This is a genomic window from Streptosporangium heterodermiicola (assembly GCF_051390675.1).
GTDB lineage: Bacteria > Actinomycetota > Actinomycetes > Streptosporangiales > Streptosporangiaceae > Streptosporangium.
This window is the reverse complement of sequence record NZ_JBPJSR010000011.1, coordinates 57,672-287,387: the sequence shown is the minus strand read 5'-3', so window position 1 is coordinate 287,387 and position 229,716 is coordinate 57,672. Positions and strand designations below refer to the sequence as shown.

At 70.1% G+C, this 229,716-nt stretch carries 195 protein-coding genes, 2 tRNA genes and 3 pseudogenes (2 of these 200 running past the window's edge); 102 read left to right on the top strand and 98 right to left on the bottom strand.

Going from position 1 to position 229,716, the window contains the following annotated elements:
- On the bottom strand, window positions 1-519 hold the 5' portion of the coding sequence (locus tag ACSC1Q_RS24715) for an aminotransferase class IV family protein (RefSeq protein ID WP_436761082.1). 285 nt of this gene lie to the left of the window's left edge; the window shows 519 of its 804 coding nt (coding positions 1-519); the start codon lies at window positions 517-519; its stop codon lies off the left edge, out of view.
- A 135-nt stretch (window positions 520-654) separates the two neighbouring features.
- On the opposite strand from ACSC1Q_RS24715, the gene ACSC1Q_RS24710 reads away from it, so the two are divergent.
- On the top strand, window positions 655-999 hold the full coding sequence (locus tag ACSC1Q_RS24710) for a MerR family transcriptional regulator (protein ID WP_436761081.1): 345 nt from the start codon (window positions 655-657) through the stop codon (window positions 997-999).
- A gap of 206 nt (window positions 1,000-1,205) precedes the next feature.
- Here the strand turns inward: ACSC1Q_RS24710 and ACSC1Q_RS24705 are convergent, their stop codons facing one another.
- From ACSC1Q_RS24705 to ACSC1Q_RS24680, 6 genes are all read right to left on the bottom strand, one after another.
- A complete protein-coding gene (locus ACSC1Q_RS24705; protein WP_436761080.1) occupies window positions 1,206-7,874 on the bottom strand; it encodes a discoidin domain-containing protein in 6,669 nt (2,222 codons plus the stop codon).
- Window positions 7,871-10,528, bottom strand: a complete 2,658-nt coding sequence (locus ACSC1Q_RS24700; protein WP_436761079.1) for a glycoside hydrolase family 2 protein — start codon at window positions 10,526-10,528, stop codon at window positions 7,871-7,873. Before ACSC1Q_RS24700 ends, ACSC1Q_RS24705 begins: the two co-directional genes overlap by 4 nt.
- A complete protein-coding gene (locus tag ACSC1Q_RS24695; RefSeq protein ID WP_436761078.1) occupies window positions 10,525-11,355 on the bottom strand; it encodes a carbohydrate ABC transporter permease in 831 nt (276 codons plus the stop codon). The genes ACSC1Q_RS24700 and ACSC1Q_RS24695 overlap by 4 nt, the downstream gene beginning before the upstream one ends.
- Window positions 11,352-12,245 (bottom strand): carbohydrate ABC transporter permease, encoded by an 894-nt coding sequence (locus tag ACSC1Q_RS24690; protein WP_436761077.1) that lies wholly within the window; start codon window positions 12,243-12,245, stop codon window positions 11,352-11,354. Before ACSC1Q_RS24690 ends, ACSC1Q_RS24695 begins: the two co-directional genes overlap by 4 nt.
- Before the next feature lie 64 nt (window positions 12,246-12,309).
- Complete coding sequence (locus ACSC1Q_RS24685; protein WP_436761076.1) at window positions 12,310-13,626, bottom strand: ABC transporter substrate-binding protein; 1,317 nt, start codon at window positions 13,624-13,626, stop codon at window positions 12,310-12,312.
- A gap of 149 nt (window positions 13,627-13,775) precedes the next feature.
- The gene (locus tag ACSC1Q_RS24680; RefSeq protein WP_436761075.1) at window positions 13,776-14,639 is read right to left on the bottom strand and encodes a LacI family DNA-binding transcriptional regulator; all 864 of its coding nucleotides are present in this window, start codon (window positions 14,637-14,639) and stop codon (window positions 13,776-13,778) included.
- Window positions 14,640-14,735: 96 nt separating this feature from the next.
- Between ACSC1Q_RS24680 and ACSC1Q_RS24675 the strand changes: the two genes are divergently transcribed.
- The gene (locus ACSC1Q_RS24675) at window positions 14,736-15,965 is read left to right on the top strand and encodes an ROK family transcriptional regulator (protein WP_436761074.1); all 1,230 of its coding nucleotides are present in this window, start codon (window positions 14,736-14,738) and stop codon (window positions 15,963-15,965) included.
- A 130-nt stretch (window positions 15,966-16,095) separates the two neighbouring features.
- On the opposite strand, the gene ACSC1Q_RS24670 is transcribed toward ACSC1Q_RS24675, so the two are convergent.
- Window positions 16,096-19,215 (bottom strand): glycosyl hydrolase family 95 catalytic domain-containing protein, encoded by a 3,120-nt coding sequence (locus tag ACSC1Q_RS24670; protein ID WP_436761073.1) that lies wholly within the window; start codon window positions 19,213-19,215, stop codon window positions 16,096-16,098.
- A gap of 355 nt (window positions 19,216-19,570) precedes the next feature.
- On the opposite strand from ACSC1Q_RS24670, the gene ACSC1Q_RS24665 reads away from it, so the two are divergent.
- The 3 genes from ACSC1Q_RS24665 (at window position 19,571) to ACSC1Q_RS24655 (ending at window position 21,586) form a co-directional block, all read left to right on the top strand.
- Entirely contained in the window at window positions 19,571-19,978 is a 408-nt protein-coding gene (locus tag ACSC1Q_RS24665) for an anthrone oxygenase family protein (RefSeq protein ID WP_436761072.1), read from the top strand.
- A 59-nt stretch (window positions 19,979-20,037) separates the two neighbouring features.
- Window positions 20,038-20,229, top strand: a complete 192-nt coding sequence (locus tag ACSC1Q_RS24660) for a hypothetical protein (RefSeq protein WP_436761071.1) — start codon at window positions 20,038-20,040, stop codon at window positions 20,227-20,229.
- Between the two features lie 394 nt (window positions 20,230-20,623).
- Window positions 20,624-21,586: a zinc-binding dehydrogenase gene (locus tag ACSC1Q_RS24655; protein WP_436761070.1), complete on the top strand. Its 963-nt coding sequence runs from the start codon at window positions 20,624-20,626 to the stop codon at window positions 21,584-21,586.
- Between the two features lie 100 nt (window positions 21,587-21,686).
- Here the strand turns inward: ACSC1Q_RS24655 and ACSC1Q_RS24650 are convergent, their stop codons facing one another.
- Entirely contained in the window at window positions 21,687-21,830 is a 144-nt protein-coding gene (locus ACSC1Q_RS24650) for a hypothetical protein (RefSeq protein WP_436761069.1), read from the bottom strand.
- A 76-nt stretch (window positions 21,831-21,906) separates the two neighbouring features.
- Here ACSC1Q_RS24650 and ACSC1Q_RS24645 point away from each other — a divergent pair, with 76 nt between their 5' ends.
- Window positions 21,907-22,743, top strand: coding sequence for an MBL fold metallo-hydrolase (locus ACSC1Q_RS24645; RefSeq protein ID WP_436761068.1), 837 nt, complete (start codon window positions 21,907-21,909; stop codon window positions 22,741-22,743).
- A 93-nt stretch (window positions 22,744-22,836) separates the two neighbouring features.
- Window positions 22,837-23,031, top strand: coding sequence for a hypothetical protein (locus ACSC1Q_RS24640; RefSeq protein ID WP_436761067.1), 195 nt, complete (start codon window positions 22,837-22,839; stop codon window positions 23,029-23,031).
- A 133-nt stretch (window positions 23,032-23,164) separates the two neighbouring features.
- Here ACSC1Q_RS24640 and ACSC1Q_RS24635 read toward each other — a convergent pair whose 3' ends face one another.
- The 5 genes from ACSC1Q_RS24635 to ACSC1Q_RS24615 form a co-directional block, all read right to left on the bottom strand.
- Window positions 23,165-24,661, bottom strand: coding sequence for an FAD-dependent monooxygenase (locus ACSC1Q_RS24635; RefSeq protein WP_436761066.1), 1,497 nt, complete (start codon window positions 24,659-24,661; stop codon window positions 23,165-23,167).
- A 94-nt stretch (window positions 24,662-24,755) separates the two neighbouring features.
- The gene (locus ACSC1Q_RS24630) at window positions 24,756-25,358 is read right to left on the bottom strand and encodes an acyl-CoA-like ligand-binding transcription factor (RefSeq protein ID WP_436761065.1); all 603 of its coding nucleotides are present in this window, start codon (window positions 25,356-25,358) and stop codon (window positions 24,756-24,758) included.
- A gap of 256 nt (window positions 25,359-25,614) precedes the next feature.
- Complete coding sequence (locus tag ACSC1Q_RS24625; RefSeq protein ID WP_436761064.1) at window positions 25,615-26,307, bottom strand: DUF2306 domain-containing protein; 693 nt, start codon at window positions 26,305-26,307, stop codon at window positions 25,615-25,617.
- Between the two features lie 99 nt (window positions 26,308-26,406).
- Window positions 26,407-26,844 carry an SRPBCC family protein gene (locus ACSC1Q_RS24620; RefSeq protein WP_436761063.1) on the bottom strand — a complete coding sequence of 146 codons (438 nt, stop codon included), beginning with the start codon at window positions 26,842-26,844 and terminating at the stop codon, window positions 26,407-26,409.
- A gap of 59 nt (window positions 26,845-26,903) precedes the next feature.
- Window positions 26,904-27,782: a helix-turn-helix domain-containing protein gene (locus ACSC1Q_RS24615; protein WP_436761062.1), complete on the bottom strand. Its 879-nt coding sequence runs from the start codon at window positions 27,780-27,782 to the stop codon at window positions 26,904-26,906.
- 419 nt (window positions 27,783-28,201) lie between these two features.
- Here ACSC1Q_RS24615 and ACSC1Q_RS24610 point away from each other — a divergent pair, with 419 nt between their 5' ends.
- Entirely contained in the window at window positions 28,202-28,870 is a 669-nt protein-coding gene (locus ACSC1Q_RS24610; RefSeq protein WP_436761061.1) for a Type 1 glutamine amidotransferase-like domain-containing protein, read from the top strand.
- A gap of 318 nt (window positions 28,871-29,188) precedes the next feature.
- Here ACSC1Q_RS24610 and ACSC1Q_RS24605 read toward each other — a convergent pair whose 3' ends face one another.
- Both ACSC1Q_RS24605 and ACSC1Q_RS24600 read right to left on the bottom strand, forming a co-directional pair.
- On the bottom strand, window positions 29,189-29,737 hold the full coding sequence (locus tag ACSC1Q_RS24605; protein WP_436761060.1) for a MerR family transcriptional regulator: 549 nt from the start codon (window positions 29,735-29,737) through the stop codon (window positions 29,189-29,191).
- Window positions 29,738-29,747: 10 nt separating this feature from the next.
- Window positions 29,748-30,608 carry an SDR family NAD(P)-dependent oxidoreductase gene (locus ACSC1Q_RS24600; protein WP_436761059.1) on the bottom strand — a complete coding sequence of 287 codons (861 nt, stop codon included), beginning with the start codon at window positions 30,606-30,608 and terminating at the stop codon, window positions 29,748-29,750.
- A gap of 319 nt (window positions 30,609-30,927) precedes the next feature.
- Here ACSC1Q_RS24600 and ACSC1Q_RS24595 point away from each other — a divergent pair, with 319 nt between their 5' ends.
- On the top strand, window positions 30,928-31,287 hold the full coding sequence (locus ACSC1Q_RS24595; protein WP_436761058.1) for a hypothetical protein: 360 nt from the start codon (window positions 30,928-30,930) through the stop codon (window positions 31,285-31,287).
- A gap of 150 nt (window positions 31,288-31,437) precedes the next feature.
- On the opposite strand, the gene ACSC1Q_RS24590 is transcribed toward ACSC1Q_RS24595, so the two are convergent.
- The 7 genes from ACSC1Q_RS24590 to galU all read right to left on the bottom strand — a co-directional run bounded on the left by ACSC1Q_RS24590 (window position 31,438) and on the right by galU (window position 36,314).
- Window positions 31,438-31,514, bottom strand: a tRNA-Ala gene (locus tag ACSC1Q_RS24590).
- 57 nt (window positions 31,515-31,571) lie between these two features.
- Window positions 31,572-32,336, bottom strand: a complete 765-nt coding sequence (gene sepX / locus ACSC1Q_RS24585; protein ID WP_436761057.1) for a divisome protein SepX/GlpR — start codon at window positions 32,334-32,336, stop codon at window positions 31,572-31,574.
- A gap of 124 nt (window positions 32,337-32,460) precedes the next feature.
- The gene (locus ACSC1Q_RS24580; protein ID WP_350969880.1) at window positions 32,461-33,105 is read right to left on the bottom strand and encodes a GNAT family N-acetyltransferase; all 645 of its coding nucleotides are present in this window, start codon (window positions 33,103-33,105) and stop codon (window positions 32,461-32,463) included.
- A gap of 55 nt (window positions 33,106-33,160) precedes the next feature.
- On the bottom strand, window positions 33,161-33,634 hold the full coding sequence (locus ACSC1Q_RS24575) for a MogA/MoaB family molybdenum cofactor biosynthesis protein (RefSeq protein WP_436761056.1): 474 nt from the start codon (window positions 33,632-33,634) through the stop codon (window positions 33,161-33,163).
- A 96-nt stretch (window positions 33,635-33,730) separates the two neighbouring features.
- Window positions 33,731-34,225 carry a cyclic pyranopterin monophosphate synthase MoaC gene (moaC, locus tag ACSC1Q_RS24570; RefSeq protein WP_436761055.1) on the bottom strand — a complete coding sequence of 165 codons (495 nt, stop codon included), beginning with the start codon at window positions 34,223-34,225 and terminating at the stop codon, window positions 33,731-33,733.
- Entirely contained in the window at window positions 34,222-35,409 is a 1,188-nt protein-coding gene (glp, locus tag ACSC1Q_RS24565; protein ID WP_436761109.1) for a molybdotransferase-like divisome protein Glp, read from the bottom strand. The genes moaC and glp overlap by 4 nt, the downstream gene beginning before the upstream one ends.
- A 5-nt stretch (window positions 35,410-35,414) precedes the next feature.
- A complete protein-coding gene (gene galU / locus ACSC1Q_RS24560; RefSeq protein ID WP_436761054.1) occupies window positions 35,415-36,314 on the bottom strand; it encodes a UTP--glucose-1-phosphate uridylyltransferase GalU in 900 nt (299 codons plus the stop codon).
- A 24-nt stretch (window positions 36,315-36,338) separates the two neighbouring features.
- Here galU and ACSC1Q_RS24555 point away from each other — a divergent pair, with 24 nt between their 5' ends.
- From ACSC1Q_RS24555 to ACSC1Q_RS24545, 3 genes and pseudogenes are all read left to right on the top strand, one after another.
- Window positions 36,339-36,920 carry a 5-formyltetrahydrofolate cyclo-ligase gene (locus ACSC1Q_RS24555; RefSeq protein WP_436761053.1) on the top strand — a complete coding sequence of 194 codons (582 nt, stop codon included), beginning with the start codon at window positions 36,339-36,341 and terminating at the stop codon, window positions 36,918-36,920.
- Window positions 36,921-37,174: 254 nt separating this feature from the next.
- Complete coding sequence (locus ACSC1Q_RS24550; RefSeq protein ID WP_436761052.1) at window positions 37,175-38,680, top strand: potassium/proton antiporter; 1,506 nt, start codon at window positions 37,175-37,177, stop codon at window positions 38,678-38,680.
- A gap of 455 nt (window positions 38,681-39,135) precedes the next feature.
- Window positions 39,136-39,276 (top strand): annotated as a pseudogene (locus tag ACSC1Q_RS24545) (FmdB family zinc ribbon protein); the annotation flags it as partial.
- Window positions 39,277-39,290: 14 nt separating this feature from the next.
- Here ACSC1Q_RS24545 and ACSC1Q_RS24540 read toward each other — a convergent pair.
- A complete protein-coding gene (locus tag ACSC1Q_RS24540; RefSeq protein ID WP_436761111.1) occupies window positions 39,291-39,500 on the bottom strand; it encodes a hypothetical protein in 210 nt (69 codons plus the stop codon).
- Window positions 39,501-39,789: 289 nt separating this feature from the next.
- Between ACSC1Q_RS24540 and ACSC1Q_RS24535 the strand changes: the two genes are divergently transcribed.
- Window positions 39,790-40,599, top strand: a complete 810-nt coding sequence (locus ACSC1Q_RS24535) for an S-methyl-5'-thioadenosine phosphorylase (protein WP_436761051.1) — start codon at window positions 39,790-39,792, stop codon at window positions 40,597-40,599.
- Window positions 40,600-40,911: 312 nt separating this feature from the next.
- Window positions 40,912-41,517, top strand: coding sequence for a CpaB family protein (locus ACSC1Q_RS24530; RefSeq protein ID WP_436761050.1), 606 nt, complete (start codon window positions 40,912-40,914; stop codon window positions 41,515-41,517).
- A gap of 82 nt (window positions 41,518-41,599) precedes the next feature.
- Here ACSC1Q_RS24530 and ACSC1Q_RS24525 read toward each other — a convergent pair whose 3' ends face one another.
- Window positions 41,600-42,556: a D-alanyl-D-alanine carboxypeptidase family protein gene (locus ACSC1Q_RS24525; RefSeq protein WP_436761049.1), complete on the bottom strand. Its 957-nt coding sequence runs from the start codon at window positions 42,554-42,556 to the stop codon at window positions 41,600-41,602.
- A gap of 1,226 nt (window positions 42,557-43,782) precedes the next feature.
- Here ACSC1Q_RS24525 and ACSC1Q_RS24520 point away from each other — a divergent pair.
- Window positions 43,783-43,855 (top strand) — tRNA-Arg (locus ACSC1Q_RS24520).
- 129 nt (window positions 43,856-43,984) lie between these two features.
- A complete protein-coding gene (locus tag ACSC1Q_RS24515) occupies window positions 43,985-44,800 on the top strand; it encodes an IS5 family transposase (protein ID WP_436761108.1) in 816 nt (271 codons plus the stop codon).
- A gap of 114 nt (window positions 44,801-44,914) precedes the next feature.
- Here the strand turns inward: ACSC1Q_RS24515 and ACSC1Q_RS24510 are convergent.
- The 4 genes and pseudogenes from ACSC1Q_RS24510 to ACSC1Q_RS24495 form a co-directional block, all read right to left on the bottom strand.
- A pseudogene (locus ACSC1Q_RS24510) lies at window positions 44,915-44,995 on the bottom strand (transposase); the annotation flags it as partial.
- The gene (locus ACSC1Q_RS24505) at window positions 44,988-45,191 is read right to left on the bottom strand and encodes a hypothetical protein (RefSeq protein ID WP_436761110.1); all 204 of its coding nucleotides are present in this window, start codon (window positions 45,189-45,191) and stop codon (window positions 44,988-44,990) included. The gene ACSC1Q_RS24505 and the pseudogene ACSC1Q_RS24510, both read right to left, overlap by 8 nt.
- Before the next feature lie 165 nt (window positions 45,192-45,356).
- A complete protein-coding gene (locus ACSC1Q_RS24500; RefSeq protein WP_436761048.1) occupies window positions 45,357-45,764 on the bottom strand; it encodes a hypothetical protein in 408 nt (135 codons plus the stop codon).
- 882 nt (window positions 45,765-46,646) lie between these two features.
- Complete coding sequence (locus ACSC1Q_RS24495; protein ID WP_436761047.1) at window positions 46,647-47,066, bottom strand: hypothetical protein; 420 nt, start codon at window positions 47,064-47,066, stop codon at window positions 46,647-46,649.
- Between the two features lie 252 nt (window positions 47,067-47,318).
- On the opposite strand from ACSC1Q_RS24495, the gene ACSC1Q_RS43365 reads away from it, so the two are divergent.
- The 3 genes from ACSC1Q_RS43365 (at window position 47,319) to ACSC1Q_RS24485 (ending at window position 49,198) form a co-directional block, all read left to right on the top strand.
- Window positions 47,319-47,609 (top strand): DUF8825 domain-containing protein, encoded by a 291-nt coding sequence (locus ACSC1Q_RS43365; RefSeq protein WP_495573948.1) that lies wholly within the window; start codon window positions 47,319-47,321, stop codon window positions 47,607-47,609.
- A gap of 682 nt (window positions 47,610-48,291) precedes the next feature.
- On the top strand, window positions 48,292-48,597 hold the full coding sequence (locus ACSC1Q_RS24490) for a hypothetical protein (protein ID WP_436761046.1): 306 nt from the start codon (window positions 48,292-48,294) through the stop codon (window positions 48,595-48,597).
- Between the two features lie 175 nt (window positions 48,598-48,772).
- The gene (locus tag ACSC1Q_RS24485) at window positions 48,773-49,198 is read left to right on the top strand and encodes a hypothetical protein (protein WP_436761045.1); all 426 of its coding nucleotides are present in this window, start codon (window positions 48,773-48,775) and stop codon (window positions 49,196-49,198) included.
- A gap of 116 nt (window positions 49,199-49,314) precedes the next feature.
- Here ACSC1Q_RS24485 and ACSC1Q_RS24480 read toward each other — a convergent pair whose 3' ends face one another.
- From ACSC1Q_RS24480 to ACSC1Q_RS24470, 3 genes are all read right to left on the bottom strand, one after another.
- Window positions 49,315-49,779: a VOC family protein gene (locus ACSC1Q_RS24480; protein ID WP_436761044.1), complete on the bottom strand. Its 465-nt coding sequence runs from the start codon at window positions 49,777-49,779 to the stop codon at window positions 49,315-49,317.
- A 216-nt stretch (window positions 49,780-49,995) separates the two neighbouring features.
- Complete coding sequence (locus ACSC1Q_RS24475; protein ID WP_436761043.1) at window positions 49,996-50,457, bottom strand: SRPBCC family protein; 462 nt, start codon at window positions 50,455-50,457, stop codon at window positions 49,996-49,998.
- A 41-nt stretch (window positions 50,458-50,498) separates the two neighbouring features.
- Window positions 50,499-50,897 carry an ArsR/SmtB family transcription factor gene (locus ACSC1Q_RS24470; RefSeq protein ID WP_436761042.1) on the bottom strand — a complete coding sequence of 133 codons (399 nt, stop codon included), beginning with the start codon at window positions 50,895-50,897 and terminating at the stop codon, window positions 50,499-50,501.
- Between the two features lie 620 nt (window positions 50,898-51,517).
- Between ACSC1Q_RS24470 and ACSC1Q_RS24465 the strand changes: the two genes are divergently transcribed.
- From ACSC1Q_RS24465 to ACSC1Q_RS24445, 5 genes are all read left to right on the top strand, one after another.
- On the top strand, window positions 51,518-54,196 hold the full coding sequence (locus ACSC1Q_RS24465) for a glycoside hydrolase family 97 catalytic domain-containing protein (protein ID WP_436761041.1): 2,679 nt from the start codon (window positions 51,518-51,520) through the stop codon (window positions 54,194-54,196).
- Between the two features lie 219 nt (window positions 54,197-54,415).
- Window positions 54,416-55,684, top strand: a complete 1,269-nt coding sequence (locus tag ACSC1Q_RS24460) for an ABC transporter substrate-binding protein (protein WP_436761040.1) — start codon at window positions 54,416-54,418, stop codon at window positions 55,682-55,684.
- A gap of 5 nt (window positions 55,685-55,689) precedes the next feature.
- Entirely contained in the window at window positions 55,690-56,628 is a 939-nt protein-coding gene (locus ACSC1Q_RS24455; RefSeq protein ID WP_436761039.1) for a carbohydrate ABC transporter permease, read from the top strand.
- Window positions 56,621-57,475 (top strand): carbohydrate ABC transporter permease, encoded by an 855-nt coding sequence (locus tag ACSC1Q_RS24450; protein WP_436761038.1) that lies wholly within the window; start codon window positions 56,621-56,623, stop codon window positions 57,473-57,475. The genes ACSC1Q_RS24455 and ACSC1Q_RS24450 overlap by 8 nt, the downstream gene beginning before the upstream one ends.
- Before the next feature lie 16 nt (window positions 57,476-57,491).
- On the top strand, window positions 57,492-59,654 hold the full coding sequence (locus tag ACSC1Q_RS24445) for an alpha-galactosidase (protein WP_436761037.1): 2,163 nt from the start codon (window positions 57,492-57,494) through the stop codon (window positions 59,652-59,654).
- Between the two features lie 7 nt (window positions 59,655-59,661).
- On the opposite strand, the gene ACSC1Q_RS24440 is transcribed toward ACSC1Q_RS24445, so the two are convergent.
- Window positions 59,662-60,525, bottom strand: coding sequence for a helix-turn-helix domain-containing protein (locus tag ACSC1Q_RS24440; RefSeq protein WP_436761036.1), 864 nt, complete (start codon window positions 60,523-60,525; stop codon window positions 59,662-59,664).
- A gap of 236 nt (window positions 60,526-60,761) precedes the next feature.
- Here ACSC1Q_RS24440 and ACSC1Q_RS24435 point away from each other — a divergent pair, with 236 nt between their 5' ends.
- Entirely contained in the window at window positions 60,762-61,493 is a 732-nt protein-coding gene (locus ACSC1Q_RS24435; protein WP_436761035.1) for an SDR family NAD(P)-dependent oxidoreductase, read from the top strand.
- Window positions 61,490-62,467: a hypothetical protein gene (locus ACSC1Q_RS24430; protein ID WP_436761034.1), complete on the top strand. Its 978-nt coding sequence runs from the start codon at window positions 61,490-61,492 to the stop codon at window positions 62,465-62,467. The genes ACSC1Q_RS24435 and ACSC1Q_RS24430 overlap by 4 nt, the downstream gene beginning before the upstream one ends.
- On the opposite strand, the gene ACSC1Q_RS24425 is transcribed toward ACSC1Q_RS24430, so the two are convergent.
- From ACSC1Q_RS24425 to ACSC1Q_RS24415, 3 genes are all read right to left on the bottom strand, one after another.
- Entirely contained in the window at window positions 62,461-62,661 is a 201-nt protein-coding gene (locus ACSC1Q_RS24425; RefSeq protein WP_436761033.1) for a hypothetical protein, read from the bottom strand. The genes ACSC1Q_RS24430 and ACSC1Q_RS24425 overlap by 7 nt on opposite strands.
- 80 nt (window positions 62,662-62,741) lie before the next feature.
- The gene (locus ACSC1Q_RS24420; protein ID WP_436761032.1) at window positions 62,742-63,386 is read right to left on the bottom strand and encodes a DUF305 domain-containing protein; all 645 of its coding nucleotides are present in this window, start codon (window positions 63,384-63,386) and stop codon (window positions 62,742-62,744) included.
- A gap of 122 nt (window positions 63,387-63,508) precedes the next feature.
- The gene (locus tag ACSC1Q_RS24415; RefSeq protein ID WP_436761031.1) at window positions 63,509-64,510 is read right to left on the bottom strand and encodes a helix-turn-helix domain-containing protein; all 1,002 of its coding nucleotides are present in this window, start codon (window positions 64,508-64,510) and stop codon (window positions 63,509-63,511) included.
- Window positions 64,511-65,642: 1,132 nt separating this feature from the next.
- Here ACSC1Q_RS24415 and ACSC1Q_RS24410 point away from each other — a divergent pair.
- A complete protein-coding gene (locus tag ACSC1Q_RS24410) occupies window positions 65,643-66,632 on the top strand; it encodes a lytic transglycosylase domain-containing protein (protein ID WP_436761030.1) in 990 nt (329 codons plus the stop codon).
- 23 nt (window positions 66,633-66,655) lie between these two features.
- On the opposite strand, the gene ACSC1Q_RS24405 is transcribed toward ACSC1Q_RS24410, so the two are convergent.
- Entirely contained in the window at window positions 66,656-67,024 is a 369-nt protein-coding gene (locus ACSC1Q_RS24405; protein WP_436761029.1) for an STAS domain-containing protein, read from the bottom strand.
- A 327-nt stretch (window positions 67,025-67,351) separates the two neighbouring features.
- Here ACSC1Q_RS24405 and ACSC1Q_RS24400 point away from each other — a divergent pair, with 327 nt between their 5' ends.
- Both ACSC1Q_RS24400 and ACSC1Q_RS24395 read left to right on the top strand, forming a co-directional pair.
- Window positions 67,352-68,221 carry an MEDS domain-containing protein gene (locus ACSC1Q_RS24400; protein WP_436761028.1) on the top strand — a complete coding sequence of 290 codons (870 nt, stop codon included), beginning with the start codon at window positions 67,352-67,354 and terminating at the stop codon, window positions 68,219-68,221.
- Complete coding sequence (locus ACSC1Q_RS24395; RefSeq protein WP_436761027.1) at window positions 68,218-69,177, top strand: anti-sigma factor RsbA family regulatory protein; 960 nt, start codon at window positions 68,218-68,220, stop codon at window positions 69,175-69,177. Before ACSC1Q_RS24400 ends, ACSC1Q_RS24395 begins: the two co-directional genes overlap by 4 nt.
- A gap of 50 nt (window positions 69,178-69,227) precedes the next feature.
- Here the strand turns inward: ACSC1Q_RS24395 and ACSC1Q_RS24390 are convergent, their stop codons facing one another.
- From ACSC1Q_RS24390 to ACSC1Q_RS24370, 5 genes are all read right to left on the bottom strand, one after another.
- Window positions 69,228-69,821 (bottom strand): GNAT family N-acetyltransferase, encoded by a 594-nt coding sequence (locus tag ACSC1Q_RS24390; protein WP_436761026.1) that lies wholly within the window; start codon window positions 69,819-69,821, stop codon window positions 69,228-69,230.
- Window positions 69,818-71,290 carry an APC family permease gene (locus ACSC1Q_RS24385; RefSeq protein ID WP_436761025.1) on the bottom strand — a complete coding sequence of 491 codons (1,473 nt, stop codon included), beginning with the start codon at window positions 71,288-71,290 and terminating at the stop codon, window positions 69,818-69,820. Before ACSC1Q_RS24385 ends, ACSC1Q_RS24390 begins: the two co-directional genes overlap by 4 nt.
- Before the next feature lie 30 nt (window positions 71,291-71,320).
- The gene (locus ACSC1Q_RS24380) at window positions 71,321-71,956 is read right to left on the bottom strand and encodes a GOLPH3/VPS74 family protein (protein WP_436761024.1); all 636 of its coding nucleotides are present in this window, start codon (window positions 71,954-71,956) and stop codon (window positions 71,321-71,323) included.
- Between the two features lie 403 nt (window positions 71,957-72,359).
- Complete coding sequence (locus ACSC1Q_RS24375; RefSeq protein ID WP_436761023.1) at window positions 72,360-73,133, bottom strand: MerR family transcriptional regulator; 774 nt, start codon at window positions 73,131-73,133, stop codon at window positions 72,360-72,362.
- Between the two features lie 259 nt (window positions 73,134-73,392).
- A complete protein-coding gene (locus ACSC1Q_RS24370; protein ID WP_436761022.1) occupies window positions 73,393-74,580 on the bottom strand; it encodes an esterase-like activity of phytase family protein in 1,188 nt (395 codons plus the stop codon).
- 424 nt (window positions 74,581-75,004) lie between these two features.
- Here ACSC1Q_RS24370 and ACSC1Q_RS24365 point away from each other — a divergent pair, with 424 nt between their 5' ends.
- The 7 genes from ACSC1Q_RS24365 (at window position 75,005) to ACSC1Q_RS24335 (ending at window position 81,784) form a co-directional block, all read left to right on the top strand.
- On the top strand, window positions 75,005-75,256 hold the full coding sequence (locus tag ACSC1Q_RS24365) for a hypothetical protein (RefSeq protein ID WP_436761021.1): 252 nt from the start codon (window positions 75,005-75,007) through the stop codon (window positions 75,254-75,256).
- Window positions 75,257-75,258: 2 nt separating this feature from the next.
- Window positions 75,259-76,293, top strand: a complete 1,035-nt coding sequence (locus ACSC1Q_RS24360; RefSeq protein WP_436761020.1) for a glycosyltransferase family 4 protein — start codon at window positions 75,259-75,261, stop codon at window positions 76,291-76,293.
- A gap of 189 nt (window positions 76,294-76,482) precedes the next feature.
- On the top strand, window positions 76,483-77,622 hold the full coding sequence (locus ACSC1Q_RS24355; protein WP_436761019.1) for a glycosyltransferase: 1,140 nt from the start codon (window positions 76,483-76,485) through the stop codon (window positions 77,620-77,622).
- Window positions 77,619-78,683: a glycosyltransferase gene (locus tag ACSC1Q_RS24350; RefSeq protein ID WP_436761018.1), complete on the top strand. Its 1,065-nt coding sequence runs from the start codon at window positions 77,619-77,621 to the stop codon at window positions 78,681-78,683. The genes ACSC1Q_RS24355 and ACSC1Q_RS24350 overlap by 4 nt, the downstream gene beginning before the upstream one ends.
- Window positions 78,684-78,833: 150 nt before the next feature.
- Window positions 78,834-80,318, top strand: a complete 1,485-nt coding sequence (locus ACSC1Q_RS24345; protein ID WP_436761017.1) for a glycoside hydrolase family 130 protein — start codon at window positions 78,834-78,836, stop codon at window positions 80,316-80,318.
- Between the two features lie 79 nt (window positions 80,319-80,397).
- On the top strand, window positions 80,398-80,955 hold the full coding sequence (locus tag ACSC1Q_RS24340; RefSeq protein WP_436761016.1) for a helix-turn-helix domain-containing protein: 558 nt from the start codon (window positions 80,398-80,400) through the stop codon (window positions 80,953-80,955).
- On the top strand, window positions 80,948-81,784 hold the full coding sequence (locus ACSC1Q_RS24335) for an SRPBCC family protein (protein WP_436761015.1): 837 nt from the start codon (window positions 80,948-80,950) through the stop codon (window positions 81,782-81,784). The genes ACSC1Q_RS24340 and ACSC1Q_RS24335 overlap by 8 nt, the downstream gene beginning before the upstream one ends.
- A gap of 124 nt (window positions 81,785-81,908) precedes the next feature.
- Here ACSC1Q_RS24335 and ACSC1Q_RS24330 read toward each other — a convergent pair whose 3' ends face one another.
- Genes ACSC1Q_RS24330 through ACSC1Q_RS24320 form a run of 3 tightly spaced genes read right to left on the bottom strand, consistent with a single transcriptional unit; the run spans window position 81,909 to window position 83,664 of the window.
- Window positions 81,909-82,253: a hypothetical protein gene (locus tag ACSC1Q_RS24330; RefSeq protein ID WP_436761014.1), complete on the bottom strand. Its 345-nt coding sequence runs from the start codon at window positions 82,251-82,253 to the stop codon at window positions 81,909-81,911.
- 21 nt (window positions 82,254-82,274) lie between these two features.
- Window positions 82,275-82,526 carry a VOC family protein gene (locus ACSC1Q_RS24325; protein WP_436761013.1) on the bottom strand — a complete coding sequence of 84 codons (252 nt, stop codon included), beginning with the start codon at window positions 82,524-82,526 and terminating at the stop codon, window positions 82,275-82,277.
- A gap of 34 nt (window positions 82,527-82,560) precedes the next feature.
- Window positions 82,561-83,664: a M12 family metallopeptidase gene (locus ACSC1Q_RS24320; protein WP_436761012.1), complete on the bottom strand. Its 1,104-nt coding sequence runs from the start codon at window positions 83,662-83,664 to the stop codon at window positions 82,561-82,563.
- Window positions 83,665-83,788: 124 nt separating this feature from the next.
- Here ACSC1Q_RS24320 and ACSC1Q_RS24315 point away from each other — a divergent pair, with 124 nt between their 5' ends.
- Window positions 83,789-86,125, top strand: a complete 2,337-nt coding sequence (locus ACSC1Q_RS24315) for a helix-turn-helix transcriptional regulator (protein WP_436761011.1) — start codon at window positions 83,789-83,791, stop codon at window positions 86,123-86,125.
- A gap of 168 nt (window positions 86,126-86,293) precedes the next feature.
- Here ACSC1Q_RS24315 and ACSC1Q_RS24310 read toward each other — a convergent pair whose 3' ends face one another.
- A complete protein-coding gene (locus tag ACSC1Q_RS24310; protein ID WP_436761010.1) occupies window positions 86,294-88,948 on the bottom strand; it encodes a CHAT domain-containing protein in 2,655 nt (884 codons plus the stop codon).
- A 193-nt stretch (window positions 88,949-89,141) separates the two neighbouring features.
- Between ACSC1Q_RS24310 and ACSC1Q_RS24305 the strand changes: the two genes are divergently transcribed.
- The 4 genes from ACSC1Q_RS24305 to ACSC1Q_RS24290 all read left to right on the top strand — a co-directional run bounded on the left by ACSC1Q_RS24305 (window position 89,142) and on the right by ACSC1Q_RS24290 (window position 92,375).
- The gene (locus ACSC1Q_RS24305) at window positions 89,142-90,590 is read left to right on the top strand and encodes a S8/S53 family peptidase (RefSeq protein ID WP_436761009.1); all 1,449 of its coding nucleotides are present in this window, start codon (window positions 89,142-89,144) and stop codon (window positions 90,588-90,590) included.
- A gap of 66 nt (window positions 90,591-90,656) precedes the next feature.
- Window positions 90,657-91,235, top strand: coding sequence for an RNA polymerase sigma factor (locus ACSC1Q_RS24300; protein ID WP_436761008.1), 579 nt, complete (start codon window positions 90,657-90,659; stop codon window positions 91,233-91,235).
- Between the two features lie 14 nt (window positions 91,236-91,249).
- On the top strand, window positions 91,250-91,684 hold the full coding sequence (locus tag ACSC1Q_RS24295; RefSeq protein ID WP_436761007.1) for a hypothetical protein: 435 nt from the start codon (window positions 91,250-91,252) through the stop codon (window positions 91,682-91,684).
- 100 nt (window positions 91,685-91,784) lie between these two features.
- A complete protein-coding gene (locus ACSC1Q_RS24290) occupies window positions 91,785-92,375 on the top strand; it encodes a hemerythrin domain-containing protein (protein ID WP_436761006.1) in 591 nt (196 codons plus the stop codon).
- 117 nt (window positions 92,376-92,492) lie between these two features.
- Here ACSC1Q_RS24290 and ACSC1Q_RS24285 read toward each other — a convergent pair whose 3' ends face one another.
- Complete coding sequence (locus tag ACSC1Q_RS24285; RefSeq protein WP_436761005.1) at window positions 92,493-93,578, bottom strand: iron-containing redox enzyme family protein; 1,086 nt, start codon at window positions 93,576-93,578, stop codon at window positions 92,493-92,495.
- 506 nt (window positions 93,579-94,084) lie between these two features.
- Between ACSC1Q_RS24285 and ACSC1Q_RS24280 the strand changes: the two genes are divergently transcribed.
- Complete coding sequence (locus ACSC1Q_RS24280; RefSeq protein ID WP_436761004.1) at window positions 94,085-97,390, top strand: AfsR/SARP family transcriptional regulator; 3,306 nt, start codon at window positions 94,085-94,087, stop codon at window positions 97,388-97,390.
- Between the two features lie 34 nt (window positions 97,391-97,424).
- Here the strand turns inward: ACSC1Q_RS24280 and ACSC1Q_RS24275 are convergent, their stop codons facing one another.
- Window positions 97,425-99,035 (bottom strand): FAD-dependent oxidoreductase, encoded by a 1,611-nt coding sequence (locus tag ACSC1Q_RS24275; protein ID WP_436761003.1) that lies wholly within the window; start codon window positions 99,033-99,035, stop codon window positions 97,425-97,427.
- 370 nt (window positions 99,036-99,405) lie between these two features.
- Here ACSC1Q_RS24275 and ACSC1Q_RS24270 point away from each other — a divergent pair, with 370 nt between their 5' ends.
- Window positions 99,406-100,314, top strand: coding sequence for a GAF domain-containing protein (locus tag ACSC1Q_RS24270; RefSeq protein ID WP_436761002.1), 909 nt, complete (start codon window positions 99,406-99,408; stop codon window positions 100,312-100,314).
- A 54-nt stretch (window positions 100,315-100,368) separates the two neighbouring features.
- On the opposite strand, the gene ACSC1Q_RS24265 is transcribed toward ACSC1Q_RS24270, so the two are convergent.
- The gene (locus tag ACSC1Q_RS24265) at window positions 100,369-105,849 is read right to left on the bottom strand and encodes a non-ribosomal peptide synthetase/MFS transporter (protein ID WP_436761001.1); all 5,481 of its coding nucleotides are present in this window, start codon (window positions 105,847-105,849) and stop codon (window positions 100,369-100,371) included.
- A gap of 405 nt (window positions 105,850-106,254) precedes the next feature.
- On the opposite strand from ACSC1Q_RS24265, the gene ACSC1Q_RS24260 reads away from it, so the two are divergent.
- The 4 genes from ACSC1Q_RS24260 to ACSC1Q_RS24245 all read left to right on the top strand — a co-directional run bounded on the left by ACSC1Q_RS24260 (window position 106,255) and on the right by ACSC1Q_RS24245 (window position 109,214).
- Window positions 106,255-106,710, top strand: coding sequence for a hypothetical protein (locus ACSC1Q_RS24260; protein ID WP_350969827.1), 456 nt, complete (start codon window positions 106,255-106,257; stop codon window positions 106,708-106,710).
- Window positions 106,711-106,943: 233 nt separating this feature from the next.
- Complete coding sequence (locus tag ACSC1Q_RS24255) at window positions 106,944-107,414, top strand: MarR family winged helix-turn-helix transcriptional regulator (protein ID WP_436761000.1); 471 nt, start codon at window positions 106,944-106,946, stop codon at window positions 107,412-107,414.
- Window positions 107,415-107,785: 371 nt separating this feature from the next.
- Window positions 107,786-108,217 (top strand): MarR family winged helix-turn-helix transcriptional regulator, encoded by a 432-nt coding sequence (locus ACSC1Q_RS24250; RefSeq protein ID WP_436760999.1) that lies wholly within the window; start codon window positions 107,786-107,788, stop codon window positions 108,215-108,217.
- A gap of 19 nt (window positions 108,218-108,236) precedes the next feature.
- Window positions 108,237-109,214 (top strand): NAD-dependent epimerase/dehydratase family protein, encoded by a 978-nt coding sequence (locus ACSC1Q_RS24245; protein ID WP_436760998.1) that lies wholly within the window; start codon window positions 108,237-108,239, stop codon window positions 109,212-109,214.
- Window positions 109,215-109,297: 83 nt separating this feature from the next.
- Here the strand turns inward: ACSC1Q_RS24245 and ACSC1Q_RS24240 are convergent, their stop codons facing one another.
- Window positions 109,298-109,657, bottom strand: coding sequence for a DUF3140 domain-containing protein (locus ACSC1Q_RS24240; protein ID WP_436760997.1), 360 nt, complete (start codon window positions 109,655-109,657; stop codon window positions 109,298-109,300).
- Window positions 109,658-109,912: 255 nt separating this feature from the next.
- Window positions 109,913-111,250, bottom strand: a complete 1,338-nt coding sequence (gene glyA / locus ACSC1Q_RS24235; RefSeq protein ID WP_436760996.1) for a serine hydroxymethyltransferase — start codon at window positions 111,248-111,250, stop codon at window positions 109,913-109,915.
- 305 nt (window positions 111,251-111,555) lie between these two features.
- Between glyA and ACSC1Q_RS24230 the strand changes: the two genes are divergently transcribed.
- The 4 genes from ACSC1Q_RS24230 (at window position 111,556) to ACSC1Q_RS24215 (ending at window position 117,713) form a co-directional block, all read left to right on the top strand.
- Window positions 111,556-112,164: a TetR/AcrR family transcriptional regulator gene (locus tag ACSC1Q_RS24230; RefSeq protein WP_436760995.1), complete on the top strand. Its 609-nt coding sequence runs from the start codon at window positions 111,556-111,558 to the stop codon at window positions 112,162-112,164.
- A 251-nt stretch (window positions 112,165-112,415) separates the two neighbouring features.
- Complete coding sequence (locus ACSC1Q_RS24225; protein WP_436760994.1) at window positions 112,416-114,149, top strand: ABC transporter ATP-binding protein; 1,734 nt, start codon at window positions 112,416-112,418, stop codon at window positions 114,147-114,149.
- 95 nt (window positions 114,150-114,244) lie between these two features.
- The gene (locus ACSC1Q_RS24220; protein ID WP_436760993.1) at window positions 114,245-116,155 is read left to right on the top strand and encodes an ABC transporter ATP-binding protein; all 1,911 of its coding nucleotides are present in this window, start codon (window positions 114,245-114,247) and stop codon (window positions 116,153-116,155) included.
- A gap of 691 nt (window positions 116,156-116,846) precedes the next feature.
- Window positions 116,847-117,713, top strand: coding sequence for an NAD(P)H-binding protein (locus ACSC1Q_RS24215; protein WP_436760992.1), 867 nt, complete (start codon window positions 116,847-116,849; stop codon window positions 117,711-117,713).
- A 153-nt stretch (window positions 117,714-117,866) separates the two neighbouring features.
- Here the strand turns inward: ACSC1Q_RS24215 and ACSC1Q_RS24210 are convergent, their stop codons facing one another.
- On the bottom strand, window positions 117,867-118,814 hold the full coding sequence (locus ACSC1Q_RS24210; RefSeq protein WP_436760991.1) for a DUF2218 domain-containing protein: 948 nt from the start codon (window positions 118,812-118,814) through the stop codon (window positions 117,867-117,869).
- Window positions 118,815-118,937: 123 nt separating this feature from the next.
- Here ACSC1Q_RS24210 and ACSC1Q_RS24205 point away from each other — a divergent pair, with 123 nt between their 5' ends.
- Together ACSC1Q_RS24205 and ACSC1Q_RS24200 are read left to right on the top strand one after the other, a co-directional pair.
- The gene (locus tag ACSC1Q_RS24205) at window positions 118,938-119,525 is read left to right on the top strand and encodes an ArsR/SmtB family transcription factor (RefSeq protein WP_436760990.1); all 588 of its coding nucleotides are present in this window, start codon (window positions 118,938-118,940) and stop codon (window positions 119,523-119,525) included.
- A 124-nt stretch (window positions 119,526-119,649) separates the two neighbouring features.
- Window positions 119,650-120,504: an NAD-dependent protein deacetylase gene (locus tag ACSC1Q_RS24200; RefSeq protein WP_436760989.1), complete on the top strand. Its 855-nt coding sequence runs from the start codon at window positions 119,650-119,652 to the stop codon at window positions 120,502-120,504.
- 265 nt (window positions 120,505-120,769) lie between these two features.
- Here the strand turns inward: ACSC1Q_RS24200 and ACSC1Q_RS24195 are convergent, their stop codons facing one another.
- The 5 genes and pseudogenes from ACSC1Q_RS24195 to ACSC1Q_RS24175 all read right to left on the bottom strand — a co-directional run bounded on the left by ACSC1Q_RS24195 (window position 120,770) and on the right by ACSC1Q_RS24175 (window position 124,466).
- Entirely contained in the window at window positions 120,770-121,495 is a 726-nt protein-coding gene (locus ACSC1Q_RS24195; RefSeq protein ID WP_436760988.1) for an HAD family hydrolase, read from the bottom strand.
- A gap of 146 nt (window positions 121,496-121,641) precedes the next feature.
- Window positions 121,642-122,663, bottom strand: a pseudogene (locus tag ACSC1Q_RS24190) (endonuclease/exonuclease/phosphatase family protein).
- A 61-nt stretch (window positions 122,664-122,724) separates the two neighbouring features.
- Complete coding sequence (locus tag ACSC1Q_RS24185) at window positions 122,725-123,183, bottom strand: hypothetical protein (RefSeq protein WP_436760987.1); 459 nt, start codon at window positions 123,181-123,183, stop codon at window positions 122,725-122,727.
- A 141-nt stretch (window positions 123,184-123,324) separates the two neighbouring features.
- Window positions 123,325-123,573 carry an ADP-ribosylglycohydrolase family protein gene (locus ACSC1Q_RS24180; protein WP_495573947.1) on the bottom strand — a complete coding sequence of 83 codons (249 nt, stop codon included), beginning with the start codon at window positions 123,571-123,573 and terminating at the stop codon, window positions 123,325-123,327.
- Complete coding sequence (locus tag ACSC1Q_RS24175; RefSeq protein ID WP_436760985.1) at window positions 123,570-124,466, bottom strand: LysR family transcriptional regulator; 897 nt, start codon at window positions 124,464-124,466, stop codon at window positions 123,570-123,572. The genes ACSC1Q_RS24180 and ACSC1Q_RS24175 overlap by 4 nt, the downstream gene beginning before the upstream one ends.
- A gap of 100 nt (window positions 124,467-124,566) precedes the next feature.
- Here ACSC1Q_RS24175 and ACSC1Q_RS24170 point away from each other — a divergent pair, with 100 nt between their 5' ends.
- The 3 genes from ACSC1Q_RS24170 to ACSC1Q_RS24160 all read left to right on the top strand — a co-directional run bounded on the left by ACSC1Q_RS24170 (window position 124,567) and on the right by ACSC1Q_RS24160 (window position 126,591).
- Window positions 124,567-125,070 carry a hypothetical protein gene (locus tag ACSC1Q_RS24170; RefSeq protein WP_436760984.1) on the top strand — a complete coding sequence of 168 codons (504 nt, stop codon included), beginning with the start codon at window positions 124,567-124,569 and terminating at the stop codon, window positions 125,068-125,070.
- Between the two features lie 15 nt (window positions 125,071-125,085).
- Window positions 125,086-125,436: a DoxX family protein gene (locus ACSC1Q_RS24165; RefSeq protein ID WP_436760983.1), complete on the top strand. Its 351-nt coding sequence runs from the start codon at window positions 125,086-125,088 to the stop codon at window positions 125,434-125,436.
- Between the two features lie 276 nt (window positions 125,437-125,712).
- Window positions 125,713-126,591, top strand: a complete 879-nt coding sequence (locus ACSC1Q_RS24160; RefSeq protein ID WP_436760982.1) for a TIGR03619 family F420-dependent LLM class oxidoreductase — start codon at window positions 125,713-125,715, stop codon at window positions 126,589-126,591.
- 148 nt (window positions 126,592-126,739) lie between these two features.
- On the opposite strand, the gene ACSC1Q_RS24155 is transcribed toward ACSC1Q_RS24160, so the two are convergent.
- Complete coding sequence (locus tag ACSC1Q_RS24155; protein ID WP_436760981.1) at window positions 126,740-127,105, bottom strand: winged helix-turn-helix transcriptional regulator; 366 nt, start codon at window positions 127,103-127,105, stop codon at window positions 126,740-126,742.
- Window positions 127,106-127,159: 54 nt separating this feature from the next.
- Between ACSC1Q_RS24155 and ACSC1Q_RS24150 the strand changes: the two genes are divergently transcribed.
- Window positions 127,160-127,546: a YybH family protein gene (locus ACSC1Q_RS24150; protein ID WP_436760980.1), complete on the top strand. Its 387-nt coding sequence runs from the start codon at window positions 127,160-127,162 to the stop codon at window positions 127,544-127,546.
- A 138-nt stretch (window positions 127,547-127,684) separates the two neighbouring features.
- Here ACSC1Q_RS24150 and ACSC1Q_RS24145 read toward each other — a convergent pair whose 3' ends face one another.
- Window positions 127,685-128,056, bottom strand: coding sequence for a hypothetical protein (locus ACSC1Q_RS24145; protein WP_436760979.1), 372 nt, complete (start codon window positions 128,054-128,056; stop codon window positions 127,685-127,687).
- A gap of 181 nt (window positions 128,057-128,237) precedes the next feature.
- Here ACSC1Q_RS24145 and ACSC1Q_RS24140 point away from each other — a divergent pair, with 181 nt between their 5' ends.
- Window positions 128,238-128,663 (top strand): hypothetical protein, encoded by a 426-nt coding sequence (locus ACSC1Q_RS24140; protein WP_436760978.1) that lies wholly within the window; start codon window positions 128,238-128,240, stop codon window positions 128,661-128,663.
- Between the two features lie 88 nt (window positions 128,664-128,751).
- Here the strand turns inward: ACSC1Q_RS24140 and ACSC1Q_RS24135 are convergent, their stop codons facing one another.
- Entirely contained in the window at window positions 128,752-129,642 is an 891-nt protein-coding gene (locus ACSC1Q_RS24135; RefSeq protein WP_436760977.1) for a phosphotransferase family protein, read from the bottom strand.
- A gap of 310 nt (window positions 129,643-129,952) precedes the next feature.
- Entirely contained in the window at window positions 129,953-130,396 is a 444-nt protein-coding gene (locus tag ACSC1Q_RS24130) for a very short patch repair endonuclease (protein WP_436760976.1), read from the bottom strand.
- A 124-nt stretch (window positions 130,397-130,520) separates the two neighbouring features.
- On the opposite strand from ACSC1Q_RS24130, the gene ACSC1Q_RS24125 reads away from it, so the two are divergent.
- Window positions 130,521-132,569, top strand: coding sequence for a DNA translocase FtsK (locus tag ACSC1Q_RS24125; RefSeq protein WP_436760975.1), 2,049 nt, complete (start codon window positions 130,521-130,523; stop codon window positions 132,567-132,569).
- A 4-nt stretch (window positions 132,570-132,573) separates the two neighbouring features.
- Here the strand turns inward: ACSC1Q_RS24125 and ACSC1Q_RS24120 are convergent, their stop codons facing one another.
- The 5 genes from ACSC1Q_RS24120 to ACSC1Q_RS24100 form a co-directional block, all read right to left on the bottom strand.
- Window positions 132,574-134,655, bottom strand: coding sequence for a UvrD-helicase domain-containing protein (locus tag ACSC1Q_RS24120; protein WP_436761107.1), 2,082 nt, complete (start codon window positions 134,653-134,655; stop codon window positions 132,574-132,576).
- A gap of 61 nt (window positions 134,656-134,716) precedes the next feature.
- Window positions 134,717-136,582, bottom strand: coding sequence for a DrmB family protein (gene drmB, locus ACSC1Q_RS24115; protein WP_436760974.1), 1,866 nt, complete (start codon window positions 136,580-136,582; stop codon window positions 134,717-134,719).
- A gap of 1 nt (window position 136,583) precedes the next feature.
- A complete protein-coding gene (locus ACSC1Q_RS24110) occupies window positions 136,584-139,790 on the bottom strand; it encodes a helicase-related protein (RefSeq protein WP_436760973.1) in 3,207 nt (1,068 codons plus the stop codon).
- On the bottom strand, window positions 139,774-141,684 hold the full coding sequence (locus ACSC1Q_RS24105) for a UvrD-helicase domain-containing protein (protein ID WP_436760972.1): 1,911 nt from the start codon (window positions 141,682-141,684) through the stop codon (window positions 139,774-139,776). The genes ACSC1Q_RS24110 and ACSC1Q_RS24105 overlap by 17 nt, the downstream gene beginning before the upstream one ends.
- Complete coding sequence (locus ACSC1Q_RS24100; protein ID WP_436760971.1) at window positions 141,681-146,363, bottom strand: DEAD/DEAH box helicase; 4,683 nt, start codon at window positions 146,361-146,363, stop codon at window positions 141,681-141,683. The genes ACSC1Q_RS24105 and ACSC1Q_RS24100 overlap by 4 nt, the downstream gene beginning before the upstream one ends.
- Window positions 146,364-146,895: 532 nt before the next feature.
- On the opposite strand from ACSC1Q_RS24100, the gene ACSC1Q_RS24095 reads away from it, so the two are divergent.
- Genes ACSC1Q_RS24095 through ACSC1Q_RS24080 form a run of 4 tightly spaced genes read left to right on the top strand, consistent with a single transcriptional unit; the run spans window position 146,896 to window position 151,743 of the window.
- Window positions 146,896-148,992, top strand: a complete 2,097-nt coding sequence (locus ACSC1Q_RS24095) for a helix-turn-helix domain-containing protein (RefSeq protein ID WP_436760970.1) — start codon at window positions 146,896-146,898, stop codon at window positions 148,990-148,992.
- Window positions 148,989-149,948, top strand: coding sequence for a hypothetical protein (locus tag ACSC1Q_RS24090; protein ID WP_436760969.1), 960 nt, complete (start codon window positions 148,989-148,991; stop codon window positions 149,946-149,948). The genes ACSC1Q_RS24095 and ACSC1Q_RS24090 overlap by 4 nt, the downstream gene beginning before the upstream one ends.
- The gene (locus ACSC1Q_RS24085; protein ID WP_436760968.1) at window positions 149,945-150,775 is read left to right on the top strand and encodes a DUF6339 family protein; all 831 of its coding nucleotides are present in this window, start codon (window positions 149,945-149,947) and stop codon (window positions 150,773-150,775) included. The genes ACSC1Q_RS24090 and ACSC1Q_RS24085 overlap by 4 nt, the downstream gene beginning before the upstream one ends.
- Window positions 150,772-151,743, top strand: a complete 972-nt coding sequence (locus tag ACSC1Q_RS24080) for a DNA cytosine methyltransferase (protein WP_436760967.1) — start codon at window positions 150,772-150,774, stop codon at window positions 151,741-151,743. The genes ACSC1Q_RS24085 and ACSC1Q_RS24080 overlap by 4 nt, the downstream gene beginning before the upstream one ends.
- Before the next feature lie 8 nt (window positions 151,744-151,751).
- Here ACSC1Q_RS24080 and ACSC1Q_RS24075 read toward each other — a convergent pair whose 3' ends face one another.
- Window positions 151,752-152,825 carry a DNA cytosine methyltransferase gene (locus tag ACSC1Q_RS24075; protein ID WP_436760966.1) on the bottom strand — a complete coding sequence of 358 codons (1,074 nt, stop codon included), beginning with the start codon at window positions 152,823-152,825 and terminating at the stop codon, window positions 151,752-151,754.
- Between the two features lie 355 nt (window positions 152,826-153,180).
- Between ACSC1Q_RS24075 and ACSC1Q_RS24070 the strand changes: the two genes are divergently transcribed.
- Entirely contained in the window at window positions 153,181-154,443 is a 1,263-nt protein-coding gene (locus ACSC1Q_RS24070; RefSeq protein WP_436760965.1) for a DNA cytosine methyltransferase, read from the top strand.
- Between the two features lie 132 nt (window positions 154,444-154,575).
- Here the strand turns inward: ACSC1Q_RS24070 and ACSC1Q_RS24065 are convergent, their stop codons facing one another.
- Window positions 154,576-155,799, bottom strand: a complete 1,224-nt coding sequence (locus ACSC1Q_RS24065; protein WP_436760964.1) for a helix-turn-helix domain-containing protein — start codon at window positions 155,797-155,799, stop codon at window positions 154,576-154,578.
- A 323-nt stretch (window positions 155,800-156,122) separates the two neighbouring features.
- Between ACSC1Q_RS24065 and ACSC1Q_RS24060 the strand changes: the two genes are divergently transcribed.
- The 3 genes from ACSC1Q_RS24060 to ACSC1Q_RS24050 are packed head-to-tail and all read left to right on the top strand — an operon-like array spanning window position 156,123 to window position 157,544.
- Complete coding sequence (locus ACSC1Q_RS24060; protein WP_436760963.1) at window positions 156,123-156,569, top strand: hypothetical protein; 447 nt, start codon at window positions 156,123-156,125, stop codon at window positions 156,567-156,569.
- Window positions 156,566-157,012: a hypothetical protein gene (locus tag ACSC1Q_RS24055; RefSeq protein WP_436760962.1), complete on the top strand. Its 447-nt coding sequence runs from the start codon at window positions 156,566-156,568 to the stop codon at window positions 157,010-157,012. Before ACSC1Q_RS24060 ends, ACSC1Q_RS24055 begins: the two co-directional genes overlap by 4 nt.
- On the top strand, window positions 156,969-157,544 hold the full coding sequence (locus ACSC1Q_RS24050; protein WP_436760961.1) for an ATP-binding protein: 576 nt from the start codon (window positions 156,969-156,971) through the stop codon (window positions 157,542-157,544). The genes ACSC1Q_RS24055 and ACSC1Q_RS24050 overlap by 44 nt, the downstream gene beginning before the upstream one ends.
- Window positions 157,545-157,625: 81 nt before the next feature.
- On the opposite strand, the gene ACSC1Q_RS24045 is transcribed toward ACSC1Q_RS24050, so the two are convergent.
- Window positions 157,626-158,096: a GNAT family N-acetyltransferase gene (locus ACSC1Q_RS24045; RefSeq protein ID WP_436760960.1), complete on the bottom strand. Its 471-nt coding sequence runs from the start codon at window positions 158,094-158,096 to the stop codon at window positions 157,626-157,628.
- Between the two features lie 349 nt (window positions 158,097-158,445).
- Here ACSC1Q_RS24045 and ACSC1Q_RS24040 point away from each other — a divergent pair, with 349 nt between their 5' ends.
- The 4 genes from ACSC1Q_RS24040 to ACSC1Q_RS24025 all read left to right on the top strand — a co-directional run bounded on the left by ACSC1Q_RS24040 (window position 158,446) and on the right by ACSC1Q_RS24025 (window position 161,909).
- A complete protein-coding gene (locus ACSC1Q_RS24040; protein WP_436760959.1) occupies window positions 158,446-158,826 on the top strand; it encodes a VOC family protein in 381 nt (126 codons plus the stop codon).
- Between the two features lie 428 nt (window positions 158,827-159,254).
- On the top strand, window positions 159,255-160,484 hold the full coding sequence (locus ACSC1Q_RS24035; RefSeq protein ID WP_436760958.1) for a serine hydrolase domain-containing protein: 1,230 nt from the start codon (window positions 159,255-159,257) through the stop codon (window positions 160,482-160,484).
- Window positions 160,485-160,571: 87 nt separating this feature from the next.
- Window positions 160,572-160,979 (top strand): hypothetical protein, encoded by a 408-nt coding sequence (locus ACSC1Q_RS24030; RefSeq protein WP_436760957.1) that lies wholly within the window; start codon window positions 160,572-160,574, stop codon window positions 160,977-160,979.
- Between the two features lie 378 nt (window positions 160,980-161,357).
- Complete coding sequence (locus tag ACSC1Q_RS24025) at window positions 161,358-161,909, top strand: hypothetical protein (RefSeq protein ID WP_436760956.1); 552 nt, start codon at window positions 161,358-161,360, stop codon at window positions 161,907-161,909.
- 160 nt (window positions 161,910-162,069) lie between these two features.
- Here the strand turns inward: ACSC1Q_RS24025 and ACSC1Q_RS24020 are convergent, their stop codons facing one another.
- From ACSC1Q_RS24020 to ACSC1Q_RS23995, 6 genes are all read right to left on the bottom strand, one after another.
- A complete protein-coding gene (locus tag ACSC1Q_RS24020; RefSeq protein WP_436760955.1) occupies window positions 162,070-163,092 on the bottom strand; it encodes an oxidoreductase in 1,023 nt (340 codons plus the stop codon).
- 256 nt (window positions 163,093-163,348) lie between these two features.
- Window positions 163,349-164,014 carry a TetR/AcrR family transcriptional regulator gene (locus ACSC1Q_RS24015; protein ID WP_436760954.1) on the bottom strand — a complete coding sequence of 222 codons (666 nt, stop codon included), beginning with the start codon at window positions 164,012-164,014 and terminating at the stop codon, window positions 163,349-163,351.
- 75 nt (window positions 164,015-164,089) lie between these two features.
- Window positions 164,090-164,935 carry a class I SAM-dependent methyltransferase gene (locus tag ACSC1Q_RS24010; protein WP_436760953.1) on the bottom strand — a complete coding sequence of 282 codons (846 nt, stop codon included), beginning with the start codon at window positions 164,933-164,935 and terminating at the stop codon, window positions 164,090-164,092.
- A gap of 398 nt (window positions 164,936-165,333) precedes the next feature.
- On the bottom strand, window positions 165,334-165,966 hold the full coding sequence (locus ACSC1Q_RS24005; protein ID WP_436760952.1) for an AAA family ATPase: 633 nt from the start codon (window positions 165,964-165,966) through the stop codon (window positions 165,334-165,336).
- A 134-nt stretch (window positions 165,967-166,100) separates the two neighbouring features.
- On the bottom strand, window positions 166,101-167,348 hold the full coding sequence (locus tag ACSC1Q_RS24000; RefSeq protein ID WP_436760951.1) for a CU044_5270 family protein: 1,248 nt from the start codon (window positions 167,346-167,348) through the stop codon (window positions 166,101-166,103).
- Window positions 167,345-167,866: an RNA polymerase sigma factor gene (locus tag ACSC1Q_RS23995; protein WP_436760950.1), complete on the bottom strand. Its 522-nt coding sequence runs from the start codon at window positions 167,864-167,866 to the stop codon at window positions 167,345-167,347. The genes ACSC1Q_RS24000 and ACSC1Q_RS23995 overlap by 4 nt, the downstream gene beginning before the upstream one ends.
- A 364-nt stretch (window positions 167,867-168,230) precedes the next feature.
- Between ACSC1Q_RS23995 and ACSC1Q_RS23990 the strand changes: the two genes are divergently transcribed.
- On the top strand, window positions 168,231-168,821 hold the full coding sequence (locus ACSC1Q_RS23990; protein ID WP_436760949.1) for a MarR family winged helix-turn-helix transcriptional regulator: 591 nt from the start codon (window positions 168,231-168,233) through the stop codon (window positions 168,819-168,821).
- 31 nt (window positions 168,822-168,852) lie between these two features.
- The gene (locus ACSC1Q_RS23985) at window positions 168,853-169,266 is read left to right on the top strand and encodes an SRPBCC family protein (protein WP_436760948.1); all 414 of its coding nucleotides are present in this window, start codon (window positions 168,853-168,855) and stop codon (window positions 169,264-169,266) included.
- 1 nt (window position 169,267) lies between these two features.
- Here ACSC1Q_RS23985 and ACSC1Q_RS23980 read toward each other — a convergent pair whose 3' ends face one another.
- Entirely contained in the window at window positions 169,268-169,783 is a 516-nt protein-coding gene (locus ACSC1Q_RS23980) for an FBP domain-containing protein (RefSeq protein WP_436760947.1), read from the bottom strand.
- A gap of 309 nt (window positions 169,784-170,092) precedes the next feature.
- On the opposite strand from ACSC1Q_RS23980, the gene ACSC1Q_RS23975 reads away from it, so the two are divergent.
- Complete coding sequence (locus ACSC1Q_RS23975) at window positions 170,093-171,628, top strand: glycosyltransferase family 39 protein (protein WP_436760946.1); 1,536 nt, start codon at window positions 170,093-170,095, stop codon at window positions 171,626-171,628.
- A 231-nt stretch (window positions 171,629-171,859) separates the two neighbouring features.
- Here the strand turns inward: ACSC1Q_RS23975 and ACSC1Q_RS23970 are convergent, their stop codons facing one another.
- The 8 genes from ACSC1Q_RS23970 to ACSC1Q_RS23935 form a co-directional block, all read right to left on the bottom strand.
- Window positions 171,860-172,087 (bottom strand): helix-hairpin-helix domain-containing protein, encoded by a 228-nt coding sequence (locus tag ACSC1Q_RS23970; protein WP_436760945.1) that lies wholly within the window; start codon window positions 172,085-172,087, stop codon window positions 171,860-171,862.
- 264 nt (window positions 172,088-172,351) lie between these two features.
- Window positions 172,352-173,158: an SDR family NAD(P)-dependent oxidoreductase gene (locus tag ACSC1Q_RS23965; protein WP_436760944.1), complete on the bottom strand. Its 807-nt coding sequence runs from the start codon at window positions 173,156-173,158 to the stop codon at window positions 172,352-172,354.
- Between the two features lie 197 nt (window positions 173,159-173,355).
- On the bottom strand, window positions 173,356-175,287 hold the full coding sequence (locus ACSC1Q_RS23960; protein WP_436760943.1) for a discoidin domain-containing protein: 1,932 nt from the start codon (window positions 175,285-175,287) through the stop codon (window positions 173,356-173,358).
- 250 nt (window positions 175,288-175,537) lie between these two features.
- The gene (locus ACSC1Q_RS23955; protein WP_436760942.1) at window positions 175,538-176,524 is read right to left on the bottom strand and encodes a substrate-binding domain-containing protein; all 987 of its coding nucleotides are present in this window, start codon (window positions 176,522-176,524) and stop codon (window positions 175,538-175,540) included.
- A gap of 37 nt (window positions 176,525-176,561) precedes the next feature.
- On the bottom strand, window positions 176,562-177,551 hold the full coding sequence (locus ACSC1Q_RS23950; RefSeq protein WP_436760941.1) for an ABC transporter permease: 990 nt from the start codon (window positions 177,549-177,551) through the stop codon (window positions 176,562-176,564).
- Window positions 177,548-179,248 (bottom strand): sugar ABC transporter ATP-binding protein, encoded by a 1,701-nt coding sequence (locus tag ACSC1Q_RS23945; protein ID WP_436760940.1) that lies wholly within the window; start codon window positions 179,246-179,248, stop codon window positions 177,548-177,550. The genes ACSC1Q_RS23950 and ACSC1Q_RS23945 overlap by 4 nt, the downstream gene beginning before the upstream one ends.
- The gene (locus ACSC1Q_RS23940) at window positions 179,245-180,660 is read right to left on the bottom strand and encodes an aldehyde dehydrogenase family protein (protein WP_436760939.1); all 1,416 of its coding nucleotides are present in this window, start codon (window positions 180,658-180,660) and stop codon (window positions 179,245-179,247) included. The genes ACSC1Q_RS23945 and ACSC1Q_RS23940 overlap by 4 nt, the downstream gene beginning before the upstream one ends.
- 64 nt (window positions 180,661-180,724) lie before the next feature.
- Window positions 180,725-181,507, bottom strand: a complete 783-nt coding sequence (locus tag ACSC1Q_RS23935; protein ID WP_436760938.1) for an IclR family transcriptional regulator — start codon at window positions 181,505-181,507, stop codon at window positions 180,725-180,727.
- Window positions 181,508-181,672: 165 nt separating this feature from the next.
- Here ACSC1Q_RS23935 and ACSC1Q_RS23930 point away from each other — a divergent pair, with 165 nt between their 5' ends.
- From ACSC1Q_RS23930 to ACSC1Q_RS23910, 5 genes are all read left to right on the top strand, one after another.
- Window positions 181,673-182,212: a DUF4262 domain-containing protein gene (locus tag ACSC1Q_RS23930; protein WP_436760937.1), complete on the top strand. Its 540-nt coding sequence runs from the start codon at window positions 181,673-181,675 to the stop codon at window positions 182,210-182,212.
- A gap of 679 nt (window positions 182,213-182,891) precedes the next feature.
- On the top strand, window positions 182,892-183,077 hold the full coding sequence (locus tag ACSC1Q_RS23925; RefSeq protein WP_436760936.1) for a hypothetical protein: 186 nt from the start codon (window positions 182,892-182,894) through the stop codon (window positions 183,075-183,077).
- A complete protein-coding gene (locus ACSC1Q_RS23920) occupies window positions 183,077-183,703 on the top strand; it encodes a tryptophan 2,3-dioxygenase family protein (protein ID WP_436760935.1) in 627 nt (208 codons plus the stop codon). The genes ACSC1Q_RS23925 and ACSC1Q_RS23920 overlap by 1 nt, the downstream gene beginning before the upstream one ends.
- Window positions 183,703-184,683 (top strand): methyltransferase, encoded by a 981-nt coding sequence (locus ACSC1Q_RS23915; RefSeq protein WP_436760934.1) that lies wholly within the window; start codon window positions 183,703-183,705, stop codon window positions 184,681-184,683. The genes ACSC1Q_RS23920 and ACSC1Q_RS23915 overlap by 1 nt, the downstream gene beginning before the upstream one ends.
- A 411-nt stretch (window positions 184,684-185,094) precedes the next feature.
- Complete coding sequence (locus tag ACSC1Q_RS23910; protein WP_436760933.1) at window positions 185,095-186,960, top strand: CASTOR/POLLUX-related putative ion channel; 1,866 nt, start codon at window positions 185,095-185,097, stop codon at window positions 186,958-186,960.
- Window positions 186,961-186,984: 24 nt separating this feature from the next.
- Here the strand turns inward: ACSC1Q_RS23910 and ACSC1Q_RS23905 are convergent, their stop codons facing one another.
- Window positions 186,985-187,113 (bottom strand): hypothetical protein, encoded by a 129-nt coding sequence (locus ACSC1Q_RS23905; protein WP_436760932.1) that lies wholly within the window; start codon window positions 187,111-187,113, stop codon window positions 186,985-186,987.
- Between the two features lie 100 nt (window positions 187,114-187,213).
- Window positions 187,214-188,305 carry an alanine racemase gene (locus ACSC1Q_RS23900; protein ID WP_436760931.1) on the bottom strand — a complete coding sequence of 364 codons (1,092 nt, stop codon included), beginning with the start codon at window positions 188,303-188,305 and terminating at the stop codon, window positions 187,214-187,216.
- A 352-nt stretch (window positions 188,306-188,657) separates the two neighbouring features.
- Between ACSC1Q_RS23900 and ACSC1Q_RS23895 the strand changes: the two genes are divergently transcribed.
- Window positions 188,658-189,122: a VOC family protein gene (locus ACSC1Q_RS23895; RefSeq protein WP_436760930.1), complete on the top strand. Its 465-nt coding sequence runs from the start codon at window positions 188,658-188,660 to the stop codon at window positions 189,120-189,122.
- Here the strand turns inward: ACSC1Q_RS23895 and ACSC1Q_RS23890 are convergent.
- Window positions 189,119-189,853, bottom strand: a complete 735-nt coding sequence (locus tag ACSC1Q_RS23890) for an SDR family oxidoreductase (RefSeq protein ID WP_436760929.1) — start codon at window positions 189,851-189,853, stop codon at window positions 189,119-189,121. The genes ACSC1Q_RS23895 and ACSC1Q_RS23890 overlap by 4 nt on opposite strands.
- Window positions 189,854-189,932: 79 nt before the next feature.
- Between ACSC1Q_RS23890 and ACSC1Q_RS23885 the strand changes: the two genes are divergently transcribed.
- Window positions 189,933-190,556, top strand: coding sequence for a TetR/AcrR family transcriptional regulator (locus ACSC1Q_RS23885; protein WP_436760928.1), 624 nt, complete (start codon window positions 189,933-189,935; stop codon window positions 190,554-190,556).
- Window positions 190,557-190,670: 114 nt separating this feature from the next.
- On the opposite strand, the gene ACSC1Q_RS23880 is transcribed toward ACSC1Q_RS23885, so the two are convergent.
- Window positions 190,671-192,332, bottom strand: a complete 1,662-nt coding sequence (locus ACSC1Q_RS23880) for an alpha-amylase family protein (protein WP_436760927.1) — start codon at window positions 192,330-192,332, stop codon at window positions 190,671-190,673.
- 118 nt (window positions 192,333-192,450) lie between these two features.
- On the opposite strand from ACSC1Q_RS23880, the gene ACSC1Q_RS23875 reads away from it, so the two are divergent.
- From ACSC1Q_RS23875 to ACSC1Q_RS23855, 5 genes are all read left to right on the top strand, one after another.
- The gene (locus ACSC1Q_RS23875; protein ID WP_436760926.1) at window positions 192,451-192,837 is read left to right on the top strand and encodes a hypothetical protein; all 387 of its coding nucleotides are present in this window, start codon (window positions 192,451-192,453) and stop codon (window positions 192,835-192,837) included.
- A 324-nt stretch (window positions 192,838-193,161) separates the two neighbouring features.
- Window positions 193,162-195,438: a protein translocase subunit SecD gene (secD, locus tag ACSC1Q_RS23870; RefSeq protein ID WP_436760925.1), complete on the top strand. Its 2,277-nt coding sequence runs from the start codon at window positions 193,162-193,164 to the stop codon at window positions 195,436-195,438.
- 274 nt (window positions 195,439-195,712) lie between these two features.
- On the top strand, window positions 195,713-196,069 hold the full coding sequence (locus ACSC1Q_RS23865) for a four-helix bundle copper-binding protein (protein ID WP_436760924.1): 357 nt from the start codon (window positions 195,713-195,715) through the stop codon (window positions 196,067-196,069).
- Between the two features lie 266 nt (window positions 196,070-196,335).
- Complete coding sequence (locus tag ACSC1Q_RS23860) at window positions 196,336-196,551, top strand: EF-hand domain-containing protein (protein WP_350969734.1); 216 nt, start codon at window positions 196,336-196,338, stop codon at window positions 196,549-196,551.
- Between the two features lie 768 nt (window positions 196,552-197,319).
- On the top strand, window positions 197,320-199,008 hold the full coding sequence (locus tag ACSC1Q_RS23855; protein ID WP_436760923.1) for a tRNA ligase subunit PheS family protein: 1,689 nt from the start codon (window positions 197,320-197,322) through the stop codon (window positions 199,006-199,008).
- Window positions 199,009-199,053: 45 nt separating this feature from the next.
- On the opposite strand, the gene ACSC1Q_RS23850 is transcribed toward ACSC1Q_RS23855, so the two are convergent.
- Entirely contained in the window at window positions 199,054-200,376 is a 1,323-nt protein-coding gene (locus tag ACSC1Q_RS23850) for a hypothetical protein (RefSeq protein WP_436760922.1), read from the bottom strand.
- A gap of 442 nt (window positions 200,377-200,818) precedes the next feature.
- Between ACSC1Q_RS23850 and ACSC1Q_RS23845 the strand changes: the two genes are divergently transcribed.
- Window positions 200,819-201,619: a sensor histidine kinase gene (locus ACSC1Q_RS23845; protein ID WP_436760921.1), complete on the top strand. Its 801-nt coding sequence runs from the start codon at window positions 200,819-200,821 to the stop codon at window positions 201,617-201,619.
- Window positions 201,620-201,784: 165 nt separating this feature from the next.
- On the opposite strand, the gene ACSC1Q_RS23840 is transcribed toward ACSC1Q_RS23845, so the two are convergent.
- Complete coding sequence (locus tag ACSC1Q_RS23840; RefSeq protein WP_436760920.1) at window positions 201,785-203,677, bottom strand: sensor histidine kinase; 1,893 nt, start codon at window positions 203,675-203,677, stop codon at window positions 201,785-201,787.
- Between the two features lie 164 nt (window positions 203,678-203,841).
- Between ACSC1Q_RS23840 and ACSC1Q_RS23835 the strand changes: the two genes are divergently transcribed.
- Window positions 203,842-204,501: a response regulator gene (locus tag ACSC1Q_RS23835; RefSeq protein WP_436760919.1), complete on the top strand. Its 660-nt coding sequence runs from the start codon at window positions 203,842-203,844 to the stop codon at window positions 204,499-204,501.
- Window positions 204,502-204,656: 155 nt separating this feature from the next.
- Here ACSC1Q_RS23835 and ACSC1Q_RS23830 read toward each other — a convergent pair whose 3' ends face one another.
- Window positions 204,657-205,058, bottom strand: a complete 402-nt coding sequence (locus tag ACSC1Q_RS23830) for a response regulator (RefSeq protein ID WP_436760918.1) — start codon at window positions 205,056-205,058, stop codon at window positions 204,657-204,659.
- Window positions 205,059-205,282: 224 nt separating this feature from the next.
- Between ACSC1Q_RS23830 and ACSC1Q_RS23825 the strand changes: the two genes are divergently transcribed.
- Together ACSC1Q_RS23825 and ACSC1Q_RS23820 are read left to right on the top strand one after the other, a co-directional pair.
- On the top strand, window positions 205,283-205,915 hold the full coding sequence (locus ACSC1Q_RS23825) for an IclR family transcriptional regulator (RefSeq protein WP_350969727.1): 633 nt from the start codon (window positions 205,283-205,285) through the stop codon (window positions 205,913-205,915).
- A gap of 117 nt (window positions 205,916-206,032) precedes the next feature.
- Window positions 206,033-206,845, top strand: a complete 813-nt coding sequence (locus tag ACSC1Q_RS23820) for an SAM-dependent methyltransferase (RefSeq protein ID WP_436760917.1) — start codon at window positions 206,033-206,035, stop codon at window positions 206,843-206,845.
- A 56-nt stretch (window positions 206,846-206,901) separates the two neighbouring features.
- On the opposite strand, the gene ACSC1Q_RS23815 is transcribed toward ACSC1Q_RS23820, so the two are convergent.
- Window positions 206,902-210,306 carry a helix-turn-helix transcriptional regulator gene (locus ACSC1Q_RS23815; protein WP_436760916.1) on the bottom strand — a complete coding sequence of 1,135 codons (3,405 nt, stop codon included), beginning with the start codon at window positions 210,304-210,306 and terminating at the stop codon, window positions 206,902-206,904.
- Between the two features lie 271 nt (window positions 210,307-210,577).
- Between ACSC1Q_RS23815 and ACSC1Q_RS23810 the strand changes: the two genes are divergently transcribed.
- Together ACSC1Q_RS23810 and nhaA are read left to right on the top strand one after the other, a co-directional pair.
- Entirely contained in the window at window positions 210,578-212,023 is a 1,446-nt protein-coding gene (locus tag ACSC1Q_RS23810; RefSeq protein WP_436760915.1) for an amidase, read from the top strand.
- A 132-nt stretch (window positions 212,024-212,155) separates the two neighbouring features.
- Window positions 212,156-213,475, top strand: a complete 1,320-nt coding sequence (gene nhaA / locus ACSC1Q_RS23805) for a Na+/H+ antiporter NhaA (protein ID WP_436760914.1) — start codon at window positions 212,156-212,158, stop codon at window positions 213,473-213,475.
- 4 nt (window positions 213,476-213,479) lie between these two features.
- Here nhaA and ACSC1Q_RS23800 read toward each other — a convergent pair whose 3' ends face one another.
- Entirely contained in the window at window positions 213,480-213,833 is a 354-nt protein-coding gene (locus ACSC1Q_RS23800; protein WP_436760913.1) for a VOC family protein, read from the bottom strand.
- Between the two features lie 157 nt (window positions 213,834-213,990).
- Here ACSC1Q_RS23800 and ACSC1Q_RS23795 point away from each other — a divergent pair, with 157 nt between their 5' ends.
- The 5 genes from ACSC1Q_RS23795 to ACSC1Q_RS23775 all read left to right on the top strand — a co-directional run bounded on the left by ACSC1Q_RS23795 (window position 213,991) and on the right by ACSC1Q_RS23775 (window position 218,892).
- Window positions 213,991-215,163, top strand: coding sequence for a homogentisate 1,2-dioxygenase (locus ACSC1Q_RS23795; RefSeq protein WP_436761106.1), 1,173 nt, complete (start codon window positions 213,991-213,993; stop codon window positions 215,161-215,163).
- Window positions 215,164-215,210: 47 nt separating this feature from the next.
- On the top strand, window positions 215,211-216,095 hold the full coding sequence (locus ACSC1Q_RS23790) for a hypothetical protein (protein ID WP_436760912.1): 885 nt from the start codon (window positions 215,211-215,213) through the stop codon (window positions 216,093-216,095).
- Window positions 216,095-217,231, top strand: a complete 1,137-nt coding sequence (gene fahA, locus ACSC1Q_RS23785; protein ID WP_436760911.1) for a fumarylacetoacetase — start codon at window positions 216,095-216,097, stop codon at window positions 217,229-217,231. The genes ACSC1Q_RS23790 and fahA overlap by 1 nt, the downstream gene beginning before the upstream one ends.
- 112 nt (window positions 217,232-217,343) lie before the next feature.
- On the top strand, window positions 217,344-217,781 hold the full coding sequence (locus ACSC1Q_RS23780; protein WP_436760910.1) for an NfeD family protein: 438 nt from the start codon (window positions 217,344-217,346) through the stop codon (window positions 217,779-217,781).
- A gap of 4 nt (window positions 217,782-217,785) precedes the next feature.
- A complete protein-coding gene (locus ACSC1Q_RS23775) occupies window positions 217,786-218,892 on the top strand; it encodes an SPFH domain-containing protein (RefSeq protein WP_436760909.1) in 1,107 nt (368 codons plus the stop codon).
- 185 nt (window positions 218,893-219,077) lie between these two features.
- Here ACSC1Q_RS23775 and ACSC1Q_RS23770 read toward each other — a convergent pair whose 3' ends face one another.
- Window positions 219,078-219,266 carry a hypothetical protein gene (locus ACSC1Q_RS23770; RefSeq protein WP_436760908.1) on the bottom strand — a complete coding sequence of 63 codons (189 nt, stop codon included), beginning with the start codon at window positions 219,264-219,266 and terminating at the stop codon, window positions 219,078-219,080.
- A 323-nt stretch (window positions 219,267-219,589) separates the two neighbouring features.
- On the opposite strand from ACSC1Q_RS23770, the gene tdh reads away from it, so the two are divergent.
- The 3 genes from tdh to ACSC1Q_RS23755 all read left to right on the top strand — a co-directional run bounded on the left by tdh (window position 219,590) and on the right by ACSC1Q_RS23755 (window position 222,983).
- On the top strand, window positions 219,590-220,618 hold the full coding sequence (gene tdh / locus ACSC1Q_RS23765; protein ID WP_436760907.1) for an L-threonine 3-dehydrogenase: 1,029 nt from the start codon (window positions 219,590-219,592) through the stop codon (window positions 220,616-220,618).
- A 108-nt stretch (window positions 220,619-220,726) separates the two neighbouring features.
- The gene (locus ACSC1Q_RS23760) at window positions 220,727-221,899 is read left to right on the top strand and encodes a glycine C-acetyltransferase (protein WP_436760906.1); all 1,173 of its coding nucleotides are present in this window, start codon (window positions 220,727-220,729) and stop codon (window positions 221,897-221,899) included.
- Between the two features lie 169 nt (window positions 221,900-222,068).
- Window positions 222,069-222,983, top strand: a complete 915-nt coding sequence (locus ACSC1Q_RS23755; RefSeq protein ID WP_436760905.1) for a LysR family transcriptional regulator — start codon at window positions 222,069-222,071, stop codon at window positions 222,981-222,983.
- Window positions 222,984-223,407: 424 nt separating this feature from the next.
- On the opposite strand, the gene ACSC1Q_RS23750 is transcribed toward ACSC1Q_RS23755, so the two are convergent.
- Together ACSC1Q_RS23750 and ACSC1Q_RS23745 are read right to left on the bottom strand one after the other, a co-directional pair.
- Window positions 223,408-224,148 carry an aspartate/glutamate racemase family protein gene (locus tag ACSC1Q_RS23750; protein ID WP_436760904.1) on the bottom strand — a complete coding sequence of 247 codons (741 nt, stop codon included), beginning with the start codon at window positions 224,146-224,148 and terminating at the stop codon, window positions 223,408-223,410.
- Window positions 224,148-225,728, bottom strand: coding sequence for an NCS1 family nucleobase:cation symporter-1 (locus ACSC1Q_RS23745; protein ID WP_436760903.1), 1,581 nt, complete (start codon window positions 225,726-225,728; stop codon window positions 224,148-224,150). The genes ACSC1Q_RS23750 and ACSC1Q_RS23745 overlap by 1 nt, the downstream gene beginning before the upstream one ends.
- A 444-nt stretch (window positions 225,729-226,172) precedes the next feature.
- On the opposite strand from ACSC1Q_RS23745, the gene ACSC1Q_RS23740 reads away from it, so the two are divergent.
- Complete coding sequence (locus ACSC1Q_RS23740) at window positions 226,173-226,793, top strand: helix-turn-helix domain-containing protein (RefSeq protein ID WP_436760902.1); 621 nt, start codon at window positions 226,173-226,175, stop codon at window positions 226,791-226,793.
- On the opposite strand, the gene ACSC1Q_RS23735 is transcribed toward ACSC1Q_RS23740, so the two are convergent.
- Together ACSC1Q_RS23735 and ACSC1Q_RS23730 are read right to left on the bottom strand one after the other, a co-directional pair.
- Window positions 226,777-228,624 (bottom strand): GumC domain-containing protein, encoded by a 1,848-nt coding sequence (locus tag ACSC1Q_RS23735; protein ID WP_436760901.1) that lies wholly within the window; start codon window positions 228,622-228,624, stop codon window positions 226,777-226,779. The genes ACSC1Q_RS23740 and ACSC1Q_RS23735 overlap by 17 nt on opposite strands.
- Window positions 228,609-229,364, bottom strand: a complete 756-nt coding sequence (locus tag ACSC1Q_RS23730; protein WP_436760900.1) for an ABC transporter ATP-binding protein — start codon at window positions 229,362-229,364, stop codon at window positions 228,609-228,611. The genes ACSC1Q_RS23735 and ACSC1Q_RS23730 overlap by 16 nt, the downstream gene beginning before the upstream one ends.
- A 296-nt stretch (window positions 229,365-229,660) precedes the next feature.
- Here ACSC1Q_RS23730 and ACSC1Q_RS23725 point away from each other — a divergent pair, with 296 nt between their 5' ends.
- Window positions 229,661-229,716, top strand: the start of a protein-coding gene (locus ACSC1Q_RS23725) for a hypothetical protein (RefSeq protein ID WP_350969710.1). The gene runs 319 nt beyond the window's last position; 56 of the gene's 375 nt are visible here — the first part of the coding sequence; the start codon lies at window positions 229,661-229,663; its stop codon lies beyond the right edge, outside the window.

Below are 229,716 nucleotides of genomic sequence, written 5' to 3'. Positions count from 1 at the left end.
GTTCCAGATCGACCCCTCGCTGAGCCGGGCCCGGCGGTCGACGAAGGCGACGTCGTCGAAGCCCCGGCCGACGGCCTGGCGCAGGAAGTACGTCTTGGCCACCTCCCCGACGTGCTTCACGGCGGGCAGGACCCGTTCGTGCTCGACCGCCGCGAGCGCGAGCGGTCCTCGCGGGCCGGACGCGGCCGGCCGGGTCCGTACCAGCAGCTCGGGCCGCACATCGGCCCCCACCACGGTGAACTCGCCCGCCGGGGAGTACACGGTTGCCGTCAGCGAGAGGTCGGCCGGGCCGTCCCGCAGCGCCGCCCGCAGACGTGCCCGCACCAGGTCGTCGGGCAACGCCCGGCCGAACAACTCCACGGAGGCGGACCGCAACCGCTCCAGGTGGAGGTCGAGACCACGTACCCGGCCTCCGCGCACCTGCATGGCGGTGAAGTGGGCGTAGCCCGCGAAGGCGAGCGGCGCCAGCTCCTCGGCACTCGCCACCCGGCCGTCACGGTGAACCACGAAAGCGGACATGCGTCACTCCAGCAGGACGAGATCGAACGGGGCCGTTGATGATCACGCGGACACCCCGGACCGGAATGTCCGTTCACGAGGCGACGTTAAGGGTTCACATCGATGGAAAGGTCAACCTCGGGTGGGGAAGGTCACATGCTGATCGGAGAGCTGTCCCGGCGTACCGGGGTGCCCCAGAGGCTGCTGCGCTACTACGAGGAGCAGGGATTGCTCGACGTCAGGCGCGGCCCGAACGGCTACCGCCACTACGGCGAGGACTCCGTGGTCTCCGTGCGGCAGGTGCGTGCCCTGCTGAGGGCGGGCCTGTCCACCGAGGTGATCCGTTCCGTGCTGCCGTGCGCGCGGGGCGAGCGCCCGGAGTTCGAGTGGTGCGCGGACCTGTGGGACATCCTCAACGGCGAACTGGCGGCCATGGACGAGCGCATCGACGACCTCCAGCGCAGCCGAGGCGCCCTCGCGGGCTACCTGACGACCTCCTGAGCAGCCCATCCCCCGGCCTCGGCGTCACCTTCGGGGGCCGTCTCACCCCCGCGGACGGACTCTCGTCGGCGTGACCCGACGCGTACCCCCGGCCCGCCGTGAGGCGCCCGGTACCGGACGCGAGAGGGGCGCCCCGCGGATCGCGGGACACCCCTTGGTGAGGTTTCGTCAGGAAGGGTGCCGGGACGAAGGCCCGGCACCGCCGGTCAGGCCTGGACGGGCGTGCCGCCGTTCTCCACGATCAGCGCGTTGGCGTCGCGGACGAGCGTCGTCCTCACCGCCGGGTCGGAGACGGTCTTCGGGTCGTTGACCGCCTCGACGAAGCGGTCGAGCTTCTTGACGATCTTCTTCTTGTCCCGCTCGCGTTCCTTGTCCTCGGAGACCATGACCTTGGAGATCTTGTCCTGGAGCTTCGCGGCACCGGTGGGCGACAGCTGGCTGACGGCCTGGAGCCGCTCGATCAGGGCGGAGATCTCGTCGGTCGAGGTGACGGTGGTGAACGTCACCGACTGCTCGGACGTGCCGCCGGACTCGGTCTCGACGGTGACGGTGAGCGTGTGCTCGCCCAGGGCGAGCGTGTGGAGCCGCTGGACGGTCCCGGACGTGAACGGCCGGCCGTCCAGCGTGCCGGTCACGGTCTTGACCCCGGTCCCGGCGACCTCCCAGGCGATGGTCACGTCCTGGCTGTTGCCGTACTCGGTGCCGTCCGTGACCCCCGAGACGAGGATGGTGGTCGCGGTGTCGGGGAGAGCGCCGTAGACCCTCATCTCGTAGATCGAGTAGCCCCACTGGCCGGATTTCGCGGTGCCCAGCATCCGGACGTAGCGGGTGTCGGCGTTCAGGTCGACGAGGTCCGTGCCGCCGTTCCCGGCGGTCTCGGTGAACCTGTCGGTCCACGTCCGGCCGTCGGGAGAGGTCTGCACCTTGTATCCCTTGGCGTAGGAGTCCTCCCAGTCGATGGCGACCTGGTGGACGGTGTAGGTGTCCCCCAGGTCCACCTGGAGCCAGTTGTCGGCCGACTCGCTCGCGCCCCAGCGGGTGGTGCCGTCGCCGTCGAAGGCGGCGGCGGCCGTCTGCTGGGCGTTGGACGCCGACGACGCGGTGGCCGTCTTGCCGAGGGCGATGTTCGGCGCCTCCCGTCCGTAGACCTCCATCTCGTGGAGCGAGTAGCCCCACTGGCCGGACTTCTCCACGCCCTGCATCCGCACGTAGCGGCCCAGCGCGCTCACCGGGATCCGCTCGGTGCCGCCGGGCGAATTGGCCTGGGTGTGGATGTCCTTCCACGCCTTGCCGTCGATCGACGCCTGGATCTTGTAGCGCTTGGCGTAGGAGGCCTCCCAGCGCAGGCCGACCTCGGTGAGGGCGTAGATGCCGCCCAGGTCCACCTGGAGCCAGTTGTCGGCGTTCTCGTTCGCGGCCCAGCGGGAGACCTGGTCGCCGTCGAACGCCTTGGCGGCGGCCTGGTCGGCGCCGGACTGCGAGGAGGCGGTCGCGGGCTTGTTCAGGGCCAGGTTGACCCGCGAGGTGTCCCTCAGGGTGAGGTCGAGCGTGACCGTCTGGCCCTTCCTCAGGGGAAGGACGCGGGCGATGTTCCCGAGCGGCGAGTCCTGGATCTGGATTCCGGCACCGGTGATCTGCTCGATGCCGTCGCGCTGGATCAGGGTGAGGTTCTGGTCGACGTCGGAGGTGAGCGTCACCTTCACCTTGCGGGTGTCGGTGTCCCAGTCGAGGTCGTCGATGCTGAACCGGCTCTTGCCCAGCATGCCGGAGATGGAGCCCTTCCTCAGGCCCTTGGGCAGCGCGGGAAGCAGTTCCAGCGTGCCGGGGTCGGTCGTGGCCAGCATCTCCATCATGATCGTCGGTACGGAGTTGACGACGTCGGTGGCGAACACGCCCTTGTTGTTGTAGTGCGACGTCGCCAGGCTGCTGTAGTAGTAGTCGTCCTTGGCGAACCGCATCAGCTTCGCGTTGACGGAGTCGGCGTTGTTCAGGTTGGCGGCGATCAGCGCGCCGTGCAGCAGGCCGTGGCCGGCGTTCTCGTAGCTGCCGCCGTCCTTCTTCTGCAGGAACACCTTGGCCGCGTCGTACAGCGGCCTGCTCTTCTCCGGCGTGACCTCGCCGTACGGCCAGACGGGCATCAGGCCGCTGGAGTGCCGGTGCTGGTAGGCGTTCTTGTTCGCCAGGTCGGGCCAGGCCCACTCGGCGAGCGCGCCGTCGTTGTTGACCAGGTACGGCGGCAGGTTGTCGAGCTTCTCCTGCCAGATCGCGATCTTGTCCTGGTCCTTTCCGAGCGTCTTGCTCGTCTCGATCAGGGTCGAGAGCGCGAACCGGGCTCCGGCGATGTCGTACACCGAGTTGACCGAGAGCGGCACGCCGCCGGCCGGGCGGTTCTCCGGCGAGATGGACCCGGCGAAGACGTACTTGCCGTTGGCGTCCTTCTCGACGAGGAAGTCCTGGTAGAAGTCACCCATGTCCCTGATCAGCGGGTAGTACTGCTGCTCCAGGAACGTCCGGTCGCCGGTGATCTGGTAGTGCTCCCAGAACGGGTAGAGCAGCCACGACTCGCCGCCCGTGACGTACTGGTACGGGTAGTCGAAGTTGATGTTGGAGATGAGGCCCTCGCCGTTGGGCGTGTTGCCGCCCGTCAGCATGCCCCGGGTGCCGAGCAGCTTCTGGGCGTTGGTCCTGAAGTCCTTCTGCCACGCCTTGTTGATCGCCCAGTAGCCAGCCATCACCTCCGGCAGGTCGCCGATGTTGCCGCCGGAGATCTGCAGGTTGAGGTTGGCGTCCAGGTGGTAGTAGCCGTCCCAGCCGACGTTGCTGTCGCCGGTCCAGTTGCCGAGCAGGTCGGGCGGGGCCGTCGCGCTGCTCGAACCGATCAGGTGGTAGCGGCCGGAGGCGAACAGCCGCTCGAACAGCGCCAGGTTCGGCGTGTTCGCGGTCTTCTGCTGGGCGAGCAGTTCCTCGTTGGACTTCGAGCGGTCCTCGGGGCTCGCCCCGAAGTCGACGGAGACGCGGTCGAAGATCTCGCTGTGCTTGGCCGCGTGGCGGGTGAGAAGCGTCTGGTAGTCGCCCGGGAGCGCCGCCAGTCTCGTCTGCAGGAGCCGCTTGCCCCAGTCCTGCTCGGCGGGCACGCCGCCCTCGTAGGTGCCGTCGTAGCGCTGGGTCAGCGACAGCAGCGTCACGTAGGTCGCGCCGGTGACCTGCACGTCGGTGCCGGCCATCGTCCTGACGCCGTCCGTCACGATCCGCGTGACGCCCTCGTACCCGGCGTTGTAGCTGCCGTTCGGGTACTTCACCCGCAGGTCGAGGTGGTCGACGGTGGAGGCGTTGACGGCCGTCAGGCCCTTGTTGAGCAGGTTCATGCCGGGGTCGATCGACAGGCCGAGCCTGACGTCGAGCTTCTGCCCGGCCGGGGCGGGCAGGTGCTGGACGGTGACGCCGTCGGTCTGCGACACGAAGGTGTCGCGCTTCCAGTCGCCCTTGTCGTCGGTCCAGTTCACCGAGACGACGCCGGAGGAGTAGTCGGTGGACCGGACGTAGTTGACGACCTCTCCGGCGGCCGGGCTCTGGAGGGTCATCTTGAAGCCCGGGTGCTTGCTGCCCTCGCCGCCGCCCTGGTAGCCCTGCACGTCGGCCGCGAGCTGGTTGGCCTCCTGGTACCTCCCGGCGATCAGCAGGTCCCTGATCCTCTTGATGTTCGCCGCGCTGACGGTGTTGAACGTCCGGTGGGGACGGTTCTCCGACCGGGCCATGAAGAAGTCCCGGTCGTTGAAGACGACCGTCTCGGCACGCGGGTCGCCGAAGACGATGACGCCCTGCTTGCCGTCGCCCGCGAGCAGGCCCTCCTCCCAGTCCGCGTAGGTGCGCGGGTAGGAGGTGGACAGCGCCCTCGTCGCCGGGTTGCCGGGCGCCGTGAACGTCCTCGTCAGGCCCTGGCTCTCGACGCCACCGGCGCTGAGCGCCGTCACCTTCACGGTGTAGGTCCGGCCCGCGGCCAGTCCCGTCACGGCGTAGGCGCGGGCGTCAGCGCCGAGCGTGGCCTTCAGCGCCTGGCCGAGGTAGACCTTGTAGCCGGTCACCCCCTGGCCGTCGGCGGCGGGCCAGGTGACCTTCGCCCCGGTGGCCGCCACCTCGCTCACCTGAAGCTGCGCCGTCATCGGCCAGCTCGGACCGGCGTCGGCGGGCTTCACCGCGCCGTACACCTCGAATTCCCAGAGCGACAGCCCCCACTGGGTCGCCGCCCTGGTGCCCTGCACGCGGACGTAGCGTCCCTCCGCCGCCGGGTCGAGCGCGATCTCGTCGACGTGGTCGCCGGTGGGCGCGGAGTCGTCGTGGGAGCGGACGTCCTTCCACGCGGTGCCGTTCTCCGACGTCTGGATCTTGTACGCCGAGGAGTAGGCGGCCTCCCATCTGAGCACGACCCTGTCCAGGACGTGCGTCCTGCCCAGGTCGACCTGGAGCCAGTTGGTGTCCCCGGGGTTGGAGCCCCAGCGCGTGGCGGGGTTGCCGTCGAAGGCGCGGAACGCGGAGCGGTCGTTCTGCGGCTGGCTGTTGGTCTCGCCGCTGCCGTCGTTGGACTGCGACGACGCCGTGTACGCCGACGGCGCCAGGTTCAGCGCGACGTTGACCGGGACCTCCGGCACGACGGGCGTGCCGTAGATCTCGAACTCGTACAGGGAGTACCCGTACTGCGTCTGCGGCAGGACGCCCTGCATGCGGACGTAGCGTGCCTTCTTGCGGATCTGCACGGTCTCGACGCCACCGGCGCCGGTCGTGGTCGAGAAGGCGTCGGTCCACCGCGAGCCGTCGCCCGAGATCTGGATCCTGTACGACTTCGCGTAGGCCGCCTCCCACGACAGGACCGCCCTGGACACGTCGTACTCGTCGCCGAGGTCGACCTGGACCCACGCGTTGGGGTCGTTGCTGTGGTCGCTCGACCAGCGTGAGGAGCCGTTGCCGTCGATCGCGTTCGCGGCGAGCAGGTTGGCGTCCTCGTAGGAGGCGGTGGCCTTCGCGCCGGGGTTCCGCGACAGGTTGACCGGCGCGTCGACCGGCGGCGCGGGCGGGGTCGGCACGGTCTGGCCCGCCGGAGGCCACAGGGTGAAGGAGTTGGCGCCGTTCCTCGCGGCGGCGAACGGCCCGGCCATCACGTTCCCGGCGTTGACCGGCTGGCCGAAGAAGTCGGTGGTCACGTCGGCGGCGATGCTCTCGCCCGCGAGCGGGATGATCCCGACCCTCGCCTTGGTGGCGGGCGTCAGGCCGTTGATTCCGGAGGCGTCGAGGGTGAAGCCGAGTTTCATCTCCCGGTTGGTCGCGGTGACCTGGACGCCGGACAGGACTCCGGTGGAGTTGCCCTCCTTGACGTGCGTCTTGCCGGTCGCGTCGTTCGGCAGCGTCGAGCCCTGGACCAGGTTGTTGTACCAGAAGAACTTCTGGACCGGGTTGGGGGCGCTCGTCTCGTTCATCGTGCCGGGCTGGAAGTAGTAGTTGTCCCGGCCGCCGCCGTCCACGGCGATGCGGCCGTTGTCGACGAACAGGTTGTTGGCGTACACGACGCCGGTGGCGTCCAGCATCCGGATGTCGCTGTTGCCGATGAAGACGTTGTTGTCCACCAGGATCGGGCCGTGGACGGCCTCGGCGTAGTAGCCCCACGGGCTGTTCAGCACGATGTTGCCGGTGACGCGGACGTTCTGGTTGCCCCAGTCGGTCCAGATGCCGGCGGAGTTGCCGCCCTTCGAGTTCTTGAGGTAGTTGCCCTTGATGAGCCCCTCGTTCATGTAGTGGACCTTGATCGGGGCCGTCTCCGCGCCGCTGAACTCGCCGCGGTAGTTCGTGTCCTCGATGAGGTTGTACAGGATCTCGGAGTTCCAGGAGAAGACGCCCGCGATGCCGGACTGGCCGGACTTGCCGATGTAGTTGTTGCGGACGATGTGCGAGCCGTACTTGGCGGTGTCGCGGAAGTGCGTCCGGGTCTGGCCTGGCCGGTTTCCGGCCCACTCGTCACAGCCGAGGCCGATGTCGATGGCGATCGTGCGCGCGTTGACGACGGTGTTCTGCTCGATGATCCACCTCAGGCCGCCGTTGACGCTGATCGCGCCCGCCTGCCGCCGGGAGGGGCTGCTCGGGAAGTCGGAGTAGGTGCCCGCCGCGTGCTTGACGGTGAAGCCCCGGACGGTGATGTAGCCCAGGCCCCACGCGTCGGGCGCGAACACCTGGCGGCGCACGTTGATCTCCGCCAGCTTGGCGTTCGGGTCGGCGCCGTCGAAGTTGGCGTAGACGGTGGTGGTGCCACCCGCCACCTCGGTGAACCAGGTGCCCGCCGCCGACTGCACGCTCGCCAGCGACGCCTTCTCGTAGTAGGCCTGCTCGTTCAAGTACACGTCACCGGCGGTGTAGCCGGGGAAGGAGCCGCCCTCGCCGCCCTGGGGCTGCCCGGTGGCGTACGGGTTGTAGTCGCCGAAGAAGCTCGCCGGCAGCGTGACCTTCCACACGTCGCCGCTGTGCCGGGCCCAGGTGTCGATCTCCTCCGAGCCCTTGACGACCACCTCGCCGTCACCGGCGTTGGTGTAGGTGATGCGGCCGGCCTCGCCGTCGCCGCCCCGGGCGGGCTTGACCGTCTCGCGGTACAGCCCGGCGTGGACGAGCACCGTGTCGCCGGGCTGCGCCTCCTGCGCCGCGCGGTTGATCGTCAGGTACGGCGCGGCCGCCGTACCGGCGTTCGTGTCCTTCCCGTCCTTGGCCACGTGGATCTGGCGACCGGCCTGGACGGCCTGGGTGGCCTGCGCCGCCGCGATCGACGGCAGCGCCGATGTGACCATGACGGCGCTCAGTATCGCGCCGAGCGCGATTCTCAGGTTCCTTCGGAGTTTCATCCTGTTCCTTCGTTGCGGATCGACTTCCCAATGGGGCCGGTGACCTCGCCGAAGGACCGGACCGACAGATCGAGCAGAGCGATGGGGAGAGCGGCGGCGCGGTCGGGGGAGATCGCGCCGCCGTCTCGGCGGGTGATTCGGAACACGTGGCTCTCGCCCGGCAGGAGCGTGACGAGGGCGTCGTCCACGACGAGCGAGGGCGGCTCCAGGCCGAGCGGCTCCGCGAGCCGGTCGGCGAACACGCACACGTCGCGCAGCGTGGTCACCGCGGTGACCGTGACACGCAGCGCGCCGTCGGAGACGGTGACGTCGACGGCGCGCTCGGGTCGCGGGGCCGCCAGCTCCCGCTCCGGGCGGTAGGCCCAGGTGGTCCGCACCCCGTCGGCGTCGACGACGAGCAGCTCGGCCCGGGGGTCGGCGGGCGACCCGACCTCGGGGTCGACGGCGAGCCGGACGAGGCCGCCGGGCGGGCAGACGGCCCGCACCCGCGTCCTGGCGCGCTCGTGGCCGTCCAGGCCGACCCGTCGTACGAGGACGTCGGGGCTCCAGTCGGCGTCCGCGTCGTTCACGAGCACGAGCACGAGCCCCTCGTCGCCGGTGGGGTCGTGGGTCGGCCCGGGACTCACCGGCTGGATCGTGGCCAGCCGGGGGGCGAACGAGTGGCGCAGGGCGTGCCAGAGGGGCTTCTCGACGCCCGCGCCGTCGACGGCCGACCAGCTGATCACCGGCCAGCAGTCGTTGAGCTGCCAGACGACGGCCCCGCCGCAGCGCTCGCGCGAGCGCAGCCACTCGACGCCCGCCGAGACGGCGCGGGCCTGGACCACCTGGGTCGCGAAGTGCCAGTCGGCGTCGTCGCGAGGGGTGGGCACGTGCGGCTGGAGGCCGCGGGTCAGCTTGTGCACGCCGTCGATCGCGCGCAGGTGGTGACGGGTCTGCGGCGAGTCGGGGCCGGGCGTCTCGCCCACGACGACGCGCCCGAGCGTGGTCCACGCGGGGGGACCGCACCAGCCCATCTCCGCGACGAACGCCGGGTCGTGGTAGCGGTAGTGGGCGTAGTCGCGCTCGTTCCAGGCGTCCCACAGGTGGCTCAGGCCGTGCGTGTCGGCGAGCGGATCCCGGTCGGCGGCCCCCGACCAGGGCGAGTTGGGCACGTAGGGCCGCGTCGGGTCCAGGCGGGCCAGCACACCGGGCAGCACGTCGAGGTAGTAGCGGGCGCCCCACCCCCGTACGCCCATCTGGTCGGCCCACCCCCAGTGGTGCCAGCCGAGGACCGTCTCGTTGCCGCCGCACCAGAGCACCAGGCTCGGGTGGGCCGACATCCGCGCGACGGCCTGTTCCGCCTCGGCGGTCACCAGCTCGGCCGTCTCGTCGTCCTCGCTGTAGGCGGCGCAGGCGAAGAGGAAGTCGTGCCAGACCAGGACGCCGCGCTCGTCGCAGGCGTCGAGGAACTCCTCGGTCGCGAAGTGGCCGCCGCCCCAGACGCGCAGGAGGTTGGCGTTCCCCGCGACGGCCTGGTCGATCCGGTGCGCCACCCGTTCGGGCGTGGCGCGGCTGGCGAAGGTGTCGTCGGGGATCCAGTTGTAGCCGCGTACCCGCACGGTCCGGCCGTTGACGACGAGCGCCCAGCGGGTCCCGAGCGGGTCGGGGGTCTCGTCGACCGCGACGCTGCGCAGGCCCACCCGGACGGCGGTGGAGTCGAGCGTCACGCCGTCGTGCCCGAGCTCCACGTGGAGGCGGTACAGCGGCTGCGCGCCGAGGCCGACCGGCCACCACAGGTCGGGGTCGTCGACGCGCAGGACGATCGCCACCTCGTTCCCGGCGTTCCCGGCGTTCCCGGCGTTCCCGGCGTCTCCGGCGTCTCCGGCGTCTCCGGCGTCTCCGGTGACCGTGCCTACGGCCGACCCGGCCGGTCGCCCGGCCGGGCCGGTCAGCTCGACGCGTACCTCCGAGCCCTCCGGCGCGTCCACGCGCACGTGCGCCGTCACGTGGGCGACGGTGTGATCGGGGTCGAGGTGGACGAGCGGCCGGACGTGGTCGATCCTGCCGGTGTAGGTCTCCAGCCGGATGTCGCGCCAGATGCCCGCGGTGACGTAGTGCGGCCCCCAGTCCCAGCCGAAGTTGGCCGCGGCCTTGCGCACGTGCGCGTAGGGCTCGTCGTACGGGCTCGGCAGCGGGCCGTGCGCGCGTTCGTGCTCGCGGGCGGCCTCCCAGGCCGAGGCGAAGCGCACCTCGACGAGGTTGTCGCCCGGCAGCAGGACGTCGTCCACCCGCCACCGGTACGCCAGGTGCTGGTCACGCGCGACCCCGGCCCGGCGGCCGTTGACGTACACGTCGGCGATCGTGTCGAGGCCGTCGGCCACGAGGTCGGTGCGGGCCCCGGGCGTCGGCGACCAGTGGACGTGGCGCCGGTAGACCCAGCGGGAGTGGCCGACCCACCGCTGCGCCAGCTCGCCCCACCCGACGTCGGGGTCGGCGATGAGACCGGCCGCGAGGAGTGCCGTGTGCACCTCGCCTGGCACCCGCGCGGGAACGGCCGCCGCGCGGACGGCCTCCGGCACGTCCTGCGGGCCCGCCTCCCAGGTCAGCTCCCACTCGCCGCCGAGGTCGAGCCGGACGGCGGCGGAGGTGGTTACCTGCGTGGTGATCTGCGTCATCCCTTGACAGCCCCTGCGGTGAGTGCTTCCTGCATACGACGGTTCATGATCGAGTACACGACGTACACCGGCAGGACGGTGAGTACCGTGCCCGCCGCGAGGACGCCGAGGTTGGTCGCGTCGGAGACGAGCGTCGGCAGCGCGACCTGGACCGTCCGCACGTCCGGGCCCGTGCCGGTGATGGTCAGTGAGAACAGGTACTCGTTCCAGAACGTGAGGAGCTGGAGGATCGTCACGCTGACGACGCCCGGCATCGCGATGGGCACGAAGACGCTGACCAGCAGCCGCCAGTGCCCGGCCCCGTCGAGGGCGGCCGACTCCACCAGCGCCTTCGGCACCGTGCGCATGAACTGCGTGAGGAGGAGCACCGACAGCGGGAGCGCGCTCGCGGGCAGGAACAGCATCTGGAACTCGCGGGTGCCGTAGAGCCCCATCTGGATCGCGAGGACCACGGTGGGGATCAGCGCGGCGAACGGCGGGATGAGGAACCCGGCGGAGAACGCTCCCGTGATCACGCGGGCGAGCCGGTTGTCCGTCCGGGCCAGCGCGTACGCCGCGGGCACCGCGAGGCACAACGTCAGCACGACGGCCACGAGCGAGACGAGCACGGAGTTGAGCAGGGCGCGCCCCAGGTCGGCGGTCCGCCAGGCGGTGCCGAAGTTCTCCCACAGCCAGTCCGCGGGCGGCGCGAACGGCCGGGTGAAGATCTCGATGTTGGACTTCAGCGCGCTGACCGCGAGGTAGTACAGCGGGGCCGCCAGGACCAGCGCGTACGACCAGGACAGGACCGTCGCCAGCGGGCTACGGGTGCGGCGTGGCTCGTTCATCGGGAGTCCTCCTCGGAGCCGCGCAGCAGCGCGCGGATGAGGAACATCCCGGCGACGCCGAGCAGGAGCAGCGCGACGCCGGCCACCTGGCTGTAGCCGAGGTCCCGCTGGGAGAAGGCCTTGGCGTAGACCAGGTACGACAACGTGGTCGACGAGGTGCCCGGCCCGCCCTTGGTGAGCAGGAGGATGAGGGCGGCCGAGGTGAACAGCGTCCAGAGGAACTGCAGCATCGCCAGCGTGCGGACGTAGTCCCTCACCATCGGGAAGGCGATCCGCCACATGATCCGCATCCGTCCCGCCCCGTCGATCTGGGCCGCCTCGACCACCTCGGCCGGCAGGCTCGCCAGCCGGGCGGAGAACAGCACCGCCGTCCAGCCGACGCCGCGCCACAGGTCGATCGCGATGAGGCTCGGCAGCGCGGTGTCCGGGTCGGCGAGCCAGGCGGTGGCCCAGGAGTCGAGGCCGAGGCCGCGCAGCAGGCCGTTCACCCCGCCGTTCGGGGACAGCACCCCGTAGAAGATCATCCCGGTCATGGAGATGGAGATGAGGCCCGGCGAGAAGTAGAGCACCGACAGGATCCGGTAGCCGCGCGGTTTGGTGGCGAGGTGGTAGCCGAGCATGAAGGCGAGCGGGATCATCACCGGGATCGCCACGGCGACCTGGATCACGCTGTTGCGCACCGCGGCGTGGAACGTCGGGTCGGCGAGGACCCGTCCGACGTTCTCCAGGCCGATGTACGCGGGCTCGTACAGCAGCCCCTTCCACCGCAGCGTGGCGATGACGAACATGGCGGCGAGCGGGCCGACCGAGAAGACGGCGAACCACACGAGAGACGGGACGGTCAGCCAGAGGACCCGGGGCGACCGCACACGGGTGCTGGTCAGTGACATCGTGCGTTTTCCTTCGGGCGGGGTGGGGCCGCCTGGCGCGGCGACCCCACTCGGCGAGCGGACCTCAGCCCTTGGTAGCGGTGTCGAGGCCCGCGCAGATCTCCTGCGGGGTCGCCTCGCCGTAGGCCCCGGTGAGGACCTGGGTGATCGGGTCGGACGCGGCGCCGATCCAGACGTCGGGCAGGACCGCGTGGTCGACCTCGGCGTCCAGGCCGAGCGAGGCCTTCAGCAGCGGGTCGGTCGCGGAGGAGGCGAAGTCGCCGGTGACCGGCGGCAGGATGCTCGCGTCCTTGACGAAGTCGCCGACGGTCGGCTGGTCGTAGAACTTCGTCACGAGCTGCCGGACCTTGTCGATCTTGTCGGGCTCGGCGCCCCGCTTCGTGATCATGAATCCGACGCCGGTGAAGCCCTGGTAGGCCGTCGGCTTGGAGTAGGCCGCGCCGTCCGGGACGGGGAAGCCGCCGAGGGTCGTGCGCGTCTCGATCCCGGTGCCCGAGGCCTTCGACTCCGTGTACGCCCACGAGCCCGCGGACATGATCGCGGCCTTGCCGGAGTAGTAGGAGGCGTACATGTCGTCGGCGCTGAGCCCTGCGGCGTTGTCGACGAACACCTTGGCGTCGCGCAGGTCGGTGAAGAGCTTGATGCCGTTCACGACCGACGGCGTCGCGCAGTAGCCGCCCTCCTTCATGACCTTCTGGATCGTCGCGGCGTCGGTGAACGACTGGGCGATCTGGTAGAAGAGCTTCTGGCCGCTCCAGTCGTTGCCGCCGACGGCGACGGGCCCGACGCCCGCGGCGCGCAGCTTCTTGGCGGCGGCGACGAGCTCGTCGGTGGTCTTCGGGACCTCCGCGACGCCGGCCTTGGTCAGCAGCTCGGTGTTGTACCAGAGCGGCCAGCCGAACCCGGAGAACGGCAGTCCCTGGATCTCGCCACCGGCGACGCCGCCGACCCGCCACTCGTCGAGGGCCTCCGGCTTCATCCTGTCCGCGAGGCCCCAGTCCTTGACGTACTGGTCGACGGGGACCGTGACGCCCGCGTCCAGCCAGCCCACGGTCTTGTCGAACAGGTTGACGATCACCAGGTCGGGGGACTTGCCCGCCGCCACGGCGGTCTCCACCTGGTCGTCGATGGCTTCGAGACCCTCGATGACGTTGATCTTGATGCCCGTCTCCGCGGTGAACGCGTCGAAGACGCGCTTCTGGGCCGCGGCGGCCGAGTTGCCCGCCGTCCAGCGGGTGACGACGTCGATGGAGCCGCCGCCGCTCGCCGCGGTCGCCGGGCCTGCCGGTTCGTCGGAGCCGCAGGCGGTGAGGGAGAGAAGCAGGGCTCCGGCGGCGAACGCGGCCACCCCGCGTACGGCCCGAGGCGTGGTGCGGTGCATGGGGCTTCCTTTGCTGATGTTCCGGGGGGTGGTCGGGAAGCGTGTGTCCCGGAAGTTACTCACGGGTTGCGTGAACATTGCGGACGCTGCCCGCACCACAGCGTGCAGGACGGGCCGACCGGAAGTCAATAAGAAAGATTAGTAATCTATTAAATGCTCGAACCGCGAACGACCAGCGTCGCCGGCACGGCCGTGATCACGCGCGGCGCGGCCCCCGCCAGGACCTCGGCCACGATGTCGCCGACCAGCTCGCCCAGCGCCTGCACGTCATGGCTGACGGCGCTGAGCGGCGGCTCCGCGAGCTGGCAGAGGGCCGAGTCGTCCCACGCCACCAGGGACAGGTCCGACGGGACCCCCAGGCCGAGACGGCGCGCCTCGTGGAGCGCGCCCAGCGCCATGACGTCGTTGTCGAAGACCAGCGCCGTCGGCCGGTCGTCGATCCCCGCGAGGGCGGTGACGGCGCGCACCCCGGCGGCCTCGGAGTAGTCGCCGTCGAAGGTCGTCGTCCGCACGCCGTGCTCCGACGCGACGGCGTGGAACGTGCGGCGGCGGATGATCGTGTGCGCCATCTCCGCCGGTCCGGCGACATGGCCGAGATGCGCGTGCCCGGCCGCGACCAGCGCGGCGACGACGTCGCGCATGGCCACCTCGTCCTGCGTCCACACCGCCGGCAGCCCCCCGGCGGTGACCGGGTCGCCGATGACCACGGCCGGCATGCCCAGCTCGCCGACGAGCGTGACCCGCTCGTCGCCGGGAAGCAGGTCGATCAGGATCACTCCCCGCACCTGCCCCTGGGCCGCCCACGCGCGCATCCGGTCGCTCGCCTGCCCGACCGTGGCGACCACCTGGAGGAGCACGGGCACCCCGAGGGGGACGAGGACCCGCTCCATGCCCGCGATGAACTCGTGGAAGAACGGCTCGGCGCCGAGGACCTCGGCGTCGCGTACGAGGGCGAGACCCACCGGCGTGCCCGTCCGCGGACGCGTCTCCGTGCCCGTCCATGCCGAGACCATCGGTGCCCCTCCCTCGCGCACTGCCTTCGTGAACTAACCTCGTGCCCTGTAACGTAGTGCCGCCGTACGTGCGGCCGGGGCGAGAGGCGGTTGAGCGTGGCCCGACGAGAGTCCGCGGCCGCGGGACCCGGGAGCCGCGCGCTCGTCGTCGACCTCATCCGGTCCTCCGGGCCGATCAGCCGGGTGGAGCTCGTCGAGGCGACCAGGTTGACCCAGCCGACGATCTCCAACATCGTCCGGCGCCTGATCGACGACGGCGTCGTGCGCGAGACCGGCGCCACGGTCGCCACCGGCGGCAAGCCACGGACCCTGCTCGTGATCAACTCCCGCTCAGCATACGGCGTCGGGATCCGCGTCGGGGCCGACACCATCACGTGCGTCGTGACGGACACGCGGGGCGGCACGATCGGGCGCGAGCTCGTCTCCGCGCCTCCCGCAGAGAAGCCCGAGGACGTCGTGGCCCAGCTGGCCGCCCTCTACGGCGACGTCACGCGGGGGCTGGGACTGTCGCCGCAGAGCGTGGCGGGGCTCGCCGTCGTCGGCCCGGGCCCGGTCGACGTGGCGCGGGGCAGGTTCCTCGCGCTCCCTGGGCTGGAGCGGTGGGCCGACCTCGACCTCGGCCAGGCCCTCACCACCAGGCTGGGCGTGCCGGTGCTCGTCGACAGCGACGCCGCCGCGGCCGCCGTGGGCGAGTTCTGGGGACGGCAGGTCTCGCGGGAACGGACCTTCGGGTGCCTCTACATGAACTCGGGAATCGGCTCCGGGGTCGTCCTCGACGGCGCGCTCCATCGCGGCGCCAGCTCCAACGCGGGGGAGATCGGTCACGTCTCGGTGATCCGCGACGGCGAGCGGTGCCGCTGCGGCGGCCGGGGCTGCCTTGAGCTGTACGCCGCCCCCGCCGCGCTCGTGGAGCGTGCCAGGTCCACCCCGGGCCTGGCCGACCGCCTGGGGATACGCTCCGACGACCCGGACGCGCGGGCGTTCGACGTCCTCGCCCGCGCGGCGATCTACGGCGACGGGCAGGCCCGCGCGCTGGTCGACGAGTCGGCCCTGCTCCTCGCCGACGGCGCCCTGACGCTCGCCAACCTTTGGGACCTCGACACGCTCGTGCTCGCGGGACCGGGCTTCGCCGTCGCCGGTTCGCTCTACGTCAGCGAGATCCGCCGCCGCCTCGCGGAGCGGGCGTTCTCACGCGGGGTGCACGCGGTGGAGGTGGACCTGTCGAGCAATCCCCGCGACGCCGCGGCCATCGGCGGGGCGGCCCTCGTCCTCCAGGGATCCGTCGCGCCCGGCCACGGGCCACAGGTCGCCGCGCCACAGGCGTAGCGCGCCGCGTCCACGCCTCCCGGCCGGACCGGCGCGCCGCCCCCGGGCGGTCACCCACCCGGAGACGGACTCACGTCATCTCACGTCAGCTCATGGCAGCTCACGTCATCTCATGTCGGCTCATGTCGGCTCATGTCGCGACGGTGAAGGTGTCGACGTCGTACAGGTTGCCGCCACCGCCCACGAAGACGAGATACAACGGCCCCGACGCCGACCCGCTCAACGTCGTCGACACCGTCGCGTAGGTATCCCAGCCACCTGTCGGCGACACCGCCACCGACCCCAGCAACGTCCCGGTCGCCGACCCCGACCGGATCTGGATCGTCCCACCCGACCCCGCCGAGGAGACCCGCGCGGTGAACGTCCGCAACCCGGAGGTGTTCACCCCCGAGTACGCCGCCCAGTCACCGTTCTCGATGTAACCCACCGAAGCACCACCACTGGCACCCGGATGATCGGCCCGCTGCACACCCGACTGCGAGGTGAACGCCTCACCCTCCACCGTCTGGCTGCTGGTGCCACCGGTGCCGACGGTGAAGGTGTCGACGTCGAACAGGTTGCCGGCACCCCCCACGAAGACCAGATACAACGGCCCCGACGCCGACCCGCTCAACGTCGTCGACACCGTCGCGTAGGTATCCCAGCCACCTGTCGGCGACACCGCCACCGACCCCAGCAACGTCCCGGTCGCCGACCCCGACCGGATCTGGATCGTCCCACCCGACCCCGCCGAGGAGACCCGCGCGGTGAACGTCCGCAACCCGGAGGTGTTCACCCCCGAGTACGCCGCCCAGTCACCGTTCTCGATGTAACCCACCGAAGCACCACCACTGGCACCCGGATGATCGGCCCGCTGCACACCCGACTGCGAGGTGAACGCCTCACCCTCCACCGTCTGGCCACCGGTGCCGCCCGGCTGGAAGGTGATCGTGTACGTCTTCCCGGCGGTGGCGTTCCAGCCCAGCGTGTCGCCGGTGCGCGTGGCGGTGACCGTGGCGCCCGCCTCGTCCTTGACCTGGTAGGTGCCGGTGGCGGCGGCGGTCCTGACCTTGACCGGGGCCGTCTTGCCGGTCCGCAGGGTGATCGTCGTGGCCTTCCCGGCGCTCCAGGCGGTGTCCACGGTGACGTCACCCCGGGCGCGCAGGCCGGTCACCGAGCCGGTCGGCCACGCGGCCGGCAGCGCGGGCAGCACGTGCACGGTGTCGTGCTGGCTCTGCACGAGCATCTCCGCGACCCCGGAGGTCGCGCCGAAGTTGCCGTCGATCTGGAACGGCGGGTGGGTGTCCCACAGGTTGTCCAGCGTGGAGGACTTGAGCTGCTCGCTGAGCAGCTTGTGGGCGCGGGTGCCGTCGAGCAGCCGGGCCCAGAAGTTGATCTTCCACGCCTTGGACCAGCCGGTGCCGCCGTCGCCGCGCGCGTTCAGGGAGACGCGGGCCGCCGCCGCCTCGGTGGTGCCGGGGAGGATCTGGTTGCCCGGGTGCAGGGCGAACAGGTGTGAGACGTGCCGGTGGGTGTCGGTCTGGGAGTCCCAGTCGGTCTTCCACTCCTGGAGCTGGCCCCAGCGGCCGACGCGCAGCCCCGGGTCGAGCCGGGACAGGGCGGTGCTGACCTCGTTCTGGAACGCGGTGTCCACGCCCAGCGTGCGGGCGGAGGCCAGCGCGTTGGTGAACACCTCCCGGACGATCTGCTGGGACATCGACGCGCCCGCCGAGAAGTCGCCGTTCTCCGGCGAGTAGCTGGGCGAGACCACGAGCTTGCCGTCACGCGGGTCGGTGTGCAGGAAGTCCAGCCAGAACTCGGCCGCGCCCTTGATCGCCGGGTAGGCGGTGTTGCGCAGGTAGTTCGTGTCGCCGCTGAACCGGTAGCTGTCGTACATGTGCTGGGTCGTCCAGGCGGCTGCCTCGGGGAACCAGAACGACTGCGGGTAGCTGTGCACGCCGGTGAAGCCGTAGGGGTTGGTCTCGTTGTTGACCACCCAGCCGCGGGCCCCGTACATGTTGGTGGCCGTCACCCTGCCCGGGGCGACCATGCTCGCGACGTATCTGTCGTACGGTCTGGTCGTCTCGCGCAGGTTGGTCTGCTCGGCCGGCCAGTAGTTCATCTGCAGGTTGATGTTGACGTGGTAGTCGGCGTCCCAGGGTGGGTTGGTGACGTTGTTCCACACGCCCTGGAGGTTGGCCGGGAGGATGTCGTTCTCCCGCGAGGAGGAGATCAGCAGGTAGCGGCCGTAGGCGAAGAACATCGCCTCCAGCGCCCGGTCCTGCGTCGAGGAACCGCCCGTGTAGTTGCTGCGCAACTGGTTCGTCGGCACCGTCGGGTTCGTCTGGCCGATGTTCAGCTTCACCCGGTCGAACAGGTTCTTGTAGTCGGCGAGGTGCGCGGCCCTCAGCGCGTCGTAGCTCTTGGCCGCCGCCGTGGTCACCCGCGAGGTGACCCCGGCCTGCGGGTCGGCGCCCCGGTAGGCCGGGTAGCCGTCGGAGTAGTTGGTGCCCGCCGACAGCACCAGCATCACGCTGTCGGCCCCGGAGACGGTGACCTTGTCCCCGGAGTCGGTCCTGGTGCCGCCCTGGTTGACCACCTGCACCTGGGCCTCGAACCGCAGGCCGTTGTTGGCGAGCTGGCCGCGGATGGTGAGCCGTCCGTTCGAGGCGGTCACGGTCTTGTCGGTACGCGGTGAGGTGTGCCGCAGCGTGAAGGAGACCCGGCCGGTCTGGTTGGCCGAGATCCGGGCCACGATCACGTTGCCGGGGTTGCTGGCGAAGTACTCGCGGGTGTACTCGACGCCGCCCGCCGTGTAGCCGACCCTGGCCACGGCCTCGCGCAGGCTCAGCTCACGCCGGTAGCCCGTGGTGCTCGACGGCGGGTTGGCGAAGTCGAGGAACAGGTCGCCGAAGGTCTGGTAGGAACCGAAGTTGGTCTTGCCCTGGCCGAGCGCGTTGGCGACGGTCTGCGGCGTGATCCTGCCGTTCTGGTCGATCTGCGCCTGCATGTTGTCGATGGCCCCCGGCCGGGGGGAGGTCCAGTTGCCGTGGTTGTAGCCGCCGGAGGCGCCGGGACCGCCGGTCCACAGGGTCTTCTCGTTGAACTGGATCTGTTCGGAGGCCACTCCCCCGAACAACTTCGCACCCAGCGGGCCGTTGCCGATCGGCAGCGCCTGAGTCTCCCAGTCGGTGGCCGGTGAGTTGTACCACAGGGTCAGGTCATCGGTCGCGGGCAGTGCCAGGGCCTGCGCCGAGGTGGGCGTACTCATACCGGCAAGCATCGCGACCACACCTAACAGCGCGATACCCAGTCTGGAGCGCGGGAACTTGATCACACAAATTCCTCCGATCAACGAGGGGGGTAGACAAGGAAATATCACCGAAACAAGGCTGAAACAAGCCTTCACATCCGATGTCTCTTGACCTGCCGATCGGACCCACCCGTCGACTCGGATGTCGCCAGGGCGGAATAGACGCGGTTTGAACACACATCGACACATCTGGAACGCGCATCTCAATCACACGAAGATGTGACCGCACGAAATAGGTTGGATGTTCTTCACCGGACAGGGCCCGATCCGGGCTTGACCGGGCATCCGAGACCAGGTCCACGACGCGGCCAACGTGGTCACCACCTTCAGGACCGTCCCGCTGGACGTGCGTCTGACCTTCCACACCGCGATGACGGAGGTCAACGAGCCGGTCATGCAGAGTGCGATGGCGCTGGCGATCCTCACCCCGTTCGGCCTGGCCGTCGCCGGCCGTGGCCTGCCTCGGCGCCTGGCGCTCGGGGCCGGTGCCCTGACGGTGACTTCGCTGCTGGTGACGGTCTTCGGCAACATCCCGCTGCACGCCCACATCAGGCGAGGGGCCGCTACCTCCGCCCCGGCCGGTCACTCCGAGATCCTGCAGAAGTGGGAGCTCTTCCACACCATCCGTACTCTGACCGGTCTGTCCGCTTTCGCGCTGATGATCGGCATCGCCGTCCTCACCGGGCGCGAACCCGTCGAAAAAGCTCGGCGCCTCCCCTGATCCGGATACCCGAGGGATGTGAAGCCATGTGGAAACGAGGAGTCGTCAGGATCGTCAGTGTGACGCTCGCCGTTCTGGTCGGGGCGCCGGCGCTGGGAGTCGCCGGGCTCGTCCTCTGGGACGGCGGCATCGACACCGATCCACGCCGGGCGATCCTCCCCGATGTCCGGATCGACCTGCGGACCGCCATGACACGGCTCGGTCCGATCGAGTACGACCTGTACGGCACCGAAGGCCCCGTGCTGCTGTGAGGTTCGCGGCCGAGAGGATACCCGGCGCGAAACGGTACTGGATGGAACACGAGGATCACCTGGGCTTCTGGCTCAGCCCGGGAGCGGGCCGGGCAGGCCGCGGCGCGGGACTTCCTCCGGCGACACGCGCCGGGCGAGTGAGCACTCGCCGAGGATCTGCGGGGGCGTTCACGAGCGGGCCCGACCGGGGAGGGAGCGAGCGTTCATCGCTTCCCGGGATCGGCCGGTGCCGATCACCGGCGAGAGCGGAAGAGGCACACGATCGTCGAGGCCGCCGCGGCGAGTCCGGGGGGCGCGGCTCACGGCCGCTTGACCTCGATCGAGGTCGAGGTTGGAGACTGCTCCGCACCGGTGTCGGACAGCCAGGCGCGAGGGAGCGACTGACGTGCGGGGGGTGAGGGTCACGAATTTCGGAAATCCCGAGGTGCTGGTCCCGGGCGAGGCCCCGGAGCCGGTCGCCGGGCCGGGACAGGTGGTGGTCGACGTGTCCGTCGCGGGCATCACGTTCGTCGAGACGCAGATCCGGCGTGGCGTCGACAGGTGGCACAGCAGGCCCGAGCTGCCGTACGTGCCGGGCGGCACGGTGGCCGGCCGGGTGAGTTCGCTCGGGAAGGACGTGGATCCAGCCTGGTCCGGGCGGCGCGTCATCGCCGGCGTCGGGGAGACCGGCGGCTTCGCCGAGCGTGCGGTGGCCGCCGCGAAGGACCTGATCCCGGTGCCGGAAGGGCTGGGACTACCGGAAGCCGTCGCCCTGCACACCGACGGCAGCACCGCGTGGGGCCTGGTCGAGGGAGCCCGGATTCGTCCTGGGGAGTGGGTGCTGGTCGAGGCGGCGGGCGGCGGTGTCGGCAGCCTGCTGGTGCAGCTGGCTCGGGCGGCCGGCGCCAGGGTCGTCGGAGCCGCGCGCGGCGCGCGGAAGCTGGAACTGGCTCGCGACCTGGGGGCGGAGGCCGCGGTCGACTACTCCGACCCGGACTGGGCGAAGCGGGTGCGTGAGGTAACCGGTGGCGCGGGCCCCGACGTGGTGTTCGACGGGGTCGGCGGGGAGATCGGCCGGGCAGCGTTCGAGGTGACGGCGGACGGTGGCCGTTTCTCCGTCCACGGCGCCTCCAGCGGCGAGGTCACGCTGATCGACCCCACGCGGGCGCGACGGCGCGCGGTCGAGGTGATCGGGATCGAGCAGCTCTTCGGTTTCGGGCCACGGATGGGGCGGTGGGCCGAGCAGGTGATGTCGGAGGCGCTGGCGGGCCGGATCCGGCCGGTCATCGGCCAGACCTTCCCCCTGGAACGCGCCGCGGCCGCGCACGCCGCGATCGAGTCACGGAGTGCCCTGGGGAAGACCCTGCTCCTGATCTGAGGCTCCTAATCTGAGCTCCTGATCCGACGGCGCCCCACGATGACCGGCGAGCCCGCTGCCCGCAGGCGTCACCGCCCCCACCACGCACGGCGACAACCGATCACACACCGGCTCGCAGCCGTCGGAAACAGCGGCGGTCCTCGAAGACGGTGTCGCGGAGGACGAGCGGGCTCCAGCGGTCGCCGAACACCTCGACGGCGGCGTTGACCGGGCATCCCGGCCGAGGCTCGTACGCTTCGCCCATAGTGCTTGCAATCTACCACCACTAGGTACTACGGTCTCGAAAAGCGGTTGCAAACCACAAGCGGAAGGGGCCACCCATGCTGAGGCAGGTCGCGGAGGGTGTGCTGGTCCACGAGAGCGAGTTCTGCCAGAGCAACGCCGTCGTCGTGCACGGCCGGGCCGGCGTGTTGCTCGTCGACCCCGGGGTGCAGGACCACGAAATGGTTTGCCTCGCGAACGACCTGTCCGATTCGGGGCAGACCGTCGCGGCGGGCTTCTCGACGCATCCGCATTGGGATCACCTGCTCTGGCACCCCCGGCTCGGCACGGCCCCTCGTCACGGCACGGCCCGCTGCGCGGCCAGTGTCCGGGAGCAGCTGTCCGACCCGGAGGCGAAGGCCGACATCGCCGCCCACCTGCTCGGCACGGAAATCGCCGGAAAGGTCCCGATGGACCTGCTCGGTCTCATCACCGCCCTGCCCGCCGGGACGGCGCGGATCCCATGGGACGGCCCTCAGGCCCGGATCATCGAGCATCAAGCGCACGCACCGGGCCATGCGGCGCTGTTCGTCGAAGAGAGCGGGGTGCTCGTCGCCGGCGACATGCTCTCCGATGTCCTGGTCCCGATGCTCGACCTGAACGACACCGCCGACCCGATCGAGGACTACCTCGCGGCGCTGCGACTGCTGGAGGACGTGGCGGGCGACGCCGACGTCATCGTCCCCGGCCACGGATCGGTCGGCGGGGCCGGTCAGGTACGCGCGCGGATCGAGCGGGATCGGGCGTACGTGCTCGCCCTGCGTGAGGGCCGTGATCCCGGTGACCCGCGGGTCGGCCCGTCGGCCAAGCCCGGCTGGGAGTGGGTGAGCGACGTGCACGACGGGCAGGCCCAGCGCCTCGCCCGGAGAAGCGAGCGCGAGGGGACGCCCGGCTAGAGATCGGTGCGCGACGCGACGCCAAGACGGAGAATCCGACGATGTCCGTGACCGGCCATCAGACGTTGCGGGCGCTCACACGAAGGATGATCGATGGAACCTCTGCCTCGCTCCCATATGTATCCTCTGACCCTCGGGTGGGCGATTCTCCTTCTCGGCGGATGCGGAGCGATCGTCTCCGGCGTCGACGACGACGCCATCCCCTTCTTGATCGCCAACTCCGCCGTCGGGCTGGCCTGCATCCTGACCGCCGTCGTGATGGCGATCTCAGGACGCGACTCCCAGTAGCGGGGCCGGTCGCCCGGAAACGGCCTCTGACCCGGCGGGGTTTCACGAGTACAGCCGACCCGCGAAGCGGTGGCGTCGTCAGAGATCGCTTCCCGGACGGGAGCCGATCGTTTGACGAGGTGTGCCCGTCCGGTCATCCCAGCCATCGTCGGATCGCCGTCCGGAGCGACGCGCGGGACTCCGCGTCCGGCCGCGGGACGTCGGTGGCCCATGCCACGTATCCGTCGGGCCGCAGCAGCAGCGCCGTGCACGGTACGGCGGAGCCGGGCAGTGCCGCGGTCGCGGGGTATCCCCAGTCGCCGCCGGTGAGGTCGATCAGGTGCGGGCGGCCGTCCCGGGTCAGCTCGGCGAGCCGGACACCGTCCTTGAGGTCCAGGTCGGGAGCCCACCGACCGGCCAGCGGATGGTCGACGCCCACGTCGTAGCGGATGTCGGCACCCGACATCAGGTCGGCGACACGGCGGACGTTGCGCGGGTCGCCGAGAAGTTCGGTGAACAGCGCGCGCAGGCCGGTGACCTCGCTGCCCGGGGCGATCAGCGCGGACTGGGCGCGCGAGGACATCACCACCCGCTCGGCGACCGGGCGTCGCTCGGACTCGTAGGTGTCGAGGAGACCGGCGGGGGCCGTGCCGCGTACGTCGGCCGCGAGTTTCCAGCCGAGGTTGACCGCGTCCTGCAGGCCGAGGTTGAGCCCGGGCCCGCCGATCGCCGAGTGCACGTGGGCGGCGTCGCCGACCAGTAGTACGCGGCCGTCCCGGAAACGCTCGGCCAGGCGGGTGTTGCCGCCGTTGAGCTTGCGCATCAGGTGCGGCCCCCGGCCGCCGGGCGGGCCGAAGGCGATGTCGACTTCGAGCACGCGGCGGGCGCTGGCCCGCAGTTCCGCGAGTGTGAGCGGCCCCTCGGCGTCCTGTCCGTTCCACTCCATGGTGGAGATCAGCGGTGCGGGGGCGCCCGGCAGGGGCGCGTACACGAACAACCCGTGCTCGGTCCGGTGGTGCAGGAGCGGCGGGACGGGTCCGTACCCGGGGATGTCGAGGCCGCCGGTGACCGGATCGACGAGTTCGGCCGGCACGACGGCGTGCGCGGTGCGCGCGATCGTCTCGTCTGTCGTCACGCCGGGGAAGGCGATCCCGGCCAGCTTGCGTGTGACGCTGTGCCCGCCGTCGGCGCCGACCAGGTAGCGGGTCTCGATCGTGTACGGCCCGGCCGGCCCGCCGGCCTGGAGGGTCACGCCATCCGCGTCCTGGGTGAATCCGGTGAGCTCGTGGCCGCGCCGGATCTCGACATGGAGCTCGGCGGCCCGTTCCTCCAGCATCCGCTCGATCCTGAGCTGCGGGACCGGAAGGAGGTAGAGGGGGTTGTCGTCCAGCGCGCTCAGATCGAGGGGCAGCGCGCCGAAGACGAATCCGGGCGCGGGCTGGGGCGGGCCCTGGTCTCCGGTGAGCCGCTCGTACAAACCTCGCCGGTCGAGCATCCGTACCACCTGGCCGACCAGGCCGTTGGCACGGTTCTCCCGGGTGCGCTCCGGCAGGCGCTCCAGGACCAGGGGACGGACTCCGGCCAGGCTGAGCTCGCAGGCCAGCATCAGGCCGTTGGGCCCGGCTCCGGCTATGACGACATCGGCGATCATGGTGCTCCTTCTGGGCATGACGGATCGACCGGCGGCGGGCCGGCCGATCCTCGACGAGGAAGGCGGGAAAGGTCCGGGAAAGGCCAGGGAAGGGTCAGGGCGCGGGCAGGCCGGCGGCGACCTGGCCGAGAGCGTCGCGCAGCAGTTCCTCGAACGGCGCCGGCGCGTCGCCGTGGAGCCACAGGTGGATGGCCGCGAGTATGGTGGCGCCGACCGCGCCGGCGACCAGGTGCGGATACAGATCACGATCGGCGTTGGTGCCGGTGCGCTCGGCGACCGCCGCGGCCAGCACGTCCAGCGCGGCCGTGTGGGCTTTGAGGAACTCGCCCCGCTGCTCCGGATGCTGGGTCATCAGCTTGACCCCGGCGCTCCAGCGCTCGTCGGCCGGGCGCTCGGCCTCCCGCATGCCGAGCGCGAACCGGGCGAACACGGCGTTGGTGATGGCCTCCCACAGGGGTTCGCCGTCCGGCCTGGACCTCAGCTCGTCGGCGATCTGCACCGCCCGGTCGAAGTGCCTGGCCGCGATCGCCTCACCCTTGCTGGAGAAGTAGTTGTTGAACGTGCGGTGCGAGACACCCGCCTCGGCGGCGATGTCCTCCACCTTGACGTTGTCGAAGCCACGCTCGACGGTCAGCTTGATCGCCGCCCAGCTCAGCGCGATCCGGGTCTCCTCCTTCTTGCGCTCTCTCAGCCCCATGCGGACACTCTACCCAAATTTGCGAGCCACGCAAAGATGCGAGCCACGCAAAAATGCGTGATTCGCATGTATGTACGGCCTTGCTCGATGCCTCCTCCTCGCGTCGCCGCATCGATCGGTTCGGACATGATTTCCACCTGGATGAGCTTGCCGGCACCGGCGAGACCGGGCACGACGCGGCCAGAGCCGCCACCAGGATCGGTGTACGCGGTGCCCCGGTGACCGGGGCACCGGGGCATGCCGCCCGGCGAGGCCGTCATACCGGCGTGGAGACCACCGGGGCGTCCCGGCGCTGCTGACGACGGGCCAGGGGCGCCAGCACGCGCTGGACGACGAAGTACTCGGCCACGAGGACGTTGCCCAGGATGGACGCCCATACGGCGGAGGTGTAGATCGCCTCGAATCCCGTCGAGGGGGACAGTTGCAGGCCGAGCAGCAGGTAGACGCGCAGGGTGACCGCGGCGAACGTCAGAGCGTAGTTACGGATCATCCAGATCCGGTGCAGCCGCACCTCGCCGCGGCGGATGCTCCGGTAGGCCATGGCCAGGGTGTACAGCCACGCCGCCACGAGGATGAGGAACGCGACCTGGACCGCGAAGCCGCTGATCGTGACCGCGGCATTGACCGCGGCCGCGATGGACGCGATCACGACGGAGACCATGTATACCCGGCCGAGGACGCGGTGCAGCGTGGGCCTGCGGACGCGGAGGCGGTTGACGAACTGCGCCGGCCCAAGAGCCAGGGCGAGGCCACCTGGGAGGGCGTGCACCATCAGGGACAGGTAGTGCAGCGCCACATCCGGGTTGAGCGGCAATGGGACGTTGGCCGCGTCTCCGGTCAGGTACGGCGGTACCGACGCGACGGCGAAGCCGACCGCGGACACCGCCATCAGCCCCCACAGCGCCCACCACCTCCGGCTGTGGATGGAGCGTGCTCTCGTCGTGGACATCGTGTGTCCCCTCACTGTCTCGGGTGGTCGAGGAACGACTGCCGGCCGCGGGGGACGCGTTGCGCCCCGGGCCTCGCCGCCACCATGGGGAGGTGCTGATCACCCATCGGCGGCGTTCGCGTATGCGGCGAGACCGTCGGCCATGCGTCGCATGAAGCGGGTCAGGTACCACTGCCAGAAACCACCCGAGAGCGGCATCTCAGGGGTGAAAGTGGCAGACCAGGTGATGTGCGTGCCCCCGCCGGGCACCGGGGCGAGATCGATGGTCCCGCGGTACGAACGGAAGGGCCCGCTCACGCTGTCGTAGACGAACCGCCGGTTGTCGATCGGTTCGACGATCCGCTCCCGGGAGACGCTACGGCCGCTGCGGAAGACCCTGGTGTCGCCGACCTCCTGCCGGTCCTCGGGATCGCCGCCCTCGACATCGGCGGAGTCGATCGGCGACCACCGGGGCCAGGTGGCCGCGCGGGCGAGCGCCGCGAAGACGGCGTCAGGAGCGGCCCGCGAGCGTGCGGTCACGCCATAGGAGTACGGCATGCCCCTAAACGTAGAAGCCGCCGACCTCGCTGGACATGCGGGCGATTGCGGTCGATCGATCAGTTCTTGCGGTACGTCGAGGGGCGGACACCCGTATGGCGCAGGAAGGCCGACGACAACGCGCCCGGAGTGGCGAACCCGCACCGCGGGGCGATCTGCTCGACGCTGAGAGAACTGGTGGACAGTAGCCGCCGCGCCTGCTCGATCCGCAACCGGGTGAGGTACCGGTGCGGTGTCTCGCCGGTAGCCTGCCGGAAAACACGGACAAAGTGGTACACACTCAGATGAACCTCGGCGGCGATCGTGGCCAGCGTCAGAGATTCCGCCAGGCGATCTCGCATGATGGCGACGCTCGCCCGGACGGCGGCATGCTCGGGACCGGGCGGGCACACGTCCCTGCCGCGAGTCAGCACGTGCGTCGAGAGAAACGCCGCGGCGGACTCCGCGTACAGGTCGCCGGCGCCGCCGGTGCCCGGCAGCGCGCGGAGAAGCTGCTCGACGACCGGATCTCCCCCTCGAAGGGCGGCGGACAACCCCTCGAAGTCGGGCTCACGACCGCCCAGCGCCCCCGCGGCCTCCCGGACGGCCGACGAGGGAATGTGCACCTGAACGGTCCGCAACCTGGACGTCGCCCGATACGTGAAGGAGGTGGCGCGCCCGGGAACCATGAGTTCCAGGTGGCCCGGCACCCAACGCCGCCCAACGGGCCTGCCTCCGGCGTACAGCCGGACGTCCGCGCTCCCCGCCACACACAGCACGATATGCAGGTCGGACACCGCGGGCAGCGGAAGGTGCTCGGCTTCGGACGCGTGGTCAAGACTCTGTACCAGCAGCGACCGCCAACCGGCGTTGTCCCAGCTGTTGTACGTGTGCCGCACATACGCCGGTGTGTCGAAATCGGCATAAGACGATGTATCGAAGTCAAGCGAATCGAACACACCACGAGTCTAGTCGGCGGTCAGATGCCTGACACGGCTCCAGAATCCGGGCCGCCCAGCGGTTTCGCTGACTTTTCGCTGACTCCGCCCAGCCGCCCGCCCCGGGGTGACCATGGCCACGAGAAGCCGCGCGTCCCGCGACCAACCCGAATTTGTCGGCCTTGTACGCCATGATCGGTGCTCGTATTAGTACATCCCCCAAGGAGTGCCATGGCCGTCACCGCGGAGCCGGATGGTCCGGCATCGACTGAAACGGCTGGACGCATCCCGCTCTACTCCATGCCCAGCGCGACGCGGGCGCCGACCCCGAATCCGGGAACGGACTTCCATGGACGGCCCCTCCGCCAAGCAGCCGGGCGCGGCCCGCCTGAAGCGGCTCTCGACGAGAGCGTCATGACCGCTACGTACAGGAGGCAGGAATGAAGCTTCTCCTCACTTCCGCCGGCGTCAAGAACCCGAGCATCCACAGCGCGCTGGTCGACTTACTGGGCAAACCGATCGCCGACTCCAACGCCCTCTGTATCCCCACCGCCGGCTACGGACACCCCCAGGGCAGTCCCGGCGGGGCATGGCGTTTCATCAGCGGCCGGTCCTCCACCCCCATGTGCGAGCTGGGCTGGAAGTCCTTGGGAGTGCTGGAACTCACCGCGCTGCCCAGCATCGACGAAGAACGCTGGATCTCCTGGGTCCGAGAGACGGACGTCCTGCTGGTGAATGGCGGCGACACCCTGTACCTGTGCCATTGGATGCGGCAGTCGGGGCTGGCGGATCTCCTGCCGTCGCTGAGCGAGACGGTCTGGGTGGGACTGAGCGCCGGAAGCATGGTGATGACCCCCCGTATTGGGGAGTACTTCGTCGAATGGGAACCGCCCGCCGGGAACGACAGCACACTGGGCATCGTCGACTTCTCGATCTTCCCGCACCTGGATCACGAGCTCCTGCCGGAGAACAGCATGGCCGACGCGGAAAAATGGGCGGCCGGAATCCCAGGTCCGGCCTATGCGATCGACGACGAGACCGCCATCAAAGTGACCGAGGGCACCGTCGACGTCGTGTCCGAGGGGCACTGGAGGCTGTTCTCCTCCTGACACTCTCCTCCTGACACCAACCCTCCTGACACCAACAGGGCCCGCACGGTGGTCGCCGACTTTTCGCCGACCCCGCTCCGCGAAGGCCCTCCGGAGGCCGTACGCCCCCAGGAGGACGAGGCGACCTCATAACCTCTGAGCAACAAAAAGGCCCGATTCCATGATCTGGATTCGGGCCTTTCGTCCTGTGGGGTGTTCACGAGTGCAGTTGAGCTTGGAGGATGCGAGGCCCTGAAGATCGTTTCCCGCAGGAGCTGTGGCCGGAGATTGGGGGGAAGGCCGGACTACCGCCAGCAGCCCGGCGAGCGTCGGCGTCCCTCACTCTGCCGGGAGTGCCCGTCGCAGCGGCTCGTCCGGCGGCGCCGTGCGGTCGGTACCGGTGATGGTGCCGAGGTCCTGAACGTCCGGCCCGGTCGAGCCCCCGTACGTGGCGATCTTGTATTCGACCGCCTTGAGGGAAAGGGTCAGCTCACGGATCCGGCGGCGGATGGTGTCGCGATGTTCGACCAGCGCATCGAGCCGCTCCGGCACCGTGTGCCCTCCGGCATCGACGAGCGAGATGTAGTGCTGCAGGTCACGCATCGGCATACCGGACAGCCGAATCCGGGTGAGGAACACCAGGCGCCGAACCGCTTCGGCGTCGTAGACGCGATGACCATTGCCGTCGCGGGCCACCTCGACGAGCCCGGCCCGCTCGTAATAGCGCAGCGTGTGGGGCGAGATGTCGAGGAGGTCGGCAACCTCGGCGATCGTCATCGTCTCGGGCAGATCGGCCAGGTCGGCGAGGCGGTGGATCGCCTCGACCGACAGCGGACCGTCGTCCCCAAGCGCTTCGAGCGCCCTGGTCATCAGATCGTCGGTGGCCATGACCACGAGCCTAGATGGGCCGTACCGATGCAGAGACACCCTCGAAGTCGGCGCTGCGGGCGGTCTCGGCCCACCGCTCGACCTCGTCCAGGCCGCGCCGGTAGGCACGCGAGATACGCTCGACCGCCTCACGCCCGAGCGGCAGCCGCAGCGGCACCTCGTCGCCGTGCGCGAGGGACACGATGATCTCGGCCGCCCGCGCCGGGTCGCCTTCCTGGCGACCGTCGGTCCCGGCCATGTCCGCACGGACGTTGGCGAGCACGTCACGGTAGGTCTCGGACGGCTCGGCGAACTCGAGCACATCGCCGGCGTTGAAGCCGGTCCTGAACCGGCTGGGCTCGACGAGCATCACCCGGATCCCGAACGGCGCGACCTCCCCGGCCAGGGCCTCGGACCAGCCTTCGAGGGCGAACTTCGACGCGGAGTACGCCGACACGCCGGGGAACGACGTCCGCCCACCCTGGCTGCTCATCTGCACGATCGTCCCGGTGCCCCGCTCACGCATCGTGGGCAGCGCCGCCCGGACGAGCGCGGCGGGGCCGAACAGGTGCAGATCCATCAACTCGCGCAACTGCGCGTCGCCGACCTCCTCGACCGCTCCGACCACGGCCCGGCCCGCGTTGTTGACCAGCACATCGAGCTGACCGAAGCGGTCGAGGGTGTCGCGCACGAGGTCCGCGGCCGCGGCGATGTCCCGGGCGTCGAACTTCGCGATCAGGCAGTTGTCCGGGTACCTGGCCTCCAGATCGGCCACACTCTCGGGCCGGCGCACCGCCGCCACCACGTGGTCGCCCGCCGCGAGCGCCGACTCCGCCAGTGCGCGTCCGAACCCGCGGGACGCGCCAGTGATGATCCAGGTCTGTGTCGTCATGGCGGGGACGCTATGCGTTCGAGCGCGCTCGAACGCAAAACCGACGTGACCACCAAAACGGAAGATCGCGATCAGAAGCGCAAAGGAACGTGGACCGCCACCTGCCCGCTCCGGCGCTTGAGGGCGAGCCGCTCACCCTGCGGCCAAACCCCGCGTCCTGCCCCCGGCCCCTGACCACGAGACCGGCGAACTACCGAAGATCTGCCACCAGCACACCATCACCCTGCACCCCGGCGACCTCGGCCACCTCGACAAGTTCCGCCAGGATCTGCGCTACCTCAGCCCTCCGTGGCGGGGGACGTACTCCGCCGCGAGGGCCATGACCGAAGGGCTGAACGGCCGCCTCAAGGGCCACGACCTCGCCCTCGGCGATCCGAAGAACAGACTCGCCCACGGCCGCGTCGCCCAGACCATCCTGGTCGCATTGCTCGTCACCGTCGCCAACGACCACTTCCTCGACCAGTGGCGCCACATCCACCAACCCCCAGACGAGCCCGACACATCCGCCGACATCTTCGAGATCCCAGCAGAGCGCCTCGACCGCTCACCGCTCACCGGCCGGAACAGGCCACCACCCGTCCCACAACCCGCACTTCAGATCACCGTGTCGCAACACCCGGCCCGGAACCGGCATCGCCATGTCCGGCGACGCGAACTCCGACCTCCACCAGCGCCCTGACATCACCCGGGCCTTCCCAGCCCCCTGCTCCGCGGCTCCCAACCCAGGGCGAACCCGATTCGGAATCCCTGAAACGACAAGATCCCGCCTGATCGCGATGATCAGACGGGATCCCGTCAACCTCAGTCCAGCCGTTTCAAGAACGGCTCCTGGTGGAGATGAGGGGATTCGAACCCCTGACCCCTTCGATGCGAACGAAGTGCGCTACCGGACTGCGCTACATCCCCAAGACGTGGACTAGATTAGCAAACATCCGGGGGCACTCGCGCCATCCGGAGCGCGGGTCAGTCGCCGACCGCGCGGCGGGGGGTCTCCGCGTATTGGTCGAAGATCTCGTCGCGGTGTGCGGCCAGGTCGATGATCTCTGCCACGGGGCGTTGGGCCTCCAGGAGGGCGGCGCGGCGGCGGGCGCGCTTGGCACGTTCCGCGTGGGCCCTGGCGATGGCTTCGCGCCGCTCGGCGTCGATCTGGACCGTGACCCTCAGAACGGCCATATAGGCGCCCAGAAGCACCACTGAGGGCGCCACACCCCACCAGGGGATGACCTGGACGGCGGCCGTCACCACGGAGGCGATCAGGAGCAGGACGCACCAGAGCGTCAGGCGCCTGCGCTTGGCCACCTGCTTGCCCCGGCGGCGGAGCTCCGCGCGGCGGCGCCCGGACGCGGCCCTGCCGGCGGCGATCCTGCCGGTCGCGGGCTTCCCGGCCACGGGTCGGGCGTGCGGGGCCTCACTCCCGGTCCCGGAACTCCCGGTCCCGGAACTCCCGGTCTCGGACGCTGCCAGGGTGCCCGGCGAGCCTTCCTCGGCACCGGGCGAAGAAAGATCCTCCTCCGAAGAGGACGAGGACAGGTCGTCGGAGGTGACGGGCAGGGGCTCGGTGAGGGTCTCCGCGGAGTCCTCGTCGATCGCCCGCTCGTCGTAGGCGTACGGCTCGATGTCCTTGTGACTCTCGGACAGGGTGTTGCGGTCGCGGTGCAGCCACATGGGCACGAGCACGCACAGCCACATGACGACGATGGCCAGATAGAGAACGACACCGCTGCTCACGGCCACCTCCGGGCAGCATGAAGACGCGCGTGGTCTCCCGGCGCCTTCAATCTGCTCATGTCACGCACCGTAAGACCGCGTGTCACTATTTGACGAGCATTCGATGCGGTGTGTCGCGAGATCTTCAAACCTCTTCATGCGGAGTGCCACCGTGGGCGGCCGCCTCACGGGCCCGCCGCCACCGTACGAGCAACCCCCTCGGCGCGTCTTCGACCGTGAGCGCGTAACAGATGTGGTCGCGCCAGGCACCGTCGATGTGCAGGTGCCGACGTCTGACCCCTTCTTCCCTGAATCCCAGCTTTTCAACCACTCTGCGGCTCGCATGATTCTCCGGGCGGATATTGGCCTCGACGCGGTGCAGCCCGGTGGTGAAGAAGCAGTGGTCGACGGCCATGGCTACCGCGGTGGGGGTGATCCCGCGACCGGCCAGCGCGCCGTCCACCCAGTAGCCGATCTGGGCCGACCTGGCGGAGCCCCAGACGATGGCGCCCACGGTGAGCTGCCCGGCGAAGGCACCCTCGTAGGTGACGACCCACGGCAGCGCGAGCCCTTGCCTGGCCTCCCTGCGGAGGGTCCCGGCCATGGAGATGTAGGGACCGAGACCGGTCTTGAAGAGGGGGGTCTCGGGATTGCTCGGCTCCCAGGGACGGAGCCAGTTCGCGTTGCGCAGCCGCGACTCCCGCCAGACGCGCACGTCCCGCAGCCGCAGCGGCCGAAGTCCCACCGGGCCTTCCGTAAGGGTCACCGGCCAGCCACGAAGTCGATCCACACCCTCATCATCTCCCGAAGAAGGCCCGCCGTGCCATGGAAGAGGGGGAGGCGGATCAACGGGGGTGATCTCCTCCCCTGATCTGGTCCACGGCGTGCCTGAGCACGGGAGACAGCACGCCCATGCCGTCGCGTACCCCTCCCGAGGAACCCGGCAGGTTGACGATCAACGTGCTGCCCGCCTGCCCGGCGAGCCCGCGGGAAAGGATGGAGGTGGGCACCTTGTCCCGGTTGACGTGACGGATGGCCTCGGCGATGCCGGGCACCTCCCTCTCGATCACCCGCCGGGTCATCTCCGGGGTGAGGTCCGCCGGGGTCAGACCGGTGCCGCCGGTGGTGACGATCACGTCGTACCCCTCGGCGACCCCGGCCCGCAGCGCCGCCTCGACCGGCTCGCCGTCGGGGACCACCCGCGGGCCGTCCACGTCGCACCCGGCCGCCGCCAGCAACTCGGCCAGCAGCTTCCCCGAGGTGTCCTCGTACGTCCCGGCGGCGGCCCGGTTGGACGCGGTGATCACCAGAGCTCTCATGGGATCATCCTCCCAGGGTCCTGGAAACCCGGTCTCCCGGGACCCGGCCCCCGAAGATCCGGCGTCTTCGTGGCGGGATGCCCCTCGGACCGGATGTCAGGGACGGGTCCAGATGCCCGTCTTGCCGCCGGTCTTCTCCTCGACGCGGACGTCGGTGATCACGGCCGCCGGGTCGACCGCCTTGACCATGTCGATCAGGGCGAGCGCCGCGACCGAGACCGCGGTCAGCGCCTCCATCTCGACGCCGGTACGGTCGGCGGTCTTGACCCGTGCCGTGATCTCCACCCCCTCGTCGGCCACGACCAGCTCGACCTTGACCCCGTGCAGCGCGATGGGGTGGCAGAGCGGGATCAGGTCGGGGGTCCGCTTGGCACCCATGATCCCGGCGATTCGCGCGGTGCCGATCGCGTCGCCCTTGGGGACCTCCCCCGACCGCAGCAGCGCCACGGCCTCGGCGGACAGCAGCACCCTGCCGGTGGCGGTCGCCGTACGGAGGGAGACGTCCTTGGCCGAGACGTCCACCATGCGCGCCGCGCCTGCCTCGTCGAGGTGGGTGAATCCGGCCGCCTCTCCGTGGTCGTGGTCGTTCACAGGGGGATGACCTCCACGTCCGTGCCCTCGGGAAGCTCGGTGACGTCCTCGGGCACCACGATCAGGGCGTCGGCCGCGGCCAGGGCTGCGAGCTGGTGGGAACCCTGCCTGCGCACCGGGCCGACCGTGCCGCCGGGACCGAGCACGCCACGCAGATAGGAGCGCCTGCCCTCGGGCGAGCGGAGCGGGCCGGTGGTGACCGCCCGCACGGTCGGCGTGGGCTCCTCGGGCAGACCTCGCATCTTGCGCAGCGCCGGCCGGACGAACAGGACGAACGACACGAACGACGAGACCGGATTGCCGGGCAACGCGAAGATCGGCACCTGGTCCTCGCCGACCACGCCGAAGCCCTGGGGCATGCCCGGCTGCATGGCGACCCGCTCGAACCGGACCGTCCCGAGCGGGCCGAGAGCCTCCTTGACGGGCTCGTACGCCCCCATCGAGACGCCGCCACTGGTGATCACGAGATCGGCCCGCAGCAGCTGCGCGTCGAGCTGGTCGAGGAACCCCGCGGCGTCGTCGCCGACGATCCCGGCCCGGTAGCCGTCGCCCCCCGCCTCGCGGACGCCGGCGACCAGGGCGAAGCTGTTGGACTCCCAGATCTGGCCGGGTCCCAGGGGCAGGCCCGGCTCGACCAGCTCGGCTCCGGTGGAGATCACGACCACCCGCGGGCGGGGCCGTACGAGAACCCGGCGGCGGCCGACACCCGCCAGCACGCCGAGCTGCGCGGGACCGATCGGGGTGCCCGCGGGCAGGACGACGTCGCCCGCCCGCACGTCCTCCCCCGACCCGCGGATGGCGTTGCCCTTCTGCGCCGGGCGGCCGATCACGACCTGCGCGGTGCCGCCGTCGGTCCACTCGACCGGGACGACCGCGTCGGCCCCGGCGGGCAGCGGTGCCCCGGTCATGATCCGCATGACCATGCCGGGGCCGATGGCCTGCAACCGGCCGTCTCCGGCCGCGATGTCGTCGATCACCGGGAGCGTCACCGGGGTGTCCGCGACGTCCTCGGCCCGCACGGCGTAGCCGTCCATCGCGGAGTTGTCGAAGGGCGGCATCGCGACCGGAGCGGTGACCTCCTCGGCAAGCGTGGTGCCCAGCGCCCGTTCCAGCTCCAGCTCCAGCGGGGCGAGCACCCGCACGGTGCGGAGGATGTCGGAGAGGTGGTCGTCGACCGGTTTCAGGGAGCTCATCGCGAGGCCAGGAACTCCTTGAGCCAGGGCATGAACTCGGGCGCCAGGTCGGGACGCTCGGCGGCGAACTGCACCACCGTGCGCAGGTAGTCGAGCTTGTTGCCGGTGTCGTAGCGCCGCCCCCTGAACAGCACGCCGTGCACCGGGCCGCCCTGGTCGGTGCCGCGTCCGGCGAGGGTCCGCAGGGCGTCGGTGAGCTGGATCTCGTCGCCGCGTCCCGGCGGGGTGTTCTCCAGGACCTCGAAGACGGCCGGGTCGATCACGTAGCGGCCGATGATGGCCCAGTTGGACGGGGCCTCGTCGGCGGGGGGCTTCTCCACCAGGTCGGTCACCCTGACCACGTCGTCCTCGGCGGTCGGCTCGATGGCGGCGCAGCCGTACAGGGAGACCTGCTCCTGGGGGACCTCCATCAGCGCGATGACGCTGCCGCCGTGCGTGCCGCGTACCTCGATCATGCGCTTGAGGAGCTCGTCGCGGGGGTCGATGAGGTCGTCGCCGAGCAGGCAGGCGAAGGGGTGGTCGCCCACGTGCTGCTTGGCGCACAGGACGGCGTGGCCGAGGCCGCGCGGCGTGCCCTGCCGTACGTAGTGCAGGATGGCGAGGTCGGAGGGCTCCCGCACCTGGGAGAGGCGCTCTTCGTCGCCCTTGGCCACCAGGATCTCTTCGAGCTCGTGGGCCCGGTCGAAGTGATCCTCGATGGAACGCTTGTTCTTGCCGGTGACCATGAGAACGTCGAGCAGCCCGGCGGAGACGGCCTCCTCGACGACATACTGGATCGCGGGCTTGTCGACGATGGGCAACATCTCCTTCGGGGTCGCCTTGGTCGCCGGAAGAAAACGGGTGCCCATACCCGCCGCGGGAACGACTGCTTTCGTCACAGCTTCGAAGTCGGCCATACCGAAACCTTAGTGGAGGGACCTGTGGACAAGCTGACGCTGCGTGCCACGATCGAGGCCGCACGCGCCTCGATCCCCGATGAGCAGCGGCACGCGGCCTCCGTGCAGATCAGGGAGTCCCTGCTGGACCGGCCCTGGGTCCAGATGGCCGGGCTGGTCGCGTGCTACTGGTCGGTCGGTACGGAACCGGCGACCCACGGGCTGGTCTTCGCCCTGTGGAAACACGGCGCGACCGTGATCCTGCCCGTGCTCCGCGACGACGACGATCTCGACTGGGCGGTGTACGACGGCCCCGACACCCTCGCCCCCGGCCGCTTCGGGATCATGGAACCGGTCGACACCCGGCGCGGCGTCGACGCCGTCAGGACCGCGGCCCTGGTGATCGTGCCCGCGCTCGCGGTCGACAGGACCACCGGGGTACGGCTGGGCCGGGGCGGCGGCTCCTACGACCGGGCGCTGGCCAGGGTCGGCCCGAACGTGCCGACGGTGGCGCTGCTCCACGAGGGCGAGCTGGTCGACGACGTGCCCGCCGAGCCCCACGACCTCGCGGTCCGCTACGCGGCGACCCCCGACGGGATCTTCAAGACCACTGTCGCGGAGGCCTGACCGGCCGGCGCGTTCTCGGGGCCGGATCGGCGGAGCGGTAGAGCGGTGGCGTGTTTGACCGGCCGGGCGTCGGCCGTGCATCGGCCTCGCTGAAGTGTGCCCGGAGGGCGGAACCGGGATGTGACCGGACCGCGGAACCGTCGCCGGACGCGGGGCGGAAAGCGTCAGGATCGTGACAGGGAGTGCGCGCCACCCGCGCGTGGCAGCCCTCCCGAATACGACACAATGGTCCCCGGAGTCAGAGAGGGGACCAGATGGGACTGGACGTCTGGCTGCTTCTCGGTGCCGGAATCGTCATCGCGGCCATCGTCGCAGTACGTGTCGCCCATCGGAGCGGGCTGCCCAGCCTCCTGATCTTCCTGGGCTTCGGGCTGCTCGTCGGCGAGTCCGGGTTCGGATTGCAGTTCGAGAACCCGCAGCTCGCGCAGGAGATAGGCCTGATCGCGCTGGCGATCATCCTGGCCGAGGGCGGTCTGACAACCACCTGGAGCCACGTCAAGGGAGCCATTCCCACCGCCCTGGTGCTCGCCACCGTCGGCGTGGGAGTGAGCATCGCGGCCGTCGCGATCCCGGTGCACCTGATCCTCGGCATGGACTGGCGGACCGCGTTCCTGCTCGGCGCGATCCTCGCCTCCACCGACGCCGCCGCCGTCTTCTCCGTACTGCGCCGCCTGCCGCTGCCCTCACGTCTCGCGGGCATCCTGGAGGCCGAGTCGGGTCTCAACGACGCGCCCACGGTGATCGCCGTCATGCTGCTGAGCGCCGCCACCTCGCCCAGCCTGGGCGTGGCGCTGTTCGAGGTGCTCCTCGAACTCGTGGTGGGCGCGGCCGTCGGCCTGGCGGTCGCCCCGCTCGGCGCGTACGCGCTGCGCCGCATCGCGCTGCCCGTCTCCGGCCTGTACCCCATCGCGGTGCTCGCGCTCGCGTTCGTCGCCTACGCGGGAGCCGTGCTGCTGCACGGCAGCGGCTTCCTCGCGATCTATCTCGCGGCACTGGTCATGGGCAACTCCCGGATGCCGCACCGCGCGGCCTCACGGGGTTTCGCCGAAGGTGTGGCCTGGCTGGCGCAGATCGGCCTGTTCGTCATGCTCGGCATGCTGGCCAGCCCCTCGGAGATGCCGTCCGCGATCGTGCCCGGCCTGGTGGCCGGGCTGATCCTGGTCGCGGTGGCCCGCCCTCTGTCGATCATCGTCTCCGCGCTGCTGACCCGGCTGACGCGCATCGACCGGCTGGGCTGGCGGGAGCAGGCCTTCCTGTCGTGGGCCGGGCTGCGCGGCGCGGTGCCCATCGTGCTCGCCACCATCCCCTGGGCCGCCACCTCCGTTCCCGACGGCACCGCCAAGTTCGTGTTCAACGAGGTCTTCGTGATCGTCATCGTCTACACCCTGCTGCAGGGGCCGACGCTGCCGTTCGTGGCGAAACTCCTCAAGCTGACCACGCCCGCCGAGGCCCGCGATTTGGAGGTCGAGTCGGCGCCGCTGGAGGAGCTCAACGCCGACCTGCTCCAGGTCAGGGTGCCGCCGACGTCCATGCTGCACGGCGTGGAGATCTTCGAGCTGCGGCTGCCCTCGGACGCCCAGGTGACCTTGATCGTCAGAGACGGCCGTACGTTCGTCCCCACCGACTCCACCAGGATCAGGGTCGACGACCAACTGCTGGTCGTGACCACGGCCGCCTGCCGCGACACGGTCGAACGCCGGATGCGCGCGATCAGCCGCAAGGGCAAACTCGCGGGCTGGTTCGGCGAACGCGGCACCTGACGGGGCTCCGGCGTCTGATCGGGGTCCGGCGTCTGATCAGGGGTGGTACCTGATCGGGGTCCGGTGTCTGGACCGGAGCCCGACGGCTGACCAGGGGTGGCATCTGATCGGGTTCCGGTGTCTGATCAGGAGGGCGGCGGCCGACTGAGGTCAGGCACCCGAGCGGCATCCGGCACCCGACAGGGGTGCGGCGCCCCCCCGATCCGAGAGACGGCCCGTGTCCGAACCGGCGTCCAGCCACAATCGAAGCGGAATTCAGATACGGCCGAATCGGGAGCCGGCGACACTCGATCCACCAGGCCGGGCCACGTCCGGGGCGGGGTCCGGCCCCATCTGATCGGGATCCGGCTACGGAATGCGAGGACTCCGACTCGCGTTTAAGCTTGTCGGCTGCGTACCATTAGCAGTCGCGCCATTAGAGTGCCAATCGGCGCGGATCATACGAGGAGGAGCGCGTGCCCACCTACCAGTACGCCTGCACAGCCTGTAACAACCAGTTCGAAATCGTCCAGAAGTTCTCCGACGACGCTCTCACCGAGTGCCCGAGCTGCGCGGGCGACCTGCGCAAGGTGTTCTCCGCGGTCGGCATCGTCTTCAAGGGCTCGGGCTTCTACCGGACCGACAGCCGATCCTCGTCGTCGAGCACGGTGACGTCCGCGAACGGTTCGTCGAGCTCTTCCGGCTCCCCGGACTCCTCAGGTTCGTCGTCGAAGTCCTCCGACTCGTCAGGCTCGTCGAGTTCGTCCGACTCGTCTTCGTCGAAGTCGTCGAGCTCCTCGTCCTCGTCGGACTCCAAGCCGACGAAGACCGCGAGCAGCACGGCCGCCGCGGCCTCCTGAGCCGCTTAGTCCCCCTTGCCCCCGGTTGGCCGTTCACGAGCGGCCGCCCAGGGCCGCGACCCTCATCGGCCGAAGCGGGTGGGTGACGAGGGTGGGTGACGAACCCCGCCCCCTCCGCCCACCACCGGTAACGCGGCAGCCCGTACGGCCTCCGATCGGCGTCCCGCAGGTTTCGCCGAAAGCGATCGAGCGGCCACCCTGGGACGCGGTTATCCACAGGCTGTCACCCGGGCTCCTCAGGGACCGGTCCGTGGCGCTAACCTCAGCTCCATGGTCACTCGCGCGGACATCGGAGTCATCGGCGGTTCGGGGTTTTACTCCCTGCTCGACGACGCCACAGAGGTCGAGATCACCACGCCGTACGGCCCGCCCAGCGACGTCGTCACCGTCGGCCGGATCGGGTCGCGCTCGGTCGCCTTCGTGCCCCGCCACGGACGCGACCACCGCTTCCCCCCGCACCGGATCCCCTACCGGGCGAACCTGTGGGCGCTGCGTTCCCTCGGCGTCCGCCAGGTCCTCGCCCCCAGCGCGGTCGGCTCCCTGCGCGCCGAGATCGGCCCCGGCGCCCTGGTCGTCCCCGACCAGATCGTCGATCGCACCTCGGGCCGGGTGCAGACCTACTACGACACGGGCGGCGTCGTCCACGTCGCCTTCGCCGACCCCTACTGCCCCTCGGGTCGCGCCGCGGCCGTCTCCACGGCGAGCTCCGCCGACTGGGAGGTGACCGACGGCGGCACCCTCGTGGTCATCGAGGGCCCGCGCTTCTCGTCCCGCGCCGAGTCCCGCTGGTTCAGCGGCAACGGCTGGTCGATCGTCGGCATGACCGGCTTCCCGGAGTCCGTCCTCGCCCGCGAGCTGGCCCTCTGCTACACCTCGATCTCCCTCGTCACCGACCACGACGCCGGGGTCGAGGCGGGCGAGGGGGTCACCCACGACGAGGTCCTCGCCTTCTTCGCCACCAACGTCGGCCGCATGCGCTCCCTCGTCGGCGACGTCGTCGCCGCCCTCCCCGAAGAGCGCACCTGTCCCTGCCAGAACGCCCTTGACGGCCTCAAGCTCCCCTTCGACCTCCCCGGCTGATCCCGCCGTAGTCGGCCGCCCCAGCCTCACCGCCAGGTGAGTCCCCTGAAGAACCCCGAAAAGGGCTGAATCCCACTCCGTCCTCCAAACCACCCGGATCCGTCGCGAGTCCTCCGCCCCGCCGGCCGGCGGGGCGTTCATCCACCGCGGGCACCGCACGGCCACTCGGCCGGGCGTCTCATCCACCACGGGCCCCGTGCCGTCACTCGGCCGGGTCGTCCCACCCGTCACGGGCACCTCACCGCCACTCGGCGGAGACGTCCCACTCATCACGGGCACCGCGCCGCCCGGCTCCCATCCCTGGAGTCAGTCATGCGCGCCCTGCGCCGCTTCCTCGACCGCCGTCACCGTCTCATCGCCACCGCCGTCGCCGCCCTGGCGATGGGCTGCGCCGTACTGGCGCTGCGCCCGGACACCGCCTCGGTGACCGTCCTGACCGCCGCCAGAGATCTTCCCGGAGGCGTGCTGGAGCCGGCCGACCTGACACCGGCTCCCCTGAGACCCGGCACGGTCCCCGACGGCGCCCTGAGGCCCGGCGCGCCGTACGCGGGAAAGATCCTGGCGGGTCCCGCGCGGCGCGGGGAGCCGCTGACCGACGTCCGCCTGCTCGGTCCCGGCCTGCTGGCCGCCCACGGAGAGGGAACGGTCGCCACCCCCGTACGCGTCGCCGATCCCGAGACCGCGCGCCTGCTCTCGCCGGGCGACGTGGTGGACCTGCTCGCCGCCACCTCGACATGGGACGGCGATGCCCCGGCGACCGTCGCGGCCGAGGACGTCACGGTCCTGGCCACCCCGGGCGGGGAGTCGGAACGGGGCGCGCTCATCGTGCTGGCCACCACGTCGGCCCAGGCCACCGAGCTCGCCTCCGCCCAGGCCGGCGGGCGGCTCTCCATCACGATCGGCCCTCGCACGGGATGAATCGGGAGGGCCTGGCCGCCATACCCGCTCAGGGATGGTCGGTCCCGGCGAGCGGGTACGGCGCTGGACCGGGTGAGCCCCCTTACAGCAGGGAGCCGATCTTGGGGTCGTACTCCCAGTGCCAGGGCTCGAAGGGGCTGACATAGGCCCACTTCGGGTGGATCCAGCCGAACTTCTTGCCGTTGGTCTCCAGCCAGTTGAACTCGGCCGAGCGGAAGCGTTCGACGCCCCCGCACAGGTCGACGGCGAGTCCTAAGCCGTGGTTGCTGCGGCCGGGCACCGCCGCCAGGCCGGGGCGGGTGTAGTAGACCGACTGCTGCTCGGCCAGGCTCCGATAGCTGTCGGTCACGCACATCGGCCTGCCGAACTGCCGCTTGTACGACTCGTTGAGGCTGATGAACGCGAGCGCGGCGTCCCCCCGCAGCTGGTTGCCCCGCTGCTGGAGCGGGCAGAGGTACGCCTGCGGGATGAGCCCGTTGGGAAACTCGTCCATCGAGGTCGCCCTGGTCGGGTCACACCCGGCCGCGGGACGCCCATTCTTGTTGATCTTGACGCCCAGCTTCACCAGCGCCTTGGTCAGGGACTGCACGATCTTCTGCGAGCGCACCCTGAGCGTCTCGATCTCGGCGCCCATCTGCGCCTCCGCCAGGAGGTTGCTCGCCCGGAGTTCCTGCGCCTCGCCCGCCAGGCGCTCCCGCTCCAGTTGCAGGCGGCTGCTGTCCTCAAGGATCAGGTCGCGCTCGGCGACGATCTGGGTGAGACCGGCCATCGCGCGCAGGGTGTCGGTGCCGGACTCGCCGGACAGGAAACCGGCCACGTCACCACCGGTCGGCTGCTGGTAGAGGACCCCGACGAGGTCCGACAGCGGCTGCCTTACCTGGGCGAAGGCTCTTTCGGCCCCCTGCAGCTCCCGCAGTTTGGTGGAGAGCTCCTTCTCCGAGGTACGGATCTGGGCCCGCCGCTGCTCCAGCGCCTTGGTCGCGGCCTCAAGATCCTTCGCGGCCTTCTCCGCCTCACGACGCAGTTCTGTGAGATTCACCGGCTCCGCGGCAACGACGGCCTGAACCTCCGCCGGCGCCCGCTGCGCGGCAGCGGCTCCCGGCAGGAAGGAAGTCATCGTCGCGACGACGGCGATCAGACCCGCTGATCGACGAGGTGGCACGTTCGACCCCTCCGTTTGCGAACTCGTGACCTGGGTCAGGCACGCACGCTACTACAGCTGACCAAGTGCACGGGCCAGCTCTCTACAGCCGTTATGCGCCGAACACCCCTTTTCGTGACTGGACAAGTCAGACTTCTTGCCGCCCGCGCTTCTTGCAGACCTCCCAGAGCCACGTCCCCTTCCACTCCGCCGAACACCCGTCGCGGGGCTCAGGTGGCGCGAGTGGCGGCGTCCGCTCCCCTCGGGACTCAGGTGCCACAGGGGGCGGCAACGCCACCTTCCGTGGCCCTCTGGAGCCTTGCGGATGGGTCTTTATGGGAACGACCACATCCGTCTCACCTACACCATCTGTCCCATTCGTCTCATGGGCATCGTCCAGCCGGTCGGGCCCACTCGGGTGCTCCTCCGTACGACGCACTCCCGATTTCGCCGCGACGGGCACCCATCCCCCGTACACCCGCTCCGGCCGCAACGGCGGAGGCACCAGCCTCGCCTCGAACATCCGGCTCCGTACGGGCCCGACCACGACCGGCACCACGGCCACCACATCCCCCGGCGGTTCCTCGTCCGGTGACCCGCCGGGCCCACCGACACCCAGCCGGGACGCCGAACCGGTCCAGGCTCCCCCACCCCCCTGGAATCCCCGCCGCTCCCCGCCCGCCACCCGGAGGCCCTCGCCCCCGTGAGGCGTCTCGGCTTCCCCGGCCCTCTCGGCTTCTTCCGCCTCCGCCGCTTTCTCGGCCTCTTCTGCTCTTCCGTACCAGTCGACCTCTCCAGGTCCCTCGGGTTCGGCATCGGCGTCGGCCATCCGGACGGCCGCCTCGTAGCCGGTGAGCTCGGCCACCAGTAACCCCCCGGCCAGAAGCGCGGGCGCCAGCATCGCGCCACACAGCACCACCGGCCGCAGGGCGCGATGCCCGCGAATGCGCTTCCGTCGCCTGTCGATCACGGACCGTGACACTAACCTCGCCCACCACCGCACACCCGCCCACTTGCCGCCCTTTTACTCCAGGCCAGCGAAGCGATAACCCACCGTCTGCCCCCAACTCCCCCTCAGGGCGCGCAACCACTCGCCACTTTCGCTACTCTTACTAGGAGCCCCTGCCTCCGTAGCTCAGGGGATAGAGCACCGCTCTCCTAAAGCGGGTGTCGCATGTTCGAATCATGCCGGGGGCACTCTTCCGACCAGTGAGAACGTCTGCTTACCGGCGTCCCTCAGTGGGTGTTTGAGAGGTGATCGTTGGACCGTTTTGCCAGGTGGGTATGGGTGAGACATGACACGAGACCGGTTTTTACCCCTCTGATCTGACTGATGAGCAGTGGGCGCTGATCGAGGCGCTACTGCCTGTCCCGCACTGGGACGGTCGCCCGGACAAGCATCCACGGCGTGAGGTCGTGGACGCGATCATGTATGTGGTGCGTACCGGCTGCTCCTGGCGGCACCTGCCGGCCGACTTCCCGCCCTGGCAGACCGTCTACTGGCACTTCGTGCGCTGGGAAGACCAGGGAGTGACCCAGCAGATCCTGGACGTGCTGCGCCGACGCGTCCGCAGGCAAGCCGGCCGCGATGCCGAGCCTTCAGCCGCAGTGCTGGACTCCCAAAGCGTCAAGGGCGCCGACACCGTCGGGGCCGACAGTCGCGGCTACGACGCGAACAAGAAGATCAACGGCCGCAAACGATTCGTGGTCACCGACCCCCTCGGGCTGCTGATGGCGGTGACGGTACGCTCCGCCGGAGTGCAGGGCCGCGCCGGGGCCACCACCATGCTGCTGGGGCTGTACTTAAGTGGTCGCTGCCGGGTGGTGTTCGCCGACCAGGGTTTCGCCGGCCGTCTGGTGATCTGGGCACGCCACGTGCTGGGCATCATCGTGCACCTCGTCGCCAAGCCTGCCGATCAGCGCGGCTTTCGGGTGCACCCCCGCCGGTGGGTGGTGGAGCGGGCACTGGCCTGGCTGATGGCTTACCGGCGGCTCGTTCGCGATTATGAGCGTCAGCCGCCGACCAGCGAGGCCATGATCCGCTGGGCCGTGATCAACATGCTGGTGCGACGCATCACCCGAGGTCATCCCGCCCAGCGACCCGGCCCTCGCCCCCTCAAACGAGCCCGCCGCACCAAATGATCACTACTCAAACACGCAGTCAGTGCCGTTGCCGCACGCCAGGCGCTGCCATGCGGGCTGGGGAAGCCTCTTGGCGATAACGTCGGCGCGGACCTTGCCCGTGCCGGTGATGATCGGATTGTTCGACCAGATCCGCTTCCAGATCTCTCGTGGGAACGCGGCGAAGGTCAGGAGTTCCTCCCGGTGCTCAGCAGCCGTTGCGTCTCGTCCAGGTGGCCTCACCGGCGTACTCGGCCAACGACCGGCCGCTCTCGCGCTCCACGCCAGACAGCGGTCCCTGGATGCGGGCGTGCAGACGCACTTCCCGCCGGAACCGGCCTGCGGCGCGGGCGAACGCGTCCTCCAGGCCAGCGTGCAGACGGGCAATGCTCGGGTGTTCCACTCTGGCCAACGCGGCCACCGCGTGATCTTCAGATCCATCACACCTGAATGATCACAGCGGTGGCCGTTCCTCTTTGTGGTGCCTATATGCACATGGCTACGTCCGTACAACACCGCCGACCTCGACGAGATCCCGATGTGCGGCTGGAGTAGTAGCCGGCCACAACCACTGAATCTACTCGCAGGTGCCTACCTTGACGTGATTCGAGTTCTTGTTGGCCACGCGAGTGCCATTCTTGTAAGCGCTGATCCGAGTGTAGAACTCATAGCAGGCACCTCCCTCCAAGTTCCCGGCGAACACGTCCGGAGCGCTCCATGTAGCGGAGCCGCGGTTGGTGCGACAAGCCATCGTGTAGTCCGAGTAGCCGCTCGAGTTCTTCTTTCCCATGATCACCACACAAACGTTGGTGTAGTCGCCGTTGTTCGTCATGCTGCCCGACCCCTTGATGTACCGCCCATCGACGATGGTGTAGCCAATGTCGATGACGGAACCCGCGGCTTGTGCCGGGGCGGCGACCAAGACGCCGCCGACTACAATTCCCGCCGCACCGATAACTGCCGCGATCTTCTTGAGGGGTTTCACTTGCTGCTCTCCTATGACTGAAAGGGTATTGGGGGTCGCGGTGCGCCGACGCCGTGAGCGTTCGCCGCTGGGACCAACCTGACCAGATTCAGATTGGTCCCAGCTCCTTCAGCTCTTATGGCCGGCAGTCCGCTACCGTCCGCAGTACGTTCGAATACTTGGTGGTAGTGCCCGAGGTGTGCTTCCAGGTGGCCTTCGTGCGCCAATCACGCCAATCCATCATGGTGTCCGCCCTGCAAGGAAGATCCTTGAAAGAGTACGACCTCTGAGAAGGCGTGACGATCCCTGATATCGTGACACGGGTTTGACTCACGTCACTCCAGCCGCCAAGCGCGATCTTTGTCTGGAGAACGATTTCGGCTGACTGGATCGCGCGGTTCGGGCAGCTGGTGTAGCTCGCCGACCCCTTGATGTATGCGCCATCCTTGATTGTGTACCCAATGTCCATCTTGGTACCGCTACTGCAGTTGATGGCCGCACTGGCCGGCTGGACCTGCCCTACGATCGCAATCCCGAGCGAAATGGCAAGTACGCCCAGGTGAGCAATAGTCTTCCGCACAGAAAACCCTTCCCTGATTTGCGAAACTTCGTGTAGCGCGACTGTTGCGATGCAGGTTTCCCGACATGATTCAGCCGTCGCGTTGTTCCGATTCTTTTCGGCACCCTTGCGCCGTTCCGACACACGGTAATGCGGGTGTAGAACTCTCAGCACCCCCAGCCGTCCGGATCAGATGGGCGCTGGTCTGGTGCTGAGGCGCTTCGGGCGACATTCCATGATGGGAACGGTATGGCCGGCGCCCTCAAAGAGGGCCCCGTCGCACCTCATGGAATTACGTTCCTCCGCCGATCTGAGGTATGGACGTGACTCAGGTTTCGGGGAAGCTACTCGCACGGAACGGTGATCGAGTTCGAGCGCAACTCCGTCGTCCCGCCGTCTGAATGGTAGAAGACCACAAAGGTGTCGTATCTGCTCGTGATCCTCGGGTTTTGGCAAATACGATCCTTGGGCGAAAAGGATCGGCTCGACGGTGTGGCAATGCCCTTGATCTCGACCTCTGTGGCAAACAGCCGGCCACCGTTCCTGCGTATCCAGATCTCGGCCCGGGATATCGGCCGATCCGGGCAGCTTGTGTAGCTGGCCGAACCTTTGATGTATCCGCCGGAAAGGATGGTGTACCCGATGTCCGTCTGGGTGCCGTTGGCGCAACCGGCGGCTGCCTGTGCCGGCGTCGACGGTGCTAGAAAGAGCGCCGTTGTCAGGCCGCCGATGGCAGCTGCCGACTTGATCCGCGTCAGTTTCATATGATCCCTACTTTTGGTGGCCGGAAGAGTCCTTTTGGTGGCCGGAAGAGTCAAGGCAGGCGACATCGCCGGAGAACCCGCCGGTCCCGCCACAAACCCACGCGCGGTAGTCGCCGTCCCCCGCCTTGATGGTGCAGGGCCCCGGTGCCGCGTGAACCGGCGCGGCAACCATCATCGTTGAAATAACACTCGCCGCCGCTACCGCAATCGCGGATACGGCTGTTCGCATTCGAACTATAAATCCCCCGGTCGTTGCGGCGCTTCGGCGGCGGCTTTCGAAATGTTGATGGTCCGGACTTCAAACAGGATTATGGACGACACTTGATTCACTTGGTTGACTTCGCACGCACACTTCTTTGCCCGGCAGCGCCAAACAGACGCGCCGCGGTCGGCGCGGGAGGTCATGGAGGGGGCCAGACCGGCGAGCAGGCGACCGAGCCGGCCGAAGTGCGCGAGACCCGGCTGACCGCGCTGGAAGCGATGACCCGGCATCCGTGGTGGGGGCAGCGGCACGACCGGCACACCGCCGAAGCGGCTCCGTGAAGGCGTCCCAGGGCTGACCAACCGCTGAGAGGCCGGTCCGGCCGCCCAAGCCACGCGCGGCGGTCACCGTCCGTGCCTTCGTCCTCCTCGAAGCCGACCAACCAGACGCGGAAGCATGCCGGGCCGGAGCAGGAACCACCCTTGGTCATGTGAAACAGCCGACCGTCGTCCTCAACGCCGTAGGCGTCAATGTGCTCGCGAAGAATGGCGACCGGAAGATGTGGGATGGGAATTTCTCTGACCTTCTTCTTCGTCCGGTGCTTGAGGCTGCGAGATTCGTGTATCTTCCCCGAGTTTGTCAATCGCTTGTTCGCCTGCGGTCGCGCTTTCTCAAGCTTTGATCGGCATTCGACACCGGAGCTTCCGGTTTCGATGCCCGGGAGGCGCCCATGAGGCTCGTAACCGGAGGCGGCGGACGCGGCCGGTTGCTCGGTGTGAGCCTTCGAGGGACCGCGGGCGAATGGACCGTTGGCAGGCCTGACATCAGCGGCCGCGAATCACGGTTTCAGCCCTGCCGACCGGCGTTCAATGGCTTGAACCGGGCCCAGATTCCGAAATTTGGCCAGATCAGGCAAGGGAGCGCGACGATCGACGTACGCTCGCCTTAGCGAATCGTGTGGGGGCGCGAGACATCATTCCGGAGGCTTGATCACGCATGCCCAATACTCCCGTTTACCAGGTGATGAATGAAGCCCTGCGCCGTCCCTCACTCGTGTCCAGGGAAATCGGGCGGCCTATCTTGGTGTTTACCGGCGACACGGAACCGGCCAACAAAGCGGGCGACACGGCGAGATACTTCTACCGGCGGGCGCCGCACGCGGAGATCAATGCGGAAGACTTCTCGGACGTCACGGCGATCGTGGAGCAGGTGGCGGGCGTTAACGGCCTCCTGGCTCGCTGGGTCAAGGGCACGCTGCTCCCGCCTCTCCGTTTCCCTCTGACCCGATTTGTCCTTTGGCGGGAAGACGGAGCACGGTTTCACCGATGACGCCTCGCTCGACGCGGCAGTGGGTGACGCCTGCGCGTCGGGCGCGAAGGTGATCTACTAGACGGGCAGGGCCGACTTTCTGAGCAGCCTCAAGCGCGCATGGGCCGCCTCGTGCGAAAGGCAGGGCGTCAGGCTGCTCGCATCGGACGACGTCACCGGTAGCGTCGCCAACGACGTGGGATCCAACCTGGACAAACACGACGTGAGCATGTCCTTCATAGCGCTGACCGACGTCCGCGACACTTCTCCCGGCCAGGGCAAGAAGACCTCGCAGCAAGGGGCGGCTGAACCGCCATCCCGCGTCTCCTCCGCGCACGTCGCGTTCGGCTATGACGCGGCCCAGGCCGTCGCGATCGCGTTCAACGCTTATCGCGTACAGAGCGGCACCGACGACATCCGCAGCGGCGTTCATTACAACCTTCGCGGCCAGGAGTTCGACGGCAAGACCGGCAGGGTGACCTTCTCCGCCCACGCCACCGACCACGACGCCCAGGGCCGCGAGGTATGGCTCATGAACGTCGAGCCGGGCGAGCCGATCCAGGCGATACGGGTCTGCCTGCCCACCGCCGAAGCGGCCGCCTGTGAACCGCCGCCCAGGTGACGCGCACCTGGGCATCGGAGCAGAGAAATCGCTCGGGGTCGAGGCGTTTTCCCGCGTCACGGCGACTGCTTGGAAGGGGACTTCCTCGACCTTCCCGGGCAGCTTCGGAAGCGTTCTCAGACGCGCCAGGGCATGTGCTGGAGGGTCCAGGTGTTGCCGTCCGGGTCGGTGAAGGCGGCGTAGTGGACGCCGCCCAGGTCCTCGACCGGGCCCACGTCCGCGCCGCGCTCCAGGAGTGCCGCGCGGGCCTCCTCGATGTCGCTCACCACCAGGTGCAGGCCGCGCAGCGTGCCGACCGGCATGTCGAGGGACGGGACACCTTCGGTCAGGGTGATCGAGCAGGCCGAGCCAGGTGGGGTGAGCTGGACGATCCGGACCCCGTCCGCGGGCCGTACGTCGACGTCCACGTTGAAGCCGAGGCGGTCGGCGTAGAAGGCCTTGGCCCGGTCGATGTCCTTGACGGGCACCGGGACGAGTTCGAGGAGGAGCGTGCCGGGAGGGACGGGCGGGTTGGTGGGGTTGGCCGGGACATCGGCGATGTCGGCCGGGATCTCGGTCCGCGTGGGCTGGGCGTCGGTCATTGCGGCTTGCCTTTCAGGTTGGTCATCGCGACTCGCCTTCCAAGACGGTCGGTGATTACGACTTGCCCTTCGCGAGCGGTCAGTGCGATTCGCCCTTCACGAACGGTCGTTACGACCCGCCCTTCACGGGCGGCCATCCCGGTTCGCCCCTCACTGGCGGTCGTCGCGGCTCGTCTTTCGCGGTCGGGCATCACGGCTCGCCTTCCAAGGCGGGCGTCACAGGTCGGCGTTCGCGGTCGTCTCGTCGAGCATTCCGGCGAGACGGTCGTACGCCTCGCCCGCGCCGCGTTCCATGGGGGTGCGGAGCATGCTGTCGCGGGCTTCCCGTGAGAGGTAGCGCACTGTGCTGGTCATCGCGGTCCGGCCGTCTCGCTCGTCGAAGACGGTGGTGACGAGGGCCTCACCCTCTTCCCAGCCGTCGTGGACCTCGCTCTGGACCAGCCGGCCGGGTGCGTCGATCTCGTGGAACACCCCGCTCTGGCCCAGCTCGGCGCCCTCCGGCCCGCGTGAGACGAAGCGCCAGGCGCCGCCTGGGCGCAGGTCGATCTCGCAGACGACGAGGTGCCAGCCGCGGGCGCCGTGCCACCGCCGGAGCAGCTCGGGCCGGGTGAACGCGTCGAAGACGAGCCGGCGGGGGGCGGCGAACGTCCTGGTGAGCACGAGGTCGGTGTCGGACACTGCCCGTACCGTCAGACCTTCGGCCTGGTCCTGCCGTGACATCACGGCGTCTCCCGCTCGGCGTCGTTCGTCGCCTCGCCGGGCTGCCGCTTCTCCCGTTCGGCCGCGTTCGCTCCGCCGGGTTCGAGCTCGCAGAGCAGGGCGTCCAGCCGCTGGTAGCTCTCCTCCCAGTAGGAGCGGTAGTCGGCCAGCCAGTCCATGGCGTCCCTGAGCGGGCCGGGCTCCAGCCTGCGGGGCCTGCGTTGCGCGTCACGTCCGCGGGAGATCAGGCCGGCGCGTTCCAGCACCCGCAGGTGCTTGGAGATGCCCGGCTGGCTCATCGCGAAGGGCGCGGCCAGCTCGGTCACCGTGGCCTCGCCCTCCATCAGGCGGGCCAGGATCGCTCGCCGGGTCGGGTCGGCCAGCGCGGCGAACGTCGCGTCGAGAACGTCGGCAGCCACTTTTTATTACCTTTCGGTTCTATAACTGGATGGTTTTCTATCGTGCCGGGTCCGGCGCTGTCAAGGACCTCGGGCCTCACCTGCGTCGGCGGGGTGCTGCCCCTACATCCCGCCGGGCCGGCCTCTGCCGGTTGTGTCGTCGCCCTTTCGGTCCGGCGCTCCGGCTCTCACCCCTCCGCAGCGCACCGACGAATAGTCGGATCGTCCAGCTAGTCCACCGGTTCCACCATTCCTACGGCCTCCAGCTGGGCTCATAGTTACCTCACCTGAGCGGACGCACCCTGGTGAAGTCCATCCCCCTTCCCGACCGGAGGCGAAATGCCGCACCGAAACGGCCCTCACCGCCCAGTCCTGATCGCCGGGTGAGGTGGTGATCATCGGCTCGGCCCGAGCGGCGATCCGAGCCCGGCGGGGCGACGGCCGCCGGCCTGGCGGGGCGGTGACCGTCGGCCCGGCGGGGCGGGCCTGACGGAGTACCGCCTCGCTTACACCATCGGATCGTCCATCCCCTACCTGTAAAAGCCCATTTCACGATGAATCACAAGGCAGATAGCGTCATTGATATGTGGCGGTGGCCCTCCACCGCCCGAGCAGCCGGACGGCATCTGATGGAGAACGTGGTGACCGACGAAGTACGCTCCCGACCCGCGGCGAACGCGGGTCCGGTCGACGCCCGGGTCGAGAACACCGGCACGGGAGTGCGGTTGACCGTCACCCGGCGGGAGGAGATCGTCCTCGACCGGGTCCCGCTCGGGTTCGTGCTCGACGGCACGGAGCTGGGGACGGCGGACGCGGAGCTCGTGCGCGTCTCCGAGCGTACGGTCCGCGACCGGTTCCGCGCCCGCTCCGGCAAGTCGGTCGGCGATCATGACTACGAGCACCGCGAGAGCGTGTACGCCTTCCGCGAGGCCGGTGGCGTCGAATGGCAGGTCATCCTGCGCGTCGCGCGTGACGGCGTCGCGGTCCGCTACGCGCTGCCCGCGCTGGACGGGACCGCCCGCGTCACGGGTGATCGCACCGCGCTCACGCTTCCCGCCGGGTCACGGAGCTGGGTGCTCGACTACCAGACCTGGTACGAGACGCCCCGCTTCGGGGTCGGCAGCGCCGAGCTGGCGGAGGGCGCGTACGGGCTCCCGTTCCTGGTCCGGCTGGACGAGACGAAACACGTCCTGATCACCGAGTCGGGGATCGACGGGCGGTTCGCGGGCGCGCACGTCGTGGCGGGGAAATTCGAGGACGGCGGGCGGACGCTGCGGTTCGCCCTCGCCGACGAGAGTGTCGAGGTCACCCGGGGCGTCGTCACGCCGTGGCGGGTCCTCCTCGTCGGGCCCCTGGCGGAGCTGGTGTCCTCGCTGCTCGTCGACGAGCTGGCGCCCGCGGCCTCTCCCGAGCTGGAGGAGGCGGCGTGGGTACGGCCGGGGCGGGCGGCCTGGTCGTGGTGGTCGGACTTCTACTCGGGCGCCCAGCTGGACAGGCAGAAGCACTTCGTCGACGTCGCCGCCGATCTTGGCTGGGAACACCTGCTCATCGACTGCGGGTGGGAGGAGACCTGGGTACCGGAGATCGTCTCCTATGCCTCCGGCCGGGGTGTCCAGGTGCACCTGTGGACGATCTGGCGCGACCTGAACAGCCCGGAGGACCTGCGGAGGCTGGCGCTGTGGCGGTCCTGGGGCGTCGCCGGGATCAAGGTCGACTTCATGGAGTCGGAGTCGAAGGACCGCTACCGCTGGTACGACACGATCCTCGCCGAGACCGCGCGGCTCGGCCTCATGGTGAACTTCCACGGCTCGGTCATCCCGCGCGGCTGGGCACGCACGTTCCCGCAGGTGATCGGGTACGAGGCGATCCGGGGTGCCGAGTACTACGTGTTCTTCGAGAACCAAGCGCTCACCGCCGCGCACAACGTCATCCAGCCGTTCACCCGCAACATCGTGGGCGGCATGGACGCCACGCCGGTCGCGTTCGGCGCCGCGAACCGCACGACCGGCGACGGGCACGAGCTCGGGCTGTCGGTGGTGTTCGAGTGCGGGATCACCCATTTCGCCGATCATGTCGATGCCTATGCCGGCCGCCCGCTCGCGGCCCGGTTCCTGGCGGAGCTGGCACCGTACTGGGCGGAGACCGTGCTGCTGGCGGGCGACCCCGACAGCCACGCGGTCATCGCCCGCCGGTCCGGCGACCGGTGGTTCGTGGGCGGGATCGCCACCGGGGAGGCCCGTACGATCCGCGTACCGCTCGACGCGCTCGGGGTGGGGGCGGACGCCCGGGTGTGGATCGTCGGCGACGCGTCACCCATGATCGGTGAGGTACCGGCGACCGGGCTCGCGGAGAGGGCCGGCCGGACAGCGACGACCGGGCTCGCGGAGAAGGCCGGCCGGACAGCGGCGACCGGGCTCGTGGAGACGACCGTGACCGCCGGTGACGTGATCGACGTCGAGGTCGCTCGCGACGGAGGTTTCGTCGCCATCGTCGCTCCGGCGGGCACCGAGCTGTTCCGGGCCGGGCCCCGGCCTCGCCAGGCCGTACCGGCCGTGTATCCGGCCGTCGCCGAGGTCGGCGCGGACGGGACCGCGTCGATCACGACCGACGCGGGTGTCCGGTTGCGCCTTCCCCCCGGCTGGTCGGCCGACCGCGTCGGCGAGAGCGGCTGGGCCGTCCGTCCCGGCGCCTCCCTGCTTCCCGGGCGTCTCGGCGTCGTGACCGTCGAGCGGGACGGCGACAGCGAGGGCAGCGCCGGGCACGGGGGCAAGGACGAGAGCGAGGATGACGGCCTTGGTGACGGGCGGGTGCCTGTTGTGTCGCATGTGCGTGTCGTGCGGCCGCTGACGCCCGGTGACCACGCCCTTTCGGACCTGCCGATGATCGCCTTCGTCAACGACGACGGGCCCGTCGAGCGGGACCAGTCGAACGGGGCGGGCAATCCCGGCGACGGGCGGCCCATGCGGGTGGCGGGTCAGGGGTTCGAGCGCGGGCTTGGCACGGCGCCGTACTCGGAGGCGCGCTTTCACCTCGGCGGGCGTGTGGAGACGTTCACCGGGGCGGTCGGGGTCGACGACGAGTCGAGCGGTGCTGCCAGGGTCCGCGTGCTCGGTGACGGTCGCGAGCTGTTCACCGCCGTCGTCGAGGCGGGCAGGCCCGTCACGGAGTTCGGCCTGGCGGTGCTGGGCGTCCGGACCCTCTGCCTGCGCGGCGAGACGGCCACCCCGGACGACGCCGGTGTGCACGTCGACTGGGTCGACACGACCCTGCACGTCCCCCCACCAGCGGATGACACCTCGCCGATGACGCCGAGCCCATGACGCCGAGCCGGTGAACACCCGGCCGGTGGATACCCGCCGGTGGACATCCAGCCAGTGGATACCCAGCCGGTGGACGTCCGGCCGGTGGACATCCGGCCGAGGACGCCGAACCGATGACACCCGCCGATCACGGCGACCGGTGCACAGCACAAAACACGAAGCACGAAGCACGAAGCACGAAGCACGAAGCACGATCAACGGCACAACCAGAGGAACACCATGAAAAGCACGTGGATGGCGGCCGTGGCGATGGTCACGGCGACGGCACTTCTCGCGGCCTGCGGGTCCGGTCCGGGGTCGGGGGCGGGTGCCGCGCCGGGTGAGAAGGTCACCCTCACCTACGCCAACTGGAGCGAGGACCAGGCTCCCGCGATGGAGCAGATCGCCGCGGAGTTCCAGAAGGCGAACCCGGACGTCACCGTCAGGATCCAGACGCTGCCGTGGACCGAGTACTGGTCGACGCTCCAGGTCGGCGCCGCGGGCGGGACCGCGCCCGACGCGTTCTGGATGCTCGCCGACCACTTCCGCGAGTACGCGAAGGGCGGCCAGCTGCTCGACCTGTCGGAGACGGTGAGGGCCGGTGGCATCGACACGGGCGTCTACCCCAAGGCGGTCACCGACTCCTACACCTACGAGGGCAAGCTGTTCGCGCTGCCGAAGGACTTCGACACCAACGGCATCTGGTACAACAAGGCGCTCTTCGACGCCGCCAAGGTCGCCTACCCGGACGACACCTGGGGCTGGCAGGACGTACAGGACGCCGCGAAGAAGCTGACCGACAAGGCGAAGGGCGTGTGGGGCATCGCGGCGCCGATCGACCCGCAGGGCGGCTACTACAACACGATCCTGCAGGCCGGGGGGTCGATCATCAACGCCGAGGGCACCGCGTCCGGCTTCGCGAGCCCGGAGAGCGTCGCCGGGCTGAAGTTCTGGACCGACCTGCAGGCGGCCGGTTCGTCGCCGACGCTGCGGCAGCTGTCGGACACCGAGGCCGTCTCGATGTTCGAGAACCAGAAGGTCGCCATGTACTTCTCCGGCGCCTACTGGGCCTTCCGCTTCCACAAGAACGCCGACCTGAAGGGCAAGGTCGACGTCGCGCCGCTGCCGCAGGGCGTCAAGCGCGCCACCGTCACCAGCGGCATCGGCAACGCCGGGTACGCGGGCAGCAAGCACCCCGAGGAGCTGAAGAGGTTCCTCGCCTTCCTGGGCGGGACCAGGGCCGCCGAGATCCAGGCCGCCACCGGGACGGTGCTCCCCGCGTACAAGGGGACGCAGCAGCCGTGGCTCGACGCGATGCCCGAGTTCAAGCTGAAGGTGTTCGTCGACGCCGTCGAGTACAGCGTCCCCCTCCCGGTCGCCGGGAACGCGTCGGAGTGGCAGGGGCTCTCCGCGCGGTACCTGGCCCCCGCGTGGGACGGCAAGAAGCCTGTGCGGGAGGCGGCCACGGAGTACCAGGCCGCCGTCGACGAGGTGCTCGCGAAGCAATGACGTCCGTGACGACGAAGCCCGTGAGGGCGGCGAAGCCCGTACGGCGGCCGGGCGGCCGCCGTACGGGCGTCGGCGAGCCCGGCGGCCGGTGGGCGGCCGTGTTCATCGCCCCGGCGCTGATCGGCCTGGCCGCCCTCTACCTGTGGCCGTTCCTGTCCACCATGATCAAGAGCTTCCAGGACGTTCCGGCGTTCGGGCCCGCCACCTTCGTGGGGCTGGACAACTACGCGAACCTCGTCGGCGACGAGGACTTCTGGAAGGCGTTCGGCAACTCCGCCCTCTACACCGCGATCATCCTGCTCGGCGTCCCGGTCGCCATCGTGCTGGCGGCGCTGATCGAGCAGGTCGGCCGGGGGCGGGCGGTCTACCGGGTGCTCTTCTTCCTGCCCGTGGTCACCCTGCCGGTCGCGATCGGCATGGTCTGGCGGTTCATCTACAACGGCGACTTCGGGCTGCTGAACTCGGTGCTGTCGTGGTTCGGCGTCTCCGGTCAGTTCTGGGTGGCCGATCCCCGGTTCACGATCTACGCGTTCGGCGTGGTGGGCGTCTGGATGGGTCTCGGCATCAACCTGATCATCCTGGGCGCCGGGCTGCGGGCCATCCCGAAGGACCTCTACGAGGCCTCCGCCCTGGACGGCGCGGGCCGCGTGCGGCAGTTCCGGCACATCACCGTGCCGCTGCTCAGCCCGAGCGTCTTCTTCATCACGATCCTCAACGTGATCGCCGCCCTGCAGATGTTCGACCTGATCTTCGTCATGTTGCGCGGGGTGAACAACACCGCCCTCGCCGACTCCAAGACGATCGTCTACCTCTTCTACGAGAAGGCGTTCGTCCAGTTCGACCAGGGTTACGGCGCCGCGATCGCGATCGTGCTGCTCATGGTGATCATGCTCGCCACGGCCCTGCAGTTCCGTCTCCAGAGATCGTGGGTGTTCTATGGCTGAGACCACCGCTCCGCGTCTCCGGCGGCGTGGGAAGAAGGCCACCACCTGGCCGATCCACGTCGTTCTCGTCCTCGCGGCCGTGATCATGGTGGTGCCGTTCGTCTGGCAGATCCTCACCCTGTTCAAGTCGACCGCCGAGGCGACCAGGATCCCGCCGACGATCCTGCCGGAGGGCCTCGGCCTGGACGCGTTCGCGACGTTCTTCACGACCGTGCCCTTCTGGTCGATGTTCGCGGTCTCGGTCGGCTCGCTGGTCCTGCGGGTCGCCGGTCAGCTCGCGGTCGCGGCGCTCGCCGGGTACGCCTTCGCCCGCATCCCCTTCCGCGGCCGCAACCCGCTGTTCGGCCTGTTCGTCGCGATGCTGATGGTGCCGAGCCAGCTGTTCCTGATCGGCCAGTACGAGCTGATCCGCGGCCTGGGGATGCTGGACACCCTTCCGGCGCTCGCCGTCCCCGGCCTGTTCTCGGCGTTCGGCACCTTCCTGATGCGCCAGGCCTTCCTCACCATGCCGAAGGACTACGAGGAGGCCGCGCGGCTCGACGGCGCCAACACCTTCCAGGTGTTCTGGCACGTCATGCTCCCGATGGCGAGGCCGATGCTCGCCGCGCTCGCCGTGCTGACCGGCCTCTACTCGTGGAACGACCTCCTGTGGCCGCTCATCGTCTCGCCCTCGGGGGAGAACAGGCCGCTGCCGGTCGGGCTGGCGGGGCTGCAGGGACAGTTCGGTACGGACTACCCGACCCTGATGGCGGGGGCGTTCGTGTGCTCCGTCCCGCTCGTGATCGTCTTCCTGCTCCTGCAGCGGCAGTTCTTCGCGGGCATCGCGAGCAGCGGACTCAAGGGATGACAGGGAAGATCACACAGTGAACATCGAAACGAACGACGTACCGGTGCACCTGCGCGCCGGGGGCACCAGCCTCGTCGCCGCCGTCGACGGCGGACGGCTCCCGCGCGTCCTGCACTGGGGAGCGGACCTCGGCCCGCTGGGAGCCGGCGCCCTGGCGGACCTGCACCGGGCCGCGCTCCCCGCGATCGGCGACAGCGCGGTCACCTACCCGCAGCCCGTCCCGGTGCTCCCGCAGCTGTCGGAGGGCTGGCTCGGGCGCCCCGGGCTCGTCGGCGACGGCGACGGCCGCCGCTGGGCGCCGAGGTTCCGGCACGCGACGTACCACCTCGACGGCGAGGCCCCCGGCGGCCCGGTGCTGCGCGGCACGGCGCGCGACCCGGAGTACGGGCTCACCGCCGACATCGAGATCCAGGTGCTCGCCGCCGGTGGGCTCGTACGGCAGCGGGCCCGGATCACCAACGACGCCGAGGCGCCGTACCGCGTCGGCGGCCTGGAGCTGGCCCTTCCCGTGCCGCCGGACGCGTCGGAGGTCCTCGACCTGACCGGCCGCTGGGCGCTGGAACGCGTGCCGCAGCGGCGCCCGTTCCACGTCGGGGAGTGGGTCCGGGCCTCGCGGGGCGGCAAGCCGGGCCTCGAACACACGCTGCTGCTCGTCGCCGGTGAGGAGGGGTTCGGGTTCCGGCACGGGACGGTGTGGGCGACCCACCTCGCCTGGAGCGGCAACCAGGTGCTCGCCGCCGAGCGGACACCGGCGGGCACCAGGCACCTCGCGGCGGGAGAGGCGCTGCTCGCGGACGAGGTGGTGCTCGGGCGGGGTGACTCGTACCGGAGCCCGTGGCAGTACGGCTCGTGGGGGGTGGGGCTGGACGACCTCGCCTCGCGGTTCCACCGGTACCTGCGGTCGCGCCCCGAGCATCCCTCCTCGCCCCGGCCCGTCGTGCTGAACACCTGGGAGGCCGTCTACTTCCGGCACGACCTCGCGACCCTGGCCGCGCTCGCCGAGCGCGGGGCGGAGATCGGCGCCGAGCGGTTCGTGCTGGACGACGGCTGGTTCCTCGGCCGCCGGGACGACACCACCTCGCTGGGCGACTGGACGGTCGACCCCGCCGTCTGGCCGGACGGCCTCGAACCGCTCGTCGCCCGCGTGCGCGAGGCGGGCATGGACTTCGGGCTCTGGTTCGAGCCGGAGATGGTGAACCTCGACTCCGACCTCGCCCGCGAGCACCCGGAGTGGATCTTCGACGCGGGACACGGCCCCGGGCTGCCCTCCCGCCACCAGCACGTCCTCGACCTCGGCCACCCAGGCGCGTACGCTCACCTCCTGGAGCGGATGAGCGCCCTGATCGGCTCGCTCGGCATCGCCTACGTCAAGTGGGACCACAACCGGTACCTGCTCGACGCCGGGCACGGCCCCGACGGGCGGCCGGGGGTGCGCGAGCAGGTCCGGCAGGCGTACCGGCTGATGGCGGACCTCAAGGCCGCCCACCCGGGGCTGGAGATCGAGTCGTGCGCCAGCGGCGGCGGCCGCGTCGACCTCGGCGTGCTGGAGTACGCCGACCGGGTCTGGCCGAGCGACTGCAACGACCCGCACGAGCGGCTGGAGATCCAGCGCTGGACCGGGCTGCTGGTGCCCCCGGAGATGCAGGGCACGCACATCGGGGCCGAGGAGACGCACACGACCCACCGCACGCATCCGCTCGACTACCGCGCGGAGAAGGCGCTGTGGGGACACCTCGGCGTCGAGGTCGACCTGCTCACCGCGGACGACGAGACCCGCGCCGCGCTCGCGAGGTGGATCGCGTTCCACAAGGAGCACCGGGCGCTGCTGCACTCGGGTGAGGTCGTGCACGCCGACCTCGCCGACGCGGCGCTGCGGCTCCAGGGGGTCGTGGCGGGCGACCGGAGCGAGGCGCTGTACGCGTTCAGCGTCGTCGAACGCCCGTCGACCTGGCCGCCGGGGCGCGTCCGGCTCCCCGGGCTCGACGACGAGCGGACCTACACCGTCGAGGCCGTCCACCCGGGCTCCCCGCCCGTGCCCGGCGCCGTGCTCCCGCCGTGGCAGCGCGACGGGGTGACCCTGCCCGGACGGGTGCTGCGGCTCGTCGGCGTCGAGGCGCCTTCGCTGGACGTCGACCGCTCGGTGCTGATCCGCGTCGTGGCCCGGATCGCGACGCCGTGACCCGGGCTCAGCCCTTGGCCCGGTTGCGGTACTCGGTGGGGCTGGCCTCGTGCATCCGCTTGAAGTGACGGGAGAAGTAGAACGGGTCGGGATAGCCGACCTCGCGGGCGATGGTGGCGACGGTCGCGTCCGTCGTGTCGAGCAGGTTGCGTGCCTGCGCCATCCGCAGCGCCGTGTGGTGCGCGAGCACCCCGCCCCCGGTCGCGTGGCGGAACATCGCGCTCAGATGGGAAGGGGAGACGCCGACCAGCGACGCCAGGTCGGCGACCCGGACCGTGCTGTCCAGCCGCTCGGCGAGATAGGCCATCGCCCGCTGCAGGGGATCGCCGGGAGCCGGCATGGCGCGGTCGACGACGATCTGCGTGAGGAGCTTCCACGCCGCGCCGGCCGCTCCCATCCGGCTCGCCGGTGAGTGGTCGCGTTCGAGGATGGTGACGATCTCGTCCAGCAGCGCGACCGCCCGGTCGAGGCGCCGGATGGGGACCACCGGCCTGGACGCGCTCGCGCCGATCTCCTCGACGAGCTCGGCCAGGTCGCTGCCGCGCAGGTGACACCACCAGATCGTCCAGGGGTTGTCGGCGGACGCGCCGTAGGAGTGTGGGGTGCCGCGCGGGATCACCAGGGCCGCGTTCGACCCGACGCGGTGCTGGGCGCCGCCGACGTTCGCCCATCCGGTGCCGGCCGTGCACAGGATGAGAATGGTCTCCTCGGTGCCGTTCGGCCTTTTCATCAGGTGGTCTGTGGCCTTGGGATAGTAACCGCAGTCGGTGACCATGAGGCGCCTGGTCACCGGCCGGGCGTGCGCCTCGGCGACGACGCGGCGCGGCACGACGCTGAGCCGCTGGTTGGGGAACCCCTCCTGGATCGGCACGGGAGCAGTATGGCACACATCGTCGGATCGTCCAGGTAGTGCCGCGTAATGGACATTCCTCGCGGCCGGTCGCCGCGTGTTGACTGGTCCGCAGTAGACGACGCAATAAACGACGCAGTGAACAACGCAGTGAACGACGGCGTGACCGGTCCGCGACGAACGACGACTCGCGCGCCCGGCCGATCGTGGAGGCCGTCCAGCCGGTCTGGCTCCACACCATCTGGGGGATGTAGATCATGGGACGGGGATTGCTGTCCGGGAAGGTGGCCGTGGTGACCGGCACGGCCTCCGGGATCGGCGCCGCGGTGGTGGACCGCTTCCTGGCCGAGGACGCGCGCGTGATCGCGGTCGACCTGGCCGGGCAGGGCCCCGACCGGCCCGGAGTGCTCGCGATCACCGGCGACGTGGCCGACTCCCGCACCTGGCGGCGGATCGCGGACACGGCGCGGGCCGAGTTCGGGCGGCTCGACGTGCTGCACAGCAACGCCAGCGTGGTGACGCGGGCTCCCGCCCACGAACTGGCCGAGGCCGACTGGGACCGGCAGATCGCGGTCAACCTCACGGCGACGTATCTGGCGGTCAGCGCGTGCGTCGGGCTCCTGCGGGAGAACCTGGGCACCATCGTGCTCAGCTCCTCCGTGCACGCCCTGGCGGGTCTGCCCTCGCATCCCGCCTACGCCGCGGCCAAGGGTGGCCTGGTGTCGCTCGGCCGCCAGCTGGCCGTGGAGTACGGCCCCGAGGTGCGGGTCAACACCGTGCTCCCCGGGCCGATCCTCACCCCCGCCTGGGACGGCATCGGCGAGGAGGACCGCCGCCGCAGCGCGGCCGGCACCGCGGCGGCGCGCTTCGGCAGGCCCGAGGAGGTGGCGGCCGCGGTGACCTTCCTCGCCTGCGAGGAGAGCTCGTACGTCACCGGGGCGTGCCTGGTCGTGGACGGCGGCTGGAGCGCGGTGAAGGACTCCGCGTGACCGGCCGCGGTGAGGGGCCGCGGGTGGCCGACCAGAGCGGTGAGGGGCTGCGCGTGACCGGCCAGAGCGGTGAGGGGCCGCGGGTGGCCGGGCGGGGTCGGGGGGTTCCGGTTCCGTTGCGTCCTCTTTTCGATCTCGGGCACGGCGGCAGGTGGACGTCGCTGGCCGGCGGTGGCCGCGAGTGGCTGTGGTCGCGCCCCGACCCCGCCCGGGAGAGCGTGCTCCCCGGCATGGACTTCGTCGACGTGGGCGGCCTGGAGGAGTGCCTTCCCACGGTGCGCGGCCTGCCCGACCACGGCGACGCGTGGAGCCGCCCCTGGAGCGGATCGGCGGGCGAGGGCTTCGTACAAGGGGACGGCTTCGAGTTGCGGCGCGTGGTCACCGAGGAGGCCGGGGCGGTGGTCGCCGGGTACCGCCTGTCGGCCGACCCCGGATACGCGTTCGTCTGGGCCGCCCACGCCCTGCTGGACCTCGGCGACGACGCCCGGCTCGTCGCTCCCGATGGGACTCCCACCAGAATCTTTCCCGAGGCCGCCGGGATGCTCGCCCGGCCCTGGCCCTCCGGCGCCCCCTACCTGGAGGCCCTCTGGCCGGAGCCGCTGGGCCTGCCGCTCGGCCGGTTCGGCCCGTGTGACGGCACCGCGGCCGGAGCCGTGCTCCGGTGCGCCGCCGTCCGGGTGGTGGACGGCCCCGACGTCCTCCGTCTGCGCGTGGAGGCGCCCGAGGGGGTGCCGGTGTCCACCGCGCTGTGGCGCAACCTGGGCGGGTTCCCCGCCCGCGCGCCGTACCGCAGCATCGGCGTGGAGCCGATGCTCGGCGCGGTCTTCGACCTGGCGGAAGCGGGGCCGGGGGACGCCGCGGTGGTCCCCGCCTCGGGGGAGCTGGCGTGGCGGCTGGTACTGGCGGCGGAACGCCGCAGGCGTGAGGGCCGGACGTCCTCAGGGCCGAAGGCCGGATCGGCCCGTGATCATTGACGCCAGGATTTCTCGTACTCGCGGCGGTACTTGAGGTCGTCCTCGGTCTCGACGGGCGCCGCCGCCCGTCGCGTGATCGTCTCGTCGCCCGTGGCCCTGTGCAGATCGCGCAGTCCGACGACGATGTCGTTCCTGGTGAGCGTGGAGTTCTTCTCCGGCCCGCACTCGTCGAACCGCGCGGCGAGCGCGGTCACCCGCCTCCGGCCCGGGGATCCCCGGCATCGTACGCGGAAAGTCACCGGCGGGAAGGTACGGCCTCCCGGCGGCCGGGAGATCATCGGGCCAGGGCCACGGGCTGCCCGGTCAGCGCGATCGGCCGGGTGCGCCTGTCCCGCGGGCCGTTCTCCAGCAGGCGCCGCAGCCGGGACATCTCGGCGTGCTGGGTGTCCCGCACGTCGCGGGCGAACGCCGCGACCTCCCCGTGCCGCACGGGACCGCACGTGAGCAGGTGCTGGGACATCATCACCACCGCCTTGTCGTGCGAGATCATGCCTTTCAGGAACGCCCTGTCCAGCGCGTCACCCGACAGATCCCGCATCATCGGCTGGTAGCCGGCCGCCGTGGCCCGCCCCGGGTACCACCTGGCCAGCCACGCCTTCATCCTGGCGATGTCGGCGCTCTGCGTGGCCACGATCGTCGCGCCCAGCCGGCGCATTCCCGGGGTGCCGGAGCGCCGGAGCCGCTCCGCGGCGGCGACGGCCTCCTGATCACGGGGCACCATCCGCGTCAGATAGTCGAGCTCGCCGGTCTCGGTCATGTCGCTCACCCCGCCCGCCGGCCGCTCGTCCGAGTCCGCCGGGGCGTTGGGCCACTGGGCCTGCGAGAGCCGGTCCTCGATCGCGGCCGCCACGGTGACGCCCACCATCGCCACGATCACCAGGATCGATCCGAGCAGGATCCTTTCCATCGCAGGCCTCATGTCTTCTCCCCCGGACAGCCGCGTAGCTCTCCCCGCGTCTCAGGATGGCCGCGGCCCCTTCGGCGGAAACAGGGCTGTTCGGCGCGCAGGGCAGGGAACAAAGTCCTTTCCCTCGCGGCCGATCAACGCTGCCGCCCAGGTGAGAGCCTTGAAAGGTCGGCGCGTACGCGCCTTCGGAGCGGGAGCGGCCAGCGCGCGGTGGCGGTGTCGGCCGAGGCCCTCAGGCCGCGCCGGTAGGCGGCGGGGGGTATGCCGTAGGCGGCGCGGAACGCCCTGTTGAAGTGCGATTCGCTGCCGAATCCCCACCGGGCGGCGATGACGCGGACCGGCAGGGCGTCCTGCCCGGGATCGGCCAGGTCGTGCCGGCAGCGTTCGAGCTGGCGGTGCCGGATCCAGCGGGCCACGCTGAGTTCCTGCTCCTCGAACAACCTCTGCAGGTGCCGGGTGGAGATGTGGTGGGCGGAGGCGATCATCGAGGGAGACAGGTCGGCGTCTCCCAGGTTCAGCTCGATGAACGCCTGGACGCGCATGACCATGAGCCCCCGCGAATCGTTCGGCGACGCCGCCGATCCCGTGCCGAGGACCTGGGTCAGCAGGGTGGCGAGGAGGTCGAGGAGGACCATGGAGATCCGGGTGGCCTCCTGGGGCGGGAACGAGTCACGCTGCCGGGCCAGCTGGAGCATGAGCCCGGACAGCAGCGCGCCGACTCCCTCCCCCGCCGGCAGCCGTGTTCCCAGGAGCCGTTCGACCTCGGCACCGGGGATCGGCAGGGCTTCGCGGGGGAACAGCAGGACCAGGTCGTCGGCCGGGCTCTCCGGGCGCCCGCCGGGGATGAACATTTCGGGACCGGTGACCGGCGTCCAGGCGTGGAGGGACCGCGCGGTGTCGTACAGCGTCAGTTCCGCCGATCCCGGGTCGGCTTCACGCCTCTGCCTCGGTGTTCCCGACCATCCCGGGATGGTGAGCGAGAGCTGGTACATGCCGGGGTCGGCGGGACGGTTCCACCGCTGGGCGCGTCGCTCCTCGAAGGACCCGCACCGTACCCATGACAGCCGTGTGACGCCGAGGTCGACGAGGTGCGTCCCGGCCAAGACGTCGTCGGGGCCGGGACCGGGGCCGTCCATCGGGAACGCCGGCCGCGCGGCCGCCTCCCACCGGAAATCGCGAAACTCACTAATGAGCCATTCATCAAGTTGTGTCATGTAAGAAAGCTCACACCTTCCCGCATCAACGTTTTTGAGAGACAGCGCGTTCGCGGCCGGAAGAGCCGGAAGCGCCGGCAGGGCATCGGGCCATTCCCGGTCAACGATCACCACGATGCGTCGTCGTCAGGTCTTTCGGCCGTTCTCCCGGCACGGACCCACGGCAGCATGGCGAGCACCGCGCCGGGGTGTCGGCCCCCTGTGACTTCCCCCTCGAACCCCCGTCTCCGGCCGACGGGAAAAGGATGCCCCGAGCCGGTATACCTGTGGTATATCGCCTCATCAGACCCCGGATGATCGGTGCGGATGCCCACCGGCCTCACGCCACGACCTCCTGCCACTTCCTGCCACCGGGATGGCCGTTCCCGCCACCGGGAACGAGAGGGCGGAGCGGTTCGCAGCGCGCCGGGGCCTTGCCTGAGCGGGCGATATACAACGGTGGTATACACGAAGAGCATGGCCGGTGTTTCCTCCGCGCGACAGGCGGCATCTCTTTCGCGTTTCACGCGACGGCCGGCGTTTCTTTCGCGTTCTGCGCGATCGATTCGGCGTCTCTTTCGTCACGCGATCGGTTCGCCGTCTCTTTCGCGCGAAACCGCACCCGGCGGCACGGGCGTCACCTGCTTCCTCGGCCTTCCTCGGCCTTCCTCGGCACGCTGGAGGGCGCGTTCGCCGGGGAGCCGTTCGCGGGACGGATGCGCCACACCCGGACCTGGGTGCACACGAACGAGTACGGCCGTCGCGTCCTGGCCGCCCACGCCGGCCCGGCCTGAGGGCCGCGGCCTCTCCCCCCACGACGAGTCCCGTTTGTTCGGAAAATTCAGGACATTCGAGAAATAGCGAAGTTCGTGAAAGCGACCCGGGAAGCCGCCGCTCGGGTACGTTGGGGCCGATGAACGATCAGCGCGCGGAGGTTTCACGGCCGGAGCGTGGCCACCGGCCGAGCGGGCGGACGACGCTCACGCGGCCGGACGCCTCGGACGTCTCGGAGGCTTTGGGCGTCCCGGAGGGCAGGTTCCGGGCCCCACGCGCGGGCCGGTCGCGCGGGAGGCCGATGGTCGCCTCGCTCGTCGGCGTCGTCGTCGCGATCTCCGGCTGCGCCGCCTCACCGAGCGCCGTCCCGCAAAGCGCCACCTCGCGAGTCGGCGCCGCGCAAGACGCCGACCTCGCGGCTCCCACCTCGAACGCCCCGGACTCCCCGAACTCCCCGGACTCCTCGAAGACGGCACCGCCGTCGACGGAACCCACGGGACAGACCCCCGCGGGCCGGGCGGCACCCGCTCTGCCCGCCCCCGACGCGGCGATCCCCACCGACCCGTCACGGCTGGCCCGTGCCCTGACCACCACCACCGCGGAGCTCCGGCGCGCCATCGACGGCTGGAGGCGCGAGGGCGACCCCGCCAAGGGGCTGCCTCCCGAGCCGGTGGTGCTGCTCGCCCTGCACCAGCAGCGCATCTACCGCTACCTGGTCGTCAACCCGAAGATCGCCTCCCGCACCTACGCCAGGCTGCCGAAGGCCCTGGCCGGGCAGGCGAGGGACAACGTGACGGCGGGCCGGGGCCTGCGCTCCCTCGTCAAGCCCATCAGCGGGGCGGCGAAGTTCCGCGTCCAGCCGGCCAGGCCCGCCGACTTCCTGCTCGGCCACTTCCGGTACGCCGAGCGGAAGTTCGGCGTCGACTGGGAGGTGCTGGCGGCGGTGATGTTCGTCGAGACCAAGTTCGGCCGGGTACGGTCACCGAGCCACACCGGTGCCAAGGGGCCCATGCAGTTCATGCCGCGGACGTGGGACGCGTACGGGATGGGCGGTGACATCCAGGACACCCGCGACTCCCTGCTCGCCGCGGCCAACTATCTGCGCGCGTCGGGGGCGCCGCGCGACTACCGGCGCGCGCTGTACGCCTACAACCACTCCTACGCGTACGTCGACGCGGTGCAGCTGCACGCCCGCCAGATCAAGCGGGACATCAGGAACTACTACGCGTACTACAACTGGCAGGTGTTCGTGGTCACCACCCGTGGGGACCGCCGCCTCACCGGCCCCTGACCCCGTACGCGTGACCGCGGCCCTCACGAGGGGAGCAGTTCGGCGACGGCCTGTTCGAGGTCGTCGCGCAGTTCGAGGCGGGGCAGCAGGCCGGTGCGTCGCAGCAGCTGCCGCAGGCCGTCCGGGACGCCCGCGAACAGGAGCCGGCCGGTGGCGGTGTCCTGGATGCGCTGCCGGGTGTTGGCCAGGATCCCCAGGGCGGTGGAGTCGTAGAAGGTCAGCTGCGACAGCTCCAGCACCAGGCGGGGACCGGCGCTCAGTTCCCAGACCTCGTCGACATGGCCGGTGAGCGTGGGAGCGGTGATGAAGTCCAGGTGCCCGCCCACCTCCAGCACGCTGCAGTGCCCGCGATGGGTCGTCCGCACCCACAACGCCTGCTTGTGATGATCCACCTCAGCCCTCCCTGACCGCGTACCGATGGCGGACCCCCGCGATACCCCGATAACGGGCGGCAATGCCGTTTCTCACGAACCAAACGTGGATCCGTCGGCGAATGCGGATGGCGGCGGGTGCGGGTGGCGGCAGGTGCGGGTGGCGGCAGGTATGGCCGACTCGACGGCGACGGGTGCGGGTGGCGGCGGACGCGGGTGGCGAATGCGGCCGATTCGACGCCGGCGGGTCCGCTCCGGGCGGAGGCGGGCTGTATAGGCTTACCTAGCGAGAACTACGAAATATCCGAAATATCCCCTTTCCTCGACGAGCTCGTGATGGGTGAAGTGATGCGCCATGTCAAGGACGTGAAGCTGGGCGATCACCTGTGCCTGGCGTTCTCGCACGAGGACGAGCAGCGCGCGGTGGCCTCCGCCTTCGTCTCCGCGGGCCTGGAACGCCGGGAGCGGGTGGTGTACTTCACCGACGGCCCGGCGACCGAGCGGGTACGTCATTGGCTGGAGGACGCCGGGATCGACGTGACCTCCGCGATGCGGACGGGCGGGCTCGACATCGTCTCCAGCGACGACGGCTACCTCGCCTCGGGCCGGTTCGACGCCGACGAGATGATCGTCGCGCTGCGGCGCGAGATCGAGGCGAGCCTGGAGGCGGGGTTCACCGGCTTCCGGGTCAGCGGGGAGATGAGCTGGGCACTTCGCGACGTACCGGGCGCCGAACAGCTTGAGCAGTACGAGCGCCGCGTCACCGCCCTGTTCGCCGAAGGACTGTCGGCGGCGATCTGCCAGTACGACACGCGCCTGTTCCCCGCCGACCGGCTCGACGCGCTGACCGGCAGCCACCCGGACGACGTGCGGATGAACGCCCTGTTCCACGACGGCCAGCTCCGTGTCGTCCCCTCCTTCGACGCAGCGGGCGGCCGGGTGCTGCGGGTGATCGGCACCATCGACCACAGGAACACCAGGGTGCTGCGCACGATTCTGGACGCCGATTCGAGCACGGACGTACGCTTGGACATGGCCGGTCTGGAGTTCATCGACGTGGCGGGCCTGCGCGACCTGGCGCACGCGGCCGCCCGTCTCCCGCGAGGACGGCGCCTCCTGGTGCTGAACCTGGCCCCCATGCTGGGTGAGGTCGTCCGCCTGGTCGGCTGGGACCGGGCACCCGGCCTGACAATCGACCCGGAGGCTGTCCCCGCATGAGCAGCACCACCGCCCGGTCCGCCGACGCGGCGCCAGAGCTGATCCACCAGGCCCTGATATACGACACCGACCAGGTCTTCCTCTCCGCCACCACCGCCTTCTGCCTCGACGGCCTGGCACGGGACGACAGGGTTCTCGCGGTGATCACCGAGGCCAACGCCGAGCTGCTGAGAGCCGGGCTGGACGACGCGGCGGACCGGGTGGAGTTCGTCGACGCGCGGAGGTGGTACGACGCGCCGGGCCGGACGCTGGCCGCCTACAACTCCTACGTCAGCACCCACTCGCCCGGCCACCGGCGGATCCGCATCATCGGCGAGCCCGTCTGGCACGGCCGCGACGAGCGGCAGGAGGCGGAGTGGACGCGTTACGAGGCGATGCTCAACGTCGCCTTCGCCGGCAGCACGGCCTGGATCGTCTGCCCCTACGACACGCGGACACTGCCCGGCCGCGTCGTCGCCGACGCCCGGCGCACCCACCCGGACCTGCTGGCCGACCTCGGCTCGCGGGCGAGCGAGGAGTACGGCGACCCGGCGGCCTTCACCCACGCCGCCGACCGCCGTCCCCTGCCGCCGCCCCCCGCCGGGACCGGGGTGACCGTCCGGTTCGACGCCGACCTGTCCCGGACGCGGCGGCGGGTGAGCGCGTGGGCGGTCACGTCCGGCCTGTCGGGCGAGCGGATCGAACGGCTTCTGCTCGCCGTCAACGAGGTCGTCACCAACGCCGTCGAGCACGGCGGCGGGCACGGCGAGATCAGGCTGTGGACCGACGGCCCGGCCATCGGCTGCGACGTCACCGACCCCGGGCACATGGAGACCCCGTTTCCCGGCTACCTGCCGCCCGACCCCACCGGTCTCCGCGGCCACGGCATGTGGGTGGTCCGCCAGATCTGCGACCTGGTGGAGATCCGCACCGGCCTGCCCGGCACCCAGGTCCGTCTGCGCCTGTCCCGCACCTGACCCCTGGCGCCGGACCCCGATCCGGCCCGGAACCATGGGGACCAACGGGATCAGGGGTTCGGCGGGCGCCACATCGGGAACATCGGCGGGCCGCCGGGCAGGTCCAGCGGTTCGCCGAGGTCCCGGTAGCCGTGCCGTAGATAGAGCCTGCGGCTGCGGATGCTGCTGGCCTCCAGGTACGCGGGTATCCCCGCCTCGTCGAGCCCCCGGTGGTACCCCTCCAGCAGCCGGGTCCCCGTCTTCCGTCCCTGATGCCCGGGGAGCACCGCGAGGAACGCCAGGTAGTGGTGCGGCTCGTGGGGGTGGCGCCTGTCCATCTCCTCGTCCATCTGCTCGATGCGCTCCACGTGGGGACCGGCGAACGCCTTCACCCTGGCTGCCCGGTCGGGGATCTCGGGAAGCGGCTCGACGCCCTTGTGGTACCACACGGCCACGGCGGACATGTCGGCCGTGGCGTGGACCTCGCCGTGGACGAGGGCGCCCTCGCTGAGCATGGTGAAGAAGGGGGGCATCACCCGGCGGCGGTCCTCGTCCGGCGGGATCATCCAGGCCGAGATCTCCTGCTCGTGGAAGGAGGTCGCGATGATCGCGCCGATGGTCTCGGCGGCCCCGGGAGCGTCCAGGACGCGAATGATCTCGGTCACTCGTTCCCTCCCACGGCCGCCTGGGCGCCCAGCCCGATGTTGGCGTACACCTTCGGCCGGCTGGTCCGCAGGGCGAGTCCCCACATGACGCCGAAGCCCGCGGCGACGAAGTAGATGGCGGGCATGATCCACCGGAGCGGGGAGTCGGGGGCCACGCCGAGCACGGTGTCGAAGTTGAGCAGGACGAGCACGATGACGACGAGCAGCAGGACGGAGGAGACGGCCGGGGCGATCCGGGTCCGCCAGGCGTTCTCCTCGTTGGGGTTCTTGGAGAAGAAGACCAGCACGGAGACCGAGGTGGCCGCCAGCATCATGAGCAGTCCCAGGCCGCCGAACGATCCGACGGTGAAGAACAGCTGGACGACCGGGTCCAGGCCGAGGATCGCGTAGATGACGATCGTGGCCAGCCCGATGACACTCTGCGCCACCGAGCCGTTGACCGGGGCTCCGGTCCGGGGGGAGGTACGGCCGAAGGTCTCGGGCAGGACCCTCTCCCTGCCGAGGGCGAAGACGTAGCGGGAGATCGTGTTGTGGAAGGCGATCAGCGCGGCGAAGAGGCTCGTCACGAAGAGGAGGGAGCCGATGGTGGCGATGGTCGAGCCCAGGTGCTGCCCGGCCAGGTTGAACAGGAGGTTCGAACTCTGCTCGCGCGAGGCGTCGACGATCTTGTCCGAGCCGATCGGCACGGTCATCGCCCAGGACGAGACGGCGTAGAGCCCGGAGATGACGGCGAGCGCGACGTAGGTCGCGATCGGCACCGTGCGCCTCGGGTCCTTGGTCTCCTCGGAGAACACCACCGACGACTCGAAGCCCGCGAAGGACGCGATGCAGATCGCGACCACCGCTCCGATCCCGGGGACGAAGAGGTTCGACGGGTCGAAGACGTCGAGGCTGTAGCCGGCGGCGGACGGGTTGACCAGGTCCGCGATGTCGAACAGGACGACGACGGCTATCTCCGTCAGCAGCAGGACCGACAGGACCTTCCCGTTCACGTCGACCCGCATGAGGCCGAGGGCCCCGGTCAGCACCCAGGCGACCAGCCCGATGACCCACCAGGGCGGCGAGCTGCCGAACCAGTCGGCGATCAGCGGCTGGGCGGCCGCGCCGATCATCCCGTAGAGGCCCACCTGGAGCGCGTTGTAGGCCAGCAACGCGACCCACGCGGTCGCCACCCCCACCGGCCTGCCGAGCCCTTTCGCGGTGTACGCGTAGAACGCCCCGGCGTTGACGACGTGGCGGGCCATCGTCACGTAGCCGACGGCGAACAGGCCCAGGATGGCTCCGAGCAGGATGAAGGCGAGCGGCACGCCCGTCACGCCGGTCGCGGCGTAGGCGGCGGTCACCGAGCCGCCGATGACGGTGAGCGGCGCCGCCGCCGAGATGACGAAGAAGACCACTGAGGGCACGCCAAGGCGGTCCTGGGCCAGCGCGGCGGAGACCGCGCCGGCTTTCTGCTCTGTCACGGACATCGGGGGACTCCTTGGAGTGAGGGGGGTGGCTCAGCGGCGGGTGATGACGGCGTCGCCGACGGCGGCCTCGGTCTGGGCGATCAGTTCCTGGAGCGGTGCCGGGAGGGCGGCGACCGTGCCGGAGAGGTACGCCGGGTTCTGCTCCCACAGGACGAGCTGGTTGCCGCCGGTAGCGACGAGCAGCCCCAGCAGGACACCGTCCTGGACGTTGAGTGGTTCACGGCGTTGGATCGCCAGGTTGACGCGTCCCACGGGCCATCCCGCGATGTTCACGTCGACCGGTGTCCGCCTCCGCGACGGGCGTCTGCCCGGCGGGCGCAGCAGCCCCTCCGCGGTCATCCGTTCCGCCACGTCGGCGATCGCCGTACGGGCGAGGAACTGCAGCCAGGTACGGAAGCGGTGCGAGGGTTCGGCGACGATGTGCCCCAGGGCGGTCCGGGTGAGCGGGTCCTGGGGCGGCGCGGCGTCGAGGACGACGAGCCGGATCTGCCCCGCCGCCGATCCCACGGTTATCCGCCCGGCCAGCATCAGTTCTCCCAATACGGCGGCGGCCAGTCCCAGACCGGTCAGGCGGGCGTGAAGCCTCATCCGGCCGGTCGCATTGTCATGCATGACAAAGAACAGGTCGTTGGCCAATCGGGTTCCTGAAAGATCAACTCCAACCACGAACGGCGATCGTATAGCTAAATCATTAAATTTGTCATTATGTGAACAAAGTTCTAGCGCAGAACCCGATGAACCCGGTGAGAATCGAAGAAGCGGACAGATAGCCAGAACCCAGAGCCATACCGACGAAGATGCGAAGACTCCGACGAATCCAGAAATTTACTTATTTTTGGCCATCCGCGAGCAGGCACCGAGAAGCGTCCCGGCAAGGATCATCACGGCCGGAACGACCCCGGTCAGGGGCATGTCAAAGGGGAAGTCCGCCAATCCCGACGAATCTTCACGGGACTTTGATACGGTCACTTTTCGGCATTTTAGGACCGACGTAATAGGGTGGCGGCTTCCGCGTCCTCGCCAGGGGTGGTAGAGGGCGGCCAGTCCGCACGGACGGGCCGGATCCCGGTCACCCGAGATCCTCCAGTTTGATCATCAGGTGGGTCACCAGCCGGTCCTGCGGCGTGGTGGCGGGGTCGGAGACGTACACCTCGCGCAGCGGGCCGCGCGGCGTGTGCCCGCGCTCGCCCACCCAGGCGAGCAACGCGTGCGCGGTGAGCGGGATCTGGTCGTACGCCCCGACGTGGGTCGCCGACGCGTAACGGCCACCCGGCAGGACGTCCGGAGACGTCCCCGGGACGTCCTCGGACGTCTCCAGCGCGACGGCCACGGCCACCTCCTCCGCCATGTCGAGCGGGAACAGGCCGACCAGCAGCCCGTCCGGCGCGCCCGCCACCGCGAGCAACCGGGCCACGCACGCCGAGGTGACGGGGCCGATCCGATCCTCGGGCGCGGTGTCCCGTACGACGGCCACCCGCCGGCCGGGCTCGCGTACGACCGTCACCTCCGGCCGGGGCAGGCCCTCGGACAGGATGCGTCCGAGGGCGGCGACGTTGCGCTCCCGGCGCGCCAGGTCGGCCTCCATGCGGTCGCGCACGCCGCCGAGCGCGCCCGCCTCGCCGGACAGCACCCGCCCGATCGAGGGAAGGGGTACGTCGAGCGAGCGCAGCAGGCCGATCAGCATCGCGGCGCGTGCCTGGTCTGGCCGGTAGTAGCGGTAGCCGGTGTCCTGATCGACGCGGGCCGGGGTCAGCAGGCCCAGCTCGTCGTAGTGGCGCAGTCGCTTGACGCTGAGCCGGCACAGCCGCGCGAACCGCCCGATCGGCAGGTATTCGTCGTTCACGTCATCAGCATGGGGGCTCTCACGGCGGGAGGGGCCGGTCGCCGTTTCCAGATCTCCCCGTGAGCCGCCGGGACCGGGGCGCCGCGTCTCCCGTGACGGCTGGACGACCCGGACGGCTGGGTGCCTGGAAAGCGGGCGTGGCCGGGACCCGGGTCGCGGGTCCCGGCCACGCCGGGGTTCTCACCCGACCGGGCCGCCGTCGCCTCGCGGTCGGCGGCGGCACCGGTCGTCCGGTGCTATCTCAACGATCTCAACGACCTCAACGGCCGTCGCAGCCCCGGGCGGCGAAGGCCAGGAACTGGGTGGCCTCGTCGCTGTCGAAGTTGTCGTCGGAGCCGACCACCAGCGTGCACTCGCCGTTACGCAGGCGCGGCCCCCAGGCGAGGCTCTCCAGGTTCTGCAACGGCGCTCGCACCGTGCCGAAATCGGTGACGAGCCGCTTGGAAACGGGGCGGTACGGGCGTCCGGCGGTCAGGCTGTCGCGGGTCAGCACGTTCGTGGCGCCGCGCAGGTCGATCTCGTACAGCTTGGCCCTGTAGTTGACGCCCTCGATCCAGGAGCGCTCAAGGGCGAGGTAGCGGTTGTCGTCGATCGCCAGGATCTCCGAGACCCCGCTGTCGGACTTGCCGTTCGCCGGGATCGGCGCCGCCGGGAGCTTGTCGATCGGGTAGGCGTACTGCCCGCGCGGCCGGCCGTCGCGGCCCCACACGGTGATGCGGGTCGTGGCGCCCTGGCTCACGGTCGGCGGCGCGCCGTCCTCGTATCTCGGCCCCTCCGTGACGGCCGCGACGCTCCGCTCCGTGAGGGTCAGCCCCTTGAACCCGTGGTTGCGCCGGGGGCCGTTGGCGGTGGCGGTCAGCTTCAGGTTGCGGGGAACGGCCAGCTCCCCGAGGTGGCGGCCCTCGCCGCTGGTCCATCGGACGGACGGGTCGGACAACGGGATTCCGGGATTCGCCGCGTCCGGGCGGTCGCCCTCGTTGGCCCACAGCAGCTTGCGGCTCCACCGGTCGTAGCGGATCGACTCGGGATCGACCGACCCCGGCCGGCCGTACGCCGGGTAGGGGCCCCCGCCGGGGCGCCGCAGGGTGGTGACCCCGGTGAGGTTCACCCCGGTGAACGCTCCGGTGACCGGGTGGAAGTCGAGGCGGCCGGTGTAGAAGCGGGCCGGGTTGTAGCGCCACCGGTCGTCGGACACGAGGTACCAGGTGCCGGTGCGGGGGTCACGGTCGAAACCCGAGAGGCCGCCGACGGTGGTCCCCCGGAACCGCATCCTGTGCGGGAGGCGCTGCTCGCCGAGGAAGCGGGTGATCCGGAGCTCCTGCGCCGGAGGCGCGGCCACCACCGAGGACTCCGCGGCCGTCGCCGACGCCTGCGCACCGGCTGCCCCGAGGCTGACCGCCGTCGCGAGCGCGGCCGCGAGTGCCGTGATTCTTCGCGAATTGGTCATATGACTCTCCTCTTCCCAGTAATGATCCCGAAAGAACTGGCTGGAATATGAGACCGCGGATTGCGGAAAATTTCCCCGAGAATCAACAGTTCAATGCCCATTGGCCGCTCAATGACAGGCCAGAACAAACCATTTGTCACGCATTTCCATCATTAAATCGGCGATCAGGGCAAGACCCTTCAAAACACGCGGGTACGGACGTCGGGGACGGCACCGCACGGGCGGCTGGCGCCCCGGACGCGCACGCGCACGGATATCCGGCGTCCGTGACGCCGTGTCCGGCACGGATCCGGCCGAGCCGGCGAATCGGTGATCATGGGGATCGTTCACCCGCCCGAGGCGGTTTCCGGCGTGAGGGGTAGGCTCGAAAGGACGCCGACAATTCCGCCGGGTCTACTCCATATAGACATCTGGACGGCGAAACATGGCGGACACCGAGCCCGCGTGCGAGCTGCACCTGCGAATAGCCGGGCAGCACCACGACCTGATGTTGCGCCTGCACGGGCACGAGCCCACCGAGGACGAGGTGGCGGGCTGGATGCGGGACGGCACGGTGGTCAGGCTCCAGGTCACCGAAACGGCCGGTCGGACACCTCACACCATGCTGGTGAATTTCGCCAGCGTAGTTTTTGCCTGGCTCTGTCCTTACCAGTCCGGCAGAGGGGTGAACCTGTGAGCTTGGCAGAGGGGTCAGGGGCGGCCCCTCTGAAGGTGGCCCTGCTGGGGCCGGTCGCCTGGCGTACGCCGCCGCGCCACTACGGGCCGTGGGAGCAGGTCACCAGCCTGCTCGCCGAGGGGCTGACCGCCAGGGGCGTCGACGTGACGCTCTTCGCCACCCTCGACTCGATCACCTCGGGGACGCTCGACGGGGTCTGCCCCACCGGGTACGCCGAGGATCCGTCCCTCGACGGGCGGGTCTGGGAGGCGATGCACGTCGCGCACGCGCTGGGCCGTTCCGCCGAGTTCGATCTCGTGCACAGCCACCTCGACTGGCTGCCGCTGGCCTTCGCGGGCCACTGCCGCGCCCCGCTGCTCACCACGGTCCACGGGTTCTCCGGGGCGGGGATCCTGCCCGCCTACGCCCGTGCCCGGTCGGCCTACGTCTCCATCTCCGACGCCGACCGCTCCCCCGAGCTCGACTACGTCGCCACGGTCCACCACGGCATCGACCTCGGGCTGCTGCCCTTCGACCCCGGCGGCGGCCGGGGGCTGGTCGTCTTCGGCCGGGTCCACCCCGACAAGGGGACCCACACGGCGATCGAGATCGCGCGGCGGGCCGGGCTGCCGCTGACCGTCTGCGGGATCGTCCAGGACCAGCGGTACTTCGAGGAGCTGGTCGCCCCGCACGTCGACGGCGAGCGGGTCAGGTTCCTCGGCTCGGTCGGCCCCGGACAGCGTGCCGAGATCCTCGGCGGGAGCGCGGCCCTGCTGCATCCCGTCGCGTTCGACGAGCCCTTCGGCCTGTCGGTGGTCGAGTCGATGGCCTGCGGCACCCCCGTGGTCGCCTACCGGCGCGGGTCGATGGCCGAGGTCGTGGACCCGGGCGTGACGGGCTTCCTGGTGGACACCGTCGAGGAGGCCGTCGCCGCAGTTTCCCGCGTCGGCGAGATCGACCGGGCGGGTTGCCGCGCCCAGGCCGAACACAGATTCGGCGTGGAAAGAATGGTGACCAATTATTTACGCATCTACCGCGACATAGTGGACCGAGCGTAATCCCCTGATACTGTCGGAGTGACGTAGCCCCCGCGGTCCTCTGCGGGGTCGCGGCAGCCGGGCCCCGACGAGGACGGCCCCCGGCGTCAGGCTTCAGCTCCATCCGTCACCACGCTGACCGATGGACGTCTTCACCGCGTGAAGTCCGCATCCGTGAGCCGGAGCGGCCGATGACCGGAAGGCTTGGCAGTGGCCTGTACATACGGATTTCTCAGCACCCACCCGCCCACACAGTGCGGGCTGGCGACCTTCAACTCCGCCCTGGCCACCCACCTCACCGGGGGTGGCGCCCGGGGCGGGATCGTCCGCGTCACCACGGACGCCGACGACGAGCGCCCCGCGCCCGGGGTCGTGCACACCTGGGCCCCCGGCGGGCACGAGAGCTGGAAGGCGGCGGCCTCCGCCCTGGAGCGGTTCGACGTCGCGGTGGTCCAGCACGAGTACGGCATCTACCCCGGCACGGACGGCCAGGACGTCCTGCCGCTGCTGCGGCACCTCATGGTGCCCAGCATCGTGGTCCTGCACACGGTGCTGACCCGGCCGACCCCCCGGCAGCGAAGGCTGCTGGAGCAGATCGTGGAGGTCGCGGGCGCGGTGGTCACCATGACCGGCACCGCCCGCGACCGGCTGCTCTCCGGCTATCACGTCGACGCGGGCAAGGTGTCCGTCATCCCGCACGGGGCCGCCGACCACATGCGCGTCCCGGCCCGGCGCCGCCTGCGGCCGCACCTGCTCACCTGGGGGCTGATCGGCCCCGGCAAGGGCATCGAGTGGGCGTTGCGCGCGCTCGCCCGGCTGGGGGACCTCTCTCCCTCGCCCACGTACACGATCGCGGGCAAGACCCATCCCAAGGTGCTCGAAAGCCACGGGGAGGCCTACCGCGACCGGCTGCGGCGGATGGGGGAGCGGCTCGGCGTGGCCGCCTCCGTGCGGTACGACCCGGTCTACCGCGACCAGGCCTCGCTGATCCGGCTGGTCCGCTCGGCCGACGTGGTCGTGCTGCCGTACGACTCGCACGAGCAGGTGACCTCCGGCGTCCTGATCGAGGCGGTGGCCGCCGGGGTGCCGGTCGTCGCCACGTCCTTCCCGCACGCCGTGGAGCTGCTCACCGGCGGGCCCGGCCTGCTCGTACCCCACGAGGACCCCGCGGCGCTCGCCTCGGCCGTGCGCCGGATCCTCACCGAGCCGGGCCTGGCCGAGGACCTCAGGAACCGTACCCGCGCCCTGGTCCCGACCCTGCTGTGGCCCGCCGTGGCGGCGCGCTACGAGGAACTCGCCCGGGGCCTGCTCACCGGACGCCCGGCGGCCGTGGCGGTGGCCCTGCCGTGACCCCCGCAACCCCCGCCCCCCACACGTCCCCCACGGCCGCCCCCGCCATCCCCGGCTTCGGGCACCTGGAGCGGCTGAGCGACGACACCGGCCTGTTCGAGCACGCCAGGCACGCCGTCGTCCGCCGCCAGCACGGCTACTGCACCGACGACGTCGCCCGCGGGCTCGTCGTCACCAGCCGCGAACCGGCGCCGGCCCCCGAGGTGCGGCGGCTCGCCGAGTGCTACCTGGCCTTCCTCACGCACGCGCAGGACGGCTCCGGCGCGTTCCACAACCGGCTCTCCCACGACCGGCGCTGGACCGACGAACCCGGTCTCGGCGACTGGTGGGGCCGGGCGCTGTGGGGCCTGGGCACCGCGGCGGCCCGCAACCCCGCCCCGTGGATCCGCGACGAGGCCCTGATCTCCTTCACCCTCGGCGCCACCAGGCGGTCCACGCACCCGCGCGCCATGGTGTTCGCCGGGCTCGGCGCGGCGGAGGTCCTGCGCGTCCTGCCGGACAACGCCCCGGCCGCGGCCCTGCTCGCGGACGCCGCCCTCGCGGTCGGCGTCCCCCCCGCCGATCCCGGCTGGCCGTGGCCGCAGCCCGAGCTGACGTACGCCAACGCCGCCCTCGCCGAGGTGCTCGTCGCGGCGGGCCACCTCGGCGGCGACGGCGCGATGCTCGCCGACGGCCTGCGGATGCTGGCCTGGCTCCACGAGATCCAGACCAGGGACGGGCGGCTGTCGGTCGTGCCCGTCGCGGGCTGGCGGCGGCACGCGCCGCGGGACCGCTACGACCAGCAGCCGATCGAGGTCGCCGCGCTCGCCGACGCCTGCGCCACGGCGGGCGCCGTCACCGGCGACCCCTCCTGGCAGGCGGGGGTGTGGCGGGCCTCGGCCTGGTTCCAGGGCGCCAACGACCGGGGGGCGGCGATGTGGGACATGGCGACCGGCGGCGGCTACGACGGCCTGACCCTGTACGGGCCCAACCTGAACCAGGGCGCGGAGTCGACCCTCGCGCTCATCTCCACCCTGCAGCACGCCGAGCTCCTGGTGGGCGAGCGGAGTGAGGTCCTCTGAAGGCATCGTGCCCTGGTCACGGGACCGGAGGGATGATGTGATGGGTGTCATGACGGGATATGACGCGGCCCTCGAACGGCGTCGCGTCCCGACCGCGCTCCCCGGAGGACGCCGCGTCCCGGCCCCGCCGAGCCCCCCGGGCGAGGTGTCATGACCATCCGGGACCTGGCCACCCGGCTCGGCCAGACCCTCGCCCCCGACCCGCGAAGGGTGATCATCAAGCTGTTCGTGCCCGGTGAGGACGCCGCCCTGGCGCGCAGCCGGGCCGCCGCCCTGATCGACCGCATCACGCTTCTCGGCCACGACGAGACCGCCGCGCTCCTGGAGGAGACGCTGCGGGGGTTCGGCGACCGGCACCGCGACCTCGCGACGACCTTCCTGCACCACTACGACCTGGTCCGCTACCGGGTCCCGAGCCATGTCGACCTGCGACCGGCGGCCCGTCTGCTGGTCGGCGCCTACTTCAGCCACGAGTACGCGGTGGAGGGCGCCGCGCTGTGCAACCCCTCGATGGTCGCCCACCCCGACCAGTCCGGCCTGGGCCAGGGACAGCTGCGCGCGGTGATCAGCACGCGGCAGATCGGCGAGGGCCACCTGTCGTCCATCGGCTTCGCCACGGCGGTGCTCGGCCCCGGCGACGAGCTCGTCGTCGCCGACCGTTCGGGACCGCTGACCGCCGGTCCCCGGCACGCCGTCCCCCACCGGCGTGACCTGCTCGCCGCCGCCCTCGCCGACGAGGGCTGGGACAACGAGGTCTCCGCGACCGTGCTGGGCTCGCTGCCCGGGCTCTTCGACGACGACGACTTCGAGCGGGCGGTCGCCCGTCTCCCCGCCGACCTGCTCACCCGTACCACCACGCACGGCACCGTGGAGGAGCTGCGCCGGGCGACCACCGCCGACTACGCCGTGACCTTCCCCGCCGACGTCCCGATCGAGCGGCGGGTGCTCTGGCCCGCCACCTCCGCCGAGAGCAACGGGATGGAGGACGCCCGTTTCGTGAGGATCGTCGACGAGGACGGCACGCCTTCGTACCGCGCCACCTACACCGCCTACGACGGTCGGCACATCCGCTCACGCATGATCGCCAGCGACGACCTGCGCACCTTCGAGATCACCCCGCTGCGCGGGCCCGCCGCCACCAACAAGGGGATGGCGCTGTTCCCGCGTCCGGTGGGCGGGCGGCGGCTGGCGCTGTGCCGCTCCGACGGCGAGACCATCGGCCTGACCTCCCTCGGCGACGACAGCAGGTGGCGGCGCCCGGTGCCGCTCCACACCCCCCGCAGCGGCTGGGAGCTGATCCAGGTCGGCAACTGCGGATCCCCCCTGGAGACCGGGTCGGGCTGGCTCGTCCTGACCCACGGCGTCGGCCCGATGCGCCGCTACGCCATCGGCGCGCTGCTGCTCGACCTGGACGAGCCGCACCGCGTCGTCGCCGAGCTGCCGGGCACGCTCCTCACCCCGGGCGACACCGAGCGCGAGGGGTACGTGCCCAACGTCGTGTACTCCTGCGGCGGCCTGCTGCACGCGGGCGCCCTGTGGCTGCCGTACGGGGCGAGCGACGCCCGGATCGGATTCGCCCGCGTGACCCTCGACGTCCTTCTGGGGGCGATGCGGCCGCCCCCGGAGGGCCGGTGACCTCCGCTTGACAGGTCGCCGGGAGCTTTGGCGTTCCCCATTGACAAAATATAATTTTACGTACAAGGTTGATTTTGCGATGAGAGACGTCCTGTACCTGGAACAGATCGAGCAGGCGGAAGCCCTGCTCAAGCCGCAGCGCATCGAGGTGCTGCGGCAACTCGCCGAGCCGCGATCGTGCACCGAGGTGGCGGCCCTGCTCGACCAGACCCCGCAGCGGGTCTACTACCACGTCAAACGCCTGGTCGAGGCGGGCCTGGTGACCCAGGTGACCGAGCGCAGGGTGCGCGGCATCCACGAGGGCGTCTACCAGGCGAGCGCCCGTTCCTACTGGCTCTCACCCCGCCTCGTCGGCCGGATCGGCCTGCGCGCGACCCAGGACGAGCTGGGCCTGGGCTACCTGCTGGACCTCATGGAGGAGGTCCAGGCCGACATCGGCGCGCTCGACAGGACCGCGCCGGAGCTGCCGTCCGTCGGCGTGTCCGGCGAGATCCGCATGCCCCCCGAGCGCCGCCAGGAGTTCCTGAACGACCTCCAGGCGGCGCTGCAAGATCTTTTCACCCGTTACGGCGGCGCCGAAGGGGACGCCTTCAAGATCGCCGTCGCCTGCTACCCCAAGGGAGAACCCCGTGAGTGAGCCGATGACGCTGCGCGCGCGCGTGGCCGCACCGCTCAAGGCAGTCCACCACGCCCTGACCGACCCGGGCGAGCTACGCGTCTGGCTGGCCGAGCACGCCGAGGTCGACCTGCCGCACCGGTACGCGTTCTGGGGACGCCACACCCCCGACGGGGACGCTCCCCACCAGCGCCCGCTGCACGTCGACGACCGCACGCTGCGCCTCGCGTGGCTGCTCGACGGCGTGGAGACGACCGCCGAGATCAGCCTGGAGGAGGAGGGCTCCGAGTCGACCATCGTGTCGCTGGCGCAGACCCACTTCGACATGGAGGCCGCGATGAGCGGCGGCGGTGTCCTGGGGACGCTGCAGACGTTCTGGTGCCTGGCGATCGCGAACCTGGTCGACCACCTGGAGGGCCGCGAGCTCACGCCGAAGGCCGACTTCACCTCCCCGATCATGCGGGAGGAGCTCGTCGTCGGCGGCTCGCCGGAGGCGGTGTTCGACTCGCTCGTCGACTCGGAGAAGTTCAGCCGGTGGTTCGGCTACAAGATCGACATCGAGCCGTACGTCGGCGGGCGGTTCGCGATGGGCGGCTTCGAGGCCAACGACTCGCCCGCGAAGATCGTCGAGCTGGAGCCCGGCCGCAGCCTCTCCCTGGAGTGGCCGGGCCTCGGCTTCTGCAACTGGGAGCTGGAGGGTTCGGGCGGCGCGACCCGGCTCACCTTCGTGCAGAGCGGCTTCGACGAGAAGAACCCCCCGTACAGCGGGTGGATGGGCTGGCTCAGCGGCCTCGCCGAGCTGCGCCGCTTCCACGAGCTGAGCGACTGGCGCTCGATCTGGCTGACGTGAGCGCTCCAGGCTCGCCGGAACGGACGAAGGTGAGCGGCTGACCGCGCGGGGCGGGATCCGGCGAAATGCCGATCGCGCCCCTCAGTCACCCTTGGTCATTCTTGATCACACGGCCTCGTGAATGTCACGGGGTCCGGTGAGCGTCACGCGATTCCGTGGAGCTCGCCGCCCTCCTCATCTTCACGCTCATGATGTACGACCCCACCATGAAGGCCAAGGCGAGCACGTAGGAGGCCATACGCCACACGTCCTGCCAGCCCAGAACCCAGGGCAACCCCATCGCGACGGAGCCCAGCGCGGAGAACAGCATCATCCTCGCGTACGGCCTCATCGGCAGCGCCCGCTCCCTCTTGGAGTGCAGGGGAGAAAACCGGCCTGTCACCAGCACGTAAACGCTCTGTGCGAGCATCAGGAATCCGAACGCCAGAATAAGCCAGCCGATCACCGGAAAAATCGCGTCTCTGATCATCAGGATTGCCCCCAACCCCCGTCACCGATGGACGGAACCCGTTTTTCCGGCCGTCGGCCACCTGCCCCGCGATATGCGGGGAAAACCATTCATCCGAATGGTGGCGCGCGAATACAACCCGCCTTTCCCGTTCCGGAAGAACGAGCTGCGGAAACGCCGAGACAGCTGGCCGACACAGAACTCGTTCTCCTCGGGGTCGAGCATCGTCACCCCGTGGAAGCCGTCGCTGCCCTCCGGCGTCGTCACCCGCGCCAGGGTGGCGCCCAGCGCCATCGGCCGGGCGGCCTCGGTTCCCGGCGCCCGGCGCTCACCAGCACATGACGGCCGCCTGGCCGGGTCCCCAGCAGGAGTGGACACGCGCGCGGAGGACGTAGCGGCGACCCCTGAGCAGGTGGACGCGGAGGGACGCGTTGCGCGGGCGCCCGCCGTCGTCGTCGCCCGCCAGATAGCGGGGGTCGCCGCCGACCTCCTCGAACAGCACCAGCACCGTGTCGCACTCGCCGAAGACACCGACGGTGTAGTCACGGGTGGCGCGAGGCGTGATCACGAAGTCGCGCTGCTCCCCCGCCCCGGTGCCGAGCGGGGCGGAACGGAACGGCCGCAGCTCGGGCGTCGGCCCGGCGCCCGGGGGCGGGTACCAGCGGCGGGCGAACGCGGCGTCGGGCCCGGAGACGGTGCCCGGCGGCACGATCCCCGCCCGGTGGCACGACGGTTCCAGGATGAGCCCCGGGCCGAACCGGTAGCCCATGACCGACAGCGGATCCCACACGGGACCGTTCGCCTCGCTCTCGTCGAGCCTGCGGATGACGTTGTGGAACGTCCGCGACCTCGGCCAGAGGTTCGGCGGTCCCGCGAAGTCCTCGTAGACGGCCTCCTCGTCCCAGAGGATGCCCGAGTACGGGCTCTGGTGCTCGTGGACCATGCCGATGACGTGGCCGATCTGGTGCAGCACGGCGCCCCGGCCGGACGGCCCGGTGAGGTCCCAGCCGAAGTTCGCCGTGCGGGAGGCGGTCCCGACGCGGAGCGCGTCGCGTCCCACGGCCGACCACGATCCGGCGTCCCGCCGGAACCCGATCCGCACCTCCGCCTCGGTGCGGTCGGCGACCTCGGTGAACTCCAGCCCGATGCCGAGGTCCTTCCACTCCTGGAAGCCCCTGCGCACGGCGTCGCGCTGCCCGTCGTCGTGCTCCCCGTCCAGGAGGTCGTGCTCCTCGTCCAGGAAGCAGTAGTGCAGGACCGTGCCGTTCAGCCACGCCCGCCGGCCCGAGAGCAGGGCGGCGCGTCGCCTCCCCTCAAGCCCGTCCGGCGGCGCGTGGGCGGGGTGCGGCGGGAGCGAGCAGTGCCGGACGCGCTCGCCGTCGCCCGCCCTCATCGAGATCCCCGCGAGGTGGCGGCCCTCGTCCGCGGGCATGGTGAGGAGATCAAGGAAACCGTGTCCACATGCCACGAGAGTGAGGACGGAACGCCGGACGCGCATGAGTAGGGCCTACTCAATTCCACGTGTATCACGGGCGGGCGGCCCGGCTCATACCGCTGTGAGAAACCCAAGGTCCCCCTGGCCGTTCACGGCCAGGACTGAGGAACTCGATCGCGTACGACGGAACCTGGCGGCCGGTCGCCGGGGCGTCGTCGTGACCGGCGCGGCGGGAAGCGGCAGGAGCCGCCTGACCGCCGAGGCCATATCCGTTCTCGACGCCGTGACCGAGACCATGAACAGGCCTGTTACCGGGCCGGTGACCGAAGCCGTGACCGGGTCTGTGACAGGGCCGGCGCACGCGCGGGTCACGGGAACGCCGGACGCCCTGGACACCCCGCTCGCCGCCTTCGCCCATCTCCTCTCCCGCCCCACGCGCCGCGCGGGGCTTCCCGCCGGCCGGGATTCCGCGAGGCACCCCGTCTCCCCGTCCCTCACCGGATCCTCCCCGCACGCCGCGGGACTTCTCTGCCCGCCGGACCCGGTCGAGGCGCTGGACGGGGTACGCGTGCTCGTCGTGGACGACGCCCACCTCCTCGACGACTCCTCGGCCGCGCTCGTCCACCGCCTGGCGCTCAGGGGGCGTACCCGCCTGCTCGTCACGGTCAGGGAGGGCGTGCCCGTGCCGGAGGACGTCTCCAGGCTCTGGAAGGAGAACCTCCTGCCGCGCGTGGCACTGGCCCCCATGACGGAGAGCGAGTGTGGCGAACTGCTGTCACGGGCGGTGGGCGGCTACGTGGACACCCTCACCGTCCGGCGCCTGCACCGGGCGAGCCACGGTGACCTCCGCCTCCTGCGCGAGCTGGTCGTCGCCGTCCACGCCGGAGGGGACCTGAGCGACGTGTCGGGCACCTGGACCTGGCGGGGCACTCCCCCGATGACGGCACGCGTCAGGGAGCTGGTCGAGGACACGATCCGCGACGTCGGCAGGGAGGAACGGGAGGCGCTGGAGCTCATCGCGTCCGGCAGACCGCTGAGACTCATCATGTCCGGAGAACCCCAGGCACCCACCGCGCACGGCACACCCTCGGGACTCACATCGTCCGGCACACCTTCGGGGCCCACCGCGCACGGCACCTCTTTGGAACGCGCCAAGTCCGGTGAACCATCGGACCGGGGCGCCCCGGACGAGGACACCTCGGACGCACCGGACGCACCGGACGCCGGGACGGCCTTCGGTGTCCTCGAACGCCTGCGGACGAAGGGGCTGGTCATCGTGGACGACCGGCTCTCGATCCGGCTCGCCCACCCTCTGCACGGCCCGGTGCTCCGGGCCGCCGCGAAGCGGCCTGGGACGGGCGGCCCGCCCGGCGCGCCACGGCTCTCACGGGCATCGGCCACGGCCACGGCACTGGCGGACGAGTGCGAGGAGCTGGCCGACCGCGCGTACACGGGACTGCTCTCGGGGATACCGCGCGGCACCGGCGAGCGGATGGCGGAGGACGACACCGGCTGGGACGAGCCCGCGATGCCGGAGTTCTGCGCCCGGCGCGCCCGGGTCGCCCGGCTTCGCGGGGAGACCCGTGAGGCCGTCGCCTGGAGCCGCGAGGGGCTGCGGCGCTCCCCCCACCACCGCGCCTGCCTGGCCGAGCTCGCGCACGCCTCCGCCTATCTCGGCGACCTGACGACGGCGCGGCAGGCCCTGTCACGCGGTCCGGCCCTCGACGGGGACCCGCGCGCCCATGTACGACCCCGCCCCTCAATGTCCCCGGCAGCCCTGACATCCTCGACGTCCTCCACGCCATCGGAATCCGCGGGGGACGCGCGGTCGCGGGAGCTCGCCGCGGAGCGGGCACGGACCTGGACGCTCGCCGCCGAGGGAGACCTCGACGGGGCCCTGCGCTCCGCGCTGCGCGCCGCCGGGGACGACCCGCTCGACGACGACCTGTTCGCCCTGCACGACGTGGTGCGGCTCGGGACCCCCGAGCTGGTCGTCGAGCGGCTCGGGGAGCTGGCCGACCGCGCGGAGGGAGACCTCGCCCCCCTGCTGGCGCGGCACGCCCGAGCGCTGGCCGGGCGCGACGGTGAGGCGCTGGACAAGGTGGCGCGGGGTCTCGCCGACCTCGGCCTGATGCTGCACGCGGCGGAGGCGTTCGCGCACGCGGCCCTCGTCCACGAGGACCGGCGCGCCTCGCAGTCCTCCAGGAACAGGGCCTCGGCGCTCGCGGGCGCCTGCCAGGGGGCGCGCAGCTCCGCCCTGGTCAACCTCGCGCTGCCGAGACTCACCGCACGCCAGCGGCAGATCGTCAGCCTGGCCGCGGCGGGCCTGACCAACCGGCAGATCGCCGAGCAGCTCACCGTGTCGATCCGTACGGTGGCCAACCACCTGTGCGACGCCTACGCGCGGCTCGGCAGCAGCGACCGCGCCGGCCTGGGAAGGCTCTTCACCGTCGGCTGACGCGACGGGCCGGCCTGGCACACGGACGGCCCGACCGGCCGGGAACCGGATTCCCGCCCGACCGGAAAGGCTCCGCCCGGCCGAGTACCGGACCGCACCCGGCCGAAAGACTCCATCCGGCCAGGAACACCGGCCCGCACCCGACCAGGAAGGCCCCGGCCGGAGATGTCAGGCTCCGCCGATGGCGGAGAAGGACCAGCCGGTCGCCCGGTCGAGGGCGTCGCCGGGCATCGCCAGCCTGGCGTCGCGCAGGGCCTCGGCCATGCTCAGGCCGCGCCGCAGCCCCTCGTGCAGGGCGAGCATCAGCGGCACCACCGCCTCGTCGTCGACGGGCACCGAACTCGCCACGATCCCGGCCGTGCCCAGCGGCAGCAGCGCCGCGGCGAGGCCGAGCAGCTCGTTCGCGCCGACCGGCTGCAGCCTGCCGGAGTCGCAGCTGGACAGGACGATCCGGTACGGGGCGCTGTGCAGCCGTTCGAAGTCGTGCACCGTGAGCGGGCCGTCGTCCATCCTCAGGGAGGAGAACATCGGGCTGTCGGAGCGGAAGGTGCCGTGCGCGGCGATGTGGGCGAGCCTGCTGCCGTCGAGCGCCGCGAGCACGGCCGGGGCGACCGCGGTGCCGGACCCCAGCACGGTCGCCTCCCCGTACCGCGCGGCCAGCAGCGGGACCTCGGCGCCGCCCGTCGCCAGCCCCGGCCCCCTGACCAGCACGACCCGCTCGTCCGACGGCGACGGCTCGATCCGCCGGGCGCGGAGCCAGGCGCTGGCGGACGGCGACACGCTCAGCACCCGCTCGCCCAGCACCGGCAGCAGCGCCCAGGGAACGCCGTGCAGCCTGCCCGGCGGTACGACGACCACGGGGCCGTCCCCGAGGTGGCGCACGGCGGGACCGAGCAGCGTCTCCTGGAGGCGGCGCCCGCCCGCTTCGAGGACGGGCAGCCGGCCCTCCGAGCCCCCGTACGCGATCCGTGCGAGGCCCGCGCGGGCGTGGTCGGCGTCGATCGCCGCGTCGGCCAGCCGTCCCGCGGCGAACCTGCGCACCCGGCCCCGGCCGCAGAGCAGGACGTGCAGGTCGCCGTCGACGGCGACGATCTCGATCAGCCACCCGTCGCCGAGCCCGTCGAGCAGGGGGCCCGCGTCGAAGCGGTGGCCGTCGAAGCCGCCCTCGCTGCGGGTGCGGAGCGTCCGGGCCCGGATCGCCCTCTCCAGCCGCCGCTGCTCGCGTTCCAGCGCGGGGACCGGCACGCCTCCCGGCCTCGCCGTGTCGACCCGGCTGCTGATCTCGCGGAAGGCCGTCACGTCGCGCAGCAGCTCGGGGTCGTCCGGGGGGCGGGTCGGCGGGACCGCGAGCGCGGTGGCCCGCCAGCGCTCGCTCCAGCCGAGGAACCGGCGGGGGCTCCCCCCTGCCAGGGTCGCCCGCTGCGCGAGCACGGCCAGCTCCGCCCCCTGCGCGCTGGCCCGCGCCCGCAGCTCGGAGGCGCCCAGCGTCATCCGGTGCTCGTCCAGCAGGTCGAGCCCCCGGCGGCAGGCGTCCAGCACGCCGCGCGTGCGTCCCGCCGCGGCCGCCCTGAGCGCCTGCGCCACCCAGCCGTCCACGCGGGCGAACGCGGGCCCGCGTCCCCTGGTCCTGGCCGCGGCGGCGAGGTGGCGTTCCGCGTCGGCCTCCCAGCCGAGGGCGAGGGCGGTGCGCCCGGCGAGCAGCGAGGCCTGGACCGCCTCGGGGGAGCGCAGCTCCGCCAGCCGTACCGCGACCTCGGCGGCGTCGCGCACCGAGCGGCCGGAGACCCTTCCCGCCGCGAACCTGGCCTGGACCAGCACCAGCCGGGCGTGGGCCTGCCACCAGTCGCGGCGCTGGCTGGAGAACAGCCGGATGGCCGTGCTCGCGCGGGCGATCGCCGCGTCCGGCTCACCCGCCGCGATCGCGGCCCGCGCGGCGATCAGGAGGAGTTCGGCGCTGCGGGTCGTCTGCCCTCCCATGCGGTTCAGCTGTTCCGTGGCGGCGTCGGCCTCCTCCAGCGCCTCGCGCGCCAGCCCGGCCGCCAGGAGCACCCCGCACCGCCGGATGTGCAGCACGAACATGGGCGTGCCGAGGGCCTCGTAGCGGCCCGCGGCCTCGTCGAAGAGGCGCAGCGCCGCGGGGAGGTCTCCGGACCTGAACGCCGCCAGCCCCCGGCTCTCCACGGCGTCGGCCTTGTCGTGCTCCTGGTCGGTGGTCTCCCACAGCTGTTCGGCGGCGACGAAGTCGGCCTCGGCCCGCTCGACGGACCCCATGGCCAGGTGGACGGTCGCCCTGAGCGTGAGCGCGCGCGCGGTCCAGATCGTGTCCTGGGCGCGGCGCAGGGTGGGGATGGCCCGCCGCAGGTCGTCGAGCGCCTCGCGGTGCCCGCCGAGGACCCACCAGGCGTAGCCCCGGCGGAACAGCACGCGGGCGCCGGTGACCCCGCCGCCCCTCTCGACGGCCGCCTCCAGCGCCGCCATCCCCTGTCTCGTACGGCCCGCGTGGATGAGGGCCGCGCCCAGGGTGGCCAGCACGTCGGCCTCGCGGTTCGGGGAACCGGACCTGGCGGCGAGGGCTCTGGCCTGCCTGAGGTGGCCGATCGCCACCATGAGGTCGCCGAAGTCGCGGTGCCAGATGCCGATCACCTGGTGGGCGACGGAGGCGTCGTGCGGGGAGGGAGCGCCCGGCGACCCCGGCGACCCCGGCGACCCCGACAACACGGCCCGGGCTCCGGCCAGCGCGTCCGCCGGGCGGGCGAACACCAGGGGCAGCAGGGAGAGCGGGTCTCCCGTGGGCGGCGGGATCCGCGAGCTTCCCCCGGTCACGGATCGATGTTAGACGTGGTGTGTTCAGGGCGTCCATGCCGTGGAGCCCTCCGAGGGCGCCCCCGTCCGGCTCCGGCCTCCCGTTCTCGCCACGGGATCCGCCCGGGGGGGTGTATCAGTGAGGCGTCGAGCGACTCCTAACCCGTGGCGACGTCAGGACATCTCTGAGACGAGGATGGCGAATATGCCTGATATGGCACCAGACAGGTTCCAGGAACAGTTCGACCAGATCCAGGACGCCATGGGGGACGATGTCGTGCTCGCGGCGGGTTTCCATGGCCCGGAGCGCATGTTCCTCTACCAGAAGGGCTACGTCCTCGCCCGCGCGGAGGACGCCGACGAGGTCGCCGCGGTGGTCAGGGACGCGTTCGTCCGGGATCGCGGCGACGACTACCAGGCCGAGAACGTGCGGGTGGAGCGGGACGAGGCCCCCGGCGGCGTGCTCAGGATCCGGGTCGGCGAGCCGGACAGGAGGGAGCGCTCCGGCGACAAGGACGTGTCGGACGCGTTGAAGGCCGTCGAGGGCCTGGAGCGTGACAACAGCCGTCGCATGGTGTCCAGGAACCACATCGTGTCCATCGCGGTGAACTGCTGCCCCGGAGACGAGCCGGTCCCGGTGTCCCGGTGCGAGCCGCCCAACCCGTCGGTGGCCGAGTTCTCCGGCGAGCCGGACGTGCCGGTGTCCGTCCTCGTGGTCGACACCGGGCTGGTGGAGAACTACAAGTCGCACCCGTGGATGCACCGCGTCGAGGGCGACGGCAAGGAGGTCGAGCTCGACAAGGAGGGCATCCTCCAGCAGTACGTCGGGCACGGCACCTTCATCGCCGGGCTGGTCAGCGTCGTCGCGCCCGGCACCGACGTCACGGTGCACGGGACGCTCGTCAACGCGGGCGCCATCTGCGAGAAGGACCTGGGCGACAGGCTGCTCGGCGGGATGCTGCCGGTGGGCAGGTGGCCCGACATCATCAGCCTGTCCGCGGGGACGCCGAGCACGTCCGAGGAGACGCTCCTGGGGCTCGAAAGCTTCATGGACGCGTTGAAGGGCCACCCCGAGACGCTGCTCGTGGCGGCCGCGGGCAACAACGGCAACGACGTGAGGTTCTGGCCCGCGGCGTACGCCGACCACCCCGACTACGCCGGTGTCGTCGTGTCGGTGGGGGCGCTGAGGAGGGACGGCGCGGACCGCGCCTGCTTCAGCAACCACGGGCCGTGGGTGACGACGTACGCGCCCGGTGAGCGCCTGGTCAACGCCTTCACCGCGGTGGACCCCACCCCCGCGTCGTACGACTACCAGCACTCCACCTTCTCCAAGTGCCGGTACGACCAGCACTACGACTGCACCTGCCAGTTCCCTCCGCACCGGGGCGAGCTCACCGAGAAGATGAAGGCGTCGCCGACCGCCGTCCGCGAGCGCGTCGTGTTCGACGGCCTGGCGGAGTGGAGCGGCACCTCCTTCTCCACGCCGCTGGTGGTCGGCATGATCGCCAACTACATGATGCGCAACAAGGGGACCGGTTCCCGGGACGCCGCCAGAAGGCTGCTGAACGAGACCTCCGTCGGCATCCAGCGCGTCCCCGCCCCGGCCCTCATCCCCTCCACCTGGACTCCGGCGAGCGTGCAAAGTGTTCCGGCCGCGCCCTGAAAACCACTGCGGGCGGATCGGCCCTCCGGCGTACGATGACAGTCCCGAAAGCAAGGGGACGTCACCGTGGACCGAGACTCGATCGGCATCCTCTTCCGCGCCGCGGTGGACGGGGACGACGCAGCGGCGTGGAAATCCCTGGTGGAAGGTCTCAGCCCCCTCGTGTGGTCCGTCGTGCGCGCCCACGGGCTGAGGGACGCGGACGCGCAGGAGGTCTACCAGACGACCTGGTTCCGGCTCGCACAGAACCTCACGCGGATCCGCGAGCCGGACAAGGTCGGCGCGTGGCTGGCCAGCACGGCGCGAAACGAGTGCATCAAGGTGATCAGGGCCGCCCGGCGGGTCTCGCCGAGCGGCGACCCGGAGGTGTTCGACCGGGCCGCCGACGACCGCACCCCGGAGCAGGCGGTGCTCGACTCCGAGGACGCCGCGAGGGAGCGGGAGCGGGCGCGGGCGACCTGGCAGGCCTTCCAGGAGCTCGGTGAGAGCTGCCAGCGGCTGCTGCGCCTGCTCACGGCGTCACCGCCGTTCAGCTACCAGGAGGTGTCGGCGACGCTCGGCATCGCCGTCGGGAGCATCGGGCCGATCAGGCAGCGCTGCCTGCGACGGCTGCGCGTCCTCCTGGGCAGGCGGGGGTTCCAATGAGCGCGGGGTCCCCGATGAGCGACGACGAGCTGGAGGCGGAGCTGCGCCGCGCCGTCGAGCTGTTCGATCCCGTCCCCTCGCATCTCATGCAGGTCGCGGTCGAGGCGTACACGCTGCGCACCCTCGACGCGGAGCTGGCCGAGCTGGTCTTCGACTCCCTGAGCGGGTCCTCGCGGGTGCGGGGTGAGAGGCAGCCGCGCGTGCTGACCTTCCAGGGCGCGGGGCTCACCGTCGACCTGGAGGTCACCGTGAGCGCCACCGGCGGGCGGGTGGTGGGCCAGCTGATACCACCGCGCCCGGTGGAGGTCGAGGTCCTGGGGGGCCGTCCGGTCACGCTGACGGCCGACGACCTGGGCAGGTTCATCCACGACGACGTTCCCGCCGGGCCGTTCAGCCTCCGCTGCCGCCTCGGGGACGCGACGGTCGTCACCGAGTGGATCACCGTCTGACGGCGGCGCGCCCGGGCCTCGGGTTCGGGGTCCCCACGACGGGTCTCGGGTTTCGGTGCCCAGGTGGGGGTACCCGAACCTGTAGACGACAGGGGGACCCATGAGTGACCGCCAGACCGTGCCCGAGTTGATGGGTGAGAACGACGTCGTGGATCTGCTGGTGCGCCAGCACGCGATGATCAGGGATCTGTTCGACGAGGTCGAGGAATCCCTCACCGGGTCGCGGCGGGCCGATGCCTTCGAGCGCCTCGTACGGATGCTGGCGGTGCACGAGACCGCCGAGGAGGAGGTCGTGCACCCCTACGCGCGCCTCAAGATCGAGGACGGGGACGAGGTGGTCGACGACCGCCTCGCGGAGGAGAGGGAGGTGAAGCAGATGCTCGCCGACCTGGAGAAGCTGGGCACCGACCATCCCGGCTTCTCCGGACACCTCCAGATGCTGCGGGCGGCGGTGCTGGCCCACACCCGCGCCGAGGAGCGCTACGAGTTCGCCCAGTTGCGAGCCCGGACGAGCGTGGCCGAGCGCCGGGCGATGGCGGCCGGGGTGAAGGCGGCCGAGGCGCTGGCCCCGACCCACCCGCACCCGGGTACGGAGTCGGTGGTCATGAACCTGCTGTTCGGGCCGTCCCTGGCGATCGTGGACCGGACGCGCGACGTGATCCGCCAGGCCATGCGGGGGCAGGTCGGCTGACCGTGCGGGGGCGGGTCGGCTGAGGTACGCGTCTCCCCCGCCGCTCTCACCGTGACGGCCGGTCAGGGGGCGGCGGCCGGGGGCGGGATCGGGGGTGAGGCCGGAGCGAGGTCCCGGTCACGACCTCGTCGCCGCGCCCGCCTCCCGCAACGAGGAGGCGCCGCGCCGCCAGTGGCCCATGACGTGCTCGGCGAAGAGCCGGTCCAGGGCCAGGGCGCAGGCCGCTCCGTACAGGACGTCACCGGCCCGCGAGGGATACCGCGCCGCGAACCCGCCGCACATGTCGTCGGCGGCGATCTGCTCGTGCGCGGCGTCGGTGCGCACGTGCTCGGGTGCGGCCTCGGCAGACGTGTGCTCGGGTGCGGCGTCGGCGCGCGTCTGCTCGTCGTGGACGCGCACCCGCTCGTCGTAGAAACGCCTCGTCGCCTCGTCGCAGCCCAGCCTGCGCAGGCCCAGGGAGTACAGGTGGTCGGACGCCGATGAGGTCATCTCGACCGCCGCCAGGTGGCCCAGCAGCGCTCCGAGGTGGCGCCGGTGCAGCCCGAACAGCGACATGGCGTTGGAGACGGCCAGCGTGATCGCCGGGACCCGGCCGAGGTGGGCGCCGTAGGAGTCGTCCATGCCCAGCCCGCGCATGGTGGTCCCGAACAGCTCGGAGCGCGTCCGCCCGGCCCTCCCGCCGCCGGACGCGTCCGCCTGGATCTCCGCCAACGCGGCCCTGGGACGATCGCTCAGCCGGGGAATCGCCAAGGTGTGCGGGTCGGTCTCCTTGAGGTCGTGGATCGACCGGTGCGCGACGAACTCTCGGAACTGCTCCAGGTCGGCCTGCCGCCGGAGGAACCCCGCCAGGTCGGGCCCGTCGACGGCACCGGCCACCAGCTCGGCCAGGGCCTGGCGCGTCTGCCCGGGCCGCGAACCCGGCGGGTACCGTACGGCCCGCGCCAGCCCCTCCTCGAAGCGCGCCTCCAGGATCTCCCGCACCTCCAGCAGGGAGGGATTCCACTCCCACCGGTCGTCCACGCCGTCGAAGCCCCGGTGGTGCAGCTCGTAGCAGACGAAGAGGGCCAGCTGCACGTCCTCGTCCACGAGGACCGGGCCCGCGAAACGCGCCGGGAACGACAGGAGCGGGAGCGAGAGGAGGCCGAAGCGGTGTGGCGGGCGTACCAGCCGTTCGAAGAGCAGGGAGGTGATCGGGCCTCGCACCGCCGGAAGCGCCGGAGCACCGCCGGGAACCCGCGAACCCCGCGGGCCCGGAAGGTCCCGCTTCGAACGCGACGAACGCGACGAACGCGACGAGGCCGACGGGGCTGACAGGGCCGACGGGGACAAAGACGAGGGCAAAGGGGGCAACGAAGGCGCTGGGAAACCGGAAACCGCCGGGGGATCGCTCGCGGCCTCGGGGCGGCCCTCCACCGTGACGCCGTCGTCGCGGACGTCGGCGATGCGCCGCCCGCGGTGAGCGGACGCGTCGAACCCGCGCGTCATGCGTCCCCCCGTTCGATGACCCCTCAGAACGATCCGATGCCCGCCCCGGAGCCCTCGAAACGCCCTCAAGATCACTTCTTCCTCCCGATGAACTGCAGAAACAACGAAATATGTTGATTTTCCAGTAGCCATGGCAGGCCCCAAGCCGTCCGGACCGGGCCGGTACCGCCTTCTCCGGACCGGGAGCGCCCGGCGTTCCCGTACGAGAGGAGAATGGGGTCCTGATGAGAGTCGGGATCCTGGGGCCGCTGCGCGTGGACGGCGGGCCGCCACACGCGCACGGCACGGAGATCCACGGCGCGCGGCTGCGGGTCCTGCTGGTCAGGCTCGCCCTCGACCCCGGGCGCGTGGTCACCGCCGAGCGGCTGATCGACGACCTGTGGCCGGAGGGCCCGCCCGATCACCCGGCGAACGCGTTGCAGTCGCTGGTCTCCAGGCTCCGCCGCCGTCTGCCCGGCGCGGTCGCGTCCCACCCCGCCGGTTACCTCCTCGACCTGCCGCGCGAGGCGGTCGACGCCTGGACCTTCGAGCGGCTGGCCGCCGATGGCCGTGCCGCCTCGGGCGACCCCGCCTCCGCCGGGTCCCTGCTGCGCGAGGCGCTGTCCCTCTGGCGCGGCCCGGCCCTCGCCGACGCGTCCGCCCTCCCCTTCGCCGCCGCCCCCGCCACCCGCCTGGAGGAGCTGCGCCTGTCGGCGCTGCGGGCCCGCTTCGACGCCGACCTCGCCCTGGGACGCGGCCCGGTGGCGGAGCTGGAGGAGGTGGTCGCGGCGCACCCGCTGGGCGAGCCCTTCCACGCCCGGCTCGTACTGGCACTGCTCGCCGAGGGGCGCCGCACGGAGGCACTGGCGGCGTACGAACGGATCAGACTGCGCCTCGCAGAGGACCTCGGCATGGACCCCGGCCCCGAACTCCGCGACGCGCACCTGACCGCCCTGCGCGGCGGGCCTCCCCGCCCGGCGCCCGGTCCTCGCGAGGCCGTCACGGACGCCCCCGATCTCACGGAACCCGGGGAGCGCAAGGAGCCCAAGGAGTCCCGGGAGCGCAAGGAGCCCCGGGAGAATCTGCCCGCGCGGTTGACGAGCTTCGTCGGCAGGCGGGCGGAGCTGGCCCGGCTCGTGGAACTGCTCGGGACCGCCAGGCTCGTCACCCTCACCGGACCGGGCGGGGTGGGGAAGACCAGGCTGGCGATCGAGACCGCCGCCTCCCTCGACGTGCCGGACGGGGTCTGGCTGGTGGAGCTGGCCCCGCTCTCGCATCCGTCCGGGGTGGCGGCGGCCGTACAGGCCGCCCTGAGCGGGAGCGGCCTGCTGGCGGACCACCCGGCCGCGCCCTGGACCGGGCCGGATCTCGGGGGTGTTCCCGGTGAGGCGGGTCCCGCTGATGTCCCCGGCGGCCAAGGCTCGCTGGAACGGCTGGCCGTGGCGCTTCGCGGCAGGGCGCCGGTGCTGGTCCTGGACAACTGCGAGCACGTGATCGACGAGGCCGCGCGGGTCGCCGACCGGCTGCTCGCCGCCTCCGGCGGGCTGCGGATCCTCGCCACGAGCCGGGAGCCCCTGGACATCACCGGGGAGAGTCTCCACCCGGTGCTCCCCCTCGGTCTTCCCGCACCGGACGCGGGGCCGGAGGAGGCGCTGGCGTGCCCGGCGGTGGCGCTCTTCGGGGACCGCGCGGCCGCGGCGCTCCCCGGCCTGCGCGTCGACGACGACACGGTCGCCGACGTCGTACGGGTCTGCAGGGAGCTCGACGGCATCCCGCTGGCGATCGAGCTGGCGGCGGCCCGGCTGCGGTCCCTCGGCGTCGGGCAGCTCGCCGACATGATCGGGGACCGGCTGGCGTTCCGCGGGAGCCGTACGGCACAGCCGAGGCACCGCACGCTGCGGGCGGTGATCGACTGGAGCTGGGACCCGCTGAGTTCCGACGAACGCACGCTCCTGCGCCGCATGTCGGTGTTCTCCGGCGGCGCGACCGCGGACGCCGTGGAGCGGATCTGCGGGTACGGCGTGGACGCGGTCGCGTCGCTCGCCGACAGGTCCCTGGTCGCGGTGGTGGCGGCGCCCCGGGCGGGCGGTGAGGTCCGCTACCGCCTGCTGGAGACGCTGCGCCGGTACGCCGCGGAGAAGCTGGAGGAGGCGGGCGAGACCGGCCGGACGCGGGCCGGGCACCTCCGTCACTTCGTCGGGCTGGCCGAGGCGGAGGAGCCGTCGCTGCGGACCGGCGACCAGCTGCGCGGGCTCGCGGTCCTCGACGCCGCGCAGGGCGACCTGGACTCCGCGCTCGACCACGCGATCTCCTCGGGAGACGGCGATTCGGCCCTCCGGATGATCCTGGCCAGGCTGTGGTACTGGATGATGCGGGGCGGACGCGGGGAGGCCGGAGCGTGGGCGTCGGCGGTGCTGGTGGCCGTCGGCGACGAGCCGCCTCCCGGGCGGGAATTGGCGCACGCGCTGTGCGTACTGGCCGCTCCCGCCGACACGCCGATGACGGGCGCGCGGTCACGTGCCCTGGAGACGTTGTGGGAGTCGGACCACCCCGCGGCACTGGGGTCGTGGGCGATCGTGAACGGCTACCCGGCCGAGACCGCGGAGGCCCACGGGCGGGCGATGGCCGCGGTCGGGAGGTTCGGCGGCCACCCCGACCCGTGGATGAGGGCGACCGCGCGGCTGATGGGCGGGATCGTCGAGTTCGAGTACGGGCGGGCGGGGGCGGCGCGGGCCGAGGAGCTGCTGCGGCCCGCGGTGGACGACTACCGCCTGACCGGTGACCGGTGGGGGTTGTCGATGGCCTTCTACTGGCTGTCGCTGGTGGCGGAGAACCGCGGCGACACGGCCGGTGCCCTGTCGTTGCTGGAGGAGGCCGTGACACCGGCGACGGAGATCGGCGGCCTGGAGGCGGTCCCCGGGCCGATCATGGTGCGGGTGCGCCTCTGTCGGCTCCGTCTCCGCGCGGGAGATCTCGCCGGGGCGGAGACGGAGCTGGCTCGGGCGGAGGCGACGGTGAGCCGTGTCGAGGACCCGGTCGCGACCGCCCGCGTCCGGCACGTCCAGGGGGAGCTGGCTCTGCGGCGGAAGGACCCCGAGCGGGCCGGGTCCCTGCTCCGCGAGGCACTGGACCTGCTGCGAGGTCGGCCTGCGGCCTCCCCGCAGCTGGTGGCGCTGATCAACGTGGAGATCGCCCGGGTGCACCGGGCACGCGGCGAGCCGGACCCCGCCCGCGCCCCGCTGCGCCGCGCGCTGGAGTCGGTCGCCCCGAGCGGCGACGAGACCGTACGGGCGTCGGTTCTGGAGGAGGTCGCCGAGTGGCACGCCTCGACCGGCGACCTGGAGGGCGCGTCCGTCCTCCTCGGGGCGGCGCTCACGCTTCGCGGAATCGGCCGGATCGACCGGACGGCCGACCCCGCCGTCCGCGCGCTGGCCGCCCGCGCCGCCGAGGCGCTCGGCGAGGACCGCCACCGAGCGGCACACGCCCGTGGCGCCACCCTGCGCGACCCCGAGTCGTTCGCCCTGGAGGGACTCGGCCACGTGCCGCGATGACATCGGCGCCCGGCCGTGAGCCGTCGTAGTGACGTCAGCGCCCGGTTGCGGGCCTCGCGACGACGCCCGCCAGATAGTCCTGGAGACCGTCCTCGCCGCCGTGGTAGCCGACGTAGCCGTCGGGACGGACGAGCACCAGGCCCCGCCCGTAGTGGCGGTGGATCCGGCCGTCGACGTCGAGCAGGTCTCCCGGCCCGCACGGCTCGTCCCCCTGGAGCACGGTGTGCGCGCGCACCCCGGGCCCGTACGCCGCGTTGACCTCCTTGACGAGCGCGGCGTGGGCCGTACCGACGGCCAGGAGGGTGAAGTGAGGCCCACGCAGCACGTCGAAGAGGCGGCCGGTGGCGGTCACGTCGTCCGGACGCGTCTCCGTACCCGAAACCTCGCCCGAGCGCGTCCCCGTACCCAGTACGGCGTCCGGGACGCGCTCGCCGCCGCGCTCGCCGACGGCCAGTGAGGCGCCCCGGTAGCCGAGCAGGAGTTGCTGCGTCTCCCCGTCCCGGACGTGCGCGTCCCGCTCCCCCGCCTCCGCGCGGCGGTGGAGCCTGGTGCTGATGCCGAGCACGTCCGCCGCCACCGGGAGCCGCTCCTCCTCGTAGGTGTCGAGCAGCCGTCCGGGAGCGCCGCCGAGGGCCGCCGCGAGCTTCCACCCCAGGTTGTAGGCGTCCTGCACACCGGTGTTGAGACCCTGGCCGCCCGCCGGGGAGTGCACGTGCGCGGCGTCTCCCGCGAGGAGGACGCGGCCCGCGCGGAACCGTTCCGCCATGCGGATGTTCACCCGGTAGAGCGACACCCAGGAGACGGCGGTGAAGCGGACGTCCGTCCGCCCCGACCCCTCGTCGAAGATCTTCTGGAAGGACTCGGGGGACAGCTCGGGCGTCTCGCCGGTGACCGGCGCGGTGAACTGGAAGACGTCGGTGCCAGGGAGCGGGCACAGCGCGACGCGCATCGTGCCGGTGGCCGTGTCGGCCCAGACGTGCCAGTACTCGCGGTCGAGGTCGGGGGTCCTGACGTCGCCGATGAGCATGCGCTCGGTCTCGAACGTCTCGCCCTCGAAACCGATGGGCAGATGCCCGCGTACGAAACTCCGCCCGCCGTCCGCGCCGACGAGATAGGCACACCGCACCCGCTCGACCCCGCACCCAGCCCCCTGCTCGGATCCGGAAACCGGCTCCGAACCGGAACCAGCTCCGAGGCCCGGTCCGGTGAGGGTGACCGTGACCCCGTCGCCGTCCTGCTCGAACCCCGTCACCTCGACACCGAACTCGACCATCCGCCCCAGCTCGGCGAGCCGGTCGCGCAGGATCCGCTCGACCCGCCACTGCGGCTGCATGAGGACCATCGGGTACGGCACCTCGGCGTCCGGTTCCCTGATCTCGTGCATGCGGCCCTCCCAGACCACCTGGTCCCCCCGGTACGCGCGCATGGCCGGGTAGATCCCGCCGGTGGCAATAACCTCCTCGATGACGCCGAGGTCGTCGAAGACCTCCTGCGTACGTGGTTGGATGCCCTTTCCGCGCGATCCCGTGGGAGGTTCGGGTGACCTCTCCACGATCCTGACGTCCACCCCGCGCCGGGCCAGGTCGATGGCGAGCGTGAGCCCGGTCGGCCCCGCGCCGACGACGAGCACCTGATCCTGGATCATCGTTGCCTCCTCGTTGGTGAGGTTGGTGAGGAGGTGAGCGTCGCGGGCGGCGCTGCCAGATCGCTGTCAGCGGCCTGCCGCGGCCCCGGGGGCACTGTCACGACACGCACTGTCACGACACGCACTGTCACGGAACCGTTTCGGAAGCCATCCCCGGAACAGCCCGGCTCGGGCGTCGTCACGAAAGCCGTCCAGCCCGGAACGGCCCCGCTCAGGCGTCACCGGCCCCGGGACCGGCCCCGACCAGGTGATCATCAACCCTGGCGCCGGGGTCGCGTTCGAAGGAAAACACGGCGCGAAAACGATGGAACCCGCCGACAGCGCCCGGCGTCGATTCGGGATGTTTGGCAAGACCGTTTACGGTCAGGCCATGGAGAACCTCGACGTCCCGCGGTTCCCGCCCGTCCCCCTACCGGAAGCGGTCCTGGTGTCTGCCTCTCCATCCGCGTCGGTGCCCGCCGACAACCCCACAACCGGACGACCGGCTCCCGCGGACGACACCGCGACCGGGCGGCTGGCCGCGCTGCGGCGGTACGAGATCCTCGACACCCCCTCGGACGGGACCTTCGACGAGATCGCCAAGCTGGCCGCGACCGTGTTCGATACGCCCATCGCCACGGTCAGCGTCGTCGACACCGACCGGGTGTGGTTCGCCGCCACCCACGGGCTGGACGGGGTGGAGGAGGTCGGCGCCGAACCCGGCCTGTGCGCCTCGGCGGTGCTGGCGGACGGCCCGTACGTCGTGGGGGACGCCACGGTCGACCCTCGCACCCTGGACCACCCGCTGGTCCGCGGGGAGCTGGGGCTGCGGTTCTACGCGGCCGCCCCTGTCGTCACCGCCGACGGGCATCGGCTGGGCACCGTGAACGTCATCGACCGGCGCCCGCGCGAGGCCACCGCCACGCAGACGGCGGTGCTGACCGGGCTCGCCGCGCTGGTCGCCCGGCACCTGGACCTGCGCCTGGCGAGCATCCACGCCATACGCGCCGAGCGGCTGCTGCGCGAGGAGGCCGACGATCGCGGCACCGTGGCCGCCGCGCTCGCCGAACGGCTGCGCCAGGTCGCCTCCGCGGAACGCGATACGGGCCACCCCGCGCTGTGCCAGCTCGGCGGCTCGGGACGGCAGTGCGCCGAACCCGCCGAGCTCAAGATCGCCGACGGCTGGGGCGACTCGGCGTGGGCCTGCACCACGCACGCGGAGGAGGCCCTCTTCGTGGCCGCGGTGTTCATCGCCAACAAGGACCTGGGCGGCCTGAACGCCTATCTCGACCGCCCCTGACCCGCCTACCGCCGCTCCAAAGGGAAGCGGTGGGCGGGCCGTCGAGAAGCGCGGTCAGGCGTCCACCTTGACGCGGCGGGCCTCGATCGCCTCCAGTCCCACCTGGTCGTCGGGGAGGGCGTCGGGCATCTCGGTGTCGAGACGCACCAGCCTCCTGACCCGCAGCGACCCGGCGACGACCAGGACCATCCCGAGGGCGCAGACCAGGTAGAGCAGCCCGATGCCCCGGCCGGGTCCCACCCCGATCACCGCGCCGACCGTCGAGGCGAGCGGGCCGCCGGGGACGAGCAGCGGGTCGAGCAGGGCGGCGCCCAGCGGGGCCACCAGTCCCATGCCGACCGGCAGGGTCGACCAGGCGACCAGGGTGTTCAGCGCGAAGACCCGGCCGTGGTAGCGGTACGGCACCTTGATCTGGACGATCGTGGTGTAGATCGAGTTCATCACGGTGAGGAAGAAGGTCAGCGCGAACGCGCCGATCCCGATCGTCACCAGCGACGGGCTGAAGCCGACGACCACGCTCCCCGCGGCCATCGCCAGCGTCGCGATCAGGACCCCCCGGAAGCGCCGCTTGGGCGGCCCGCCCCACAGCGCCATGGTGAGCCCGCCGAGCAGCACGCCGAGACCGCTCACCACCGAGACGCGACTCACGTCGGCGAGGGTCGCGAAGGAGAGCACCAGCGGGGACACCAGCAGCATGAGCGGCGACAGGAAGATGTTGAGCACCGCGAAGAAGACGAGCATCGAGCGCAGGCCCCGCTCGTTCCAGGTGTAGCTGAACCCCTTGGCGATCTCGGTGGTCAGCGGCTCCCTCGGCCGCCACGGCAGCGTGTCGGGGAAGCGGACGAGGAGCACGACGGCGATCGCGAAGACGTAGCTGACCACGTCGATGGCGACGATGCCGCCCAGCCCGATCCAGGCCAGCAGACCGGCGGCGATCAGGGGTACGACCAGCTGCGCCACCCCGCCCGCCATCTGGGTGACCCCGATCGCGTGGCCGAGGTAGTGCTTGGGGACGAGCTGCGGGACCGCGGAGTTGTAGGCCAGCCGCTGGAAGCTGCTCGCGACCGACAGCGAGATGACCAGCAGATAGATCTGCCAGAGCTGGAGCTCACCGAACAGGATGATCCCGGCGAGCACCGCCTGGATGGCGGCCGAGGCGCAGTCGGCCAGCAGGATCACCCGGCGCCGGTCGCCCCGGTCCACGATCGCCCCGGCCAGCGGCGAGATCAGCAGCCCCGCGAGGTTGAGCACGGCCAGGATCGAGAACTGCGTCACCGAGCCCGAGTCGACCAGCACCGTGAGCGGCAGCGCCCACCCGACGAGCGCGGAACCGATCATGGATATCTGCTGGCCGGCGGAGAAGGTGAGGAAACGCCCCATGCTCGGCTGGACGGTCTCCTTCGCGGGCTTCGGGTCCGACGTCCTGGCGACCCCGTGGACCCACCAGGTGTCGTCGGGCCCGCGTTCCGGGGGCGTGTCCAGCCGGTCGTGGACCTGCAGGATCCCGGCCAGCTCCTCGGCCCGGTAGCGCAGGAAGAAGTGCCCGCCCTCGTCGAGGACGACCAGGGCCGCGGTGTCCGCGATGAAGTGCCACTCCCTGAACCGCTCCTCGTAGAAGTCGGTCGCCGGGTCGCGCTCGCCGATCACCGAGACGACCGGGGCACGCAGCCGGACCCGGTCGGGGGTGTCGAACAGGTCGGTGAAGTACTTCTCGGCCGCCTTGCCGTCGTGGCGCATCGTGCGGACGATCCGGTCGGCCACCCCCGGGTCGAGCTCCTCCAGGTCGACGCCCCGCGCCTTGAGCCAGTTGATGTCGCCCTGGCTGCGGCGCAGGCTCTCGAACTCCCCGATGCGCGACAGGGCACGCATCAGGCCGCGGGGACGGGCGAAGGGGAAGATCGCCCCGATGTAGACGGCCTCGACCTCGCGTCCCGCCGCCTCCACGCGCCTGGCCAGCTCGGTGGCGAGGCCCGCGCCGACCCCGCAGTGACCGTAGATCACCACCGGGCCCTCGACGGTCCGCAGGATCTCCTCGGTGCAGCGCCTCGCGACCTCGTCGAAGTCCTCGGGCTCCTCGTCCAGCCCGACGTCGTTGCCAGGGATCGCGACGGCGTAGAGCGCCTGGTCCGCGGGGAGCGCGTCGGCGAGCGGCTGGTAGACGATCGCGCTGCCCGAGCCGTACGGGACACAGACGTAGCTGCGCGTCACCGTACGGCGGGGAGTGAGCCGCTGGAGCAGCGGGCGCACCCCTCCGCCGCCGGGGCCGCCGACGAACCCGGCCAGCTCCCGCACCGTACGGAAGGAGAACAGGTCCACCAGGCCGACCTGCAGGCTGCCCTCGGGCAGGGCCCTGCGCAGTTTGGCCACGACCTGGATGGCCAGCAGGGAGTTGCCGCCCAGGTCGAAGAAGTCGTCGCCCGCGCCGACGCGCTCGACCGAGAGCACCTGCTCCCAGACGGCGGCGATCGCCCGCTCGGCGTCGTTCTCCGGCTCGACGTACTCGGCGGCCCCGGGCTTCTCAGGGGCGGGCAGGGCCTTGCGGTCCAGCTTGCCGTTCGGTGTGAGCGGCAGCGCGTCCAGGGTGACGAACATCGAGGGGACCATGTAGTCGGGCAGGGTGCCGCCGAGGGCGACCCGCACCCGGGCGGTCTCCGGTGGCTCGTCCGCGACGAGGTAGGCGACGAGCCGCCGGTCCCCCGGCACGTCCTCCCTGACGATCACCGCGGCGTCGCGCATGCCCGCGCGCTCCCGCAGCGCCGCCTCGATCTCTCCCAGCTCGATCCGCAGGCCGTGCAGCTTGACCTGGTCGTCGAGGCGGCCGAGGAACTCGATCGTGCCGTCGGGCAGCCACCGGGCCGCGTCGCCGGTCCGGTAGACGCGGTCGTCGCCGAGGGCGAAGAACCGCTCGGCGGTGAGCTCGGGCCGCCGGTGGTAGCCGAGGGCGACGCCGACCCCGCCGATGTGCAGCTCGCCGGGTACGCCCACCGGCACCGGGCGGCGGTGCGGGTCGAGCACGTGCAGCGCGATGTTCTGGATCGGCGCGCCGATCGGCACGCTCGTCCTGCCCGCGAGCGCCTCGGCGGTGCAGTGCCAGGAGGAGACGTCGATGGCGGCCTCGGTGGGGCCGTAGAGGTTGTGCAGCTCGGCGCCCGGCAGGGTCGCGAGACAGCGCAGGGCCAGGTCGACCGGGAGTTCCTCCCCGCTGCAGATGACGCGCCGCAGCGAGGTCAGGTCCCGTACGCCGTCCTCCGCCAGGAAGATCCCCAGCATTGAGGGGACGAAGTGCGTCGTGGTGACGCCCTCCGAGGCGACCAGGTCGCGCAGGTAGGCCGGGTCGCGGTGCCCGCCGGGCTCGGCCAGCACCATCCTGGCGCCCGTCGTGAGCGGCCAGAAGAACTCCCAGACCGACACGTCGAACCCGGCGGGCGTCTTCTGCAGGACGACGTCGTCCGGCGTCAGGCCGTAGCGCCTCTGCATCCAGTCGAGGCGGTTGACGATGCCCCGGTGGCTGTTCGGCACCCCCTTCGGCCTGCCCGTCGAACCGGAGGTGTAGATCATGTACGCCGCCGCGCCCGGCTCGCCCGCGCCCCTTGAAACGTCCTCGGCGTCCCCGGAGACCGCCTCGGCGCTCTCGGAAGCGGCCCCGGAAACGTCCTCGGCGTCCTCGGATGCGGCACCGGCGTCCTCGGAGGCAACCCCAGGGGTGGCCCAGACGGTGGGGTCGTCCAGGGCGAGGACGGTGGCGCCGTGCCCGGTCAGCCGGTCCGCCAGGTGCCGCTGGGTGAGCACCACGGCGGCGCCCGCGTCGGAGAGCATGAAGGCGAGCCGGTCGGCGGGATAGTCGGGGTCGAGCGGCACGTAGGCCGCCCCCGTCTTGAGCACGCCCAGCAGCCCGGTCACCAGCTCCGCCGACCGCTCCGCGCAGACCGCGACCAGCGACCCCGGCCCCGCCCCCGAGCCGCGCAGCACGCGGGCCACCCCGGCGGCCCGCTCGTCGAGCTCCCGGTAGGTCAGGGACTCGCCCCCGAAGGTGACCGCGAGGGCCTCGGGGCTCCGCGCCACCTGGGCCTCGACGAGCCCGTGCAGCGTCGCGCCGGAGGGGAAGTCGGCCGCCGTGTCGTTCCACTCCTCGGTGAGGAGCCGGTGCTCGGCCTCCCCCAGCAGCTCCAGCTCGCTCACCGGGACGCCGGGCCTGGCGACGGCGTCCCGCAGGAGGTTCTCCAGGTGCCCGGCCATGCGCTCGACGGTCGCGGCGTCGAACAGCGCGGTCCGGTAGGTGAAGGTGGCGGTCATGCCACCGTCGGCGGCGGGGACCAGGTAGAGCTCGATGTCGTAGCGCGCCGAGCCCGGCGCCATCGTGAAGTCCTCGGCCGCCAGGTCCCCGGCGGCGCCCGCGGCGACGGCGAAGTCGTGCATGGAGAAGAGCGCGTCGGCCAGCGGCTGCCTGCTCGGGTCGCGCGGCACGTCGAGCGCGTCGACCAGCCGCGTGAAGGGCAGTTCCTGGTGGTCGAGGGCGTCGACGACCACGTCCCGGGTGCGGGTGACGAGGTCGGCGAAACCGGGGTCGCCGTCGAGACGGGCGCGGAGCACGAGGGTGTTGACGAACATGCCGACCACGTCGTCCAGCCCGTCCCTGGTCCGCCCGGCGACCGGCGTGCCGACGGCGAGGTCGTCCCGGCCGCTGTAGCGGGCGAGCAGCACCTGGAAGGCCGCGAGCAGGGTCATGAAGCGGGTCGCGCCGCGCTCCGCGCCCAGCCCGGTCAGGGCGGTGACCAGCCCGGAGTCGAGCCGGTGAACGTGGGAGGCGCCGTCGACGGTGAGCCTGGGCGGGCGCGGCCGGTCCGAGGGCAGCTCGGCGCGGGGCAGCCCGGCCAGCTCCCTCCGCCAGAAGGCCAGCTCGCGCTCGAACGGCCGCTCGCGCTGCCAGAGCGCAAAGTCCCCGTACCGGACGGCGGGCGCGGCGGGGGCGTCTCCCCGGTACAGCGCGAGGAGGTCGGCGAAGAGCAGCTGGGTCGACTGCCCGTCGGCGGCGATGTGGTGGACGAACAGCGCCAGGACGTGCTCGTCGTCGGCGATCCTGATCAGGGTGGCGCGCAGCAGCGGCCCCTCGGCCAGGTCCAGCGGCTCGGCGCTCTCCGCGCCGATCAGCCCGGCGGCCTCCGCGTCCGTGGCGGCCTCGGCCAGCCGCAGCGGCACCGGCGCGACGGGGACGACGTGGACCGCGGGCCGCCCGTCCTCCGTCGCGGGGAAGCGGTGGCGCAGGCTCTCGTGCCGTTCCGTCAGCGTGGCCAGCAGGTCGCGCAGCCGGTCGACGTCGAGCGGGCCGCGCAGCCGCACCGCGACCGGGAGGGTGTACGTGGAGGTGCCCGGCGTGAAGTGCTCCATGAACCACAGGGGCTCCTGGGCCGGGGAGAGCGGGGGAGGCGTGCCCTCGGGCCCGCGCGGGATCTCGGGGCGCTCGGTTTCGACGGCCCCGCCCCGGAGTCTGCGCCTGAGCAGATCCCGCCTGGCATCGGACAGATCGGCGACGGACATGGCCTCATCCCCCTGTGACGACGTCTCCACGGGTACGCCGGGACAGCGCGGCGCCGGGGTGCGGGGGGCGCGGCGCGCTCACGATGAATCCACGGAAACCATCGGACGCGCACGCCAATGTGCGCAGAACAGGAAAGAAGGTATCCCAAAAGAATCCGCGACTCCATCAAGGTCCACTGGCCACTTTCGGCGGCAGGAAGGGGGTGGCGGCCCTCACCGCGAGCCGGTGTTCTCCCCGGGCTTCTCCCGGCGACCTCCCCGGCGTTCCCCCTGGACCTCTCCCCGGCGACGGCACCGGTGGAAACGCCGGTGTTCAGCCGGTGGGACACCGGGGAAAACACGGCACCCGGCGCGTGGGAGCGGGGGAACCACCGGTCTCCCGGTACGGGAAGGTACGGTCAGCTCATGTCCGAGCGCAGCATGCCGCACGACCTCGCCGCCTGGGCGTGCCCCCACGGGCAGGACGCTCGCCGGGGTTGCACGACCTGCTACGAGGAATCCGGCGACCCCGACACGTCGAATCCCTTCTGGGAGGTCGCCGCGTGGTTCACCACCTCGCGGCCGATCCCGATCAGGACACTCCAGGACGCGCACCACCACGGCCGCCACTTCGCCCTCGACCAGCCGTCCACACCGCTGGTCTACCTCCTCACCGGCCGTGCCCGCGCGGGCGACAGCGTGCAGGCGATCGCGGGCGTCGTCGGCTTCCTGCTGCACAACCGGCACGTGGTGGCCGACTTCACCGTGACCGAGACCCGCGCCACCCGCCGCTCGCCCGGCACTCCCAGCAAGCCCAACGCGACCCGCCAGACCGACAAGTGGCTCCAGGACCAGCGCCGCCCCGACGGCCGCGCGCGGTGAGAACCCCACACCGCGAACAAACGGCCACGGCGACCGCCGGTCCCCGTCACGGACGCACAGCCACCGCGTCACGGATCGAGGCGACCTCCCGGGCCTCGTCACGGGTGAAGGGCACGGCGACCGCCCGGCCTTCCGTGACGGACACGCGATCACCGCGTCGCGGATGACAAGGTAGGGCGGCAGTCCCTAAGCTCGACAACACCATTGTCGAAACGGCGAGCCGGGAGGCGATCGTGACGGCCGACCCTCCGGGCTTCGAGCTCCCGCTCCGGCTCTTCCTCGGCTTCCGGGTGCTCATCGACGAGCTCCACGCGGAGCTCGCCCGCCAGGGGCACCCCGACATGCGGCCGATGCACGGCTTCGTCCTGCAGGCGATCGGCCCCAGGGGCACCACGGCCGTGGAGCTCGGCCGGAGGCTGGGCGTCTCCAAGCAGGCGGCGGGCAAGACGGTCGACACCCTGGAGCAGCTGGGCTACGTCGAGCGCGGCTCCGACCCCGGCGACGCCCGCCGCAAGATCGTGCGACTCACCGAGCGGGGCGTCGACAGCCTCGTGCGGTCGGCGCGCATCTTCGAGGACCTGCGCGCGGGCTGGGCGAGGACCCTCGGCGAGGACCGCCTGCGCGCCCTGGAGTCCGACCTGCGCGCCGTGACCCCGGAGGACGTCTTCCGCCTCGACGTCCCCGGCTGGTTCGGCGGCCACTGAACGCCCGCGAGAACGACTAGCGTGCACGGGGGACCCCGTTCCAACGGAGTCCCTCCGAGCGGGACTCCACCGAACGGGACCTCGCCGAACCGAAATCCGCCGAACGGAGCCCCGGCACGAGAACCCGCCGAACAGGAGTCCGGCGAGCGGTGCTCGACCGAAGGGAACTTCGCAGAGCCCCGATGAACAGGACTCCGACGAACGGGACCCTGACGAACGGGACTCCGACGAACAGGGCTCCGACGAACGGGACTCTGATGAGCGAGGCTTCGGCGAAGGGAACTGCACCGAACTCCCACAGGCGGAATTCCACCGAGGGGAACCCCGCCGGGCGGGGTTCCCCTCATCCGGGCAGCGACAGATGGGGACTCATGGACGACCACGCCTCCTGGGCGACCGGGCGCCTGCTCCTGGTGGCCGCGCGCCTGGTCGAACGGGAGTGGAACTCCGTGCTCGCCGGGCGCGGCCTCACCCACGCGGGTTTCATGACGCTCAACGCGCTGAGCGAGGGCCCGCAGACCCAGCGGCAGCTCGCGGCGCGCACCTACGTGGAGGAACAGACGATCCGCCCCGTACTCGACCGGCTCGAACGCGACGGCCACGTCCGCAGGGAACGCGACCCGTCCGACCGGCGCCGCGTGGTGGTCACCCGCACCCCGCTCGGCGAGGGTACGTACACCGCGCTCGTGACGAGCGACGTCGTGGAGAGGATCGTCACCGACCGCGTGGAGGACCCCGAGGCCCTGCGCGCCGAGCTCATCCGGCTGATCACCGGCATAAGGGGCGACGAGGCCGGGCGCTGAGTTGGGGACAATGGCGGGTATGCGAATCCTGATCGTCGGCGGCACCCGGTTCGTCGGCCGGCACATCACCGGGGCCGCGCTCGCGGCCGGGCACGAGGTCTCCCTGCTGCACCGCGGCCGGTCGGGCCCCGGGCTGTTCCCCGAGGCCGAGCACCTGACGGCCGACCGCGACGCCGACCTGTCCGTCCTGCACGACAGGCAGTGGGACGCGACGATCGACGTCAGCGCCTACCTGCCGTCGCAGGTGACCTCGCTCTCCGGCGCGCTCTCCACCGGCCAGTACGCCTTCGTCTCCAGCACCGCGGTCTACCGGGCACCCGAGGCGCGGGGCTTCACCGAGGACTCGCCGCTGGCGGAGATCGACGGTCCGGTCCCCGAGACGGTGACGGACGAGACGTACGGAGCTCTGAAGGTGCTGTGCGAGCGGGCCGCGGCGGAGGCGTTCGGGTTCCCGACGCTGGTCGTGCGGCCCACGTACGTCATCGGCCCGCACGACCACACCGGCCGCTTCACCTACTGGGTCAACCGGATCGCGCGGGGCGGCGAGGTCCTCGCGCCCGGCGACCCCGATGACCCCATCCAGGTCATCGACGCCCGCGACCTGGCCGCCTGGATCGTCTCCATGGTCGAGGGGACGCGTCCGGGCACCTTCCACACGGTCAGCCCTCCCCCGCCGTTCTCCTTCGGCGACATGCTGGAGGCGATCGCGGCCGAGGTCGGGCCGCCGGGGACGACCCTGACCTGGGCCGGGCAGGACTTCCTGCTCGCCGAGGGCGAGACCGGCGTGTCGCTGCCCCTGTGGTCCGAGGGCGATCCGTGGACGTCGGTCAACACCGCCGACCCCGCCGCCGCCCGCGCCGCGGGGCTCGACCCGCGGCCCCTGGGACAGTCGATCCGCGAGATCCGCGAGGCGGAGTCGTCCTTCTCGAAGGACACCACCATCACACCCGCCAGGGAGGCCGAGCTGCTGTCCCGCTGGTCGGCGCGCGGCGCCTAGGGCCGCTTTCCGCCCGCCGGTTCACACCTGCCGAACCACGGCCATGGAGCCGCAGACGACCCGTGGTGACCCATGGCCCGGGGTCAGCCCCCCAGCCGTGACGGCCGCAGCGGGTTGTGCCCGACCTCCAGCAGGGCCCGCCGCCGGTCGTCGTCGTCCTCGTCGACCACTCCCTCGGCCAGCGTGTCCTCGACGCGGTCGACGGCCTGCCGCATCGTCTCGACGTCGTCGGCGGTCAGGTCGGCCTTCCGCTTGCCCAGAACCTGGAGCACCTGGCGCCCGAGTGGCGGCATGGCCGCCTCGGGACTCGCCGTGTCGCCCCCTCCCGCCGACGCCGAGGCGGAGGCCAGCAGGAAGGCCCTCAACTCCTCCGACGTCATGTTCACGACCTCGTGGAACTCCTGCCACACCAGGTCGAGGATCAGATCCGATTCGTCGGCCATCGTGCTCTCCTCTCATGCCGGGCCGGTACGGCCACGCCCCGGACACGAACCGGCCACCGGCGGATCGGAGCTCCCACTGGTGGGAGTGCGCGCGGCGGCGGGCGCAAGGCCCGCCCTACCCCGCCTTACACACCGCTAACACGGGATCCCGGGCACGGGCCCGGAAAGGGAACCAATGGCCGGGTAAGCACCCCGGACGGGACCGCCCTCCGACCGGACACACTTTCCCGGGAAGGTCTGACCGGTCACACGCCCTCAGGCGGGGTTGTCCACGGTGAAGCGCACTCCGGAGAAGCGGCTCCGCCACTCGGTGACCTCCGGCGCCACGGTGGCCGGGTCGACGTTCTCGTCCAGGCCCCGGGCGATGAACGAGGCCAGCTCCGGCATGTCCGCCCCGGTCATCCCGAGCCTGACGAGTTCCGGCGTACCGACGCGCAGGCCGTTCACGTCCCCCTCGACCGCCTCCGACGGCAGGCCGATGCCGCAGGCGAGGAGGTTGGCCTCGCGCAGCCGCCGGGCGGCCCGCTGGCCGCCGCCGTAGCGGTGGGCCATGACGGCGAACTGGTGGGAGCGGGTGCACCCGCGCTCGGCGGCGAAGATCGGGACCCCGAGGGCGAGCAGCTCGTCCGCCAGCCGCCGCGCGGTCGCGACCATCTCCCGCGCGTAGGCGGGTCCCACGGCCTTCCAGTCGAGCATCGTCATGGCGAGCGCCGCGGTCTTGCCCGCGTCGAAGTTCGCGGTCAGCCCCGGGTAGGCGATCGCGTCGAGCCGCTGGGCCAGCTCGGCGTCGTCGGTCACGACGAGCCCGCCCGCGGGACCGCCCAGGCTCTTGTACGTGCTCATGGTGATCAGGTGGGCGCCCTCGTCGAGCGGCTGCGGCCAGACCTTCCCGGCGATCATCCCGCACAGGTGGGCGGCGTCGAAGAGCACGCGGGCGCCGACCGAGTCGGCGACCTCGCGGATCCGCGCCACGGGGTGGTGGAACAGGTTGAGGCTGCCACCGATGGTGATCAGCTTCGGCCGTACCCGCACGGCGAGCTCCCGCAGGGCGTCGACGTCCACCGTGTAGCCGTCGGACGTGACGGGGGCGGGAACGATCCGCAGCCCGTAGAGGCCGGCCGCGCCCGGCTGGTGGTGGGTGACGTGGCCGCCGATGCTCGCCGGAGGGGCGATGATCGTGTCACCGGGTTCGCAGGTGGCCATGAACGTGTAGAGGTTCGCGAGCGCCCCTGAGCCGACGCGCACCTCGGCGTAGCCCGCGCCGAAGACCTCCGCGGCCAGTTCGGCGGCGACGATCTCGATCTGCTCGATCGCCTCCAGGCCCATCTCGTACTTCTCACCCGGGTAGCCCAGCGACGGCCGCGACCCGAGGTTGGCCGAGAGCAGGGCCTCGGCCCTCGGGTTCATGATGTTCGTGGCCGGATTCAGGTTGACCGACTCCACGTCGTGGATGCGATGGTTGTCGGCCACCAGCCTCTCGATCTCGTTCTGGACCGAGGAGGCGGTCTGATCCATCACGGCCTTCAGGACGGACTGGACGCGATCCTCGGTGGCGGCGGGCACCCAGGGGCGGTGGGCGAGGGCACGGGGCATCAGGTGATCTCCTGGTCGACAGGCAGACGGCTGTCGCGATGACGTCACGGTGTCTGCCACACGACGTTAGATCGCGGACGAAGCCCGGCGCATCGGGTGAAAGATGAGCTTTCTAGCTGCTTTTTCCTACATTTGCCGGAAAAAGAACTCGAACTTCCTCGGAAAAGATCACTTCTTCCACAGGGACCCCAGACACACCTCCCACCTCCCCGAACCGACGGCTCCACGCGCCCCCGCGAATCCGCGCAGCCGGAGCGCCTTAAATGAGTGAGCAGCTCACTCACTCATCGGTTAGGATGCCCGACGTGACCTCGACCTCACAGCGGGCAACCCCCCTCCCCCCCGACGAGCGGCGTGCGGCGCTCATCGCCTCCACCCTCTCGCTCGTGCTCGCCGAGGGCCCCGACGTGAGCACCCGGCAGATCGCGCAGGCCGCGGGCGTGGCCGAGGGGACGATCTTCCGGGTCTTCAGCACCAAGGACGAGCTCGTGAACGCGGCCGTGGCCAGCGCCTGCGACTCCTCCCCGCTGCTGGACGAGCTGGAGGCCATCGACCGTACGACCCCCCTGGACGTGCGGCTCGTCGCGGCGGTCGAGATCCTGCAGCGGCGCACCGCGCGCATCTTCCGCCTGGTGGACGCGATAGGCCTGAAGGCCGTCGAGGTCGGCCGCAACAGCCAGAACCTCTCCGAGGAGAGGGCCCTCATCGGGCGGATACTCACCGACCTGATCGAACCCGCCCGCGAGCGGCTACGCCTCGAACCGCGCGAGGCCGCGCACCGGCTGCACCTGCTGACCTTCGCGTTCACCCATCCCCGGCTCGTCGCGGACGACCCCGTGGCCGCCTCGGAGATCGTCTCCATGCTGCTCGACGGCGTGCGCCTGCACCCCGGCCCCCCCGAGCCGCTCCCCTGACCCGCCCCCCCGACCCGCTTCCCCGACGCCAGGGTCCTGACCTCCCGGCTCCCGGGCTCCCAAGCTCCCCCGACACCCAGCCCCGACGTCCTCCTTGACCTCAACCGAGGTTCACGTCGCAGGCTGACCCCCAACACTCCCCTGGAGGAGATCCCCATGATCCCGGTTACCGGGGCGACGGGCGAGACCGGCCGGCGGCCGGATCCCCGGCACGACGCCCCTCGCCCGGCCACCCCACGTGAAGAGTCCCCATGCTGACCCGCCTGCTCCGCACGTTCCTGCGCCCCTACTCGTGGGTGCTGACCGCCGTGGTGGTGCTGCAGCTGGTCGGCACCATCGCCTCCCTCTACCTGCCCAGCCTGAACGCCGACATCATCGACCGGGGCGTCGCCACCGGCGACACCGGCTACATCCTGTCCGCCGGAGGCTGGATGCTGCTCGTCTCCCTCGTGCAGATCGCCTGCTCGATCGCGGCGGTCTACTACGGCTCCCACGCGGCCATGGGATTCGGGCGGGACGTCCGCTCGGCCGTCTTCCACCAGGTCGGCGGGTTCTCCGCCAGGGAGGTCTCCCACTTCGGGGCCCCCTCGCTGATCACCCGCGGCACCAACGACGTGCAGCAGGTCCAGATGCTCGTCGTGATGACCTGCACGATGCTGGTCGCCGCGCCGATCATGGGCGTCGGCGGCATCGTCATGGCCCTGCGCCAGGACCTCGGCCTGTCCTGGCTCATGCTGGTCTGCGTCCCCGCGCTGCTGGTGTCGATCGGCCTGATCATCACCCGCATGGTCCCCCAGTTCCGCGCGATGCAGGACCGCATCGACCTGGTCAACCGGGTGCTGCGCGAGCAGCTCACCGGCATCCGCGTGGTGCGCGCCTTCGTCCGCGAGCGCGAGGAGACCCGCAGGTTCGCCGAGGCCAACCAGGCGCTGACCGACACGTCGCTGCGCGTCGGACGGCTCACCGCGCTCATCTTCCCGACCGTGATGCTGATCCTCAACGTCTCCAGCATCGCCGTGCTCTGGTTCGGCGCCGCGCGGGTGGACAGCGGCGAGATGCAGATCGGCGCCCTCACCGCGTTCCTCATGTATCTGATGCAGATCCTCATGTCGATGATGATGGCCACCTTCATCTCGATGATGATCCCGCGCGCCGCCGTCTGCGCCGAACGCATCGTCGAGGTGCTCGACACCGAGTCGTCGGTGACGCCGCCCGCCGACCCGGTGCGACAGGTGAACGGACGCGGCGAGCTGGAGATGCGCGACGTCGAGTTCCGCTACCCGGGCGCGGCGGCACCCGTGCTGTCCGGCATCTCCTTCCGCGCGACCGCGGGGCGGACCACCGCCGTCATCGGCAGCACGGGCTCGGGCAAGACGACGCTGATCTCCCTGATACCCCGGCTGTTCGACGCCACCTCCGGCACGGTGTCGGTCGACGGCGTCGACATCCGCGACCTCGACCCCCAGACGCTCTGGACGCGCATCGGCCTGGTGCCGCAGAGGCCGTACCTGTTCAGCGGCACCGTCGCGAGCAACCTGCGGTACGGCAACCCGGACGCGAGCGACGCGGAGCTGTGGGAGGCGCTGGAGGTCGCCCAGGCCCGCGACTTCGTCGAGGCGATGCCCGAGGGCCTGGAGGCGCCCATCGCGCAGGGCGGCACGAACGTGTCCGGCGGGCAGCGGCAGCGGCTCGCCATCGCCAGGGCGCTGGTCAGCAAGCCGGAGATCTACCTGTTCGACGACTCGTTCTCGGCCCTCGACCTGTCCACCGACGCGCGGCTGCGGGCCGCACTGCGCCCGCACACCGCGGACGCCGCCGTCGTCATCGTCGGCCAGCGGGTCTCCACCATCGCCGACGCCGACCAGATCATCGTCCTGGACGACGGCGTGATCGTCGGACTGGGAACCCACGACGAGCTGCTGGATTCCTGTCCCACGTACCTAGAGATCGTCGAGTCCCAACTAGCCGCGGAGACCGCAGCATGAGCGACCGGCCCACGACGACAACGCGACCGCGCCCCCCGGGCCCCCCTGCCGGAGGCGGCGGCTTCGGAGGCCGCGGCCCCTTCGGGGGAGCCGGGATGCCCGCGGAGAAGTCGATGACCTTCGGGCCGTCCGCGCGACGGCTGATCCGGCGCCTGGATCCCGACCGCCCGAAACTCCTCGCCGTGATCGCCCTCGCCGTGATCAGCGTGGTGCTGAACGTCGTCGGCCCGAAGATCCTCGGCTACGCGACGGACATCATCTTCACCGGGGTGATCGGCAAGCAGCTGCCCCCCGGCACGACCCAGGAGCAGGCGATCGCCGCCGCCCGCGCGTCGGGCAACGACAACTTCGCCAACCTGCTCGCGGGGCTGGACCTCGTACCCGGCCAGGGCATCGACTTCGGCGCGCTGGGCACGGTCCTGCTGTGGGTCCTGGGGATCTACCTCGCGGCGTCGGCCTTCGCCTGGATCCAGGGCTACGTGCTCAACGACGTCGTGCAGCGCACCGTGTTCCGGCTGCGCGAGGACGTCGAGGACAAGCTGAACCGGCTCCCCCTGCGGTTCTTCGACGGCCAGCCGCGCGGCGAGCTGCTCAGCCGGGTCACCAACGACATCGACAACGTGTCCCAGTCCCTGCAGCAGACGCTGAGCCAGCTGCTGACCTCGGCGCTGACCGTGATCGGCGTGCTGGCGATGATGTTCTTCATCTCGCCGCTGCTCGCGCTGATCGCGCTGGTCACCATCCCGCTGTCGATGGTCGTCACCGCGCGGATCGCGAAGCGCTCGCAGAAGCACTTCGTCGCGCAGTGGGCCCACACCGGCAGCCTGAACGCCCACATCGAGGAGGCGTTCACCGGCCACGAGCTGGTGAAGGTCTTCGGACGCCGCCCCGAGGTCGAGGAGGTGTTCAGGCAGCGGAACGAGGAGCTGTTCAAGGCCAGCTTCGGCGCCCAGTTCGTCTCCGGGATCATCATGCCGACGATGATGTTCATCGGGAACCTCAACTACGTCGCCATCGCCGTCGTCGGCGGTCTGCGGGTCGCCACCGGGTCGATGAGCCTGGGTGACGTGCAGGCGTTCATCCAGTACTCGCGGCAGTTCACCCAGCCGCTCACCCAGGTCGCCTCGATGGCCAACCTGCTGCAGTCGGGAGTGGCCTCGGCCGAGCGGGTCTTCGAGCTGCTCGACGCCGAGGAGCAGGCCCCGGACCCCGCAGCTCCGGTGCCTCCCACCGTCAGGCGGGGTCGTGTCGAGTTCGAGCACGTGTCCTTCAGCTACGACCCGGAGCAGCCCCTCATCGAGGACCTGTCCCTGGTGGCCGAACCAGGGCACACGGTCGCGATCGTCGGCCCGACCGGCGCGGGCAAGACCACCCTGGTCAACCTCGTCATGCGCTTCTACGAGCTGGACTCGGGCCGGATCACCCTCGACGGCGTCGACATCACCGCGATGCGCCGCGACGACCTGCGCTCGCACATCGGCATGGTGCTCCAGGACACCTGGCTGTTCGGCGGCACCATCCGCGAGAACATCGCGTACGGCAACCCGCTGGCCACCGAGGAGCGGCTCCAGGCCGCCGCGCGCGCCACGTTCGTCGACCGGTTCGTCCGCACCCTGCCCGACGGCTACGACACCGTGATCGACGAGGAGGGGAGCAACGTGAGCGCCGGGGAGAAGCAGCTGCTCACCATCGCCCGCGCCTTCCTCGCCGACCCGTCCCTGCTCATCCTGGACGAGGCGACCAGCTCGGTCGACACCCGCACCGAGGTCCTGGTGCAGCACGCCATGGCCGCGCTCCGCTCGGACCGCACCAGCTTCGTCATCGCCCACCGGCTGTCCACCATCCGCGACGCGGACCTCATCCTGGTGATGGACGCGGGGCGCATCGTCGAACACGGCACCCACGACGAGCTGCTCACCGCCGGGGGCGCCTACCACCGCCTGTACTCGGCGCAGTTCAGCGGCGCCGTCGTCACGGACGAGGAGGAGCCCACCGCCGTGCGCTGAACGTGACCGCGCGGCCCGGGGCCCTCCGATCCCGAGCCGCGCGGCCGTTCACCCCGGCCGGACCCGCCGCCGATCGTGGCTACTCGGGCGACGGCGGGCCGCCGGGAGCCAGCGCCCCCTCACCGGAGATCCGTAGCCACCACGCCCTCGGATTGGTCGGCCGGGAGAGAAAATCAGCCGCGTCCCGTCGGCGCCGGTCCCGGCTCTGGCCCCGGCCCGCGACCGTCGGCCGGAACCCGTCCGGCACGGCCGCCGGTCGTCGCCATCACCCGCGGCCCCGGCCGCCCGGCGGCTCAGGAGGGCGCGCCCCAGACCGGCCTGACCTCGACACCGGCACCCATCGGGCAGCGCGCGGCGATCTCCCCGGTGCTCGTCCGGCGCGGCCCCCCATCCGCTCCTCGGAGACCGAGTCCCGGTAGCCCTCGGGATCGAACAGCGACAGCATGAACCTCATGTGAACCTCCTCGTACAGGCAGGCGGTCGTGGACTCGTCGTGGGCTCCGGTTCCGGCATGGTGCGGAACACACCGGCAGAACGGTCTCCGGAAACAGCCGGCCTGCGCCATCCGGCCGGGAGGACCCGGCCCGCACCATGCCCCCTTGACCTTTCCCCTTGTCCTCGCACCCCTTGACCTCAACCAAAGGTGAGGTCGCAGGCTGGTCAGAACATCCCACCCACGAAGGAGAACCGCATGATTCTGGTCACCGGAGCGACCGGCAAGGTCGGCGGGCAGGCCGTGTCCCAGCTCCTCGACGCGGGTGCCGCCGTGCGCGCGCTGGCCCGCGACCCCGCGTCCGCCGCCCTTCCCGAGGGCGCCGAGGTCGTACGCGGTGACCTGGCCGACCCCGCCACGCTGGACGACGCCCTGGACGGTGTCGAGTCGGTGTTCCTCGTCTGGCCCACCCTCTCGGCCGACCACGCGGCACCCGCGACCGTCAAGGCGATCGCCGGACGCGCCCGCCGGATCGTCTACCTCTCCGCACGCGGCGTCCCCGACCCGGCGCCGGGCGCGCCCGAGACGGACCCGGACTCGATCCTCGGCTCCCACGCCCTCGTGGAGCGGCTGATCGAACGGTCCGGGCTGGAATGGACGTTCCTGCGGCCCGGCGGGTTCGCCGCCAACACCCTGATGTGGGCCTCGCAGATCCGGGACACCGGTACCGTCCGCTGGATCCACGGGGCGGCCTCCAGGGCACTGATCCACGAGCGGGACATCGCCGCCGCCGGAGTGAGCGTGCTCACCGGCACCGGCACCGGTCACGCCGGAGCGAGGTACGTGCTGAGCGGCCCCGAGCCACTGACCCAGATCGAGCAGGTGACCGCCATCGGCGAGGCCATCGGGCGGCCGGTCCGCTGGGAGGAGCTCTCGCCCGACGTCGCGCTGCGCGGGCTGCTCGACCAGGGCTGGCCGCCCGCCGCCGCGCAGGAAATGATCGACGCGCACGCGCGGATGGTGACCTCCCCCGAGTCGGCCACCTCAACGATGGAGGAACTCACCGGCAGGCCCGCCACCCCGTTCCGGCAGTGGGCGGCCGACCACGCCGACGACTTCCGCTGACACCCCCGGCCGAGCCGAGCCGACCCGTCGACCTACGCTGACACCTCCGGCCGGGCCGAACCATCGACTTCCGCCGACGCCCCCGGCCGGGCCGGCCCATGTCGCTTCAGGACATGGGCCGGGAGGCCCAGGCGGACGCGTGCGGGCGGCGGGTCAGCGGCGCCGGGCGATGGTCACCCCGTCGCGCACCGGCAGCATCACCGAGTCCACCCGCTCGTCGGCCGCGATCAGGTCGTTCAGCCGCCGCATCACCAGGTACCGCTCCTCCTGGTACGCGGGGTCGAGGACGCGTCCGCCGAGGAAGACGTTGTCCAGCACCACCAGCCCGCCGGGCCGCAGCCGGCGCACGATCTCCTCGTAGTACGCCGGGTAGCTTTCCTTGTCGGCGTCGATGAACGCGAGATCGATGAGCGGCTCGGCGTCGAGCGCGCGCAGCGTCTCCAGCGCGGGGGCGATACGCAAGTCGATCCGGTCGGCGACGCCCGCGCGCTCCCAGTACGGCCGGCCGATCGCGGTCCACTCCTCGCTGACGTCGCAGGCGAGCAGCCTGCCGCCGTCGGCCAGCCCACGGGCGATGCACAGCGTCGAATAGCCGGTGAAGACGCCGACCTCGACCGCGAAGCGGGCGCCGGTCAGCCGGGTCAGCATGGTGAGCAGCGTGCCCTCGTCGGGGGAGACCTGCATGCGCGCGGCACCGGCGGTGGCCTCGCGGGTGGCGACGGCCAGTTCCCCGAGGATGTCGTCGGCCGGCGTGTGGTGGCCGAGCAGGTACTCGCCGACGACGGGGGCGGTGGGCTCCAGCTCGCCGCCGTCGATCGGGGCGGTCCACTCGACGGTGAGCTCCTCCTGGGTGGCGAAGCGCACCAGGTGACGGGTGATCACGTCCAGGACCCGGGCCAGCGACTCGGCGTCGGCCGCGGCGGCGGTCAGCTCCAGCCGGTCCGAGGTGGGGGTGAGGGTGCAGGTCCCGTCGGCGAGCGTGATCGTGCCGCGGCCGTCGGGGGCGAGGGCGGTGGTGGCCTTGTGACCCATGTGCGAGACGAGCTGCTTGAGGTAGCGGGCGGAACGGTCGGTGGTGACACGGGCCGTGGCGAGGGGCATCGGACTCCTTGTGGGTCTCTCGGGTTAAGTGACGAGAATCCTCGCCACTTCCTCGATGAGGTGATTCTGGGGCCGCCACGGCGGAGTTGTCAAAAGCGTTTAGGATCCTGGACACTTTCGTTCATGGCAGAAGAACGGCCACCCGCGCACGGGAGCGGCCACGACCCGGACCACCGGCCCCTCGACGAGCGGGACCACCTCGTGCTGCGCTCGGCCGAGCAGTTCAAGGCCCTCGGGCACCCGGTGCGTCACCGCATGGTCAACGTGTTGCGCCAGCGTCCCGCGACGCTGCGGCAGCTCGCCCACGCGCTGGGGATGAGCAAGGGCACCATCGGCTATCACGTGCGCGTGCTGCGCGAGGCCGGGCTGGTCCTGCTGGCCGAGACCCGCCAGGTGCGCGGCGGCACCGAGCAGTACTTCGCGCTGGTCAGCCAGACCTTCAGGCTGCACCAGGACGCGGCGGTCGGCCCGGAGTTCCTGATCAACGCGGCACTCGGCGAGATGCTGCCGGCCGGGCCCGGCCAGGCCTCGCACACCGCGCTGCGCCACCTCTGGCTCACCGGCACCGAGGCCCACGCGCTGGAGGCCCGGCTGCGCGCGACGACCGCCGAACCGTGTTCGACGGATCCCACGCGCGGCGAGCCGTACGGGCTGCTGGTCAGCTTCTTCCGCGTCAACGTGCCCAGCCTGCCGCCGGACGACGAACCCTGACGCCCCGCGGCCCGCGCGGCCCGGAAAGATCGCCCCCGCCGGCCCGAGCCCGATCCGGACGGCCTTTTCCCGTTCGGCGGGGGCCTGAGGTCGCCCGGCGCGCGGGGTGGGGCAGCATGGAGGGGTGAGCGACGGTACGAGCACGCTGGCGGAACTACTGGCCGGGGGCGGCGTCCTGGTGCTGAGCGGCGCCGGGATATCGACGGAGTCGGGGATCCCCGACTACCGGGGGCCGGGCGGGACCCTGACCCGGCACACCCCCATGACCTACCAGGCGTTCACCGGCGACCCGGTGGCCAGGCGGCGCTACTGGGCCCGCAGCTACATCGGGTGGCGGACGATGACCGGGGCGGCGCCGAACAGCGGCCACCACGCGGTCGCGTCCCTCCAGCGCCGGGGCCTGGTGTCCGGCATCGTGACGCAGAACGTCGACGGCCTGCACCAGGCGGGCGGCGCCCGGTCCGTCATCGAGCTGCACGGCAACCTGCGGGAGGTCGTCTGCCTCGACTGTGGCGACTCCAGCCCGCGCGAGGAGCTGGACCGCCGCCTGACCCGGGCGAACCCGCGCTTCGGCGCCCTGCCCACCGCGATCAACCCGGACGGCGACGTCGAGCTGCCGGACGAGGAGATCGACGCGTTCCAGGTGGTCGGATGCCGGGCGTGCGACGGAGGGATGCTGAAGCCCGACGTCGTCTTCTTCGGGGAGACCGTCCCGGCTGAGCGGGTGCGCGAATGTTACGCGCTCGTGGAGGGAGCGCGCCTGCTCCTGGTCCTCGGGTCGTCGCTGACGGTCATGTCGGGCCGCCGGTTCGTGCTGCACGCCGCGAAGCTCGGCATCCCCGTGGCGATCGTGAACCAGGGCCCGACCCGGGGTGACGGCTACGCGACCCTCACCGTCGACGCCCCCCTGGGCACGGTCCTCCCGGAACTGGTCCGCCTCATCGACACCGGAGCGGTGCCCACCGGCTCGCCTCACTGATCCGCCGTACGGCCGGCGAAGCCGAGAACGCGGCCGGTGACCAGCTCGGGCGCCTCCTGCTGGCCGTCACCGACGAGGCCCTGGCCGCGCACCCCTTCCTGGTGACCCCGCCCCCATGACGTACACCCGGCGGAAACCCACGGCGCGCGCCCGGCGGAAACGCCGTGGTACGCGCCCGGCGGAAACCCCGTAGCGAACGCCCGGCGGAAATCCTTCGGTGGCGGGCCGGTGGCCGATGGTACGGGTCGTTACCGGCTCTCTCGGTCTAGGGGACGCCGCCCGGCCGGTCCGGCACGCCGAGCACGGCCCGTACGACGGTGTCGGTGTCGGCGAGGTCTCCCAGCACCAGCTCGGGACCGGCCTCGACCAGGACGCTCGCGTCGTTGAAGCCGGTGGCGACCGCGATCACCCTCGCCCCGCCCTCATGACCGGCGCGGACGTCGTTCGGCGTGTCACCGACCAGCACGGTGTTGCGCGCGGTGAAGGGCTCCCCGTACTTGCCGGCGGCGCGCCGCTGCGCCAGGGCCACCAGCGCGGCGCGATCCTCGTGGTCGGTGCCGTACGCGCCCACCTCGAAGTCCACGAAGCCGTCCAGCCCGAACACCGTGAGCTTCCCGATCGAGACCGGCTCGGTGTTGCCGGTGAGCACCGACTGCACCACGTCCTCGCGTTCCGCCAGCACCGCGAGCACCTCGCGTGCTCCCGACAGGGCCCGGCCGCGCTCCCGCATCACGGCCTCGCGCACGACGAACGCCTCGGCGAGGGCGACGTAGAAGGAGTCGAGGAGCCGGTCCGACACCTCGACCTCGTGCGCCTGGAAGATCTCGGAGACGATCGCCCGCTCGGTCCGCCCGGCCACCTGCACCGAGTGTTCCATCCGGCGGCCGGTGGTGGCGTGCAACGCGTGGTCATAGGTGTCGGCGGTGACACCGCCGGCGTCGATCAGCGTGTGGTCGATGTCCCACAGTACGAGCGTTCTCGGGGAGCTCACCGCCCGAGCATAACCAAGCCCGCGTCGCCGGGTCCTGACTGCACGGACAACACGAACAACACGAACAACACGGACGACACGGACGACACGGACGACACCGGCACAGGCGCGTCCACAGCCGTCGACCGGCACGCCTGTCCGGGGCGTCAGAGGTCGACGCGGGCGATGAGCGGCAGGTGGTCGCTGCCGGTGGCGGGCAGGGTCCAGGCGGCGACGGGGATCGCCGTACGGGTCATGACGTGGTCGATCCGGGCGAGGGGAAAGGCGGCGGGCCAGCTGAAACCGAACCTCTCCCGAGCCGAGACCATCCGGGAGGTGAGCGGGGCGAGGCCACGGTCGTCGAGTGTGCCGTTGAGGTCGCCCAGCAGAACGACCCTGTCCAGCCCCTCCGAGGCGACGGCCGCCCCCAGCCTGGCGGCGCTCTCGTCCCTGCGGCCGGACCCGAAACCGTCCGGCGGACGGATACGGATCGAGGGCAGGTGGGCGACGTACACGGCCACGTCACAGTGTGGCGTCCGCGCGGTGACCCGCAGCCCGCGGTTCCAGTCGGGCCCGACGTCCGCGGGCCTGATGTCCACCGGCCGCGAGTCCGCCAGGGGATACCTGGACCAGAGGCCGACGGTGCCCACGACCGCGCGGTGGGGGTGTCCGGACGCGAGGGCGTTCTCGTGGACGGGCAGGACGCCGGGCGTCAGCTCCTCCAGGGCGACGAGGTCGGCCCCGGCCCGTACCAGTGCCGGCGCGGTCCCCCCGTGGTCGGGATTCTCCTCGCCGACGTTGTGCTGGAGCACGGTCAGGTCGCCCGCCGCCCCCGGTCGGCGGGCAGCGCCCGCCCGCCGAAAACGGCGATCCAGACGGCCACGGGCAGCACCGGGGACACCGTCGCGAGGACCGAACGGCGCAGCAGCGCCAGCCCCAGCAGCACGGGAACGGCCAGCCCGCCCCAGGGAAGGAAGGTCTCCAGCAGGCTGCCGAGATTGCCCACGGCGTTGGGCACGACGGCGGGAAACGCCAGGAGCACCGCCACCGGCACGGCGGCCGACGCGAGAACCCACCCGCGCGGCCGTGGCCTCGCGGGCTCCCCGGCCGCCCCGGCCACGCTGCCCGGCACGTCCCACCCCCACACCCGGCGCACGGCACGACGGGCGTTCCCCTCCTCGACGTTCATACGTCCGACCGTACGATCACCGCGGCCTGGATTTCCCGCCGAAGAGCTGAAGAACGGACGGCTAGCCGGCCGCCAGGCGATCGGCGAGCCGCTCCAGGCCCTGCCTGATCATCCGTCCGTACCCGTCGTCACCGAGTGCGCCGACGACGGCGCGCCCTCGTTCGAGGTGGTCACGCGCCCGATCGAGGTCGCCGAGCCTGCGGTAGGCGTCGCCCAGGTTGAGGTGCAGGGAAGGGTGGAAACCGCTCGCGGGACCGGCGACACCCGCCTGCCGAGCCCGCTCGTCGGTCACCAGATCGGCCGCCTCCAGGGCGCGGAGGTCCCAGAGCAGCTCCTCCTTCACCTCGTCCTGGACGTCGGCCATCGAGTGGGCGAGGGCGCACCGGTGCAGGGGGTCGCCCGTCGCGCCGATCTCCTCCCACAGCTCGGAGAACAGCTCCCGGGCGGCCTCTCGCTCGCCGCGCCGCCCCAGCTCGACACCTTGGCCGATCCTGGCCATCGTCACATCGGGCTCGGTCATCCGGTCTCCTCGGCAGTCCTCAGCGAAAGATCGACAATGCTCGGCGACTGTAGCGACCACCACCGACACAAACTCGGACCAACCACCCCGACACCGACACCGGCCCGCCGATGAGGGCCACCCAGAACCACCTCGCGGACTTCAACCGCCCCCGGTCAGCCCCTCCGGCCCCCCGCGTTCCAGCAGCGACTCCGCCAGGTGCACGGCCATCTGCGTGTCATCGGTGGCCTCACCGGCGTCCCAGCCGCCACCGCACATCTCGCTCTCTTGGGCGGGAACGGGAAACCGGGCGGAGAACACCCCTGTGAGGCCGAACTCGAAGGGGGCGCCCAGCGCGTCGCCCGTCGCGGATCCCACGACAGCGCCGACGGCCCGCCGAGTACGGTTCACGCTGGCAGCCCGCTTTCGGCGCAGCAGCGGACGAAGTCCTGGACGACGGGGTTGGTGTCGTCGTCGGGTGCCCAGGCGACGCCGACGCGGGTGGGGCTGACACCGCTCACGGGCCGGTAGGTGACGCCGGGGCGCGCGTAGAACCGGGCGGCGGATTCGGGGGCCAGGGCGACGCCGTAGCCGTTGGCGATCGCGCTCAGCCAGTCGTCGGGCTGGTCGGTCACGGCACCGACGCGGACCGGGTGGCCGTCACGCTCGTCGGCGGCGAGCCAGTAGTCCCGCCACCGGCCCGTCCGGGGCGGAGCCGCCACGAACGGCTCGTCCCACAGGTCCCGGAAGGGGATCAGGTCACGCGTGGCGAACGGGTGTGCCGTGGGGAGCGCGACCCAGCGAGGCTCGGTGAACAGCACCTCCACCCGAAAGGTCTCCTGCCCGGGGAAGGGCACGCGCAGCAGGGCGACGTCGACCTTCCCCTCGGCGAGCCCGGCGGTCGGGTCCGACCACGCGGCCTGCCGCATCTCGGCCCTCCAGCCCGGCCTGCGACCGGCGAACGCCGTGACGATGTGCTGGGTGGCCTCGTTGGCGGCGCTGGCCATGAAGCCGACCCGCAGCACGCGGGCCGCCCGGCCCGCCACGTGCCGGGTCTCCCGCAGCGTCCGGTCCCAGCCGTCCAGCAGGGCGGGCACCCGCTCCGCCAGGGCCCGGCCCGGTTCGGTGAGGGCCATGCCGGTCCGGGATCGCGTGAACAGCCGCACGTCGAGCAGGCTTTCGAGCCGCTTGATCTGTTTGGTCAGCGCCGGTTGCGACACGAACAGCCGTTCCGCGGCGTGGGTGAGGCTCCCCTCCTCCGCCACGGCGACGAAGTAGCGCAACAGCCGCGTGTCGACATCCATGCCGCCAGGTTATAGACGCAGGTATTGGACGCCAAGTCAGCACCAGGCAAGGCTTGACGCGGCAGCTCGCCAACATCCGCACGACCCGAGGAGAGACACCATGCCCGTCATGATGATCCGTTACCAGGTGGCCGACGAGGGTGTCACGGAGGTCGTCGAGGCGATCGAGACGGCCTTCGCGGAGGTGGAGACGGAACGGCCGGAGGGCGTCCGGTACGCGTACCTGCGCCGCGCCGGAACCACCGAGTTCGTCGCCCTGCTGGAGCTCGACGAGGGTATCGAGAACCCGCTGCCCGGCATCGCGGCGGCGCGACGGCTGCAGGCGACCGTGGCCAAGTGGGCCGTGGGCCCCACCCCGGCACCCCAGCCACTCGACGTCCTCGGCGCCTACCGCTTTTTCGGCCTCTCTGGCGTCTCCGGCTCTTCCGGCTCCCCTGATTCCCCTGGTTTGTCCGGCTTCCCCAGCCTCGTGGGTACCTCCGACTCTTCCGGCTCGCCCGGCGCTCCCGGTTTGTCCGGCTCCCCCGGCCTCGCGGGCACCTCCGGCACCCCCAGCTCCTCCGGCTTTTCTGGCTTTTCTGGCTTTTATGGCTTTTCCGGCTGAAGGCGGGCCGTACGAATGTTCGTCGCCTACGTCGTCGTCACCCTCGTCACGATCGCGGTCAACGTCTGGGCCGCCGTCGCCGACTTCTCACGGGCCGGGTTCGTCCTGGCCAATTCGGCCGAGCTGGGCATCCCGCGCTCCTGGCTCCCGCCGCTCGCCACTCTGAAGGCCGCCGGAGCGGCCGGGCTCCTCTTGGGCCTGCTCGGTGTCCGCTTCATCGGCGTCGCCGCCGCCGTCGGGCTCACCCTGTTCTTCGCCGGCGCCGTCGCCGCCCACGTCCGCGCCCGCGTGTTCCACAACATGGCTTTCCCCGGGGGCTTCCTGCTACTGGCCGTCGCGTCCCTCGCCCTCGCCCTCGCGCGGTGACCGTCAGGCCCGCCGCACGGCAATCGGCACTCTCGGAGCAGGTTCCCTATGAGGCCACGTCGCGGGAGTTGTAACCCCGCAGGCCGGCACCGCGGGTGATCGGCCGCTTCCCGTGACTGTGACCGGGGGGCGAGTTGCCTTGACGCCAGTGACAACGTTCTAGCGTGGCCGCGACAGACGGATGGCGACGTCGTCGACGCCTGGCGCGGACCACCCGGCCACGCCGGTCGGCGACCACTCCTCCGTCGCACCGGCCGGCCAACCCGAGGAACGACGATGAAGTTCGCGGTCAGCTACAGCACGCCCTACCACGGCGTCGATCCCGACAAGATCATGGCCTACGCCCGGCACGCCGAGGACTGCGGCTTCGAGGCGCTGTATGTGCCCGAGCACATCGCGCTGTACCCGGGTGCGGCGGTCGGGCGCTTCGAGCTCCCGCCGTCGCTGCCGTACCTCGATCCGCTCGACTGCCTGAGCTTCGTCGCCGCGGCCACGCGGCGGATTCTGCTCGGCACGGGTGTGCTGCTCCTTCCGTACCACCATCCGGTGGTCCTCGCCAAGCGGCTGGCGACCGTCGACGTGCTGTCCAAGGGGCGGATGCGGCTGCTGACCGTGGGGCTCGGCGCCCTGCCCGGCGAGGCCGGGGCGGTGGGGGTCGACTTCGGCACCCGTGGGCGCCGTGCCGACGAGGCGATCGACGTGATGCGGCTGCTCTGGGCCGGTGGCGAGGACGGGGTCGGCTTCGACGGGGAGTTCTTCGCCTTCGACGGGCTGTGCCAGTTCCCGAAGCCCTACGGGGTCACCCACCTGCCGATCCACGTCGGCGGATCGAGCCGGGCGGCCGCACGCCGCGCCGGACGACGCGGCGACGGCTACTTCCCGGGTGGCGCGCTCACCCCGGACGAGCGCGCCCTCCAGATGGACCTCGCCCGATCGGCCGCCGCCGAGGCCGGCCGCGACCCGGAGGCGCTGGAGTACACACGATCGGGGGCGATCGACATGACCACCGACCAGGTCGAGGCGCTCGCCGAGCAGGGCGTGACCCGCGTCGTCGTGAGTGCCACCGCCACCGAACCGGAACGGCAACGCGAGGAGCTGTCCGCGTTCGCCCAGCGGTTCGCCCTCGACACCAGCGGGACGGGGACGCGCACCTGACGCCTGCCGCACTGTTCCGCAGGACGACCGACCACCACGGCAGTCTCCAGCGAAAGACCGACAGTGCTCGGCGACCGTGGCGGCCACCGCCGACACAAGACCGAGGCATGCCGGAGACGTCCGGCCGAAACCTGGCGATTCACGTACCTCACGGTTGTCGCCCCGCACCCCAGTCCCACAGTGCCTGGAGGACGGGGCCGAGATCGCGCCCGCGGGAGGTGAGGCCGTAGCTCACCCGGGGCGGCCAGCCGGGCCGACGGTGGCGGTCGAGCACGCCGGCCCCGGTCAGATGCGCCAGCCGGTCGGACAGCACCTTGTCCGACAGCGCGGGCAGCGCCCGGCGGAGCTCGCTGAACGTCCGGTCGCCCCGCAGCAGCTCACGGATGAGCAGGGTCGTCCATCGTCCGTGCAGGGCCGCCAAGGTGATCTCCACCGGGCACGACGGGATCGGTTCGGTGACGTTCGCGCGAGGGTCGTCGGGCAGGCCTGGAGAACCAACCGTTTGGTGAGTCACGAAGGCGCCTCCTAGCGTTGTCGCGTCCGGCCACTGCAACGGAACAGGTCAATCATGCGACAACTTGCCCAACGCGCGGAGGACGTACCCGCGGTCTTCGCCGAGCGCTTCAACCTCGGGGACGCGGCGGCGGTGGCGGAGGTCTACGAGAGCGGGGCGGTGTTCGTCCCGGAGTCGGGCTCTCCGCTGAGCGGAGAGCAGATCAACGCCGCCAACGGCCGGTTCCTGGCCCTGGGACTGCCGATCACCGTCCGGCCACGGCACGTCCACACCGCGGGCGACCTCGCCCTGCTGATCGTTGACTGGGTCATCGACGGCACGGACCGCGACGGCCGGTCGGTACGCGTCGCGGGCACCGCCACCGACGTCGCCAGGCGCGGTCCGGATGGCTACTGGAGGTACGCCATCGACAGCCCCTTCGGCGTACGGGAGAAGGTTTGAAGGTCTCCTCGGACGTCGGGGCGACCGCGGGATCCGACGCACCCGGGGGTGTCGTGACGTCCAGGCTCCCGTCACCCATGAAGGCAAGGCCGGCCGGGACACCCGCGTGATCAGGGGAGTCCGCAGAGAGTCAGTGTCTCAGATCAGGAGTTCCTGTTTCAGGCTGAACACCCTCACACATGAAACGTCCAAGCTCCTGTACGGCTTGATGATCGCAGTGAGGGTCGCCTCGGTGAGGTAGTTCGTCGGGTTGTTGGCGGCCAGCGAGTAGACCTGCAGCCCCTCGGTCGAGGAACCGCCCGAAGCGATCATCACGTGGACCCCCTCGTCGAACATGCCGTACAGGACGATGATGTCGCCCGGGACGACACGCAGGGTTTCGAGTTCGTCCACCGAAACGGAACCCTGCGACGTCACATCGCCCAGGAAGCTCGTCCATACGTCCACCCTGCCGTCGCCCTCCCCCGAGGATTTTTTCTTCACCCCCTCCAGGAACGTCTCCTCGCTCATGTGTCCTGCCCTGACCAGGGCGTAGGGAAGAAGTTCGTAACACATCAGCTGGACGGGAGCCCGGCTGTGGTCGGGAACCGCTCCCGTGCCACGCCAGGAGCTTCCGCTGCCCCATTCGATGGAACCGACTCCCATCAGGTCTCTGACGGCTTGGGCACACGTGGCGCCGATTGACCGGCGAGTGTCCGATGACGACGAACCGCTGCTCGAAGACGACGACGAACTACTCGACGAGCCGCTGCCGCGGGACGAGCTTGAGCCGCTGCTCGGGGATGACGAACCACTGCTCGAAGACGACAAACTGCTCGACGAACTGCTGTTCGAAGGCGAGCTTGAGCCGCTGCTCGGAGACGAGCCCGAAGTGCTTTCGAGTGGTTGGTCTGTCACTGTGCGTCCTCCTTCTGTCCTGCGCGACAGTCTGACGTCGGCGCGGGTGCCTGAACAGCCCGCGCCGGTGCCAATAGGGTGTCGCCGTCAGCGCATCGGGTTCCCGGCGTTCCCGGCGTTCGCGACGACCTCGAAGGACTACGGGGTGCCGGTTCCAGAGGCGCCCGTTCCGCTACCGCGGTCGTCGAGGACGAGGGCGGCCCGCCCGTCGACGCTGTAGCGGATGTGCGTGACCTCGGAGGCGTGGATCACCCTTTCCTCCTCGTCGACGATGTGCGCCAGTTCGACACAGCGACGTGGCCACCTGGTCAGGTAGAGCGGTGGCGCACCCATGCTCGCCCTGCCTTGGCGGCTCGCGCCCGGAAGTCGCGCCCTTCCGCAGGACCGAACCGGGCCTTGTAGAGGCGGAACAGCGTCCACAGCGCGGCCAGGGCGGTGACGTCGTCCGCGGGTGCGGACCGCCAGGCGGGCACCCGGGCGAGAAGCGTCTCGGTCTGCTCCGGAGTATGGCCCGCCTCGATGAAACGGGGGCCGAGCATGACGGCGTCCACCCAGGCGGCACCGCGCACCGCGAACGCCCAGTCGATGACGTACGCCCTGCCGTCATCGATCCGGAAGTTGCCGGAGTGCAGGTCGTAGTGGAGAAGGGTGTCGCCCTCCAAGGCGTCGAGGCTGAACGTGCCGAGCGCCGCCTCGTACATGGCCCGGTACGGCAGGTCCTCGGAGGGAAGAGCGAGCAGTCGCGCGGCCTTGGCCTGGAGCATCGCGACATTCGCGGCGACGCCCGAAACGGCGTCCTGGCCGGGATACGGAGTGAGCGACTCGTTCAGGACGACCAGGGTGTCCAGCACGAGCGGAACGTCCGGCGAACCGGGCGACAGATCGGCGTCACGACCGTCGACGTACTCGTGCAGCAGCACGATCCATCCCTCCACCTCCCCACTCCACAGCAGGCGAGGTGCGGGCAGGCCAGGCGGCAGAACGGTGCCCGCCTGTCGCTCCCGCGCGTACAAGGACGCGGCCGAACTGGCGGTGGAAACAGCCTTGAGGAAGACGGTCCCGCCGTCCTCGGTGTGCGGCCGGACGGCGAGGCCGGGCATGAGCCCCTTGGTCACCGGGTCGGCCTTGAGGACCTGACCGATCCGCTGCTCGACGGTGTGACGCACGTTGCCGGGGAGGTCGTCCCACTGCGGTTTCACGGTCACCCCTCCCTCGGGTCATCGGCGCAGCCCGCGTAACACTGGCTGCATTGACTGGCAGGTATCCACAACTTGGGGACAACCGGCAGGCCGGCGGCTCGCATGGCCTCGACGGTAGCCCCGATCGCGGCCACGGGATCGTGAATCGCGTCCTCAGGGATGTCGACAGCCGCGTGTCGTCGTGCCGGACCAGGCGATACTCTGACTCGCTCCGCTCTTCAGGGGGTCTCTAGGGCTCACCAGCCATAGCGGCAATCACCGAGAAAACCCACTCTGACCTCACTGTCTTCAGTTCCTGAGAGATGTATTTTCATCGAACGGCTGAAGCCCTCCGACGAGTGACCACGGCGTCAGCGACGAGCACGGCTGCTTGGACAGGGTCTTGGTGTTCCCATATACGCACGACCAGCCAACCCTCCTCCGTCAGAAGACGATCAGTCTCCACGTCGCGCTCCCTCGTCCGCCGGACCTTGTCCGCCCAGAAGCCCGCGTTGGTCGCCGCAACAGTGTGATGTTGCGGACAACCGTGCCAGAAGCAGCCGTCCATGAATACGGCGACCTTGGTCTTGGTGAACACCATGTCGGCGGTACGGCGAATGCCGGGCAGCGGGCGGACGGCGACCCGGTAACGAAGACCAAGGGCATGAGCCGCACGTCGGAGGGCCAGTTCCGGTTTGGTGTCGCGGCTGCGGTTACTCTGCATGCTCTTGCGCACGCCCTCGCTCGATGCCCTCGTTGGCCTCGCACTTGTCATGCGTCTCACGGTACCGAGCGTTCCAATTGCGTATCGGCGGTTTCGGTCGACCAGACCTCACTATTCGTGATAGAGCATCGCCAATAGTTTCATAGCCGAACATGTCAGGCGGGAGGGTGTCTTGGTGGGCGAGGAGGTGACGCTGGTCGGACGGTACCGGTTGGATGAACGGCTTGGACACGGCGCCATGGGAGTGGTCTGGAAAGCCTTCGACCTGCGGTTGAATCGCCACGTGGCCGTAAAAATCCTCGCCGATCACCTGTCTGGCGAGCCGCAGAAGGTCGAAAGGTTCTTGACGGAGGCGAAGATCGGCGCCGCATTGGAACACCCGGGCATCACCATGGTGTTCGATGTCGATGAACACGACGGTCACGCGTTTTTCGTCATGGAATTACTCACCGGCCAAGATCTCGCCGCAGTGCTGTCGCACGCGCGCAACGGCCTGCCCATCGAAAGAGTCGTCCGGATCGCCGAGCGACTGGCCCGCGCTCTGGCCGCTGCACATGCGAAGAACGTCGTTCATCGCGATGTCAAACCCGCCAACATCATGCTCCTGAGGCACGACCGCCCAAAGATCTGTGACTTCGGCGTAGCCCGTTTTCGGCAAGACGCGGGCAGCAAGGCGACTTCCGGCATCGGCACCGCCGCCTACATGGCACCGGAGCAGTTCGATGGCCACCTGGACTCACGCGCCGACCTCTACTCTCTCGGCTGTGTCATGTACGAGATGCTGACCGGAGACAAGCCTTTCTACGGTTCGTCCGCGCAGCAGCTCATGTATCAGCACGCAATGATCGAGCCGATTGCGCCTTCGTCCACCCGAAGCGACATCCCGAGTGTCGTGGAAGACCTGGTGCTGCAACTCCTGGCCAAGAAGCCCGACAACCGTCCCCAGACGGGGACAGAGGTAGCCGAACGGCTCAGGGCCATGCAGCGCGTCGAGCCGTCAGTGGAGGAGCCGCCCGCTCCAATTTTCGTCAAGCCCTTCGCGCCGGCCAAGACCAAGGAGTTGTACCGGCGGCCTCCGATTCAGCTTCTGAAGTCCGGTGCGGCCGGGCACCGGCGTATCACTGATGAGAATACGGTGAAGGCCATCGCCAAAGTTCTTCACCAGTCGGGAGTCGATGCCAAGGTCACCGGTCTCACCCGAGGACCGGCATGTTCCAGATGCGAGATCCATCTGGGACCGACCACACAGCCCGGCGAGGTCATCGCGCTCAGGTCACGGATCGCGACAGCTGTCGGAAACCCGGAGGCCAGGGTCATTCTCATGGCACGATCCAGTTCCCCGCTGCCCGGAGTGCAGGCCGTCGCGATCGAACTCCCACATCCCAAGGCAGACACCGTCAGCGCAGGTGACGTTCTTCGGGAACTACCATCAACCGACTCCGACCGGCCGTTGATCGCCGGACTCGGACGGGACCGCGATGGCCATCCGGTCGCGCTCGACCTCATGCGGAGCCTCCACCTATTGATCGGTGGTTCCATCAAGGATCCCGCAACCGATCCGGTACGGGTGATCATCACCTCGGTCCTCATGCGGATGAGCGTCGAGGAGGTCCGCATGCTCCTCATCGACGGTCAAGTGGACGCCCTCTCTCCTTTCACGGGACTCCCTCACCTGGTCGAACCGATCGTCACGAAACTGCAGGCCGCAGCGAAAGCCTTGGCCTGGGCCGTCGCCGAAATGGAACGCCGCTACGACGACCTATCCGCTGTCGGCTATCGAACTGTCGACCAGTACAACAAGGGCGTCTTTACTGGGCGAATCCCCGCTCCACTGCGATCTCTTGGTGACGCCTCGCTTCCCCACCCCCGTGTCCTGATAGTGGTCAATGAACTCGCCGAAGTGCGATCCTCCGCTGCGGAGATCGACCAGCTGGCCCGGTTGGGTAAGGCCGCAGGCGTCCACATCGTGCTGCGTACTACACGTCCCGACGAACGCACGCTGACCCAGCAGGTCAAGCGCTACATTCCGGGCCGCCTCGGGCTCCCTGTTCGCTCGCCGGAAGCGAGTCTCCGACTGCTTGACCATACGGGCGCGGAAACCTTGGGCTTGGGAGAGGCGCTGCTTCGGCGAAGCGGAGAAGACCTTCCACGCCTGCTGCATCTCGCCAGGGTTTCCGACGAGGAGGTCGCGGCAGTGGTCGGGCACTGTCGCCGCCAGGAGTGATCCGTCACCTCAAGAACGGGCTCCGCTCGCCGTACCACGAGACCGAGAGCCTTTCCCGGGCCCGGGTGCAGGCGACGAAGAGCAGACACCGTTCTCGCTGCAGGTCGTTTCGGTGAGTCGGTTCGTCCTCCTCAATCGATCGGACGTTCGTTACAGAGGGGACCTGGTCCGCCCCAACGCCGATCACAGCCACACAGCGGAACTCCAGCCCTTTCGCCCGATGCATGGTCATCACCTGAACACTCCCGTCGAGCGCGTCCTTCTCCCTGCTCAGAAGACAGGCGGCGATTCCAGATCGGGTGAGAGTCGCGACGGCGTCCTGCAGGTGCATGCCGGACCGTCCGGTGATGCCGATCTCCTCGGGGCGGACTCCAGCGTCGAGCCAGCCGCGCACCATCATCGTAAGGTGCTCCAGCTCTGCGTGTTTGGCCGTGGCCCCAAAAACGTGAGGCCGGCTGCCGTGGACCTCCGAGCGCAAGCCCACCAATGAGATCTCATCGTCGTCGAGTCCGACGACCTGCTCTCCTGAAAGCATGTCCAGGCTCCAGGAGAGGATCTCCGCCGTGGTCCGGTAATTGACCTTCAGCTGTGCGGTGCGTCCCGCGACGTATATGCCGATGGAACTGAGTGACACCCGGTTGTCATAGATTCGCTGGTGGGCATCACCAGCGAGGAAGATGTCATTCGGCCCGCTGAGGACGGCGGTCCGGAGCACCCGCCATCGCACTGGGTGCAGGTCTTGGGCCTCGTCCACGATCACGTGATCGTACGGCTTGCCGCTCTCGTCCACGAGGAGCCGGGCTGCGGCAATGCAAACCGTCTCGTAAACACGGGCGTTGAGTTCGGCCAGTTCCTGTTCGAACTCGGCCACCGCCCGCCATGCCTGGGCCCTCTGCAACGGGCCAAGGCGTCGACCGCGCCCGACCCGTCGCACAGCAAGGTAGGCATCAAGGGACGTGACCTCCTGAGCAAGGATGACCTGGCGCCACTCCTCCATGAGGAAGGTCTCGCTGTAGTCAAGGTCGCGTCTACGGATGATCTTCCGCCAGATGATCCTCTCGTCCTTAGTCTGGAGAAGTGTGAAGCGACCGAGTCGTTCTTCCACAATTCTCCGCGCCACCTGATCGACTGTCAGGACGTCGATCCTGGAGAGGATCTCGTCGTCGCTCTCCAGGAGCCGAAGTGCTTCGGCGAGAGATCGGGTCAGTGTCGCGGTGAAGGTGGTAAGCAGGACCTTCCCGCCCTGCGCAGCCAGGTGCCGGGCCCGATGGAGGGCGACGACGGTTTTCCCGGTTCCAGGACCGCCAATGACCTGGGCAGAGCCGGAATAGGAACGGTATGCCGTCTCCCGCTGGGTGGGGTGCAGGTAGACGCGCCAGCGGGCGAAGGGCTTGTCGAACAGGTCCAGGAGCTCGTCGGGCCCCTCGACGAGCACCACCTTGTCGGGCATGCGCCGTACAGCCGCGGCCACATCCTCCGGATCGAACCGCTCCAGGGCAACTGACCCGACGATCTCGTCCCAGACCGCCTCCGGCGACATTCCGGAAGCCAGCCCGATCAGCACGTCGTACTGGACCCGGGGGAGCTTTCCCTCCAGTGCCTCCAACATCCCAATGTCGGTCAGTTTCCGGGCAAACGTCCGCATCTGCTCATCGACGCCGAGCCGTACCAGGTCCGCATCCCTTACATGGGCGAACACCCGCTGTACGGTGGGTGCCGGGTCGGCTTTAAGCCGCTCAATGGTGGCGTCGATCGTCTCGGTGTCGCGGATCTCGATATGTCCGATGGCATTGTTCACCGATACACGGCGATTCTGCACCCATGCATAGGTCTCGTCGTGATTGCCCACTCGCAGCAGGATGTGTTCGTCGCCCTGCTCCGGAACCAGAACAATGCCCCGATACTTTCGGTCGATCCTGATGCTCTTGAAGCGGTCATCGCGTATGTGGTTCAGCTTCTCCAGATGGGCACCGGCGTGCGCGGTCTGTTCGAACTTGCGGATCGTCTCGACAACCTTCTGTTGCAGCGGACGCTCCAGTCGGACGAGATCCTGGAGAAAGTCCTGATGGATGCCCAGCCTCGGCACGTCGACCTCCTTGTCCGTTGTGAACCACTGTTCGACTCGAATCAAGCCGGACAGCGATGGGTCAACGTAGTCCATCCGCGATCGAGAAAAACCCGATGGATGGGGCTTCCGGAGTGCCGACGATCAACGCTCGGTCCAGGAAGAGGTTCTGCGCCTCACAACTCGTCTCGGCCAGCAGAACGCAGGCGTGGCAGGCGGCCAGATTAAGACTGAGGAAACCTCTGGCTTCGGACTCGATGCAGGGCGGGTCCTGCGAGCACCAGGCGGCACGGGCTAGGGCCGACTCGAACGAGTGGTGAAGGTTGCGGTGTTCACCTCGGGCGACCACTCCGCCAAGGCTGCCCTCGGAGTCGCTGGTGGCGGTGTAAATGAGGATGCCCGCCATGTCGTCGGAAACATATAGTCGCTCGCGTAGGGCCGCCGCCGGGTAGCCGGCCTCCAGCGTCCACTCGTTGATGAGTATGTGCGCCAGGGTGTGCAGCAACACGTAACGCGGAGTGACCGGAGATGTGATGTCGCCGGGCGCCCTGCTGTCACCTCTTTGCTGGCGGAGATGTGCAGTGTGGCCGCGCCAAATCTGCTCGACTCGTGTGACGGGGCCAGGGCGCTTCTCCCATTCACGCAGCTTCTTCTGATCCATCGCAAGGAAGACCCCCTCACCGCTGATCTCGATGGCGGGCAACCAGCTGACTTTCTCCTTTGAGAGCGCAGCGTTTCTCAACCCGGCATTGGTCGGTTCGGGCATGTCCACCCGAGTGAACGACTGAAGCGCTCGCACCTCGCGGAGTCGCTTGACCAGCATCGACTTGGCTACACCGTAAGGAAGGTCAGTGCACGAGTCGGCTGCGGCCGGAACGCATTCGAAGTCTTCGCCTCGTTCAACCTGGCCGGTGCCCTCGTACAGCTGCTCGTACTCCATCCGCCGCAGGTTGTTTGCCGGCTCGAATCCTGCGGAGTCATCAGAGTCCGACCCGGCGCTCGCCGTCAATTCCCTCCGTCGGTGTACAGCCTCCAGTACCGTCTCTGGGGTGAACCGTTCGTCGTCCACGATGCCCGAGCGTCTGATGTTGTTCAAGATCATGGTCTCTGGGGCGCCATCGTCGATGAGCCCGTTGAACGCCTCGTAGTACGGGTTCAGCCGCTGTTGCAGGCTCTCGGACCACGGCGGGATCGACAGGGCCGATCGGTTGATCGGGAACCAAGCGGCCGAGGAGCCTCGCTGAAGCGTTCGCGGTGTCGCCGAACAGCCGATCTGATCGGTCCCCCAGCCAAGCCAGGGACGACGACCACTGCACTTGATCCCCAGCGCATCCATCACCTTGCCTCCGAAGGCGCCCTCCAGCGACGCGCTCTTCCCACAGAGACACTTGATGTGCACCGATCGAAGCGAGGCCGTCCGTCCGGTGCTGTGCAGAGTGAGTCCGTGCTTGGCTTTCTCCTCCCCACGTTCGGTCTTCTTGTGCACCCAAGCGAAGTACGGGAAGTCATCCAAGTGCCCGTTCTCACAGGCGATCACGAACCGGGAGGGAACGAGCGACTTCTCACACGTCCCGCACAAGCTCTTGCCCGTCGGTGAACCGAATCGCCTGAACTCCTGCAGCACATTGCATCGAGGGCAGGAGTACAGCTCGGGGAACAGCCTGATCTTCACCCCACTGCCGGATGAGGGATTGTCCGCCGGAGGTAACTGGAACTTGGGAACTCCCAACCAGTACTGGAGCCTGGGCTCGTAGATGACATCTGACGGTCGCACCCGCCAGGTGTCCAGGCCGCTCACGATGTACGACTGGTCATCAATGGCCACCATGCCACCGACACCGTAGGTGGTAATCATCTGGGCTCGTCGTACTCCGCCAACGGGCGTCCTCGTCTCTTCCCGCTCGGGGCCTTTCTTTCCGGCACCCTTACGTCGCTCGCGCAGCGCCATGTCACTTCTCCAGGTAGAGGTCGGATTCGACGTCGACATCGCGCAGACTCCACAGCGTTGGGAACGCGTCTGCGAGATCCTCATCGGCGTAGCTGCGTAGGAGAGCAGTATTGGAATTCCGCCGCTCGCTCCGCTTGAACCGCGGTTTCGCGGAGTAGACCAGAGCCTGGTTGTCCTTGGCCAGCTTGATCCATTCTTCGCAGATGAAGTCGAGGTCATCGGACGTGCCGGCAGCCTCTTCGGGGGCAACCGCCCTGACCCGAATCATGATCAGGTCCTTGAGCTCCTCCAGGCGAGGCTTGTGATCCTCTACTTGCCCGGCTGCACCATTCGGACGGAGCGACGGGTAGAGGAGCCGGGCCAGACCGATCACCACCGCGTGCAGTGCCCGGTCTCGAGCACGGGCGGAAAACGGTGTCACACTGGTCGACTCGACCTGCCGGTAAAGCGCCGAGTGGTAGGAGACGAAGCTCTCATAGTGAGACCGGTCCCTGGACCGGCTGGCGTTGAACAGCATGGCCACCAGCCCGGGGTGCTGTCGGCCCACCCGGCTGCTCGACTGGATGTACTCGGCGGTCGTCTGCGGCTGACCCATAATCGCCATCAGACCGAGACGATCCACATCCACACCGACAGAAATCATGTTGGTGGCAAGGACGGCGTCGAACGCGCCCTCGTCGGGCAGACCTCGCTCCAGATCCTTGAGCCGCTGCGGCACGTCGCTGGACTTCACCCGGCTGGTCAGTTCGGCAAGCAGTTCCACGGCGCGCGACTCCTTCCCCTCTCGTTCGGCAAGCAGTTTGAGCCGATCCTGGACGTCGTCCAGAACCTGCAGTTCGGCCGCCGCGAGAAGTCGGAGACTGTTGAAGTATCCGACCAGCGTCCAATAGGCGTCCCTGACCGCCGCGACGCCCTCAATATTCGCTGCGTGGTGCAGCAGCGCCGCGTATGCCCGGACCAACAGGGTGGCCTGACTGGAGCTGGGCGCGAACAATCCGACATAGCGCCGGGACGCCTTGACCGTGGCCGGGGTCTCAACCGCGAACCAGGAGTCCCGTGCATCCAGTCCGGCCGGCGGGAACTGGTGCACCTTCCGGTCGAACAGCCTCTTTCCCTGCTCCCTGGCCCGTCGGATTGTCGCGGTGGACGCGATCACTTTGGGCAGGTCCGCAGCGATGTCGATCGCTGTCTCGTATAGGCCGGTGAGACTGCCGGGAGGACCGGAGATCAGGTGCAGCTCATCCTGGACGATCAATTCCGGAGGCGGAGTCCTGCCGTCGCCGTTCTTGTTGAACAGCGCCGCGACCTCTTCCTTCCAGGTGATCTGAGCGAACTTGTCGACCGTCGCAATGATCAACGTGGGGCGAACTTCGTAGATCTTCTCGTCAACGACATGCACCGGTAGTTCCCCGTGGAAGTCACATGCGGAATCCGCACAGAAGATTCGCATGTGCGAGACCGTCGGGTCCACCTCGTACTGCCAGGCGTCCATCTTGGTACCGCACCAGGGACAACTCCGTAGCTGAACAGGGTTCTCCGTCTGGAGATCCTCCCCGTCGCGCAGTCGCTCGATCGCGGTGTAGGCGTCCTTCAGCTTGTTGGGAGTGGCTGCCGCCCCGACCCACATGCCGATGGAGATGGTCTCCTGCCCAAAGTCGTCGGGCTTGTCCCGCCGGATCATCTCCATCGCGCAGATGAGCGCCGCCGCCCGTTCGAACTGCTGCAGGGTGAGCAACCGCAGCGTGTACCGCATCAAAGCGGTGACGCCTCCCCCCAGGGCTCCCTTCCGCAGCCTGCGCAGGAATGTCGTGAACGCGATGATCCCCAAATACGCTTCGGTCTTACCACCACCGGTCGGGAACCAGAGCAGGTCGGCCAAACGACGATCCGGATGGGAGTGGTCGACAACGCCGTCTAGACAGAGAAGCATGAAGGCAAGCTGGAAAGGACGCCACCGCCCGTCGTAAACGACCTCTCCCTCCCGCCCCCCCTTGATCCACCCGGTACGGCCACGCTGCATGGCCATCGCCCGGTTCGCCTGCTGGAAAGCGTTCATCGCATACGAGTCGCTTCGAAGCGCCTCGACACCCGAGGCCATCCGATCGCAGGCCGTCTCACACTGCTTGATCTGTTCTGCGGCAGAGACACCATGCGGGGTGCGCTGAAGTAGCCTGGCCTCTTCTGCCCGTCCGACGATCCAGGCCCGGTACCCCTCCACCAGCCGGTGGAGGGTGGTCAACACGTCCACCGGAGAAGCCTTGGCGAGATAGTCCATCTCCAACCCCGGAATGTCGATCTCTGGGTTGGAGTCGGTGAGGAGAACCTCCTTCGTCGGGACGAAAGAGGTCCACACGGCCTCCACTGTTCCTGGACGCCCCTTTAACAGTTCATCGTCTCGAGGCGCGGGCGGGGTCCAGTGCCAATCTGCGGCGCAGCCGTGGCCGATGGCGAAGGCTGGAACGTGCCGGTAGAGGAGCCGGTTGACGTGCATCTCCTCCTCGTTGGCACCTACCGGAACCGGCCGCTCCACCAACGCACTGGTCCCTGGGGGACCCGCGACGTGGATTGTTGGCTGGAACAGGCAGTGCGCGTCCTTGAGCGCGTACTGGTCGACTTCGAAAACGTTCAGCAGGGCGGCCGTGACAGCGATCGCCCCGGTCTCCGGGTCGGCGGTCCTGACCCGAACCCGCAGTTCCACCCCCGGAGCGAGCGACTTCTGCACCGGTTTTGTTGAGGTGACATCCACGGTGACCGGTTCGAGCTCCAGGACTCGGCGCCGCCACCGTAGATCCTGCTCTTCCGTGGTACGGCGGGCCGCTCGCTGCGCCTGAACCGGCCGTCCCGTCGCGTCGATCGGGTCGTACATGGCAGCCGTGGCCGTCACCGTTATCACTGAGGCGACCTTCGGGTCGACACCGAAGGTCACCCCCATCGACGACGGAAACTGCCGGTTCGCCATCGCGACACCAGTGTCCGGTACGTCGTCCACAGAGAAGGCCGCCGAGGGCTGGTCGTCCTCGTTCTCCCGGCGCGTCGCGTAGACCCGCTCGTCGTCCAGGTCGTGGGGAAAAAGAACACCGGTCGCATACGTGGTGACCGGAGCGTCGGTGAGGATCTCCTCCTCCCCTCCGACCGGACCGAGCAGGTCGAGCCGCAGGCGATCGACCAGTTCCTCCCTGAACCGGTAGTGCTCAGCGTGCTTCGACACTGATCCCCTCCTCCTGATCGATTCTGTCCCAGATGAAGTGCCCCAGCCCAAAGAGCCTGGGGGCCAGCCAAACGCCATACGGTCCCAGCCCGGCGTTGGCTCCGGCGGCCTCGCTACCTGCCACGGTCTCGACCGCGTCGATCCGGATCCCCGTGATCATCCTTGGCCAGTTTCTCGGCTCGTAGCCACTGCCGAGCTTTAGATGCCGGTAAAGCTGACCGTGGAACCGCTCGGACGTGGTCCCGATCGGACGCCCGCCATGCATGACCAGGTACGGCGGACTCTCCTGCAGCCCTACCGCGTCGGGCTGAGACCGTTCCAACACAACCTCGTCGCCCACCTGCACTTTTGTGCTGAGATAGTCCTGTACTTCTCCGGGGTCCGTCGTGAAGTCCCAGGTCCCTGCAGGTTGCGCGGTGCGCACGTCACCGCCGACTATCTCTACGCCTTTGCGCGCCCAGTGTTGGTAGAAGTAACGGCCCCACCGCTTCGTGTCCTTGTCCACCCGGATGTTCCGCATGTTCAACGACTCCAGCCGGTAGAGCTCGTCACGCGGCCGGGTCATTGCCACGTAGAGGAGCCTCGTCTCTTCGGCGGCATCGATCACCCGCTTCGCCTTTTTTGCCTCCTTTACCGAAGGGAGCGGTCCCGGATCAACGATCAGGACCCGGTCGAACTCCAACCCCTTGGCCCGGTGGAACGACGACACCGTCAGCCGTGTGGGAGGCTGCGCGGTCAACTCGTCTGGCAGCCGTCCAGCCGCGATCGCCGTACGCACTCGCCCGAGATCGAGGCTGTTTCCCAAGCCTCGCCCTGACCCGTGTAGCAACCGCCACAGCACATCGGACGATGTCCCTTCCGGAACCGGCAGATTCGCGAGCAGCGCGTCGAATCGGGATCTGCCCAGCATTGACCACTCACTCCGGCGCAGGAGCAGTCCGATCCAGGCCGGAACGACCCGGTCTCGAGCCGATCGCTGCACCCGGTGTGACACCCCGATCCGGTGCAACATCTCCGAAATGACCAGAGCTTGACCATTGGTACGGCAGAGCACGGCGGTGGTGCCCTCGTAATCTCCAAGCGCAGTGGCGGCGAAATCCTGGTCCAACTCGCCCATGTCGAGGTTCCGCTTCAACGCGAGCCGCAGTTCCTCGTAGAGGGGTCGATCGTCAGCGCCTCCGGCTTCGGCCAACGACCGCAACCGCACTCCGTACCCGAGAGCCGTCCTGGCCTCGTCGCTGCGGGCTCGGAAATTCTCGGTTAGAGCGAGCTCAACCAGGTCTTCCTGGAAGGTAGCGCGCAACCAGTCGAAGAACCGATTCGTCTCCCCCTTCCGCTGGTCGACGTTCTTGACCGTGAACCCATAGATCGACTGTGCCGGATCTCCGACCACGGTGAATCCGCAGTCGAAACGTTCCAACAACACCTCCACCAGTTCTCGCCGATCCCCGACCAGATCCTGCACTTCGTCGATGACCACATGGCGCAGGTCCTCGTACAGATTGTCGGCGAGACCATCCTCGACGGCCTGCCGGGCGCCATTGATGCGCGCCTCGAACGACCTGTTCGGCCAGTCACCGGCCGCGTCGACCTGGGTGAGCAGTTCAAGTGCCCATGAGTCGAAGGTTCGTGCCCTGACATGGCGCGCGGCCTCTCCATAGCGGGCCAGTCGACCACTCAGTTCCCGCACCGCGGCGCGGGAGAAGGTCAGCACCAGGATCTCTCCAGCGCTGAGATCTTCCTCGGCCACCAGCCGCTCCAGGCGTCGCACCAGCGTGTGCGTCTTGCCGGCCCCCGCGCCGGCGGTGACCATGACCAGCACGTCGGCCGGTTGGTCCACTACAACCTGTTGCTCGGGAGTGAGCTGAGGCGTTGCAGAGTACGCGTTGCTCACCGTCGACTCCACAGGTATTCGAAGTCGGTGAAGGCAAGTTTCTTGTCATAGTTGATGATGTTGTCCGCCACGTCGAGGATCAGGCAGGTTTCCTTGCCGCCGTTCTTCGGGCCGCGCAGACCGCGGCCGATCATTTGCTGATAAATGTTCGGACTGTAGGTCGGTCGGGCCACGACGACCACTTCGGTGGCGGGCGCATCGAAGCCCTGAGCGAGCACACCGAAGTTGGTCAGGACCCGGACCTTCCGCTTACGGAACCCCTCGATGCGGGTTCGTCGATCCGCGTCCGGCGTAGTGGAGTCGATGGACGCGGCATGGATCCCGCGGTCATTGAGCATGGCCGCCATCATTCTCGCGTGGTTTACCGAAGTGGCGAACAGCAAGACTGGACTGTCGGGGGAAAGCCTTTCGATCTCACCGATCAGCGTGCGGTTCCGCTCATTGTCCAGCCCTAGTCGCTCCTCCACCGAGCGCGGCAGCCTGGCTCCTCTGAATCCCAGGGTCTCCTCTAGCTCTTCTGAGCTCAGCTCGAAGGTCGCGCCCTTAAGTTGCCGATGTTCAACCCGTGCCAGCACGCCCAACTCCTGAAGTTCGGAATAGGGATCGTCCGTGAAGACTCCTTCGTCCAGCCGGTAACGGCCGTACCGTTCCGCGAGCCGGCGGGTTGCCTCCTCGTTGAATCCGCGGAACGGTGTTGCGGTGAGCCCGACCAGCGGGCGGTTGGCCTCACGATGCGTGATTCCGAGCCAGGTGAGCAGCTTAGTGTAACGAGGTGTGATCGAGACATGGGCCTCGTCCACGATGACCATTACCGGATCCCGAAGCCAGGCGTATTCCGGCTTCTCAAGACAGACTTCAAGCTTGGCGTCGGTGGCTACGACGAGTTGGGGCGTCTCCTTGACCAAGGTCGCCTCTCGGCTCTCCCAGAGCCGGTTGATGGTCAACCGCTCTTCTGGACCGACCTTCGACCATACGAAAGCCCAGCTTTGCACAGCCTGTTCGCACAGTTCTCCAGACTGCGCGACCCACAGCACCGGGCGCCCGCCAAGCCCATGCTCTTTGATAAAACGGATCACGGCTTCGGCCGCGACCCGGGTCTTGCCCGCACCGGTGGGCATGCAGAGCATCGCCTTCGGGGCACTGTACCGGGTGAGCAGGTCGAACATGTTCGCGGCGAGCTTTTCCTGATAGTCATGAAGACGCGGGTAAGCCGTCGGTCCTCCAACAATCTCAACAGGATTGAGGGTTTCGCTCTTCGTCCCCGCATAGGACTCCGAGAAACCGACCTCGTTCACCAACCGTAGCGAGTTCGTGTCCCCACGGAAACTCACCGCTGCCGCAGGAATGTTCGCCTCGATGTCCTTGCGGTAGATCCGGAGACTTTCGGTTCCGTAAGCGTTGTGCGCCAGTTCTGCGATCCTGCGATCGCCGACAGCTCGCCCCTTCTCCGATTCTTCGCTTTCCAGTAAGCCCTGCGGGAGCCCTTTTTTGAGGGCTTCCGAACCGACCAGTTCGAGAAGTTTCTCCGCAGGGCTCTCGACCTCACGGGCACGCCGGAGCCGGTCGTTCTGGCGCTGCTGCTCACGTCGTTCGAGGACACCTCGACAGCCACTCGCCCCCACACCGAGCTTGAGCACCCGATCGACCTCCATCAAGGCCGCGTGGTCGTTCTCCGGTCGGAGAACGAAGATCTTGTGATCATGAGCTTGAGCCGCGGCGGGCAGCGACTCCGCCCGCATGCCGTTGGGAGTGCGTGTGACCTCCTCCAGCTCGCTGCAGCGCACCAGCGACCAACCTTCCACCTGATTCCGCTTGAGAACTTTCAGGTGTGGAAACTCCTCGGTCAGCAATACGGCTTCTGCCTGTTCGACCCAGCGAAGTTCTCTCTGAATCACGTCCGATGCCGAGAGCATTCCCCAGATCTCCCGCATCTGCTCCGCCACCTGCTCCGTCGGCGCCAACAGAGCGGGCAGATGTTCCTGCACGAGCACCTCGTACTCCGCGCGGCTCGCTGTAACGGCGATGTCACCGTCTTCGACATCGCTGCGCCACTCGTTTCCGACTCGACAGCGGGTCGTCGCCCCTTCCGGCCATTCTGCTTCCGCCTCAAAAAGCAGTGCGTACGCCTTGCCGGCAAAGGAATCATCCTCGGACTTCGCCACTTCCTCCATGAGTTCAATCCAAAAAGAGGCTCGTAAGTCCGACAAATTGCCAGGTAGCCCCAGAGTTTCGGCCAGTCCTTCAGAAATATTCGCCACCGGCAGGATGCTCTGATGCTGCCGAAGTTGTGGACCCACGCATTGGATGGTCCGCCGCAAACCCTTGGACGTTTCCAGGAAACCGGATTTCCGTGCGACCCATTGGAGCGGAGACATAACCGGACGACGGGTCTCGACCTTCTTACCGACCTGCATCGTCCAGCGGGTCACCAAGCCAAGTTGGGGCAGTTGTCCAAGAAATGCCGCTCGCCCGTCAGGAGACAGCTCAGTGAGAAAGTGCAGCGGGCCGGCGGGGTTGGTGCCGTCGATCTTCATCATGGTCTTCGAGGGCGAAACTTCCCCCTTCGACAGTGTGCGCTGGTAATGCTTCCATCGGCTCTCGACATACTCGCCGAACCAAGCTTCATCGCGCGGATCGATGCTAGCCACCGGCCCTTCCTGTAACCCTAGATCGCGCAAGATCATCTTATCCGCACTGTGGAATTCCAAGTCGACGGCGATCCGCTCATCACGCGATCCGTCTGCAGGAACTACCTTCCCAGGCATCAGGCAGTCGCGAATACAGCGAAATTCTCCCGACTTTGTCCGTAGCTTCAGCGCCTTGGAGGCGATGATGTTCCCCGCACGAAGACCAGAAAGGGTCGCTGCCGGACCGGCCAATCGGGAGAGTTGCCAGAACGCGACCCATTCCCGCTCGGTATAGACGCTGAACCCTCGCTCGACAACCGAGGCGAAGCGACCGGCATAGTCGGCCTCGTGAATTCCGATCTCGTCGAGGGCCCGGACGACTCGCGGGTCGTCCGCATAGACGTTCTCGGCGACATAGACCGTGTTGTCGGCAAGGCCATCACTGGTGCTGCGTCGAAAGACCACATCAGAAGGCGAGACCAGTGCATGTGATTCCGTGAGAATGATCTTTGCCTTCATCGCCTGCTCGGCCATCAGAGGGTCGTGACGCCTCATGGCGGCCACAATCTTGATCGCTCTCGCCGACGCATCGGGGATCTTGTCTTCTACCAGTGCTTCCAGCCACTGGCAGACGGACGCTCGTGAAATATTGGCCGCAGCGAGAATGTGGTTGACGCTGTCACGTCTCTGCTTAGTGCTCTCCACGGAGTGGTGACACCAGTTCTCAGGCCGTCCAGGGTGATCGGCCCACAGCTTCAACCAATCCGAACGAAGTCCCTCCGGATGAAACCGCACCTTGGCCGCAGTGCCGAAGGCGCCATTCTGGTCAGGCACGGTCGGTTTGACGGCGGCGATCGACCAGATCTTGGAGACCAAATCCTCCGCTGCCCACTGGGGCTCTTCCCTACCACGAGCCGGCATGCTGTCGAGATGGGCACATGGGTCGTTCACCCGAGTCAGCGACGGCAATGAATCAACGACAAGGTTCGCCATGATCCGAATCAATTCATCGTTGAACGCGTTTTTGCTGTAGAGATTCTGCCGATCCTCGCTGGTCTTCCAAGGAGCGTTAAAAATCCCACGCGCGGTGGTCTTATAGTTGGTCGGAAAGAAGGCCCAGAACTCACCGAGCCTGTTACTCCGTCGGCTTTCCTCACCAATGTGGTCCGGCACGGCCCAGGAAAGCTCGATTTCAGGACGGTCGTGGAGTTCGCCTGCCTCTTCGAGCGACGTTGCGGAGGGCCGATGCGTCCGGGCGAAAACTCGCCAGTGCTCAGTCACATCACTTCCTGAACTTCTGACCAACCTAAGCCCCCGCCGACCTCCGTTCACCTCCTGAGAGATCTTCCGTTTAACGATCTTTGTTGCTCTCCGGTCTTCCAGTGTGACTGTTCCGACGTGATGGGAGAACAACGCGAACTCCGCCGGAAAAGCGTCCAAGTCTTTGGCAAGACGATTTATCGCCGACGGCTTCAACGGAAGCCGTACAACCGTGGTGGCCCATTCCAGAAGTTCAGCGAGATTTGGGTCCACCTCAGCGGCCCGGTCGCGATCGAGCGGTCGTGCCATGCGCAGTACCGGAGTCTCCTCAGCGTCGGGCTGTACTTCCCTGATCCGTCGAGCGGACCAGTCCCGGTCGAAGCCGAAGCTTCTGTCATCTTCCTTACTGAAGAACTCAGGCATGTCGGTGACACTCAGCACCGACTTCACCCCGACTCCGAAGCGTCCGATCTGCCCGCCCCGCTTTCGGGACACGCCCATGCGAAGGATCGTGTCCACCCCTTCGGCGGTGATCGGAGACCCCTGATTTGCGCAGTACAGATGGCTCTTGGTCAGGATGACAGCGATCTTTCCCCCGGGGTCGTTTCGCAGCTCGTCCGCACCGTTCTGGACAAGCTCGTAGACCTGACGCTCGCCGTACCCGCCTTCCTTGATCCGACGCTCACCGTTGGCATGCTCCTGAATGAGTCCTGAGTCAATGCGATAGGTCTCCAGAACACGGGCGGACTGATCGACGACAAGTCGGAGAACGGACGAATCGACGGTACTCACTGATTACTCAACTCCTGGAAAAACGAAGCCTTGGGGGACGGGCATCAACACAAGAAGGAGATTTCAAACAAGCTACAAGATCGAAATAAAGTAACGCATGGCGAAAGACGCATAGCGAAATATGATGCGAACCGCGCGCAAATCATGTGAAGAGTGACACCCAGGGCCGGAACTCACTTCATAGGCGGATCTCCCGCCTACTCGCCAAGGCGAATCATCGTTACATATATGCAAAGCGATACTCAAGAGGCAATGGAAACAAATTTTTCATCTAGTACGAAATGTCGCAATTAACACGATTCACCTCTAAGGGATGTTTGTTGTGGTTTGCACCAGAGAGTAGAGAGTGCAGCCAGACGCCCTCCCGGTGACGCGATCAAGTGAAGATCAACGGGGAGCGGTCGGCGCTCGACTTCGGACTGTGATGTTCGATGACTCAAGCCCCAGGGAAGACCAACCCCGGTTGGCGTCAACTTCTACTTGACGCTAGCCTGAGCGTCAAATATGCACGTTCTGCCCGGAAGGTCTGCGGATGACACAGGACGACAGCGGTACTCCATATGAGCCGGAAGCCTTCGGCATCTGGCTCGGCCGGCAACTACGGCGCAAAGGTATGAGCCAGTCCGAACTCGCCAGTGAACTCGATGTCACCCGAGCCGCCGTCTCAGCTTGGATCACCGGCCGGGCAACACCCCGAATCGACAAGATCCAGGTCATCGAAGAAGTCCTCGGACTGGCTACAGGATCATCCGCCACCCGAGACGAAACCCCGGACTCGGCTGGCTCGATCAGCTGGCATCACCGCCCCGCGCATGCTGATGGGGGTCGCGAACTGGGCAATGCCGCCGCCTTCGCGTTCGACCCCAACCTCACCGTCCTGGCCAGGGAAGCCACACAGAACAGCCTTGATGAACGGCACGAGACGATGCGGCCGGTTCGTATTCGATTCATCCTTCACGAGGTCACCGGTGAACGACTGCGTCGACTTCAGGAGGCGCTGCGCTGGGACGACCTTGTCCCGCACTTCGAAGCTGCGGCGGATACCCGGCAGAAAGTGGGCAGGGTTCTCGCCAACGGACTGCGTGAGCTTCAGGAGCAGGGCAGTCTGCTGTTGTTGAAGATCGAGGACTACAACGCGAGTGGGTTGACCGGTCCCGAATACGATGACGGTCGCTTCGCCGCCGTGGTGCGCCGACAACTCGACAGCCACAAGAGTGGCTCGGCGGGTGGTTCCTACGGTTTGGGCAAGGCGACTCTCTGGGCCACCAGCCAGTTCGGCTTGGTCATCATGAACAGCACGCTTTCGGAACCGTACGAGAGTCGGCGCGAGCGCCGCCTCATCGGCCGGCTCGACCTTCCCTGGCATGAGGTCAACGGTATGCAGTACGCGGGCCCGGCCTGGCTCGGAGAAGGCGATCTGTTCCGTGAAGGTGCTGCCCGCTCCTGGTGGGCAGGCGAACGAACCGTTGAGGAGCTTTACCTCACCCGGGGAAGCAACGACCCCGGCACCAGTTTTCTGATCGTCGGTGCCCACGACCCTTCGGGAGAGGCCGCAGATCTGGAGGGAATGCACCAAGCTCTGGTTCGTGGACTGGCGACCGGCTTCTGGGCATCTATGGTGACCGGCCGTGACTCAGTTCCCATGATGGAAGCCTCGGTCGAGGCATTCCGGGACGGCCAGGTCGCCGTCGCCGAGGAACGCGTCGACCCGCATCGCTACGAACCCGCCCGAAGCCGTGCCGTACAGGCATTTCTAGACGGGAACACCGTCTCGCAGATCACTACAGCCGACGATGTCGCCGCACTCACCGTACCTTTGACCGTGCCACCGCTCAAAGGCGCAGAGAAGGCCGAGCCCGTTACTCACGAGGCGGTTCTCCTGGTCACTCCGACCGATGACGACGACGAGAAGCCGAATCGACTGATCTGCATGCGGGGCACTCGGATGGCCGTACTGGACCGTGCCGTCAATGATGTGCCACTGAGCGCCATGCGCTTCCAAGCAGTACTGCTCGCGGGGGGAGCCGCCGGATCTCCTGGTACGGACGCTGATCTGGCCGAGGCGTTCCTTCGTGCCGCCGAACCTCCTGAGCACAATGACTGGAAACAGACCGAGGACCTTACGTCGAGCTATGCTCGCGGCGCTGTCACCCGCCTCAAAGAATTTCGCAGGTCAATGCTCGACCGCGTGCGAGATGCCGTTCGCCCCACTGAACGCGTCACGGAGGAGGAAACCCCGGCCATTCTGCGTGAATTGCTGCGATTCGACCCTCTACCCACACCACGGAGCCCCGGTTATCCCACTGTCAGGAGCGCGAGGGGATCGATCACTCCAGAGGGCGCATGGCAGATCAGAGTTGAGATCAAACTGCCTGAGCGTGATGATCCATGGCTGCTTCGCCCGCTGCTACGTTTCGCCACCCGCTCAGGACCGCGGCCCGAAGCCCGATGGGCACGGATCAATTCCGAGTCACACTGCGAGGTGACCGACGAGGGCAACCTGCGATGTGCGGAGGGGACTCGAAGCGCCGTGTTCACGGGGGTCAGTGATGTAACGAGCCACCCGGTTGCCGCGCGGATGGCCGGGGTTGAAGTCGACCTCGTCCGAGTGAAGGAAGGCGCGCGATGAAGCGGATTCTTCCCTACCCGACCGTGGCAGGCGACGTGTCGATGGAAGTACGTGAGGCCAGGCTGGACGATATAGCCCTGCCCTACGACATGATCTCTACTTCGCAGCGAGTGGTGGCGCTGCATCGGGTCGGGGGGAGCGACTGGCGGACTGCCCGGCTGTCCGTGAAGGTCCGCGCTTCCGAACAAGAACTGCGACACGGACGCTGGGTCGGTATGGAGTGCCTGGCCATACTGTCGGAGCGTCGTACCAATACTCGTACGGCGACCAGTCTTCGTTGGGAACAGCCGGGTGAGTGGTCCGGCGATGTCGAGCTTCAGAGTGATCATCATTTTGCCCGAGCCGAACTGACCGCGCAATTGGTCGCCACCGTCGATGGAGTTCCAGGCCGGATTATCGCGGCTACCGAGGGCGTTTGGACTGCGGACCTTCGGGCTCGCACTCCCACACGGCGCGAGGAGATTCGGAGCCGTTGGGTGGACTTCGGCGACGAGGGCAATCCGCAACTGCACCCCTTCAAGAACGACCCCTGGACCGTGGAGGCAGTCGGCGAAGAGCCCGTCCTCTATCTGAACAGCGGGTTTGAAGGGCTGAAGGGCCTGCTCGAGAACGGACGAACCACAGATCGCCCGACACGTGACGCGCTAGCCGCGCAGATCGCCATGGATGTATGGACCGTTCTGTTCAATGCAGCGACATACCAGGACGACAGTGATGCCCCAGAATGGCCGGGCGGATGGCGTGAGTCGGTACTACGGAGAATGCTCCCGGACATGTTCCCTGAACGCTCCCCAGATGACGCCCTCAGTGAAGTGGTGAACCGGCGACGAACCGGCGACGGCGGTGGTGACCTTCAGACTCGTGTTCTGCACGCGGCCGGCAAACATGCCCGCATGCCGAAAAGTCTCGGTGGGTTCATTCGCACGCTGCGCCGTACCGGACAGGAGGATGAGTGAGCGGCGTTCCCGACCGGATCGGTCATCTCCCCAACGAGTGGGCCGCCAAATTCCTCACCACGGCTGTATTGGAGCAGAGAGAGCCATTGCCAACCGTGGCCCTCGACCGGGCATCCCGACCGGGGCGATGGGGAGCCGAGCCGGTGCGGCACCTCGTGGAGGAGGCCATGAAGCGGTTCACGCCGGAGTCGCGGACATCCGCTGACGCCTGGCTGTCCCCGGTTCTTCACGCGACACTGCGGCTGACTCGACGCGAGGCCGCAGACCCCGAAATATGGAATCATCTGGCACTGCGTGTGGCGCCCGACTATCTGTTCTGGCGACATCCGGGACGGCCTGTCACCAACCGGGGACGTTTCTCCGGACCATTCCACTCACAGGCATTCGCCCGGCTGTGGTGGGCGGCGGAACTCTTTCGTGACGGTCCGGACTATGGTCCGGTCGTGATCGCCTGCGGTAATCAGGACGTTCTCAACACGGTGCTTCGGCTTGAGGTGATCCTGCACCGTCCCACGGCCCAGGCGATTCTGCGGCTGTTGGCCAGCGGAGTCGTGCGGACCGGGCGTGAGGTCAATGCCCTGGCTCAGGCTGTGAACACGGCCGGCAGCACTCTCGCGTACGAGGCGTTGGCACCTGACGTCCCTCAGGACTCAGATTCCTACAGGGACTGGATCGAAGACCTGAGCGGAGTGCTCGTGCCGTACGACTCGCTGCCGGACGGGCCGGACGACGGTCGCGTCCCTGCCTCTGCCGTAGGTGCTTTGGTCCCATTGTTCGGGAAACTCTTCGCGGAAGCGCCGGTGCGCGGCAGGGTGGTGGTCGAATGAGGCGGCGCTTCCGAAGCCTGGAAATCTGCGCGGGTGCCGGAGGTCAGGCACTCGGGCTGGAACGGGCTGGGTTCGATCCCGTCATGCTCGTCGACAACGATGCCCATGCCTGTGCCACCCTGCGTGCGAACCGCGCGGAATGGCGAGTCCTGGAGGCGGATCTTAAGGACTTCGTCGGCACCGAGCACGACGGTGTCGCCGACGTCGACCTGCTCTCCGGCGGCATTCCTTCGACGCCGTTCTCCATAGCAGGCAGGCAACACGGCACCAAGGACGACCGCGACCTGCTTCGAACAGCGATCTTCCTCGTCATGGACGTCCGACCGCGCGCGATCATGATCGCAAGTGCGGCGAATTTGTTGACGAGCCCGAAGTTCGGCCCGGCCCGGTCCTTTGTCGAGGAGGAACTGAGAGACCTCGGCTACCACTGGGAGTGGCGGGTCCTCGACGCTCAACATTTTGGAGTGCCACAGACTAGGAAGAGCGGCCTTCTCATCGCCATGCGGCCTGATGACTTTGCTCGGTTCGTCTGGCCCCTCGGTGATGAGGGCGCGCCGCCCCTCGGGATGGCGCTACGTGAATCAATGGCGAGTCGGGGCTGGAAGGGCGTGGACGCATGGGTTCAGATCGCCGATCAAGTGGCACCGACCATCGTCGGCGGCTCAAAGAACCACGGTGGCGCGGACCTAGGCCCCACCCGGTCGAAACGCTCCTGGATAGAGGTTGGTGTGGACGGCCGTAGTCTGGCCGATGAAGCTCCGGATTCGGAGTTCATGCTGGCGCCCGAGTTGGGACAGGACGGGCTACCGAAGCTCACGCTCAGCCAGGTGAGCAAGCTTCAGGGCTTCCCCGACGACTGGATCATCACTGGGCGGAAGACAGCGGGCTACCGGCAAGTTGCTCAGGCCATGCCTCCCCCTGTTGCCACAGCGGTCGGCCGTCAGATCGCAGCAGCTCTCGGCGACTAATTCAGTCGTCAGAACACACCCAACTGACCTGGCTGTTCATCGGTGGATATCCCATCAAGCTTGGCCAGGTCAGGAAAGATCTTACGGAGAGGGTCGTCACCAAGTTTTAGTGCTGCAGCAAGGACATAGGCGGCCAGGCGAGGAGGAACGGCGTTTCCGATCTGCTGAGCAATGTCCCGGCCTCGCCACCGATAGTCAAGCGGGAAAGTCTGCAAGCATCCGGATTCGGCGTGCGTAAAGCGGGCGGGATCAGCCTCCTGATCATCACGCGTCATTACGCGGTTACGCAAGATCTTGCCGGTCACGGTAAAGGCTGGCTCATCAGAGGTGCGTATACCCCGGGCTTTGGGATTACCTCCGGTGCCATAGTTGGAGACCACCTTGAATGGCTCCAGTCGTTCAAGAACATCGCCCATCGGCACCCATGGGAGCTTCGTTTGATCTCCTGCGGTACGTGGCATGCTCTTATGGAAACGACGATGCGTGGCCTTGGGCAGTGAAGCCACGTCGCCCAGGCGCGCGACGAGAACGGCCCGACGACGCGTTTGTGGGACTCCGTATTCCTCCGCGTTCAACACGTCGCACTCCGCAGAGTATCCCAGCTTCTCAAGGATTCTTTTCATCGCTTTCCATACGGGCAATACGGCGGGAACCTGCTCCAGCACGATCACCTGATAGGGGTGACGATTTTTCTTCGCTTCAAGCACCCACCGCAGTGGCTCCAAGACCAAGCCTGTGCGCGGGTCGTCCAAGCCGGTCAGCTCTGCGGTAACGTCCTCGCCATCAGCCATCTTGTCCGCGAAACGGAGTACATCCTCCAATGCGCGACGCCCCGCTCCCTGACCCGCGACCGTGTATGTCTGGCAGGGAGGGCCGCCCGTGAGGACGGTGGCATCCTCAAACTCCGAAGGCTTGCGGTCACGCACGTCACACTCACGAGTCTCCAAACCCTCGGCAAGACGTGTTTTGCATGCCTCTTCGTCCAACTCGATACCGACCACAGGAATGTCCAGCCATCGCGCCGCGATGTCCAGCCCGCCCGGCCCTGCAAAAAGATCAACGATCTTGTGGGGGGGACGCACAGACTCTCCTGCCTATCGAGCTGAGGTCGGTGACGGCAGAGTCAATGGGCGCTCATCGCCAATCCACCCCTCGAAGCTGACCATGACGGCGATGAGCATACTCCCTGCTCACGCGTATCTGCCACATCACGCCGATACTGCTCTGATGGGTTGGTGAGCACGGGCTTTCATCATGTCGCCGCGTAGTCGCCGGCCCGATACGACTCTGCGCTGAAGCTGAGATCGCCCCCTGTTCGACTCCGTGTTGGAGCGCCAACAGCATCGGCAGAAATATCCATCTTTCCACTTCAAGTGCTACCTATCGGTTTTGTCGGATCTCACCGCTACCCTCCTAACTGATCAGTAGGAGGTGGCTGTGGGAGCTGTCGGACGGACCCTGCGAGTCCTGGAGATCTGCGCCGGTGCGGGCGGCCAGGCGCTCGGCCTGGAGCGCGCGGGCTTCGGCCATGAACGCTTGATCGAGCTGGACGGCAACGCTGCCGCGACACTTCGTTACAACAGGCCCCACTGGAACGTCACACAGGGCGACGTTGCCGATCCCCACGTGTGGAATCCCGGGGATTACGGGGAGGGCATCGACCTTCTGGCGGGTGGGGTCCCCTGCCCGCCTTTCACCACGGCGGGTAGGCAGTTGGGGGCTACCGACGAACGCGACCTGTTCGCCTGGGCGGTCGAGCAGGTGAGCATCATCAAGCCCCGCGCTCTACTCCTGGAGAACGTCCGTGGGCTGAGCATGCGCCGCTTCGCCGGCTACCGCCAGCACGTTCTAGACCGACTTCGCGATTTTGGCTACGTCGCCGAATGGCGCCTACTTCAAGCGTCCGATTACGGCGTTCCACAACTTCGCCCCAGGTTCGTGCTCGTCGCGATGTCCCCCCAGGACTTCACGCGCTTCCACTGGCCCGAACCGATCGGTCGCCCCTTCACAGTCGGCGAAACGCTCTTTCCTCTGATGTCAGCCAATGGATGGAAGGGCGCGGAGGAGTGGGCGGAGAAGGCAAACGACATCGCTCCTACCATCGTCGGTGGCTCCAAGAAGCACGGTGGCGCCGACCTCGGCCCCACCCGTGCGAAGCGCGCCTGGGCGGAGATGGGCGTTGACGGTCTGGGCGTCGCCAACCACGCCCCCAACCCGGATGACAAGTTTCCGGTCGGCCCAAAGCTCACCTGCGAGATGGTCGCTCGGATTCAAGGTTGGGACGACGACGAGTTCCAGTGGACCTTCACCGGCAAGAAGACCTCGACTTACCGGCAGATCGGTAACGCCTTCCCGCCTCCGGTCGCCAAGGCCCTGGGCGTCGCCATCGCCGCCGCGCTCGAAGGCACTGCCCAGTCACGTAAAATTGGTCTTGACCTCAAGCACGACCCCATCTACGCCGCCCTCCGCGAGCAGGGCGACTTCATGACAGCTGCCCAGATTGCCAGGAAGACCGGACTCGCTCTCGATGGTCTAGAGATCGATAGGCGGATCAGCCTGTTAAAGGGTGACTTTGAGATCATAAAAGATGAGCACAGAACGGACCCTGCATACAAGCTGGGTTCGTTCAAAGCATTCACAGGTCAAGAAGACCACGTACGCCATGAATACTTCAGGGAAAACACATCTAAAATTAGCTGATCTGCCGTAACTCCCAGATTTGCCGTCCCTCTGCTTTTAGAAAAACCTCGTCATAGATCGATTTGCGAACGTGGCGGAGGTTTTAGCAGGCAGTTTCTTTCATGACTCAGAAGCCACTCGCAGTCAAAGAGCTCAGAGAATATGCATGCGCACACCCAGCCGACGAATCCGCTCCCGGTAGCTGTACCGCTCAAGATCCAGCAAGGTCCGTACCGCCTGCTGCGCCATCGGATGGTTGCGGACGAGCAGTGGAGCGACTTTCTCGGCGCGCTCCAACTCGGCTAGGGCGGCCTCCCGCTTGCCGCACCACAGCAGCCCACGGGCGTGGTCAAGATGGTGGTGCCCCGCACGGCTGGCCTTCAGGCTTTTCGGGAGCTGGATGGCCTCCCCACGCTGTACGGCCTGGGGGCCGTCCCCCAGTTCGACGGCAACGGCAACTCCGTGGATGTCGACGTTGGTCTGATTGGTGGACAGGTCGTAGTAGTCAGTGCGCTGGCGTGATCCGAGCCGGGTGACCGCCTCGGCCGCGAGCCGGTGACGTGACCACGCCTCATCGGCGTCGTTCTTGCGAGCGGCGGTGATCGATGCTCGTAGTTGAAGGGCGCCCCAGACGGCCAGCGCTTCAGGATGTCCGGCAGTGTACTCGCCCTCGATGTCGGCGCATGCGGCGTCGAGGAGGGTGAGCGCGTCGTTCCAGGAGGTGCTGGCCCACAGGCTCCGGATTCGCAGATAGGCGAACACGGCTCCGTTGTACGGATCCCCCGCGCGTTCCCACGCCCAGCGGACCCGGCTGGCGGTGATCAGCGAAAGGTCGGCGTAGCCCAGGGTGTAGACCACCGAGTCGGCTGCCAGATAGGTCAGCGCGAGCAGCCTGAATGCCGAGCTCCGGTCAGGCTCGGGGTACAGGTAGGTCGCCGCCTGGAGTTCGGAGAGCAAGGCCGGCAGTGCGTCGGCCAGTTCCGCGTAGCGGGCCTCTCCCCGTAGCCAGCGGGCGTGATCGGTCGCGGCACGGAGGTCGGGCAGCGCTCGCACCTCGCCGACCCACTCGGGGTCGAGGTCATAGCGCTCCAGGTGACGGCGGATCTCGGGAATCGCCGAGTGGCCGCGGTCCTCGGCCGGGGTGTCACCGCGGTAGGGGCGTGCGGTGAGCTCGTTGGGGTGTACGCGCAGCACACGAGAGAGGGTGTTGACCAGCGCGATGGAGTCCAGGGGGATGCTGTCGTTCTCCACTCCGGACACCCAGGACTGCGCGCGGCCGATGCGCCGCGCCAGTTCGTTCTGGGTGATGCCAACGCGCTTACGAGCACGCCGTACGCGCGTTCCCACACTTTCCGCCGCCGGATCCGAGTAGGCCATGGCCTCAAGGTAACCCGCGATGACGCGCTTGGCTCCTCCCCTCGCCAAAGTATCAACGGCACTGAGGTCGCTGCCTCTCCGCATCAATAACTTCACTCTCCGTGAGAGTCGATGAGCGTGGATGTGACAGCCGACGGTGGGATTGCGGAATGCCCCGCTTGACGCATACGCGACCCCTCACACGGAAATCGCGGCTTCCCGAAGCGGAAGCCAGTCACCGGCCAAGACACGGACGTGGCCGGTGACATCACCATGAAAACGGCTCTGCCAGGGCGAATGACGTCGCCCGGCAGAGCCTCGACCGCACGCTGGAGGTGCGACCTGTGTCCAACCCTAGTAGAACACCTAAGATCATCCGGGTCCGCTGGCACGCCGAGCAGCCGCCCTCACCCCTCGGTTGCCGCTGGTGTGGCCATCCCCCGTACGCGCACGACGCCGCCAGCCTGCCGCATCGGCCCGGTCACCTGTGGGAGCAGCCCACCCCGGCCCAGGTCCGCACGCGCATGATGGCTCGGCGCCGCCTCGGGCTCTGCGGTCGGCTGCCCTCGGCCGTGCCGCCCGCGCTCACCGTGCCGAATGCGTCCACCACCGTGATCGCACGCCCGACGAGCCGTCCCTTCGCGGGTTCTCCCACAGGTAGGGGACGCCACGCACGACCGGCCGCGATGGCCGCGCCGCCGTACGGACAGTCGTCGTACAAACAGGAGTCGCCGGGTGTACGGCCCTGGCCGGGCAGGCGCGAGGCGTACCGGAAAGGGGTGGCGGCATGAGCCCGCCACCCGTTGGAACGGCTGCCGGAACAACGGAAAACCTCCCCACACCCCTCTCGTACAAGAAAGAGGAAGACGACACGCTCCGGTTCACCGGCTGGTGTCTCTGGTACGGCGAGGCCACCGAACGCTGGTGGGCGCTCTCCCCCGCGTGGTGCCGGGAGCGCGTTGGCCTGATCGAGGCCGACACCGACGCCGAACTGGCCGCGCGGATACGGCACATCGAGGACTTCCGCCCTCATCTCATCCCCGACCAGCACGAACGGCTGCGGCGTCCCCTCCCCAGGGCAGACCACCCGATCCCAGCTTCTGGGCCGCAGCCCGAAGGCCCCAACAGGGGCGTCAGGGTCTCCGGAGGCAACCAGAGCGCCGAGATCGCAGGCAAGGGAGGTGACCGGGATGACCGCGCGACTCCTGTCCGTGCTCGTCGGCGTGTTCGCTGACCGGTTCCGGCCCTCGACCAGCGCCCTCAACGAATCGGCTCACCCGGCCACGCCGTGGTCGCCGCATCTTGACCGGATACCCGGCTGGTCGACCTTCCCGGGGCCCACACCCGTGATCTCCCAGCGCTTCCCGGCCACACGCGACCAGGTCAGGCTCGCGCGGAACTTCGTCGCCGAGATCCTCGGTGGCGACCACCCGCTCCGCGACGACGCCATGCTCCTCACCAGCGAACTCGCCACCAACGCCGTCGAACACTCCAACACGCCACTCGAAGACCGACCGTCCGACCCGGAACCGAGCGACGCCGAGCCGAGCGATCGGCCCAGGGAGTTCGTCGTCACGGTGGCCTTCCTCCCCCACGGCGTCATCATCACCGTCCAGGACACCGGCTCCACTCAGATCCCCCGCACCAGGAACTCCGGCCTGGACGCCACCGGCGGACGAGGGCTCGTACTCGTCAACGACCTCGCCGCCCGCTGGGGCTTCCACCGCGACCCCACCGGAACCGTCATCTGGTTCGAGCTCAGCTGACGGACCGGTGCGGGCGTTCCCAACGGAGGCGAAGCATGCTGGCCACGGGCCTTGTCGGCTACGTTTCTGTTCGATACCTGGTCAGGCGGTGGTGAAGGAGATCCACACGTCCGGGGGGAGGTCGGGCCGGTTCGGCACCGGCTCGCGTTCCTCCGTCCACGCGTCACCGGCGATCTCGGTGGCCACGCGCCGCCAGAACGCGACGGCCGCGGTGTTCGAGTCCTGGAAGGCGATCCTCCACGGGCCGGGGTGCCGGGAGATCACTTCCCGCACGACGTTCGTCCCGATTCCGGTTCGGCGGGCGCCGCGTACCACGAAGAAGCTGTTCAGCACGCGGGTCGGGCCGGACAGCGCGCGCACGAACGAGAACCCGACAGGCCGGTCGCCGCTGGTGAACAGGTACGCCGCCCACTCGTCGTCCTCGAACGCCGAACATAGCCGGTCGCTGCGATAGGTGGCGTCGGGGCTGGGCAGCCCGCCTTGGAACTCCGCCATGTCGTGGCGGAACATGAGCCAGAGCCGTTCGACGGTGGGGCGGTCCGCGGCGCTCACGGGCCGCACGGTTGCCTGAGAAGTAGTCATACAAACACTTTCCGGCCGGAAGCAACATCCGGCCGGAAAGGTAAAGCTAGCAGATCCCGATCACGGTATGACATCCGTGGCTCCCGTCACCAAGCCCGGTCAGCAGAGCCACCAAGACCGCTCAGCAGAGCGTTCTGACCACCGAGCCAACGTGGACCGCTGACCGGCCGAGACCGTCAACCCCGGGGTTAACGACCGTTGCGACAGTCGCCGTTGATCCACGGCACCGCCTGGCGTGATGCTTGCCTCATCCAAAGAACACGCATGTCAGGAGGTGGATGGGGATGCCCTTTTCTGGTGCTGACGCCGGTGCCGCGGTGTGAACGTCGTCTCTTCCGCGATATCCCTGATCGTCGCCGACCCGGTCGCTTCCAGCCGGTTCTTCACCGGTCATCTCGGCTTCCGCGAAAACCTGGTCGGCGAGAGGTTCATCGGGCTGGGCCGTGACGACGCGGCCGTCGACCTGGTCCTGGTCGAGCGCGACCTCGAACGGTGGCGACCGGGACAGGGACTGGCAGAGGTGATCGTGGTGTTCGCGGTCACCGGCCTGGCCGCCGAGTACGAGCGGCTGCGCGGTGAAGGCGCCACCATCACCGTCCCGCTCCGGCGGGAGCCGTGGGGTGAGCTGCTGACACAGCTCACCGACCCCAACGGGGTGAAGATCCAGCTCGTCGAGTGGATCTCCCCCATCACGGGCTGACTCCGGACCGGCCGACCCGGTCCTGTCGTTCCCCGCCCTGACCCGACCCGACCCGACCCGGCACGACCCAGCACGACCCGGCCCGTCCCGACCTGTCGCGGTTCTGTCGTTCACCATCACCGTCGTCGCCGTTACCGGCGTCGCCGCCGGCCAGGCGTCGCCGTGTCAGTGGCGGCGTCAGGTCGGTGACACCCCGGTATCAGGGCGGTTGGCGATGGTGGAGCCATGAACGGTTCGGCGATCGCGGCCTCGGGACCGCGAACCGGGCCACACCGAAGGACTGCGAACCAGGAAGCACGCCGAGCTCACCCCGACCCTCGTACGTCGCTCGTGGAAGTCACGGGCGCCGGGCCGGGACGGGTCTCACAAGATCGAACACCGATCGAACACCGAACACCGATCGAACACTGTCTGCAAGGAGACTCATGATGGAAACCGGCAAGAGCGGCTTCTCGAAGGCGGGGCTGCGCAGGTTGCACGGCGTGCTGGAACGGCATGTCGATTCCGGGAGGATTCCCGGGCTGGTCGCCCTGGTCAGCCGGGGTGGTGAGACGCACGTCGAGACGATCGGGACGATGTCCCATGACGGTGGCGCGCCGATGCGCCGGGACACGATCTTCCGGATGGCGTCCACGTCCAAGCCGGTCGCGATGGCGGCGGCGATGGTCCTGCTCGACGAGTGCAGGCTGCGGGTGGACGACCTGGTGGAGCCGTGGCTGCCGGAACTCGCCGACCGGCGGGTGCTGAGGCGGATCGACGGCCCGCTGGACGACACCGTGCCGGCGCGGCGGCCGATCACCGTACGGGACCTGCTGACCTCCACCTTCGGGCTCGGCATGGACATGACGGCGCTGGGCACCCCGATCATGGGCGCGATCTTCGAGCGGGGGCTCACGCCCGATCTGCCGGAGCCGATGCCCGAGCCGGACGAGTGGATGCGCCGCCTCGGCACGCTTCCGCTGATGCACCAGCCCGGAGAGCACTGGCAGTACCAGATCAGCCACGATCTCCTCGGCGTGCTCGTCGCCAGGGTCACCGGCCAGTCGTACGAGGCGTTCCTGCGCGAACGCATCTTCGAACCCCTGGGCATGAAGGACACCGGTTTCCACGTGCCCGACGAGGAGATCGACCGGCTGCCGACCCTCTACGCTCCCGACCCTCGGAGCGGGGAGTTCGTCGTGTGGGACGAGGCCAAGGGGGGGCGGTGGAGCAGGCCTCCGGCGTTCCAGGGGGGCGGCGGCGGGCTGGTCTCCACCGCCGACGACTACCACGCCTACTTCCGGATGCTGCTGAACGGCGGGACGCACGGGACCGAACGGATCCTGTCCCGGCCCGCCGTCGAGCTGATGACCACCAACCGCCTCACGCCCGAGCAGCAGGCCGCCCGGCACACCCTGGCCGTCGACAACGTCCATGTGTCGTACGGCCAGGGGCAGCACGGCGGCTGGGGCTTCGGGATGGCGGTGCGCACCTACCGCGGCGACTACGCGCCCATCGGCCAGTTCGGCTGGGACGGCGGGAGCGGCACCTCGACGTACGCCGACCCGGACAACCGGCTCACCGGGATCCTGCTCAGCCAGGTCGGGATGTCGGTCCCGGATCCGGCGCGGCTCATCCACGACTTCTGGACCACGCTCTACCAGGCGATCGACGACTGACACGAGCCCGGTACGGCACCAGCGAGAGCGCGTTTCACCATCCGTCCGTTTTCCTTTTTCCTCATGATTCGAAGGAGCACACCAACCATGTCCGTCACCCTCACCGACCAGGACAAGCTCACCCTGCGCACCGCCGCCTACGGCGCCGTCACGCTGATGTCCGCCGCCGGTGCCGCCGGCAAGCCCGGCGCCCACCGCATCGCCACCGACGGCTCCATCGCCCTGGCCTCCGCCACCGGGCTCATCGGACACGTCCTCTCCGACAAGTCCGGTGGCATGAAACTGAACGGCAAGTCCGTGGCCGCCATCGCCGACCACGTACTTCCCGCCCTCACCGCTTCCATGGACCTCCTCAAGCGGCAGGACCCGGCGGAGGCCGACAACTTCCGCGCCACCGTCCTCCTCGCCCTCGAAACCGCCACCCACCGCGGCGAGCCCACCCCCACCCTCACGGACATGACTCGCAAGATCACCACAGCCCTCGACGCCGCCTGAGGGGATTCACGGGGGTCCTGTCCGGACCCCCGTGGGCGGTGTGGCGGGCCGGGCAGGGGGCCATGCCCGCCGAACGCCGACGAGTACGACATAACAGGAGTACGACATGATCTGAACCCGCCGAAGTCCCGCGAGCCCGGAAGACAAGTGGGCGCTCGCGGGCAAAGGGCCGGCGCTCACAGGCAAGGAATCAGGTCCCCGCCTCGCGCAGACTGAGGTCGACACGAGGTATCACCGGCGTACCGCTCAACGGATCCTCGCCACGGACACGCCCGGCGCCTTCCTGAGGGGCCGGTCGCGCCGTCGGTGGCCATGGAACGGGGAAAGCATCGGAACCGTGCGAAGCGGTCGCGGAAGACCAGGGAAAAAGGGGAAGTCATGAGAAAACCGAGCTCTCGAACAGTCCGCTACCTGATGCTCACGATCGCGCTCGTCGTGTCGGTGTTCGCGCCGGCCTCCATGGCCTACGCCGACACCAAGCCGCCCACCCCGCCCCTGGTCGCCCCGGTGGACCCCCCGGCCCTCGCGCCCGCCGAGTCCAACGGCGCGACCGTGGCGGCGGTCGAGTGCTGTGGCCTGGTGGTCCGATACGACAGCATCCAGAACCTGGTCATCGCCAAGGACATCCGCAACACCAACGCTGGATACGGCAGCAACTGCGACATCTGGAACTGGAACGGCGGCAACCAGACCTCCTGGGTGACGGTCGACCGCAACTGCCGCACGACGAGCATGAACGGGCACACGTACAGCTACAACGCCGGGTACAGCGACACCGACGCGTTCACCCTCCAGTACGAGCCGTACTGGCTGAGCATGCACGGCACCTGGCACCGGATCGGCGCCAACGTCTACACCAAGATAAACGGGCTGGAGACGGCGAAGTGCTACCGCGAGTCCGACGGCGTGAACTGCTACGTCGTCTACTGACCTCGACGAGGTAGACCTGTCAATCGGCTGACCATACGAGATGTCCCCGGTGTCCTCGGTCCGCGACGCGGGCCGGGGGCACCTTGGCGTCGAGGTGACCTCGCCGGACGTCCCCCCACCGGAAACCCGGCTCGAACTCCCTGAAAACGGCACCACGCTTTCAGAGGAGGGCCCCGGTGAGCCTCTCGCTGAGGTCCCACAGCCGGGTCGCGGACTCCGGGTCGATCGAGTAGGGCATGACGCCGAAGGCGAGGGACTCCTGGGTCCGTACGCGTTCCTCGGCCATGGCGACGGGGTCGTCGCCCTCGGGGACGAGCGGGGCGATGTCGGAGTTCTCGCAGTAGACGCCGCCGTGCCCGTCGAGCAGCGGGCTGGTGGCGCACCACACGCTCGTCGCGGCGCCCTGCTGGGGGCTCTTCATGTTCCGTGACGGGTCGATGAGCGGTTCGCCGTTCTCGTCGATCATGCCCATCCTGCGGAGGACGTCCGGGTCGGTGTGCCGTACGAGCGGGGTGAGGATCCTGCCCGGGTGCAGGGAGAACGCCCGGACGCCGTGGTCGCGCCCGCGCCGGTCGAGCTCGACGGCGAAGAGGTTGTTGGCCGTCTTCGACTGCCCGTAGGCGTTCATCGGTTCGTACGGGCGGCGTTCGAAGTGCACGTCGTCCCAGACGATGCCGGACTGGCGGTGTCCCCACGACGAGACCGCGACGACCCTGGCGCCCTCGGCCCGCAGCAGCGCGGGCCAGAGCCGGAGCGTCAGCCGGAAGTGGCCGAGGTGGTTGGTCGCGAAGTGGGACTCGTGGCCGCGCGCGTCGCGCGAGAGCGGGACGGCCATGATCCCCGCGCTGTTGACCAGCATGTGCAGCGGCCGGTCGCCGTCGAGGAAGCGGTCGGCGAACGCGTCGACCGACGCGGGATCCTGGAGGTCCATCGGTTCGAGCCGGACTCCGTCGACGCCGGCGAGGGTCTCGGCCGCCTTCTCGCGGTTCCGTACGGGGACGACGACCGACGCTCCCGCCGCGCGCAGCGCGCGGACCGTCTCGACGCCGAGGCCGGAGTAGCCGCCCGTGACGATCGCGGTCCTGCCGGTGAGGTCCACTCCGGCGACGACCTCGCCCGCGGTCGTCGCGGGGCCGTACCCGGTGCCGAGCGGGGTCTGCGGTGTGGGTGTGGGCGTGGTCATGCGATCGCCTCCGGGGCGTCGGGATCAGGGTGGCCGGAGCAGCCGGGGTCGATGGGGCGCATGGGTTCTCCTGCGATGACCCAATGAAACGGAGGACTCTCCGCTTTATGGGATCGACGCTAGCGGAGGATCCTCCGCTTAGCAAACGCGCCGCGTCTCCCCTGGAGCGCCTTGGCCGATCAACGCCGTGGCCGATGTTCGCCGGCGCCTCGGCTTCCCGACATCCGGTTCCGGCCGGCTTCGTCCAAGCGAGGGCTCAGGCTCCGGTGACGGTTTCGGGGCTCCTCGCCGGGCCGATGCCGTTCAGGACGGTGGTGAGCAGGTCCTCGACGAAGCCGGGGGGAATCTCCAGGGCGGTCCCCGCGCCACCGCCGAGCAGGTGGGGCAGGACCAGCTCGTGGCAGGCGCCGATGACCATGGTGGCGGCGGCCTCGGCGTTGGCGTCCGGGGCCAGGCGGCCCAGGTCGCGCTCGGCGCGCAGGTATACGGCCAGGTCCTCGCGCAGTCCCCGGCCGCCCGCCATCGGGTTGGGCAGGTTCGCGAACCGGACGAGGACCTCCGGCCGGCCGAGCAGGCCCGCGAAGGAGGGCAGGATCGCGGCGTGCAGCGCCAGCCCCTGGGTGATGTAGGCGCGCAGATTGTTCTCGACGGTGCCGCTTCCGGCCCTGGTGGGCCGCTCGCCCAGCTCGCGTTCGACGGTCTGGACGTGGGCGTGCAGGGCGAGCGCGAGCAGCTCCTCCTTGCCCGCGAAGTGGTTGTACAGCACACCGTCGGCGACCCGGGCCTCGCGGGCGATGTCGCGTACGGTGAGCCCGGCGGTGCCGCGCCGGGCCATGAGGCGTTCGGCGGCGGCGATCAGGTGCTCGCGCAGGCTCCGATCGCCCTCGCCGTCACGCAGGGCCGCTGCTTTTCTCGGGGACATCACATCGCATCGTAGTGACCGCCGGGAGCGGACGATCGCCCGGAGCGGGTGGCGATTCCACCGGACGAACCGCGGTCAGGGGCGGGTGGCGGTGATCAGCCAGGCGGCGCCGCGCAGCCGTACGGCACCGGGCTCCTCGTAGGGCCGCAATGCGGCCGTGAGCGCGTCAAGGGCTCGGGCCGCGGTCTCCCTGTCGACCTGATCGAGGACGAATCGGACGGGCCCCCACGCTCCGAGGAAACCGGCCGCGTCGGCGGCGTCACGGCCCCACACCTGGGGCGCGTCGACCGGGGTGGAGGTCACCTTCCCGAAACCCGCGCCGGTGAGCACCTCGCGGACGCGGGCCGGGTCGGCCAGCGACTCCGGGCCGGGAGCACCGGGCCCGGCCGGGGCGGGGCTCGACGGCAGGTGTTCGGCCATCGCGGCGAAGACGGCGCCCAGGTCGTTGTCGGTCATTCTCCGCAGGGCCAGGACGGCCAGGCGTCCGCCCGGTCGCAGCGCGCGGCCGATGTTGGCGAACGCGGCGACCGGATCGGCGAAGAACATGATCCCGAACCGGCTCACGGCCACGTCGAAGGCCGAGGCGGGGAAAGGATGGATCTGGGCGTCCCCCTCCTCGAAGGTCACGTTGGCGACCCCGTCTCCGGCCGCACCGGCACGCGCCCGTCGCAGCATCGGTGCCGACAGGTCGATCCCGGTGACCTGTCCGAGCCGTGCCCGCCCCGCGGCCAGCCGCGTCACCTGCCCGTTCCCGCATCCGACGTCGAGCACGCGGTCCCGGTCGCCGATGGCGGCCGCCGCGAGCAGGTGGTCGTTGAACCCGCTGTTCACGGCGTCGTACCGGGCCTGGTGATCGGCCCAGTGATTCCCCTCGTAGCCGTTCCACGCTTCCGCCTGCTCGGTGTTGACGATGGAAAGCATCGAATTCCTCCCGTGGTTCCCTCGGGACGCCCCGAACGGCTCCGCCGGCCCCGCCTTCGGCGTGGTCGAGGCGTCCTCGTTATGAACACTTGTTCATGAATGCTCGTTCATAATGAGAGCCCGAGGCGGGACATGTCAACCGTCACTCGGACGGGCCGGAGGCGGAGAGCGGGGTGACTTACACGAATCACGGGACGGACGTCGTTCGCGGAGACGCGTGTCGTTCACAGGACCGGAGTCTCGTTCACAGGACCGGAGTCTCGTTCATGGGACCGGCGTGTCGTTCGTGAAGACCGTTGTCTTGTTCGCGGGAACCGGTCTGCCGTCCGCGGGGACGCGTGTCGTTCGCGGGGACCGGCGTCGTCCCCTCGTTCGGTCGGACCGTTCAGTCGGACCGTTCAGTCGAACCGGATGTGTTTGGCACCCGTCCACGCGCGGCGCAGGCGCCCCCGTAGCGCGCCGTCCGTGTTCGGGGTGAGCGTCAGCCCGGACGAGGCGGCGATGTGGTCGGCGACCCCCGGGATCGTGAGACCGTCGGTCCACACGTGCTCGGCGAACTCCGGCTCGCGCAGCCGTTCCAGGCACGGGTCGAGCCTGGAGACGGCGAAGCTCTCCAGGCGCAGGGGCGCGCCCTTGCCGGCCACGTACTGCAGGACGTGCCCGAAGCCGCGCTCGCGCAGGCGGCGCAGGACCGTCTCCCGGCCGGCCAGCAGCGCGAAGTGCCTGACGTCGTGGCCGCGTTCGCGCAACCGGCCGACGGTCTCGCGGAAGTACGCGGGCTCCACGACCGTCATCGGGGCGATCACCGTGCCGTCGTGCTTGGTGAGGGCCAGGTCCAGCACCTCGTACACCCCCTGCCGCCAGGCCGGGAGGTCCTGGAAGTCCCCGCGCAGGAGCGGCGGCGTCATCCGGTGCAGGCCGAAGCCGACGTGTTCGGGATCGCAGACGACACTTCCCGGGAGCCGCCGCCGCAGCTCGTGCGCCGTCTGTGTCTTGCCCCCGCCGAAGGGGCCGTTGATCCACAGGAGCATGCCCCGAGCCTACGAGGCCGGGATCCCCTCGGCGGCGGATGTCCATGACCCGCCGTACGCCCCCGGGAGTACGGCGGGTCATGGATGCGGGGATGTGGGGATTCGGGGATGCGGAGGTCCGGGAATTCCGGGATTCAGGACGCGGGCTTCTCGTCGGTCCAGCCGGCTTCGAGGACGGTCTGGGAGTGCCACACGGTGCCCGGTTCGAATCCGGCCTGCAGGCCGCCCGGCTTCACGACGACGCTCTCCGTGGCCAGGGCCCCGCCGGTCGCCTCGTCGAAGATCAGACGGTTCCGCAGGACTCCGTCGGCGCCCTTGACGTTCGCCTTCGCCCTGGCCCGTTCCTCGATGGAGACCGCGCTGCCGGTGCGGCCCTCCGCGTCGGTGACGCCTCGGGCGACCTTGATGGTCTTGAGGTCGGCGAGCATCCTGAAGGCGGCGCCGCGCACCTTGGGGGTGATCGGCATCTCGGTGACCAGCCCGACCGCGACGGAGAACAGCCAGGCGTCCGACGCCATCGGGATGTCCGCCTCGGTGGACATCCCCCTGTACGAGCGCAGCAGCCAGGTCTTGAGGTCGTCGGGGTCGTCGGGCAGGCCGCGCAGGTCCTTCATGGTGACGTTGCGGCCCAGCCAGAACACCTTGTCCCCGCCGAGGAGCGGGGCGTGGCTGTCCTTCGCCTCTCCCGGCTCGGTCGACAGGACGTACCCGCCCAGCCTGCCGCCCTGCTTGCCGGGAACCTCGATCTTGATCTTGGACGGGGAACCGGCTCGCCTCCAGGCCGCCTCGTCCTCAGGGCTCGCGAGCTGCGCCCCGAGTGACCACGTCCGGTCCCACCGGTCCTCGCCGGTCGCCGACGGGGTCCAGGCCTCGTTCCTCGTCCGCTCGACGACGGTGTAGTCCCCGTCCGCCGCCTCGGACAGGTTCCGGGTGACCGACGCGGTGTGCCAGTAGGCACCGGTCGTGTCCGGCTGGCGGGCCGCTCCGTGGGCCGCGGCGAGCAGGACAGACCGGCTGGAGAGCTCGGCCTGCCCGGCCTGCGGGGCGGAGGCGGACGGGCTGGAGGTCGACGGGATGGAAGCCGACGGGCCGGAGGTCGACGGGTTGAAGATCGTGCGGCCTGGGTCCGCCTGGATGGAGGACACGTCCGGGACCGTGCCGCCGGTCGCGGAGACCGTGACGGCGACCGCGGTCACGGCCGCGGCGGCTCCGGCGAGGCCGAGCCCGAGGCCCCACCCAGGGCGGGCGGTCCTACGCCCGGCCGGTGCCCGCCGGGGCCACGCCATGGCGCGGGAGAGCTCGGCGGCCCTGGTACGCGGATCGACCGGGGTGTCCCCCAAATGCTCGGGGCGCGCGGCCCGCAGCTGATCGACGGGGTTCATGACCACTCCTCGCTGAGGTTCCTCATCCGGGGTCCGGGGTGCACGGCGGTGTCCATCTCCCGCTTGAGCCGCTTGCGCGCGCGGTGCAGCCGCACCCGGAAGGCGGTCGGGGAGCAGCCGACGACCCGCGCCGCGTCGCGGGGAGAGAGGCCCTGCCAGGCGGTCAGGATCAGGAGCTCCCGGTCGTCCTCCGACAGGCTCGTCAGCGCCCTGAGCACGCTGAGCCGTTCCGTGACCTGCTCGGCGACGTCGTCCTCGGTCCAGGCCCGCAGCTCGGCGTTGAGCGCGTCGCGCCGGACCTCCGCCCGGATGTTGTCGCGCAGCACGTTGCGGGCCACCCCGAGAAGCCACGGCAGGGCCGGCTCCGGCATCTCCTCCAGCCTTCGCCAGGCGATCGCGAACGTCTCGCTCACCACCTCGTCCGCCACCTGCCGTCCCGCGCGGCTGACCACGTAGGCCCAGACGCGCTGCCGGCACTCGTCGTACACGCTGGTGAACCGCTGCGAGTCGTCCGTCACCGCCCCGCCCCCTTCGTACCGGATGTGTTGTTCTGACACCGGGAAATGGCCGGGGCCCCTCGTTTGTTACCTGCCCTCTTCCGGAAAATGGCACGAATCACCATAAATCAGGAATCTTCTCTGTATGGGGACGTCCTCGGGCGTGAGACCCCGGGCCTGGTCACGGGGTGTTCCAGCGGCCGTGGGCCCGCCGCCGGTCGAACGGGACCCGTAGACCGGCGCACTTCATGTCCGCCTTCCGGCGCGAGCCCCCGTCTCCCGGTACGCGCCCCCGCCCCCCGCCGCGAGCTCCCGTCTCCGGTTCCCGGCGCGAGGTCTCCATGTCGACAATCCAGTGAAGCAGGTACTAAGGTATTACTTCATTATGAAGGACGTACATAAATCATCGACCGGGTTCGCCCGTGATCCCGACGGCACCTTCTTCGACCCCGGGGCGAGAACGGCCATGGCCCGGTTCACCGACGGGGACGACACCCTCGCCCTTGAGGCCGCGACCGCCGTCCGCACCGCGTTCCACGCGGTCGAGCGCATACGCGCCCACGGGGCTCGGGGCCGGGGGCTGAGTTCGGGAGCGCTCGACATCCTGATGCGGCTGAGCGCCTCGACCGGCGACGGGGTCAGCATCGGCGACCTGGCCCAGTCGGCCGGAGTGAGCTCACGCAACGTCACCGGGCTGGTCGACACCCTCGAACGCGACGGGCTGGCGCGACGGGTCCCCGATCGTCACGACCGGCGTTCCGTCCTGGCCCAGATCACCCCCGCGGGACGGGAGTGGATCGAGTCCTTCCGCCGGCCGACCCAGGCCGCCATGGCGGCGATCTTCCGCGACTTCACGCCCGCCGAGCTGGGCCGGTTGCGGCACCTGTGCCTGCGCCTCGCCGAGAACCAGCACCGGCTCTCCCTGCACCTGGACCAGACCGGCGGCACGGACGGCACGGACGGCACCCCGGCGTGAGCCGGGAATCACTCAGACAGGAGACAGCGAATTGGCTTCCATCCGCACAGAGGTCGTGATCGATTCCAGCCCGGAGCGGGTGTGGGCGGCGATACGCGACGTGGGCGCGGTGCATCGGCGCCTCCTGCCGGATCGCGTCGCCGACACCCATATCGAGGGCGACGTGAGGATTCTCGTCTTTCCCGACGGCAACGTCGTCCGCGAGCTGATCGTCGATGTCGACGACGCGACCCGCCGGCTCGCCTACGCGGTGGTCGAAGGCGCGCGACCGGCCCTCGCGCACCACCACGCCTCGTTCCAGGTCCTCTCCGAGGAGCCCGGCCGCAGCCGGCTCGTCTGGATAACCGACGTGCTGCCGGACGCGCTCGCGGGGGAGATCCGCGCGCGCGTCGAGCGGGGGGCGGCGGACATGAAACGGACGCTGGAGGAGACGGCCGTGGATTGAGTCACGCCGAGCGCACGTCGCCGTCGAAGACCTTGTCCAGGAAGCCCTCCAGGTTGAGAGTGGCCCGGACGACCCGCTCCGCCGTGGTGAGCGTCTCCTCGAACCGCACACCGGAGTCCGTCCGCTTCACGCCCCGCACGTAGAGGGAGCAGGCCAGGTCGGCGCAGACGTAGGTGCCGACCGTGTTGCCCTGGCGACCGGCGGCGCCGACCCTGGGCGCGACGAACAGGGCGACCCCCGTGCCGGAGTGGGGGGTCACGCAGATCGAGCAGACGGTGCTCTTGGTGAAGCTCCTGCGTACCTCCTGCGCGACGCGCAGGGTGACGCCGACGAGCTCGCCGTGCCGCTCGACGACCAGATAGCCCCGGTCGGGGGCTCCGGGATCGCGCCAGCCCAGGAAGTCGAGGTCGGCCCAGGAGAGCTCGGGCAGGTTCCTGGGCAGGTTGATCCTGCGCGCCTCCCCCTTGGAGCAGTTGACGAAGGATCCGCGGATCTCTGGCTCGCCGACCGGTTTCATGGTTCACCCACTGTCGTAAAGATCATTGAAAAGCCCCGGAAACCTCGGTCCCGGCCACCGCGATCAGTGCCTCCACCGACCGGCGAACGATCGGGCCAGGTCCGCTCACGGCCTGGTCGGACCGGGTCGCCGCCAGGTTGAGGTGTTCTCGACGTACGGCAGCGGCCAGTTTCCCAGCAGGACATCGAGGACGTCGAGGGATTTTTCCCCGGCGCCTGGAGGACACGCGAAGGCGCGCCCCTCCGCCGGGCAACCGGCGGATCAGGATCATCCCTCGCGTCACCGGCGTCGAAAGCCGATGATGAATGAGTGTCCGAGCCCTCCCCCTCCCCGCCGCGCACCCCTGACACTTCTTCCTCCGCGCCGCGCACCCCTGACGCGTCCACCCCGGCCGCCCCCTTCGCCGGACGGCCCGTCGGCGCGGTCGCGCTCGCCGCGCTCGCCGTGCTGCTGGTCGCGAGCCCGCGCTACGGCTATCACCGGGACGAGCTGTACTTCCGGATGCTGGGCGAGCGGCCCGCCCTCGGATACTTCGACACCCCGCCGCTGACCCCGCTGATCGCGCGGGCCTCAGTCGCCGTGTTCGGCGACACCGTGGTCGCCCTGCGCGTCGTCCCCGCCCTGATCGCGTCGCTCGTCGTCGTGCTGGTCGCCCTCCTCGCCCGGGAGCTCGGCGGCGACCGGAGGGCGCAGATCGTCGCCGCGGCCGGAATCGCCACCACGACCCTGCTCCTGCTCGGCGGGCACTCCCTGCTGACCCTGGGTGTCGACCTGCCGCTCTGGGTCGCGGCGGCGCTGTTCGCCGTACGGGCGCTGCGGGGCGACGGCCGCTGGTGGCTCGCGCTGGGCGCCGTCGCGGGGGTGGCGACGTACAACCGGCAGCTGATCGTGCTGTTCCTGGTCAGCGCGGGCGTGGGCGTGCTGGTGGCGGGGCCGCGCGAGGTGCTGCGGGACCGCCGGCTCTGGCTCGGCGCGCTGCTGGCCCTCGTGATCGCCGCGCCCAACCTGGTCTACCAGGCGACCCACGGCTGGCCGCAACTGGTGATGGCCGGGGCGCTGGAGGCGGACGAGGGCGCCGACAACCGCCTCGCCTTCGTACCGCTGCAGCTCCTGCTGCTCGGCCCGCCCCAGGCGGTCGTCCAGGTGGCCGGCGCCGTACGGCTGTGGCGGGAACCCCGCCTGCGCTGCCTCGCCCTCGCCTATCCGCTGGCCTGCGGGCTGACGCTCTACTCCGGCGGGCGCCCCGACTACGTGGCGGGCCTGCTCGTGCTGCTCTTCGCCGCGGGGTGCGGCCCGGTCAGCCGGTGGATGTCGGGTGCGGGACGGCGCGCGCTGGTCGTCGGCGCCCTGGCGGTCAACGCGGTCGTATCCGTCGTCGTCGCGCTGCCGGTGATCCCTCCCTCTGCCCTGGAGGGCACCCCGGTCGCCGGGATCAACGAGGTGGCGCGCGAGTCGATCGGATGGCCGGAGTTCGCCGCGCGGGTCGCGGCGGTGGTCGGCGAGCTGACGCCTCAGGATCGCGCGCGGGCCGTACTCCTCACCGACAACTACGGCGAGGCCGGGGCGCTGGACCGCTACGCCGGGGAACACGGCCTGCCCGAGGTCCACAGCGGGCACAACGAGCTCTACTTCCGTGGCCCGCCGTCGCCGTCCGCCCGGATCGCCGTGGTCGTGACCGACTCTCCCGGCGGCTACGCCCGCGCGTTCGGCACCTGCGAGGAACGCGGCAGGATCGACAACGGCGTCGGGCTGTCCAACGAGGAGCAGCACCTGCCCATCCTCGTCTGCCGCGACCCGCTGCGCCCGTGGCGGCTGCTCTGGCCCGAGATGCGGCACAACAGCTGACATCCCGCCCTCCGCGGGACCCGCGTTCCGGTCTGGGCCCGTTTTCCGGTCAGGGTTCGTCGTCGTGCGGCGGGGCCGGGGGCTCGCGTCCTCCGGCCCGCCGTGGAGCCCGGGCCGACCTGCCGGTTCACCCGCCGAGCTCGGCGTCCGGGCTCAACATTCGGGCTCAACATTCGGGCTCGACGCTCGGGCTCGATGTTTGAGCTCCATGTTTGAGCTCCATGCTCGGGCTCAGTGCTCGGCGAAGGCGAGGCCGTGTTCGGCGAGGGCCTCGCGCAGGCGGCCGATGGCTTTGGGGCCCATGCCGTGCAGTCGCAGGAGCTCCCGCTCGCTCGTGGCGGCCACCTGGGCGAGCGTCGTGTAACCGGCCGCGGCGAGGGCCCCGCGCGCGGGGCGTCCGATGTTGGTGGGGATGTCGATGAGGACGTCGCCCTGGTCGCCCTGGTCGTGGGTCGTCATGATGCCTCCTCGCGGAACGGGCAGCCGGTCGCCCCGCGCCAAGGGGAACCCCTCGGCCCGGGGAACCCCTCCGCGCGGGAACACCACCTCGTGGGAACCCGGCGTCATGAGACCCCGCGTCGTGGGAACGCGCGGCGCGGTGGCGAAAGTCTCGCATTCCCCTACGACAGAATCCGCGAGACCGTCTCGCGGCTGCCGGACCACGCCGAGGGGGTCAGGTGACCTCGGGAAAGCCGGTCTCCGCCGGGAACGGAGCCGGGCGGGTCAGATCTCCTTGAGGAAACCGGCGTCGACGGCGAAGTCGGCGCCGGTGGTGCTCGCCGAGCGCGGTGAGACGAGCAGGGCGATCACGTCGGCGACCTCCTTCGGCTCGACGAGGCGGCCGGTGGTGAGCTTCATCATCTCCACCGCGACACTGTCCAGCACGGTGTCGCGGTCGGTTCCCGCCTGCGCGGCGATGATGTCGGCCGCGCCGCCCTCCTCGGTCCACCACGCCGTCCGGACGGGCCCCGGCGACACGGTGTTCACCCGGATGCCCTGCGGCGCGAACTCCTCCGACAGCGCCTTGGTGAGATTGTTCAGGCCCGCCTTGGCCGCGTTGTAGTCGACGTTCATGGGAGCCGGCAGCCGGGCACTGCCCGAGGACACGTTGACGATCGAGCCTCCGCCCCGCTGGAGCATCACCGGAACGGCGGCGCGGACGGCCCGTACGACCGAGAACAGGTTGAACTCGAACATCGCCCGCCAGTCGTCGTCCGTGGGGGCGAGGAACGAGAAGCGCGGCAGGGCCACGCCGGGCGGCGGGCCACCGGCGTTGTTCACCAGGATGTCCAGGCCGCCGAACGCCTCCACGGCCCGCGCCACGATCCGGCCCGGCGCCTCGGGGTCGGTCAGGTCGGCCGGTACGTGGAGAAGGCCGGCGCCGTCGAGCGCGTCCAGCTCCGGGGTGCTCTTGCGCGAGGCGGCGACGACGCGGGCCCCCTCTTCGAGCAGGGTACGGGTGACGGCCAGGCCGATGCCCTTGGAGGCACCGGTGACGACCGCGACACGGCCGGAAAGCTGCAGGTCCATGGAATAGCCCTCTCGTCGTCGGGCCCCTCGCCGAGGAAGGGGTCCTGCACGCGAGCAAAGCTATGGCGGGCACGCGGCCCCGGGCTGGCAGGATTCAGACCGGCAATCACCGCTGGATTCGGACCTCTCATGTCGGAGACGGAACGACCGGGTCCGAAGCCGGCCGGAGGAGGGTCCGCCGGCCGGGCAGGACATCGTCAGCTGGAATAGGCCTCCAGTTCGAAGACGCGGGCCGCGGTGTCGCTGTCGCTGGTCGGGGTGATGACGTTGAGCCGGACGTACCGGGCGCTGACGGGGGTGAAGGTGTGGGTGGTGACGTCGGCGGTGTTGCCCCGGGCGCTCACGACGTTCGTCCAGGTGGTGCCGTTGGTACTGACCTGGAGGTCGAAGTCGCGGGTGTTCCAGGACGCCTTCTCGCCGCCCGCGCCGGAGTGGCGCACCACGAACCGCCCCACCTGCGTGTTCGACTGCAGGTCGACCTGGAGCCACTTGCTGGCGCCCAGCGCGCACCACTTGTCGGAGTTGCCGCCCGTCCAGCTGCCGTTGACGGCCTTGGCGGGCGCCTCGTTGGCCGCGCACTGGTTGCTGGCGGTGGCCGGCTTGTTCAGCGCGAGGTTGGTGACCGGCTGCGTCGTCTCGGGGACGTAGAGGCGGATGTCCGTCAGGCTCGCGCTGCCCTCGTAGACGTTGGTGTAGAGGTCGCCGATCACGAAGTAGTCGGGGTACTGGGAGCCGGCCGGCCACTGGTTCGGCCAGGACGCGCCGCCGTTCACGTCGTTCTGGACGAGGGTGGCGTTGTAGCGGCCGTCATACTCGCCGGGCTTGACGTTGTAGTGCCAGATCGGCGCGTTGTTGACGATGAAGGGGCGGTGGAAGCGGATCGTCTTCTGCCCGACCCGGGCGAAGTTCCCGCTGGCCTCAAGGACATAGCCGGTGGCGTCGCGCTCGATGGCGAAGGTGTAGGACTGGTTGGGCATCAGCTCGGGCTGGATCTCGGCCGCCGACGACAGCTGCTGCTCGGCCACGCCGCCGGAGCAGCTCGTCATGAACCACTGGGAGTTGCCCGCGAGGCCGCCGGGCCCCGGCGTCCAGTTGGGCAGGCCGCTGATCCACATGTTGACCGTGTTGAAGTTGCCGTCGCGGTAGTTGTAGTACTGGTTGGTGTTGGAGTTGCAGACCCGCCCGCCGGTGCCGCTGCCGACCCGGTCGGGGTGCTGGGAGAAGGAGTCCATCAGCACCTTGCGGCGATAGTGCCAGAAGTGGTTGTTCCTCGGCGCGGGGTTCGCGAAGTCCACGATCGACATGAAGTGGAAGCCGTTGTAGCCGTACGGGCCCGACCGCACGTCCTGCCACTCGCAGTAGGGCGCGGCGGCGTTGCCGCTCCAGCCGGGGCTCCTGGACCCCTCACCCCACGGGTGCTGGGTCTTGCATCCCTGGGTGCCGTAGCCGTTGACCTTGCCGTTGTACTCGATCGAGCCGTTCCGCTTGCCGCCGAAGTCGATGGTCTTGAGCTTGTACTCGACGCGATACTGGTCGGGCAGCTTGTTGGTGGGCCGGAAGATCGCCCCACCGGTGTGGTCGGGCACGTTCAGCACCGCCGCGGGCGCGCCGCCCACCGTCGCGGTGGTGATCGACGGCGGCGACTCGATGACGCCGTCCTTGTTCCAGTCGCGGGCCGACAGCGAAGCCGTCAGCCAGCCGCCCTGGCCGACCGGGAACTCCTTGCGGTAGGTGGCGAAGGAGTTGAACGCGGTGGTCCAGGCCGGCCCGTAGTCGTTGCGGTACCACTGGCCGGAGTCGTCCATGATCGTGTCGAACGGGGTGGTGTAGTTCTCCCTCACCCACGGCGCGTTGCCCGTGTTGATGGGGGACGAGAAGTTCTCCGAGTGCAGCAGGGTCCAGGCCGCGGCGCTCTTCGCCGTGCCCGCCTTCGTGCTCTCCGCGCCCGTCTTACCCGACGTACCGGACGGGGTGCTCGGGGTGCTCGGACCGGGGGTGCTGCTTCCGGCCGGTGCGGCGGTTTCGCCCGTCGCGGGGGTGCTGACCCCGAACGAGGTGAGTGCCACGACGGTCGTGGTGACCGCGGCGAGGGCCGCCTTGCGCGCGGCCCCTCTGACGTTTCTTCGCATGGGTTACGTGCCCTTCACTCGACGAGTAAGGCGTTGCTCGTGCCTGAACGCGACCCGCGCCCTCGCGGGTGTGCGCACCTCCGTCCCGATATCGGGCGACCACGGGTGGCGTCGCCGACCGCCACCCGAGCGCCGTTCACAACCGGCCGTACTTCACGCGCCGCTCCCCGAGCGGCCGCGAACCCGAACCGTTCCCCCGAACGGCCGCGGATCAGAGCCGTTCCCCCGAACGGCCGCGGATCGGAAGGGGCTAGAAGCCGCCCTTGGGGTCGAAGTACTCGGCCGCGTTCTCCTTGGTGACCCGCGGGGAGGGCACCACGGTGTCCTTCTCGACCTTGGCGCCGCTCAGGATCTCGACCGCCCTGTCCAGGCCCATCGCGCCGATGATGTCCGCGTCGTTCAGGCCGGTCACCAGGTAGTTGGTGCCGTCGAGGATCGCCTTGAGCGCCTCGGCCTGGCCGTCGACGCCCGCGATGACGATCTGCTCGGCCTTGCCCGCGTCCGCGATGGCGCGCTGCGCGCCGAGGCACATCGCGTCGTTCTCGCAGAACACCGCGACGAGGTCGGGGTTGGTCGCCAGCAGGCTCTCCATCACGGTGAGGCCGCCGTCGGATCCCCAGTTGCCGAAGTCGGGGGCCTCGACGAGCGTGATGCCCGCGGTGCTCCCGAGCACCGACTTCACGCCCTCGGTACGGGCCAGGCCGATGCTGTTGTCGGCGGGACCGCCCTTGATGATCGCGACCTTGCCGCCCTTGGGCAGCTTCTCGGCGAGGAACTGGCCGTTCTGCACGCCGATCGCCTTGTTGTCCGGGCCGATCCAGCTGGTGTACTCGCCGGCCTGGAACTTACGGTCGACCAGGACCACGGGCTTGTTCGCCGTCTTGGCCGCGTTGAGCGCCGCGGGCGCCGACTCCAGCGGGCCGCCGGAGATGATGATGGCGTCGACGTTCTTGCTCAGCAGGTCCTCGACGTTGGAGGCGAGCTTGGCCGCGTCGCCGTTGGCGTCGGTGCTGATGATCTCGATCTTGCCCTTCTTCTTGGCCTGGGCGGCGATCGCCTTGTCCATGCCGCTGAAGTAGGGGCCGCTCAGCATGAAGTTGGCGACGCCGATCGTGTAGGAGCCGTCGCCGGAGGCGGAGGCCGCGGTGGTGGGCTCGCCTCCGCTGGACGAGCAGGAGGCAAGGCTGAGAGCGAGAAGGCCGGAGGCCAGCAGGCCGCTGAATTTCCTGATGTTCATTTCGGTATACCTCGGGGGGAGTTGTGGAGCGGGTACGTCAGGTACGCGCCTGGTTGGCGCGCTGGACGAGGATGACGGCGATGATGATCAGTCCCTTGAGCACCTGTTGCCAGAAGCTCTGCACGCCGTACAGGTTGAGGAGGTTGTTGATCAGTACGAGGACGAGGACGCCGCCGAAGGTGGCCTTCGCGGACCCTCGCCCGCCCGCCAGGCTCGCACCGCCGATCACGCACGCGGCGATCGCGTCGAGCTCGAAGGCGACCCCGACGCTCGGCTGGGCGATGCCCACCCGGCTGGCCAGGATGACGCCCGCGAGGCCGGCGCACGCGCCGCTGATCGTGTAGGCGAGGATCACGTGCTTGCGCACGTTGATGCCCGCGAGCCGCACGGCCTCGGCGTTGCCGCCGATCGCGACGATGGAGCGGCCGGCCGGGAAGCGGGTCAGGAACAGGCCGCCCGCGAGGAACACGGCCAGCATGATCACGGTGCTCAGCGGGACGGGGCCGAGCATCGCCGAGCCGAGCGTGAGGAACGCCGGGTCCTCCGGGGTGATCGGCACCTCGGAGTAGACGAACGCCAGACCCCTGACGGTGGTCAGCGCCGCGAGGGTCACCACGAAGGGCGCCAGCCCGAACCGGGCGACCAGCACGCCGTTGACCAGCCCGAACCCGATCCCGCAGGCGATGCCCACGACCGTCGCCATCGGAATGGGGAGATCGGAGACGAGACCGGCGGTGATGATGCCGGAGAAGGCCACCACCGATCCGACCGACAGGTCGATGCCTCCGGTGAGGATCACCACGAGCATGCCGTACGCCAGCAGGCCGGTGGTGACCATCTGCTTGAGCAGGTTGGTGAGGTTGGTCTGGGTGAGGAACGTGTCGGAGGTGAGCGCCGCCACCGCGACGAGCGCCACGATGAGCGTGACGAACGCGGCCTGCGCGGTGAGGTCCCGGCCCGCCAGGACCAGCCGGGGGAACCTTCCGGAGATGGAGGCCGCCGGACCGGCGGGGGCTGTGCGGGTCATGCGGTGAGTCCGATCGAGTGGGCGAGGATCTCGTCCTCCGTGGTCTGGTCGGAACGCAGGTCGCCGGTGATGCGCCCCTGGTTCATCACGAGCACCCGGTCGGTGGCGCCGAGCACCTCCGTCAGGTCCGAGGAGATGAGCAGGACCGCGAGGCCCTGCCGGGCGAGGTCGTCGATCATCCGGTAGATGTCGACCCTCGCCGCCATGTCCACGCCCCGGGTCGGCTCGTCGAGGATGAGCACGCGCGGCTCGGCCAGCAGCCACTTGGCGAGCACGGCCTTCTGCTGGTTGCCGCCGCTGAGGTTGACCACCGGCATCGAGGCGCACCCCGGGGGCTGGATGCCCAGCCGGTCGATCATGTCGGTGACGTTCCTGCGCCTGAGGCCCGTGTCGATCAGCGGGCCCCGGGTGGCCGAGTACAGGGTCGTGAGCGTGATGTTGTCGAGCACGCTCATGCCGAGCACCAGGCCGGTGCGCTTGCGGTCCTCGGTGACGAGCGCGAGCCCGGCCGCGATGGCCTCGGCGGGCGTACGGAAACCGACGACACCGGACCGGCCGCGCGCCCGGCCCGGCGACGGGGAGTCGGCGCTCGTTCGCGCGGCGGGCCCGGCACCCGTTCGCGCGGCGGGCCCGGCACCCGTTCGCGCGGCGGGCCCGGCACCCGTTCGCGCGGCGGGCCCGGCATCGGACCGCCCGCGCTCCGAATCGGCGGACGCGGACGCGGGCCCGGCACCGGCACCGGCACCGGAATCGGAACCGGACCGGATGCGCACCTGGCCCGCGGACGCGGGTTCGGCGCCGAAGACGCAGCGGGCCAGTTCGCTGCGGCCGGAGCCGACCAGGCCGAACAGCCCGACGATCTCCCCCGAGCGCACGGAGAACGAGACGTCCTCGAACTCGCCCCCGCGCGTGAGCCCGGAGACGCTGAGCCGTACCTCGCCGTGCCCCGCGCGCCGGTCGGGGTAGATCTGTTCGAGGCGGCGGCCCGCCATGAGGCGGATCAGCTCGTTCTCGCCCGTGCGGGCGGGTTCGGTCGTCTCGACGATCCTGCCGTCCTTGATCACCACGATCGAGGTGGCGAGCTCCAGGACCTCCGCGAGCCGGTGGGAGACGTAGACGACCAGCACCCCGCGCTCCCGCAACCGCCTGATCAGCGCGAACAGCGACTCCAGGTCGCTCCCGGCCAGCACCGCGGAGGGCTCGTCGAGCACCAGCACGCGCGGCTCGTCCACCAGCGCCTTGGCGATCTCCACCATCTGCTGCCTGGCCACCGTCATGCTGCCCGCGACGGTACGCGGGTCGATCGCGCCGAAGCCGATGCTCTCCAGCAGCTCCCCGGCGCGGGCGTGCGCCGCCGCCCAGTCGATGAGCCCGCCGCGCTTCCTGGGGAAGTGCCCCATCAGCAGGTTCTCGGTGACCGACAGCTGGGGTACCAGCGTCAGCTCCTGGTAGACCGTGCGGATGCCCCGGGCGTGCGCGTCGTGCGGCGAGCGCAGCTCGACCCGTTCGCCGTCCATCCACATCTCGCCCGCGCTCATGGGCTGGGCGCCGGCGAGGATCCTGATCAGGGTCGACTTGCCGGCTCCGTTCGCGCCGACCACGGCGAGGACCTCGCCGGGGTGGCCCACGAGGTCCACCCCGTGCAGCACCTCGACGCCGCCGTAGTCCTTGCGGACGCCCCGGAGCTCCAGGCTCATCCGAAGGCCTCCATGACGATGACCGTCTTCTGCCGGGTGAAGTCGAGGACGGTGTCGTGCAGGCCCTCGCGGTAGCCGCCGGTGTCCTTGGTACCGCCGAACGGCAGGTTCTCGGCGCGCAGCGCGGTCGAGCCGTTGATGACGACCCCGCCCACGTCGAGCCGCCGCGCGATGCCGAACGCCCGCGAGACGTCCCGGGTGAAGACCGCGGCGTGCAGGCCGTACGGGGACTCGTTGGCCATCCGCACCGCGTCGAGGGGGTCGCTGAAGCGGGCGACGGGCGCCACCGGGCCGAAGATCTCCTCGGCGAAGGTCGGGCTGGTGGCGGGCACGTCGACCAGCACGACCGGGTCGACGAACGCGCCGCGCCTGCCGCCCCCGGCGGCGAGCCTGGCGCCCTCCCCGACGAGCCTGCCGACGGCCGCCTCGACCCGCTCCGCGGCCTCCTCGGCGATGAGGGGGCCGACGTCGGTCTCCTCAAGCAGCTGGTCGCCGACGGAGAGCTTCGCCGTCTGGCCGAGCAGCGACTCGACGAAGGCGTCGTGGATGCCGTCCTGGACGTAGACGCGCTTGACCGCGCAGCAGATCTGCCCGTTCCCCCTGGCCAGGCGGCCGAGGACGACGGCGCGGGCGGCCTCCTCCGCGTCGGCGTCGTCGCAGACGATGAGCGCGTCGTTCCCGCCGAGCTCCAGGAAGACCTTCTTCAGGGTCGCGGCCCCGAGGCGGGCGATCTCGCGGCCCGCCGCGGTGCTGCCGGTGAGGCCCACCGCCGCGATCCCGGGGTGCCCCGCCAGCGTCTGGGACACCTCGACGCCCCCGGTGACCAGCTGGTGGGCGTGGGCGGGCGCACCGGCCCGCTCGACGAGCTCGGCGACCCTGACCAGGGACAGCGGGCAGCGGGCGGGCGGCTGGACGACGACGGCGTTGCCCGCGGCGAGGGCCGCGGCGGCCTTGTGCGCGTACAGCTCGACCGGGTAGTTGAACGGGACCAGCGCCGCGACGACACCGAGCGGCTCGCGCAGCGTCACCGCGAGGTGCCGCTCCAGGCCGGGTACGGCGTCGAGCGGGATCTGGCGGCCGAAGAGCCTGGTGGCCTCCCCCGCGTACCCGCGGAAGATCCGGATCGCGGCGTCGACCTCGCCCCGGGTCTGCTGCACGGGCTTGCCGTTCTCGGCGGCGAGCAGCGTGGCGAGCTCGGCGCGCTCGGCCTCGATCAGGTCGGCCACCCGGCGCAGGAGGTCCGCGCGCTCGTGGGCGGGCATCGCCGCCATCGCCCGCTGGCCCTCCTGGGCGGCCTCGACGACCGCGGCCACCCGCTCCGCGCTCGCCGCCTCCACCTCCCCGAGCTGCTCGCCGGTGCCGGGGTTACGGACGGTGATGACGGAGGCGTCCGGCGAGGTGAGAGCGGACATTCGTAGCACTTCCTTCCATACAAGCCTTGCGGTACGAGCTGCGGAGTCTTGGAAAAGGCCAGGATCAGGCGGGTTTGCGGGTCCTGGGGGCGGCGTAGCCGATGCGGCGGCCGATGTCCGCGGCCATCCCGAGCGCGACCGGCGCCAGGCGGTGGCAGTCGCCGAGGCTGAACCGCCCGGCCGGGGCCGACACGCTGAACGCCCCCACCGGGCGGCCGGAGGCGTTCATGATCGGCAGGCCGATGCAGCGCACCCCCTCCTCGTTCTCCTCGTCGTCGATCGCGAAGCCCTGGTCGCGTACGGTGTCGAGCTCGGCGAGCAGCGCGTCGCCGGTGAGGCTTCTGGGCGTGCGGGGCTCCGACGGCACGGCCAGGATCTCGGCGCGGCGCGGCTCGTCGAGGAAGGCTAGGACCGCCTTGCCCATCGCGGTGCAGTGCAGCGGTACGCGGCTGCCGATCCGGGAGACCAGGCGCACCGACTTGGCGCTCTCCACCTTGTCGACGTAGACGATGTGGTGGCCGACCGGGACCCCGAGGTGGACGGTCTCCCCGCTGATCTCGACCAGCTCCGCCAGGTACGGCTGGGCCGCGGCGCGGAGCCCGTCCTCCTCCAGGTAGCGCCCGGCGAGGGTGATGAGGGTGACGCCGAGCCGGAAGGCACCGGTGGCGTCCCGCTCCAGGACGCCCAGTTCCAGGAGCGAGATGGCGTAGCGATGGGCGGTGCTGACCGCGACGCCGGTGTGCGCCGCGAGCTCGCCCAGGGTCATTCCGGACTGACCGCTTCCGGAAACAGCACTGATCAGCTCAAATGCCTTATCGACGCTTGATGATTTCCTACCGCTCTTCATTCGAGTTACTCGAATCCATTTTCAGATATTTGTAAGATTTTTTGCGATAGTTACATCGGCGATAACCACTGTCAACCCTCGCGCACAAATAGCCCCCGTACGGAGTGAGGCAGGCGCGGTCGGACTTGTAGGCATGAACAACCACAAAGCCCTACGATCAGGCACATGTTCCACCAGAGCGCGTGCCACTGCCTGCTGTGCGTCGAGCAGGAGGTGGAGCTCGACGAGGCCACCCTCAGGACGATGCGAACCGTCCGGGATCGCGGGTGGGCGGTCGTGACGGTCCCGGAGGACGAGGACGGGCCGGGCTGGGCGTTCACCGTCGGGCTGTGGCACACGCTCCGCTCCCCCGAGGCGGCCATGTTCGGCCTCCGCGCGGACGTGATGGGCAACTGCCTCGACACCCTGGCCGACGAGGTCGCCGCCGGACGCCACCTGGACGAGGGGCGGGAGCGGGACGACGTGATCAGGAACTATCCGGTCGTCGCGAGAGCGGTGGACACGAGCTGGTACCGGTCGCTGTTCGGCACGGCACTGCACTTCTACCAGCGACCCCCGCTGTCCTTCATGGAGATCGTCTGGCCGGACGCCGCGGGCCGCTTCCCCTGGAACGACGGCTGCGCCACGCGGCTCCGCGAGCTCCAGCCCGCGCTGTGGATCCCCAAGGACGACCACGCCCCGGGCCCCTGGACCAAACTCCCCTGACAGACCGGGGCACGCCCGCCCCTCCCCGGCCCCCGCCTTCCCGCCCTCGGCCCCCGCGTCGGCGCCGACATCGGCATCGGCGTTAAGGCGGGCCGAAAACCCGGTAACCGGCGGAAAAAACTGGGCCAACCACCTCGGGCGTTTTCCCGGCTAACCCAACCTTTCCTCCAAAAGAACTTCTCGTGAATCCGGGCCATTTCCTCAGGCCGTCGGACAGTTCTTTCCAAGTCATTTCCAAGGATTCCCCAAGAAAGAGACCGGAGCCTCGAAGTGCGCCGGAAACGACTTCGAGAACCGCGTCCCGAACGCCGGATCCCCTTCTTGTCGTCGCTTTCCCGCGCACCTCCAACCAGCGGAAATGTGAGAGTCCATGGATCCGGGAAAGGCTTCCGGCAAGCATGACACCCGGACCGGACGACGAAAGAGGTTTCGAAGCCCCTCACCCCTCCGGCGGACATCGGATCTCACATACGCCGCCGTCCCGGGTGAGGTCGCCCGAGCACGTCGCTCACGCGGACCCGAGACCCTGAAAACCCCTCGGAACCCGTGAGATTCCCGCCACCGCACCGCCACCGCAGCGCTACCGCGCCGCCGCCACACCATCATCACCACCGCCACCACCTCCGCCGGACGCGATCCAGAGCGTCACGGCCGCCTGACAACGCACACGAGGAGAAACATGGAAGTCAACCCTGACGGCTCCGCCATGGAAGAACTACGCAGGGTGATGTCCGAACCGATTTTCAACCCGGTTCTGAAGACTTTCTTCGGGGAGGGAAAACTGGACTACGAGTTGTATGTGAAGACCTCGGAGCTGTTCTCGCTACAGCCGACCGCCGAGGAACTCGTCTCCCCGACGAGCTGATGTTCCAGATGGTCCACCAGGCTCAGGAGGTGTGGCTGAAACTATTGACGCACGAGATGACGGAACTTGTCGGCGATCTGGATCTCGACGCGCTCTGGGACGCCTCGGCACGGCTGGAGCGGATCGCGCGCATCGTTCGCTGCCTCACCGGGGAACTGCGCGTCCTGGAGACGTTGACGCCCGACTCCTACCAGACGATCCGGCGGCATCTCGGCAACGGCAGCGGACAGGAGTCACCGGGATACAACCGCCTGCGAGTGGCCGCCGAGTACATATCGAACGCGCTCGACCGGCTCGCCACCCGCAGGACGGTTTCGATACTGAACGTCTACGAGGCGGGAGGCACTCGCCACACCGATCTGAAGCGCACGTTCGAGTTGCTCGTCGACGTGGACGAGGCCTACCGGATGTGGCTCGTCACCCACTTCATGCTCGTACGCAGGACGATCGGTGTCAGCCGGGGCACCGCGGCGCTCGACGGTGTCCCGACGCAGGTGCTGACCGGCCGGATGACGCAACCTCTCTTCCGGCAGTTGTGGAAGGTCCGGGAGGAGATGACCGCCACCTGGAACCGCGACGGCGGGTACGCGCCCGGAGCGTCCAGGGCCGAGGCGGCGAGATCCTGATGAGCCACCCGGACGAGACCGGCCGTACACATCACACCGACACCGACACCGACACCGACACCGAGAACGACACCGGCACCGTCTCCCTGGCCGACCTCAGCGTGCGGCTCGGCGTCGTGCCCGGCCGTCTGTACAAGCTGCTGGACTGCCTGGAAAGCCTCGGTTTCGTCCACCGGGAGCAGTCCGGCGACGACCTGGGCCAGGTCCGGTACCGGGCGGTCCCCGGCCTGCGGCAGGCGGCGGAGGCCGTCGCCGGTCCCGGCTCGCTGGAGCACGACCGCGACCGGTATCCGTGGCGCCTGCTCCACGGCAGGCTCGACGACGTCCTCCGCGGCGAGATGTCGATCCCCACGGACACCTTCGGCTGGCCTCCGCGCGACGAGACGCAGATGGCCGGATTCGAGCGGAGCATGGCGGCGGGACTCCGCCCCGTCATCGAGACGTTCCGCACACACGCGGGACGGCTGTGGGGCGGGCGGGCGCTCCGGCTGCTCGACGTCGGCGGCGGCGACGGCACCCTCGGCGCCCACCTGCTGGGGCACTCGCCCGCCCTCCACGTGGACGTGTTCAACCTCCCCGCGGCGGAACCGCTGGTGGAGCGTACGAGGGAGGAGAGCGGCCTCGGCGGGCGGCTCGGGTTCGTCGCCGGGGACTTCCTGGACGGCCCGCTGCCACGCGGGTACGACGCGCTGTCGTTCGTCCGGGTCCTGCACGACTGGCCGGTCTCCACCGCCCGCGCGCTGCTGCGCAAGGCCCGCGCGGCCCTCGAACCCGGCGGGCGGATCCTGATCTGCGAGGAGTTCCGCACCCCCGACCGGCTCGCCGGGCAGTTCTTCTGGTCGTACTTCCTCATCGGCGTCGACACCTGTGTCAGCCGCCTCTACGAGATCGAGCACTACGCGCTGCTGCTCCGGGAGAGCGGCTTCCGGGACGTCACCGTACTTCCGGGTCCCTTCGAGCTGATCACGGCGACCGCGTGACCCCGAGGTCCCGGCCTCCCACTCCGGGACGACAGGAGCATTCCAGGCATTACGGATATTTCAGATAAGGAACGATCGATGACCCTCTACGACGCCGTCTTCGTGGGAGCCGGGCGCAACGCCTGATCCGCGCCGCGTACCTCGCCCAGGAAGGGGGGAGCGTGTGCCTTCTCGCCGGTGCCGGCACCGGCGCCTGAGCGGGTGGCGAGAACTGGCCGGAGCGGGTGGCGAGAACTGACGGCCACCGGCGCTTAGCGGAACGGTGATCCCCGGCCCAGGGCGTCCGGGGGTCACCGTTTTTCGCGTGACCGCCCGCCCCGCCGGTCGCGCTCCGTCCGCCCGACCTTCCCTTCGGTGATCGTTAATTTTTGTACACTTGTTGACTCTGCTTTACCGACGGGGGGGAATTCCGTGCTGAGGGCGACGTTCCGAGAACGGCTGCGTTACTGGTTTGACAACACCATGTCGCGGGGCACGACAGCGCTGATCGGATGGCTCGCCCTCATCTCTCTGGGCCTCATCCTGCTGGTCACCGCGCTGGGCCTGTGGCTGACCCCGGACGAGGCCGCGAAGCACAACGGCGCCCCGGGCATGCTGTGGATGACGCTGATGCGCGCGCTGAGCCCGGGGAAGGTGGCCAGCGACACCGGCAGCGCGCCGTTCGTCGCCCTGATGTTCGTCGCGTCGCTGGGCGGGCTCTTCATCGTCAGCGCCCTGGTCGGCGTCCTCTCCAACGATCTCAAGAGCAGGTTCGAGGAGCTGCGCAAGGGCAGGTCCCGGATCATCGAGACCGGCCACATCGTGGTCCTGGGCTGGTCGGAGCAGGTCTTCACGATCGTCAGCGAGCTGGCCCAGGCGCACGCGAGCGACCGCAGGTCGGTCATCGCGATCCTCGCCGACAAGGACAAGATCGCCATGGAGGACGAGATCCGGCAGTTCGCGGGCGAGACCGGCAGGACCAGGCTGGTCTGCCGGACCGGGCGGCCCACCGAACCGACCGACCTCGACCTGATGAACCTGGCCGCGGCCCGCTCGGTGGTCGTCCTCTCCCCGCAGGGCGAGGATCCCGACGCTCACGTCATCAAGACGCTGCTCGCCCTGGCCAAGCGTCCCGGTGGCCACCCGCCGGTGGTGGCCGCCATCGCCGGGAGCTCCAACATGGCCGCCGCGCGTCTCGCGGGCGGCCCCGACGTCCACCTCGTCGACTCCGACGACACCGCCTCCCGGCTCATCGTGCAGTCGTCGCGGCAGTCGGGCATGTCCGTGGTCTGCATGGACCTGCTCGACTTCAGCGACGGGGAGATCTACCTGCGCTCCGACCCCGACTTCACCGGCATGACGTACGGCGAGATCCTCCCGGCGTACCAGACCGCCACGGTGATCGGGCTGCGCCGGGCCGGGACGGCGATGCTGAACCCGCCCATGGGCACCGTGGTCTCCGGGTCCGACGAGATCATCGTGATCGCCCACGACGACTCGATGATCCACCTGGCCGCCGGGATGCCCTCGGCCCGCGAGGAGTCGATCGTCCTGGTCGAGCACACCGGGCAGAGCGCCGAGCGCACCCTGATCCTCAACTGGAACGGCCGGGGCCGGCAGGTCGTCCGCTATCTCGACGGTTACGTCGCGCCGGGTTCGGTCCTGGACATCGCCTCCGACCACCCCAACGCGGCGGTCGGCTTCGAGGGGCTGGGCAACCTCACGGTCAACGTCAAGGAGTGCGACACCTCCGACCGCTACGCGCTGGACTCGCTCGGCCTGGGTCTCTACCAGCACGTGATCGTGCTCTCCGACGACCGCTACAGCCCCGGCCACGCCGACACGCGCACCCTGACGACCCTGCTGCAGCTGCGCGACATGCAGTCGTCACTCGGCGAGCGCTACTCCATAGTCAGCGAGATGCACGACGAGAACAACCGGAGCCTGGCCGAGGTCACCAGGGCCGACGACATCGTGATCAGTGACACGGTGATCGGCCTGCTGCTCGCCCAGCTCGCCGAGAACCGGCACCTGGCCGAGGTGTTCGGCCGGCTCTTCGACTCGGGGGGTTCGGAGATCTACCCGCGCCCGGCGGAGCGGTACGTCCGCCCCGGGGCGCCGGTCGACTTCGCGTCGGTGATCGAGTCGGCCCGGCGCCGGGGCGAGACCGCGATCGGCTACCGCCTCGCGGACCGGGCGAACGAGGCCCCGCACTTCGGCGTCGTCCTCAATCCGGACAAGTCGCGGTCGCTGCGCCTCGGCCCCGGCGACTCGGTGATCGTCCTGGCCGAGCGCTGACCCGCCGGGGCGGGGCCCCGCGGGTCAGGCAGTGATCATGAAAGCGAGCCCGAGCAGCACTACGACGGGGATGACCCAGACCACGGCCTCGATCGCGAACTCCTTGTACACGGTGAGCTTCTCCCTCTGAACACTCGGACACTGCCTGGACACTCTGGACACTGCCTGACATGAAAACGACGATGCGCAGCATATGCGCATCGGCGGGCGTTCCCGTACCCGGGTCGGGGCCCGCCGGGCGTCTCCTCCGGCCCTATCGGGTCAGATAGTGGAAGCTCGGTTTCTGGTGCATCAGGAAGTCGTGGTGGGAGATGTTCCAGGCGTAGGCGCCCGCCATCGTGAACTCCACCAGGTCGCCGGGCTTGAGCGCGATGGGGACCCGGCGGGCCAGGGTGTCCTTGGGAGTGCAGAGCTGGCCGACGATCGTGATCGGCTCCCCGGCCTCCGTCATGATCAGGGGCTGGTCGTGGCCCTTGGTGGCGGGGGTGCGGATGTGGTGCGTCCCGCCCGCCACGACCGCGAACAGCTCGCCGTGGACGCGCTTGACGTCGATGACGCGCGTCACGTATCTCCCGCAGTAGACGGTCAGCGAGCGTCCCGGTTCGATCCGGAGCGTCTCCCCGGGGCGGCGGAGCGCGGCCAGGCCCTTGCCGTAGGCCGTCCAGTCGAACCGGTCGCCGGGGTCGGCGTAGGAGACGGCCATGCCGCCGCCGAGGTTGATCTCGGCCGCCCCCAGCGTGCGCGCGTAGTCCAGGACGGCCGCCGCCAGCTCCAGCATCCGGGGCGCGTCGAGCCCGCTGGCCAGGTGGGCGTGGATCCCGTGCAGCCGTACGGCACTCTGGGTCTCCAGCAGGGCGACGCATTCGGCGATCCCGGCGGGGTCCATCCCGAACGGCGTCGCGCCGCCGCCCATCGCCAGCGAGGCCCCCTCGATCGGGATGTCCAGGTTGACCCGGAGCAGCACGTCCGCGGGGCGGCCGGACGCGAGCAGGCGGCGCAGCTCGCCGGGGCTCTCGACGTGCAGGCGGGTCACGTCCCCGAACAGCTCGGCGTCCGTCTTGCCCGGCCCGCCCAGCGCGACCGGCGCGTCCGGGAAGTGTTCGCGCACGTGCGCGAGCTCGCCGCCCGAGGCGACCTCGAAACCGTCGACGTACGGGGCGAGCGTCCGCATCAGCTCCGGGTCGGGGTTGGCCTTCACCGCGTAGTACAGCTCGACGTCTCCCAGCGCGGCGCGGACGTCCCTGACGTGGGCGCCGAGTTCGACCAGGTCGTAGACGTACGCGGGCAGCGGCCCGGCCAGGAACGACTCCGAGGTCTGCGGCTGCGCCGCGACGGTGGCTGTCACTGCGTTCTCTCCGATCATGGCGGTACGGGACGTCAGGCGAGCGAGAACCGGGTCTCGACGATCAGGTGGCGCGTAGGCGTGACGGTGGCCCTGACCTCGGTCACCTCCTCGTCCACGATCTGATCTGTGTGGTGGACATCCAACACGCTTCGCCGGGGCGGTTCATCGATACGGGGCCGTGTCGGGTGAAAGTCGGGGGCGTCCGGGACGAGTGCCCGAAAGGTCCCCCGGACGGGTGGCCGGGAGGCATGCCCAGACAGATCTGGGCCCCGTTCGGATCTGTCCGGGAATGCCGGACGCGGCCGGCCGTGCTGTCGTGGTCGGGACATCCGCGATCACTATGGGAGCCGTCATGACCGTTCGAGAGCTGCGCCTGGTCGTCACCGCCGCCGACTACGACGAGGCGCTGCGTTTCTACCGCGACGTGCTCGGCCTGCCCGAGCGGGCCGCGTACTCCTCGCCCGACGGCCGGGTGACGATCCTGGAGGCGGGCCGGGCCACCCTGGAGATCGCGGACCCGTCGCAGGCGGAGTTCATCGACCGGGTCGAGGTGGGGCGGCGGGTGGCCGGGCAGATCCGGGTGGCGTTCGAGGTGGACGACTCGGCCGCCGTCACCGCCGAACTGGCCGGGGCCGGGGCCACGGTGATCGCCGAACCCGTCCGGACCCCGTGGAACTCGCTCAACTCCCGCCTTGAGGGTCCGGCCGGGCTCCAGCTCACGCTCTTCACCGAGCTTGGGGAGGCCGCCGAACTCGGGGAGGTCGCTGAGCGTGGGGAGGCCGCCGGGCCGCGGGACGACGCCCCCAGGCTTCGCTAGAGTCCGGAGCCGCCGGTGGCGTCGAGGGTGGTCCCGGTGACCCAGCGGGCGTCCTCGGAGACCACGAAGGCGACGACGTCGGCGACGTCCTCCGGGGCGCCGACCCTGGCGAGCGCGGACTGCCCGGTCGCGAACGCCAGGGCCACGGGGTCGCCGCGCAGCCAGCCCGCGTTCATGTCGGTGTCGGTGATGCCGGGCGAGACCGAGTTCACGGTGATCCCGCGCGGGCCGAGCTCCTTGGCCAGCGTCCGGTTCAGCACCTCGATCGCCCCCTTGGTCGCGACGTAGGCGGGACTCTGGGGAAAGGCGATCCTGGTCACGCCGGAGCTGATGGTGACGACGCGCCCGCCGTCGCGCAGCAGCGGCAGCGCCCGCTGGATGATGAAGAACGGCGCCCTGACGTTGACGGCGAACATCCTGTCGTACGCCTCGGGCGTGGTCTCCGAGAGGCCGACGGGCACGATGATCCCCGCGTTGTTGACGAGGATGTCGAGCGCGTCCACCTCCTTCTCCAGTGCGGCGAAGAGCGTCTCCACGTCCCCGTCCACGCCGAGCTCCGCCCGGACGGGGAACGCCTCTCCCCCCGCCTCGGTGATCGCCGTCACGACCTCCTCGGCCGCCGCCTCGTCCCGGGCGTAGTGGACGGCCACCCGGACCTCCTCGCGCCCGAGCCGCAGGGCGATCGCCCTGCCGATCCCCCTGCTCGCACCCGTCACCAACGCGGTTCTCACATCGCCTCCCGTTTTTATAGCGATCGCTACAAAACGGAACCGTAGCAGGGTTTTGTAGCGATCGCTATATGATGTTCCGGTGAGCAGGAAGCGAGCCTTCGACCGTGACGCCGTGCTGGAGATAGCGCTGCTGGAGTTCTGGCGGCACGGCTACGAGGCCACCTCCATCGCCTCCCTCACCGCCGCGATGGGCATCCGGCCGCCCAGCCTGTACGCCACCTTCGGCGACAAGCGGCAGCTGTTCGAAGAGGTCGTCCAGCGCTACCGGAGACACGACTTCGCCTCGCGCGCGCTGGCCGAGGAGCCGACCGCGCGGGCGGCGATCGCCAGGACGCTGCGCGAGGCCGCGATCAACTACACCGAGCCAGGACACCCGCCGGGCTGCCTGATCTTCAGCGCGGCGGTCAACGTCGGCCCGGAGTCGGCCGACGTGGAGGAGGCGATGCGTGGGATCAGGCAGGCCGCCAAGGCCGCGATCGCGGCGTCCATCGCCTCGGACGTGGCGGCGGGCCTGCTCCCCGAGGGCACCGACCCCGGCGCCCTCGCCCTGTTCTACGCGGCCACGGTCCAGGGCATGTCCACCCAGGCCCGCGACGGCGCGACCCGGCGGGACCTGGAGCGGATCGCCGAGCTCGCGATGCTCGCCTGGCCGGGGGAGCGGAACGGCACACCGGACGGCCCCTCCGGACACGATCCGGAGTGATCTCCGGGCCGGATCACCCACCTTCGGCCGAGGTCTTCTCCAGGAGCTCGTCCGTCCATGGCCGGGGTCTCATCCGGGAACTCACCCGCTCTGGCAGAGGTTTCCTCCAGGGGCTCACCCACTCTTGGCCGAGGTGTCCTCCGGTGCCGCGTCGGGGACGGAGGCGCGGAGCCAGCGGGTGCCGTACGGCTCCAGCGTGAACTTCACCCGGCCGTCGGCGGGCAGGGTGAGAGTGCCGTCCACCAGCAGGTCGACCAGCGTCTCGCAGCCGTCGAGCTTTTCGAGGACGAGATCCACCTTCGCCTCGCGGTCGGCGAAGTTGTGGACGGCGACCACGGTGCCGCCCTCGGCGTCGGCCCGGTGGGCCAGCACGGCCACGTCACCGGCGTCCAGGATCTCGTACGCGCCCCAGGCCAGCTCGGGCGACTCCCGGTAGCGCTCGACCAGGAGCTTGATCCAGCTGAGCAGCGAGTCGGGGTCGCGGCGCTGGTCCTCGACGTTGACGTTGCGCGGGCCGAACTTGCCGGTGGGTGAGGGGACGCTGGTCTTCGGGTCGGGCGAGAAGCCGCCCTTGGCCGACCACTGCATCGGGACCCGGACCGCCATCCGGCCCTCGGCCTTCAGGTTCTCGCCGAGGCCGATCTCCTCGCCGTAGAAGAGCACCGGCGTGCCCGGCAGGGAGAACAGCACGCTGTAGGCCAGTTTGAGCCGCCGCGGGTCGCCGCCGAGCATCGGGGGGAGGCGGCGGCGCAGGCCCCGGTCGTACACCTGCATGTTCTTCTCCGGGCCGAAGGCGTCGAAGACCTCGTGCTTCTGCGCCTCGGTGAGCTTGTCCAGCGTCAGCTCGTCGTGGTTGCGGACGAACATCGCCCACTGGGAGTCGTCGGGCGGCTCGGGCCGGTCGCGCAGGGCCTCGGCGAGGGCCTCCGGGTTCTGGCGGGCCATCGACAGGTGGAAGCGCTGCATGGCGATGAAGTCGAAGCACATGGTGACCTCGTCGCCGTTCCCGGCGTCACCGAAGAACTTCATCAGGTCCGGGTAGGGCAGGTTGACCTCGCCCAGCAGGATCGAGGTGCCGTCGCGGCGGTTCATGAAGGCGCGCAGGTCGGCGAGGAACTCGTGCGGGTCGCCGCCGATGCCCTCGATCAGGAACGGCACCGCGTCCACCCGGAAGCCGGACAGGCCGAGCTCCATCCAGAAACCGAGGATGCGCGCGATCTCGTCGCGGACCTGCGGATTCGCCGTGTTCAGGTCGGGCTGGAACTTGTAGAAGCTGTGGTAGTAGTACTGGTTCGTCTTCTTGTCCAGCTCCCAGAGGCTGTCCTCCTTGTCGGGGAAGACGATCGCCTTCGGGTCGACGGGTCCCGGCTCGTCCTGCCAGACGTACCAGTCGCGCTTGGGAGAGTCACGGCTGGAGCGGGCCTCCTTGAACCAGGGGTGCTCGTCGGAGGTGTGGTTGACCACCAGGTCGGCGATCACCCGCATGCCCCGGTCCCTGGCGGTGCGCATGAACTCCACGAAGTCGCCAAGGGTGCCCAGCCGGGGGTCGACCGAGTAGAAGTCGCTGATGTCGTAGCCGTCGTCGCGGCTGGGGCTGGGAAAGAACGGCATCAACCAGATGCAGGTCACCCCGAGCCGGTCCAGGTGGTCGATCTGCTGGGTGAGGCCCCGGAAGTCACCGATGCCGTCACCGTTCCCGTCCTTGTAGGTCTCGACGTCCAGGCAGTAGACGACGGCGTTCTTCCACCACAGATCGGCCGTATAGGTGAGTCGCATGCGTCCGCACTACCCTCCCTTGACGTGTTTATGAGATAACGCTGACATTGGGCCGGCGCCCGCGAGATCACGAGGCCCCCCGGCGCGTTACGGTGGGCGGGACGGCCAGGAGGAGATCATGCGACAGCTGAGGCGCGGCGCGCCCTTCGGCTGGCTGCTCACCCTGCTGCTGCCGCTGCTCGTCTCCGGCGGGCTGGGCGGGAGCGGCGCCGCCGTCCTCCTGCGGCACACCACCGTCGCCCAGGCATCCGGGGAGCACCAGCGGCTGTCCCGCCCGGTCTCCGACGGCGGGCACAGGAACGCCCACGTCACCGGCCTCTCCGCCACCGGGATCGGCCTGGGGGGCGGGGGCGGCCATCCGCTCGCGACCCCACCGGCGGACCTCCGGCACCTCTCCCTCGCCACCGTCCGGGAGTCGTGCCCGGCCCGCGACGACGACACCCGCTCGCTCGCGGCCCTGCTCGTCAGGCCGGGGCGCGCACCGCCCGCCTCCACCGCCGGCTGAACCGGCCCGGAGCCGCTCCGGGCCTTTCGCCGTACCGGAAAACGCCTCTCCCGCACCCGAGAGCCGTCGTACCCGAAGCCCGCCGTCCCTGAAGGACGCCGTTTCGAAGGACGCCGTCCTTCGGGTCGTCTTCGAAGGCCGTCGCGCCCGAAGACCGTCGCGCCCGAAAGCCGTCGCGCTCGAAGGCCGTCGCATTCGAAGGCCGTCGCGCTCGAAGGTCGCTCCGGGAGGCGTTCGCCGCCGTACGCGGAACACGCCGGCGTCCTGGAAAGGCCGGTCCCTCCGGCATCCCCGAGGACGATCCCCCAGCCTGTGGAGGCTCCCATGTCGCGTGCCCCGGTGGTACGCGCGGTGGCGGCGCTCGCCGTCATCGCCACCTCGTTGTTCATCGCCTTGACCATGTCGCCGCGCCTCGGTCTCGACCTGCGCGGCGGCACCCAGCTCGTACTGGAGACCAGGGACTCACCGACCGTCAAGGCCGACGCCGCGGCCACCGACCGCACCCTTGAGGTGCTCCGCCGCCGGGCCGACGGCCTGGGCGTGGCGGACGCGCCGCTGGCCCGCTCCGGCGAGCGGCGCATCATCGTGGAACTGCCCGGCGTGCAGGACCCGACCAAGGCCGCCGAGGTCATCGGCAAGACCGCGCAGCTCACCTTCCACCCCGTCCTCGGCGTCCCCGACCCGACGGCCGGGACCAAGCCGGGGAAGGGGGAGCAGCTCCTTCCCGACGAGCGCGGCGGCCCGCTGCACATCGGACCGGCCGCCCTCACCGGTGAGGGCGTCAGCGGCGCCGAGGCGGGCATCGACGCCCAGCAGGGCAGCGGCTGGTTCGTCACCGTCGACTTCCGCGACAGCGGGCGGGCGGAGTGGGCCGAGCTGACCGGCAAGGCCGCCTGCAACCAGGCGGGCGACCCCAAGCGCAGGATCGCCATCGTGCTCGACTCCAAGGTGATCGTCTCACCCCAGGTGAACGAGGGCGTGGCCTGCGAGGTGGGCCTGCCCGGCGGGTCCACCCAGATCACCGGCACCTTCACCTCGGAGGAGGCCGCCGACCTGGCCCTGCTGATCAAGGGCGGCTCGCTGCCCGTCCCCGTCGCGATCGTCGAGCAGCGGACCGTCGGCCCGACGCTCGGCGCCGCCGCGATCACGGCCAGCGCCCAGGCCGCGGTCATCGGCATCGCGCTCACCGCGCTGTTCATCGTCGTGACCTACCGGCTGGTGGGCCTCATCGCCGCCCTCGCCCTCGCCTGTTACGCGCTGATCTCGTACGCGGCGCTGGTGGCGCTCGGCGCCACGCTCACCCTGCCGGGGCTGGCGGGCTTCGTCCTGGCGATCGGCATGGCGGTCGACGCCAACGTGCTGGTCTTCGAACGGGCCCGGGAGGAGTACGCGGCCGAACCGGGGTTCAGGGGCGCGCTGGAGAAGGGCTTCCGCAACGCGTGGAGCGCGGTGGCCGACTCCAACATCACCACGCTGCTCGCCGCCGGGCTGCTGTTCTTCCTGGCGTCCGGGCCGGTACGCGGTTTCGGCGTCACGCTGAGCATCGGCGTGATCGCCTCGCTGATCACCGCGATGGTCATCACGCGTGTCCTGGCCCAGTGGGCGGTGAGCCTCCAGGCCGTGTCCTCGCGGCCCAGGCTGACCGGCCTGTCCGACATCGGGCGCGTCCGCACCTGGCTGAACGAGCGCAAGCCGGACCTGATGGGCCGCCGCGCGGTGTACTTCCTGGTCACCTGCGTGCTGGTGGCCGCGTCCGTGGCGGGAGTCGCGGTGCGGGGGCTCGACTTCGGCGTGGAGTTCACCGGGGGCAGGCTCGTGGAGTACTCCACGAGCACCCCGATGACCGCCGACGCCGCCCGCGAGCTCGTCAGCGAGGCCGGGTTCCCCAACGCGGTGGTGCAGTCCTCCGACAAGGACATCTCCGTACGGGCCGGGCAGATCGGTCCCGCCGACGTGGTGCGGATCGAGAGCGCGCTGGAGAGCGGGGGCGCCCAGGTCACCAAGGAGCGCGACGAGCTCGTCGGGCCGAGCCTCGGGGACGAGCTGCGCCGCAACGCGCTGATCGCGCTGGGTGTCGCGCTCGCCGCGCAGCTCGCCTATCTCGCGTTCCGGTTCCGCTGGACGTTCGGGATGGCTGCGGTACTGGCCCTGGTGGCCGACGCGGCGATCGTGGTCGGCGCGTTCGCGTGGCTGGGCAAGCCGGTGGACGGGGTGTTCCTGGCCGCGATGCTCACCGTGATCGGCTACTCGGTCAACGACAAGGTAGTGGTCTTCGACCGGGTACGCGAGCTGTGGGGCGCTGGACCGAAGACCCCGTTCGCCGAGGTGACGAACACCGCGATCCTGCAGACCGTCCCCCGTACGGTGAACACCGGCCTGGGCGCGCTGTTCATCCTGGCCGCGCTGGCGGTGCTCGGCGGTGACTCGCTGACCGACTTCGCGGTGGCGCTGCTGATCGGGATCGTCGTCGGCACGCTCTCGTCCGCGCTGGTCGCGGGGCCGCTCGCGATCGAGCTGGAACGGCGCAGGCCCACCGCGCCGCCACGGCCCAAGCGGAGGGGACCGGCCCCGGCCCGCCAGGGCTCGGGCGCGGTGGTCTGACCACGTGGATCCGACCCGCGGGGTCCTGGCGAGGAGCTGACCGTGATGGTCTGGTGGCGGCGGTCTGACCGTGATGGTCCGGCCAGGGATGGTCGGGCCGCCTCCGCTTTTCCTACTAACCCTACAAATGATGGGTGAATTTATGCACAAAACTATTGCCATCTGCGACTAAAGGCAGAACTCCCCGACTGGCAAGGGCGCCCGACAGGGGCACAACACTGTTGCGAGATCTTCGGCCGTTGAAGCAGAACGGTCACGAAAACGGGGAGAAAGCATGAGCCACGCGGTCAAGATGAGCCCTCAGATGCAGAAGTGCATCGATGCGTGCATGGAGAGCCACAGCCGTTGCGAGCAGACCATGACCTACTGCCTCATGCAGGGGGGCCAGCATGCCGACATGGCGATGATGGGTCCGCTCATGGACTGCGCCGACATGACCCGCATGTGCGCGGACATGATGATGCGCCAGTCGCCGATGGCGATGGAGATGGCCGCGATGTGCGCGAAGGTGGCGAACAAGTGTGCCGAGGCGTGCATGTCCATGGGCAGCGACTCCATGATGAAGGAGTGCGCCAACGCGTGCCGGATGTGCGCCGAGGCCTGCCAGGCCATGGCCGGCGCACGCGCCTGAACCGTCCGGCCGGTCTTCACCGCGCCGTCCACGTCGGCAGAGGGGTGACGTGGACGGGACGCGGGGCGACGTGACGGCGACGTGACGGCGACGTGACGGCACAGAGGGCGAGAGGGGCGCCGCCGATCGAATCGGCGGCGCCTCTGTCATGACTGGAATCATGGCCGGAACGACGGGAAACCTCCGCTTTCAGCCGGAATACGCGCCTCGAATCCCGCTAGTGTGCTTGGCATCTGATTTCCCTGCTGCCGAAGGCGGATGCAATCGTGGCGGACGACTACGCGACGACTTTCAAGATCGTTGATGTTGACGGTGACGGCCTCATCTCGATTCCCGAGCTGACGAGGCTCATGGAGGTGCTCGGCCAGCCGATCACCCCTGAGGCGGCCGCGGCGGCCGTCGCCAGGATCGACCAGGACGGCGACGGCCTCATCTCCCTGGAGGAGTTCGCCGGATACCTCGCCCAGACCCGGGCGGGCTGACCTTCCGCACCGGATCCGGGCACCTCAGGCCCGGACCGGCCGACAAACCGAACCGACCGACGAACCGAGTCGGCCAACGAACCGGACCGGTCAACGGACCGAACCGGTAAACGGTCCGAACCGGCCGACGAACCAGACCGGACCGGTCAACGGGCCGAACCGGTCAACGGGCCGGACCCGATCGGGGCATCCCGCCCACACCCGCGCCGGGTGCCCCGATCGGGTCCGGCCCCGCCGTTCCGCTCCCGACCGACCTCGGCTCCGCCGCTCCGCCCGAAGCGGCCCCGATCTCACCGTTCCCACCCTCGACCAGCCCCGGCCCCACCGCTCCGCCAGAATCGACCTCGGTCCCGCCGGGAAGGCCGGGAGATCCCCGCCGGGGAAACGGGCGCATGTCGCCGATCCCCCTCGTGCGCGGCCGGAGCCCCTCCCCGATCCACCCCGTCGCCGATCTGGTGGCATGTTGACTCACCATTGACCGGGCAATAACTTTGGGTAGTCATGTCAGCGCTCAGCGTAGCGAAGGCTCGGGGTGACGCGTGAGCGCCGGTGTTTCCGAACGGGTGTCGCACGCCGGTCCCCTTCCAGAGGGTGACCTCGCGTCTCACGCGTGAGGTCGTCCGGTCGCCACGATCCGCGCTTCCGCTCGCTTCTCGTCACATCCCGGCCGGAAGGCGATCCGGCGGCTTTCGCCTGACCGCCTCGGGAGCCGCCCGCACAGGGAGAACGCGGGAAGCGCCCCACAGAGGAAGAAGGCAGCAGCAGTCGATGAGGAGCGCATCCAGCGGCCGCGCCGGGAGCGCGCCGTACGACTCGCGGGGGGCCCGGCATCCGGTGACCGTCATGGCCGAGCAGATAACCGACGTCTTCCTCGACCTCGGTTACCGCGTCGCCGAGGGGCCCGAGGTCGAGGCCGAGTGGTTCGCCTTCGACGCCCTCAACATGGACGACCGCCACCCCGCCCGCGCTCCCGAACGCACCTTCCACGTCGAGCACCCCTCGGTCCCCGGCCGGAGGTCGGGTCTCGTGCTGCGCGCGCACACCTCACCGGTGCAGGTGCGGGCGATGCTCGGCACGCCCCCGCCCCTCCGCGTGGTCTGTACGGGCCGCGCCTTCCGTCCCGACACGGCCGACACCACCCACAGCCCGGTGTTCCACCAGGTCGAGGGTCTCGCCGTCGACCTGGGCCTCACCATGGTCGACCTGAAGAAGACCCTCGACCACTTCGCCGCCGCCATGTTCGGCAGGGGTACGGTGACCCGGCTCCGCACCCACCGCTTCGCCTACACCGACCCGTCGGCGGAGGTGGACGTGGAGTGCGCGGTCTGCCGTGGCACCGTCGCGGAGGATCCCGCCGAGGCTCCTCGGGGGAGCGCCGTCGAAGACGCTCCCGCCGGCCCGTGCGGGACGTGCGGCGGCGCGGGATGGATCGAGTGGGGCGGCTGCGGCATGGTCCATCCCCGGGTGCTGGCCGCCTGTGGCGTCGATCCGCACAGATACGGCGCCTTCGCCTTCGGCATGGGCGTCGAGCGGACGCTGATGCTCCGGTACGGGCTGAAGGACATGCGCGACGTCGTCGACGGCGACGTCCGCTTCCCCCTCGGAATGGACGAGTCCGTCCCCGGCGGGCCGCGTCCCAGGTCCCTTCCCCGGGCCACGGCCACGATCACGGCCAACGCCGCGACGCGAGCCGTGCCGGCCGCGCGGGCCGTACCCGACATGGAGACCATCCCGCTGACGCGCGGCCACGGTGCCAGGGCCGCGCGGAGGCGGGAGACCGGTGGGGGGCTCAGCCGGTCACAGAACCTGCGGCGGCGGATCGGGCACGCGCTGGCGGGAGCGGGATACGTCGAGACGCCGTGCTTCCCCTTCGTCTGCGACGCCGCGTGGGACGCCTTCGGCCTCGCGCCCGACGACCCGCGCCGCGCCACGCTGACGCTCACGAACCCGATCAGCCCGCGCGAGCCGTCGTTGCGCACCACGCTTCTCCCCGGGCTGCTCGCCGCGCTGGGCCTCAACCTCGCCCGGGGGAACCCCGCGCCCGCGCTCTTCGAACAGGGGGCGGTCTTCGTCCCGCCCACGAGCGACCTCCCGCCCGTTCCCCGGGCGGACCGCCGCCCCACCGACGAGCAGCTCGACGCGCTGAACACCGCCCTCCCCGCCCAGCCCCGCCACCTCGCCGCCGCCCTGACCGGCGAGTCGTCGTGGGCCCGCGCGGTCGACGCCGCGCGTACGGCGGCGCACGTCATGGGAGCCGGGCTGGTCACCCGGCCCACCGAGCACGCGCCCTGGCTGCCCGGCCGCTGCCTGGAGCTGCTCGTCGGCGAGGCCGTGCTGGGTCACGCGGGCGAGCTGCGCGCCGGTACGGTCCAGGCGCTGGGCCTGCCCCCGAGGACGAGCGCGATGGAGATCGACCTCACCGCGATGGAGCACCTCACCGACCTCGGGAGCAGGTGACTCCCGAGGCGGCCCGCCGGCGGAGGATCAGGCGGATCAGACGGATCAGGCGGTCGTGAGATAGATCTGGCCGAAGACCTCGGAGAGCTTCTTGAGGTCGGTGGTCACGTCCGTCTCGGGGCTGGTCGGGTTGTAGACGCCGGCCAGGCGGCGCTGGATCGGGAGAAGCTTCTTCAGCTGGTCCCAGGCGGTGATCCGGCTCACCGCGCCCTGGGCGTTCTGGACGCTGGTCCACACGTTCACCTGCTGGGCGCCGCCGTCCTTGACGGGCGCCGACAGCCGGGTGGCGATCTTGGCGGCGGTCACCTGGCCGACGAGCCCGGTCTCCTCGGCGGCGACCTGGGCCAGGACGTCCCACGAACGGGCGCGGACCTGGATCCACTGGTTGAGGTGGGCCTGTGTCGCGTTGATCTTCCAGGCGTCGTAGCCGCCGTACAGCAGGCCGCTGTCCAGGGAGAGCTGGTCGACGCGGCCCGCGATCAGGGGGGACTCGATCTTCTCGGGAGCGAGCAGCGGGTACCGCTTGCGCGTCTCGGCCTTGCAGGCGTCGTTCGCGCCGCAGGCGAGCTCGGGAACCACCGTGTGGATGCCCAGCCGCTTGCCGGGCGCGGCCTGGCGGAGCGCGTCGGAGGCCGCGGTGACGAACGCGGTGATCTCCTCGTCGGTCTTGAACGTGGTGTTGTAGCCCAGCTGGGAGGTGAACCGGATGCCCGCCACCTCCGGGCGCGAGGCCAGCGCGCCGATGCGCTTGACGGCCGCGGTGAAGGTCTCGGTGCCGGCCTTCCAGTCGTCGGCCAGCTCGGTGTCGATCCAGACCCTCAGCTGCACGGCCTTCGCGGCGGTGATCGCCTGACCGGCGGGAGTCTGCGCCGCGGCCGCGATAGCGGCGTCCTGGGCACCCGCGGGGGTGGGGGTCGGCGTGAAGGTGCCGGTCTGCTCGGATCCGGAGACCGTGCCGTCGCCGCCCTCGCCGTGCCCGTCGACCGAGCACGGCTGGTTCGCCTCGCACTCGGGCACGCCGCCGTCGCCGGCCCCCTCGGGGAACGGCGAGTTCTCGTCGCCCTCGGAACCGCCACCGGGCGCCTCCGGGCAGACCGACCCGGGGGCGGAGCAGTCGAGGAACTTGCCGTCGCTCGGGGTGGCTTCCTTGAGGTTGGCGTTGTCGTCGGCACCCCAGAATAGCGCGACCCCGAGGGCCTCGTCCGGCTTGGCCAGCCAGGTGCACACGATGAAGGCCGGGGCGTCGGCTCCCATCAGGTCGTTGCAGCTGCGGGGATCGTCCTGCGAGTACGCGGCCCCGGGTGTCATGACGCCGACGAGCGCGAGCGCGGCGCCCACGGCGAGAGCCCGGCGCAGAGTAAGTCGCATGTCCTGAACTCCCCGGAAATCTGGTCAAAACGATCGATCCGCACTTTACCCAGATCACGAGGGGCTCGACAGTCCCAGTCAGGGAATCATCAGCATTCTGATACCTCTCGCCATATCCAGCATTGTCCGTCCGAACCCGTACCGGCCGTCACATCTCACAGCACCGCCGTGCCGGAGTGAGCCGGGTCCGGCTCGGGCGGCGCACCGTACCCCGGTGAGGACGCCGGGGCATTGCGGCTGGCGGGAACGCCGGAGGCCCCGCTGGCATGAATGTCCAAACGGAGGCTGCCAGCGCAGACGACGGGCGGCGGAGAGGACATCATGATGCGGTGACCAACTGCCCGAAGGCGGGTGGGCTCCCCCCGGCCATCGATCCGCCAGCGAGAAACGTCATCGCCGTCGCCGAAGGCGCATTGATCGACATATACCGGAACGGACCTTCATGTCGCCTCGTGCCAAGGATCTGAGCATCGGGTTCCACGGCCTGCCGAGGGCGGACGAGATCATGCATCTCGCCCTGGCCACCGGCAACCTGCTGAACCGGCTGGAGAGCGCCAGGAGCCGGGTCGACCAGTCGCTGACCCAGCAGCGGCGATTCGTGTCCGACGCCTCCCACGAGCTGTTCACTCCGATCGCCGGGCTCAGGACGCTCCTGGAGGAGGCAAGGCTCCACCCGGGCGAGACGGATCTGGACGAACTCCTGGCGGACGCGCTGGAGGGCGTCGACCGGCTCCAGACGATCGTCACCGACCTGCTGGTGCTGGCGAAGGTGGGGGCGAACCCGCCTGACGCGTTCGTCAACGTGGATCTGGGGGAAATGGTCCGCGCCGCGATCGCCCGGCGCGAGAACGGCGTCCCCGTACGGCTCCGGCTCGCCCCCGGAGTGCGGGCGAACGTCGTCGACGCGGAGATCGCCCGCCTCCTCGCCAACCTCCTGGACAACGCCCAGCGCCACGCCAGGCACACGGTGCTGGTCGAGGTGTGCCGGAACGGCCGCTACGGCGAGCTGGCCGTCGCCGACGACGGTGACGGCATCGCCGCCGCCGACCGGGAGAGGGTCTTCGAGCGGTTCACCCGGCTGGACACCGCCCGCTGCCGTAACCGGGGAGGCACCGGGCTCGGCCTCACGATCGCCCGTGACATCGCCGAGGCCCACCGGGGGACCATCGACGTGGAGGACTCCAGTACCGGTGGCGCGCGCTTCGTCCTCCGCCTCCCCCTCGCCGGCACCGTCACGGAATGACACCGTCACGGGACAACGCCGTCACGGGACAACGCCGTCACGGGATGACTCCATCACGGGCCGGCATCATCATGGACCGGCACCGTCACGGGCGAACACCATCAAGGGTCAGCGCTGTCACGGATCAGCGCTGTCACGGGCGTGCGTCGTCACGAGCGAGCACCGTCACGGGCCGACATGATCACGGGCCGGTACCACCACGATCGGCGGCATCACGATCGGTATCGTCACGGAGAGCGACGTCCCCTCCCCCACGGAGCTCATGACCATCAGCCTGCCGCCGAGCGTCTCGACGCGGTCCCTGAGCCCGATGAGCCCCGACCCCTTGCCGTAGTCGGCTCCGCCGCCCCCGTCGTCGCGGATCGAGAGCCGGAGGGCCGCTCCGGCCATGCCCAGGGTGACGTACACCACGGAGGCGTTCGCGTGCTTCACCACGTTGGTCAGCGCTTCCGCCGCCGTGTAGTAGACGGCCACCTCGACGCGCTCCGGCAGGCGCGGGACGGGGGCCAGTTCGAGCTCGACGGGGAGGGCGGAGCGGCGCGCGAGGGCCTTCAGCGCGGGCACCAGGCCGCCCTTCGAGAGGATCGCCGGGTGGATGCCCCGTGAGAGCTCCCGCAGGTCGTCCACGACCCCGGTCAGCCCCTGGACCGCGTGGGACAGCCGCCCCCTGAGTTCGGTCATCGGCGGCGGCACCCCGGCCTCCACCGCGCGCAGTTCGAGCCCGAGCGAGACCAGGCGCTGCTGGGCTCCGTCGTGCAGGTCGCGCTCGATGCGCCGGCGGGTCTCGTCGGCCGCGGCGACGACGCGGGCACGGGAGGCGGCGAGCTCGGCGCGGGCCTGGGCGTTCGAGATGGCGGTCGCGACCAGCTCGGTGAAGTCCATCATGCGCTCCTCCCCGCCCTCGAACCTCGGCTCCCGGGCGCTGGAGAAGACGATCATCACCCCCCACAGGCATCCGTCGACGATGACGGGGGAACCGACGGCGGAGGTGACCCCCATCCTCTTCGCCCATGTCGCGATCTTTCCGACGCTGTGGGCGTAGTCCACCCTGCGCGTCGGACGTCCCGTCTTCAGCACGGCGGACGAGACGCTCACCTCGTTGAGCGGCCACTCCGAGCCGAGGGGCAGCACTTTCTCCGCACCGGCGTCCCGCCGGCTCCACGAGCCCAGCACCGTCACGTGTCCGGGGTCGTAGCGGCTGATCGCCACGTGGTCCGCCTCCATGAGGAACCCCATCTCGAAGGCGACCGCGTTGAACAGCTCCGCCGAGGAGATGCCCCGCGCCACGAGCGTCGCGACCCGCCGCAGCGCCGCCTGCTCCTGGGCGATCCGGCGGATCTCGTCACGGCTCGACGCCAGGACGATCTCGATGTTCTCGCGATCACGGGCCGCTCTCAGCAACGCCTCCAGGGAGGGCACCATCCGTTCGCGCAGACGTCTCCGTACGGGCTCGGGCACGTCGGCGGGCAGGATCAGCGTGCCGACCCTGGCGCCGTTCTCCGTGAGCGGCACCCCCTCTCCACCCCCCTCCTCGGGGGGCTCCCCGAGCCGGATCTCCAGGTTCTGCGCCCCCAGGGCCCGCGCCAGGAGACGCGAGGCCGGTGGCAGCGCGGCCTCCAGGTCCTTCGCACGCAACAGGATGTGGACCAGTTGCGCGGCGAGGTCGGCCTCGCGCCGGCGGTCGTCCGCCTGGATGTTCAGCGAGCGCGCCAGCGCCGCGATCGAGCCGATCACCAGGCCCACGAGAAGGAAGATCGGAAGTGGGGTCAACATCCAGCGCGTCCCGTACGAGAAGCTCCACGCGGGCGGAAGGTTGAAGTAGGTGAAAGCGACGGTGCTGCCCGCCAGGGTCACCAGCCCCAGCCCCGGGCCCCACACGGCCGAGACCAGCAGGACACCGAGCAGATAGATCCCTCCGAGGAAGTCGCCCGACGTCACGCGCTCCAGGAAAAGGGACAACAGGGCTTCCGCCGCGATGCACAGCGCGCCACAGATGATCCCCACCACGAGGGGAGGCCGCTTTGTGCGCAGCAATAACGACAAAAGCCGTTCGCGCATACAGACTAAGATACTCGCATGTCAAGAAGGGGGTTGACGATTCTTTCCCGACCGCGCTCCGTCCGTACGACCGCTCGGGCATCCGATATGTAATTCCTTTAACCCGGCATGACCATTCTGCAACCAGAATTCGGGGAGAAACGCACGGCGAAAGGGCGGGAGCGGTGAGCGGGGAGCGGATACGAATAGCGCTGGCGGACGACGACGTGCTTTTCCGCGAGGGGGTGGCGAGCCTCATGTCGCGGTCGGGTTTCGAGGTCGTCGGCCAGGCCGGGGACGCCGCGGAGATCCTCGCCCTCGTCCGGCTGCACCGGCCGGATCTCGTCATTCTCGACATCCGGATGCCGCCGGCCCACGCCAACGAGGGCCTCGACGCGGCGCGGGTGATCCGCGAGGAGTTCCCGGAGACGGGGATCCTCCTGCTGTCCGCGCACATCGAGGTGGAGGAGGCGATGGAGCTGCTCGCCACGGGGCACCGGGTCGGTTACCTGCTCAAGAGCCGGGTGACCGGTGTCGACGACCTCGTGGAGACGCTCGGGCGCATCGCCCAGGGCGGCTCGGTCGTCGATCCGAGTCTCGTACGGGAACTCATCAGGACCCACCGCAGGGACGACCCGCTGGGGCTCCTCACGGCGCGCGAGCAGGAGGTTCTGGCCCTGATGGCCGAGGGGCGCTCCAACTCCGGCATAGCGCACAAGCTGTGGATCACCGAGGGGACGGTCGAGAAGCACGTGCACAGCATCCTGTCCCGGATGCGGATACCGGGGACGGAAGACGACCATCGCCGCGTCCTCGCCGTACTGACCTTCCTCGACGCCCGCTGAGAGCCTTCCTCGACATCCATGGCTTTCCTGGACGCCCGAGAGCCTTCCTCGGCACCCGCCGAGAGCCTTCCTCGACGCCCGCCGAGAGCCGCCGACCGCTGGTTCCCGCCTGAGGGCGAGCCGCCGCCCCGGGCCGGCCAGGGGCCGGTCCGGCGTCACGGGACGCGTACGGGTCCGCCGAGATCCTCGTCGTCGCCGGCCTCCCCGAGGACTCTCCGGATGGCCGCCCCGGAAAGGGCCGACTTCGAGAGGAAGGCGGTGGCGGGACTGACCGCGATCATCTCCGCGAAGTCCCCTTCCGCGTGCGTCGAGATCAGGATGACGCGCGGGGTGCCGAGCCGCTCGGCCACGAGCCGCCGGGCCAGGTCGAAGCCGTTCTCCTCACCGAGATCGATGTCGACGAGCGCGACGTCCGGCCGGATGTCGTCGGCCTGCCGGAGGGCGTCGTCGCTCACGGAGGCCATGCCGACCACGGCGATCCCCTCCGCTTCGAGTAACACCCGGGCGGCTCTGCGGAAGTGATCGTTGTCGTCGACGATGAGGCAACGTATGACCACCTGTCGAGGATCCCAGGAAAACAGCCTCGGGGCATTGCAGCTAGCGGGGGCCCAGGGGTGATCGGCCCATACCGGGACTGTCCGTTCACATCACGACGACGACCGGGCACGGTCCCGCCTTCCGGGGCCGACCGGACGACGGCCGAAGCATGATCCCCGCCCGGTGGGCGCCCCGGGGGCCGGGCGATAATCGGGGCATGCTTCCAGCCCAGCGGGCGTCCTAGATGCCGGCCGAATCCTCGCAGACCCTGGAGCGCGGCCTGCGGCTGCTGCGCCTGCTCGCCGACGGGCGGCGGGGCCGTACCCCCACGGAGCTGGCGGCGGAGCTGGAGCTGAGCCGCCCGGCGGTGTACCGGCTGCTCACCACCCTCCAGAGCGAGGGCTTCGTCCGCCGGGACGGCGACGGGCGGGTCCACCTGGGCTTCGGGGTCCTCGTCCTGGCCCGCGCCGTACAGCCGCTGCTGCGGGAGGGCGCCCTCCCCACCCTGCGCAGGCTGGCGGAGGAGGTCGGGGCGACCGCGCACCTGACGGTGGCCGAGGGCGACGACGGCCTGGCCGTGGCGGTGGTCGAACCCTCCTGGACGAACATGCACGTCGCCTACCGCGAGGGCTCCCGCCACCCGCTGGAACGGGGTGCCGCCGGACTGGCCATCCTCGCCCTGCGCGAGGGCCGTACCGGCTATCTGGTCTCCGAGGGCCAGCTCCAGGAGGGGGCCAGGGGCGTCGCCGCCCCCGTGCCCGGCCTCCCCTGGCTGGAGGCGTCGGTGGGCGTGGTCACCTTCACCCCGCTCGACCCGGACGCCGTGGGCCCCCGGGTCGCCGCCGCGGCGGCGGAACTGTCCGGCTCGCTCACCTGATGCCTCTTTCGCCGCACATCAGCCGGGCAACCAAACAAATCTCCTGAGAACAGTACGAAACCAGCAAGACGGCCAGATAAGGATCTTCGCTCTCCGGTGTCAGGAAAAGAGTGCTTCATGCCCGAGGAGTCCGCCTCGCGCGCTCCCGCCCAGATCGACTCCAGCGTGGCCCACTCCGCCCGGATCTGGAACTACTGGCTCGGCGGCGAGGAGAACTACGCCGTCGACCGCGAAATCGGTGACCAGTTCATCGATATTTTTCCGGACATCGTGGATATTGCCCGCTCGTCCAGGGCGTTCCTCTCCCGCGCCGTCCGGTACATGGCCGGCGAGGGCGGGATCCGCCAGTTCCTCGACATCGGCACCGGGCTGCCCACCTTCGACAACACCCACCAGATCGCCCAGCAGGTGGCCCCGGACGCGCGCGTCGTCTACGTCGACAACGACCCCATGGTGCTGACGCACGCCCGTGCCCTGCTGATCGGCACCCCCGAGGGGGTGACCGAGTACATCGACTCCGACGTGCGCGATCCCGACGCGGTCCTGGAGGCCGCCAGGGCCGCCCTGGACTTCGACAGGCCCGTCGGGCTCATGCTGATGAACATCCTGGGCCACCTCCCCGACATCGACGAGGGGCGAACGGCCACGCGCCGCCTGCTGGCCGCCCTGCCCTCCGGCAGCTACCTGGCGGTCGCCGACGGCACCAACGTGATCCGCGGCCCGGAGTTCGAGAAGGCCATCGCCGTCTGGAACGAGGCCGGCTCGGTCCCGTACGTCCTCCGTGACCCCGAGCAGATCGCGAGCTACCTCGACGGCCTGGAGCTGGTGGAACCCGGTGTGGTCTCGTGCCCGCTCTGGCGTCCCGGACCGCCGGTCACCGGCGGTGACCGCGAGGTGGACGAGTTCTGCGCCGTGGGCCGCAAACCCTGACCCCCGCCTCACGGCGACTCCCCTGTCTCACAGCGGCAACCGCCGGGCCCCGCCCCTCAGGGGCGGTCGCCGAGGAGGTGGGCGATGAGCTCCGCCCGGTTGGTGAGGCCGAGCTTGGCGAGGATGCTGCGCACGTGGCTCTCGACCGTACGCTCGCTCAGCACGAGGTGCCCGGCGACCTGCCGGTTCGACAGCGCCCGCGCGATGAGGCCCGCCACCTCGCGTTCCCGGGCGGTCAGCGGGTCGGCGGCGCGGTGCCGGGCCTCGATGTCGGCCAGCAGCCGATCGGCGCGGGCCAGCGGTCCCGGCAGGTCCAGCCGCCGCGCCTGGGCCCCGGCGCGGGCGGCGAGCGTCGCGGCCTCGGCGTGATCACCGGCCGCTCCCCGGCGTCGCAGCACGTCGGCGAGGTCGAGCCAGGTGTGGACGAGCCAGGGCCGCGCGTCGAGACGCAGATTGACCTCGGCCGCGGCCCGCAGCGTCTCCGCGGCCTCGTCGAGCCGTCCCATGACGGCGGTCATCCGGCCGAGGGCCCGCGCCGAGGCGCCTCCGCAGAAACTGTCCGCGTTACCCGGCAGGCCCCCGGCGCCTGCCCAGGGCAGCCACAGGGCGTACGCCCACCCGGCGGCCTCGGCGTCGTCGAACGCCTCGACGAGTTCGGTCAGGTGCTGCAGAACTCCCATCCCCCGCACCCCGGGCACCGGCTCCCGCAACAGCAGGCGCAGGCGCTCGTACCCGGCGAACGCCTCCCCCGAGGCCCCGTCGAGATGCAGGCACAGGGCGTGGGCGGCCTCGACGACGGGGATGGGAGGAATCACCGCGAAAGACTCCCGGTAGCCGGGGGGCAGGTCGCTCCGGTCACCGCGTACGAGCGCGAGAAGCTGCCCGAAGACGTCCGTGACCAGGGACGCGAGGGGGTCGCCCATCCGGGCGGCGATCTCCCCCGCCTCCGCCGACCGGGAGCGTGCCCGGTCGAACCGGCCCGCCAGCGCCTCGCGCGCCGCCGACACGCGCAGGTGGTACCAGCGGGCCACGGGCAGGCGCGTGGTGGCGGCCAGCTCGCCGAGCCTGGCGATCTCGTCGTCGACCGCGGCGAGATCGACCAGCTGGTAGCCCGCGTCGACACGCCAGACGTGCCCCCGCGCGGCGGCCATCGGCCGTCCGGCGCGCGACGCGGTCCGGATCGCGAGCTCGCCGATCCGCAGGCGCTCGGCCACGTCGCCCGGCCCGTCGAGGACCCCGGCCCTGGCTCGCCCGGCGTCGAGCAGCGCGACCGGATCGCCGCACGCCTCCGCCAGCCGCAGGACCTCCGCCGACTCCCGTACGGCACCCGCCGACCTCCCCGCCTCGACCTCCAGGCACGCCTTCCGCGCGAGCAGGCGGGCACGGGCGACGGCCACCTCCGGAACGGTCATGACATGGGCGTCCTCGTCACGGGCGGTACCGGTACCGGCGTGGAGGGCGGTTCCCGGCAGGGCGTCCAGAGTGTCCATAGCGTCCAAGGCGTCCAAGGTGTTCGCGGCATCCACGGCATCCACGGCGTTCGGGGCCTCCACAGCATCCAGGGCGTCCACAGCATCCAGGGCGTCCACCGCATCCAGGGCCTCCACGGCATCCAGGGCGGACAGCGCGCGATCGCACAGGGCGACCGTCCGCACGACGACCGACGGATCGCCGACCCCGCAGATGACGAGCGCGGCGGCGATGAGCAGGTCGGGCCGCCCGGCGAACTCGGCCGCGTCCGCCGCCTCGCGGCAGTGCCCGGCGCTTCGCGGGATCCATCCGGCGAGGCGTTCGGCGGTCGCGAGCTCGACGAGCAGCTCCGCCCGCTCCGCCTGCCCCGCCCCCACACGACCGAGCACCTCCAGAGCCTGGTCGAGCGACCGGACCGCCTCCTCGGGGGCCAGGGACCGCAGCGCGTGCGCGGCGGCGGCCCGCGTCCAGCGCAGCGTGGCCCGCAGCGCCTCGGCGTCGTCACCGGCCTGCCTCCAGTGGGCCGCGATGCGGGCGGCGTGCGCGGGATCGGCGCCCAGCCGCCGGTGCAGCGACTCGGCCGCTCGCCGGTGCAACGCGGAGGCCGCCGGTACCGACTCCGCGACGACCCCCTCGCGGACAAGGGCGTGGGTGAAGCGGTATCGGGGCGGCATGTCACCGGTACGGGTGAGCAGGCCGGTCCCGGCGAGCGTGTCGAGACGGCCGGACACCGTGGCGGGAGGCAGATCCTCGACGTCGGCGAGCAGCACGGGGTCAAGGTCCTCGCCGAGCACCGCCGCCGCACTCACCGTGTCCCGTACCGCCGGATCGAGCCCGTCGAGCATCTTCGCGACGAGAAGCCGCAGATCCGCCGACGGCAACCGAGGCAGCCACTCCCCGTCGCCGCTCCCGATCCCCGTACCGGGATCGATCCCCTTGCCGGAACCGATGCCGGGAGGGGTCCCCGTGGCGGAGCCGATACCAGGACCGGAGGCTGGGCCGGGACCGGGACCGGGGTTGGGACCGGGAGCAGAGCCGGGGCCGAAGCCGGTCTCGTCGAGGGCCCGCGCCATGATCGACACGAGCAGGGGCAGCCCGCCGGTGCGCTCGTGCACCGAACGAGCCACCGAGCGAGCCGCCGAACGGGGCACCGAGCCGGTCGGGGTGGCGCCGCCCGGCAGGGCCGTGAGATATCGCTCGACGTCCGGCACGGTGAGCGGCGCGAGCGGGACGACCCGTGTCGCGCGGCCATGGGCGACCTCGGCGAGGGTCTCGGTGGCGCGCCGGGTGGTGGCGTTCCTGTGGGTCACGACGACGAGCAGCCGCGATTCCGCGGCCTCGAACGCGACGTGGCGGAGCAGGGCCAGCGACGCCTCGTCGGCGTCGTGAAGGTCCTCGATCACGACGACGAGCCCCTTGGCCTCCTCGGCGGCCCCGGTGAGGACGTCGGTGAGAGCGGCCAGCAGCCGGAAGCGCACCGCCGCCGCCTCGAACGCGTCCAGCGCGCCGGATCCCCCGACGCCCCCAGCGGTCTCAGCGAGACCAGCGGCCCCGGTGGCCCAGGTGCTCCCGGCCGCTCTGGTGGTCCCGACGGTCTCAGCGTCCCCGTCGATCCCAGCGGTCTCAGCGGTCTCAGCGGTCTCAGCGAACCCGGTGCCCCCGGCGAACCCGGCGGCAGCGACCCCGGCGAACCCGGTAGCCCCCGTGATTCCGGCAACCCCGCTGGGAAGCGGCCCGCCGGGGAGTCTCCCGAGGACGCGCAGCCACGGCCACAGCGGCGGGGCGCCGTCCTCCGCGAGGCAGCGTCCCCACAGGACGGCCGTCTCACCCGCGACGGCCTCCTCCACCAGCCGTGACTTGCCGATTCCCGCCGGTCCCGAGACCAGGACGACGCCGCCCCTGCCCTCGCGAGCGGCTGCGATCGCCTCGCGCAGCAGTGCCGTCTCGCGCTCGCGCCCGACGAAGGCGTCCGGGCCGCGTCGGATGTCCATCCCCCAAGTCTGACAGCGCGGGCCCGACAGCACAGGTGGCGGAACACCGCCCCTCGTACGCGAACCGGCGGACCCCTCCCGCGTACGAGTCCGCGAACTCGTACGCGGACCGGCGGGCTCCGGCCCGATACCGGCTTTCAGTACCGGTGTTCAGTGCTGCCCCGGATGACCACGACGCGTACCGGGCCGAGGCTCGACGTACCGGCCGCACGACGCGAGAAGAACACCGAAGCCGGGAACGCCGCGAAACACCCCCAGAAAGGAAATGCCGGTGGAACTTCACGAGTACGTGCAATACGACGCCGTCGGGCTGCGTGGCCTGATGGAGGCGGGTGAGGTCACCGCCGCCGAGGTCGAGACCGTCGCCCGGGAGGCCCTTGAGACGGCGAACGCGGAGGTGAACGGTCTCGCGCTGCCGCTGTTCCCCCGGGCGCTCGACCACGCCGCCGACGGGCCGCTCGCGGGGGTGCCGTTCCTGATCAAGGACAACGGCCCGGTCGCGGAGGGGGTGCCGTTCTGCTGCGGGAGCCGGAGCATCGAGGGGGTCGTCGCCCGGCACGACACCGAGCTGATGACGCGGTTCCGCGCCGCCGGGCTGGTCACCCTGGGGATGACCACCGTCCCGGAGATGCTGATCAGCTTCTCCACCGAGTCGGTCAGGTACGGGCCCACCCTCAACCCGTGGGACCCCGGAAGGGGCGTGGGCGGTTCGAGCGGGGGTGCCGCCGCCCTGGTCGCGGCCGGTGCGGTGCCCGTCGCGCACGGCAGTGACGGCGCCGGTTCCATCAGGATCCCCGCCTCGTGCTGCGGGCTGGTCGGCCTCAAGCCGAGCCGGGGCAGGACGCCGTGCGGGCCCGACCTGGGCGAGGCGCTGTTCGGGCTGTCCTACGAGCTCGGGCTGACCCGTACCGTCCGCGACACCGCCCACCTCCTGGACGCCGTCCAGGGACCGGCCCCCGGCGACAAGTACACCGCCCCGCCCCCCGCCGGGCGATACGCCGACGAGCCGGGGGCCGATCCTGGCGTGCTGCGGGTGGCCGTGACCACGCGGGCGTGGTCGGGGGCGGCGGTGGACCCGGAGGTGGCCTCGGCGGCCGTCGAGGCGGGCCGCGTACTGGAGAAGGCGGGACACCTCGTCACCGAGGCGAGCCCGGCCGTCGAGTGGGACGCCGTCATGCGCGCCATGGTGCCGACCGCGACCCTCGCCGTCGCAGCGCCCCTGCTCACGGCCCTGCGACCGCCGGACCCCGCCAAGGTGGAGGCCGTCACCCTGCGGGCCTTCGAGGAGGCGAGGGAGCTGAGCGTCGCGCGGCTGATGGGGGCCTTCGACGCGCAGAACCGGGTGAGCCGGTCGGTGGGGGCGTTCTTCACCGGGTACGACCTGCTCGTCACCCCGACCCTGGGCCGCCTTCCCGCGCCGCACGGCACCCTGCGGTACGACGACCCCGGCCACACCGTGACGAGCTGGCTGGAGTCGATCTTCGACTACGGGCCGTTCACCGCGGTGTTCAACATCTCCGGCCAGCCCGCGATCAGCCTGCCGCTGGGCCGGAGCGCGGAGGGGCTGCCGATCGGGGTGCAGCTCGTCGCCGCGTACGGCCGCGAGGACCTGCTGCTCCGGGTCGCCGCCCGGCTGGAGGAGGCCGTGCCGTGGAAGGACCGTACCCCCGCGACCCCCGCGACCCCCGCGCGGCACCCTCGCGCCGGGCTCCGGTGAGCCCGCCGGTAGGGTGAACACCGGTGCGCCGGGAAGTCTGGTCGGCAATGTCCGACCCGACCCCGAAGTCGGTGGTCCCTGACCTGACTTCGAAGTCGGTGGTCTCTGCCCCGACCTCGAAGTGGAGCACCCATGAGCGGCACCTCACCCGGCACGCCCCGCCTGTTCAGCCGGGGTTCGTGGGACGAGGCCCGCCGCGTCGCGGACATCCTGCGCGGGGAGACCGTCGGCGGGGCGCTGCTGCTGGCCGGTGCGGTGGCGGCGATGATCTGGGCGAACTCCCCCTGGTCGGGAGCCTACGAGGCGCTGCGCGCCGTCAGGGTCGGCCCCGGGGCCCTGCACCTGGATCTGAACCTGGCGGCCTGGGCCTCCGACGGGCTGCTCGCGATCTTCTTCTTCGTCGCCGGGCTGGAGCTCAAACGCGAGTTCGTCGCCGGTGACCTGCGCCAGGCGCGGCGGGCCGCGGTGCCGGTCGCGGCCGCGTTCGGCGGCGTGCTCGTCCCGGCCGTGCTGTACCTGCTCGTCACCCTCTCCAGCGGCGCCGGGGACGGCGCGACGCGGGGCTGGGCGATCCCGACGGCCACCGACATCGCGTTCGCGCTCGCCGTGCTCGCGGTCATCGGCCGGTACCTGCCCGCGGCGCTGCGCACCTTCCTGCTCACCCTGGCCGTGGTCGACGACCTGCTGGCGATCGTCATCATCGCGATCTTCTACACCGCGGACCTGTCGGTACTTCCCCTGCTGGGCGCGCTGGTCCCGCTGGCGCTCTTCGCCGTGCTGGTCCAGCGCCGGGTGCGCGCCTGGTGGCCGCTGCTCCCGCTCGCCGCCGCGACCTGGGCGCTGGTGCACGCCTCGGGGGTGCACGCCACCGTCGCCGGGGTGCTGCTCGCCTTCACGGTCCCGGTCGTCCGCGGCGAACGGGCGGGGGGCCCGGACGCCGGGCCCGGCCTGGCCGAGCACTTCGAGCGCCGCCTTCGGCCGCTCTCGGCCGGGGTGGCCGTGCCGGTGTTCGCGTTCCTGTCGGCGGGGGTGGCCTTCGGTGGCCTGAGCGGCCTGGTCACCGCCCTGACCGACCCGATCGCGGTGGGCGTCGTCATCGGGCTCGTGGTCGGCAAGCCCATCGGTATCATGGCCGCGACCTGGCTGGTGTCCCGCTTCACCCGCGCCGACCTGGACGAGAACCTGGCCTGGGTGGACGTGGGCGGGCTGTCGGTGCTGGCCGGGATCGGGTTCACCGTCTCCCTGCTCATCGGGGAACTCGCCTTCGGGCCCGGCAGCGAGCGCGACGCCCACGTCAAGGTGGCGGTCCTGACGGGCTCCCTGATCGCGGCCCTGGCGGCGGCGCTCGTCCTGCGCCTGCGCAATCGCACCTACCGGCGCATCCACGAGGCCGACACCGCCGACGACGACGGCGACGGCATCCCCGACGTCTACCAGGAGGAGCGTCCCTGAACGCTCAGGGGAGCGGCTCCAGGAACTCCAGGCGGTTGCCGTGGGGGTCCTCGCTGTGGAAGCGGCGCATCCCCGGGAAGTCGTCGTCGAAGTCGACCGGGTAACCGGCCTCGCCCAGACGCCGGGCCCACTCGTCGAGGTCGCGGACCAGGAGCCCCGGATGGGCCTTGCGAGCGGGACGGAAGTCGTCCTCGACCCCGAGGTGCAGCTCGACGCCGTGGCCCCGGAACCAGCACCCGCCTCGGGTGGCGAGGGCGGGAGGCCTGGGGATCTCGGCCAGGCCGAGCACGCCCTCGTAGAAGTCACGCAGGACCGGCTCGCTCCCCGGGGGGCAGGCCAGCAGGACGTGGTGCAGCATCGCGACCCCTCACACATATCTTGATGTGAAGATACTTTTCCCTCACCGGCCGACACAACCCCCGGAGACGAGGTTTGACATCTCCCCGCCCCTGACAGATGGTTGTTCGTATAAAGGACGTATGCGTCCGATAAGCGGACAGAGCTGGGAGAAGCGGATGCCGTACTACCGGGTCGTGGGAGAGATCCCCCGCAAGCGGCACGTACAGTTCCGGCGGCCCGACGGCGGGCTGTACGCCGAGGAGCTGATGGGCGAGGAGGGGTTCTCCAGCGACTCGTCGCTGCTCTACCACCGCCACCTCCCCACGGCGATCATCAAGGCCGAGGCCGTCGAGCCCGACGCGTCGCGGGCACTCCTCACCCCCAACGTGCCCCTCTCCCCCCGCCACCTGCGCACCCAGGACCTGCCGGCCGGGGGCGACCTGGTCACCGGGCGCGGGCTGCTCGCCGGGAACGCCGACGTCCGCATGTCGTACGTCGCGAGCGAGGCGCCCAGCGGGCTCTACCGCAACTCCATGGGCGACGAGTGCGTCTACATCGCGAGCGGGCGGGTCAGGTTCGAGTCGACGTACGGGGCGATCGAGGCCGGGGAGGGCGACTACGTCGTCGTCCCCACCGGGACGATCCACCGCTGGGTGCCGCGCGGTCCCGTCACGGCGTTCACCATCGAGGCGGCGGGCCACATCCGGCCGCCCAAGCGCTACCTGTCCAAGTACGGCCAGTTCCTGGAGCACGCCCCCTACTCCGAGCGCGACCTGCGCACCCCGCAGGAGCCGCTGATCGCCGAGGGCGAGGAGGTGCCGGTGCTGGTCCGCACGCGCGGCGGGCTCACCCGGCTGGTCTACCGCGACCACCCGTTCGACGTGGTCGGCTGGGACGGCTGCCTCTACCCGTACGCGTTCAACATCGGCGACTTCGAGCCGGTCGTGAAGCGCACCCACGCCCCGCCGCCGGTGCACCAGACCTTCGAGGGCCCCAACTTCGTGATCTGCTCGTTCTGCCCCCGGCCGCTCGACTTCCATCCGGACGCGATCCCGATCCCGTACAACCACCACAACGTCGACTCCGACGAGCTGATGTTCTACGCGGGGGGCGACTACACCGCGCGCAGGGGCTCGGGCATCGACGTCGGCTCGGTCTCGCTGCACCCGGCGGGCTTCACCCACGGCCCGCAGCCGGGCGCCGTGGAGGCCGTCATCGAGGCGGTGCGGCAGGGCCACACCCAGACGAGCGAGCTGGCCGTGATGGTCGACACCTTCCGCCCCCTCGACCTGGGCCCGGCCGGGCTGTCGGTCGAGGACCCCGCGTACGCGTGGACGTGGGCCCGTTGACGGACGTGGGCCCGTTGGCGACGCGGGCACGGGGTAGGGACAGGACCATGAGCGCACACACGAGCACCGGGACGGGCGTGGCTGTGGACGGCGTGGGGATGGGAACGGCGGTGCTCTTCCGGGGACTCGTCGACGACGCCGGGCTGTTCCCGCCCACCGGGCTGCCGATGGCCGAGGCCCTGGAGCGGCACGGGAACGACCTGGCGGGCAACGACCCGGTGCTCACCCACCGGTTCCTCTGCCCGGCCGGACGCCTGGCCGAGCTCCGCGACCACCTGACCTTCCCGATCCGGCTCGGCCTGATCCTGGACACCCCCGACGTCCCGCCCCTCGACGACGTCGCCGTGGAGCTGGTCGAGGTACGGCAGGCGCCGGGCGAGACACCGGGGAGCGTGGCGGAGCGGCTGGCCGGACGGCTGCCCGTCGACACCCGGCTGTTCGTGGAGGTGCCCACGGGCGACCACGCCTACCTGGCCTCCCTGCCGCGCGACGCCACGGGCCCCGGCCTGAAGTTCCGCTGCGGCGGGGTGACCGCCGGGGCCTTCCCCGGCGCGGCGGACCTGGGCGCCCTCATCGCGCACTGCGCGAGGCACGGCGTGCCGTTCAAGGCGACCGCCGGGCTGCACAACGCGGTCCGCCACTTCGATCCCGTGCTGGGCGTGGACCGGCACGGCTTCCTCAACCTGGTCCTCGCGGTCTGCGCGGCCGTGGAGGACCGCGATCCGGTCCCGGTGCTGAAGCTGACCGACGTCGGCGAGCTGGTACGCCTGGCGCAGGCCGTGCCCGACGACACCGCGACGCGCGCCAGGGAGCTGCTGGTGTCGTACGGGTCGTGCGACACGCACACCCCGATCGAGGACCTGGTGGCCCTGGGCCTGATCGCGCGCCGCCCGCCCGCGGTGACCACCGGAACAGAAGAGGAGAGCGTGTGATGTCTTGGGGCCTGGAGAACCTGCCCTACGGAGTCTTCTCCCGCCACGAGGGGGAGACCCCTCGCGTCGGCGTCCGGTACGGCGACCACGTGGTCGACCTGGCCGGGGCCCTGCACGACGAGGTCTTCGCCACCGGCTCGCTCAACGCCTTCATGTCCAGGGGCCCGGCCGCGTGGCGCGACACCCGCGCCCTGATCCAGAACAAGCTGAGCACCGACCAGGCGGTGATGGGCCCGCACCTCGTCCCGCTCGACCAGGTCACGCTGCACCTGCCGATCGAGGTGGCCGACTACGTCGACTTCTACTGCTCGCTGGAGCACGCCTCCAACCTGGGCCGGATGTTCCGTCCCGACGAGGAGCCGCTCAAGCCGAACTGGCGGCACCTGCCGGTCGGCTACCACGGCAGGGCCGGGACGGTCGTCGCGTCCGGCACCCCCGTCACCCGCCCCTCCGGGCAGCGCGGCGCGGGGGTCTTCGGCCCGTCCGCCAAGCTGGACATCGAGGCCGAGCTGGGATTCGTCGTCGGCACGCCCACGGCCCTCGGCGACCGGGCCGGGCGGTTCGAGGACCACGTGTTCGGGGTGACCCTGGTCAACGACTGGAGCGCCCGCGACATCCAGGCGTGGGAGTACGTCCCGCTGGGCCCGTTCCTCGGCAAGTCCTTCGCCACCTCGATGTCGCCGTGGATCACCCCGCTCGCGGCCCTGTCGGAGGCGCGCGTCGAGGGCGGGCCGCAGGACCCGGAACCGCTCGGCTACCTGCGCCGCGAGGAGCCGTGGGGGCTCGACCTGCGGCTGGAGGTCTCCGTGAACGGCGAGGTCGTCTCCCGGCCCCCGTACCGGGACATGTACTGGACGCCCGACCAGATGCTCGCCCACATGACCGTCAACGGCGCCGCCCTGCGCACCGGCGACCTCTACGCCAGCGGCACGGTCTCCGGCTCCGGGCCGGGCGAGCGCGGCTCGCTGATCGAGCTGACCTGGAACGGGACCGAGCCGCTGAAACTGCCCGACGGCTCGGCCAGGACCTTCCTGGAGGACGGGGACACCGTCACGATCACCGCGACCGCCCCCGGGCCCGGCGGAACCGTGATCACCCTGGGCGCGGTCTCGGGAACGATCGAGCCCGCCCGGTAGCCCCGGGATCCGGCCTAAGAGCCGGGCCTGTCGGCGATCCGGCGAAGGACATACGGTGGGAAGAGGAACCTCCCGGACGTCCGGCGCGTTGTACAGGCAGGAGGGCCGGAGCATGGAGTATTGGGTCATCTGGTTGATCTTGGCGGTAGCGCTGGGGGTCGCCGAGATACTCACCCTGACCACCGCTCTCGGCCTGCTCGGGGGAGCCGCCCTCATCACCTCCGTCGCCGCCGGGCTCGGGCTGCCGGTCCCGCTCCAGCTCGTGGTTTTCATCGCCTCCCTGGTCACCGGGGTGGTCGTGGTCCGGCCCATCGCCAAGCGCCAGCTCACCATGCGGCAGCCCCGGAGCCAGCGGTTCGGGATCCAGGCGCTCGTGGGCAAGCCCGCCTACGTCCTGCGCGAGGTGACCGGCCGGGACGGCCGGGTGCGGATCGGCGGCGAGGAGTGGTCCGCCAGGGCCTACGACGAGACCCTGGTGATACCCGCCGGGGCGACCGTCGACGTCATCGAGATCGAGGGCGCGACCGCGCTCGTGTATCCACGGGAGTGACACCATGGACGCTCTGCTCATAGCCGGACTTCTCATCGTCCTGTTGGCGGTTTTCACCGTGATCCGCTCGGTGCGCATCGTCCCCCAGGCCAGGGCCCGCAACGTGGAACGGCTGGGCCGCTACCACAGCACGCTGAAGCCCGGCCTGAACTTCGTGATCCCGTACATCGACCGGGTCTACCCGATGATCGACCTGCGCGAGCAGGTCGTCTCCTTCAAGCCCCAGCCGGTGATCACCGAGGACAACCTGGTCGTCGAGATCGACACGGTCCTGTACTTCCAGGTCACCGACCCCCGGGCGGCGGCGTACGAGATCGCCAACTACATCCAGGCCGTGGAGCAGCTCACGGTCACCACGTTGCGCAACGTCGTCGGCTCGCTCGACCTGGAGATGACGCTGACCTCGCGCGACACGATCAACAGCCAGCTGCGCGGGGTGCTCGACGAGGCGACCGGCAAGTGGGGCATCCGGGTCAACCGGGTGGAGATCAAGGCCATCGACCCGCCGAAGAGCATCAAGGAGGCGATGGAGAAGCAGATGCGCGCCGAGCGGGACAAGCGCGCCGCGATCCTCAACGCCGAGGGCCAGCGGCAGTCGCAGATCCTCACCGCCGAGGGCGACAAGCAGAGCGCGATCCTGCGGGCCGAGGGTGACCGGAGCGCCGCGATCCTCAAGGCCGAGGGCCAGTCGCAGGCCATCGACGAGGTCTTCCAGGCCGTGCACCGCAACGACCCCGACCCCAAGCTGCTGGCCTACCAGTACCTTCAGGTGCTGCCCGAGCTGGCCAAGGGCCCGAACAACACGTTCTGGGTGATCCCCAGCGAGGTCACCTCCGCGATCCAGGGCGTCTCCAGGGCGTTCACCGAGGCGCTGCCGCAGTCGTCGGCCGTCCGCGAGACCCCCAGGGTGAACGAGGCGGCGGCCGAGGAGCGGATCCTGGCCGAGAAGGCCGCCGCCGAGGCGGTCGCCGAGGCCGCAGAGGCCGACCTGGGCCCCCGCCAGCTCAACGCGCCCCCCGCCCACCTGCCCGGCGACGACCTCCTCGGGACGGGCACGGGGACGCCGTCAGGAGCGGGAACGCGGGAGGAGCACCACCGCACCACCCCCTGAGCCCCGCCCGTCCCCGGCCGCCCTCCGGCGGCTCGCCGCCGCCGGCGAGCCGAACGCGCCCTGAGTCCACCCCGCCGGTCGCCCTCCGGCTGGGCCCGCCCGCCCCGGTCGCGCCCGCGCCCGGTTGCCCCCGTCGCGACGTCCGCCGTCGCGGCGGGGAGGCCGGACCCCCGGATGCCGAACCCTCAGGTGCTGCAGGCGCCGATCTCCTTCAGCCACACGTCACAGGTCTTGCAGGCGCTGCGTGCCTGCCATTTCTGGTTCGTGCTGTTCCAGGTCTCGGCGTGGAAGTAGAGGGTTCCTGCCTGGATCTCGGACTTTTTCGTGATCTTGGGGCGATGAGGTAGTTGTTCATGGCTTCGGTCATGACGCACCTTTCCTTGTAATTTGCACAAGCATCCGCACGAGCGATGTGCGGCTGATTACCGAGCGATATATTCCGACTGCAATCAGTGGAAGTCGCCGCCAGGAAAGGGACACCGGATCCCCGGCCTTGATCCGGCACCGGTCGTCGCCGAGCCCTTCGACCCGCGAGGACGACACCTGTCCGATTTGACGGCAAAGGCCCGGGTACATCGACAGGTCTCGGAAGCCGGGCGTGAAGCAACGCTGTGGGTGGGGTTAAGAAAACCGCGATGGACACCCCCGAAGGTGACCGGGCACAGTGCGTAGGGTCGGAGCTGAGGGGGAATCCGCTATGAAAGCGCTGGTCAAAGAGAGGGCCGAACCGGGCCTGTGGCTGGCCGACGTGCCCGAGCCGTCCGTCGGCCCCGGCGAGGTGCTGATCAGGGTGCTGCGCACCGGGATCTGCGGCACCGACCTGCACATCCGGAGTTTCGACGCGTGGGCCAGGCAGACGCTGCGGACGCCGCTCGTCATCGGCCACGAGTTCTGCGGCGAGGTCGTCGAGGTGGCGCCGGGCGTGGAGGACATCGCCCCCGGCGACCTGGTCAGCGGCGAGGGGCACCTGGTCTGCGGCAAGTGCCGCAACTGCATGGCCGGACGGCGGCACCTGTGCCGCAGCACGATCGGGCTGGGGGTGAACCGCGACGGCGCCTTCGCCGAGTACGTGACGCTCCCGGCCTCCAACGTCTGGGTGCACCGGGTCCCGGTCGACCTCGACGTGGCCGCGATCTTCGACCCGTTCGGCAACGCGGTGCACACCGCGCTGACGTTCCCGATGGTCGGCGAGGACGTGCTGATCTCCGGCGCCGGGCCGATCGGGCTGATGGCCGCCGCGGTCGCCACCCACGTGGGCGCCCGCAACGTGGTCGTCACCGACGTCAGCCCGGAGCGGCTGGAGCTGGCCCGCAAGCTCGGCGTCACCCTGGCCCTGAACGTCGCGGAGACGTCCGTCCGGGAGGGCATGGACGGGCTGGGCATGCGCGAGGGCTTCGACGTGGGCCTGGAGATGTCCGGGAACCCGAAGGCGCTCCGCGACATGATCGCCTCCATGTCCCACGGCGGGAAGATCGCGATGCTCGGCCTGCCCGCCGAGGAGTTCGCCGTCGACTTCGCGACGATCGTGACCTCGATGATCACCCTCAAGGGGATCTACGGGCGGGAGATGTACGAGACGTGGTACGCCATGTCCGTGCTCCTGGAGAAGGGCCTCGACCTCTCCCCGGTGATCACCGACCGCTTCTCCTACCGCGACTTCGACGCGGCCTTCGACACCGCCGCCGGAGGCAGGACCGGCAAGATCATCCTGGACTGGACGGCCTGATGACCGTCCACGGCGGAACCGGCGAGATCACCTCGGTCTGGACCGCCTGATGTTCGACACCGCCGCCGGGGACAGGACCGGCGAGATCACCTCGGATTGGACCGCCTGATGTTCGACAATCTCCGCGACGACCTCCGTACGACCCTGAACGAGATCGCCGAAGCCGGGCTGCTCAAGCCCGAGCGGGTCATCACCACCCCGCAGCGCGCCGGGATCGCGGTCGCGGGCGGTGGCGAGGTGCTCAACTTCTGCGCCAACAACTACCTCGGCCTGGCCGACCACCCCGAGGTGGTCGCCGCCGCCCAGGAGGCCCTCGACCGCTGGGGCTTCGGCATGGCCTCGGTCCGCTTCATCTGCGGCACCCAGGAGGTGCACAAGGAGCTGGAGGCACGGCTGTCGGACTTCCTCGGCCAGGAGGACACCGTCCTGTACAGCTCGTGCTTCGACGCCAACGGCGGCGTGTTCGAGACGCTGCTCGACGACCGCGACGCGGTGATCTCCGACGCCCTCAACCACGCGAGCGTAATCGACGGCATCCGGCTGTCCAAGGCGCGGCGCCTGCGCTACGCCAACCGCGACCTGGCCGAGCTGGAGGCGCGGCTCAAGGAGTCCGCCGACGCCCGGCGCAGGCTGATCGTCACCGACGGCGTCTTCTCCATGGACGGCTACGTCGCGCCGCTGAGCGAGATCTGCGACCTGGCCGAGCGGTACGGGGCCATGGTGATGGTCGACGACTCGCACGCCGTCGGCTTCGTCGGCGAGCACGGCGGCGGCACCCCCGAGCTGCACGGCGTACGGGATCGGGTCGACATCCTCACCGGCACGCTCGGCAAGGCGCTCGGCGGGGCCAGCGGCGGCTACGTGGCGGCGCGCGGGGAGATCTGCGAGCTGCTCCGCCAGCGCTCGCGCCCCTACCTGTTCTCCAACTCGCTCGCCCCGGTGATCGCCGCCGCGTCGCTGCGCGTCCTCGACCTGATCAGCGGCTCGGACGAGGCCCGGACCCGGCTGCGCGCCAACACCGAGCGGTTCCGCACCGGCATGACCGAGGCCGGGTTCGACATCCTGCCCGGCGACCACCCCATCGTCCCGGTGATGATCGGCGACGCCGCCGAGGCCGCCGCGATGGCCGAACGCCTGCTGGAGCTGGGCGTCTACGTGATCGGCTTCTCCTACCCCGTGGTCCCGCACGGCCAGGCCCGCATCCGGGTCCAGCTGTCCGCGGCCCACTCGACCGAGGACGTCGACCGCGCCCTGGCGGCCTTCGCCACCGCCCGCGGCTGAGCCCGGCCCGCCGGGGCCGAGCTCTCCGGGCCGAGCTCTCCGGGCCGAACCCAACGGCCCGGCCCAGCCCGTGAACGAGCACCGGCCGCACCTGACCGTCAAGCACCGGCGACGATCACCAAAAGGCCACTTGTCGCGGTTCACGGGTGACCTCGGCGAGAATACAGAGGTGATAGACACGCGGCGGCTCAGAACCCTGCGCGCGGTGGCCGACCACCGCACGGTCACCGCGGCCGCCGCCGCGCTGCACCTCACCCCCTCGGCGGTCTCCCAGCAGCTCGTCGCCCTGGAACACGAGGTGGGCCACCGGCTGCTCGACCGCGACGGCAGGGGTGTGCGGCTCACCGCCGTCGGGCGCATCCTTCTCGATCACGCCAACGAGATCCTCGCCCAGCTGGAGCGGGCCGGGGCCGACATCGCCGCCTACACGGCCGGCACGGCGGGCGAGGTGAGGGTGGCCTCCTTCGCCACCGCGATCGGGCTGGTCGTGGCCCCCGCCGTCGGCACCCTGAGGGACAAGGAGCCCGGCATCCGTGTGCGCGTCCTGGACGCCGAGGGCGACCAGAGCCTGACCATGGTCCTGGACGGCGCGGTGGAGGCGGCCGTGGCCGTGGAGTACCGCGGGGCCCCGGCCGAGGACGACAGGCGGCTGTCACGCATCCCGCTCTACTCGGAGCCGTTCGACCTGGTGCTCCCCCGGGGCCATCGCCTCTCCGGGAGCGAGGTGACGGTCGCGGACCTGTCGGGCGAGACCTGGATCGGCCCCTACCCGGGCAACCCCTGCCACGACGTGATCGCGCTGGCCTGCGAGCACGCGGGCTTCATCCCCGAGTTCGCCCACTCCTCCGACGACTTCAGCGCGGTGGTCGCGCTGGCCGCCGCCGGGGCCGGGGTGGCGATGGTGCCGCGCCTGGCCCTGCGCGGCACCGACCTGTCCGGCGTGGTGATCCGCCCGGTGCCCGGCCCCGAGCGCCGCGTCTTCACCGCCGTACGCCGGGGCGCGGAACGGCACCCCTTGCTCGTCCCCGTGCTGAACGCCCTTCAGGACACCGCGACGATCCTGCGCCGGACCCCGCCCGTGTGACCCCTGCGACTCTTACGGCCTGACGCCCGACGAGACCCGCGGCGTGTACAGGACTCCGAGGTGCCCGTCATCCTGGCCTCCGGGCTCCGGAAGCGCTGAAAGTCCCTCGCCGTCGTCCGTCCATGACTTCTCCAAAGAGGGCCACCGGTGCCGGCGACGGTACCAGCGGAAACCCATCACCGCCCCCAGGACCGCCGCGGCGATCACCCCGGCGATCACTGCCTGGAACACCAGCTCCACGATCACCCACCCCGTCCCTTGAATCCGTTATGAGGCTTTTCGTAGAACGACGAGCCCCCGGATGCGGCGACTTGCATATTTTTTGGAAAGCGCTTTACCGGGCCGCGCCCCACCAGGGCGGATGCTCCCGGGAATTACCCCTGTCCCGCGCCGCGGTGCCGGAGGCAGGGCGCCGGGCCGCACGTCAGACGGAGAAGTCGCGCAGCAGGCCCGTGTACCTCTTGGGGCCCGGAGGGGCGAACTCGTTCCGGGTGCTCGTCCGCAGGCCGAGGGAGACCAGCGACTCGACGAGCTTGGTCGCCACGGCCACGCCGTCGATCACGGGAACCCCGACGGCCCGGGAGATGTCCGCGCAGAACGAGGCCATGCCCGCGCAGCCGAGCACGATCGAGTCGCATCCGTCCCGCTCCACGGTCGCCGCGCAGAGGGCGGTCACCACCTTCCGCGCGTCCGAGGAGGGGTCGTCCAGCTCCAGTACGGGGATGTCGCAGGCGTGCACCCCCCGGCACGCGCCCGCGAAGCCGTACCGGGCGGCGAGGTCCCACGCCCGGCCCGTGGTCCTGGCGAGGGTCGTCACGACACTGAAGCTCCGGCCGACCAGGGTGGCGGCGTGCATGGCCGCCTCGGCGATCCCGACCACCGGCCCCGAGGCCAGCTCGCGGGCGGCGTCGAGGCCGGGGTCGCCGAAGCAGGCGATGACGTACCCGTCCGCCCCCGCCGCCTCGCCCGCCGCGATCTCCGCCAGCAGGCCCGGCACGGCCAGGGCCTCGTCGTAGTGGCTCTCGATCGACTCGGGGCCCATCGCCGGGTTGACGGCCGTGACGACGGTGGACGGCGCCGCGACCGCGCGGGCGCACCGGCCGATGTTCTCGGTCATGGCCCGCGCGGTGTTGGGGTTGATCACCCGGATGTCGACGCGGGTCATCAACCGGCCAGGGCCGTGCCGTCCGACACCCGCTCGGTGTCGTGGCCGAGACCGCCGATCCTCGGCGAGACCATCTCCAGCAGGGTGAACGCCGCGAACCCGAGCCCGCAGCCGATGAACCAGCTGTAGTCGGAGAGCCAGGTCACGTCGATCGTGGTGATCCCCAGGTCGAGCAGCATCTTCGGCACCAGCACCGACGCGATCGCGGGGACCCCGCTGAGCACCGTCGCCCAGACCGCGTTGGGGTTGTAGCCGCCCCTGAAGAAGTAGCGGCCGGTCGGTTCGAGGGTGAACAGGTCGTCCACCCAGACCCGCTGGCGGCTCACGATGTAGTAGCCGGAGATCAGGATGCCGAACAGCGGCCCGATCAGGGCGCCGAGGATGCCGAGCGTGTAGTGGATGGCGTCCGGGTTGCTGTACCAGTTCCACGGCGTGAGCAGCACGGAGCCGACCGCCGCGATCATGCCGCCGGTCCGCCAGCTGATCTTCTGCGGGTTCACGTTGGAGAAGTCGAACGCCGGGGAGATGAAGTTCGCCACGATGTTGATGCCGATGGTCGCGATGACGAAGGTGAGCCCGCCCAGCAGGATCGCGAACGGCGTGTCGATGCGCTCGACCGTGTGGATGGGGTCGGTGATGAGCTCCCCGAACACGGGCACGGTCGCCGACGCGGTGACCACCGTGAGCAGCGAGAAGAACAGGAAGTTGATCGGCAGCCCGAGCAGGTTGCCCTTCTTCACCGCCGCGAACGACCTCCCGTACCGGGAGAAGTCACCGAAGTTCAGCATCGGCCCGGAGAAGTACGAGACGACGAGGGCGATCGCGCTGAGCATGACCGGAATGGACGCGCCGAAGTCGAGGTTCTCGCCCTCGGAGAGGTCCAGGCTGATGTTCTCCCAGCCCGCCTGGCTCACCAGATAGACGGCGAGCACGACCATGACGACGTACACGGCGGGCCCGGCCCAGTCGATGAACCGCCTGATCGCCTCCATGCCCTTCCAGAACACGGCCGCCTGGGCCACCCAGAGGATGGCGTAGCAGATGTAGCCGAGCGCGGACAGGCCGAGGAAGCCGCCCTCGTTCAGCGACGCCGACGCGGGCCAGAACTTGAGGAAGATGATGATGAGCGACTGGGAGGCGAGGTAGGTCTGCACCCCGTACCAGGCGATCGCGATGAGCCCCCGGATGATGGCCGGGATGTTCGCGCCGCGCACCCCGAAGATCGCCCGGTTGATGACCGGGTACGGCACGCCGGTGACCTGGCTCGGCTTGGCGACCAGGTTGCAGAACACGTTCACGATGATGATGCCCGCGATCAGCGCGAACAGGACCTGCCAGCTCGCCAGCCCGAGGGCGAACAGGCTGCCCGCGGTGACGTAGCCGCCGACGCTGTGCACGTCGGACATCCAGAAGGCGAAGATGTTGTACGAGGACCACGTCTGCTCGCGGAGCGGGGCCAGGTCCTCGTTCGCGAGCCGGGGGTCGTAACCGGGCTTGACGAGACCGGCGCCGACGGGCATGCCTGCCGCCTCGACGACGTCGTGTAGTTTCGGCTGGGACGGTGCGCTGTGTTCGGTCATTGTCAGCTTCCGTGGGGGGTACGGTGCGGGAACCGGTGCGTCCCGCGCGCGGGTGTGCCGAAGCGGAAGGTGCCGGGAAACCGGCCCGGGGATCGGCGCGAAGAACTCGAAGGATCGGCTTCGGAGGAACGGCGAGGATGGCGGGTCGGCGAGACCGCGATGACCGTGCGGAGCCGCGTGACGGGCCGCGGCGCGAGCTGGGGCGTGGGCTGTGGCTGAGGCGAGGGCTGAGGCGAGGGCCGCGACCGAGGCCGCGGCGCGAGCTGGGGTTTGGATTGAGACTCGGGCTGAGGCTTGAGCTGAGGTCGAGGCCGTCGCGGGGGCTGTGGCGTGGGCTGTTAAGTGGTCACTTAACAGCTGCCGTCAATGTATGCCTTGACACCCGAGCCCTAATTTCGCCCGCGTAAAGGCCTTGTGACAATTGGTGTGGAGGCCGTGACAGCCATGACCCCGGAACCCGGCACGGAGATCGAGGCGATCACGAACGAGCACCTGGGCCGCAGGCTTCGCGAGCTGCGGCTCCGGTCGGGGATGTCGCTGCGCGCCCTCGCCCGCGAGCTCGGCATCTCGCCCAGCGCGGTGTCCCAGATCGAGCTCGGCACGATGCGGCCGTCCGTCAGCAGGCTCATCGCCTTCGTGTCCGCGATCGGCGTGCCGCTCGCCGCCGTGTTCGACACCGCGGAGGTGGCCGGCGCCGACCCGGTGAGGCCGGACAGCCCCGCCGGACGGTTCGCCATCCGGCGCTCGTGGGAGGTCGCGCCCATCCGGCTCAGCGGCGGCATCACCTTCCGCAGGCTCTCGCCCACGCCGTCACCCGACGTAGAGTTCTTCGAGTCGACCTATCCGCCGAGCTCGATCTCCAACGCGCACGGCCACTTCCTCAAGCACGAGGGCTACGAGGTCGGGACCGTGACCCGGGGCGAGCTGACCATCGACTTCGAGTCGGAGGTCGTCACCCTCGCCGAGGGCGACTCCATCACCTTCCCGTGCAGCCGCCCCCACATCATCGGCAACCGCTCGGAGACCGTCACCGCCGTCGCGACCTGGCTCATCGTCCACCACTGAGTTCACCACTGAGCTCACCGGCGGGTTCACCGCTGAGCTCACCGCTGACCGTCGGGGACTCCTTGCGACGGTAGGAGAGGACCACACCCGTCGTGTAGAGGCCCACCCCCAGCAGGACCATGAACACGATCGTGGGCCACTGCAGCCACGACGGCAGGTAGAGGGCGAGGAACCACGCGCGCGTCGGGCTCTCCGATACCTTGAGGTAACCGGCCAGCAGTCCCTGCGGGAACAGCGGGATCGCGCCGAACGTGAAGCAGATCCCGATGATGATCTGCCTGTGGCGCGGCAGGCTCTCGAAGGGGAGCCGCCCGCCCGTGCCCGGCTTCGGAGCCGGACGGCGGCCGGTGCGCATCGTGTCGAGCAGCTCGGGCCCCTTCTCCAGCAGCCTCCGCTCGGCGAGCAGCCCGAACCCCCAGTAGCAGAGCACCCCCGTCAGGGCGCCGACGGCCACGCCCGCCCAGCCGAACAGCCCGGTCACGATCGCCGCGGGGGCCGCGGTGAGGGCGGCCAGCGCCAGCACCGCGTACACCATGCCGGTGACCGCGCCGTCCTCCTCCGTGGAGCGCAGCGGGTTGCCGCCGCGCCGGTGCGGGTCGGTGCCGGGGATGAGCCCGTACACCGAGACCAGGGGGACCAGCCCGGCGCCGCCGCCCAGCAGGGCGAGGAGGACGGCGAGCAGCATCGGCCACGGCCCGCCGGTGACCGCGGCGAGGGAGACCGTCACCACGAGGGCGACGGGCGCGACGGTCAGCAGCCACGCGTGCTGCCGCCCGCGGACGTCGCGCGCGCCGGGCGTCATGAGCGTGAGCCACAGCGCGGTGCCGTCGGTGCCGTAGAGGTTGGCCGACATGGCCGCGGCCATCACGACGAAGACCGGTCCCGCCCAGGGCAGCATCCCCGTCCAGCCCAGCAGCAGCGGGGCCGCGGCGAAGGACACGCCGTAGGCGAGGGCGAAGGTCAGCTGGTGCGTACGCACCAGGTCGCGCGACCAGGTGCGCAGTTCCTTGGCGAGTACGGCGCCGGAGGCGGTGGTGGCCCGGATCGGCCTGCGTCCCCTCGTGGCCGCCCTGGACGCCCCGGTCCGCCGGGTGAGCAGCGCGGCCCACGCGGCCAGCAGCAGGACGACCAGCAGCGCCATCCCGCCGAGGGCCGCCAGGACCCGCGGCCAGTCGGCCGACGCGGCGGCCTCGACCGCGACCGCCCCCCAGCCGGAGGGCAGGTAGCGGGTCGCCGTCGTCACCACCGGCGGGACACCGGCCGTCTGCCCGAGCGCCATGAACACGACCCAGATCTGGCCCAGGAAGGCCAGGATCAGGCCGTTGGTCAGCCCGGCGCCGATCGCGCCCACGCGGGAACGCAGGGCCAGGCCGAGCAGGGCGACCGCGACCCGGGAGAGCAGGACGAACGTCGCGAGCTGGAGCAGCAGCGCGGGGACCGAGACGAGCGCGGCCGCGACCCCCTGCCGTACGCCGGAGACCGCGAGCCCGGTCAGGGCGAGCAGGCTGATCACGGGTGCCACCCCGACGAAGGCCGCCATGAGCAGCCCCGAGGCCAGGCGGCGCGGCCGCAGGCCGAGGAGCGTGAAGTACTCCGGGCGGAGCGTCTCGTCGCCGCCTCCGGCGAAGACGGGACCGAAGATCCAGCCCAGCATCCAGACGGCGTAGACGGCCGGGAGCAGCTCCGGCCAGGAGAGGGCCACGTAGATCGTGCCGGCCGCGAGGACCAGGCCGACCAGCGCGCCCATCACGACGAAGCCGGCCCGCTGCCCGCTCATCGAGTGACGGAGCACGGCCACCTTCATGCCGACCATGGTCAGTTCGACAGCCACGTCAGCTCCTTCACGCCGCCGTCGGCGGTGCCGACCAGGTCGACGAAGGTGTCCTCAAGGGAGCCGGTGCCGCGGACCTCGTCCAGGGGTCCGGCGGCGGCCACCCTGCCCTTGTCGATCACCGCGACGTGGTCGCAGAGCTGCTCCACGAGGGCCATGACGTGGCTGGAGAGCACGATGGACCCGCCACCGGCCACGAACCCGCGCAGGATCGTCTTGATCGTCGCGGCGGACACCGGGTCCACGGCCTCGAAGGGCTCGTCGAGCACGAGCAGCCTCGGCGCGTGCAGCAGGGCGGTGGCCAGGCCGATCTTCTTGCGCATCCCGGTGGAGTACTCGATGACGAGCGTCTTCTCCGCCTCGTCGAGCTCCAGCACCGCCAGCAGCTCCTCGGCGCGCCGCTCGACGACCTCGCGCGGCAGCCCGCGGAGCAGCCCGAGGTAGGTCAGCACCTCCCGGCCGGTGAGCCGTTCGGGCATGGCCATCCCGTCCGGCAGCACGCCGACCAGCGTCTTGGCCGTGGCCGGGTCGGACCAGACGTCGGCGCCGAAGATACGCGCGTGGCCCTCGTCGGGACGCAGCAGGCCGACGGCCATGGACAGGGTGGTCGTCTTACCGGCGCCGTTCTGGCCGACGAGCCCGTAGAAGGAGCCCCGGGGGATGTTCAGGTCCACGTGGTCGACGGCGACCTTCTCGCCGAAGGTCTTGCACAGACCGTGGATCTCAAGTGCTGCGGGCATGGGATTACTCCGGAGTGCGGGGGGAGGTGCCGGTTCGCTCGCGATGACCAAGACAAAGATCATAAAATATGAGCATTTGAGAACTTACAGCGGCGACAACGGCGCGTACCAGGCCCGCCCCCGGAAGAACCGCCTCCCACATCGAGCGTCATCGGCGACCGCCCGGAAACCGTCGCCGCCGTCGCGACGCGGCGGCGTGCTTCCACTCCGGGGCCCGCCGGGACCGGACCGTACGGCGGCGCGCCCTGTACGAGCCGTACGAGCGGACGCGTTCCGTCCGACCTATCCTGGGAGAGGTGGAAGAGAACCGGGCACGACGGATCGTTGACGCGCTGCGCGATCGCGGAATAGA

Bases quoted from the DNA above. Each gene is read 5' to 3' on its own strand.
- ACSC1Q_RS23815 (WP_436760916.1), bottom strand. From the start codon at position 210,306: ATGGACATCCGACGCGGCCCGGACGCCTTCGTCGGGCGCGAGCGCGAG.
- ACSC1Q_RS24695 (WP_436761078.1), bottom strand. From the start codon at position 11,355: ATGAACGAGCCACGCCGCACCCGTAGCCCGCTGGCGACGGTCCTGTCC.
- ACSC1Q_RS24605 (WP_436761060.1), bottom strand. From the start codon at position 29,737: ATGGCCACCGACGATCTGATGACCAGGGCGCTCGAAGCGCTTGGGGAC.
- ACSC1Q_RS24535 (WP_436761051.1), top strand. From the start codon at position 39,790: ATGGTCACTCGCGCGGACATCGGAGTCATCGGCGGTTCGGGGTTTTAC.
- ACSC1Q_RS24185 (WP_436760987.1), bottom strand. From the start codon at position 123,183: ATGACCGAGCCCGATGTGACGATGGCCAGGATCGGCCAAGGTGTCGAG.
- ACSC1Q_RS24385 (WP_436761025.1), bottom strand. From the start codon at position 71,290: ATGTCCGTGACAGAGCAGAAAGCCGGCGCGGTCTCCGCCGCGCTGGCC.
- ACSC1Q_RS24225 (WP_436760994.1), top strand. From the start codon at position 112,416: ATGCTGACCCGCCTGCTCCGCACGTTCCTGCGCCCCTACTCGTGGGTG.
- ACSC1Q_RS23740 (WP_436760902.1), top strand. From the start codon at position 226,173: ATGACCCCGGAACCCGGCACGGAGATCGAGGCGATCACGAACGAGCAC.
- ACSC1Q_RS24370 (WP_436761022.1), bottom strand. From the start codon at position 74,580: ATGACCAATTCGCGAAGAATCACGGCACTCGCGGCCGCGCTCGCGACG.
- ACSC1Q_RS24495 (WP_436761047.1), bottom strand. From the start codon at position 47,066: ATGAAACTGACGCGGATCAAGTCGGCAGCTGCCATCGGCGGCCTGACA.
- ACSC1Q_RS24270 (WP_436761002.1), top strand. From the start codon at position 99,406: ATGGAGAACCTCGACGTCCCGCGGTTCCCGCCCGTCCCCCTACCGGAA.
- ACSC1Q_RS24340 (WP_436761016.1), top strand. From the start codon at position 80,398: ATGAGAGACGTCCTGTACCTGGAACAGATCGAGCAGGCGGAAGCCCTG.
- ACSC1Q_RS24160 (WP_436760982.1), top strand. From the start codon at position 125,713: ATGAAGTTCGCGGTCAGCTACAGCACGCCCTACCACGGCGTCGATCCC.
- ACSC1Q_RS24595 (WP_436761058.1), top strand. From the start codon at position 30,928: ATGACCGAAGGGCTGAACGGCCGCCTCAAGGGCCACGACCTCGCCCTC.
- ACSC1Q_RS24330 (WP_436761014.1), bottom strand. From the start codon at position 82,253: ATGATCAGAGACGCGATTTTTCCGGTGATCGGCTGGCTTATTCTGGCG.
- ACSC1Q_RS23840 (WP_436760920.1), bottom strand. From the start codon at position 203,677: ATGCGCGAACGGCTTTTGTCGTTATTGCTGCGCACAAAGCGGCCTCCC.
- ACSC1Q_RS24090 (WP_436760969.1), top strand. From the start codon at position 148,989: ATGAAGCGGATTCTTCCCTACCCGACCGTGGCAGGCGACGTGTCGATG.
- ACSC1Q_RS24395 (WP_436761027.1), top strand. From the start codon at position 68,218: ATGAGCAGCACCACCGCCCGGTCCGCCGACGCGGCGCCAGAGCTGATC.
- ACSC1Q_RS24365 (WP_436761021.1), top strand. From the start codon at position 75,005: ATGGCGGACACCGAGCCCGCGTGCGAGCTGCACCTGCGAATAGCCGGG.
- ACSC1Q_RS24215 (WP_436760992.1), top strand. From the start codon at position 116,847: ATGATTCTGGTCACCGGAGCGACCGGCAAGGTCGGCGGGCAGGCCGTG.
- ACSC1Q_RS24620 (WP_436761063.1), bottom strand. From the start codon at position 26,844: ATGCCGTACTCCTATGGCGTGACCGCACGCTCGCGGGCCGCTCCTGAC.
- ACSC1Q_RS24645 (WP_436761068.1), top strand. From the start codon at position 21,907: ATGCTGAGGCAGGTCGCGGAGGGTGTGCTGGTCCACGAGAGCGAGTTC.
- ACSC1Q_RS23875 (WP_436760926.1), top strand. From the start codon at position 192,451: ATGCGACAGCTGAGGCGCGGCGCGCCCTTCGGCTGGCTGCTCACCCTG.
- ACSC1Q_RS23855 (WP_436760923.1), top strand. From the start codon at position 197,320: ATGAGGAGCGCATCCAGCGGCCGCGCCGGGAGCGCGCCGTACGACTCG.
- nhaA (WP_436760914.1), top strand. From the start codon at position 212,156: ATGAGCGGCACCTCACCCGGCACGCCCCGCCTGTTCAGCCGGGGTTCG.
- ACSC1Q_RS24245 (WP_436760998.1), top strand. From the start codon at position 108,237: ATGCGAATCCTGATCGTCGGCGGCACCCGGTTCGTCGGCCGGCACATC.
- ACSC1Q_RS23980 (WP_436760947.1), bottom strand. From the start codon at position 169,783: ATGAAACCGGTCGGCGAGCCAGAGATCCGCGGATCCTTCGTCAACTGC.
- ACSC1Q_RS24460 (WP_436761040.1), top strand. From the start codon at position 54,416: ATGAAAAGCACGTGGATGGCGGCCGTGGCGATGGTCACGGCGACGGCA.
- ACSC1Q_RS24400 (WP_436761028.1), top strand. From the start codon at position 67,352: ATGCGCCATGTCAAGGACGTGAAGCTGGGCGATCACCTGTGCCTGGCG.
- galU (WP_436761054.1), bottom strand. From the start codon at position 36,314: ATGGCCGACTTCGAAGCTGTGACGAAAGCAGTCGTTCCCGCGGCGGGT.
- ACSC1Q_RS24095 (WP_436760970.1), top strand. From the start codon at position 146,896: ATGACACAGGACGACAGCGGTACTCCATATGAGCCGGAAGCCTTCGGC.
- ACSC1Q_RS23990 (WP_436760949.1), top strand. From the start codon at position 168,231: ATGAAGGACGTACATAAATCATCGACCGGGTTCGCCCGTGATCCCGAC.
- ACSC1Q_RS23915 (WP_436760934.1), top strand. From the start codon at position 183,703: ATGAGCCACCCGGACGAGACCGGCCGTACACATCACACCGACACCGAC.
- ACSC1Q_RS24575 (WP_436761056.1), bottom strand. From the start codon at position 33,634: ATGAGAGCTCTGGTGATCACCGCGTCCAACCGGGCCGCCGCCGGGACG.
- ACSC1Q_RS24055 (WP_436760962.1), top strand. From the start codon at position 156,566: ATGAGCCCGCCACCCGTTGGAACGGCTGCCGGAACAACGGAAAACCTC.
- ACSC1Q_RS24630 (WP_436761065.1), bottom strand. From the start codon at position 25,358: ATGGGGCTGAGAGAGCGCAAGAAGGAGGAGACCCGGATCGCGCTGAGC.
- ACSC1Q_RS24435 (WP_436761035.1), top strand. From the start codon at position 60,762: ATGGGACGGGGATTGCTGTCCGGGAAGGTGGCCGTGGTGACCGGCACG.
- ACSC1Q_RS24175 (WP_436760985.1), bottom strand. From the start codon at position 124,466: ATGGATGTCGACACGCGGCTGTTGCGCTACTTCGTCGCCGTGGCGGAG.
- ACSC1Q_RS24410 (WP_436761030.1), top strand. From the start codon at position 65,643: ATGGTCGCCTCGCTCGTCGGCGTCGTCGTCGCGATCTCCGGCTGCGCC.
- ACSC1Q_RS23750 (WP_436760904.1), bottom strand. From the start codon at position 224,148: ATGACCCGCGTCGACATCCGGGTGATCAACCCCAACACCGCGCGGGCC.
- ACSC1Q_RS24625 (WP_436761064.1), bottom strand. From the start codon at position 26,307: ATGTCCACGACGAGAGCACGCTCCATCCACAGCCGGAGGTGGTGGGCG.
- ACSC1Q_RS24065 (WP_436760964.1), bottom strand. From the start codon at position 155,799: ATGGCCTACTCGGATCCGGCGGCGGAAAGTGTGGGAACGCGCGTACGG.
- ACSC1Q_RS23850 (WP_436760922.1), bottom strand. From the start codon at position 200,376: ATGCGACTTACTCTGCGCCGGGCTCTCGCCGTGGGCGCCGCGCTCGCG.
- ACSC1Q_RS24710 (WP_436761081.1), top strand. From the start codon at position 655: ATGCTGATCGGAGAGCTGTCCCGGCGTACCGGGGTGCCCCAGAGGCTG.
- ACSC1Q_RS24420 (WP_436761032.1), bottom strand. From the start codon at position 63,386: ATGAGGCCTGCGATGGAAAGGATCCTGCTCGGATCGATCCTGGTGATC.
- ACSC1Q_RS24705 (WP_436761080.1), bottom strand. From the start codon at position 7,874: ATGAAACTCCGAAGGAACCTGAGAATCGCGCTCGGCGCGATACTGAGC.
- ACSC1Q_RS23895 (WP_436760930.1), top strand. From the start codon at position 188,658: ATGACCGTTCGAGAGCTGCGCCTGGTCGTCACCGCCGCCGACTACGAC.
- ACSC1Q_RS24480 (WP_436761044.1), bottom strand. From the start codon at position 49,779: ATGACCGACGCCCAGCCCACGCGGACCGAGATCCCGGCCGACATCGCC.
- ACSC1Q_RS23760 (WP_436760906.1), top strand. From the start codon at position 220,727: ATGTTCGACAATCTCCGCGACGACCTCCGTACGACCCTGAACGAGATC.
- drmB (WP_436760974.1), bottom strand. From the start codon at position 136,582: ATGGCGCTGCGCGAGCGACGTAAGGGTGCCGGAAAGAAAGGCCCCGAG.
- ACSC1Q_RS23800 (WP_436760913.1), bottom strand. From the start codon at position 213,833: ATGCTGCACCACGTCCTGCTGGCCTGCCCCCCGGGGAGCGAGCCGGTC.
- ACSC1Q_RS24240 (WP_436760997.1), bottom strand. From the start codon at position 109,657: ATGGCCGACGAATCGGATCTGATCCTCGACCTGGTGTGGCAGGAGTTC.
- ACSC1Q_RS24035 (WP_436760958.1), top strand. From the start codon at position 159,255: ATGGAAACCGGCAAGAGCGGCTTCTCGAAGGCGGGGCTGCGCAGGTTG.
- ACSC1Q_RS24290 (WP_436761006.1), top strand. From the start codon at position 91,785: ATGAGTGACCGCCAGACCGTGCCCGAGTTGATGGGTGAGAACGACGTC.
- ACSC1Q_RS24210 (WP_436760991.1), bottom strand. From the start codon at position 118,814: ATGCCCCTCGCCACGGCCCGTGTCACCACCGACCGTTCCGCCCGCTAC.
- ACSC1Q_RS23920 (WP_436760935.1), top strand. From the start codon at position 183,077: ATGTTCCAGATGGTCCACCAGGCTCAGGAGGTGTGGCTGAAACTATTG.
- ACSC1Q_RS24275 (WP_436761003.1), bottom strand. From the start codon at position 99,035: ATGATCCAGGATCAGGTGCTCGTCGTCGGCGCGGGGCCGACCGGGCTC.
- ACSC1Q_RS23930 (WP_436760937.1), top strand. From the start codon at position 181,673: ATGTTCCACCAGAGCGCGTGCCACTGCCTGCTGTGCGTCGAGCAGGAG.
- ACSC1Q_RS24280 (WP_436761004.1), top strand. From the start codon at position 94,085: ATGAGAGTCGGGATCCTGGGGCCGCTGCGCGTGGACGGCGGGCCGCCA.
- secD (WP_436760925.1), top strand. From the start codon at position 193,162: ATGTCGCGTGCCCCGGTGGTACGCGCGGTGGCGGCGCTCGCCGTCATC.
- ACSC1Q_RS23775 (WP_436760909.1), top strand. From the start codon at position 217,786: ATGGACGCTCTGCTCATAGCCGGACTTCTCATCGTCCTGTTGGCGGTT.
- ACSC1Q_RS24635 (WP_436761066.1), bottom strand. From the start codon at position 24,661: ATGATCGCCGATGTCGTCATAGCCGGAGCCGGGCCCAACGGCCTGATG.
- ACSC1Q_RS24450 (WP_436761038.1), top strand. From the start codon at position 56,621: ATGGCTGAGACCACCGCTCCGCGTCTCCGGCGGCGTGGGAAGAAGGCC.
- ACSC1Q_RS24305 (WP_436761009.1), top strand. From the start codon at position 89,142: ATGGCACCAGACAGGTTCCAGGAACAGTTCGACCAGATCCAGGACGCC.
- fahA (WP_436760911.1), top strand. From the start codon at position 216,095: ATGTCTTGGGGCCTGGAGAACCTGCCCTACGGAGTCTTCTCCCGCCAC.
- ACSC1Q_RS23955 (WP_436760942.1), bottom strand. From the start codon at position 176,524: ATGAACATCAGGAAATTCAGCGGCCTGCTGGCCTCCGGCCTTCTCGCT.
- ACSC1Q_RS23965 (WP_436760944.1), bottom strand. From the start codon at position 173,158: ATGGACCTGCAGCTTTCCGGCCGTGTCGCGGTCGTCACCGGTGCCTCC.
- ACSC1Q_RS24685 (WP_436761076.1), bottom strand. From the start codon at position 13,626: ATGCACCGCACCACGCCTCGGGCCGTACGCGGGGTGGCCGCGTTCGCC.
- ACSC1Q_RS23820 (WP_436760917.1), top strand. From the start codon at position 206,033: ATGCCCGAGGAGTCCGCCTCGCGCGCTCCCGCCCAGATCGACTCCAGC.
- ACSC1Q_RS23780 (WP_436760910.1), top strand. From the start codon at position 217,344: ATGGAGTATTGGGTCATCTGGTTGATCTTGGCGGTAGCGCTGGGGGTC.
- ACSC1Q_RS24490 (WP_436761046.1), top strand. From the start codon at position 48,292: ATGAATGAAGCCCTGCGCCGTCCCTCACTCGTGTCCAGGGAAATCGGG.
- ACSC1Q_RS23970 (WP_436760945.1), bottom strand. From the start codon at position 172,087: ATGACGACCCACGACCAGGGCGACCAGGGCGACGTCCTCATCGACATC.
- ACSC1Q_RS24600 (WP_436761059.1), bottom strand. From the start codon at position 30,608: ATGACGACACAGACCTGGATCATCACTGGCGCGTCCCGCGGGTTCGGA.
- ACSC1Q_RS24610 (WP_436761061.1), top strand. From the start codon at position 28,202: ATGAAGCTTCTCCTCACTTCCGCCGGCGTCAAGAACCCGAGCATCCAC.
- ACSC1Q_RS23940 (WP_436760939.1), bottom strand. From the start codon at position 180,660: ATGTCCGCTCTCACCTCGCCGGACGCCTCCGTCATCACCGTCCGTAAC.
- ACSC1Q_RS24130 (WP_436760976.1), bottom strand. From the start codon at position 130,396: ATGACAAGTGCGAGGCCAACGAGGGCATCGAGCGAGGGCGTGCGCAAG.
- ACSC1Q_RS24030 (WP_436760957.1), top strand. From the start codon at position 160,572: ATGTCCGTCACCCTCACCGACCAGGACAAGCTCACCCTGCGCACCGCC.
- ACSC1Q_RS24700 (WP_436761079.1), bottom strand. From the start codon at position 10,528: ATGACGCAGATCACCACGCAGGTAACCACCTCCGCCGCCGTCCGGCTC.
- ACSC1Q_RS24690 (WP_436761077.1), bottom strand. From the start codon at position 12,245: ATGTCACTGACCAGCACCCGTGTGCGGTCGCCCCGGGTCCTCTGGCTG.
- tdh (WP_436760907.1), top strand. From the start codon at position 219,590: ATGAAAGCGCTGGTCAAAGAGAGGGCCGAACCGGGCCTGTGGCTGGCC.
- ACSC1Q_RS23795 (WP_436761106.1), top strand. From the start codon at position 213,991: ATGCCGTACTACCGGGTCGTGGGAGAGATCCCCCGCAAGCGGCACGTA.
- ACSC1Q_RS23845 (WP_436760921.1), top strand. From the start codon at position 200,819: ATGTCGCCTCGTGCCAAGGATCTGAGCATCGGGTTCCACGGCCTGCCG.
- ACSC1Q_RS23925 (WP_436760936.1), top strand. From the start codon at position 182,892: ATGGAAGTCAACCCTGACGGCTCCGCCATGGAAGAACTACGCAGGGTG.
- ACSC1Q_RS23825 (WP_350969727.1), top strand. From the start codon at position 205,283: ATGCCGGCCGAATCCTCGCAGACCCTGGAGCGCGGCCTGCGGCTGCTG.
- ACSC1Q_RS24010 (WP_436760953.1), bottom strand. From the start codon at position 164,935: ATGCTTTCCATCGTCAACACCGAGCAGGCGGAAGCGTGGAACGGCTAC.
- ACSC1Q_RS24295 (WP_436761007.1), top strand. From the start codon at position 91,250: ATGAGCGACGACGAGCTGGAGGCGGAGCTGCGCCGCGCCGTCGAGCTG.
- ACSC1Q_RS23935 (WP_436760938.1), bottom strand. From the start codon at position 181,507: ATGAAGAGCGGTAGGAAATCATCAAGCGTCGATAAGGCATTTGAGCTG.
- ACSC1Q_RS23730 (WP_436760900.1), bottom strand. From the start codon at position 229,364: ATGCCCGCAGCACTTGAGATCCACGGTCTGTGCAAGACCTTCGGCGAG.
- ACSC1Q_RS24080 (WP_436760967.1), top strand. From the start codon at position 150,772: ATGAGGCGGCGCTTCCGAAGCCTGGAAATCTGCGCGGGTGCCGGAGGT.
- ACSC1Q_RS24150 (WP_436760980.1), top strand. From the start codon at position 127,160: ATGCGACAACTTGCCCAACGCGCGGAGGACGTACCCGCGGTCTTCGCC.
- ACSC1Q_RS24260 (WP_350969827.1), top strand. From the start codon at position 106,255: ATGTCCGAGCGCAGCATGCCGCACGACCTCGCCGCCTGGGCGTGCCCC.
- ACSC1Q_RS24170 (WP_436760984.1), top strand. From the start codon at position 124,567: ATGCCCGTCATGATGATCCGTTACCAGGTGGCCGACGAGGGTGTCACG.
- ACSC1Q_RS23745 (WP_436760903.1), bottom strand. From the start codon at position 225,728: ATGACCGAACACAGCGCACCGTCCCAGCCGAAACTACACGACGTCGTC.
- ACSC1Q_RS24025 (WP_436760956.1), top strand. From the start codon at position 161,358: ATGAGAAAACCGAGCTCTCGAACAGTCCGCTACCTGATGCTCACGATC.
- ACSC1Q_RS24265 (WP_436761001.1), bottom strand. From the start codon at position 105,849: ATGTCCGTCGCCGATCTGTCCGATGCCAGGCGGGATCTGCTCAGGCGC.
- ACSC1Q_RS24015 (WP_436760954.1), bottom strand. From the start codon at position 164,014: ATGTCCCCGAGAAAAGCAGCGGCCCTGCGTGACGGCGAGGGCGATCGG.
- ACSC1Q_RS24020 (WP_436760955.1), bottom strand. From the start codon at position 163,092: ATGACCACGCCCACACCCACACCGCAGACCCCGCTCGGCACCGGGTAC.
- glyA (WP_436760996.1), bottom strand. From the start codon at position 111,250: ATGCCCCGTGCCCTCGCCCACCGCCCCTGGGTGCCCGCCGCCACCGAG.
- ACSC1Q_RS24680 (WP_436761075.1), bottom strand. From the start codon at position 14,639: ATGGTCTCGGCATGGACGGGCACGGAGACGCGTCCGCGGACGGGCACG.
- ACSC1Q_RS24220 (WP_436760993.1), top strand. From the start codon at position 114,245: ATGCCCGCGGAGAAGTCGATGACCTTCGGGCCGTCCGCGCGACGGCTG.
- ACSC1Q_RS24145 (WP_436760979.1), bottom strand. From the start codon at position 128,056: ATGAGCGAGGAGACGTTCCTGGAGGGGGTGAAGAAAAAATCCTCGGGG.
- ACSC1Q_RS24530 (WP_436761050.1), top strand. From the start codon at position 40,912: ATGCGCGCCCTGCGCCGCTTCCTCGACCGCCGTCACCGTCTCATCGCC.
- ACSC1Q_RS23880 (WP_436760927.1), bottom strand. From the start codon at position 192,332: ATGCGACTCACCTATACGGCCGATCTGTGGTGGAAGAACGCCGTCGTC.
- ACSC1Q_RS24050 (WP_436760961.1), top strand. From the start codon at position 156,969: ATGACCGCGCGACTCCTGTCCGTGCTCGTCGGCGTGTTCGCTGACCGG.
- ACSC1Q_RS24650 (WP_436761069.1), bottom strand. From the start codon at position 21,830: ATGGGCGAAGCGTACGAGCCTCGGCCGGGATGCCCGGTCAACGCCGCC.
- ACSC1Q_RS24670 (WP_436761073.1), bottom strand. From the start codon at position 19,215: ATGAGTACGCCCACCTCGGCGCAGGCCCTGGCACTGCCCGCGACCGAT.
- ACSC1Q_RS24320 (WP_436761012.1), bottom strand. From the start codon at position 83,664: ATGCCCGCGGACGAGGGCCGCCACCTCGCGGGGATCTCGATGAGGGCG.
- ACSC1Q_RS24415 (WP_436761031.1), bottom strand. From the start codon at position 64,510: ATGGACGGCCCCGGTCCCGGCCCCGACGACGTCTTGGCCGGGACGCAC.
- ACSC1Q_RS24205 (WP_436760990.1), top strand. From the start codon at position 118,938: ATGGCAGAAGAACGGCCACCCGCGCACGGGAGCGGCCACGACCCGGAC.
- ACSC1Q_RS24005 (WP_436760952.1), bottom strand. From the start codon at position 165,966: ATGCTCCTGTGGATCAACGGCCCCTTCGGCGGGGGCAAGACACAGACG.
- ACSC1Q_RS24550 (WP_436761052.1), top strand. From the start codon at position 37,175: ATGGGACTGGACGTCTGGCTGCTTCTCGGTGCCGGAATCGTCATCGCG.
- ACSC1Q_RS24000 (WP_436760951.1), bottom strand. From the start codon at position 167,348: ATGAACCCCGTCGATCAGCTGCGGGCCGCGCGCCCCGAGCATTTGGGG.
- ACSC1Q_RS24640 (WP_436761067.1), top strand. From the start codon at position 22,837: ATGGAACCTCTGCCTCGCTCCCATATGTATCCTCTGACCCTCGGGTGG.
- ACSC1Q_RS24345 (WP_436761017.1), top strand. From the start codon at position 78,834: ATGACCATCCGGGACCTGGCCACCCGGCTCGGCCAGACCCTCGCCCCC.
- ACSC1Q_RS23945 (WP_436760940.1), bottom strand. From the start codon at position 179,248: ATGAGCCTGGAGCTCCGGGGCGTCCGCAAGGACTACGGCGGCGTCGAG.
- ACSC1Q_RS24250 (WP_436760999.1), top strand. From the start codon at position 107,786: ATGGACGACCACGCCTCCTGGGCGACCGGGCGCCTGCTCCTGGTGGCC.
- ACSC1Q_RS24165 (WP_436760983.1), top strand. From the start codon at position 125,086: ATGTTCGTCGCCTACGTCGTCGTCACCCTCGTCACGATCGCGGTCAAC.
- ACSC1Q_RS24325 (WP_436761013.1), bottom strand. From the start codon at position 82,526: ATGGCGCTGGGCGCCACCCTGGCGCGGGTGACGACGCCGGAGGGCAGC.
- ACSC1Q_RS23790 (WP_436760912.1), top strand. From the start codon at position 215,211: ATGAGCGCACACACGAGCACCGGGACGGGCGTGGCTGTGGACGGCGTG.
- ACSC1Q_RS23950 (WP_436760941.1), bottom strand. From the start codon at position 177,551: ATGACCCGCACAGCCCCCGCCGGTCCGGCGGCCTCCATCTCCGGAAGG.
- ACSC1Q_RS23865 (WP_436760924.1), top strand. From the start codon at position 195,713: ATGAGCCACGCGGTCAAGATGAGCCCTCAGATGCAGAAGTGCATCGAT.
- ACSC1Q_RS23960 (WP_436760943.1), bottom strand. From the start codon at position 175,287: ATGCGAAGAAACGTCAGAGGGGCCGCGCGCAAGGCGGCCCTCGCCGCG.